This window comes from Streptomyces sp. NPDC091376 (assembly GCF_044757085.1).
Taxonomy (GTDB): Bacteria; Actinomycetota; Actinomycetes; order Streptomycetales; family Streptomycetaceae; genus Streptomyces; species Streptomyces pratisoli.
This window is the reverse complement of the sequence record NZ_JBIVUF010000003.1, coordinates 115343-346028: the sequence shown is the minus strand read 5'-3', so window position 1 is coordinate 346028 and position 230686 is coordinate 115343. Positions and strand designations below refer to the sequence as shown.

Annotated in this window: 212 protein-coding genes and 7 tRNA genes (1 of these 219 only partly in view); 152 read left to right on the top strand and 67 right to left on the bottom strand. The window is 71.5% G+C overall.

Going from position 1 to position 230686, the window contains the following annotated elements:
* A protein-coding gene (locus ACIQMR_RS09325) for a helix-hairpin-helix domain-containing protein (RefSeq protein WP_401384748.1) crosses the window boundary here: on the bottom strand, nt 1–417 show its start. It extends 1836 nt beyond the left edge of the window; only the first 417 of its 2253 coding nucleotides appear in the window; the start codon lies at nt 415–417; its stop codon lies off the left edge, out of view.
* On the bottom strand, nt 414–1397 hold the full coding sequence (locus tag ACIQMR_RS09320; RefSeq protein WP_401384745.1) for an aldo/keto reductase: 984 nt from the start codon (nt 1395–1397) through the stop codon (nt 414–416). The genes ACIQMR_RS09325 and ACIQMR_RS09320 overlap by 4 nt, the downstream gene beginning before the upstream one ends.
* Nucleotides 1398–1524: 127 nt before the next feature.
* Between ACIQMR_RS09320 and ACIQMR_RS09315 the strand changes: the two genes are divergently transcribed.
* Entirely contained in the window at nt 1525–2574 is a 1050-nt protein-coding gene (locus tag ACIQMR_RS09315) for an LLM class F420-dependent oxidoreductase (protein WP_401384742.1), read from the top strand.
* A 257-nt stretch (nt 2575–2831) separates the two neighbouring features.
* Entirely contained in the window at nt 2832–3617 is a 786-nt protein-coding gene (locus ACIQMR_RS09310; protein WP_401384740.1) for a ferritin-like domain-containing protein, read from the top strand.
* A gap of 55 nt (nt 3618–3672) precedes the next feature.
* Here ACIQMR_RS09310 and corA read toward each other — a convergent pair whose 3' ends face one another.
* Nucleotides 3673–4665, bottom strand: coding sequence for a magnesium/cobalt transporter CorA (gene corA / locus ACIQMR_RS09305; RefSeq protein WP_401384737.1), 993 nt, complete (start codon nt 4663–4665; stop codon nt 3673–3675).
* A gap of 101 nt (nt 4666–4766) precedes the next feature.
* On the opposite strand from corA, the gene ACIQMR_RS09300 reads away from it, so the two are divergent.
* The 5 genes from ACIQMR_RS09300 to ACIQMR_RS09280 all read left to right on the top strand — a co-directional run bounded on the left by ACIQMR_RS09300 (nt 4767) and on the right by ACIQMR_RS09280 (nt 11578).
* Nucleotides 4767–5474 (top strand): histidine phosphatase family protein, encoded by a 708-nt coding sequence (locus ACIQMR_RS09300; protein WP_401384735.1) that lies wholly within the window; start codon nt 4767–4769, stop codon nt 5472–5474.
* Nucleotides 5475–5560: 86 nt separating this feature from the next.
* On the top strand, nt 5561–6151 hold the full coding sequence (locus tag ACIQMR_RS09295; RefSeq protein ID WP_266375504.1) for a DUF3090 domain-containing protein: 591 nt from the start codon (nt 5561–5563) through the stop codon (nt 6149–6151).
* Nucleotides 6115–6945: an SCO1664 family protein gene (locus ACIQMR_RS09290; protein ID WP_401384731.1), complete on the top strand. Its 831-nt coding sequence runs from the start codon at nt 6115–6117 to the stop codon at nt 6943–6945. The genes ACIQMR_RS09295 and ACIQMR_RS09290 overlap by 37 nt, the downstream gene beginning before the upstream one ends.
* Nucleotides 6946–7178: 233 nt before the next feature.
* Nucleotides 7179–8408, top strand: a complete 1230-nt coding sequence (gene mshC / locus ACIQMR_RS09285) for a cysteine--1-D-myo-inosityl 2-amino-2-deoxy-alpha-D-glucopyranoside ligase (protein ID WP_401384727.1) — start codon at nt 7179–7181, stop codon at nt 8406–8408.
* A gap of 125 nt (nt 8409–8533) precedes the next feature.
* Complete coding sequence (locus ACIQMR_RS09280) at nt 8534–11578, top strand: NPCBM/NEW2 domain-containing protein (RefSeq protein WP_401384724.1); 3045 nt, start codon at nt 8534–8536, stop codon at nt 11576–11578.
* A gap of 151 nt (nt 11579–11729) precedes the next feature.
* Here the strand turns inward: ACIQMR_RS09280 and ACIQMR_RS09275 are convergent, their stop codons facing one another.
* The gene (locus ACIQMR_RS09275) at nt 11730–12809 is read right to left on the bottom strand and encodes a PAC2 family protein (protein ID WP_401384723.1); all 1080 of its coding nucleotides are present in this window, start codon (nt 12807–12809) and stop codon (nt 11730–11732) included.
* A gap of 274 nt (nt 12810–13083) precedes the next feature.
* Between ACIQMR_RS09275 and ACIQMR_RS09270 the strand changes: the two genes are divergently transcribed.
* From ACIQMR_RS09270 to ACIQMR_RS09250, 5 genes are all read left to right on the top strand, one after another.
* Nucleotides 13084–14406 (top strand): enolase C-terminal domain-like protein, encoded by a 1323-nt coding sequence (locus ACIQMR_RS09270; RefSeq protein WP_401384720.1) that lies wholly within the window; start codon nt 13084–13086, stop codon nt 14404–14406.
* Nucleotides 14403–15179 carry an SDR family NAD(P)-dependent oxidoreductase gene (locus ACIQMR_RS09265; protein ID WP_401384718.1) on the top strand — a complete coding sequence of 259 codons (777 nt, stop codon included), beginning with the start codon at nt 14403–14405 and terminating at the stop codon, nt 15177–15179. Before ACIQMR_RS09270 ends, ACIQMR_RS09265 begins: the two co-directional genes overlap by 4 nt.
* Nucleotides 15180–15253: 74 nt before the next feature.
* Nucleotides 15254–16291 (top strand): sugar ABC transporter substrate-binding protein, encoded by a 1038-nt coding sequence (locus ACIQMR_RS09260; RefSeq protein WP_401384715.1) that lies wholly within the window; start codon nt 15254–15256, stop codon nt 16289–16291.
* Between the two features lie 2 nt (nt 16292–16293).
* Nucleotides 16294–17817 carry a sugar ABC transporter ATP-binding protein gene (locus ACIQMR_RS09255; protein WP_401384714.1) on the top strand — a complete coding sequence of 508 codons (1524 nt, stop codon included), beginning with the start codon at nt 16294–16296 and terminating at the stop codon, nt 17815–17817.
* Nucleotides 17814–18842, top strand: coding sequence for an ABC transporter permease (locus tag ACIQMR_RS09250; protein WP_401384711.1), 1029 nt, complete (start codon nt 17814–17816; stop codon nt 18840–18842). The genes ACIQMR_RS09255 and ACIQMR_RS09250 overlap by 4 nt, the downstream gene beginning before the upstream one ends.
* Before the next feature lie 76 nt (nt 18843–18918).
* Here ACIQMR_RS09250 and ACIQMR_RS09245 read toward each other — a convergent pair whose 3' ends face one another.
* The 12 genes from ACIQMR_RS09245 to ACIQMR_RS09190 all read right to left on the bottom strand — a co-directional run bounded on the left by ACIQMR_RS09245 (nt 18919) and on the right by ACIQMR_RS09190 (nt 29806).
* Entirely contained in the window at nt 18919–19590 is a 672-nt protein-coding gene (locus tag ACIQMR_RS09245) for a FadR/GntR family transcriptional regulator (RefSeq protein ID WP_401384709.1), read from the bottom strand.
* 137 nt (nt 19591–19727) lie between these two features.
* A complete protein-coding gene (locus tag ACIQMR_RS09240; RefSeq protein WP_401384706.1) occupies nt 19728–20765 on the bottom strand; it encodes a Rieske 2Fe-2S domain-containing protein in 1038 nt (345 codons plus the stop codon).
* Nucleotides 20766–20767: 2 nt separating this feature from the next.
* Nucleotides 20768–20995: a recombinase-like helix-turn-helix domain-containing protein gene (locus ACIQMR_RS09235; RefSeq protein WP_266375528.1), complete on the bottom strand. Its 228-nt coding sequence runs from the start codon at nt 20993–20995 to the stop codon at nt 20768–20770.
* A 19-nt stretch (nt 20996–21014) separates the two neighbouring features.
* Complete coding sequence (locus ACIQMR_RS09230; RefSeq protein WP_401384702.1) at nt 21015–21965, bottom strand: PDR/VanB family oxidoreductase; 951 nt, start codon at nt 21963–21965, stop codon at nt 21015–21017.
* A 22-nt stretch (nt 21966–21987) separates the two neighbouring features.
* Nucleotides 21988–23613 (bottom strand): thiamine pyrophosphate-binding protein, encoded by a 1626-nt coding sequence (locus tag ACIQMR_RS09225; protein WP_401384700.1) that lies wholly within the window; start codon nt 23611–23613, stop codon nt 21988–21990.
* A gap of 12 nt (nt 23614–23625) precedes the next feature.
* Entirely contained in the window at nt 23626–24411 is a 786-nt protein-coding gene (locus ACIQMR_RS09220) for an SDR family oxidoreductase (protein WP_401384697.1), read from the bottom strand.
* Between the two features lie 19 nt (nt 24412–24430).
* Nucleotides 24431–25183 (bottom strand): SDR family oxidoreductase, encoded by a 753-nt coding sequence (locus tag ACIQMR_RS09215; protein ID WP_401384695.1) that lies wholly within the window; start codon nt 25181–25183, stop codon nt 24431–24433.
* Nucleotides 25176–25697: a cupin domain-containing protein gene (locus tag ACIQMR_RS09210; RefSeq protein ID WP_401384692.1), complete on the bottom strand. Its 522-nt coding sequence runs from the start codon at nt 25695–25697 to the stop codon at nt 25176–25178. The genes ACIQMR_RS09215 and ACIQMR_RS09210 overlap by 8 nt, the downstream gene beginning before the upstream one ends.
* Before the next feature lie 53 nt (nt 25698–25750).
* The gene (locus ACIQMR_RS09205) at nt 25751–26533 is read right to left on the bottom strand and encodes an alpha/beta fold hydrolase (protein WP_401384690.1); all 783 of its coding nucleotides are present in this window, start codon (nt 26531–26533) and stop codon (nt 25751–25753) included.
* The gene (locus ACIQMR_RS09200; RefSeq protein ID WP_401384687.1) at nt 26530–27327 is read right to left on the bottom strand and encodes an aspartate dehydrogenase domain-containing protein; all 798 of its coding nucleotides are present in this window, start codon (nt 27325–27327) and stop codon (nt 26530–26532) included. The genes ACIQMR_RS09205 and ACIQMR_RS09200 overlap by 4 nt, the downstream gene beginning before the upstream one ends.
* Nucleotides 27324–28268 (bottom strand): VOC family protein, encoded by a 945-nt coding sequence (locus tag ACIQMR_RS09195; protein ID WP_401384684.1) that lies wholly within the window; start codon nt 28266–28268, stop codon nt 27324–27326. Before ACIQMR_RS09195 ends, ACIQMR_RS09200 begins: the two co-directional genes overlap by 4 nt.
* Nucleotides 28269–28321: 53 nt before the next feature.
* Nucleotides 28322–29806 carry an aldehyde dehydrogenase family protein gene (locus tag ACIQMR_RS09190; protein WP_401384682.1) on the bottom strand — a complete coding sequence of 495 codons (1485 nt, stop codon included), beginning with the start codon at nt 29804–29806 and terminating at the stop codon, nt 28322–28324.
* Nucleotides 29807–30034: 228 nt separating this feature from the next.
* On the opposite strand from ACIQMR_RS09190, the gene ACIQMR_RS09185 reads away from it, so the two are divergent.
* Both ACIQMR_RS09185 and ACIQMR_RS09180 read left to right on the top strand, forming a co-directional pair.
* Complete coding sequence (locus ACIQMR_RS09185) at nt 30035–31399, top strand: MFS transporter (RefSeq protein ID WP_401384680.1); 1365 nt, start codon at nt 30035–30037, stop codon at nt 31397–31399.
* A gap of 148 nt (nt 31400–31547) precedes the next feature.
* Nucleotides 31548–32081 (top strand): MarR family winged helix-turn-helix transcriptional regulator, encoded by a 534-nt coding sequence (locus ACIQMR_RS09180; RefSeq protein WP_401384677.1) that lies wholly within the window; start codon nt 31548–31550, stop codon nt 32079–32081.
* Between the two features lie 167 nt (nt 32082–32248).
* Here the strand turns inward: ACIQMR_RS09180 and ACIQMR_RS09175 are convergent, their stop codons facing one another.
* The 4 genes from ACIQMR_RS09175 to ACIQMR_RS09160 all read right to left on the bottom strand — a co-directional run bounded on the left by ACIQMR_RS09175 (nt 32249) and on the right by ACIQMR_RS09160 (nt 37308).
* Nucleotides 32249–33859 (bottom strand): FAD-dependent oxidoreductase, encoded by a 1611-nt coding sequence (locus tag ACIQMR_RS09175; protein WP_401384675.1) that lies wholly within the window; start codon nt 33857–33859, stop codon nt 32249–32251.
* 15 nt (nt 33860–33874) lie between these two features.
* A complete protein-coding gene (glpK, locus tag ACIQMR_RS09170; RefSeq protein ID WP_401384673.1) occupies nt 33875–35404 on the bottom strand; it encodes a glycerol kinase GlpK in 1530 nt (509 codons plus the stop codon).
* Between the two features lie 37 nt (nt 35405–35441).
* Complete coding sequence (locus ACIQMR_RS09165) at nt 35442–36227, bottom strand: MIP/aquaporin family protein (RefSeq protein WP_401384670.1); 786 nt, start codon at nt 36225–36227, stop codon at nt 35442–35444.
* Between the two features lie 316 nt (nt 36228–36543).
* Complete coding sequence (locus ACIQMR_RS09160; protein WP_401384668.1) at nt 36544–37308, bottom strand: IclR family transcriptional regulator; 765 nt, start codon at nt 37306–37308, stop codon at nt 36544–36546.
* A gap of 241 nt (nt 37309–37549) precedes the next feature.
* Here ACIQMR_RS09160 and metH point away from each other — a divergent pair, with 241 nt between their 5' ends.
* From metH to ACIQMR_RS09140, 4 genes are all read left to right on the top strand, one after another.
* Nucleotides 37550–41107 (top strand): methionine synthase, encoded by a 3558-nt coding sequence (gene metH, locus ACIQMR_RS09155; protein WP_401384665.1) that lies wholly within the window; start codon nt 37550–37552, stop codon nt 41105–41107.
* Between the two features lie 125 nt (nt 41108–41232).
* A complete protein-coding gene (locus ACIQMR_RS09150; RefSeq protein WP_401384662.1) occupies nt 41233–41934 on the top strand; it encodes an HAD family hydrolase in 702 nt (233 codons plus the stop codon).
* Between the two features lie 473 nt (nt 41935–42407).
* Nucleotides 42408–44015 (top strand): ABC transporter substrate-binding protein, encoded by a 1608-nt coding sequence (locus tag ACIQMR_RS09145; RefSeq protein ID WP_401384660.1) that lies wholly within the window; start codon nt 42408–42410, stop codon nt 44013–44015.
* A gap of 59 nt (nt 44016–44074) precedes the next feature.
* On the top strand, nt 44075–45661 hold the full coding sequence (locus ACIQMR_RS09140; RefSeq protein ID WP_401384657.1) for an ABC transporter substrate-binding protein: 1587 nt from the start codon (nt 44075–44077) through the stop codon (nt 45659–45661).
* A gap of 91 nt (nt 45662–45752) precedes the next feature.
* Here ACIQMR_RS09140 and ACIQMR_RS09135 read toward each other — a convergent pair whose 3' ends face one another.
* On the bottom strand, nt 45753–46424 hold the full coding sequence (locus tag ACIQMR_RS09135) for a response regulator (protein ID WP_401384656.1): 672 nt from the start codon (nt 46422–46424) through the stop codon (nt 45753–45755).
* 114 nt (nt 46425–46538) lie between these two features.
* The gene (locus ACIQMR_RS09130) at nt 46539–47480 is read right to left on the bottom strand and encodes a RecB family exonuclease (protein ID WP_401384653.1); all 942 of its coding nucleotides are present in this window, start codon (nt 47478–47480) and stop codon (nt 46539–46541) included.
* A 107-nt stretch (nt 47481–47587) separates the two neighbouring features.
* Between ACIQMR_RS09130 and ACIQMR_RS09125 the strand changes: the two genes are divergently transcribed.
* The 3 genes from ACIQMR_RS09125 to ACIQMR_RS09115 all read left to right on the top strand — a co-directional run bounded on the left by ACIQMR_RS09125 (nt 47588) and on the right by ACIQMR_RS09115 (nt 50557).
* Nucleotides 47588–48835 carry a site-2 protease family protein gene (locus ACIQMR_RS09125; protein WP_401384650.1) on the top strand — a complete coding sequence of 416 codons (1248 nt, stop codon included), beginning with the start codon at nt 47588–47590 and terminating at the stop codon, nt 48833–48835.
* 55 nt (nt 48836–48890) lie between these two features.
* Nucleotides 48891–49778, top strand: coding sequence for a tRNA (adenine-N1)-methyltransferase (locus ACIQMR_RS09120; protein WP_401384647.1), 888 nt, complete (start codon nt 48891–48893; stop codon nt 49776–49778).
* A 200-nt stretch (nt 49779–49978) separates the two neighbouring features.
* Complete coding sequence (locus tag ACIQMR_RS09115) at nt 49979–50557, top strand: hypothetical protein (protein WP_401384644.1); 579 nt, start codon at nt 49979–49981, stop codon at nt 50555–50557.
* Between the two features lie 30 nt (nt 50558–50587).
* On the opposite strand, the gene ACIQMR_RS09110 is transcribed toward ACIQMR_RS09115, so the two are convergent.
* Entirely contained in the window at nt 50588–50866 is a 279-nt protein-coding gene (locus tag ACIQMR_RS09110) for a ferredoxin (protein WP_266375562.1), read from the bottom strand.
* Between the two features lie 257 nt (nt 50867–51123).
* Here ACIQMR_RS09110 and arc point away from each other — a divergent pair, with 257 nt between their 5' ends.
* The 5 genes from arc (at nt 51124) to prcA (ending at nt 56873) form a co-directional block, all read left to right on the top strand.
* On the top strand, nt 51124–52890 hold the full coding sequence (gene arc / locus ACIQMR_RS09105; protein WP_266375563.1) for a proteasome ATPase: 1767 nt from the start codon (nt 51124–51126) through the stop codon (nt 52888–52890).
* Between the two features lie 271 nt (nt 52891–53161).
* The gene (gene dop, locus ACIQMR_RS09100; RefSeq protein ID WP_340369105.1) at nt 53162–54673 is read left to right on the top strand and encodes a depupylase/deamidase Dop; all 1512 of its coding nucleotides are present in this window, start codon (nt 53162–53164) and stop codon (nt 54671–54673) included.
* A 135-nt stretch (nt 54674–54808) separates the two neighbouring features.
* Nucleotides 54809–55027 (top strand): ubiquitin-like protein Pup, encoded by a 219-nt coding sequence (locus ACIQMR_RS09095; RefSeq protein WP_266375567.1) that lies wholly within the window; start codon nt 54809–54811, stop codon nt 55025–55027.
* Nucleotides 55028–55203: 176 nt separating this feature from the next.
* On the top strand, nt 55204–56049 hold the full coding sequence (gene prcB / locus ACIQMR_RS09090; RefSeq protein ID WP_401384638.1) for a proteasome subunit beta: 846 nt from the start codon (nt 55204–55206) through the stop codon (nt 56047–56049).
* A 62-nt stretch (nt 56050–56111) separates the two neighbouring features.
* Nucleotides 56112–56873, top strand: coding sequence for a proteasome subunit alpha (prcA, locus tag ACIQMR_RS09085; protein WP_401384635.1), 762 nt, complete (start codon nt 56112–56114; stop codon nt 56871–56873).
* Between the two features lie 117 nt (nt 56874–56990).
* On the opposite strand, the gene ACIQMR_RS09080 is transcribed toward prcA, so the two are convergent.
* A complete protein-coding gene (locus ACIQMR_RS09080) occupies nt 56991–58016 on the bottom strand; it encodes a LacI family DNA-binding transcriptional regulator (protein ID WP_401384632.1) in 1026 nt (341 codons plus the stop codon).
* Nucleotides 58017–58142: 126 nt separating this feature from the next.
* Here ACIQMR_RS09080 and ACIQMR_RS09075 point away from each other — a divergent pair, with 126 nt between their 5' ends.
* The 11 genes from ACIQMR_RS09075 (at nt 58143) to ACIQMR_RS09025 (ending at nt 69263) form a co-directional block, all read left to right on the top strand.
* Nucleotides 58143–59414 (top strand): MFS transporter, encoded by a 1272-nt coding sequence (locus ACIQMR_RS09075; protein ID WP_401384629.1) that lies wholly within the window; start codon nt 58143–58145, stop codon nt 59412–59414.
* Nucleotides 59415–59423: 9 nt separating this feature from the next.
* Nucleotides 59424–60785 carry a Pup--protein ligase gene (gene pafA, locus ACIQMR_RS09070; protein ID WP_401384627.1) on the top strand — a complete coding sequence of 454 codons (1362 nt, stop codon included), beginning with the start codon at nt 59424–59426 and terminating at the stop codon, nt 60783–60785.
* A 125-nt stretch (nt 60786–60910) separates the two neighbouring features.
* Nucleotides 60911–61843 carry an FKBP-type peptidyl-prolyl cis-trans isomerase gene (locus tag ACIQMR_RS09065; protein ID WP_401384625.1) on the top strand — a complete coding sequence of 311 codons (933 nt, stop codon included), beginning with the start codon at nt 60911–60913 and terminating at the stop codon, nt 61841–61843.
* 43 nt (nt 61844–61886) lie between these two features.
* Nucleotides 61887–62261 carry an FKBP-type peptidyl-prolyl cis-trans isomerase gene (locus tag ACIQMR_RS09060; RefSeq protein ID WP_266375578.1) on the top strand — a complete coding sequence of 125 codons (375 nt, stop codon included), beginning with the start codon at nt 61887–61889 and terminating at the stop codon, nt 62259–62261.
* A 133-nt stretch (nt 62262–62394) separates the two neighbouring features.
* Complete coding sequence (locus tag ACIQMR_RS09055; RefSeq protein ID WP_401384623.1) at nt 62395–63351, top strand: helix-turn-helix transcriptional regulator; 957 nt, start codon at nt 62395–62397, stop codon at nt 63349–63351.
* Nucleotides 63352–63368: 17 nt separating this feature from the next.
* Nucleotides 63369–64325, top strand: a complete 957-nt coding sequence (locus ACIQMR_RS09050; protein ID WP_401384621.1) for a helix-turn-helix transcriptional regulator — start codon at nt 63369–63371, stop codon at nt 64323–64325.
* A 22-nt stretch (nt 64326–64347) separates the two neighbouring features.
* A complete protein-coding gene (locus ACIQMR_RS09045; protein ID WP_401384620.1) occupies nt 64348–64611 on the top strand; it encodes a hypothetical protein in 264 nt (87 codons plus the stop codon).
* A gap of 41 nt (nt 64612–64652) precedes the next feature.
* Nucleotides 64653–64850, top strand: coding sequence for a hypothetical protein (locus tag ACIQMR_RS09040; RefSeq protein WP_401384617.1), 198 nt, complete (start codon nt 64653–64655; stop codon nt 64848–64850).
* 209 nt (nt 64851–65059) lie between these two features.
* Complete coding sequence (gene tatA / locus ACIQMR_RS09035; RefSeq protein ID WP_266375588.1) at nt 65060–65353, top strand: Sec-independent protein translocase subunit TatA; 294 nt, start codon at nt 65060–65062, stop codon at nt 65351–65353.
* A gap of 104 nt (nt 65354–65457) precedes the next feature.
* Nucleotides 65458–66327, top strand: a complete 870-nt coding sequence (tatC, locus tag ACIQMR_RS09030; protein ID WP_401384922.1) for a twin-arginine translocase subunit TatC — start codon at nt 65458–65460, stop codon at nt 66325–66327.
* 107 nt (nt 66328–66434) lie between these two features.
* Nucleotides 66435–69263 (top strand): DEAD/DEAH box helicase, encoded by a 2829-nt coding sequence (locus ACIQMR_RS09025; protein WP_401384615.1) that lies wholly within the window; start codon nt 66435–66437, stop codon nt 69261–69263.
* A gap of 355 nt (nt 69264–69618) precedes the next feature.
* Here ACIQMR_RS09025 and ACIQMR_RS09020 read toward each other — a convergent pair whose 3' ends face one another.
* The 5 genes from ACIQMR_RS09020 to ACIQMR_RS09000 form a co-directional block, all read right to left on the bottom strand.
* Nucleotides 69619–70542, bottom strand: a complete 924-nt coding sequence (locus tag ACIQMR_RS09020) for an ADP-ribosylglycohydrolase family protein (RefSeq protein WP_401384613.1) — start codon at nt 70540–70542, stop codon at nt 69619–69621.
* Nucleotides 70543–70623: 81 nt separating this feature from the next.
* On the bottom strand, nt 70624–71448 hold the full coding sequence (locus tag ACIQMR_RS09015; protein WP_401384611.1) for an anti-sigma factor domain-containing protein: 825 nt from the start codon (nt 71446–71448) through the stop codon (nt 70624–70626).
* A complete protein-coding gene (locus tag ACIQMR_RS09010) occupies nt 71445–72029 on the bottom strand; it encodes a sigma-70 family RNA polymerase sigma factor (RefSeq protein WP_266375605.1) in 585 nt (194 codons plus the stop codon). The genes ACIQMR_RS09015 and ACIQMR_RS09010 overlap by 4 nt, the downstream gene beginning before the upstream one ends.
* 381 nt (nt 72030–72410) lie before the next feature.
* Nucleotides 72411–73247 carry a siderophore-interacting protein gene (locus ACIQMR_RS09005; protein ID WP_401384608.1) on the bottom strand — a complete coding sequence of 279 codons (837 nt, stop codon included), beginning with the start codon at nt 73245–73247 and terminating at the stop codon, nt 72411–72413.
* A 51-nt stretch (nt 73248–73298) separates the two neighbouring features.
* Nucleotides 73299–74219, bottom strand: a complete 921-nt coding sequence (locus ACIQMR_RS09000; protein ID WP_401384921.1) for a 5'-3' exonuclease H3TH domain-containing protein — start codon at nt 74217–74219, stop codon at nt 73299–73301.
* A 372-nt stretch (nt 74220–74591) separates the two neighbouring features.
* Here ACIQMR_RS09000 and ACIQMR_RS08995 point away from each other — a divergent pair, with 372 nt between their 5' ends.
* The 4 genes from ACIQMR_RS08995 to ACIQMR_RS08980 all read left to right on the top strand — a co-directional run bounded on the left by ACIQMR_RS08995 (nt 74592) and on the right by ACIQMR_RS08980 (nt 79683).
* On the top strand, nt 74592–75677 hold the full coding sequence (locus tag ACIQMR_RS08995; RefSeq protein WP_401384606.1) for a glycine betaine/L-proline ABC transporter ATP-binding protein: 1086 nt from the start codon (nt 74592–74594) through the stop codon (nt 75675–75677).
* Complete coding sequence (locus ACIQMR_RS08990; RefSeq protein ID WP_401384603.1) at nt 75670–78294, top strand: ABC transporter permease/substrate binding protein; 2625 nt, start codon at nt 75670–75672, stop codon at nt 78292–78294. The genes ACIQMR_RS08995 and ACIQMR_RS08990 overlap by 8 nt, the downstream gene beginning before the upstream one ends.
* Before the next feature lie 136 nt (nt 78295–78430).
* Nucleotides 78431–78982: a helix-turn-helix domain-containing protein gene (locus tag ACIQMR_RS08985; RefSeq protein ID WP_401384601.1), complete on the top strand. Its 552-nt coding sequence runs from the start codon at nt 78431–78433 to the stop codon at nt 78980–78982.
* Nucleotides 78979–79683 (top strand): helical backbone metal receptor, encoded by a 705-nt coding sequence (locus ACIQMR_RS08980; protein WP_401384598.1) that lies wholly within the window; start codon nt 78979–78981, stop codon nt 79681–79683. The genes ACIQMR_RS08985 and ACIQMR_RS08980 overlap by 4 nt, the downstream gene beginning before the upstream one ends.
* Here ACIQMR_RS08980 and ACIQMR_RS08975 read toward each other — a convergent pair.
* A complete protein-coding gene (locus ACIQMR_RS08975) occupies nt 79622–80758 on the bottom strand; it encodes a TDT family transporter (RefSeq protein WP_401384595.1) in 1137 nt (378 codons plus the stop codon). The two genes, ACIQMR_RS08980 and ACIQMR_RS08975, sit on opposite strands and share 62 nt — an antisense overlap.
* Nucleotides 80759–80828: 70 nt before the next feature.
* Between ACIQMR_RS08975 and ACIQMR_RS08970 the strand changes: the two genes are divergently transcribed.
* The gene (locus ACIQMR_RS08970; protein ID WP_401384594.1) at nt 80829–81752 is read left to right on the top strand and encodes a LysR family transcriptional regulator; all 924 of its coding nucleotides are present in this window, start codon (nt 80829–80831) and stop codon (nt 81750–81752) included.
* Between the two features lie 230 nt (nt 81753–81982).
* Here the strand turns inward: ACIQMR_RS08970 and ACIQMR_RS08965 are convergent, their stop codons facing one another.
* The 3 genes from ACIQMR_RS08965 to ACIQMR_RS08955 form a co-directional block, all read right to left on the bottom strand.
* Complete coding sequence (locus tag ACIQMR_RS08965) at nt 81983–82660, bottom strand: gamma-glutamyl-gamma-aminobutyrate hydrolase family protein (RefSeq protein ID WP_401384592.1); 678 nt, start codon at nt 82658–82660, stop codon at nt 81983–81985.
* Nucleotides 82661–82679: 19 nt separating this feature from the next.
* The gene (gene eat / locus ACIQMR_RS08960) at nt 82680–84122 is read right to left on the bottom strand and encodes an ethanolamine permease (protein ID WP_266375621.1); all 1443 of its coding nucleotides are present in this window, start codon (nt 84120–84122) and stop codon (nt 82680–82682) included.
* A 146-nt stretch (nt 84123–84268) separates the two neighbouring features.
* Entirely contained in the window at nt 84269–84988 is a 720-nt protein-coding gene (locus ACIQMR_RS08955; RefSeq protein ID WP_401384590.1) for a FadR/GntR family transcriptional regulator, read from the bottom strand.
* 87 nt (nt 84989–85075) lie between these two features.
* On the opposite strand from ACIQMR_RS08955, the gene ACIQMR_RS08950 reads away from it, so the two are divergent.
* From ACIQMR_RS08950 to ACIQMR_RS08935, 4 genes are read left to right on the top strand one after another with little or no spacing between them, the layout of a single operon-like run.
* Nucleotides 85076–86446, top strand: coding sequence for a glutamine synthetase family protein (locus tag ACIQMR_RS08950; RefSeq protein ID WP_401384588.1), 1371 nt, complete (start codon nt 85076–85078; stop codon nt 86444–86446).
* 8 nt (nt 86447–86454) lie between these two features.
* Nucleotides 86455–87825 carry an aldehyde dehydrogenase family protein gene (locus ACIQMR_RS08945; RefSeq protein ID WP_401384587.1) on the top strand — a complete coding sequence of 457 codons (1371 nt, stop codon included), beginning with the start codon at nt 86455–86457 and terminating at the stop codon, nt 87823–87825.
* A 5-nt stretch (nt 87826–87830) separates the two neighbouring features.
* A complete protein-coding gene (locus ACIQMR_RS08940; protein ID WP_401384584.1) occupies nt 87831–88616 on the top strand; it encodes a 3-oxoacyl-ACP reductase in 786 nt (261 codons plus the stop codon).
* Nucleotides 88617–88625: 9 nt separating this feature from the next.
* Nucleotides 88626–89555, top strand: a complete 930-nt coding sequence (locus ACIQMR_RS08935; RefSeq protein WP_401384583.1) for a DUF2510 domain-containing protein — start codon at nt 88626–88628, stop codon at nt 89553–89555.
* Between the two features lie 50 nt (nt 89556–89605).
* On the opposite strand, the gene ACIQMR_RS08930 is transcribed toward ACIQMR_RS08935, so the two are convergent.
* Nucleotides 89606–90808 carry an amino acid deaminase/aldolase gene (locus ACIQMR_RS08930; RefSeq protein WP_401384580.1) on the bottom strand — a complete coding sequence of 401 codons (1203 nt, stop codon included), beginning with the start codon at nt 90806–90808 and terminating at the stop codon, nt 89606–89608.
* Between the two features lie 1173 nt (nt 90809–91981).
* Here ACIQMR_RS08930 and ACIQMR_RS08925 point away from each other — a divergent pair.
* The 13 genes from ACIQMR_RS08925 (at nt 91982) to ACIQMR_RS08865 (ending at nt 106093) form a co-directional block, all read left to right on the top strand.
* Nucleotides 91982–92827 (top strand): hypothetical protein, encoded by an 846-nt coding sequence (locus ACIQMR_RS08925; protein WP_401384577.1) that lies wholly within the window; start codon nt 91982–91984, stop codon nt 92825–92827.
* Nucleotides 92824–94020 (top strand): type VII secretion-associated serine protease mycosin, encoded by a 1197-nt coding sequence (gene mycP / locus ACIQMR_RS08920; protein WP_401384575.1) that lies wholly within the window; start codon nt 92824–92826, stop codon nt 94018–94020. Before ACIQMR_RS08925 ends, mycP begins: the two co-directional genes overlap by 4 nt.
* A gap of 93 nt (nt 94021–94113) precedes the next feature.
* Nucleotides 94114–94851: an SseB family protein gene (locus ACIQMR_RS08915; RefSeq protein WP_401384573.1), complete on the top strand. Its 738-nt coding sequence runs from the start codon at nt 94114–94116 to the stop codon at nt 94849–94851.
* Between the two features lie 24 nt (nt 94852–94875).
* Nucleotides 94876–95256: a DUF1844 domain-containing protein gene (locus ACIQMR_RS08910; RefSeq protein ID WP_401384571.1), complete on the top strand. Its 381-nt coding sequence runs from the start codon at nt 94876–94878 to the stop codon at nt 95254–95256.
* Nucleotides 95257–95521: 265 nt separating this feature from the next.
* Nucleotides 95522–96226, top strand: coding sequence for a translation initiation factor IF-3 (infC, locus tag ACIQMR_RS08905; protein ID WP_385473179.1), 705 nt, complete (start codon nt 95522–95524; stop codon nt 96224–96226).
* 103 nt (nt 96227–96329) lie between these two features.
* Entirely contained in the window at nt 96330–96524 is a 195-nt protein-coding gene (gene rpmI, locus ACIQMR_RS08900) for a 50S ribosomal protein L35 (RefSeq protein WP_019884943.1), read from the top strand.
* Between the two features lie 104 nt (nt 96525–96628).
* Nucleotides 96629–97015, top strand: coding sequence for a 50S ribosomal protein L20 (gene rplT, locus ACIQMR_RS08895; protein WP_066950970.1), 387 nt, complete (start codon nt 96629–96631; stop codon nt 97013–97015).
* Between the two features lie 656 nt (nt 97016–97671).
* Entirely contained in the window at nt 97672–98529 is an 858-nt protein-coding gene (locus tag ACIQMR_RS08890; protein ID WP_401384567.1) for a TrmH family RNA methyltransferase, read from the top strand.
* Nucleotides 98530–98623: 94 nt separating this feature from the next.
* A complete protein-coding gene (locus ACIQMR_RS08885) occupies nt 98624–99745 on the top strand; it encodes an ATP-binding protein (protein WP_401384565.1) in 1122 nt (373 codons plus the stop codon).
* 126 nt (nt 99746–99871) lie between these two features.
* Nucleotides 99872–101002 (top strand): phenylalanine--tRNA ligase subunit alpha, encoded by a 1131-nt coding sequence (gene pheS / locus ACIQMR_RS08880; RefSeq protein ID WP_401384562.1) that lies wholly within the window; start codon nt 99872–99874, stop codon nt 101000–101002.
* Nucleotides 101002–103530, top strand: a complete 2529-nt coding sequence (pheT, locus tag ACIQMR_RS08875) for a phenylalanine--tRNA ligase subunit beta (RefSeq protein WP_401384559.1) — start codon at nt 101002–101004, stop codon at nt 103528–103530. Before pheS ends, pheT begins: the two co-directional genes overlap by 1 nt.
* A gap of 640 nt (nt 103531–104170) precedes the next feature.
* Complete coding sequence (locus ACIQMR_RS08870; RefSeq protein WP_401384557.1) at nt 104171–105511, top strand: transcriptional regulator; 1341 nt, start codon at nt 104171–104173, stop codon at nt 105509–105511.
* A gap of 51 nt (nt 105512–105562) precedes the next feature.
* The gene (locus ACIQMR_RS08865; protein WP_266375653.1) at nt 105563–106093 is read left to right on the top strand and encodes an NUDIX hydrolase; all 531 of its coding nucleotides are present in this window, start codon (nt 105563–105565) and stop codon (nt 106091–106093) included.
* 46 nt (nt 106094–106139) lie between these two features.
* Here ACIQMR_RS08865 and ACIQMR_RS08860 read toward each other — a convergent pair whose 3' ends face one another.
* The gene (locus tag ACIQMR_RS08860; RefSeq protein WP_266375655.1) at nt 106140–106397 is read right to left on the bottom strand and encodes a hypothetical protein; all 258 of its coding nucleotides are present in this window, start codon (nt 106395–106397) and stop codon (nt 106140–106142) included.
* 154 nt (nt 106398–106551) lie between these two features.
* On the bottom strand, nt 106552–107412 hold the full coding sequence (locus tag ACIQMR_RS08855) for a 3-hydroxybutyryl-CoA dehydrogenase (RefSeq protein ID WP_401384920.1): 861 nt from the start codon (nt 107410–107412) through the stop codon (nt 106552–106554).
* Between the two features lie 182 nt (nt 107413–107594).
* Here ACIQMR_RS08855 and ACIQMR_RS08850 point away from each other — a divergent pair, with 182 nt between their 5' ends.
* The gene (locus ACIQMR_RS08850) at nt 107595–108839 is read left to right on the top strand and encodes a glycoside hydrolase family 10 protein (protein ID WP_401384554.1); all 1245 of its coding nucleotides are present in this window, start codon (nt 107595–107597) and stop codon (nt 108837–108839) included.
* A gap of 9 nt (nt 108840–108848) precedes the next feature.
* Here the strand turns inward: ACIQMR_RS08850 and ACIQMR_RS08845 are convergent, their stop codons facing one another.
* Entirely contained in the window at nt 108849–109043 is a 195-nt protein-coding gene (locus ACIQMR_RS08845) for a DUF1918 domain-containing protein (protein WP_401384552.1), read from the bottom strand.
* A gap of 73 nt (nt 109044–109116) precedes the next feature.
* The gene (locus ACIQMR_RS08840) at nt 109117–110073 is read right to left on the bottom strand and encodes a DMT family transporter (protein WP_401384551.1); all 957 of its coding nucleotides are present in this window, start codon (nt 110071–110073) and stop codon (nt 109117–109119) included.
* Here ACIQMR_RS08840 and ACIQMR_RS08835 point away from each other — a divergent pair.
* From ACIQMR_RS08835 to ACIQMR_RS08825, 3 genes are read left to right on the top strand one after another with little or no spacing between them, the layout of a single operon-like run.
* Complete coding sequence (locus tag ACIQMR_RS08835; protein WP_401384548.1) at nt 110072–111511, top strand: PLP-dependent aminotransferase family protein; 1440 nt, start codon at nt 110072–110074, stop codon at nt 111509–111511. The two genes, ACIQMR_RS08840 and ACIQMR_RS08835, sit on opposite strands and share 2 nt — an antisense overlap.
* A gap of 32 nt (nt 111512–111543) precedes the next feature.
* Nucleotides 111544–112044 carry a GNAT family N-acetyltransferase gene (locus ACIQMR_RS08830; protein WP_401384546.1) on the top strand — a complete coding sequence of 167 codons (501 nt, stop codon included), beginning with the start codon at nt 111544–111546 and terminating at the stop codon, nt 112042–112044.
* Nucleotides 112045–112095: 51 nt separating this feature from the next.
* The gene (locus ACIQMR_RS08825; protein ID WP_266375666.1) at nt 112096–112668 is read left to right on the top strand and encodes a histidine phosphatase family protein; all 573 of its coding nucleotides are present in this window, start codon (nt 112096–112098) and stop codon (nt 112666–112668) included.
* 27 nt (nt 112669–112695) lie between these two features.
* Here ACIQMR_RS08825 and ACIQMR_RS08820 read toward each other — a convergent pair whose 3' ends face one another.
* Complete coding sequence (locus ACIQMR_RS08820; RefSeq protein ID WP_401384543.1) at nt 112696–113526, bottom strand: ArsR/SmtB family transcription factor; 831 nt, start codon at nt 113524–113526, stop codon at nt 112696–112698.
* Nucleotides 113527–113741: 215 nt separating this feature from the next.
* On the opposite strand from ACIQMR_RS08820, the gene ACIQMR_RS08815 reads away from it, so the two are divergent.
* The 7 genes from ACIQMR_RS08815 to ACIQMR_RS08785 all read left to right on the top strand — a co-directional run bounded on the left by ACIQMR_RS08815 (nt 113742) and on the right by ACIQMR_RS08785 (nt 120598).
* The gene (locus ACIQMR_RS08815; RefSeq protein WP_401384541.1) at nt 113742–114098 is read left to right on the top strand and encodes a YciI family protein; all 357 of its coding nucleotides are present in this window, start codon (nt 113742–113744) and stop codon (nt 114096–114098) included.
* A complete protein-coding gene (locus ACIQMR_RS08810; RefSeq protein WP_401384539.1) occupies nt 114095–115351 on the top strand; it encodes an RNA polymerase sigma factor in 1257 nt (418 codons plus the stop codon). Before ACIQMR_RS08815 ends, ACIQMR_RS08810 begins: the two co-directional genes overlap by 4 nt.
* Before the next feature lie 407 nt (nt 115352–115758).
* The gene (gene argC, locus ACIQMR_RS08805) at nt 115759–116787 is read left to right on the top strand and encodes an N-acetyl-gamma-glutamyl-phosphate reductase (RefSeq protein WP_401384537.1); all 1029 of its coding nucleotides are present in this window, start codon (nt 115759–115761) and stop codon (nt 116785–116787) included.
* Entirely contained in the window at nt 116784–117938 is a 1155-nt protein-coding gene (argJ, locus tag ACIQMR_RS08800; protein ID WP_401384535.1) for a bifunctional glutamate N-acetyltransferase/amino-acid acetyltransferase ArgJ, read from the top strand. Before argC ends, argJ begins: the two co-directional genes overlap by 4 nt.
* A gap of 23 nt (nt 117939–117961) precedes the next feature.
* Nucleotides 117962–118867, top strand: a complete 906-nt coding sequence (argB, locus tag ACIQMR_RS08795; protein ID WP_358662584.1) for an acetylglutamate kinase — start codon at nt 117962–117964, stop codon at nt 118865–118867.
* A complete protein-coding gene (locus ACIQMR_RS08790; protein ID WP_401384532.1) occupies nt 118864–120054 on the top strand; it encodes an acetylornithine transaminase in 1191 nt (396 codons plus the stop codon). The genes argB and ACIQMR_RS08790 overlap by 4 nt, the downstream gene beginning before the upstream one ends.
* A gap of 7 nt (nt 120055–120061) precedes the next feature.
* Nucleotides 120062–120598 carry an arginine repressor gene (locus ACIQMR_RS08785; protein ID WP_401384529.1) on the top strand — a complete coding sequence of 179 codons (537 nt, stop codon included), beginning with the start codon at nt 120062–120064 and terminating at the stop codon, nt 120596–120598.
* Nucleotides 120599–120801: 203 nt separating this feature from the next.
* Here ACIQMR_RS08785 and ACIQMR_RS08780 read toward each other — a convergent pair whose 3' ends face one another.
* The 5 genes from ACIQMR_RS08780 to ACIQMR_RS08760 all read right to left on the bottom strand — a co-directional run bounded on the left by ACIQMR_RS08780 (nt 120802) and on the right by ACIQMR_RS08760 (nt 125643).
* Nucleotides 120802–121554, bottom strand: a complete 753-nt coding sequence (locus ACIQMR_RS08780) for an FAD:protein FMN transferase (protein ID WP_401384919.1) — start codon at nt 121552–121554, stop codon at nt 120802–120804.
* A 38-nt stretch (nt 121555–121592) separates the two neighbouring features.
* The gene (locus ACIQMR_RS08775; protein ID WP_401384526.1) at nt 121593–122156 is read right to left on the bottom strand and encodes an FMN-binding protein; all 564 of its coding nucleotides are present in this window, start codon (nt 122154–122156) and stop codon (nt 121593–121595) included.
* Between the two features lie 8 nt (nt 122157–122164).
* On the bottom strand, nt 122165–123496 hold the full coding sequence (locus ACIQMR_RS08770) for a ferric reductase-like transmembrane domain-containing protein (RefSeq protein ID WP_401384918.1): 1332 nt from the start codon (nt 123494–123496) through the stop codon (nt 122165–122167).
* A 133-nt stretch (nt 123497–123629) separates the two neighbouring features.
* Nucleotides 123630–124220 carry a pyridoxamine 5'-phosphate oxidase family protein gene (locus ACIQMR_RS08765; protein WP_401384524.1) on the bottom strand — a complete coding sequence of 197 codons (591 nt, stop codon included), beginning with the start codon at nt 124218–124220 and terminating at the stop codon, nt 123630–123632.
* Nucleotides 124126–125643 (bottom strand): hypothetical protein, encoded by a 1518-nt coding sequence (locus ACIQMR_RS08760; RefSeq protein ID WP_401384521.1) that lies wholly within the window; start codon nt 125641–125643, stop codon nt 124126–124128. Before ACIQMR_RS08760 ends, ACIQMR_RS08765 begins: the two co-directional genes overlap by 95 nt.
* A gap of 118 nt (nt 125644–125761) precedes the next feature.
* Between ACIQMR_RS08760 and ACIQMR_RS08755 the strand changes: the two genes are divergently transcribed.
* Together ACIQMR_RS08755 and argH are read left to right on the top strand one after the other, a co-directional pair.
* A complete protein-coding gene (locus ACIQMR_RS08755) occupies nt 125762–126955 on the top strand; it encodes an argininosuccinate synthase (protein WP_401384518.1) in 1194 nt (397 codons plus the stop codon).
* Between the two features lie 137 nt (nt 126956–127092).
* Nucleotides 127093–128520: an argininosuccinate lyase gene (argH, locus tag ACIQMR_RS08750; protein WP_401384515.1), complete on the top strand. Its 1428-nt coding sequence runs from the start codon at nt 127093–127095 to the stop codon at nt 128518–128520.
* Between the two features lie 78 nt (nt 128521–128598).
* Here argH and ACIQMR_RS08745 read toward each other — a convergent pair whose 3' ends face one another.
* On the bottom strand, nt 128599–129105 hold the full coding sequence (locus ACIQMR_RS08745; RefSeq protein WP_401384513.1) for an HAD domain-containing protein: 507 nt from the start codon (nt 129103–129105) through the stop codon (nt 128599–128601).
* 84 nt (nt 129106–129189) lie between these two features.
* On the opposite strand from ACIQMR_RS08745, the gene ACIQMR_RS08740 reads away from it, so the two are divergent.
* Nucleotides 129190–129741, top strand: a complete 552-nt coding sequence (locus ACIQMR_RS08740) for a TetR/AcrR family transcriptional regulator (RefSeq protein WP_401384510.1) — start codon at nt 129190–129192, stop codon at nt 129739–129741.
* Complete coding sequence (locus ACIQMR_RS08735; RefSeq protein WP_401384507.1) at nt 129738–131288, top strand: MFS transporter; 1551 nt, start codon at nt 129738–129740, stop codon at nt 131286–131288. The genes ACIQMR_RS08740 and ACIQMR_RS08735 overlap by 4 nt, the downstream gene beginning before the upstream one ends.
* Before the next feature lie 254 nt (nt 131289–131542).
* Here ACIQMR_RS08735 and ACIQMR_RS08730 read toward each other — a convergent pair whose 3' ends face one another.
* Nucleotides 131543–132304 (bottom strand): 1-acyl-sn-glycerol-3-phosphate acyltransferase, encoded by a 762-nt coding sequence (locus tag ACIQMR_RS08730; protein ID WP_266378230.1) that lies wholly within the window; start codon nt 132302–132304, stop codon nt 131543–131545.
* A 154-nt stretch (nt 132305–132458) separates the two neighbouring features.
* On the opposite strand from ACIQMR_RS08730, the gene ACIQMR_RS08725 reads away from it, so the two are divergent.
* The 3 genes from ACIQMR_RS08725 (at nt 132459) to ACIQMR_RS08715 (ending at nt 134882) form a co-directional block, all read left to right on the top strand.
* Complete coding sequence (locus ACIQMR_RS08725; RefSeq protein ID WP_401384505.1) at nt 132459–133640, top strand: glycerophosphodiester phosphodiesterase; 1182 nt, start codon at nt 132459–132461, stop codon at nt 133638–133640.
* Nucleotides 133641–133766: 126 nt separating this feature from the next.
* The gene (locus tag ACIQMR_RS08720; RefSeq protein ID WP_401384503.1) at nt 133767–134315 is read left to right on the top strand and encodes a sigma-70 family RNA polymerase sigma factor; all 549 of its coding nucleotides are present in this window, start codon (nt 133767–133769) and stop codon (nt 134313–134315) included.
* Nucleotides 134316–134351: 36 nt separating this feature from the next.
* Nucleotides 134352–134882: a GNAT family N-acetyltransferase gene (locus tag ACIQMR_RS08715; RefSeq protein ID WP_328724698.1), complete on the top strand. Its 531-nt coding sequence runs from the start codon at nt 134352–134354 to the stop codon at nt 134880–134882.
* A gap of 35 nt (nt 134883–134917) precedes the next feature.
* Here ACIQMR_RS08715 and ACIQMR_RS08710 read toward each other — a convergent pair whose 3' ends face one another.
* Nucleotides 134918–135343 carry a hypothetical protein gene (locus ACIQMR_RS08710; protein ID WP_401384501.1) on the bottom strand — a complete coding sequence of 142 codons (426 nt, stop codon included), beginning with the start codon at nt 135341–135343 and terminating at the stop codon, nt 134918–134920.
* A 1-nt stretch (nt 135344) separates the two neighbouring features.
* The gene (locus tag ACIQMR_RS08705) at nt 135345–135704 is read right to left on the bottom strand and encodes a hypothetical protein (RefSeq protein ID WP_358662563.1); all 360 of its coding nucleotides are present in this window, start codon (nt 135702–135704) and stop codon (nt 135345–135347) included.
* A gap of 71 nt (nt 135705–135775) precedes the next feature.
* Between ACIQMR_RS08705 and ACIQMR_RS08700 the strand changes: the two genes are divergently transcribed.
* The 9 genes from ACIQMR_RS08700 (at nt 135776) to ACIQMR_RS08660 (ending at nt 147855) form a co-directional block, all read left to right on the top strand.
* On the top strand, nt 135776–136438 hold the full coding sequence (locus tag ACIQMR_RS08700; protein WP_401384498.1) for an HAD-IA family hydrolase: 663 nt from the start codon (nt 135776–135778) through the stop codon (nt 136436–136438).
* A 369-nt stretch (nt 136439–136807) separates the two neighbouring features.
* Nucleotides 136808–137884 (top strand): methionine ABC transporter ATP-binding protein, encoded by a 1077-nt coding sequence (locus tag ACIQMR_RS08695; RefSeq protein ID WP_401384495.1) that lies wholly within the window; start codon nt 136808–136810, stop codon nt 137882–137884.
* The gene (locus ACIQMR_RS08690; RefSeq protein WP_266375712.1) at nt 137881–138549 is read left to right on the top strand and encodes a methionine ABC transporter permease; all 669 of its coding nucleotides are present in this window, start codon (nt 137881–137883) and stop codon (nt 138547–138549) included. The genes ACIQMR_RS08695 and ACIQMR_RS08690 overlap by 4 nt, the downstream gene beginning before the upstream one ends.
* Before the next feature lie 72 nt (nt 138550–138621).
* Entirely contained in the window at nt 138622–139494 is an 873-nt protein-coding gene (locus tag ACIQMR_RS08685; protein ID WP_401384491.1) for a MetQ/NlpA family ABC transporter substrate-binding protein, read from the top strand.
* A gap of 165 nt (nt 139495–139659) precedes the next feature.
* On the top strand, nt 139660–140298 hold the full coding sequence (locus ACIQMR_RS08680; protein ID WP_401384488.1) for a GNAT family N-acetyltransferase: 639 nt from the start codon (nt 139660–139662) through the stop codon (nt 140296–140298).
* Nucleotides 140299–140403: 105 nt separating this feature from the next.
* Complete coding sequence (gene cbiE, locus ACIQMR_RS08675; protein WP_401384485.1) at nt 140404–141618, top strand: precorrin-6y C5,15-methyltransferase (decarboxylating) subunit CbiE; 1215 nt, start codon at nt 140404–140406, stop codon at nt 141616–141618.
* 337 nt (nt 141619–141955) lie between these two features.
* Nucleotides 141956–145501, top strand: a complete 3546-nt coding sequence (gene cobT, locus ACIQMR_RS08670; RefSeq protein ID WP_401384482.1) for a nicotinate-nucleotide--dimethylbenzimidazole phosphoribosyltransferase — start codon at nt 141956–141958, stop codon at nt 145499–145501.
* A 189-nt stretch (nt 145502–145690) separates the two neighbouring features.
* Nucleotides 145691–146974, top strand: a complete 1284-nt coding sequence (cobA, locus tag ACIQMR_RS08665; RefSeq protein WP_401384479.1) for a uroporphyrinogen-III C-methyltransferase — start codon at nt 145691–145693, stop codon at nt 146972–146974.
* A gap of 56 nt (nt 146975–147030) precedes the next feature.
* A complete protein-coding gene (locus ACIQMR_RS08660; RefSeq protein ID WP_401384477.1) occupies nt 147031–147855 on the top strand; it encodes a TrmH family RNA methyltransferase in 825 nt (274 codons plus the stop codon).
* Nucleotides 147856–147875: 20 nt separating this feature from the next.
* On the opposite strand, the gene ACIQMR_RS08655 is transcribed toward ACIQMR_RS08660, so the two are convergent.
* Nucleotides 147876–149075 carry a serine/threonine-protein kinase gene (locus tag ACIQMR_RS08655; RefSeq protein ID WP_401384475.1) on the bottom strand — a complete coding sequence of 400 codons (1200 nt, stop codon included), beginning with the start codon at nt 149073–149075 and terminating at the stop codon, nt 147876–147878.
* Between the two features lie 206 nt (nt 149076–149281).
* On the opposite strand from ACIQMR_RS08655, the gene ACIQMR_RS08650 reads away from it, so the two are divergent.
* The 4 genes from ACIQMR_RS08650 (at nt 149282) to ACIQMR_RS08635 (ending at nt 151431) form a co-directional block, all read left to right on the top strand.
* Entirely contained in the window at nt 149282–149542 is a 261-nt protein-coding gene (locus tag ACIQMR_RS08650) for a hypothetical protein (RefSeq protein ID WP_266375728.1), read from the top strand.
* A 188-nt stretch (nt 149543–149730) separates the two neighbouring features.
* Nucleotides 149731–149937, top strand: coding sequence for a hypothetical protein (locus tag ACIQMR_RS08645; RefSeq protein WP_266375730.1), 207 nt, complete (start codon nt 149731–149733; stop codon nt 149935–149937).
* Nucleotides 149938–150125: 188 nt separating this feature from the next.
* Nucleotides 150126–151100: a phosphotransferase family protein gene (locus ACIQMR_RS08640; protein ID WP_401384472.1), complete on the top strand. Its 975-nt coding sequence runs from the start codon at nt 150126–150128 to the stop codon at nt 151098–151100.
* Nucleotides 151101–151152: 52 nt separating this feature from the next.
* Nucleotides 151153–151431: a zf-TFIIB domain-containing protein gene (locus ACIQMR_RS08635; protein WP_358662545.1), complete on the top strand. Its 279-nt coding sequence runs from the start codon at nt 151153–151155 to the stop codon at nt 151429–151431.
* Nucleotides 151432–151486: 55 nt separating this feature from the next.
* Here the strand turns inward: ACIQMR_RS08635 and ACIQMR_RS08630 are convergent.
* The 5 genes from ACIQMR_RS08630 to ACIQMR_RS08610 form a co-directional block, all read right to left on the bottom strand.
* Nucleotides 151487–151558, bottom strand: a tRNA-Val gene (locus ACIQMR_RS08630).
* Between the two features lie 34 nt (nt 151559–151592).
* Nucleotides 151593–151664 (bottom strand) — tRNA-Val (locus ACIQMR_RS08625).
* Nucleotides 151665–151685: 21 nt separating this feature from the next.
* A tRNA-Val gene (locus ACIQMR_RS08620) sits at nt 151686–151757 on the bottom strand.
* A 1-nt stretch (nt 151758) separates the two neighbouring features.
* Nucleotides 151759–151832 (bottom strand) — tRNA-Cys (locus ACIQMR_RS08615).
* 37 nt (nt 151833–151869) lie between these two features.
* Nucleotides 151870–151942, bottom strand: a tRNA-Gly gene (locus ACIQMR_RS08610).
* Between the two features lie 169 nt (nt 151943–152111).
* On the opposite strand from ACIQMR_RS08610, the gene ACIQMR_RS08605 reads away from it, so the two are divergent.
* The 3 genes from ACIQMR_RS08605 (at nt 152112) to ACIQMR_RS08595 (ending at nt 154893) form a co-directional block, all read left to right on the top strand.
* Nucleotides 152112–153161, top strand: coding sequence for a chorismate-binding protein (locus ACIQMR_RS08605; RefSeq protein ID WP_401384469.1), 1050 nt, complete (start codon nt 152112–152114; stop codon nt 153159–153161).
* Nucleotides 153158–153988, top strand: coding sequence for an aminotransferase class IV (locus ACIQMR_RS08600; RefSeq protein ID WP_340369083.1), 831 nt, complete (start codon nt 153158–153160; stop codon nt 153986–153988). The genes ACIQMR_RS08605 and ACIQMR_RS08600 overlap by 4 nt, the downstream gene beginning before the upstream one ends.
* Nucleotides 153989–154053: 65 nt before the next feature.
* Nucleotides 154054–154893, top strand: coding sequence for a GNAT family N-acetyltransferase (locus ACIQMR_RS08595; RefSeq protein ID WP_401384467.1), 840 nt, complete (start codon nt 154054–154056; stop codon nt 154891–154893).
* On the opposite strand, the gene ACIQMR_RS08590 is transcribed toward ACIQMR_RS08595, so the two are convergent.
* Nucleotides 154890–155441 (bottom strand): DsbA family protein, encoded by a 552-nt coding sequence (locus ACIQMR_RS08590; RefSeq protein WP_401384465.1) that lies wholly within the window; start codon nt 155439–155441, stop codon nt 154890–154892. The genes ACIQMR_RS08595 and ACIQMR_RS08590 overlap by 4 nt on opposite strands.
* Nucleotides 155442–155607: 166 nt before the next feature.
* On the opposite strand from ACIQMR_RS08590, the gene ACIQMR_RS08585 reads away from it, so the two are divergent.
* Together ACIQMR_RS08585 and ACIQMR_RS08580 are read left to right on the top strand one after the other, a co-directional pair.
* Nucleotides 155608–156060, top strand: coding sequence for a hypothetical protein (locus ACIQMR_RS08585; protein WP_401384463.1), 453 nt, complete (start codon nt 155608–155610; stop codon nt 156058–156060).
* A gap of 119 nt (nt 156061–156179) precedes the next feature.
* Nucleotides 156180–156332, top strand: coding sequence for a hypothetical protein (locus ACIQMR_RS08580; protein WP_266375746.1), 153 nt, complete (start codon nt 156180–156182; stop codon nt 156330–156332).
* A 23-nt stretch (nt 156333–156355) separates the two neighbouring features.
* Here the strand turns inward: ACIQMR_RS08580 and ACIQMR_RS08575 are convergent, their stop codons facing one another.
* Nucleotides 156356–156913, bottom strand: coding sequence for a CGNR zinc finger domain-containing protein (locus ACIQMR_RS08575; protein ID WP_401384460.1), 558 nt, complete (start codon nt 156911–156913; stop codon nt 156356–156358).
* 202 nt (nt 156914–157115) lie between these two features.
* Nucleotides 157116–157529 (bottom strand): SsgA family sporulation/cell division regulator, encoded by a 414-nt coding sequence (locus ACIQMR_RS08570; protein WP_003959770.1) that lies wholly within the window; start codon nt 157527–157529, stop codon nt 157116–157118.
* Between the two features lie 188 nt (nt 157530–157717).
* On the opposite strand from ACIQMR_RS08570, the gene ACIQMR_RS08565 reads away from it, so the two are divergent.
* Complete coding sequence (locus ACIQMR_RS08565) at nt 157718–158173, top strand: TIGR02611 family protein (RefSeq protein WP_401384458.1); 456 nt, start codon at nt 157718–157720, stop codon at nt 158171–158173.
* A gap of 75 nt (nt 158174–158248) precedes the next feature.
* Nucleotides 158249–158323 (top strand) — tRNA-Val (locus ACIQMR_RS08560).
* Nucleotides 158324–158392: 69 nt separating this feature from the next.
* On the opposite strand, the gene ACIQMR_RS08555 is transcribed toward ACIQMR_RS08560, so the two are convergent.
* A complete protein-coding gene (locus ACIQMR_RS08555) occupies nt 158393–160846 on the bottom strand; it encodes an SCO7613 C-terminal domain-containing membrane protein (protein ID WP_401384457.1) in 2454 nt (817 codons plus the stop codon).
* Between the two features lie 162 nt (nt 160847–161008).
* On the opposite strand from ACIQMR_RS08555, the gene ACIQMR_RS08550 reads away from it, so the two are divergent.
* Nucleotides 161009–161080 (top strand) — tRNA-Val (locus ACIQMR_RS08550).
* Nucleotides 161081–161202: 122 nt separating this feature from the next.
* Here ACIQMR_RS08550 and ACIQMR_RS08545 read toward each other — a convergent pair.
* Nucleotides 161203–161931, bottom strand: coding sequence for a 3'-5' exonuclease (locus tag ACIQMR_RS08545; RefSeq protein WP_401384455.1), 729 nt, complete (start codon nt 161929–161931; stop codon nt 161203–161205).
* Between the two features lie 172 nt (nt 161932–162103).
* On the opposite strand from ACIQMR_RS08545, the gene ACIQMR_RS08540 reads away from it, so the two are divergent.
* The 3 genes from ACIQMR_RS08540 (at nt 162104) to thrS (ending at nt 166120) form a co-directional block, all read left to right on the top strand.
* Nucleotides 162104–162667 carry a DUF4365 domain-containing protein gene (locus ACIQMR_RS08540; protein ID WP_266375751.1) on the top strand — a complete coding sequence of 188 codons (564 nt, stop codon included), beginning with the start codon at nt 162104–162106 and terminating at the stop codon, nt 162665–162667.
* The gene (locus ACIQMR_RS08535) at nt 162664–163935 is read left to right on the top strand and encodes a hypothetical protein (RefSeq protein ID WP_401384452.1); all 1272 of its coding nucleotides are present in this window, start codon (nt 162664–162666) and stop codon (nt 163933–163935) included. The genes ACIQMR_RS08540 and ACIQMR_RS08535 overlap by 4 nt, the downstream gene beginning before the upstream one ends.
* A 208-nt stretch (nt 163936–164143) precedes the next feature.
* Complete coding sequence (gene thrS, locus ACIQMR_RS08530) at nt 164144–166120, top strand: threonine--tRNA ligase (RefSeq protein ID WP_401384450.1); 1977 nt, start codon at nt 164144–164146, stop codon at nt 166118–166120.
* A gap of 32 nt (nt 166121–166152) precedes the next feature.
* Here the strand turns inward: thrS and ACIQMR_RS08525 are convergent, their stop codons facing one another.
* Nucleotides 166153–166848 (bottom strand): potassium channel family protein, encoded by a 696-nt coding sequence (locus ACIQMR_RS08525; RefSeq protein WP_401384447.1) that lies wholly within the window; start codon nt 166846–166848, stop codon nt 166153–166155.
* A gap of 67 nt (nt 166849–166915) precedes the next feature.
* On the opposite strand from ACIQMR_RS08525, the gene ACIQMR_RS08520 reads away from it, so the two are divergent.
* The gene (locus ACIQMR_RS08520) at nt 166916–167476 is read left to right on the top strand and encodes an HIT domain-containing protein (protein WP_266375755.1); all 561 of its coding nucleotides are present in this window, start codon (nt 166916–166918) and stop codon (nt 167474–167476) included.
* A 36-nt stretch (nt 167477–167512) separates the two neighbouring features.
* On the opposite strand, the gene ACIQMR_RS08515 is transcribed toward ACIQMR_RS08520, so the two are convergent.
* A complete protein-coding gene (locus ACIQMR_RS08515; protein ID WP_401384917.1) occupies nt 167513–169168 on the bottom strand; it encodes a hypothetical protein in 1656 nt (551 codons plus the stop codon).
* 212 nt (nt 169169–169380) lie between these two features.
* Nucleotides 169381–171588, bottom strand: a complete 2208-nt coding sequence (locus tag ACIQMR_RS08510; protein ID WP_401384444.1) for an elongation factor G-like protein EF-G2 — start codon at nt 171586–171588, stop codon at nt 169381–169383.
* A gap of 257 nt (nt 171589–171845) precedes the next feature.
* Here ACIQMR_RS08510 and pgsA point away from each other — a divergent pair, with 257 nt between their 5' ends.
* The 15 genes from pgsA (at nt 171846) to ACIQMR_RS08435 (ending at nt 187098) form a co-directional block, all read left to right on the top strand.
* Nucleotides 171846–172508, top strand: coding sequence for a phosphatidylinositol phosphate synthase (gene pgsA / locus ACIQMR_RS08505; protein WP_358662525.1), 663 nt, complete (start codon nt 171846–171848; stop codon nt 172506–172508).
* Nucleotides 172508–173422 carry a phosphatidylinositol mannoside acyltransferase gene (locus tag ACIQMR_RS08500; RefSeq protein WP_401384442.1) on the top strand — a complete coding sequence of 305 codons (915 nt, stop codon included), beginning with the start codon at nt 172508–172510 and terminating at the stop codon, nt 173420–173422. The genes pgsA and ACIQMR_RS08500 overlap by 1 nt, the downstream gene beginning before the upstream one ends.
* The gene (locus tag ACIQMR_RS08495; RefSeq protein ID WP_401384439.1) at nt 173419–174579 is read left to right on the top strand and encodes a glycosyltransferase family 4 protein; all 1161 of its coding nucleotides are present in this window, start codon (nt 173419–173421) and stop codon (nt 174577–174579) included. The genes ACIQMR_RS08500 and ACIQMR_RS08495 overlap by 4 nt, the downstream gene beginning before the upstream one ends.
* A gap of 91 nt (nt 174580–174670) precedes the next feature.
* Nucleotides 174671–175210, top strand: a complete 540-nt coding sequence (locus ACIQMR_RS08490) for a hypothetical protein (RefSeq protein WP_401384437.1) — start codon at nt 174671–174673, stop codon at nt 175208–175210.
* Between the two features lie 108 nt (nt 175211–175318).
* Nucleotides 175319–176245 (top strand): pyridoxal 5'-phosphate synthase lyase subunit PdxS, encoded by a 927-nt coding sequence (gene pdxS / locus ACIQMR_RS08485; RefSeq protein WP_266375765.1) that lies wholly within the window; start codon nt 175319–175321, stop codon nt 176243–176245.
* 12 nt (nt 176246–176257) lie between these two features.
* Nucleotides 176258–176875 carry a pyridoxal 5'-phosphate synthase glutaminase subunit PdxT gene (gene pdxT / locus ACIQMR_RS08480; protein WP_401384433.1) on the top strand — a complete coding sequence of 206 codons (618 nt, stop codon included), beginning with the start codon at nt 176258–176260 and terminating at the stop codon, nt 176873–176875.
* A 63-nt stretch (nt 176876–176938) separates the two neighbouring features.
* Complete coding sequence (locus ACIQMR_RS08475; RefSeq protein ID WP_266375769.1) at nt 176939–177691, top strand: YebC/PmpR family DNA-binding transcriptional regulator; 753 nt, start codon at nt 176939–176941, stop codon at nt 177689–177691.
* Between the two features lie 143 nt (nt 177692–177834).
* Complete coding sequence (gene ruvC / locus ACIQMR_RS08470) at nt 177835–178368, top strand: crossover junction endodeoxyribonuclease RuvC (RefSeq protein WP_401384431.1); 534 nt, start codon at nt 177835–177837, stop codon at nt 178366–178368.
* Nucleotides 178365–178976 carry a Holliday junction branch migration protein RuvA gene (gene ruvA / locus ACIQMR_RS08465; RefSeq protein ID WP_358662519.1) on the top strand — a complete coding sequence of 204 codons (612 nt, stop codon included), beginning with the start codon at nt 178365–178367 and terminating at the stop codon, nt 178974–178976. The genes ruvC and ruvA overlap by 4 nt, the downstream gene beginning before the upstream one ends.
* 120 nt (nt 178977–179096) lie before the next feature.
* Entirely contained in the window at nt 179097–180179 is a 1083-nt protein-coding gene (gene ruvB, locus ACIQMR_RS08460; protein ID WP_401384427.1) for a Holliday junction branch migration DNA helicase RuvB, read from the top strand.
* A 164-nt stretch (nt 180180–180343) separates the two neighbouring features.
* The gene (gene yajC, locus ACIQMR_RS08455) at nt 180344–180826 is read left to right on the top strand and encodes a preprotein translocase subunit YajC (protein ID WP_401384425.1); all 483 of its coding nucleotides are present in this window, start codon (nt 180344–180346) and stop codon (nt 180824–180826) included.
* A 147-nt stretch (nt 180827–180973) separates the two neighbouring features.
* Nucleotides 180974–182716, top strand: coding sequence for a protein translocase subunit SecD (gene secD, locus ACIQMR_RS08450; RefSeq protein WP_401384423.1), 1743 nt, complete (start codon nt 180974–180976; stop codon nt 182714–182716).
* Nucleotide 182717: 1 nt separating this feature from the next.
* Nucleotides 182718–183830, top strand: coding sequence for a protein translocase subunit SecF (gene secF, locus ACIQMR_RS08445; RefSeq protein WP_401384421.1), 1113 nt, complete (start codon nt 182718–182720; stop codon nt 183828–183830).
* A complete protein-coding gene (locus ACIQMR_RS08440) occupies nt 183827–184369 on the top strand; it encodes an adenine phosphoribosyltransferase (RefSeq protein WP_401384420.1) in 543 nt (180 codons plus the stop codon). Before secF ends, ACIQMR_RS08440 begins: the two co-directional genes overlap by 4 nt.
* Nucleotides 184370–184536: 167 nt before the next feature.
* The gene (locus tag ACIQMR_RS08435; protein ID WP_401384417.1) at nt 184537–187098 is read left to right on the top strand and encodes a RelA/SpoT family protein; all 2562 of its coding nucleotides are present in this window, start codon (nt 184537–184539) and stop codon (nt 187096–187098) included.
* Between the two features lie 105 nt (nt 187099–187203).
* Here the strand turns inward: ACIQMR_RS08435 and ACIQMR_RS08430 are convergent, their stop codons facing one another.
* Both ACIQMR_RS08430 and ACIQMR_RS08425 read right to left on the bottom strand, forming a co-directional pair.
* Complete coding sequence (locus ACIQMR_RS08430; protein WP_401384414.1) at nt 187204–188433, bottom strand: DUF349 domain-containing protein; 1230 nt, start codon at nt 188431–188433, stop codon at nt 187204–187206.
* Nucleotides 188434–188604: 171 nt separating this feature from the next.
* Nucleotides 188605–189396: a peptidylprolyl isomerase gene (locus ACIQMR_RS08425; RefSeq protein ID WP_401384412.1), complete on the bottom strand. Its 792-nt coding sequence runs from the start codon at nt 189394–189396 to the stop codon at nt 188605–188607.
* A 149-nt stretch (nt 189397–189545) separates the two neighbouring features.
* On the opposite strand from ACIQMR_RS08425, the gene ACIQMR_RS08420 reads away from it, so the two are divergent.
* From ACIQMR_RS08420 to ACIQMR_RS08405, 4 genes are all read left to right on the top strand, one after another.
* Nucleotides 189546–190259, top strand: a complete 714-nt coding sequence (locus tag ACIQMR_RS08420) for an MBL fold metallo-hydrolase (RefSeq protein ID WP_401384410.1) — start codon at nt 189546–189548, stop codon at nt 190257–190259.
* 10 nt (nt 190260–190269) lie between these two features.
* Nucleotides 190270–191532: a histidine--tRNA ligase gene (gene hisS / locus ACIQMR_RS08415; RefSeq protein ID WP_401384408.1), complete on the top strand. Its 1263-nt coding sequence runs from the start codon at nt 190270–190272 to the stop codon at nt 191530–191532.
* A gap of 121 nt (nt 191533–191653) precedes the next feature.
* Nucleotides 191654–192301, top strand: coding sequence for a vitamin K epoxide reductase family protein (locus tag ACIQMR_RS08410; protein WP_401384405.1), 648 nt, complete (start codon nt 191654–191656; stop codon nt 192299–192301).
* Between the two features lie 57 nt (nt 192302–192358).
* Nucleotides 192359–193726: a replication-associated recombination protein A gene (locus ACIQMR_RS08405; RefSeq protein WP_401384403.1), complete on the top strand. Its 1368-nt coding sequence runs from the start codon at nt 192359–192361 to the stop codon at nt 193724–193726.
* 9 nt (nt 193727–193735) lie between these two features.
* On the opposite strand, the gene ACIQMR_RS08400 is transcribed toward ACIQMR_RS08405, so the two are convergent.
* A complete protein-coding gene (locus tag ACIQMR_RS08400; protein WP_401384401.1) occupies nt 193736–194356 on the bottom strand; it encodes a DUF2470 domain-containing protein in 621 nt (206 codons plus the stop codon).
* A 317-nt stretch (nt 194357–194673) separates the two neighbouring features.
* Between ACIQMR_RS08400 and rpsD the strand changes: the two genes are divergently transcribed.
* The 15 genes from rpsD (at nt 194674) to nusB (ending at nt 209203) form a co-directional block, all read left to right on the top strand.
* Nucleotides 194674–195285, top strand: coding sequence for a 30S ribosomal protein S4 (gene rpsD / locus ACIQMR_RS08395; protein WP_401384399.1), 612 nt, complete (start codon nt 194674–194676; stop codon nt 195283–195285).
* 201 nt (nt 195286–195486) lie between these two features.
* A complete protein-coding gene (locus ACIQMR_RS08390; protein WP_401384396.1) occupies nt 195487–195918 on the top strand; it encodes a DUF948 domain-containing protein in 432 nt (143 codons plus the stop codon).
* A gap of 5 nt (nt 195919–195923) precedes the next feature.
* Complete coding sequence (locus tag ACIQMR_RS08385; protein WP_401384394.1) at nt 195924–196271, top strand: DUF6167 family protein; 348 nt, start codon at nt 195924–195926, stop codon at nt 196269–196271.
* Nucleotides 196271–198940 carry an alanine--tRNA ligase gene (gene alaS / locus ACIQMR_RS08380; RefSeq protein ID WP_401384392.1) on the top strand — a complete coding sequence of 890 codons (2670 nt, stop codon included), beginning with the start codon at nt 196271–196273 and terminating at the stop codon, nt 198938–198940. Before ACIQMR_RS08385 ends, alaS begins: the two co-directional genes overlap by 1 nt.
* A 94-nt stretch (nt 198941–199034) precedes the next feature.
* Nucleotides 199035–199499, top strand: coding sequence for a Holliday junction resolvase RuvX (gene ruvX, locus ACIQMR_RS08375; protein WP_266375797.1), 465 nt, complete (start codon nt 199035–199037; stop codon nt 199497–199499).
* 101 nt (nt 199500–199600) lie between these two features.
* Nucleotides 199601–201370, top strand: a complete 1770-nt coding sequence (gene mltG, locus ACIQMR_RS08370) for an endolytic transglycosylase MltG (protein ID WP_401384388.1) — start codon at nt 199601–199603, stop codon at nt 201368–201370.
* Nucleotides 201348–202190: a shikimate dehydrogenase gene (locus tag ACIQMR_RS08365; RefSeq protein WP_401384386.1), complete on the top strand. Its 843-nt coding sequence runs from the start codon at nt 201348–201350 to the stop codon at nt 202188–202190. Before mltG ends, ACIQMR_RS08365 begins: the two co-directional genes overlap by 23 nt.
* A 176-nt stretch (nt 202191–202366) precedes the next feature.
* Nucleotides 202367–203551: a chorismate synthase gene (gene aroC / locus ACIQMR_RS08360; protein ID WP_401384384.1), complete on the top strand. Its 1185-nt coding sequence runs from the start codon at nt 202367–202369 to the stop codon at nt 203549–203551.
* The gene (locus ACIQMR_RS08355; protein WP_401384381.1) at nt 203548–204102 is read left to right on the top strand and encodes a shikimate kinase; all 555 of its coding nucleotides are present in this window, start codon (nt 203548–203550) and stop codon (nt 204100–204102) included. Before aroC ends, ACIQMR_RS08355 begins: the two co-directional genes overlap by 4 nt.
* On the top strand, nt 204099–205193 hold the full coding sequence (gene aroB, locus ACIQMR_RS08350; protein ID WP_401384378.1) for a 3-dehydroquinate synthase: 1095 nt from the start codon (nt 204099–204101) through the stop codon (nt 205191–205193). The genes ACIQMR_RS08355 and aroB overlap by 4 nt, the downstream gene beginning before the upstream one ends.
* The gene (gene aroQ, locus ACIQMR_RS08345) at nt 205190–205630 is read left to right on the top strand and encodes a type II 3-dehydroquinate dehydratase (protein WP_401384375.1); all 441 of its coding nucleotides are present in this window, start codon (nt 205190–205192) and stop codon (nt 205628–205630) included. The genes aroB and aroQ overlap by 4 nt, the downstream gene beginning before the upstream one ends.
* Before the next feature lie 133 nt (nt 205631–205763).
* Nucleotides 205764–206606, top strand: a complete 843-nt coding sequence (locus tag ACIQMR_RS08340; protein ID WP_401384372.1) for a Pro-rich N-terminal domain-containing protein — start codon at nt 205764–205766, stop codon at nt 206604–206606.
* 409 nt (nt 206607–207015) lie between these two features.
* Complete coding sequence (locus ACIQMR_RS08335; RefSeq protein WP_401384370.1) at nt 207016–208131, top strand: aminopeptidase P family protein; 1116 nt, start codon at nt 207016–207018, stop codon at nt 208129–208131.
* Between the two features lie 71 nt (nt 208132–208202).
* The gene (gene efp / locus ACIQMR_RS08330; protein ID WP_266375811.1) at nt 208203–208769 is read left to right on the top strand and encodes an elongation factor P; all 567 of its coding nucleotides are present in this window, start codon (nt 208203–208205) and stop codon (nt 208767–208769) included.
* A 2-nt stretch (nt 208770–208771) separates the two neighbouring features.
* Complete coding sequence (nusB, locus tag ACIQMR_RS08325) at nt 208772–209203, top strand: transcription antitermination factor NusB (protein WP_266375812.1); 432 nt, start codon at nt 208772–208774, stop codon at nt 209201–209203.
* A 309-nt stretch (nt 209204–209512) separates the two neighbouring features.
* On the opposite strand, the gene bldD is transcribed toward nusB, so the two are convergent.
* Nucleotides 209513–210013, bottom strand: coding sequence for a transcriptional regulator BldD (bldD, locus tag ACIQMR_RS08320; protein WP_017945577.1), 501 nt, complete (start codon nt 210011–210013; stop codon nt 209513–209515).
* Between the two features lie 228 nt (nt 210014–210241).
* On the opposite strand from bldD, the gene pyrR reads away from it, so the two are divergent.
* The 14 genes from pyrR (at nt 210242) to ACIQMR_RS08250 (ending at nt 227180) form a co-directional block, all read left to right on the top strand.
* Nucleotides 210242–210817, top strand: a complete 576-nt coding sequence (pyrR, locus tag ACIQMR_RS08315) for a bifunctional pyr operon transcriptional regulator/uracil phosphoribosyltransferase PyrR (RefSeq protein WP_401384366.1) — start codon at nt 210242–210244, stop codon at nt 210815–210817.
* Between the two features lie 85 nt (nt 210818–210902).
* Nucleotides 210903–211889, top strand: coding sequence for an aspartate carbamoyltransferase catalytic subunit (locus ACIQMR_RS08310; protein ID WP_401384364.1), 987 nt, complete (start codon nt 210903–210905; stop codon nt 211887–211889).
* A 2-nt stretch (nt 211890–211891) separates the two neighbouring features.
* Entirely contained in the window at nt 211892–213178 is a 1287-nt protein-coding gene (locus ACIQMR_RS08305; RefSeq protein WP_401384362.1) for a dihydroorotase, read from the top strand.
* The gene (locus ACIQMR_RS08300) at nt 213175–213753 is read left to right on the top strand and encodes a hypothetical protein (protein WP_401384360.1); all 579 of its coding nucleotides are present in this window, start codon (nt 213175–213177) and stop codon (nt 213751–213753) included. Before ACIQMR_RS08305 ends, ACIQMR_RS08300 begins: the two co-directional genes overlap by 4 nt.
* A complete protein-coding gene (gene carA, locus ACIQMR_RS08295; RefSeq protein ID WP_401384358.1) occupies nt 213750–214904 on the top strand; it encodes a glutamine-hydrolyzing carbamoyl-phosphate synthase small subunit in 1155 nt (384 codons plus the stop codon). Before ACIQMR_RS08300 ends, carA begins: the two co-directional genes overlap by 4 nt.
* Nucleotides 214897–218205, top strand: a complete 3309-nt coding sequence (gene carB, locus ACIQMR_RS08290) for a carbamoyl-phosphate synthase large subunit (RefSeq protein WP_401384356.1) — start codon at nt 214897–214899, stop codon at nt 218203–218205. The genes carA and carB overlap by 8 nt, the downstream gene beginning before the upstream one ends.
* Before the next feature lie 55 nt (nt 218206–218260).
* Entirely contained in the window at nt 218261–219373 is a 1113-nt protein-coding gene (locus ACIQMR_RS08285) for a quinone-dependent dihydroorotate dehydrogenase (RefSeq protein WP_401384355.1), read from the top strand.
* The gene (pyrF, locus tag ACIQMR_RS08280) at nt 219370–220221 is read left to right on the top strand and encodes an orotidine-5'-phosphate decarboxylase (RefSeq protein WP_401384353.1); all 852 of its coding nucleotides are present in this window, start codon (nt 219370–219372) and stop codon (nt 220219–220221) included. Before ACIQMR_RS08285 ends, pyrF begins: the two co-directional genes overlap by 4 nt.
* Nucleotides 220222–220536: 315 nt before the next feature.
* Nucleotides 220537–220860, top strand: a complete 324-nt coding sequence (locus tag ACIQMR_RS08275; protein WP_093658266.1) for an integration host factor — start codon at nt 220537–220539, stop codon at nt 220858–220860.
* Nucleotides 220861–220898: 38 nt separating this feature from the next.
* Nucleotides 220899–221462 carry a guanylate kinase gene (gene gmk / locus ACIQMR_RS08270; RefSeq protein WP_266375823.1) on the top strand — a complete coding sequence of 188 codons (564 nt, stop codon included), beginning with the start codon at nt 220899–220901 and terminating at the stop codon, nt 221460–221462.
* Nucleotides 221463–221503: 41 nt separating this feature from the next.
* Nucleotides 221504–221776 (top strand): DNA-directed RNA polymerase subunit omega, encoded by a 273-nt coding sequence (gene rpoZ, locus ACIQMR_RS08265; RefSeq protein WP_005319902.1) that lies wholly within the window; start codon nt 221504–221506, stop codon nt 221774–221776.
* Nucleotides 221777–221910: 134 nt separating this feature from the next.
* Entirely contained in the window at nt 221911–223113 is a 1203-nt protein-coding gene (gene coaBC / locus ACIQMR_RS08260; RefSeq protein ID WP_401384350.1) for a bifunctional phosphopantothenoylcysteine decarboxylase/phosphopantothenate--cysteine ligase CoaBC, read from the top strand.
* A 400-nt stretch (nt 223114–223513) separates the two neighbouring features.
* Nucleotides 223514–224722, top strand: a complete 1209-nt coding sequence (gene metK, locus ACIQMR_RS08255; protein WP_266375826.1) for a methionine adenosyltransferase — start codon at nt 223514–223516, stop codon at nt 224720–224722.
* 289 nt (nt 224723–225011) lie between these two features.
* Complete coding sequence (locus tag ACIQMR_RS08250) at nt 225012–227180, top strand: primosomal protein N' (protein WP_401384348.1); 2169 nt, start codon at nt 225012–225014, stop codon at nt 227178–227180.
* A 264-nt stretch (nt 227181–227444) separates the two neighbouring features.
* Here the strand turns inward: ACIQMR_RS08250 and ACIQMR_RS08245 are convergent, their stop codons facing one another.
* Nucleotides 227445–227963, bottom strand: coding sequence for a hypothetical protein (locus ACIQMR_RS08245; RefSeq protein WP_401384345.1), 519 nt, complete (start codon nt 227961–227963; stop codon nt 227445–227447).
* 224 nt (nt 227964–228187) lie between these two features.
* Between ACIQMR_RS08245 and fmt the strand changes: the two genes are divergently transcribed.
* Nucleotides 228188–229132 (top strand): methionyl-tRNA formyltransferase, encoded by a 945-nt coding sequence (fmt, locus tag ACIQMR_RS08240; RefSeq protein ID WP_328724675.1) that lies wholly within the window; start codon nt 228188–228190, stop codon nt 229130–229132.
* A 35-nt stretch (nt 229133–229167) separates the two neighbouring features.
* The gene (locus ACIQMR_RS08235) at nt 229168–230601 is read left to right on the top strand and encodes an RsmB/NOP family class I SAM-dependent RNA methyltransferase (protein WP_401384342.1); all 1434 of its coding nucleotides are present in this window, start codon (nt 229168–229170) and stop codon (nt 230599–230601) included.
* Nucleotides 230602–230686 lie beyond the last annotated feature (85 nt).

Here is a 230686-nt window from a genome sequence, read left to right as displayed (position 1 = left end):
GGCGGTCGGCGCCTCGAAGAACGCGGTCCCCGGCTTCTCCCCGCTCTCCACGGCCCGCACCGCCGCCAGCAGATCGGCCGCCGTACCGCTCAGCTTCGCCCCGGCCTCGACCGGTCCGCCCTTCTCGGCCTTCCGCTTCTCGATCCGCTCCCTGAGATCGCGCTGCGCGGCCAACTCCGCCTGCGCCTCGGACACCGCGGCCGCGTCGGACTGCGCCGTGCCCGCCTCGGCCGAGTCCGTCGTGTCGGCCCCGGCCTCGCCCCCTGCTTCGGCCTCCCCGGCCGCCTCGGGCGCGTCCGCTCCCGGCTCACCCTGCTGACCGGCCTGGCCGGGCCCGCGGCCCGGCGTCTCGGGTGCGTCGAGGGCGGAGCCCTCCGTCTCCGGGGTGCCGGGGGTCGCCCCGGGAAGCGCAGTCACAGCGTGCTCCAGTCCTGATCGGGATAGCGGTGCACGGGCGCCGACACATCGTCGAGCGCCTGGCAGATCTCGTCAGGAAGACTAAGACCCTCCACTGACAACGCCGCCGTGAGCTGCTGTGCGTTGCGCGCGCCGACGATCGGGGCCACCACCCCCGGGCGGTCGCGGACCCAGGCGAGCGCGACCTCCAGCGGAGTCGTCGCCAGTCCGTCCGCGGCCGTGACGACCGCGTCCACGATCCGGCTCGCCGCCTCGTCCAGATACGGCTCGACGAAGGCGGCCAGCTGCTCCGAGCCCCCGCGCGAGTCGGCCGGCGTCGCGTGCCGGTACTTGCCGGTGAGCACCCCGCGCCCCAACGGAGATGACGGAAGCAGGCCGATCCCCAGGTCCAGCGCCGCGGGCAGCACTTCCCGCTCGACGCCGCGCTGCAGCAGCGAGTACTCCATCTGTGTGCCGGCCAGGCGGGTCCGTATGTCCGGGGCACCGAGCTGCCAGGTCGCCGCCTTCGCGAGCTGCCAGCCGCAGAAGCCCGACACCCCCGCGTATCGCGCACGGCCGCTGCTCACCGCCGCGTCGAGAGCCTTCAGGGTCTCCTCCAGCGGGGTGTGCGGATCGAAGCCGTGGATCTGCCACAGATCCACATGGTCCGTGCCGAGCCGCTCCAGCGACGCGTCGAGGGCAGCCAGCAGATGACCGCGCGAGCCGTCGAACCGCCGGGACGGATCGAGCACGCTGCCCGCCTTCGTGGCGATGACCAGATCGCGTCTCGGCACGAGCCGCTCCACGAGCTGCCCGAGCAGATACTCCGCCTCCCCGCCGCCGTACACGTCCGCCGTGTCGACCAGCGTGCCGCCCGCGTCCCAGAAGGCCTTCAACTGGTCGGCGGCGTCGTGCTCGCCGGTGTCCCGCCCCCACGTCAGGGTGCCGAGCCCGATCCGGGACACACGAAGGCCGGTACGGCCGAGATGCCTCTGCTCCATGGGCGCGAGATTACTGGCCACGGCCCCACCCGGAGCGACCCTGTGGACAACTCGCCCCTGACGGATCGGGCACAGCCGCGCTAAAGTCCCGCGACAAGGACGTTACTCATCGGTAAGAGGAGCGGTTATGCGGCTCGGCATCAATCTCGGCTACTGGGGCGCGGGGATGGACAGCGACAATCTCGCCGTCGCCCAGGAGGCGGACCGCCTCGGCTACGACGTCTGCTGGGCCGCCGAGGCCTACGGCTCCGACGCCCCGACCGTCCTCGCCTGGGTCGCCGCCCAGACCGAGAGCATCGACGTCGGCTCGGCGATCCTCCAGATCCCCGCCCGCCAGCCCGCGATGACGGCGATGACCGCCGCCACCCTCGACTCGCTCTCCGGCGGGCGCTTCCGCCTCGGCCTCGGCGTCTCGGGGCCGCAGGTCTCCGAGGGCTGGTACGGCGTCACGTTCGACAAGCCCCTCTCCCGCACCCGTGAGTACGTCGAGATCGTCCGCAGGGCGATGACCCGCGAGCGGCTGTCCTACGAGGGCGAGCACTGGACCCTTCCGCTGCCCGGCGGCCCCGGCAAGCCCATCAAGCTGACCGTCCACCCGCAGCGCGAGCACATCCCGCTGTACATCGCCGCCATCGGCCCCAAGAACCTGGAGCAGACCGGCGAGATCGCCGACGGCGCCCTGCTGATCTTCCCCTCCGCCGACCATCTGGAGGAGACCGCGATCCGCCACCTCCGCGCGGGCCGTGAGAAGGCCGGGAAGACCATGGACGGCTTCGACGTGTGCCCGACCGTGCCGCTCGCCGTGGGCGACGACGTCAAGGGCCTCGCCGACATGTTCCGCCCGTACACCGCGCTGTACGTCGGCGGCATGGGCAGCCGCAAGCAGAACTTCTACAACCAGCTCGCCCGGCGCATGGGCTACGAGCAGGAAGCCGTGGAGATCCAGGACAAGTACCTGTCCGGCGACAAGGAGGGCGCCGCCGCGGCCGTACCGCACGAGCTGATCGACTCCACGACGCTGCTCGGTTCCGTCGACCGGATCGCGGACCGGATGCAGGCGTACGCGGCGGCGGGGGTCACGACCCTCACACTCGCCCCGGCCGGCTTCACGCTCGACGAGCGCCTCGCGGCCCTGCGGGCCGGCACCGAGGCCCTGGAGCGCTCCGGGCTGGCGTGACCGGGGCCGCGGGCCCCGGGCATACCTGCGGCCGTGGTGGGGGCTCGGGGTCATCCCCGCCACGGCCGTCACGACACCTAACGCGCCACCCCTGCCCTCGGTAACGCCCGCGGGCGAGGGTGTCCCGACCGGACTCCCCGGGGGGCGCGAAAAGCCCTCGCGCTCCTCCTTTTGGCGGAGTTGTCCCGCCCACCTGTTGCCGGTCGGCCCCGTCCGCATTTGACTTTTTCTTTGCGGACGTTCGACGGAGGTGGCAGATGCTCTCGGCCCGGAGTCTTTTCCAGGAGATCCTCGACAACGACGATTCCTACCAGCTCTTCTGCTCGATCGCGGCCAGTGGCGAGGCCCAGGGCGGCTGGGAGAACGGCCGTATCGCCGCCCTCGTCCCCGACAGCATGCGCGACCTCGCCCCGAAGATCACCCGGCACGGCGCCGACGAGGACAAGCACGGCCGGATCTTCAACGGCCTGCTGAAGAAGCGCGGACTCGACCCGGTCGACGTACCGCCCGGGACCGACTACACGATGCTGCTGGAACAGCGGGGCATCGGACTCGCCCACGAGAAGCTCCGCCGTGACGAGCGGCTCACCGAGAAGGACATCGTCGTCTACCTCTCGCACAGTCGCGTCACCGAGCAGCGCGCCGCCGACCAGATGGACATGCTGGTGAGGTTCTTCGGGGACCACCCCGAGGTCGGCAAGGCCATCAAGCAAATCTGTGCCGACGAGGACAACCACCTGGCCTACTGCCACGAGGAGTTGCTCCGCCTCGCCTACGCCGGCCACGGCCGCGCCATCCACACCACCCTGCGCGAGTGCGCCCTCACCGAGATCGCGATCTACCGCGACGTCAGCCTCGCCGTCATGTCCCACATGGGCAGGATCCTCAAGTGGCCGAGGCCCAAGTCCGCCGCGCTCGCCGCCGGCATCCACGCCATGTACGCCCTGGAGCGCGCGGGCGGCTGGCGGCGCATGGTCTCCCTCAAGATGCCGGAGCGGCGCGACGCTCTGGGAGGCCCCGCGACCACGGCACCCGCCTTCTAGCCTCCGGTCACCCCGGCTCCAGCCTCCGGTCACCGGCGCCGCGGCCCCACCTCCGCTACAGCCAGCCGCGGCGCTTGAACAGCCGGAACAGCCCGAACACCACCGAGGCCATCAGCAGGATCACCGCCGGGTACCCCCACCCGAACCGCAACTCGGGCATGTGGTCGAAGTTCATGCCGTAGATCCCCGCCACCAGCGTCGGCACGGCGGCCATCGCCGCCCACGCCGAGATCTTGCGCATGTCGTCGTTCTGACGCACGCCCACCTGCGCCAGATGCGCGGACAGAACGTCCGAAAGCAGCCGGTCCAGCCCGTCCACCTGTTCGTTGGCGCGGGTCAGATGGTCGTTGACGTCCCGGAAGAACAGCTGCGAGTGCTCGTCCACGAACGGCACCGACGCACTCGCGAGCCGGGTCATCGGCGCCACCAGCGGCCCGGTCGCCCGACGGAACTCCAGGACCTGCCGCTTGAAGTTGTAGATCTTGGAAGCCGTGTTCCGGGGATCGCCGCCCATCGGCTCGAAGACGGCCTCCTCCGTCTCCTCCAGATCCTCCTGGAGCTCGCCCGCGACCTCGATGTAGTGGTCGACGACGGTGTCGCACACGGCGTACAGGACGGCCGTCGGGCCGTGCCGGAGCACGTGCGGTTCGGCCTCCAGCCGCTGCCGCACCGCGCGCAGCGGCTGACCCTCCCCGTGCCGGACCGTCACCACGAAGCAGTTGCCGACGAACAGCATCAGCTCGTCGGCGCTGACGGTGTCGGTCTCCGCCTCGTACGAGACGGGCTTGAGGACCATGAACAGCGAGTCGTCGTACACCTCCAGCTTGGGCCGCTGATGGGCCTTGAGCGCGTCCTCCACCGCCAGCGGGTGCAGACCGAACTCGCTGCTGACGCGGTCGAACTCCTGCTCGCTCGGCTCGTACAGACCGATCCACAGAAACGCGTTCTTGGCCGCGCGGGCCTCCGCGAGCGCGTCGGAGAGATCGTCGGGGCCCTCGGTCCGACGGCCCTCCCGGTAGATGGCGCAGTCCACGATCACGGCGCGCATTCTTCCCTGCTCCCGTCCCGCCCGCACCTCGGCCCGCGAACGGTCCCCGGCGTGCCCGGCCCGCACGGTCGTTCCGCCGGACACCCCCTAGGCTGGCCGGCATGGCCACGTTGATCCTCGTACGCCACGGTCGCTCCACCGCCAACACCGCGGGGCTGCTCGCGGGCTGGACACCCGGGGTCGCCCTCGACGACCGCGGCACCGCGCAGGCCGCCGCGCTGCCCGGAAGGCTGGCCGGGCTGGAACTCGCCGCCGCCGTCACCAGCCCGCTGCAGCGCTGCCTGGAGACCCTGCAGCCGCTCCTCGACGCACGGCCCGGACTGCCGCTGCACACCGACGAGCGGATCGGCGAGTGCCACTACGGCGAATGGTCCGGCCGCAAACTCGCCGAACTCGCCGACGAACCGCTGATGGAGGTCGTCCAGCGCCACCCCTCCGCGGCGGCCTTCCCCGGCGGCGAGTCGATGCGGGCCATGCAGGCACGCGCCGTCGACGCCGTACGCGACTGGAACGCCCGCGTCGAGCGGGAGCACGGCGAGGACGCCGCCTATCTGATGTGCTCGCACGGAGACATCATCAAGTCCCTCGTGGCCGACGCCCTCGGGATGCACCTCGACCTCTTCCAGCGCATCCACGTCGAACCGTGCTCGGTGACCGCGATCCGCTACACCCGGCTGCGGCCCTTCCTTCTCCGGCTCGGCGACACCGGCGACCTGGGGGCGCTCAGGCCCCGCGCGAGTGCCACCGAGCCGCCCGAGGGCGGCCCCGACGGGGCGGCGGTGGTCGGTGGCGGCGCGGGAGCACCGTGATCGCTCCGCGCAGTAGGGTGGACGGGCCGAACCCGGAAACCGGCGCTCAACTCTGAAGATCCTCTGATTTCCAAGGGAGACAGGACGTGTCCCGTCAGGTATTCCTGTACGACCCGCCGGAGCGCTTCGTGGCCGGTACGGTCGGGCTGCCTGGACGTCGTACGTTCTTCCTGCAGGCCGCCGCAGGGGGGCGGGTGACGAGCGTCGCCCTGGAGAAGACGCAGGTGGCCGCGCTCGCCGAGCGGATCGACGAACTGCTGGACGAGGTCGTGCGGCGCACCGGCGGCAACGCCCCCGTCCCTGCCGTCGCCCCCACCGACATCGCCGACACCGCTCCGCTCGACGCCCCGGTCGAGGAGGAGTTCCGGGTCGGCACGATGGCGCTGGCCTGGGACGGCGAGGAACAGCGCATGATCGTCGAGGCGCAGGCACTGGTCGAGCTGGACGCGGACTCCGAGGAGGACCTGGCCGAGGCCGAGGAACGGCTGTTGCAGGACGAGGAGAACGGTCCGCCGATGCTGCGCGTCCGGCTGACCGGCGCGCAGGCGAGGGCCTTCGCCAAGCGCGCGCTCGATGTCGTGAACGCGGGACGGCCGCCGTGCCCGCTGTGCAGCCTGCCGCTCGACCCGGAGGGACACGTATGCCCGCGCCAGAACGGATACCGCCGCGGAGCGTGACCGCGCTCGACCCGGTGCTCGACCTGCTCTCCAACGGCGAGCTCACGGTGCGCGGCCGTATCGGCGAGGCGTCGAACGCGGTGCTGTACTGCTCCGTCTCGCTCGACGGCCAGGAAGCGCACTGCGTCTACAAGCCCGTCGCCGGTGAGCGTCCGCTGTGGGACTTCCCCGACGGCACACTGGCTCAGCGGGAAGTCGCCGCGTACGAACTGTCCGAGGCGACCGGATGGGGACTCGTCCCGCCGACCGTGCTCCGCGACGGCCCCTACGGCGAGGGCATGTGCCAGCTGTGGATCGAGGCCGACCCCGCGCAGGGACTGCTCGCGCTCGTCGACGGCGAGGAACCGGAGGACGGCTGGAAGGCGGTCGGCTTCGCGGAGGTCGGGGAGGGCCGTACGGCGCTCCTGGTGCACGCCGACGATCCGCGGCTGCGCAGGCTCGCCGTGCTCGACGCGGTGATCAACAATGGTGACCGCAAGGGCGGTCACCTGCTCCCCGCGCCGGACGGGCGGCTGTACGCGATCGACCACGGTGTGACCTTCAACGCGGACGACAAGCTGCGGACGCTGCTGTGGGGATGGGCCGGGGAGTCCCTGACCGAGGAGGCCGTCACGGTCCTCGCGGCCCTCGACACGGCACTGGACGACGGTGCCCCGCTCGCCGTCCGGCTCGGGGAACTGATCACCGCCGAGGAAGTGGCCGCCGTACGGGCCCGGGTCCGTACCCTCCGCGAGACGGCCCGCCATCCCGTACCCTCCGGCGGCTGGCCCGCGATTCCCTGGCCGCCCGTATAGCCCGGCCGCTCGTACAGCCCGATTGCTCGTACAGTCCGGCCGCTCGTACAGCCCGTCCGTCCGTACGGCCCGTCCGTCCGTACGGCCCGCCCGCCGCCCGTACGGCCCTGCCGCCCGTACCCGTTCCGGCGGTGCCCATAGCTCCACGTCAGGCGCACGCGCAAGAGTGCGTGACAGGCCAAGAGAGGGCATCCGGTTCGTTTCCGGAAGGTGCGTCCGGTTACGCTCATGACATGCATGCCTGGCCCGCTTCTGAGGTCCCCGCCCTGCCCGGCACGGGCCGCGACCTCCGGATCCACGACACCGCGACCGGCGGCCTCGTCACCCTCGACCCCGGTCCCGTCGCCCGTATCTACGTCTGCGGAATCACCCCGTACGACGCGACCCACCTGGGTCACGCGGCGACCTACAACGCGTTCGACCTCGTTCAGCGCGTGTGGCTCGACACCAAGCGGCAGGTTCACTACGTCCAGAACGTCACCGACGTGGACGATCCGCTCCTCGAGCGGGCCGTCCGCGACGGACAGGACTGGACCGAACTCGCGGAACGCGAGACCGCCCTGTTCCGCGAGGACATGACCGCCCTGCGGATGCTGCCCCCGCAGCACTACATCGGCGCCGTCGAGGCCATACCGGGAATCGTTCCGCTCGTCGAGCGGCTGCGCGACGCCGGCGCCGCGTACGAACTCGACGGCGACGTCTACTTCTCCGTGGAGTCCGACCCGCACTTCGGCGAGGTGTCGAACTACGGCCCCGACCTGATGCGCGAGCTCTCCGCCGAGCGCGGCGGAGACCCCGACCGCCCCGGCAAGAAGAACCCGCTCGACCCGATGCTGTGGATGGCGGCCCGCGAGGGCGAACCGAGCTGGGACGGCGGCTCCCTGGGACGCGGCCGGCCAGGCTGGCACATCGAGTGCGTGGCCATCGCCCTCGACCACCTCGGCATGGGCTTCGACGTCCAGGGCGGCGGCTCCGATCTCGCCTTCCCGCACCACGAGATGGGCGCCTCGCACGCCCAGGCCCTCACCGGCGAGCACCCGTTCGCCAAGGCCTACGTGCACGCCGGCATGGTCGCCCTGAACGGCGAGAAGATGTCCAAGTCCAAGGGCAACCTCGTCTTCGTCTCCGCGCTGCGCCGCGACGGCGTCGACCCGGCCGCCATCCGGCTGGCGCTGCTCTCCCACCACTACCGTGCCGACTGGGAGTGGACCGACGAGGTCCTCCAGGAGGCCGTGGCACGCCTCGGACGCTGGCGCGCCGCCGTCTCCCGGCCTGACGGGCCGTCCGCGGACGCCCTCGTCGAGGAGATCCGCGAGGCACTCGCCGACGACCTCGACGCTCCCGCCGCGCTGGCCGCCGTCGACCGCTGGACCGAGCGCCAGCGGACCGAGGGCGGCACGGACGAGGGCGCGCCCGGTCTCGTGTCGCGGGCCGTGGACTCCCTGCTCGGCGTCGCCCTGTAGGCCCCGTTTCCGTCCCCGGGCTCCGCGCCCGGTACACCGAACCGCCCCTGGACTCACTCGGCGAGTCCAGGGGCGGTTCCGTTTTGTCCTTGGCTAGATGCTTGTTTCTGCGCTAAACACGCGCCATGCAATCACCAATACGCATGAGAGCGGTGGTCGCCGGGCTGCTGCTCGGTCTCCTCACGGTGTTCGCAGGACCGGGCGGCGCCCATGCCGAGCCGGTCCCCACCACTGTCGGGGACGTCACCGGCTTCACCGCCCAAGGACCCGTCTACCGGCTGACGGCAGGCCAGGCCGAGGCCCGCGTCAGCTTCGTCTCCCCGGAGACCTTCCGGATCGAACTCGCCCCGGACGGCGGTTTCACCGACCCGACCGGGAGCGACATCGTGCTTCCGCAGGGCAAGCCGCCCGCCACCCGCTGGAAGGACCGCGGCGACCGCTACGAACTCAGCACGTCGAAGGTGACGTTGCGCGCCTACAAGTCACCGCTGCGATTCGCCCTCCACCGCGCCGACGGCACCCTGCTCTGGGCCGAGACCAAGGGCCTGACCTGGACCGGGGACAGGACGACCCAGACCCTCGCACGAGGCGCCGAAGAACAGTTCTACGGCGCCGGCATGCAGAACGGCCGGGGCAACACCTCGCACCGCGGCAAGACCGTCGAGGTCGGCGTCGACTACAACTGGAACGACGGCGGCCAGCCCAACTCCGTGCCGTTCTACCTCTCCTCGGCCGGTTACGGCGTCTACCGCAACACCTACGCCCCCAACACCTACGTCTTCGGCGAGCCGGTGACCACCACCGCCCAGGAACAGCGTTTCGACGCCTACTATTTCGCGGGCCCCGGTGCCAAGGACGTGATCGGGCAGTACACGTACCTCACGGGCAAGCCCTTCATGCCACCCGTCTACGGCCTGGAGATCGGCGACGCCGACTGCTACCTCCACAACGCCAACCGCGGCGAACGCCACACCCTCGACGCGCTGAAGGTCGCCGACGGCTACGTCGAGCACGACATGCCCAACGGCTGGATGCTCGTCAACGACGGCTACGGCTGCGGCTACGAGAACCTCGCCGAGACCGCCCAGGGCCTCCAGCAGCGCAAGATGCAGCTCGGCCTTTGGACCGAGGACGGCCTCGACAAGCTCGCCGACCAGGTCAAGGCCGGCCAGCGGGTCGCCAAGCTCGACGTCGCCTGGGTCGGCGCGGGCTACAAGTTCGCCCTGGACGGCTGCAAGGACGCCTACGCAGGCATCGAGGCCAACAGCACGGCCCGCGGCTTCACCTGGGCCCCCGAGAGCTGGTCGGGCGCCCAGCGCTGCGGCGTCCAGTGGTCCGGCGACCAGGCCGGCAGCTGGGAGTACATCCGCTGGCAGATCCCGACGTACGCGGGCGCGTCGATGTCCGGACTCGCCTACACCACCGGGGACGTCGACGGAATCTTCGGCGGCAGCCCCCAGACCTACACCCGCGACCTGCAGTGGAAGATGTTCCTCCCGGTCACCATGACCATGGACGGCTGGGCCGCCAGCGACAAGCAGCCCTTCCGCTACGGCGAGCCGTACACCTCGATCAACCGCGACTACCTCAAGCTCCACGAGTCGCTGCTGCCGTACATCTACTCGCACGCACACGAGGCGACGAAGACCGGCGTCGGCCTCGCCCGCCCGCTCGTCCTGGAGTACCCGGACGATCCGAAGGCCGCGACGGACGCCGCCAAGTACGAGTTCCTGAGCGGTGAGGACTTCCTCGTCGCACCCGTCTACCAGAACGCCGCCGAGCGCGACGGCATCTACCTGCCGAAGGGCACGTGGATCGACTACTGGAGCGGACGCACGTACGAGGGCCCGGCCACGGTCGACGACTACAGCGCACCGCTGGACACCCTCCCGCTGTTCGTCCGGGCCGGCGCCACCGTCCCGATGTGGCCCGGCGGGATCCGCTCGTACGCCGACCGCGGCGCCGGCTCCCCGCTCGCCTGGGACATCTACCCGCAGGGGTCGTCGTCGTTCACGCTCTACGAGGACGACGGCGTGACGCGCGAGCACCGCTCGGGGAAGTACGCCACCCAGCGAGCCGACGTCGACGCGCCGAAGCGTGGCGCGGGGGACGTGACCGTACGGATCGGCGCGAGCCGTGGCACGTTCAACGGCAAGAGTCACGCGCGACCGTACAACTTCACCGTTCACACGGCGGATTCACCGAGCTCGGTCGAGCTGAACGGCCGTGATCTGCCGAGGCTGAGCGGCAGGGCGGCCTTCGAGGCGGCCGGACAGGGCTGGTGGTACGACCGCGACGACCGCGGAGGCGTCGTGAAGGTGAAGACCGCGGCGCTGCCCACCGACCGTGGCTTCGAGCTCGAACTGGAGGACACCGCGGCGGTCGGCGGAGCCGTCCCCGGCTCCGCGGCCGTCGTCGCCGCCCCGGCCGGCCAGGAACTGGCCGCCGGCGCGCCGGGCAAGGTCGCCGTCGATGTCACCGCGGGCGCCCGTGACGCCACGGGTGTCTCGGTCTCGCTGGACGCCCCGGCGGGCTGGCAGGTGACGCCGGCGGCGACGGTGGACCGCATCCCCGCGGGGACGACCAGGCGGGTCGAGGTCGCCGTCACCCCCGCCCGGGACGCCGAGCCCGGCGAGACGACGCTCACCGCAACCGCCCGCTACCGGGCGGCCGGTGAGCCACGCACCGCCGTGCAGCGGTTCGCGGCCGGGGTGATGCCCCCGCCGCCGTCCGGCGACGTCTGGGCGAGCGATCTGGTGTGGCTGACGTCCACCAACGGCTGGGGCCCACCCGAACGCGACCGCAGCAACGGGGAATCGGGCGCGAGCGACGGACGCACGCTCACCCTCGCCGGCCAGACCTACGAGAAGGGCATCGGGGCGCACGCCGACTCCGACATCGAGGTCTATCTCGGTGGCCGCTGCACCACGTTCACCGCGGACATCGGTATCGACGACGAGATCAACGGATACGGCGAAGTCGCGTTCTCCGTCGAGGCGGACGGCAAGGTGCTGTGGACCTCGCCGAAGGTCACCGGCGCCTCGGCTACCGTACCGGCCGAGGTCGACGTCACCGGGGCGCGGCACGTCCGTCTGAAGGTGACCGACACCAACGGCTCCAAGTCCGGCGACCACGCGGACTGGGCGGGCGCACGGTTCCGCTGCGGCTGACGCCCGCTCAGGGCCGGGCCGGACGGCGCAGGAGCGGGCCGGGCACCGCGCCCCGGCCCGGCTCCTGTGCCCGCGGGCTTCGGCCGCCCGGCACGGCGACGGGGCGGTGCCCGCCGGCACCGCCCCGCTCGACCAGGACACCCCGCAGCGGTCAGTCGTCCTCGGAGGCGTCAGGACCGTCCCCGGGCTCCGGCTCGGCGTCAGAGCTCTGGCCCGGCTCCGGACGCGGCGGCTTCGGCGGCCGCGTCCGCCCCCCGCGCCCTCCGGGCGCGGGGGGAGTGTCGCGCAGATAGGAGCCGCTGTCGCCGCTCTCCGTCGCGTGCCCGCCGGGAGCCTGTCCGGGACCCGCGCCGGGAGCGGTCCCACCGGGACCCGGGCCGGGCCCCGGTCCTCCGTCGCGCCGCCGCAGATAGCGCTCGAACTCGCGGGCGATGGCCTCGCCGGACGCCTCGGGGAGCTCCGCGGTGTCCCGCGCCTCCTCCAGCGTCTGCACGTACTCCGCGACCTCGCTGTCCTCGGAGGCCAGTTGGTCCACCCCGAGCTGCCAGGCCCGTGCGTCCTCCGCCAGTTCGCCCAGCGGGATGCGGAGGTCTATCAGGTCCTCCAGGCGGTTCAGCAGGGCCAGCGTCGCCTTGGGGTTCGGCGGTTGCGAGACGTAGTGCGGCACGGCGGCCCACAGCGACACGGCCGGCACCCCGGCGTGCGTACACGCCTCCTGGAGGATGCCGACGATGCCGGTCGGGCCCTCGTAGCGGGTCTCCTCCAGGTCCATCGTCCTGGCCAGATCCGGATCCGACGTGACACCGCTGACCGGCACCGGGCGGGTGTGCGGGGTGTCGCCGAGCAGGGCGCCCAGGATCACCACCATCTCGACGCCCAGCTCATGGGCGAAGCCCAGCAGCTCGTTGCAGAACGAGCGCCAGCGCATCGACGGCTCGATCCCGCGGACCAGCACCAGATCACGGGGCTTCTCGCCACCGACCCGGACCACGGACAGCCGTGTGGTGGGCCACGTGATCTTCCGTACCCCGCCGTCCAGCCACACCGTGGGCCGGTTGACCTGGAAGTCGTAGTAGTCCTCGGCGTCGAGCGCCGCGAACACCTCGCCCTTCCATTCCCGGTCCAGATGCGCGACCGCGGTGGAGGCGGCGTCGCCTGCGTCGTTCCAGCCCTCGAACGCGGCCACCATGACCGGGTCGATCAGCTCGGGAACCCCCTCGAGCTCGATCACCCAGGCCTCCTTCCGACGTTCTCTTTCGTACGCCCCAACCTTACGGCTTCCCAGGGGCCCGCCCGCAGTCCCTGTGCACGCCTGGGTGAACTTCCATACGGCAGGGGCATAGGTCAGAGGAATACCGGTTCCAGCCGCACATACATCCGAGCTGTAGCCGAGAAGTTTTGCCCCGGGCCTGGACCTGGCCACCCGGACGACGCTATACATCGGATGACCAAGAGGTCCGATGTTCGCCGGGTCCTTGTCGTACCGAATCGTCCGGGGGGCGTGCATGAGTCAGACCGTCACAGGGTTCGAGGTCCACGACATCCGCTTTCCCACCTCGGAAGAGCTCGACGGCTCCGACGCCATGAACACCGACCCCGACTACTCCGCCGCCTACGTCGTCATGCGCACCGACGCCGGCGAGGAGGGGCACGGCTTCTGCTTCACGATCGGCAGAGGCAACGATGTCACGGCAGCGGCCATCGAAGCGCTGCGTCCCTACGTCAGCGGCCGGCCCGCGCCCCGCTCCGCCGCCGACCTCGCGGCCCTGCACCTCGAACTCACCCATGATTCCCAGCTGCGCTGGCTCGGCCCCGAGAAGGGCGTGATGCACATGGCCGTCGGCGCGGTCGTGAACGCCGCCTGGGATCTTGCCGCGAAGCTGGCCGGGCTGCCGGTGTGGGAGTTCCTCGCCACCATGTCGCCCGAGGAACTCGTCTCCCTCGTCGACTTCCGCTACCTCACCGACGTACTGACCCGCGACGAGGCGCTCGCCATCCTGCGCGCCGCCGAGCCGGGCCGGGCCGAACGGACCGAACTGCTGCGCGCGGACGGCTATCCCGCCTACACCACCTCACCGGGCTGGCTCGGCTACGACGACGCCAAACTCGTCCGTCTCGCCAAGCAGGCCGTCGCCGACGGGTTCGGGCAGATCAAGCTGAAGGTGGGCGCCGACCTCGACGACGATGTACGACGGCTGAAAGTCGCCCGTGCGGCGGTCGGCCCCGACGTACGCATCGCCGTGGACGCCAACCAGCGCTGGGACGTCGCCGAGGCGTTGCGCTGGCTGGAGGCCATCGCCCCCTACGAGCCGTACTGGATCGAGGAGCCCACCAGCCCCGACGACATCCTCGGCCACGCCGCCGTACGGGCCGGACAGCCCGTCAAGGTCGCCACCGGCGAGCACGTCGCCAACCGCGTCGTCTTCAAGCAGCTGCTCCAGGCCGAGGCCGTCGACTTCGTCCAGATCGACGCGGCCCGCGTCGCAGGCGTCAACGAGAACCTCGCGATCCTGCTGCTCGCCGCCAAGTACGGCGTTCCCGTCTGCCCCCACGCGGGCGGGGTAGGACTGTGCGAACTCGTCCAGCACCTCGCCATGTTCGACTACGTCGCCGTCTCCGGCAGCATGGAGGACCGCGTCATCGAGTACGTCGACCACCTCCACGAGCACTTCACCGCCCCGGCCGTGATCGACAACGGGCACTACGTCGCCCCGCGCACGCCGGGCTTCTCCTCTCGTATGCGGCCCGAGTCGATCGCCGCGCACCGCTACCCGGAGGGGCCTGTGTGGCAGGCCCGCGCATCCGCCCAGGAGGTCGGCAACTCATGACAACAGCGCATGACTTCGAGGGGATGGCGGCCGTGGTCACCGGCGGCGCCTCGGGGATCGGAGCCGCCGTCGCCCGGCAACTCCTCGCCAGGGGCGCCCGGGTCGCCGTCCTCGACCTGGACACCGCGGGCGCGCCGCAGGGCACGCTCGCCGTGAAGGCGGACGTCGCCGATGACATGGCACTGCGTACGGCCATCGATGACATCGCACAGGAGTACGGCTCCCTCCACACCGTCGTGTCCAATGCCGGCATCGGCGCGATCGGCACCGTCGCCGACAACCCCGACGACGAGTGGCACCGGGTCCTCGACATCAACGTCCTCGGCATGGTCCGCACCGCCCGGCACGCCCTGCCCCATCTGCGCCGGGCCGCCGCCGAACGCCCCGGCCGCGTCTCCATCACCCAGACCTGCTCCATCGCCGCGACCGCCGGCCTGCCCCAGCGGGCGCTCTACAGCGCCTCGAAGGGCGCCGTGCTCTCCCTCACCCTCGCCATGGCCGCCGACCACGTCCGCGAGGGCATCCGCGTCAACTGCGTCAACCCCGGCACCGCCAACACCCCCTGGATCGGCCGGCTGCTCGACCGGGCCGACGACCCCGCGGCCGAACGGGCCGCGCTCGAAGCCCGCCAGCCCACCGGACGACTGGTCACCGCCGAAGAGGTCGCGTCCGCCGTCGTCTATCTCGCCGGCCCCGCCGCGTCCGCCGTCACGGGTACGGCACTCGCGGTCGACGGCGGAATGCAGGGTCTGCGCCTGCGTTCCGCCACCTGAGCCTGAGCACCTGAGCCCGAGCACCTGAGCCTGAGCACCTGAGCCTGAGCCGCCACCCACCGAAGGACAGGACCATGAGAGTGCGTTCGACAAGTGCCGCAGCCTGCGCCGTACTTCTGGCCGTGACCGCCCTCGCCGGCTGCAACCGGGACCAGGGCGGCGGGTCGGCCGCCGGCAAGGTGGGCATCGACCTGCCGCGCAGCGACACCGACTTCTGGAACTCGTACCAGCAGTACATCGAGAAGGGCGTCAAGGACGGCGAGGTCGAAGCGCTCCCGCTGGCCAACTCCCAGAACGACATCGGAAAGCTGGTCTCCAACGTCCAGGTCTTCACCGACCAGGGCGCCAAGGCCGTCGTCATGGCGCCGCAGGACACCGGAGCGATAGCCGAGACGCTGCAGACCCTGGACGAGAAGAAGATCCCGGTCGTCTCCGTCGACACCCGCCCGGACAAGGGCAGCGTCTACATGGTCGTGCGCGCGGACAACCGCGCGTACGGCGAGAAGGCCTGCCAGTACCTCGGCGAGCAGTTGAAGGGCAAGGGCAAGGTCGCCGAGTTCCAGGGCGATCTGTCCTCGATCAACGGCCGCGACCGCTCCGAGGCCTTCAAGGCGTGCATGGACAAGAACTTCCCCGGCATCCAGGTCTTCGAGCTGGCCACCGAGTGGAAGGGCGACGTCGCCTCCGCCAAGCTCCAGTCGACGCTCGCCGCCCACCCCGACCTGGCCGGCATCTACATGCAGGCCGGCGGTGCCTTCCTGCAGCCCACCCTCGCCCTGCTGGAGCAGAAGAAGCTGCTCAAGGCACCCGGCACCCCCGGCCACATCACGATCATCTCCAACGACGGCATCCCGGAGGAACTGGACGCCATCCGCGCCGGGAAGATCGACGCCACCGTCTCCCAGCCCGCCGACCTGTACGCCGAGTACGCGCTCTTCTACGCCAGGGCCGCCCTGGAGGGCAAGACCTTCAAGGAGGGACCGACCGACCACGACTCGACCATCATCAAGATCCCGAACGGTTACGAGGACCAGCTCCCGGCACCGCTCGTGACCAAGGCGAACGTGGACGACCCGAAGCTGTGGGCCAACCAGCTGGAGAAGAAGAGCTAGCCATGGCCCACCAGGCACCGCCCGCCGTCGAGGCGGAAGGCATCGTCAAGCGCTTCGGCCCGAACCTCGCACTCGACGGAGTACGCCTCACCGTCGCACCCGGCGAGGCACACGCACTCGTCGGGCGCAACGGGGCCGGCAAGTCCACCCTCGTCGGCGTGCTCACCGGACTGCACAGGCCCGACGCGGGCACGGTCACCTTCGGCGACGAGCCCGCACCCGCCTACGGCTCCACGGCGGCCTGGCAGTCCAAGGTCGCCTGCGTCTACCAGAAGTCGATGGTCGTCCCCGATCTGACCGTCGCCGAGAACCTCTTCCTCAACCGCTTCGAGACCGGCCGCCCCGGCGGCCGCCTCATCAGCTGGCCCAGGCTCCGGCGGCGGGCCGCGGAACTGCTCGCCGAGTACGGGGTGAGCGTCGACCCCACCGCCCGGGCCAAGGATCTCCCCGTCGAACAGCGGCAGTTCGTCGAGATCGCGAAGGCGCTGTCCTTCGGCGCCCGGCTGATCATCCTCGACGAGCCGACCGCCCAGCTCGACGCCCGCGGCATCCAGCGGCTGTTCGGGAAACTGCGGGAACTGCAGAGCCAGGGAGTGGCGTTCCTCTTCATCTCCCACCATCTGCAGGAGGTGTACGAACTGTGCACCACCGTCACCGTCTACCGTGACGCGCGCCATGTGATCAGCGCCCCCGTCGCCGCGCTCGCCAAGGACGACCTGGTCGCCGCGATGACCGGAGAGGCCACCAGCGGCACCGCCGCCTGGCACGCCCCCGCGAGCACGCTCCGGGAGGACGCCGAACCCGTCCTGCGCACCGAGGGGCTCGCGCTGGACGGCGAGTTCGACCCGCTCGACCTCGAGGTGCGGCCCGGCGAGGTGGTCGGACTCGCCGGCGCCACGGCCAGTGGCAACACCGCGCTCGGCGAGACGCTGGCCGGACTGCGCAAGGCCACCGCCGGCCGGATCACCGTACGAGGCAGGGTCGTCCGTCCGGGCAGCGTGCCGCACGCCCTGGACGCCGGGATCGGCTACATCCCCGAGGACCGGCATCTCCAGGGCCTCGTCCTCGACCGCAGCGTCGCCGAGAACGCCACGCTGACGGTCGCCGACCAGCTCGGACCGTGGGGAACGGTACTACCGTCGCGTACACGGGAGTTCGCCCGGTCGATGATCGCCTCGCTCGACATCAAGACCCAGGGGCCGCAGCAGAAGGTCTCCGGCCTCTCCGGGGGCAACCAGCAGAAGGTCGTCGTCGCCCGCGCGCTGGCCCGGGGACCGAGCGCGCTGGTCGCCGTCCGGCCGACCGCGGGCGTCGACGTCAAGTCCAAGGACGCCCTGCTCGGCGTGGTCCGAAGGGTGGCCGACGAGGGCAGTGCGGCCGTGATCATCTCCGACGAACTGGACGACCTGCGGGTGTGCGACAGGGTCCTCGCCCTGTTCCACGGGCGGGTGGTCGCCACGTTCGGCAGCGGATGGAGCGACCGGGAACTGGTCGCCGCCATGGAAGGAGTGGGGGAGCGGGAATGACCGAGACCATACGGCCGCCGGCGGCCGAGAGGACCGCCGCCGGGGTGCCGCTGAACCGGCTGCGACTGATCAGGTGGAGCGACTTCTCGCTCGTGCCGGTGATCCTGGTGCTGATGGTGATCGGCTTCATCGTCTCGCCGGTCTTCCTCACCTCCACCAACCTCATCAGCGTGGTCCAGCAGTCCTCGGAGCTGAGCCTGCTCGTGCTCGGCCAGGCACTCATCCTCATCTGCGGCCGGATGGACCTTTCGCTGGAGTCGACGATCGGCATCGCGCCGGTCGTCGCCATGTGGCTGATCCTTCCGGCGGAGGGCGGCCGCTTCGCCGGACTGGAACTCCTCCCGGTCGGGATGGCCATCCCGGTCTGCCTGCTGGTCGGTGTCGCGATCGGCGCGGTCAACGGCTTCCTGATGCTCAAGCTGCGCGTCAACGGGTTCATCGCCACCCTCGGCATGCTGACGATGCTGCGCGGTCTCCACATCGGCATCACCGAGGGCAAGTCGATCACCGACGTGCCGGAGTCCTTCCGCTACCTCGGCAAGACGGACTGGATCGGCGTACCGGCCGCCGTGTGGATCTGCCTCGCGCTCTTCGCCCTCGGCGGCGGGGCGCTGGCGTATCTGCGCCACGGCCGCGCACTGTACGCGATCGGCGGCAACCCGGAGGCGGCACGCGCCGCCGGCATCCGGGTCGACCGGATCACCTGGGCGGTGCTGGCGATCGGCGGTCTGCTGGCCGCGTTCGCGGGCATCCTCTACACCGGCCACTACGGCTCGGTCGCGGCGACGCAGGGCAACGGCTGGATCTTCCAGGTGTTCGCGGCCGCGGTCATCGGCGGCATCAGCCTGAAGGGCGGCCGCGGCACGCTGTTCGGCGCCCTGACCGGTGTGCTCACACTCCAGCTGGTCGTGAACGTGATGACGCTGGGCGGCGTACCGGCGCTCTGGAACCAGTTCCTGAACGGCGCGATCATCATCGTGGCCCTGGTCATCTCCCGCTTCGCGAGCGGGGAGAAGCAGGACTAGGCCGTGACCGTCCGATGGGTGCGGGGCCCGGGAGGACGTTCCCCGGCCCCGCACCCGCCAGTGTCCGGCGTCACACCTACAGCGTCGACCGAAGCCACTGCTCCACGCTCGCGATGTGGACCGTCGCCCACGAGCGTGCCGCCTCCGCGTCGCGGTCGCGGAGCGCCGCCAGGATGGCGCGGTGCTCATGGAGGGTGCGGCTGACCGCGTCCTCCTGGGTCAGTCCCCGCCAGACGCGGGCCCGGGTGGTGGGCCCGGAGAGGCCGTCGAGGAGTGAGCAGAGGACGGAGTTGCCGGCGGTCTGCACGATGCCCCGGTGGAACTCCAGGTCCGCGGCGACGAGTTCCTCCACCGAGGGCTGCTCTCCGAGCGCGTCGAGCTGTGCGCTCAGCACGTCCAGCTCGTCCTCGCTGATCCGGGACGTCGCCATCGCCGTCGCGGCCGGTTCCAGGATGCGGCGCACGGCGAGGAACTCCAGCACGGTGTCGTCCCGGTGGAAGTCCACGACGAAGCTCAGCGCCTCCAGCAGCAGCTGGGGGTCCAGGCTCGTGACGTACGTACCGTCGCCCTGCCGGACGTCGAGGATGCGGATCAACGACAGCGCGCGGACCGCCTCGCGCAGCGAGTTCCTGGACAGGCCCAGCTCGGAGGCGAGTTCGCTCTCCTTGGGGAGGCGGTCGCCCGGCCGCAGCGCGCCGGAGACGATCATCCCCTTGATCTTCTCGATGGCCTCGTCGGTGACAGCCATGGCGACCTCGTCTCAGGAAGACATCCGATGTATCGGATGATTATGGCCCCTGTGACGGACTTTTGGGTATGCGGTTCAGGCCCCGACCGTTCACCGACCGGGGCCGACCGCGGACGGCAGGGGCCACTCGGCCGTCGTCAGCCGGCCGCCGCCTGCTGCTCCGCCTGCGCCCGGTACAGCCGCCGCAACCGTACGACACCCAGATCGTGCTGGTAGAGGTTCTCCCGCTGGTCGGCGTCGGCCGGCATGGCCTCCAGCATCACCCGGTCCTGCTCCAGGACCTCCCAGTGCCGCTCCTCGATCACCGTCCGGTACAGGAAGCGCCAGGTGTCGCGCTGCCAGTCCTGGACGCGGCGGTAGCGCCAGAAGAAGACCCCGGTGCGTTCGCGGTCCACCGGGCACACCATGCCGACGATTCCGAACGGGCCGCCGGGGCCCGCCGACGGCGGGTACGGGATGGACAGGTCCACCCAGTCGGCGCCGGTGCGGCACAGTTCGACCCAGTCGAAGTTGACGCCCCGCTGGTCGGTCTTCTCGAAGAAGTAGCCGCGGCCGGTCTCGCGGATACGGAACTTCGCCGTCGTGTCCCCGTCGTACATGGTGTGCGACTCGTGGTGCAGGAACGCCCCGTGCATCGGGTCGAGGAGGTTCTCCACGGCGTACCGCCACGGCACGTTCCACTCGGCGTAGCAGAGGAACGCGTCGGCGTCCGGGTCGGTGAGCGGATCAGGCAGCGCCAGGTCCACCGGATCCGGGTGCCGTTCGTCACCGAAGTAGGCGAGGACGGCCCCGCCGACCTCGCGCACCGGCAGCGAGGCGACCAGCTTCCTGCCCTCCAGGTTGCAGCCGGGCAGCCCGGGCACCGAGGACACGGTGCCGTCGGTGGCGACCTCGACGCCGTGGTACCAGCAGGCCACCCGGTCACCCAGGTGCCTGCCCAGCGACAGCGGGGCGCCGCGGTGGGGGCAGCGGTCGGCGAGCATCGCCAGGCCGCCGTCGGAGCGCCGGAACAGCAGCCACTGCTCGCCGAGCACGGTGACCCTGCGCATCGCCCCGGGGGCGACGAAGCGGGACGGGACGACGGGATGCCACTGGTTGCGCAGCCCGGTCGCGTAGATGTCGTCGGCGGAAAGGGCCGTGCGCGCGGTCGTGGAAGGGGACGTCGAAGGGGTCATGGTCAGGCTCCCAGGCGCTTCATCTCGGTACGGAAGGACTCCTCGGTCCACGGGGCGCCGTCGGGGGCGTGGACCTGGCGGGCGTTGAGCCCGCGGACGACATCGGCCAGTTCGTGGCCGTCCTTGGTGAAGACCTCTTCGAGCGTGGCGGCCAGCTTCAGCTCGTACGGGGTGGGCTCGTGCGTACGGGACTGGTGAACGTCCAGGTACGGCCAGGGGGCGGTGGTCATCGAAGCCTCCAAGGGGTGGTCACAGATCGAGGACGAGACGGCCGGAGGCACAGCGCGACACGCAGATCATCATGGTCGCGTTCGCCGTGTGCTCGGCCTCGCTGAGCAGGAAGTCACGGTGGTCGGGGACGCCGTCCAGGACCCGGGTCTCGCAGGAGCCGCAGATGCCGTCGCGACAGGAGCTGCTGACGGTCAGACCGGCATCCTCTGCGGCCTGCAGGATGGAGGAGCCGGCGCCGACGGACAGGGTCACCCCGGAGCCGCGGCACTCGACCTCGAACGCGCCGTCGTCGTCCGCGCGTTCCACGACGGGCGCCGCGAAACGCTCAAGGCGCAGCCGATCGGCCGGGCAGCGCTCCTCGACGGCGGCCAGCAGCGGCTCGGGACCGCAGGTGTACACCAGCGTCCCTTCCGGCAGCCCGGCGAGCACGCTGTCCAGGTCGATGTGCCCGTGCTCGTCCTGCGGTACGAGGGCCACCTCACCGTCCAGCGCGGACAGTTCACCGGTGAACGCCATCGACGAACGGGTGCGCCCGCCGTAGACCATGCGCCATGGGGTGCCCCTGCGCGCGGCCTCCCGTGCCATCGCCAGGAGAGGCGTGATCCCGATGCCGCCCGCGACGAACACGTACCCGGCGGCGTCCTCCAGCGCGAAGTGGTTGCGCGGCTCGGACACGGTGACGTCCTGGCCGGGACGCAGCCCGGTGTGCACGTACCGCGAACCGCCGCGCGACGACGGGGCGTCGAGGACACCGATCCGGTAGACCCAGGTGGACCGAGGGTCGCCGCACAGGCTGTACTGGCGGATCTGCCCGCCCACATGGACGTCGATGTGCGCTCCCGGCGTCCACGCGGGCAGCGGCTTGCCCTCGGGGTGCACCAGCTCGACGGAGAGGACGCCGTCCGCCTCCCATGTCATGCGGTGCACGGTCAGCAGGAGCTCGCTCTGCCGCAGCGCGTTGTCGCTCATGGCCTGCTGCCTCCTCTCCGGCTCATGCGCCGGGGATCTTCACGGGCGGGGTGAACGGGTTCTTCATCGGGCCCAGTGCCGTCAGATCGACCTCGACGAGCGTCGGTCCGTCGGACGCGACGGCCGCCGTCAGCACCGGCAGGGCGTGCTCCTCCGCGGCGATCCGCAGGTACGGCAGCCCGCAGGCCCGCGCCAGCTGCTCGAAGTCGGGGGTGACGAGGTCGACGCCGGAGCGGCGGTCGCCGTAGCGGTCCTGCATGTTGCGCAGGACGCCGTAGCCGCCGTCGTTGAAGACGATCAGGGTGAGCCGGGGCCGTTCCTGGGCCAGGGTGAGCAGCTCGCCCAGATGCACCGCGAGACCGCCGTCGCCGGCCAGGACCACCGTCGGCGAGCCGGGCCGGGCGAGCGCGGCCCCGATGCCCATGCCGAGGCCCTGCCCGATGCCGCCGCCGCGCGGGAAGACGTTGTCGCGCGGGTCGTACATCTCCAGCAGCCGGTTGCCCCAGCTGCTCGACGGGATGGTGACGTCGCGGGCGACGACCGCCTCACGGGGGAGCGCGGCACGGATCGCGTCGCAGATCGCCGCCTGCGGACCGATCGAGTCGTGCAGCGCGGCGCGCACCTCGGCCCGCACCTCCGCGACCCGGTCCGTCCAGCCCGCCTCGGCGGCCCGCGCGTACGGCAGCAGACCGGCCAGGACCGTCGCCGCGTCGCCGTGCAGCGCGTGCTCCACCTGATAGACCCGGCCGAGGGAGGCGGCGTCCACGTCGATCTGGATGTGCGCCCCGGGGAGCGCCAGCCCGTAGTCGGCCGTCTCGTTGGACCGGAAGTGGCTGCCGACGCTGAGCAGCACATCGGCGTCGGCGAGCAGCGCGCGACCGGCGGGGGTCGTGGCGAAGTTGCCGATGACCTGCGGATGGTCCTCGGGCACCGAAGCACGCCCCGAGTTGGACGTGATCAGGCCCGCGCCGCTCGCGGCCAGCAGCCCGGTGAGTTCCGCGCGGGCTCGGACGGCGCCGCCGCCGGCCCACACGAGCGGCCTGCGCGCCGAGGCCAGCAGCGCGCCGGCGGCCGCCAGTTCACCGTCGGTGGGGGCGGGCACGGCAGGCGCGGCGCTCTCGGCCGGGGTGTCGCTCTGCTCGGCGTACTGCAGGTCGATCGGCCATTCCACGCTCGCCGGGCCGCCCGGTGCGGTCAGCGCGGCACGGGCGGCCTCGCGCAGTACCCGGCCCGCCGTATCGGCGCCGGTCACGGTCGCGGCGTACGCCGAAACGGCCGTCAGCATGCCCAGCTGGTCCTTGGTCTCGTGGATGAAGCCGCGTCCGCTGCCCAGGAACCCGCTCTCCACCTGACCCGTGACGTGCAGCACGGACGTACCCGCGCTGAGGGCCTCGATCAGTGACCCGGCGGCGTTGCCCGCGCCGGTGCCGGTGGAGGTCAGGGCGCAGCCGATGGTGCCGCGGGCCCGGCCGTAGGCGTCGGCGGCGTTCACGGCGGATGCCTCGTGACGTACGGGGACGAACCGCAGCTCGCGGTCGACGGCCTCGACCAGCGGCAGATTGTGCACGCTGACGATGCCGAAGACGGTGTCGATGCCGAGTTCCCGCAGGACGGCGACGAGGAGTTCGCCTCCGTTGTCGTAACGCATGGTGAGGTCTCCTCAGAGGATGGAGCGGCCGACTCCGCCGCAGACGTCGATGCTGGTGCCGGTGATGTACGAGGCGCGGGGCGACAGCAGCGCGACGATCGCGTACGCCACCTCCTCGGCGCGGCCGAGCCGGCCCAGCGCGATGCCGCGGTCGGCGGCGAGTCCCGCCTGCCACTCCGCGTAGGCGAGGCCGGTGGCGGACGCGGCGTGGCGGCGGGTCCACTGCCCGGTGTCGATGAGGCCCAGGCAGACCGAGTTGACCCGGATACCGTCGCCCGCCAGCTCGAGCGCGAGGGACTTGGAGAGGTTGAGGATGCCGGCGCGGGCGGCGCTCGTCGTGATCAGCCGGGTCTCGGGCTGCTTGGCGAGGACCGCGTTGACATTGACGACGCTCGCCGCGTCCGAGACCGACAGATGCGGTCGGGCGGCGTGCACGGGGTGGAGGACCCCGGCGAACTTCAGCTCCAGTTCGTCGCGCCAGTCCTCGGCGGTGGACTCGTCGAGCCCTTTCATCCGGGACTGCCCGGCGTTGTTGACGAGGCCGTCGATGCCGCCGAACGCATCGGCCGTGCGGCGGGTGAAGTCGCGTACCGCGGCGGCGTCCCGGACGTCGCAGACGCCCGTCAGCAGCCGGTCGCCGCCGTCGAGCCCGGCGGCCACCCTGGCGAGCCGGTCGGCGTCGCGCCCGCAGGTGGCGACGTTCGCGCCCTCGGCGAGCAGGGCGCGGACGGTGGCGAGGCCGACGCCCGAGCTGCCGCCGGTGACGAGTACGGTGCGGTCGGCGAGGGCCAGATCCATGATGGGGTGCTCCGTCGGTTCAGTTCATGGTGAAGCCGCCGTTGACGGCGACCACCTGTCCGGTGAGATAGCGGGATTCCTCGCTCAGCAGGAAGGAGACGAGGCCCGTGAGGTCGTCGGGCCGCTGCGCGCGGGAGATCGCACGGCCCGCGCGGTAGAGGCCGTGGCGTTCGGCCGGGACGTTCTCGGTGGCCTCGCACTCGGTGAGGCCGGGCGCCACCGCGTTGACGGTGATGCCCCTGTCGCCCAGCTCGCGCGCCATGGCCCGGGTCAGCGCGATCACGGCGCCCTTGGAGGCGATGTAGTGCGCGAGCCGAGGGGAGCCGTACAGGGCCGCGTCCGAGGCGATGTTGACGATCCGGCCGGGCGGGTGGAAGAGCGGATGGAGGGCCTTCGCGACCAGCCAGGGGCCGCGGGCGTTGACCGCCATCAGCCGGTCCCACACCGCCACGTCGATGTCCTGGAACTCGACTCCGCCGACGCCGTTGGCCAGCGCCGCGTTGTTCACCAGGCCGTACAGCGGGCCCAGTTCCCGTACGGCCGCGGCGAGTCCCTCCACCGACGCGGGATCGGCGACGTCGCAGCGGACGAAGTGGGCGTCGAGGCCCTCCTCGCGCAGCCGCCCGGCGGCGGCTTCGCCCCGTGCCGGGTCCAGCTCGGCGAGGACGACGCGGAAGCCGTCCGCGCCGGCCCGGCGGGCCATGGCCAGTCCCAGGCCACGGCCCGCCCCGGTGACGACGACCGTACGGACGCCGGCGCGCCGGTCAGTCACGGGTGACACCGTGCATCGGCGAGTGCTCGGGGTACGTGGGCACCTGCGGCTTCCGGGTGCCGATGACGACGCAGAACAGCGCGTCCTTGTCGCCCTCGTTCTTCAGCGAGCGGGCCACACCCGCCGGGACGACGATCATGTCCCGGTAGCCGAGCGTGCGGTACTCCGCCTCGTCCTCGCCGCGGTGGATGCCGACCCGGACCTCGCCCTCCAGGACGAAGAAGGCCTCCTCGACGTCGTGGTGGGTGTGCTCGGGGCCCTCGGCACCGGGCGGCAGCAGCATGTTGGAGAAGGTGAACCCGCCGGACGGGATGATCCGGTTGTCGCCGTCGTGGTTGCCGGTCGCACCGGAGCCGACGTAGCGGATCTGGGCCCGGCGGTACTGGTCGCCGGCCTTCGCCTGGAAGGCGAGCGTGTTCCAGTCGGGCTCGCGGGAGTCCTTCGTCGCGATGAGCGAGTCGGTGTACGCGGCGAGGTCGCCGCCGTTGTCGTAGGCGGTGGTGGTGAGTGGCATGCCGTGCTCCTTCGTGGACGTGCGTGTACGGGAGGTGTGCGTACGGGAGGTGTTCATTCGGGGATGCGGGCGGTGATGCGGAGGTGGGAGAGGACCCAGGCGTTGAAGTGCTCCGGCTGCTCCTGGTTGGCCAGGTGACCGGCGTCCTTGACGATCACGTAGGCGGTTCTGCGGACGGCGCCGGCGATGGCCTGGGACGCCTCGACGCCGGTGACCTCGTCCTGGTCGCCGCAGAGGACGAGCGTGGGCGCGGTGACCGAGGACAGCTCGTCGCGCAGATCGGTGGCGGCCATCGACTCCGCGGCGTAGCCGTAGCCAGGGAGCCGGACCGCGCCCGCCATGGTGTCGGTGACCCGCCGCACCAGTTCGGCGGGGGCCCCGGCGGACACCAGCCGGGGCGCGCGCAGCTCCGCGAAGGCGCGCGGCCCCAGCGAGGCCAGCTCGTCGGCCCGGGCCCGCATGGCGGCGGCCTTCGCCGGATCCGTCCCGGATCCGGGGCTGGAGTCGGCGACGATCAGCGACTCGACGAGTTCCGGGTGGCGGACCGCCAGACGGAGGGCGATCACACCGCCCCAGGAGACGCCCAGGACATGGGCGCTCCCGCCGCGTTCGCGGATCACCCCGGCCGCCGCGTCGGCGAAGCCGTCGAGCGTCAGCGGGGCTTCGGGGTCCGCGGACCCGGCGTATCCGGGGGCGTCCCAGGCGACAACCCGTGCGTACCGGCCGAGTTCGGCGAGCTGCGGCGCGAACGCGGCCGACGAGGAGCCGATTCCGTGCAGGCACAGCAGCAGCGGTCCCCGTTCGCCCGCCTCCTCCAGATGCGGTGCGGGCGTCACAGGATCTGCCCGCCGCGCCCGGCGAGCGCGGCGAGGCTGCGCAGCACCGCGTAGGGCACGACCCGGCTGGTCGCCGGATTGTCCGGGTCCGGGAGGTGCGCCACCTCGAACCGGTAGGCACCGAGCGGGCCTGACGCCTCGACGACGTGCCGTGTGCGGTGGGCGCCGGGGTCGGCCACGACACGGACCCGTACGGCGTCCAGGTCGCCGACGGCCAGGGCCACCGACGCGGCCACGTTCGTCGACCGGGGGAACTTCACGGGTATCTCGCGTGCCGTGCCCGCCATGACCTCGACCGGTCCGGTCGCCGTCCGCAGCCGGGACAGCAGTTCCTCGTCCATCCAGGGCTGTTCGAGCGTGGACGGCAGCTTGGTGGTGGTGAGCCGCACCTCGTCCAGCGGCCCCACGGCACGTACGGCCTGCAGGAGGTCGAGGCCGCCGACCGCGCCGCCGGTGAAGTACACCCGCCCGGGGCCGGTGTTCAGCAGCCGCTTGGCCAGTTCCTCGTCGGTCAGTGCCCCGGTCGACGCGACCAGCAGGTCCGTCCCGGAGGCGAGGACGCGCTCGCCCCACTCCCGTACGACTCCCTGGCCGGCCGCCTCCACGATCAGGTCGCAGCGCTCCAGGGCCTCCTCGAAGGCGACCTGCGGGGCGGGCGCGGCGTCGCCGAGCGGACGGTTGTCGACGATGCACACCAGCTCGGCGCCGGGCACCTCCCGCCGGGCGAGGGCCGTGCCGACGACGCGGCCGATGGCGCCCCAGCCGACGAGTCCGGCCTTGCGTACGGCGCTCATGCCTGAACCTCCACGGGAGCTGGGGAAGAGAGAGGACCGGGATCGGGAGAGCCGGCCATGTGACAGCGGATCTCCTGGGACGGCGGGCCCGCCGTCCCCCACAGGTCGGACAGTTCGGGCACGCGTCGCCACACCCGGGCGATCCACCGGTCCTCGACGACCTGCGCGACCTCGGAGGTGTACTCGCACACGAGCCCGGACGGGTCGGTGAAGTAGGAGAAGGTGTTGTTGCCCGGGCCGTGCCGGCCGGGCCCCCACTGCGGGGTGATGCCGTGGTGGCGCAGCCGGCCAAGGCCTCGCATGAAGTGGTCGACGGAGGTCATCTCGTACGCCACGTGGTTGAGCGAGGCCCACTCCGCCTGGTTGAAGGCGATGCAGTGGTGGTCGGCGTTGCAGCGCAGGAACGCCATGCGGTGCTCGGACCAGTCGGAGACGCGCAGCCCGAGGACGTCGCAGTAGAAGGCGACGGACGCGTCGATGTCGGTGGTGTTGAGCACCGCGTGGGTGACGCCGACGGGCACCGCGGCCTCACGGCCGCGCGGCGGCACGGCCTCGACCTGGGCGCTGATCTCGATCAGCCGGTGCTCGGGGTCGGTGAACCGCAGGCCGTACCCGCCGCCCGCCTGCTCCAGCGGCGCCGGCCCGAAGACCGGGACGATGCCGCGGGCGGTCAGCCTGCGCGCCGCCTCGTCGACCTCGGCGGGTGTGGCCACGGCGAACGCGATCCGGCCGAGACCCACGCGGTCGGCCCCGGTCAGGTGCAGTACGTGGTGCTCGTCGCCGGTGCCGCGCAGCCAGTGGGCGCCGTGGCCGGACTCGACGGTCTCCAGGCCCCAGACCTCCTGGTAGAAGTCGGCGGCCCGGGTGAGGGCGGGCGTGTGCAGCTCGACGTAGCGCAGGGAACGCAGCCGGGCGACGGGACCGGGTGGCGGTTGGTGCATGAGTGTCTCCAGACAGGGGTGCGCGGGAGTGTCTCCGGACAGGAGTGCGCGGGTCAGTCGGCCCAGGGGAGCGGGGCCGCGGAGGTGCCCCAGTACAGGGACTTCTGGCGCTGGTAGGCGCGGATGGCGTCGCGGCCCTTCTCCGTGCCCAGTCCGCTGTCCTTGCGGCCGCTGAACGGGGTGGAGGCGCTGAACTGCTTGTACGTGTTGATCCAGACGGTGCCGGCGTCGATACGGCGGGCCAGGCGCCATGCGGCGCGGTGGTCGCGCGTCCAGATCCCGCAGGCCAGCCCGTAGACCGTGCCGTTGGCCCGGCGTACGAGGTCGTCCTCGTCGTCGTAGGGCAGGGCGGCGAGCACCGGGCCGAAGATCTCCTCCTGGCAGGTCCGCGCGGAGTTCGGGAGGCCGTCCAGGACGGTGGGCAGGTAGTACGCGCCGGCCCGGTACTCCTCGCCGTCCGGCGCGGCTCCGCCGCACAGCACCCGCGCGCCCTCGGAGCGCGCCAGGTCGACATGGGCGGCGACGGCGTCCCGGTGGTCGCGGTGCACGAGCGGCCCGACCTGGGTCCCGGGGTCGGTACCCGGGCCGACGCGCAGCTTGCGGACCCGCTCGATCAGTTCGCCGGTGAAGTCGTCGTAGATCTCGCGGGCCACGAACAGCCGGGAACCGGCGATGCAGGACTGGCCGCTGGAGGAGAAGATCCCGAACATCACCCCGGCCAGCGCCTGTTCGACGTCGGCGTCGGCCCGGACGATCGTCGGTGACTTGCCGCCCAGCTCCAGCGAGGCGGGAATCAGCTTGCGTGCGGCGGCGGTGGCGATGGACCGGCCCGTCGCCGTGCCGCCGGTGAACCCGACACGGCCGACGAGCGGATGCCGGACGACGGCGTCACCGACGGTCCGGCCGCTGCCGGGAAGCACGGACAACAGCGCGGTGGGCAGGGCGAGTTCCTCCAGCGCCCGGGTGACGATGCGTCCGAGGGCGAGGGAGACGAGGGGTGTCCAGAGGGCGGGCTTGAGCAGGACGGCGTTGCCGGCCGCGAGGGCGGGGGCGATCTTCTGCGCGTCGCTGGCGATCGGGGAGTTCCAGGGGTTGATCGCGCCGACGACGCCGATCGGCTCGTACACGCTCATCGTGACGTACTCGCCGCGGGAGGGGGTGATCGTCTCCTCCGCAGTCTCCAGCGCGGCCCCGGTGTAGCGGAAGGTCCCGGCCGCGCTCAGCGCGAGTGCGCGGGTCTCGCCGAGGGTCTTGCCGGTGTCGGCGGTCTGGATCGCCGAGAGTTCGCCGGCGGCGTCCTCGACCAGCTCCGCGATGCGGTACAGCAGCCGCGCACGCTGGTGGGGGAGCAGATCCCGCCACGCCGGGTCGACGGCGGCGCGGGCTCCGGCCTCGGCGGCCTCGCCGACCTCGTCGGCCGTCACGGCGTGGACGGTGGCGAGCACCCGGCCGGTCGCCGGATCGACGCTCTCGAACGGTGCGCCCGCGCCGCGTCGCCACTGGCCGGCGATCAGGGCGTCGGTGGGGAAGTGCGGCACGGCTGAACCTCCAGGCAGGGGACGGGCGATGGGAACTGCGACGGCTTTGTCGAAGTGCTAGAAATCTAAGCGTTTAAATTTATTCGCGCAAGGGGGCCGCGGGATCGGATCTGGCTCGATCGTCACGCTGAGGCGACGATCTCAATATCTAGCCACTTAACTATTGACCGCTTAGGTGGCTGAATCTACTGTCTCCGGAACTTCTCTGTTCGCGGAAGGAACCCCTTCATGACGACTGTGGCCGGCACGCCTGCCATCGGCTCGATAGCCGCCCGGCTCGAGCGGCTCCCGCACTCACGCTGGCACGTCAAGGTGCGCGTGCTGATCGGCGCCGTGACGTTCTTCGAGGCGTTCGACCAGCTGCTGGCCGCCTCCGCGCTCCCCGTACTGATGAAGGAGTGGCGGCTGACGACGGGGCAGGCCACCTTCGCCGTCACGGCCGCCTCCGTCGGCATGCTCCTGGGCGCCCTGGGCGCCGGCTGGCTGGGCGACCGGATCGGCCGGGTGCGGACCGTCGCCCTCGGGGTCGCCGTGACCGCCCTCGCCAGCCTGGCCGTCGCCCTGTCCGGCGGCATCGAGACCTTCGCGCTGTTCCGCTTCGTCCAGGGACTGGGTATCGGCGGGGTCGTCCCCGTCGCCGCCACGTACATCAACGAGATCGCACGCTCCGACCGCCGCGGCCGCTTCGTGCTGCTCTACGAGATGATCTTCCCGGCGGGTCTGGCCACGGCCACGCTGGTCGCCGTCTGGGTGGTGCCCAACCTGGGCTGGCGCGCGATGTTCGTCATCGGTGCGCTCCCGGTCGTGCTCGCGGCGATGCTGCCCCGGCACGTCGCCGAGTCCCCCCGCTGGCTGCTGGCCCGGGGACGGACGGCGGAGGCCGAGCAGGTCATCGCGCGGATCGAGGCACAGGTGGCCGCCGCCACGCACGAACCGCTGCCGGCCCCGGTGCCCGCCCCCGCCCAGGAGCGCTCGCAGGGGCGCCTGCGGGACCTGTTCACCGGCCGCTATCTGCGTCGTACCGCCGTGCTCTCGGCGCTGTGGTTCGTCGCGTACTACGTGAACCACGGCATCTCCACCTGGCTGCCGTCGCTCTACACCAAACACTTCGGCCTGGACCTGACGACCGCTCTCGTCTACACCCTGCTCAGCAATGTCACCGGGCTGCTCGGCACGCTGATCGTCGCCCTGCTGATCGACCGCGTGGGCCGGCGCCCCGCCCTGGTGGCCGCCCTCGGCGGCACCATGGTCTCGCTCACCGTGCTCGCCCTGGCCGGGGCGACCTCGGGCGTGCAGGTCGCCGTGTTCGCGTCCTGTACGACGTTCTTCCTCTACGCGATCAACGCCGGGCTCTACCTGTACTCGCCCGAGCTGTACCCGACGTACAACCGCGCCAAGGGCGCCGCCTTCGGCGGGGTCTGGAACCGGATCGGTGTGATCCTCGGTCCGGTCGCGCTCGGCGCGATCATCGGCTCGGGCGGCAGCCTGGCGGTGGTCTTCGCCCAGTTCGCCGCCGTGGCCGCGGTGGGCGCCGTCGTGGCGCTGTGCGCCGTCGAGACGAAGGGCAGGACGCTGGAGGAGCTCAACTCCTGAGGAGCCCGCACCGTCCGCCCCCGCTCGTCCTCGCGGACCTCCCCGCGCCCGGCTCGCTTTCCGCCCCGAATCACTTCAGGGATAGGATTTTCAGGGGCGTGAGACATTCGCGCCCCTGCAGTGACCGCGCTGAGGGACGGGGACGGGCATGGCTGAGCGGAGGGCGACGGTGCGGCCGGACGCCGTGGCGATGGCCATCGAGGCCTGGGGACGGGAGCGGCCCGAACTGGACACCAGCCCGCTGGAGGTCCTCGGCAGGCTGCACCGCTCGTTCCTGCGCTACAGCACCAGGCTCACCGCCTCCATCGAACGCCACGGCCTCTCGGTCGCCGGTTTCGACGTGCTGACCGCGCTGCGCCGGTCCGGGGAGCCCTACCGGCTGACCGCGGGGCAGCTCGCGGACTCGGGGCTGGTGTCGTCGGCGGGGGTGACCCTGCGGATCGACCGGCTGGAGAAGGACGGGCTGATCGTCCGCGAGCGCGACGCCGACGACCGGCGCGTCGTCTACTCGCGGCTCACCCCCGAAGGGCTCGCCAAGGTCGACACGGTGTTCGCCGAGCACCTGGACAACGAGCGGCGGATGCTCGGCGAACTCTCGCCGTCCGAGTGCCGCCAACTGGCCCGGCTGCTGCGCAAGCTGGAGACGTCGATCCTCGCCTCGGACGAGGAAGCCCCGCGATAGAGCCGCCGCGGCCGTAGCAGGACCCCGCCCCGCAGGCCGTGCAAGTGCCCCTGGGCCAGGCGCACATGAGGGGCGGCCGCCGTCGCGACCGCCCCTCACGTGCTCCACACCCGGTGAGGCCTCCCCCCGGAAGGCCTCACCGGGGAAGGGCTCACCAGGCCTTGCCGTCAGGCCTTCTTGCGTAGCAGATCCTCGACCTTGCCGCAGATCTCGTCCGTCGCGAGGCCCCGTATCGTCAGCGTCGTACGGCGGCGCAGCACGTCGTCCGCCGTCTCGGCCCACTCGTGGTCGCGTGCGTACACGACCTGGGCCCAGATCTCCGGAGCGTCCGGGTGGATCCGCTGGGCCAGCGCGGCATCGTCGTTCGCCAGCCGCGCGATGTCGAAGGCCAGCGAGCCGTAGTGCGTGGCCAGGTGCCGGGCGGTGTCCGCGGCCATGCGGGGCCCGGGCGCCGGTGCGTCCACCAGCAACCGGTGGGCGACGGCACGGGGGTTGGCGATGCCCGGCAGCGGGACCCTCTTCGGCAGCTGCGAGATCGGCTCCATGTCGTCGGCGAGCGGCCGGCCCGGCAGCTCGGCCAGCTTGTTGATCACCGTTCGGCCGATGTGGCGGAACGTCGTCCACTTCCCGCCGGCCACCGACAGCATGCCGCCGCGGCCCTCGGTGACCACGGTCTCCCGCTTGGCCTGCGAGGTGTCTCCGGGACCGCCCGGCAGCACCCGCAGCCCGGCGAAGGAGTAGGTGATGAGATCGCGCGACAGCTGCTGGTCGCGGATGGAGAAGGCGGCCTCGTCGAGGATCTGGGCGATGTCCTTCTCGTTGACCGCGACATCCGCCGGGTCACCCTCGAACACCTCGTCGGTCGTGCCGAGCAGCAGCATGTCCTCCCACGGGAGGGCGAAGGTGATGCGGTACTTGTCGATCGGGGTGGCCAGGGCGGCCTTCCACGGGGAGGTGCGCTTGAGCACCAGGTGCGCGCCCTTGGACAGCCGGATGGAGGGCGCCGCGTTCGGGTCCTCCATCTTCCGCAGGTGGTCCACCCACGGTCCGGTCGCGTTCAGCACCAGCCGGGCGTCGACACCGAACTCGGTGCCGTCGGTACGGTCCTTCAGGTCCGCGCCCGTGACCCGGCCCCTGGTGAGACGAAGTCCGGTGACCTCGGCGTGGTTGAGGACGACCGCCCCCGCCTCGAGGGACGCGCGGACCGCCATCAGCGCCATCCGGGCGTCGTTCATCTGGTCGTCGCCGTACACGGCCACGGCCTTCAGGTTCTCCGTACGCAGCTCGGGGACGTCGCGCTGCGCCTTCGACGGGGAGATGACGTGGCCGACGCCGTCGCCGAACGCGGAGAGCGCCGAGTAGGCGAAGACGCCCGCGCCGAGCTTGGCCGCGCCGTGCGGTCCGCCCTTGTAGACCGGCAGATAGAAGGTCAGCGGGTTGGACAGGTGGGGAGCCACCTCACGGGAGAGCGCACGGCGCTCGAAGTGGTTCTCCGCCACCAGCTTCACCGCGCCGGTCTGCAGGTAGCGCAGACCGCCGTGGAGGAGCTTCGAGGAGGCGGAGGAGGTGGCGCCGGCGAAGTCGCCGGCGTCCACCAGGGCCACCCGCAGCCCGGCCTGCGCGGCGTGCCAGGCGGTGGAGATGCCCAGGATGCCGCCGCCGATCACCAGGAGGTCATACGTCGCCTTGGCAAGCTGCTCCCGCGTTTCGGCGCGGCTCGGCAGGGAACCCGAGGCCGGGTGCGTCCCCAGGGCGGGGACGCTCTGCAGGGTGGTCATTCGAATAGCTCCTCGTCAGCTGTCGTCGTGCTCGATCCAGCCCATGGTCCGCTCGACGGCCTTGAGCCAGCTCTTGTACTCGGTGTCGCGCTGGGCAGCGTCCATGTGGGGTGTCCACTCCGCGGCCCGGCGCCAGTTGGCGCGCAGCGCGTCGGTGTCGGGCCAGAAGCCGACGGCCAGGCCGGCGGCGTAGGCGGCCCCGAGGCAGGTCGTCTCGGCGACCATGGGACGCACCACGGGTACGTCCAGGAAGTCCGAGAGGGTCTGCATCAGCAGGTTGTTGGAGGTCATTCCGCCGTCGACCTTCAGAGCGGTCACCTCGACGCCGGAGTCCTTCGTCATGGCGTCGGTGATCTCGCGGGTCTGCCAGGCGGTGGCCTCCAGTACGGCGCGCGCGATGTGCGCCTTGGTGACGTACCGGGTGAGACCGGCGATCACACCACGGGCGTCGGAGCGCCAGTACGGTGCGAACAGCCCGGAGAAGGCGGGCACGATGTAGGCGCCGCCGTTGTCCTCGACGGACGCGGCGAGCGTCTCGATCTCGGGCGCGGAGTTGATGAGCCCCATCTGGTCGCGCATCCACTGGACGAGCGCGCCGGTGACGGCGATGGAGCCCTCCAGCGAGTACACCGGAGCCTGGTCGCCGATCTTGTAGCCGACGGTGGTGATCAGCCCCGAGTACGAGTTGATGATCTTGTCGCCGGTGTTCATCAGCAGGAAGGTGCCGGTGCCGTACGTGGACTTCGCCTCACCCTCGGCGAAACACGTCTGGCCGAACAGCGCGGCCTGCTGGTCACCGAGCGCGGAGGCGACCGGCACACCCGCCAGCAGGCCCTCCTTGACCTCTCCGTACACCTCGGCGGAGGAGCGGATCTCGGGGAGGACCTCCATCGGCACCTCCATGGACTGGGCGATCTTCTCGTCCCACTTCATGGTGTGCAGGTTCATCAGCATGGTGCGCGACGCGTTGGTGACGTCGGTGACGTGGCGTCCGCCGTCGACACCGCCGGTCAGGTTCCAGATGACCCAGGAGTCCATGGTCCCGAAGAGGATGTCGCCGCGCTCGGCGCGCTCGCGCAGGCCCTCGATGTTGTCGAGCATCCAGCGGACCTTCGGGCCGGAGAAGTAGCTCGCCAGCGGCAGGCCGGTCTCACGGCGGAAGCGGTCCTGGCCGACGTTGCGCCCCAGCTCCCGGCAGAGCGCGTCGGTGCGGGTGTCCTGCCAGACGATGGCGTTGTGGACGGGCTCACCGGTGTTCTTGTCCCAGAGCAGAGTGGTCTCGCGCTGGTTGGTGATGCCGATGGCCTTGACGTCGGCGGCGGTGATGCCGCCCTTCTCGAGGGCGCCGGCGACGACCTCCTGGACATTGGTCCAGATCTCGGCGGCGTTGTGCTCGACCCAGCCCGGCTTCGGGAAGATCTGCTCGTGCTCCTTCTGGTCGACCGAGACGATCCGGCCGTCCTTGTCGAAGACGATGCAGCGGGAGGAAGTGGTGCCCTGGTCGATGGCCGCGATGAACGGGCCGGCGGTGTGTGCGTCGGTCACGGTGTGCTCCTGGAGATCTGAGGGAAGGACGTACGGCTCAGGCGAACGCGATCTGGTAGATACCCGCGGCGATGGCCGAGCCGATCAGCGGTCCCACGACGGGGATCCACGCGTACCCCCAGTCGGAGCCACCCTTGTTGCGCATCGGGAGCAGCGCGTGCACGATGCGCGGGCCCAGGTCGCGGGCCGGGTTGATGGCGTAGCCGGTCGGGCCGCCGAGCGAGAAGCCGATGGCGACCACCACGAAGGCGACGATCAGTCCGCCGAGCGTGCCGAGGCCCTTGCCGCTGTCGTTGAGGCCCATCGTGAGGACCGCGAGGACGAGCACGATGGTGCCGATGATCTCGGTGACGAGGTTCTGCCAGACGACCCGGACCTCCGGACCGGTGGAGAAGATGCCGAGCACCGGGCCGGCCTTCGGGGCGGACCTCTCGTCGACCAGACCCTCCTCGAGCGGCGGCGGAACGACTTCCGGGTCGGCGAGATGTGCCTTGAACTGGCCGTAGTAGGTGAGCCAGGCCAGGAAGGCACCGAGCATGGCACCGATGATCTGGCCCGCGAAGTAGACGGGGACGTTGCTCCAGTCCCCGCTGGTGATCGCGATGCCGAGCGTGACCGCCGGGTTGAGATGCGCGCCGGACAGGGGGCCGGAGATGTAGACCGCGGTCATGACCGCGAAGCCCCATCCGAACGCGATGGCGACCCAGCCGGCGCCCTGCGCCTTGGAGCGCTTCAGTACGACGGCGGCGACGACGCCGGCGCCGAGCAGGATGAGAACGGCGGTACCAATGATCTCGCCGATGAAGATGTCGGAGCTGGACACCCGCGACTCCTTTGTCCTTCGTCCAGGGGAAGGCGAACCAACGGGTCCCTCCGTGGTCCGCGCCCTCGGGGGTGAGAGCGATACCGGCCCTTGGCGTTGCCACACTCTAGCGCTTATTGCCGGTAGGTGTTCGACAATGCCGACCGATGAACGGCAGTTTTGCCCTCGGGTTAACACGGCGTCAAGGGTTGTGTGGCGGAAAACCGTTTCGTTATCGATGGTGCGCCCGAACGCGCGGAACCGCCCGCCGTGCGGCACGGCGGCCACCGCCCGGTACGGCCGTCACGGGCCGGACCGGGTCTGCCGGGAGGCGGCGTCAGAAGCGCCCGGCGCCCAGGTCCCGGGAGACCGCGCGGGCGCAGTCCCGTACCGCCGCGATCAGCTCGGACCGCAGCTCCTCGCCGTCGCAGACCCGCTCCACGGCGCCCGTGATGGCGATCGCGCCGAGCGGCATGCGGCGCCGGTCGTGGATGGGCGCGGCCACCGCCGCGACGCCCTCCCAGGTCTCCTCCACGTCGGCGGCCCATCCCCGCGCACGGGTCAGGTCCAGCACGCGTTCGAAGTCCTTGAGCCCGGTCACCGTGCGCGGGGTGAACGCCTCGCGGTCGGCCTCCAGGGCCTCGCTGTGGGCCACCGGGTCGTACGCCGACAGCACCTTGCCCAGCGCCGTGGAGTGCAGCGGCTGCATCGCGCCCACCTCCAGCACCTGCCGGCTGTCGTCTGGCCGGAAGACGTGGTGGACGATCAGGACGCCCTGCTGGTGCAGCACGCCCAGGTGGACGCTCTCGCCGCTGGAGCGGGCCAGGTCGTCCGTCCAGACCAGCGCACGGGCCCGCAGCTCGTGGACGTCCAGATAGCTGTTCCCCAGCCGCAGCAGCTCCGCGCCCAGCTGGTAGCGCCCCGACGCGGGGTCCTGCTCGACGAAGCCCTCGGCCTGGAGGGTCCGCAGGATGCCGTGGGCCGTCCCCTTGGCCAGCTCCAGGGAGGAGGCGATGTCGGACAGGCCGAGACGGCGCTCGCCACCCGCGAGCAGGCGCAGCATCGCAGCCGCCCGTTCCAGTGACTGGATGTTCTTCGCCATCGTTCCGGCCCTTCTCCCCAACATGGTTCGACAATGCTGAACAGTATCGGCCCATGCCGAATTCGTGTTACTGCCGGAACAGTGTGTCAAGACCATCCGCACTTGGTCATCACCAGGGACACACGGCGTCCACCCCCTGGACCGGCACACCGCGCTGGGACGTGCCCGGCTACGCTGGCGGCGTGCGCCTTCCACGGGAAGCCGCAAAGCCGACAGCCGTCGCACTCCAGGGAGCACATCCATGGCCTCGTTGCCGACCCCTTCCGCCGACAGCCCGACGTCCACCGGCGGCGGTACGTCCGCCGAGAGCCGGAGCCGGATCCGCGCCGACGCCCTGCGTCAGGCGCTCGCCACCCGTGTGGTGGTGGCCGACGGTGCCATGGGCACCATGCTCCAGGCACAGGACCCCACCCTCGACGACTTCGAGAACCTCGAGGGCTGCAACGAGATCCTCAACGTCACCCGGCCGGACATCGTCCGGTCCGTCCATTCCGCGTACTTCGAGGTCGGTGTCGACTGCGTCGAGACCAACACCTTCGGAGCGAACCTCGCCGCGCTCGGTGAGTACGACATCCCCGAGCGGGTCCACGAACTGTCCGAGGCCGGCGCCCGTATCGCCCGCGAGGTCGCCGACGAGTTCACCGCGGCCACCGGACAGCAGCGCTGGGTGCTCGGCTCCATGGGTCCCGGCACCAAGCTGCCCACCCTCGGGCACGCCCCGTACACCGCGCTCCGCGACGCCTACCAGCAGAACGCCGAGGGGATGATCGCGGGCGGCGCCGACGCGCTGCTCGTCGAGACCACCCAGGACCTCCTGCAGACCAAGGCCGCCGTCCTCGGCGCCCGCCGCGCCCTGGACGCCACCGGGATCTCCCTGCCGCTGATCGTCTCCGTGACCGTGGAGACCACGGGCACCATGCTGCTCGGCTCCGAGATCGGCGCGGCCCTCACGGCGCTCGAGCCGCTGGGCATCGACATGATCGGCCTGAACTGCGCCACCGGCCCGGCCGAGATGAGCGAGCACCTGAGGTACCTCGCCCGCCACTCGCGGATCCCGCTGTCCTGCATGCCCAACGCCGGTCTGCCCGTCCTCGGCAAGGACGGCGCCCACTACCCGCTGACCGCGCCCGAGCTCGCCGACGCGCAGGAGACGTTCGTGCGTGAGTACGGGCTCTCCCTGATCGGCGGCTGCTGCGGTACGACCCCCGAGCATCTGCGCCAGGTCGTCGAGCGCGTCCGTGACCTCGTCCCGACCCCGCGCGAGCCCCGCCCGGAGCCCGGCGCCGCCTCGCTCTACCAGACGGTCCCGTTCCGTCAGGACACCTCGTACCTGGCCATCGGCGAGCGGACGAACGCCAACGGGTCCAAGAAGTTCCGCGAGGCCATGCTGGACGCCCGCTGGGACGACTGTGTGGAGATGGCCCGCGACCAGATCCGCGAGGGCGCCCACATGCTCGACCTCTGCGTCGACTACGTGGGCCGGGACGGCGTCGCCGACATGGAGGAGCTGGCCGGGCGCTTCGCCACCGCCTCCACCCTCCCCATCGTGCTCGACTCCACCGAGGTCGAGGTCATCCGCGCCGGCCTGGAGAAGCTCGGCGGACGCGCCGTCATCAACTCGGTCAACTACGAGGACGGCGACGGGCCCGAGTCGCGTTTCGCGAAGGTCACCCGGCTGGCCCAGGAGCACGGCGCGGCCCTCATCGCGCTCACCATCGACGAGGAGGGCCAGGCCCGGACCGTCGAGAACAAGGTGGAGATCGCCCAGCGGCTCATCGCGGACCTCACCGGCAACTGGGGCATCCACGAGTCCGACATCCTCATCGACACCCTGACCTTCACCATCTGCACCGGCCAGGAGGAGTCCCGCAAGGACGGCATCGCCACCATCGAGGCCATCCGCGAGCTCAAGCGCCGGCACCCGGACGTCCAGACCACGCTGGGCCTGTCCAACATCTCCTTCGGTCTCAACCCCGCCGCGCGCATCCTGCTGAACTCCGTCTTCCTCGACGAGTGCGTCAAGGCCGGTCTCGACTCGGCGATCGTGCACGCCTCGAAGATCCTGCCGATCGCGCGCTTCGACGAGGAGCAGGTCACCACGGCGCTCGACCTGATCTACGACCGCCGCCGCGAGGGCTACGACCCGCTGCAGAAGCTGATGGCGCTGTTCGAGGGCGCCACCGCCAAGTCCCTGAAGGCGGGCAAGGCCGAGGAACTGGCCGCCCTGCCGCTGGACGAGCGCCTCAAGCGCCGCATCATCGACGGCGAGAAGAACGGACTGGAGAAGGACCTCGACGAGGCCCTCCAGGAGCGCCCGGCCCTCGACATCGTCAACGAGACCCTGCTGGACGGCATGAAGGTCGTCGGTGAACTGTTCGGCTCCGGTCAGATGCAGCTGCCGTTCGTCCTCCAGTCCGCCGAGGTCATGAAGTCCGCGGTGGCCTTCCTCGAGCCCCACATGGAGAAGTCCGACGCGGAGGGCAAGGGCACCATCGTGCTCGCCACGGTCCGCGGCGACGTCCACGACATCGGCAAGAACCTCGTCGACATCATCCTGTCCAACAACGGCTACAACGTGGTCAACCTGGGCATCAAGCAGCCCGTCTCCGCGATCCTCGAGGCCGCCGAGGAGCACCGGGCCGATGTCATCGGCATGTCCGGCCTCCTCGTGAAGTCCACCGTGATCATGAAGGAGAACCTGGAGGAGCTGAACCAGCGCAGGCTGGCGGCCGACTACCCGGTGATCCTCGGTGGCGCCGCGCTCACCCGCGCCTACGTCGAGCAGGACCTCCACGAGATCTACGAGGGCGAGGTCCGCTACGCCCGCGACGCGTTCGAGGGCCTGCGTCTGATGGACGCCCTGATCGCCGTCAAGCGCGGCGTCCCCGGTGCCGCGCTGCCCGAGCTCAAGCAGCGCCGGGTCAGGGCCACCGCGACCGCGGTCGTCGAGGAGCGCCCCGAGGAGCAGGGCGCCGTCCGTTCCGACGTGGCCACCGACAACCCGGTGCCCGAGCCGCCGTTCTGGGGCACGCGCGTCGTCAAGGGCATCCAGCTCAAGGAGTACGCCTCCTGGCTCGACGAGGGCGCGCTGTTCAAGGGCCAGTGGGGCCTCAAGCAGGCCCGTACCGGCGACGGACCCACGTACGAGGAGCTGGTGGAGACCGAGGGGCGTCCCCGGCTGCGCGGCTGGCTCGACCAGCTGCACACGCAGAACATGCTGGAGGCGGCCGTCGTCTACGGCTACTTCCCCTGCGTGTCCAAGGGCGACGACCTGATCCTCCTGGGCGAGGACGGCTCCGAGCGCACCCGCTTCACCTTCCCCCGCCAGCGCCGCGGCCGCAGGCTGTGCCTCGCCGACTTCTTCCGCCCCGAGGAGTCCGGCGAGCGCGATGTGGTCGGCCTCCAGGTCGTCACCGTGGGCTCGAAGATCGGCGACGCCACGGCGAAGCTCTTCGCCTCGGACTCCTACCGCGACTACCTCGAACTGCACGGTCTGTCCGTCCAGTTGGCCGAGGCGCTCGCGGAGTACTGGCACGCCCGGGTGCGCGCCGAGCTGGGCTTCGGCGGCGAGGACCCGGTGGACGTCGAGGACATGTTCGCGCTGAAGTACCGCGGCGCCCGCTTCTCCCTCGGCTACGGGGCGTGCCCCGACCTGGAGGACCGGGCCAAGATCGCGCAGCTGCTGGAGCCCGAGCGGATCGGCGTCAAGCTCTCGGAGGAGTTCCAGCTGCACCCCGAGCAGTCCACGGACGCGATCGTGATCCACCACCCGGAGGCGAAGTACTTCAACGCGCGGTGACCACGCGAAACGCGCGGTGAGCGTTCGCGCGCTTTCGCCGCGCGAGTCGTACACTGGTCGGTCCCATACAGGCCGGTCGCCCTCTTTGGCGGCCGGCCTGCGCGTCCCTCATGGAGGTGTGCCGGATGACCAGCACGGTTCCCGCGTCCCTTGCCCGTACCGCGGACGGCTCTGCCCTGCAGGCCGTCTTCCTGGACATGGACGGCACCCTCGTGGACACCGAGGGCTTCTGGTGGGACGCAGAGGTGGCGGTCTTCGCGGACCTCGGCCATGACCTGGACGAGGCATGGCGTGACGTGGTGGTCGGCGGCCCGATGACCCGCAGCGCGGGCTATCTGATCGAGGCCACCGGCGCCGACATCACCCTGGCCGAGCTGACCGTGCTGCTCAACGATCGCTTCGAGGCCCGGATCGCCGGCGGAGTGCCGCTGATGCCCGGCGCGGAGCGGCTGCTCACCGAGCTGGCCGCGCACAACGTGCCCACCGCACTGGTGTCCGCGTCCCACCGGCGCATCATCGACCGCGTCCTCGCCTCCCTGGGCCGTGACCGCTTCGCGCTGAGCGTCGCCGGAGACGAGGTCTCCCGTACGAAGCCTCATCCCGACCCGTATCTCTTCGCGGCCCGTGGGCTGGGCGCCGAGCCCGCCCGCTGTGCCGTCATCGAGGACACCGCGACGGGTGTGGCGTCGGCCGAGGCGGCGGGCTGCCGGGTCGTGGCGGTCCCCTCCGTCGCGCCGATCGCGCCCGCGGACGGCCGGATCGTCGTCGGCTCGCTGGAGGAAGTGAATCTGTCCTTTCTGCGCACTTTGATCACGCGATTGAACTGAGCCATTCACCGAGCGTGCAGAGGAATAACGGCAGAAACCGAGGGCAGCGGGCCGTGTATTTTCCGTAACCATCGATCGGCGTGACGTTCGTCACTGTCAATGCTGCATAAATAGCCCGTGCATGACAGTTCGAGTCCGGTATGCGGCGATTTGGGTATGCCTTTGTGTCCGGATTGGTGGAGTGGTGCACGAATCATTCCGGCGCGTGAATATCGACGTCGTGCCATGCCTCATCACCAGGCGATACACCTCAACTGCGGCCCGGTCCAGCATTACTGGCACGGCCCACTAATCTCATCGCGAGAGCTTCGCCGCACCACCGACGTGCCACGGGGACCACCCGAGTCCACCGTGTCCGCCGGCCCGATCGCCCAGTGTCCCGGTCCGATCGCACCGCCCCGAACGGGCGGCCGCGGCGGAGCGTCCCGTAACACCGCTGTATCCCGGTGAGGGATCGAGGAAGAAAGTCCAGGATGAACCGCAAGACACTGGTGCTGCCGGCCGTGATGGGCCTGCTCGCCCCCGTACTCGCCGCCTGTGGTACCACGCCGGGCGGCGGCGCCGACGGAGGCAACGCCATTGTCGTGGGCACGACGGACCAGTTCGTCGCCGACAGCGAGACACCCGCCCCCTTCGACCCCGCCTTCGCCTACGACACCGGTGCCTGGAACGTCCTCCGCCAGACCGTGCAGACACTCATGCACGTACCGCGCGGTGGCGGCTCGCCGGTCCCCGAGGCCGCTTCCCGCTGCGGATTCACCGACACCCGGAGCGAGAGCTACCGCTGCACCCTCCGCGACGGACTGACGTTCGCCGGCGGCAAGCCCGTCACCGCCGAGGACGTCAGGTTCTCCATCGAGCGCGTGCTGGACATCAAGTCCGACAACGGTACGGCCGCCCTGCTCTCCAACATCGACACCATCGAGGTCAGGGGCGCCAAGGAGATCGTCTTCCAGCTGGCCACGCCGGACGCCACCTTCCCGTACAAGCTCTCCACCCCCGTCGCCGGCATCCTCAGCCGCGACGCCTACGAGGGCGGGCAGCTCCGCGGCGGCTTCCAGGTCGACGGCTCGGGCCCGTACACGATGAGCGCCGAGACCGACGGCGACCGGCTCGTCAAGGCGGTCTTCACCAAGAACCCCGACTACAAGGGCGATCTGAAGCTCCGTAACGACAAGGTGGAGCTGCGCTCCTACCCCGACGCCGAGGCGATGGGCAAGGCGCTGGAGTCCGGCGAGATCGACATGATGGCGCGCGCCATGTCCCCGGAGCAGATCAAGGACCTTCAGGACCATCCCAAGGACGACATCGAGCTCAGCGAGATGCCCGGCCTGGAGATCCGCTACCTCGGCTTCAACACCGAGGACCCGTCCGTGAAGGACAAGGCCGTCCGCCAGGCCATGGCCGCCGTCGTCGACCGCGGCCAGATCGCGGGCAACGTCTACGGCGCCACCGCCGAGCCGCTCTACTCGCTCATCCCGACGAGCATCACCGGCCACACCAACTCGTTCTTCAACAAGTACGGCGAGCCCGACCGCAAGAAGGCCGCGGCCATCCTCGACGAGGCCCGGACCGCCACGCCGGTGAAGCTCACCCTGCACTACACCACCGACCACTACGGCTCGGGAACGGCCAAGGAGTTCGCGGCGCTGCGCGACCAGCTCAACGCCACCCGGCTCTTCGACGTGACCGTCAAGGGCACCGAGTGGTCGAAGTACCGCCCGGCGCAGAAGCGCGGCGACTACGCCGTCTACGGCCTGGGCTGGTTCCCCGACTTCCCGGATCCGGACAACTACATCGCCCCGTTCCTGGACGAGGACAACTTCCTCAACACCCCGTACGTGAGCACTGCCGCGCGCAATCAGCTCATCCCGCAGTCCCGCCGCACGGCCGACCGTGGTGCCGCTTCCGCCTCCTTCACCAAGCTCCAGGACATCGTCGCCACCGATGTCCCGGTGCTGCCGCTGTGGCAGGGCAAGCAGTACGTCGCCGCCCGGTCGGACATCAACGGAGTCGAGTGGACGCTGAACGCCTCCTCCGACCTGCAGTTGTGGGAACTCGAGCGCGGTAGCACCGCCTGACCCTTCATCACCCGGTCGCGAAGGGCGCGGCCGGCTACGAGAGCAAGAGGCAAGGTTCTGTGAAGGCACGATTCAAGCGAACGACAGCGCCGCTCGCGGCGGGGCTGTCCGCCGTCCTGCTGGTGTCGGGCTGCGGCTCGGAGCAGGGCGACGGCTCCGACGGCGAAGGCGTCCGGGTTGCCGTCGGCATCTCCGACGACGTCCTTGCCACGGACCCGGCGGACGGTTACGACCCCGGTTCCTGGCTGCTGTTCAACAACGTCTTCCAGTCCCTGATGAGCTTCCCCAAGGGCGGCTCCACCCCGCAGCCGGAAGCCGCGGAGAAGTGCGGCTTCGAAGGCGGCAGCACGGTCTACCAGTGCACGCTGCGCGAGGGCCTCAAGTTCAGCAACGGCAACGACCTCACCTCGGAGGACGTCAAGTTCTCCTTCGAGCGAGCCCTGAAGATCGCCAGCGACTCCGGCCCGGGGCCGCTGCTCTCCACGATCGACAGCATCGAGACCCCCGACGACCGGACCGTCGTCTTCAAGCTGAAGGTCCCGGACGCCACCTTCCCCAGCAAGATCGCCTCGGGCGCCGGTTCCATCGTGGACCACCGCGAGTACGAGGCCGGCTCCCTGCGCACCGACGGCAAGGCGGTCGGCTCCGGCCCCTACCAGCTCGACTCCTTCGACGACAAGGAAGCGGTCTTCTCGGTCAACCCCCACTACAAGGGCACCGCGGAGGTCCGGAACACCGGCGTCACCCTGACCTTCTTCCGGGGCGACCAGAGGGGGCTCGGCACCGCCCTCAAGAGCGGCGATGTCGACGTCGCCTACCGAGGACTCACCGCCCAGGACATCGACGGGCTCCAGGCCTCCCTCGACGCCGGCAAGAAGGGCATCGAGGTCGTCGAGGGCAGCAGCGCCGAGGTCCAGCACCTGGTCTTCAACATGAAGGACCCGGTCACGAGCCAGCTCGCCGTGCGCCAGGCCTTCGCCTACCTCGTCGACCGGGACGCCCTGGTCAGGGACGTGTACAAGGGCACCGCCGAGCCCCTGCACTCGATCATCCCGGCCGGGATCGCCGGTCACAACACCGCCTACTTCGACCGCTACGGCGGCTCGCCGCAGCCCGACAAGGCCCGCAAGGCGCTGCGCGACGCCGGCATCGACGACAAGGTGAAGATCACCCTGTGGTCCACGCCGAGCCGCTACGGACCCGCCACCGACCTGGAGATGACGGCCATCGCCCAGCAGCTCAACAAGAGCGGGCTGTTCCAGGCCGACGTCAAGTCCGTCGAGTTCGAGCAGTACGAGAAGGACATCCAGGCCGGGAAGTACGGCGTCTACGTGAAGGGCTGGGTCCCCGACTACCCGGACGCCGACAACTTCACGCAGCCGTTCTTCGGCGAGGGCAATGTCCTCGGCAACGGCTATGACAACAAGAAGATCGGCAAGCTGATCCCGCAGACCGCGGCCGTGGCGGACCGCTCGGCGACCGGCGACATCTTCGGCGAGCTCCAGAACCTCGTGGCCGATGAACTGCCGATCCTCCCGCTCTGGCAGGGCAAGCAGTACGCCGTCTACAACGGCAACATCACCGGCCTGGAGTGGACGCTCGACGCGTCGACCGTCTTCCGCTTCTGGGAGATCAAGAAGGGCTGACGCCTCTCCGGCGCGACAGAGGAGCCCCGGGCCTTCGGGCCCGGGGCTCCTCCGCGCGTGCGCCCGCGCCTGTGTGCGTGCGGGAACGTTCCTACTGGGCGCCGGGGCGGACCAGGCCGCTCTCGTACGCGTACACCGCCGCCTGGACGCGGTCGCGCAGCCGGAGCTTCGTCAGCACATGGCCCACATGGGTCTTGACCGTCGTCTCGCTGACGAACAGGTCCGCGGCGATCTCCGCGTTCGACAGGCCGCGGGCCACCAGCTTGAGCACCTCGACCTCGCGCTCGGTCAGCGTGTTCAGCGTGTCCGGCAGCGGCTCCTCGCCGGACGGCAGATGGCCGGCGTACTTGTCGAGCAGCCGGCGCGTGATGCTCGGCGCCAGCATCGCCTCGCCCGCCGCGACCACCCGGATCGCCTGCACCAGTTCGTTCGCCGGGGCGTCCTTCAGCAGGAAGCCGCTGGCCCCCGCCCGCAGCGCCTCCACCACGTACTCGTCGAGATCGAACGTGGTCAGCACCAGCACCTTCGCCGGGCCGTCCCGCTCCGGGCCGGTGATCTGGCGGGTCGCCTCGACCCCGTCCATCCGCGGCATCCGGATGTCCATCAGCACTACGTCCGGCTGCAGCGCCCGCACCTGCTCCAGGGCCTGCAGACCGTCCCCGGCCTCACCCACCACGGCGATCTCCGGCTCGGCCTCCAGGATCATCCGGAAGCCCGTGCGCAGCAGCGGTTGGTCGTCGACGAGTAGGACGCGGATAGCCACGGAATCTCCTCAAGAGTGCTGGACCGGCCCCATTCTGCCCTGCCGGGCCGAAACGGACTCTGTCGGGCGGCCGCGGCCCGTTGCGGACGGACCCCGGAGCGCGGACCGCGCCGCTCAGCGAGGCGGCACCACCGGCAGCGGGTACACCGGGGGTGTGCCCCCGAACTCGGGGCACACCGACTGGTGGTCGCACCAGCCGCAGAGCTTCGTCGGACGCGGCCGCCACTCGCCCGTCTCCGTCGCCCGCACGATCGCCTCCCACAGCGCCAGCAGCTTGCGCTCGACCCGCTCCAGATCCGCCGCGACCGGGTCGTAGGTGAGCACCTCCCCGCTGCCCAGATACACCAGTTGCAGCCGCCGCGGCACGACGCCTTTCAGCCGCCAGATCACGAGGGCGTAGAACTTCATCTGGAACAGCGCGCCCTCGCTGTACTCGGGGCGGGGAGCCTTGCCCGTCTTGTAGTCGACGATTCGCACATCACCGGTCGGCGCCACGTCGACCCGGTCGATCACTCCGCGCAGCCGCAGCCCCGACTCCAGCTCCGTCTCCACGAACAACTCGCGCTCCGCGGGCTCCAGCCGCGTCGGATCCTCCAGCGAGAACCACCGCTCGACCAGCTGCTCCGCCTCCGTCAGCCAGCGCGCCAGCCGCTCGGCGCCGTCGTCCTGCGCGAACAGCTCGCTCAGCTCCGGCTTCGACTCCAGCAGCCGGTCCCACTGCCCGGGAATCAGCGCCTTAGCCCGCGGCGGCGTGCGCTCCACCGCCGGCGCGTCGAAGAGCCGCTCCAGCACGGCGTGCACGAGCGTGCCCCGCGTGGCCGCCTCGCTCGGCTTCTCCGGGAGTCTGTCGATCACGCGGAACCGGTAGAGCAGCGGGCACTGCATGAAGTCGCTCGCACGTGAAGGGGACAGCGACACGGGCGGCCGGCCCTCCCGGGCGGACGGGGAACTCTCCGGGCTCTCCGGCGGCGCCGGATGCCCGTCCGTCGTGGCGGGCACATCCTCCAGGACGGGCTGCGGCACGCCTTCCGGAGCGGACGGCTGACTCGTACTCATGACTCAGACCCTACGGCCCGCCACTGACAGCGAGCGGAATACCATCGACGTCAGACCCTCTCGCACTGCATGATCGAACGAGCGACGGCTCGCAACGAAGGGAACCCGTGAACAAGGACGAGGAGAGCGGCGAGCGCACGCGGCCGCGGTCCGGCACGGAGGGAGCCGACCCCGGCAACGGCAAGAAGGGCCGTTCCGAGGAGCCGGGCGGCGGCATTCTCATGGGCCGCCCCTTCGGTGTGCCCGTGTACGTCGCGCCCAGCTGGTTCCTGGTGGCGGCCCTGATCACCTGGGTCTTCGGCGGACAGCTCGACAGAGTCCTGCCCGAACTCGGCGGGGCCCGCTACCTGGTCTCGCTGTTCTTCGCCGTCGCCTTCTACGCCTCCGTGCTCGTCCACGAACTGGCCCACACGGTCGTGGCGCTCCGCTACAAGCTGCCCGTGCGCCGGATCCAGCTCCAGTTCTTCGGCGGCGTATCGGAGATCGAGAAGGAATCCGAGACCCCCGGCCGCGAGTTCGTCCTCGCCTTCGTGGGACCGCTCCTGTCGCTCGTGCTCGCCGGTGTCTTCTACGCGGGCATGTACGCCGTCGAGCCCGGCACCGTCCCCGGCGTCCTGCTGGCCGGGCTGATGATCTCCAACCTCATCGTCGCCGCCTTCAACCTCCTGCCGGGACTCCCGCTGGACGGCGGCCGGATGCTGCGCGCGGTCGTCTGGAAGATCACCGGAAGGCCGATGAGCGGCACGATCGCCGCCGCCTGGGTCGGCCGGGCCCTCGCCGTCGCCGTGCTGATCGGCCTTCCGCTGCTCACCCACACCGGCGCGCTCGGCAACGCCACCGAGGACATCGGCGGCATGGAGACCGTCACCGACGCGCTGCTCGCCGCGATCCTCGCCGCGATCATCTGGACCGGCGCGGGCAACAGCCTGCGCATGGCCCGCCTCCGCGAGCACCTGCCCGAGCTGCAGGCCCGCGCGCTCACCCGGCGTGCCGTCCCCGTCGAGTCCGACACCCCGCTCTCCGAGGCGCTGCGCCGTGCCAACGAGGCCGGCGCCCGCGCCCTCGTCGTCGTCGACGGACGCGGTGACCCGACGGGCCTCGTCCGGGAGGCCGCGATCGTCGGCGTTCCCGAGCACCGCCGCCCGTGGGTCGCCGTCGGCGGGCTCTCCCAGGACCTCACCGACGGCATGAGGATCCCCGCCGAACTCGCCGGCGAGGTGCTCCTCGACCGTCTCCGCGCCAGCCCCGCCACCGAGTACCTGGTGGTGGAGGAGACCGGTGAGATCTACGGAGTGCTCTCCACGGCGGACGTCGAGCGGGCCTTCGTGGCCGCCATGGCCCGCCCGGGCACCTGAGCGCTCCCGAACCCGTGTGGCACGGGCGGGTTCGCGGAGCCCATACACTGGTCACATGTCCGAACCGACCGGTGCCGCCCGCCGTCGCGGGCCCTTCAAGGTCGGGGACCAGGTCCAGCTCACCGACCCCAAGGGACGCCACTACACGTTCACGCTCGAGGCAGGGAAGAACTTCCACACCCACAAGGGTTCCTTCCCGCACGACGAGCTGATCGGCGCTCCCGAGGGCAGTGTTGTCCGTACCACGGGGAACGTGGCCTATCTCGCGCTGCGCCCCCTGCTCCCCGACTACGTCCTGTCCATGCCCCGCGGCGCCGCCGTGGTCTACCCCAAGGACGCGGGGCAGATCCTGGCCTTCGCCGACATCTTCCCCGGCGCACGCGTCGTCGAGGCCGGGGTGGGATCGGGCTCGCTCAGCAGCTTCCTGCTGCGTGCGATCGGCGACGAGGGCATGCTGCACTCCTACGAGCGCCGTGAGGACTTCGCGGAGATCGCCCAGGGCAACGTGGAGCGCTACTTCGGCGGACCGCACCCCGCCTGGACGCTCACCGTCGGCGACCTTCAGGACAATCTCTCGGACGCCGACGTCGACCGCGTCATTCTGGACATGCTGGCCCCCTGGGAGTGCCTGGACGCCGTCTCCAAGGCGCTGGTCCCCGGCGGCATCCTGTGCTGCTACGTGGCGACCACGACGCAGCTCGCGCGGACCGTCGAGTCCATCCGCGAGATCGGCTGCTACGCCGAACCGCAGCCCTGGGAGTCGATGATCCGGAACTGGCACGTCGAGGGTCTGGCCGTGCGCCCGGACCATCGGATGATCGGCCACACCGGCTTCCTCGTGACCGCCCGCCGTCTCGCTGACGGTGTGGAGCCCCCGATGCGCCGCCGCCGGCCCGCCAAGGGTGCGTACGGCGACGACTACGAAGGCCCCAACAAGGGCTGAGCGCCCATCGGGCCGACGCCCCTGCACAACGCGATGGCGCCGCCGTCGAGTTCCCCGGCAGTTCACGGGAACTCGACGGCGGCGCTCTTACGTTGACTCCTCACCGAGGAGGTTCCGTACCCCCTGTTCCCGCCACCTGTGACGTGTGGCACTATGCGGGGCACCCCCACCGGTACCGTTGTTCAACAGGAGACGCCTCGGTGCAGACCTCCGCCGTCCCGGATCTCGCGCACACCCACGCCCGCCCGGTGCACTGGCTGGCCACCGCGACGGCCATGGCCGCGGTCGTCGCCGGGGCGGGAGTGCTCCAGCCCGATCACGCGAACGCGGGCCAGTCCGGTCCGAAGACGGTCACCGCCGCGGCTCCGGCACCGGCGCCGGACGCCACCGACGTCGAGCTGCCGCTGGAATGCGGCTCGGCGGCCACCCAGCTGGTCAAGAGCGTCTCGGGGGACCTCGACGGCGACGGCGGTGCGGAGACGGTCGTGGTGGCGCGCTGCGCCGCGGGCTCCGGCACTCCGCCGAGCGGCATCTACGTGCTGGCCCGGTCGGCGCCCGGCACCCCGCGCGTCGTCGCGACCCTCCTCGAGCCCACGAGACGGCTGAGCGTGGCCGATTTCGCCGTCCGTGACGGTGCGGTCACGGCGACCCTCCTCGGCTACTCCTCGCAGGACGTGCCGCGCTGCTGTCCGGACCGGCAGGAGAAGGTCAAGTGGCAGTGGCGCGGCGGGAAGTTCGTCGAGTCCGCCGAGGACGCCGCCGCCACCGGGAGTGCCTGAATCCTCACCCTGCGTGCGCCGGTGAGGGGTCTAGTCCGCCTCGGGCCCGTACACCTCGACCTTGTCCGAAACGCGGCGTACATGAATGCAGTCGCCCGGGCACTCCTTGGCCGAGTCGATGACGTCCGTCAGCAGCGGCAGCGGTACGGGCGTTGTGGCGCCCGGCTGCTGCAACAGCTCGTCCTCACCGCTCTTCACGTACGCCAGACCGTCGATGTCCAGCTCGAAGACCTCGGGCGCGTACTGGGCGCAGATGCCGTCGCCGGTGCAGAGATCCTGGTCGATCCAGACCTCGAGAGCCTCGTTCATGTCGCCTGCCGTTCCTGCGCGGTGTGCATCAAGCCGTGTTGTATCAATATGGGCCAGCCCTGACGGGTGTTGACCGCTCCGACGATACAACCGCCCGCTTTCCGATGTTGATGGGTGGGTATTCCCCTGGCGTGAGGGGCAGCGCAAGGGTGAAGATCGGACACACCCCTTCCGTCTTTGTGATCTAGGGGTTTCAATCACCACCCACCCAGGTAGGGTCAGGAAGCGTCCAGCTCCCCTTGGAGGAGGTGAGGACCGTGGCAGCCCACGACGACGACAACAACCGCGGCTTCCGGCCGGGACGAGGGTCTGAAGACCCCGCCGGCCAGGTTGCCTATCTCGAGCAGGAAATCGCCGTCCTGCGCCGCAAGCTCGCCGACTCTCCGCGTCATACGAGGATTCTCGAAGAGCGGATCGTCGAGCTGCAGACGAACCTGGCCGGCGTGTCCGCACAGAACGAGCGTCTGGCGAACACGCTCCGTGAGGCCCGCGACCAGATCGTGGCCCTCAAGGAGGAGGTCGACCGGCTCGCACAGCCGCCGGCCGGCTTCGGTGTCTTCCTGCAGGCGAACGAGGACGGCACGGCCGACATCTTCACCGGGGGCCGCAAGCTCCGGGTGAACGTCAGCCCCAGCGTCGAGCTCGAGGAGCTCCGGCGCGGCCAGGAAGTCATGCTCAACGAGGCGCTCAACGTGGTCGAGGCCATGGAGTTCGAGCGTGCCGGGGACATCGTCACCCTCAAGGAGATCCTCGAGGACGGCGAGCGTGCCCTGGTGATCGGGCACACCGACGAGGAACGGGTGGTGCGGCTCGCGGACACGCTGCTGGACACCACCGTCCGTCCCGGCGACGCCCTGCTGCTCGAGCCCCGCTCCGGCTACGTCTACGAAGTGATCCCCAAGAGCGAGGTCGAGGAGCTGGTCCTCGAAGAGGTCCCGGACGTCGACTACGACAAGATCGGCGGCCTCGGCGGCCAGATCGAGATGATCCGCGACGCGGTCGAGCTCCCGTACCTCCACCCCGATCTCTTCAAGGAGCACGAACTGCGGCCGCCGAAGGGCATCCTGCTCTACGGCCCGCCCGGCTGCGGCAAGACGCTGATCGCCAAGGCCGTCGCCAACTCCCTTGCCAAGAAGGTCGCCGAGGTGACCGGCCAGCCCGCGGGGAAGAGCTACTTCCTCAACATCAAGGGCCCCGAGCTCCTGAACAAGTACGTCGGCGAGACCGAGCGGCACATCCGCCTGGTCTTCCAGCGTGCCCGGGAGAAGGCGAGCGAGGGCACCCCCGTCATCGTCTTCTTCGACGAGATGGAGTCCCTCTTCCGCACCCGTGGCTCCGGTGTCAGCTCGGACGTCGAGAACACGATCGTTCCGCAGCTGCTCGCCGAGATCGACGGTGTCGAGGGCCTCGAGAACGTGATCGTGATCGGTGCCTCGAACCGCGAGGACATGATCGACCCCGCGATCCTGCGCCCCGGCCGGCTCGACGTCAAGATCAAGATCGAGCGTCCGGACGCGGAGGCCGCGAAGGACATCTTCGGCAAGTACCTCACGCCGACGCTGCCGCTGCACGCCGACGACCTCGCGGAGCACACCGGCTCCAAGGAGGCGGCGGTCGGGGGCATGATCCAGTCGGTCGTCGAGCAGATGTACGCCGAATCCGAGGAGAACCGCTTCCTCGAGGTGACGTACGCCAACGGCGACAAGGAAGTCCTGTACTTCAAGGACTTCAATTCCGGCGCCATGATCCAGAACATTGTGGACCGGGCGAAGAAGATGGCCATCAAGGCCTTCCTCGACCACGACCAGAAGGGTCTCCGCGTCGCGCACCTGCTCCAGGCCTGCGTGGACGAATTCAAGGAGAACGAGGACCTGCCGAACACCACGAACCCGGACGACTGGGCCCGGATCTCCGGAAAGAAGGGCGAGCGGATCGTCTTCATCCGCACCCTCGTCACCGGAAAGCAGGGCGCGGACACCGGACGCTCCATCGACACGGTGGCGAACACCGGTCAGTACCTGTAGATCGCAGCCCGGCTGCGGATGTCCTGGGGCTCCCCCGTCGAAGGCGGGGGAGGGCATCCGCAGCCGCCTGCTTTCCCAGGGCGTCCGGACGGGTAATCGCACCACACAGAGCAATGACCGAATTGATCTCCCCACCAGCGCAGAGGCGTTCTAGGCTCGTCCGTACCGCCGGGTCGCGCAGTGCGGGGACGGGCACCGCACACGCACCGGAGCACGAGCGGTACTTGAGCGCCGCCCCCAGACGGGAGCGCCGCCGGGCAAGGAGGGCCGCATGACCGTACGGCGAGTAATGGGTATCGAGACGGAGTACGGCATCTCCGTCCCCGGCCACCCGAACGCCAATGCCATGCTCACCTCGTCCCAGATCGTCAACGCCTACGCGGCGGCGATGCACCGGGCGCGACGCGCCCGCTGGGACTTCGAGGAGGAGAATCCGCTGCGGGACGCCCGCGGCTTCGACCTCGCCCGCGAGGCCGCCGACTCCAGCCAGCTCACCGACGAGGACATCGGCCTGGCCAATGTGATCCTCACCAACGGTGCCCGGCTCTACGTGGACCACGCCCACCCCGAGTACAGCGCACCCGAGGTCACCAATCCGCGCGACGCCGTGCTCTGGGACAAGGCCGGCGAGCGGATCATGGCGGAGGCCGCCGAGCGGGCCGCTCAGCTCCCCGGCGCCCAGCCCATCCACCTGTACAAGAACAACACCGACAACAAGGGCGCGTCCTACGGCACGCACGAGAACTACCTGATGAAGCGGGAGACGCCCTTCTCGGACATCGTGCGGCACCTCACGCCGTTCTTCGTGTCCCGCCAGGTGGTCACCGGTGCCGGCCGGGTCGGGATCGGCCAGGACGGCCACGAGCACGGCTTCCAGATCAGCCAGCGGGCGGACTACTTCGAGGTCGAGGTCGGGCTGGAGACCACGCTGAAGCGGCCCATCATCAACACCAGGGACGAGCCGCACGCCGACGCGGAGAAGTACCGCAGGCTCCACGTGATCATCGGCGACGCGAATCTGTCGGAGATCTCGACGTACCTCAAGCTCGGCACGACCTCGCTGGTCCTGTCCATGATCGAGGACGGCTTCATCAACGTCGATCTCGCGGTCGACCAGCCCGTCCGCACGCTCCACCAGGTGTCCCACGACCCGGGCCTGCAGCGTCTGGTCACGCTGCGCAGCGGCCGGACACTCACGGCGGTCCAGTTGCAGATGGAGTACTTCGAGCTGGCCCGGAAGTACGTCGAGGAGCGCTTCGGCGTGGACGCGGACGAGCAGACCAGCGACATCCTGGTGCGCTGGGAGGACACCCTCAACCGGCTCGAGAACGATCCGATGAGCCTGTCCGGCGAGCTCGACTGGATCGCGAAGAAGGAGATCCTGGAGGGCTACCGGCGGCGCGACAGCCTGGACTGGGACGCGGCCCGGCTGCACCTCGTGGACCTGCAGTACGCCGACGTACGCCCCGAGAAGGGCCTGTACAACCGTCTGGCGGCCCGCGGGAAGATGAAGCGCCTCCTGGACGAGGCGGACGTCGAGCGCGCCGAGAGCAAGCCTCCTGAGGACACCAGGGCGTATTTCCGCGGTCGCTGTCTGGAGCAGTACGCGGACGACGTGGCCGCGGCCTCCTGGGACTCGGTGATCTTCGATCTCCCCGGCCGTGACTCTCTGCAGCGGGTGCCCACGCTGGAACCGTTGCGAGGTACACGTAACCATGTGAAGGAGCTCCTGGACCGGTGCCGGACCGCGGAGGAGCTGGTCCGCGTCCTCTCCGGCGGCTGAAATGGCCCGCGTCCGGGAATCATGAAGGTGGCCCCCGGACGTTGAGCAAAGCGAGGGGCCGATGTCAGACCCTGCTTGTAGGGTCTGATCTTGAGTGTGCCGAACCAGACGGGCAAACCGAGCGGGGTGAGGGATATGGCGACCAAGGACACCGGCGGCGGACAGCAGCGGGCCACGCGTTCCACCGAGGAGGTCGAGGAGCAGGCGCAGGAAGCGCAGGCTTCGGAGGACCTCAAGGAGCGCCAGGAGAAGCTGTCCGACGACGTCGACTCCGTACTCGACGAGATCGACGACGTCCTCGAGGAGAACGCAGAGGACTTCGTGCGGTCCTTCGTCCAGAAGGGCGGCGAGTAGCCTCCCCCAACTTCGCCGGGGGTAACTCCAGTTGTCCGTCCCGGTACCGGTCCGCACAAGGTCGGCGGAACCGGGACGGATGACCGGCGGTGGCACGGGTAAGGTCCGTGCAATGCATGCAAGATCGGCCCGCGGCTCGTCAGCAGGCGGGCCGCCGCCTATCCGGAAGGAAACGCGTGGAAGCCAACCCTCGTAGCACCGGGCGTCTGCCGGCAGCCTTCCTGACGCCCGGCTCGTCGTCGTTCATGGACTTCCTGGGCGAGCACTCCCCGGAGCTGCTCCCGGGGAAGCGCGTCCTGCCCCCCGTGCAGGGCGTCATCGAAGCACCCCACGGCACGACGATCGTCGCCTCGTCCTTCCCCGGCGGCGTGGTGCTCGCCGGTGACCGGCGGGCGACCATGGGCAACATGATCGCCCAGCGCGACATCGAGAAGGTCTTCCCGGCCGACGAGTACTCCGCCGTGGGCATCGCCGGCACCGCCGGCCTCGCGGTGGAGATGGTGAAGCTCTTCCAGCTGGAGCTGGAGCACTTCGAGAAGGTCGAAGGCGCCCAGCTCTCCCTCGAGGGCAAGGCCAACCGTCTCTCCACGATGATCCGGAGCAACCTCGGCATGGCCATGCAGGGCCTCGCCGTCGTCCCGCTCTTCGCCGGCTGGGACGTCGACCGCGAGAAGGGCCGGATCTTCTCGTACGACGTCACGGGCGGCCGCTCCGAGGAGCACGGCTTCGCGGCCACCGGCTCCGGCTCGATCTTCGCCCGCGGGGCGATGAAGAAGCTCTACCGCGAGGACCTCACCGAGGAGCAGACCATCACCCTGGTCGTCCAGGCGCTGTACGACGCGGCGGACGACGACTCCGCGACGGGCGGCCCGGACGTGGCCCGCCGCATCTATCCGATCGTCACGGTCATCACCGACGAGGGCTTCCGCAAGCTGACCGAGGCCGAGACCGCCGAGATCGCCCGCTCGGTGCTGGAGCGCCGGATGGAGCAGCCCGACGGCCCGCGTGCCGCGCTGCTCTGATGTTCCCCAGGACACCGCCGGGCGGTGACCCCTCGCCACTGACAGAAAGGGACGGATAGCCGGTGTCGACGCCGTTCTATGTCTCACCCCAGCAGGCCATGGCCGACCGGGCGGAGTACGCCCGCAAGGGCATCGCCCGTGGCCGCAGCCTGGTAGTGCTGCAGTACGCCGACGGCATCGTCTTCGTCGGTGAGAACCCGTCCCGTGCGCTGCACAAGTTCAGCGAGATCTACGACCGGATCGGCTTCGCCGCGGCCGGCAAGTACAACGAGTACGAGAACCTGCGGATCGGCGGCGTCCGCTACGCCGACCTGCGTGGTTACACCTACGACCGGGACGATGTGACGGCCCGCGGCCTCGCGAACGTCTATGCGCAGACCCTGGGCACGATCTTCTCCAGCGCCGGTGAGAAGCCGTACGAGGTGGAGCTGGTCGTCGCCGAGGTCGGCACGTCCCCCGAGGGCGACCAGATCTACCGGCTGCCGCACGACGGCTCGATCGTGGACGAGCACGGCTCGGTCGCGGTCGGTGGCAACGCCGAGCAGATCAGCACCTTCCTCGACCAGCGGCACCGCGACGGGATGTCGCTCGCCGAGGCGCTGAAGCTCGCGGTACAGGCGCTGTCCCGCGACACCAACGGCAGCGAGCGGGAGATCCCCGCGGAGCGGCTGGAGGTCGCGATCCTGGACCGTACGCGACCGCAGCAGCGGAAGTTCAAGCGGATCGTGGGACGCCAGCTCTCCCGCCTCCTCCAGGCCGACGACGCGGCCTCGACCCCGACGGAGGTCCCTTCCGACGCGGAGGATCCCGAGGACGAGTCCTAGCCTCCTCCCGGCCCCTGCCCGAACCATCCGTGCCCCGGACGCACTCGCGTCCGGGGCACGGCCGCGTCCGGACGCGATTCCCGGCCCGCGGGCCCCTGGGGGCCGGGCTCGCGGTGTTCAGCGGCCAGGTGGGGCCGTGGAGGCGCGGGGGATCAGCGTCACCGGGAGTGCCGCGGGTGCCGGGGACTCGCCGCGCAGTACGCAGAGCAGCGCGGACATGCCCTCCTCGCCCACCCGCTCGGCCGGCAGCCGCACCGTCGTGAGCTCGGGCTCCAGCGCCGTCGCCAGCGCCAGATCGTCGAAGCCCGTCACCGAGACATCCTCCGGAACCCGCAGCCCGAGACGGCGGACGGCCTTGCACGCCCCCGCCGCGAGGATGTCGTCGTCGCAGATCAGCGCGGTGGGCCGGGGCGCCGCCCCGGTGAGTGCCCGTTCGGTGGCCGCCCGGGCACCGCTGACGTCGAGCGGCGCCGGCACCGTGCGCAGCTCCGCGCCCGGGGCCGGGCCCAGCGCCGCCGCCAGTGCCCGGGCCCGTACCTCGAAGGTCCACGAGGGCACTGCCGAGGCGAGATGCACGAAGCGCCGGTGGCCGAGGCCGAGCAGATGGTCCGTCACCTGCCGCATACCGTCGGCGATGTCGAGGTTGACCTGCGCCGCCGAGGCGGGATCCGCCGGGTCGCTGTCGAGCATCACCAGCGGCAGGTCGGCCCCGCGGATCGCGTCCAGAGCCCCGGCCGCCATGGAGGAGGCGATCACCCCGTCCAGCGCTGCCCGTGCGGACGCGAAGGGGTCCCGCGCGGGACCGACGCCTTCGGGGGAGGGGTACACGACGACCCCGAAGCCGTGCTCGGCGGCGACCGCGGCCGCGCCCGCGTACACGCGGGCGAAGAACTCGTTGGTCAGCGCCGGCACCACGAGGAGCGCGGTCCGGGTCCGGCCGAGCCGGAGATTGCGGGCGGCGAGATTCGGCCGGTAGCCGAGTTCGCGGGCAGCCTCGCGCACCAGCCCGGCGGTGCGCTCGGAGACCCGGCCCCGCCACTTGCCGCCCAGCACCAGCGAGACCGTGGCCTGTGACACCCCGGCCGCCCGCGCCACGTCCCTGCTGGTCGGCCGCGCGCCGCCGACGGGCTCCCGGGTCTGCACACTCGCCTCCGCGCTCTGTTTCCCGTGCGCCGCGGAATGGACTCCCGGCCTGCGGACATGGTACGTATGACCCATCAAGTTATACGTAAAACGTCCTCGCGGCGCCGAGAGGAAGAGGCAGAAGCGATGGGAGCCGGACTCTCCGGGTACGCGGACATCCTCAAGGCCCCCCATGCGGCGCGCCTGCTCACGGGCACGCTCGTGGGCCGCCTGCCGAACGGCATCGCCCATATCGCGATCGTCTTCTTCGTCCGCGCCGAGGGCGGCAGCTACACGCTGGCCGGCGCCCTCGCGGCCGTCTACGGACTCGCCACCGCCGCCGGACAGCCGCTCCTCGGCCGTCTGGTCGACCTGCGCGGGCAGCCCCGCGTCCAGCTCCCCGCCGCCGTCGTCTCCGCGCTCGGCATGACGGTCTTCGCCCTCACCGGCATCGCCTCGCTCCCCGCGGCGTACGCGGCCGTCGCCGTCGCCGGATTCTTCACCCCGCCCCTCGAAGGGGGACTGCGCGCCCTGTGGCCCGGTGTTCTCGGACACCGCGAGGACCGGGTCCACCGCGCCTACGCCATGGACGCGATCGCCCAGGAAGTCATGTTCACCGTCGGTCCGTTGCTGGTGACGCTCCTCGTATGGCTGCTGTCACCCGCCGCGGCACTCCTCGTCATCAACGTCCTCGGTGTCCTCGGCGCGCTCTCCGTGGTGGTCTCCGAACCCTCCCGGACCTGGCAATCCGCGCCCCGCGAGGCCCACTGGCTGGGCGCCCTGCGCTCACCCGGTCTGCTCGCCCTGCTCGGCTCGTTCTTCTTCGTCGGTCTCGCCCTCGGCTCCATCACCGTCGCCGCCTTCGGGTACGCCGACGACCACGGCCGCGCATCCGTGTACGGATGGTTCATGGCCGCCCTCGGCCTCGGCGCGCTCGTCGGCGGCGTCGTCTACGGCGCCCGCACCTGGGCGGGCGCCCCCGAGCGGCGACTGCGCGTCATCACCGGCCTGCTGGCGCTCGGCTATCTGCCGCTCGTGCTCACCCCCGGTGTCCCCGCGATGACCGTGCTCGGTGTCGTCTCCGGTGTGTTCCTGGCACCCGCGATCGCCTGCGCGTTCATCGTCGTCGACCGGCACGCCCCCAGGGGCACCGTCACCGAGGCGTTCTCCTGGCTCGTGACCACCTTCGGGGTGGGCGCGGCGGTCGGCACGGCCGCCGCCGGCCCGGCGGTGGAACTGGGCGGGACCAGCGCGGGCTTCGCCGTCGCCGGCTTCGGCGGCATCGCCGCACTGTTCGTCCTGCTGGCCACCGGCAGGGTCCTCGCAGCTCCCGGCCGCACCGAACACATCGCGTCGATGGATGAAAATGATCGAAGCGGTGCTGTCGAACCCGGTTTCAGCTCAGGCCATCGGGCGTAATGTTCAGTCATGGACCGCCGCATTTTCGGGCTGGAGAACGAGTACGGCGTCACGTGCACGTTCAGGGGACAGCGCCGACTGTCACCTGACGAAGTGGCGCGCTACCTCTTCCGCCGAGTTGTGTCATGGGGCCGCAGCAGCAACGTCTTCCTGCGCAACGGTGCCCGCCTCTACCTCGACGTGGGCTCACATCCGGAATATGCAACTCCCGAATGTGACAACGTGACCGAACTGGTCACCCACGACAAGGCCGGCGAGCGCATCCTCGAAGGCCTGCTCGTCGACGCCGAACGCCGCCTGCACGAGGAGGGAATCGCGGGCGACGTCTATCTCTTCAAGAACAACACCGATTCGGCGGGAAACTCCTACGGCTGCCACGAGAACTACCTCGTCGCCCGCCACGGAGAGTTCTCCCGGCTCGCGGACATCCTCATCCCGTTTCTCGTCACCCGTCAGCTCCTCTGCGGTGCGGGAAAGGTGCTCCAGACCCCACGGGGCGCCGTCTACTGCGTCAGCCAGCGTGCCGAGCACATCTGGGAGGGCGTCAGTTCCGCCACCACCCGTTCCCGGCCCATCATCAACACCCGGGACGAACCCCACGCGGATGCCGAGCGCTACCGCCGCCTCCATGTCATCGTCGGCGATTCGAACATGTCGGAGACGACGATGCTGCTCAAGGTCGGCGCCACCGACCTCGTGCTGCGCATGATCGAGGCGGGCACGGTGATGCGTGACCTGACGCTGGAGAACCCGATCCGGGCGATCCGCGAAGTCAGCCACGACATCACCGGTCAGCGCAAGGTCCGTCTGGCCAGCGGCCGTGAGGCCTCCGCCCTGGAGGTCCAGCGCGAGTACTACGAGAAGGCCGTCGACTTCGTGGACCGCCGGGGCATCCGCACCGGCACGGTCGCCCAGGTCCTGGAGCTGTGGGGCCGCACCCTCGAGGCCATCGAGGAGGAGGACCTCGACCGGATCGGCACCGAGATCGACTGGGTGATGAAGTACAAGCTCATCGAGCGGTACCGGGCCAAGCACAACATGACGATGTCGCACCCGCGGGTCGCCCAGATAGACCTCGCCTACCACGACATCCACCGCCGCCGCGGGCTCTACTACCTCCTGGAGAAGAGGGGCCAGGCCACCCGGATCTGCAACGACCTCAAAATCTTCGAGGGCAAGTCCGTGCCCCCGCAGACCACCAGGGCACGACTGCGCGGGGACTTCATCCGCCGCGCGCAGGAGCAGCGCCGGGACTTCACCGTCGACTGGGTCCACCTCAAGCTCAACGACCAGGCACAGCGCACCGTGTTGTGCAAGGACCCCTTCCGGTCGGTCGACGACCGGGTGGAGAAGCTGATCGCCGGAATGTAGGTCCCCCCGACCGGGGAACAGCAGCGCCGGAGAGTCACCCGGGCCCCGTACGTTTCTCGTGCGGGGCCCTTGGCACGGCCTAGAGTGTCGAGCGACCGAAGTGCCGTCTGAGATCTGAGGAACACGTGCGCCGACTTGCCGGCCTACTCGTCGTGCCCCTGCTGCTGCTCTCCACAGCGGCATGCGGTGACGACAAGGGCTCCGACTCCGCCTCGACGTCGAACGGACTGCCCGCCATCACAGCGGGTCAGAAGTTCGGCGAGAAGCCCACTCTCGCCAAGGGCGAGGGCAAACCGCCCAAGGACCTGAAGGTCGAGGTCATCAGCGAGGGCAAGGGGCAGACCCTGAAGAAGGGCGACCAGGCCCAGGTCAACTACCTCGGCCAGCTGTGGGACGGCGACAAGCCGTTCGACAACAGCTTCGACCGTGGTGAGCCGTTCCCGGTGACGATCGGCGGCGGCGGAGTCATCGAGGGCTGGCAGAAGGCCCTCGACGGCCAGAAGGTCGGCAGCCGGCTGGAGGTGTCCATCCCGCCCGCGCTCGGTTACGGCGCCTCGGGCCAGGGAGACATCCCGCCCAACGCCACGCTGGTGTTCGTCATGGACATCGTGAAGGGGACGACCCTCCCCACCACCGCCAAGGGCACCGACGTCGCCCAGGACAACCTCGACCTGCCCAAGGTCGGTACGAACACCGACGGCAAGGCCCCGTCGATCACCGTCCCCCAGAAGCCCGCGCCCACCAAGCTCGTCTCGAACTACGTGATCGAGGGCAGCGGCCCGGCGGTGAAGGCGGGCGACACCGTCGCCGTGCAGTACAAGGGCGTCCTGTGGAAGGACGGCAAGGAGTTCGACAGCAGCTACTCCAAGGGCGCTCCGGTCACCTTCCCGCTCGCCAACGTCATCCCGGGCTGGTCGAAGGGCCTGGAGGGCAAGAAGGTCGGCAGCCGCGTCCTCCTCGTCGTGCCGCCGGACATGGCTTACGGCGACCAGGCCCAGGGCCCGATCCCGGCCAAGTCCACGCTGGTCTTCTCCGTCGACATCCTGGCGGTTCTGTAAGACTGTCCGCGTTGACTCGCACAAAGAACGCAAGGAGCAACACGTGAGCATCGAGAAGCCCGAGATCGACTTCCCGGGCGGCGAGCCGCCGGCCGACCTGGAGATCAAGGACATCTGGGAGGGCGACGGCCCTCAGGCCAAGGCGGGCGACACGGTCTCCGTCCACTACGTGGGCGTGGCCTTCTCCACCGGCGAGGAGTTCGACGCGTCCTGGAACCGCGGCACCCCGCTGCAGTTCCAGCTCGGCATCGGCCAGGTCATCAAGGGCTGGGACCAGGGAGTGCAGGGCATGAAGGTCGGCGGCCGCCGCCAGCTGATCATTCCCGCGCACCTCGCGTACGGCGACCGCGGCGCCGGTGGCGGCCTCATCGCCCCGGGCGAGGCGCTGATCTTCGTCTGCGACCTGGTCGCGATCTGATCGCAACCGGTTCCCGACCGGTCACCGTGGGGCCCATGCCTTCCAGGCGTGGGCCCCACGCTTTTGCCACGACGCTCCGTAGCGGTAGGTTCGACGATCAGAGGACGTGCGAGGAAGGGCGGGTTGGGCGTCGATGGCCATTGCCAAGGCCGAGCGGCTGATGAATCTGGCGCTGTGTCTGCTCGGGACGCGTCGGCCGCTCAGCAAGCGGGAACTGCGCGGGTCCATAGAGGCCTATCTCGAAGCCGGTTCCGACGACGCCTTCAACCGCATGTTCGAACGCGACAAGGACGACCTCCGCGAGCTCGGACTGGTCATCGCCACCGTGGACAACCTCGACGGCGAGACCGGCTATCTCGCCCGCAGGGACTCCAACCGGCTCCCGCCCATCACCCTCGACGCCGAGGAGGCCGCGGCGCTCGGCCTGGCCGCCAGGGTCTGGCAGCAGGCCCGGCTCGCCGGAGCGGCCAGCGGAGCCCTCCAGAAGCTGCGCGCGGCCGGCATGCCCGAGGCCGAGGACGCGTACGAGGCGCAGCACAGCGCCCTCGAAACGCGCATCCCCGTCCACGAGGCCGCCTTCGAGCCGCTGATGCTGGCCTGCCGCGACCGCCGGCCCGTCACCTTCGACTACCGCAAGTCCAACGCCGTACGGCCCGAGACCCGCCAGGTCGAGCCCTGGACGCTGGAGTGCTGGCGCGGCCACTGGTACCTCGCGGGCTGGGACCGCGACCGGGGCGCCGAGCGCGTCTTCCGGCTCTCCCGGATCACCGGCAAGGTCCGCTCGCGCGCCGCCTCCTTCACGGCCACCGTGCCCGACGTGGTCACCGTGCGGGAGACCGTCGAGAGCTGGGCCGGGGAGACCGCCACCCGCACCGCGCGGATCAGGCTGCGCGCCGGGGCCGGCTACCCGCTGCGCGCGCGTGCCACCTCCGTACGGGAACTTTTCGACGGCTGGGACGAGTTGGAGATTCCGTACGGACACGGACTCGACGCCTGGCTCGTGGAGTTCGGGCCGGACGTCGTCGTACTGGAGCCCGCCGATCTGCGGGCCGATGTCGTGGACCGGCTGCGTGCCGTGGCCAAGGGCTGAGGGGGACTCGTACAAGCATGGCCGCGAACGCCATCGACCAGACCCGGCGGATGCTCTCGCTGGTGACCTATCTGCGCGAGCGCCCCGGAGCACGCGTCGGGGACGTCGCACGGGCCTTCGGGATCACCGAGGACGAACTGATCTCCGACCTCGACGTGCTGCCCATGTGCGGGACCAGCTTCCGGGGCGGCGATCTGCTCGACATCGACACGGACGGCGACCGGATCTGGTGGCACAACCCGGACGATGTCGCGGAGCCGCTCCGGCTGGCCGCCGACGAGGCGACCGCGCTGCTGGTCGCGGCGCGCGCCGTCGCCACGCTTCCAGGGCTGCGCGAGGGCGACCGCGAGGCACTGCTGCGGGCCACCGCCAAGCTGGAGGCCGCGGCCGGCGAGGCGGCGGGCGCCAGCTCCCGGCTGTCGGTGACCTTCGAGTCCGAGGGCGGCGTCTTCGCCGACGTCGACCGCGCGATCTCCGAGCGTCGCAGGCTGTGGCTGCGCTACTACTCCCCGGCGCGCGACGAACTCACCGAGCGTGAGGTCGACCCGATCCGGCTGTTCGCCGTCGGCCACACGTACATGGAGGCCTGGTGCTACCTCTCCGAGGCGCGCCGGACCTTCCGGCTCGACCGGGTGGCCGAGATCCGGCTGCTCGACGAGCCGTCCGCGCCGCCCGAGATGGAGCTGCGCGACCTGTCCGAAGGCCTGGTGCAGCCGTCGGCCGAGGACCCGGAGGTCGTGGTCGAGGTCGGGCCCGGCGGCCGCTGGGTGGCCGAGTACTACCCGCACGACAGCGCGGAGGAGCAGCCCGACGGCGGTCTGCGGATCACCCTGCGCACCCCCGACCCCGCGTCGCTGCGGCGGCTCGCGCTGCGCCTGGGACGCGACGGCCGGATCGTCGCCCCGCAGGACCTGGCGGACAGCGCCCGGCGGGCGGCGCGTGAGGCGCTCGCCGCGTACGACGGCCAGGACTGACGACCGCGACCGAATGGAAACGATGAGGGACATGTCCGTGCTGCCCGGCGTTCCGGTGCCCAAGGTCCCGGTTCTGTTCAAGGCCGCCTGCCCCGACTGCCGGGCCCGCCTCGAGCTCGCGGCGGGCGCTCTGCGGCTCGCGATCGGCGCGAGCCGGCGGACCACGTTCTACTCGTTCACCTGTCCCGAGTGCGGGACGGCGGTGCGCAAGCCCGCGGGGGAGCGGATCATCGAGCTCCTCACGGGCGGCGGAGTGCGGACGCTGCGCCTCCACTCCACGGTCTGATCTCCCCCTCCGATCTCTCCCCGACCCCTAGGCTCTGCACCATGTTCTGGCCCATGCTCGCCATCGCCCTGGGATTCCTCGGCATCGCCGTCCTCGGCGTCCTCGGCATCCGCGTCTTCCTGGAGGCCCAGCGCCTCGGCCGCCAGGTGGCGGCGACGACGGAACGGATCAATCACGCGGCCGAGGACCTGGAGAAGGCGGCGATGAACCTGGCGCGGACGGGCGAGACGCTGAGGTAGCAGCGCGGTCTCCACCGGCGGCGCAAGGGGCGGTACGCTGCACGAATCGTTCCGGCAGCCGGGCCGCGGGCTGCAATGCCGAATCTGCACGGGCATTGCCCTGCGTTCACCGCTGCGGGTTACGATCGCTTGCAGCGCGGTGGTCGGACGTATGCCCGACGACCGGGCTGATGCACTTACTGTCGCCTCGGTGAAGAAGGTAAACAGCTATGGGTAGGCTCGGCCCCACCGAGATCATTCTCATCCTCGTCGTCATCATCCTGCTCTTCGGCGCCAAGAAGCTCCCCGACATGGCTCGTTCCCTGGGCAAGTCGGCGCGGATCCTCAAGAGCGAGGCCAAGGCGATGAAGTCGGACGACCAGAAGAGCGCCCCGGCCGACCCGCCGGTGCCCGGCTCCGCCCAGGACCAGACCACGTCCGCGCCCCGCACGATCCAGGCCGCGCCCGGTGATGTGACCAGCTCGCGTCCCGTGACCGAGCCGACGGACACCACCAAGCGCTGACCCAGGTCCGCCGCGGCCGCCGCTGGTCGGCGGCCTGCCGCACGAGATGAGGACGTGGGTTGCTCAAGTCTGCCCGCAAAGAGGAGAAGGACCCCGAGGGGCGGATGCCGCTCGGGGAACATCTGCGTGAGCTGAGGAACCGGCTCGCGAAGGGTCTGCTCGCCATCGTGGCGGTCACGATCGTGGCCCTCGTGTACAGCCAGGACCTGATGCAGTTCCTGACGAAGTCCGTGCCCACGTGCGGGCCGGGCGTCACCAGCGACGGCGGCAACTGCGCGATCGTCTCCTTCAACACGCTGATGGCGCCGTTCAGCACGACGATCCAGCTGAGCCTCACCACGGGTCTGGTCGTCGCGAGCCCGGTCTGGCTGTACCAGCTCTGGGCCTTCGTGGCGCCGGGCCTGCACAGGAACGAGAAGAAGTACACCTACGCCTTCGTCGGCGCGGCGGTACCCCTCTTCACCGCGGGTGCGTACCTCGCCTACCTCATCCTTCCCATCAGCGTGAAGGTGCTCATCAGCCTCACGCCGGAAGGGTCGGCGAACATCCTCTCGCTCGGCGACGTCCTCGACTTCACCCTGCGGATGGTGCTCGTCTTCGGGCTCGCCTTCGAGCTGCCCCTGGTGCTGGTGATGCTCAATCTCACCGGCCTGCTGACCGGCCGGCGCATGCTCGGGTGGTGGCGTGCCGTCATCATGGGCGTCTTCGTCTTCGGCGCCGTGATCACACCGACGACGGACCCCGTCGGCATGATCGCGCTCGCCGGGCCGATCACCGTCCTCTACTTCATGGCCGTGGGCTTCTCGCTCGTCAACGACATGCGGCGACGGCGCAGCAACCCGGACCGGGGCCTGGCCGACGACGAGGCGTCCGAGGTCGACCTGAGGCCCGAGCCGGTCTCGGCGGCCCTCGCGCTGCCCGAGCAGTCGAGCCCCGGGCGTGACCGTGTGAACGGATACGACGACGTCACGTGATCTCCCGGGCGGAGAACGCGCGGAGGGTGCCCGGCGGGAGCCGGGCACCCTCGCTGCTTTAAAGATCGAGCCCACTGTCGGAGGCGACGGGTAGGCTCGACAGCAAGATGACAGAGGACCTCTCACCAGCTGAGCGATACGCCGCTGCGCGGATCCGTGCCGCCGAGCAGGCCACCGCGCTCGCTCCCTTCCGCGACCTGTACGAGTTCGGTCTGGATCCCTTCCAGATCGAGGCCTGCGAGGCCCTGGAGGCCGGAAAGGGCGTGCTCGTCGCGGCCCCCACGGGCTCCGGCAAGACCATCGTGGGCGAGTTCGCCGTGCATCTCGCACTGGCCCAGGGACGCAAGTGTTTCTACACGACGCCCATCAAGGCGCTGTCCAACCAGAAGTACTCGGATCTGGTGAAGCGGTACGGCCCGGAGAAGGTCGGCCTCCTCACCGGGGACAACAGCGTCAACTCCGAAGCCCCCGTGGTCGTCATGACCACCGAGGTCCTGCGCAACATGCTGTACGCGGGCTCCCAGTCGCTGCGCGGCCTCGGCTATGTGGTCATGGACGAGGTGCACTACCTCTCGGACCGCTTCCGGGGCGCCGTCTGGGAGGAAGTGATCATCCACCTCCCCGACTCCGTGACGCTGGTGTCCCTCTCGGCCACCGTGTCCAATGCCGAGGAGTTCGGTGACTGGCTGGACACCGTCCGTGGCGACACCGAGGTGATCGTCTCCGAGTCCCGGCCCGTGCCCCTGTGGCAGCACGTCCTCGCCGGACGCCGGATGTACGACCTGTTCGAGGAGGAGACCGACCACGGTGGCCGGGGCGCCGCCCGCCGCGAGGTCAACCCCGACCTCGTCCGCATGGCCCGGATGGAGAACTCGCGGACCTACAACCCGCGCGAACGCCGCCGCGGCAAGATGGTCCGCGAGGCCGACCGGGAGCGTGAGCGCAGACAGCGCGGGCGCATCTGGACCCCCGGCAGGCCCGAGGTCATCGAGCGGCTGGACGCGGAAGGGCTGCTGCCCGCCATCACGTTCATCTTCAGCCGCGCCGGCTGCCAGGCCGCCGTCCAGCAGTGCATGTACGCGGGCCTCCGGCTCAACGACGAGGAGTCGCGCCAGAGGGTGCGGGAGATCGTCGAGCAGCGCACCGCCTCCATCCCCGGTGAGGATCTCCATGTCCTCGGCTACTACGAGTGGTTGGAGGGCCTGGAGCGGGGCATAGCCGCGCACCACGCCGGAATGCTCCCGACGTTCAAGGAAGTTGTCGAGGAACTCTTCGTCCGTGGCCTCGTCAAGGCCGTCTTCGCCACCGAGACCCTGGCGCTCGGCATCAACATGCCCGCAAGATCGGTCGTGCTGGAGAAGCTCGTCAAGTGGAACGGCGAGCAGCACGCCGACATCACCCCTGGCGAGTACACCCAGTTGACCGGCCGCGCCGGCCGGCGCGGCATCGACGTCGAGGGCCATGCCGTCGTGCTGTGGCAGCGCGGGATGGACCCGGGCGCACTCGCCGGACTCGCCGGCACGCGCACGTATCCGCTCCGCTCCAGCTTCAAGCCGTCGTACAACATGGCGGTGAACCTCGTGCACCAGTTCGGCCGGCACCGCTCGCGCGAGCTGCTCGAGACGTCGTTCGCGCAGTTCCAGGCGGACAGGTCGGTCGTGGGCATCTCACGCCAGGTGCAGCGCAACGAGGAAGGGCTCTCCGGCTACCGGGAGGGCATGACCTGCCACCTCGGCGACTTCGAGGAGTACGCACGGCTGCGGCGGGACCTGAAGGACCGTGAGACCGAACTGGCCAAGCAGGGCGCGGCGCAGCGCCGGGTGGCCGCCGCGGACTCGCTGGAGAAGCTCAAGCCGGGCGATGTCATCCACGTCCCCACCGGCAAGTTCGCCGGGCTGGCCCTGGTCCTCGACCCCGGCCTGCCGGCCGGCCGGTCCAACAGCCACCGCGGATACGAGTACCACGACGGTCCCCGCCCGCTCGTGCTGACCGCCGAGCGGCAGGTCAAGCGGCTCGCCTCGATGGACTTCCCGGTCCCTGTCGAGCCGCTGGAGCGGATGCGGATCCCCAAGTCCTTCAATCCGCGCTCGCCGCAGTCCCGCCGGGACCTCGCGTCCGCCCTGCGGACCAAGGCCGGGCACATCGTGCCCGACCGGCACCGCAGGCCGCGTGCCGAGGCCGCGGACGACCGGGAGATCGCCCGGCTGCGCAAGGAGATCCGCGCCCATCCCTGCCACGGCTGCGACGAGCGTGAGGACCACGCCCGCTGGGCCGAGCGCTACCACCGGCTCCAGCGCGACACCCGCCAGCTGGAGCGCCGCATCGAGGGCCGGACGAACACGATCGCCCGGACCTTCGACCGCATCGTCGCGCTGCTGACGGAGATGGACTACCTCCGCGAGGACGAGGTCACCCAGCACGGCAGGAGGCTGGCCAGGCTCTACGGCGAGCTGGACCTGCTGGCGAGCGAATGCCTGCGCGAACGGGTGTGGGAGGGGCTCAGCCCCGCCGAACTGGCCGCGTGTGTCTCGGCGTTGGTGTACGAGGCGCGCCAGGCCGATGACGCGGTGGCGCCCAAGGTGCCGCCGGGCAAGGCGAAGGCCGCGCTCGGCGAGATGGTGCGCATCTGGGGCCGGCTGGACGCGCTGGAGGAGGAGTTCCGCATCAACCAGGCCGAGGGAGTGGGACAGCGCGAGCCCGACCTCGGCTTCGCCTGGGCCGCGTACGAATGGGCCTCGGGCAAGGGTCTGGACGAGGTCCTGCGCGAGGCGGAGATGCCGGCCGGCGACTTCGTGCGCTGGTGCAAGCAGGTCATCGACGTACTGGGCCAGATCGCGGCCGCGGCACCCGTGGAGCAGTCGACCGTGACCCGCAACGCACGCAAGGCGGTCGAGGCACTGCTGCGCGGCGTGGTGGCGTACAGCTCGGTCGGCTGATCCCGGGATTCTCCGGAACGTGCGGTGGGGGGCCCCCCCCCCCCGGGGGGGGCCCCCCCCGGGGCCCGGGAGAGACGCCCCGCGGCGCCCCCCCCCCCCCCCCCCCGGCCCCCCCCCCCCCCCGGGCCCCCCCCCCCCCCCCCGGGGGTCGCGGCCGGGCGGCGGGGGGTGGGGGCGCCCCGCGGGGGGGGCTGCGCCGGGGTTTCCCCGGACCGGGGGGGGCGCCCCCCCGGGGGGGGGGCGGCGCACCGCGTAGGCGCAGTTCAGCGAGGCCCGGGCGGCCCACGCCTCCGCGACGGCGGACGCAGCACCGCGGATCGCCGGACCGCCGGTACGGGGTGAGCCGCCGGCTCGCCTAGCCGACCAGGGCCGTCGCCAGAGCCGCCAGGTCCTGGGTGCGCAGGACACGCGAGCCGTGCCCGGGCAGGGGGACGTGGAGGGCGCAGGTCCAGCGCTCCGGGATCGCGGCGGCGCCGTACACCGCGCCCGCCAGCGCTCCCGTGACCGCCGCGACCGTGTCCGTGTCGCCGCCCAGATCGATCGCGGCGCCGAGCGACTCCTCGAACGACGTCGTCGTCCGTAGCGTCCACAGCGCCGAGCCGAGGCACGGCCACACCGCGCCGTTGAACTCGGTCGCGTCGTCCGGGTGCCAACCGGGCGCCAGCGCGGTGGCCCAGCGCTCCCGATGGTCCTCGTGCACCTCGGCCAGAGCGTCCGGCACCGCATCGACCGGATCGCCCCCGTCAAGGGCGACCCGGATCAGTTCGTGGAGGACCGCCGTGCCCTCCCATGCGGCAGGGTCGCCGTGCGTCAGGGCGGCGATCCGCCGGGCCGCGGCCATCGTGACGTCGCGCCCGTCGCCCGCGAAGTACACCGCGGACGTCGCCGCACGCATCAGCGAACCGTTGCCCGCCGCACGGCCGTTGACCTGGAAGTGCAACGTGGCCGCCAGATCCCACGGCTCGCCGCCGCCGAGGACCTGCTCGGTCTGGAGACCGATGTCCTTCGGCCCTGCCGCGGCCCAGCGGCGGAAGCGCCCGAACATGTCCGCGGGTTCGAGTCCGCCCCGCTCCAGCAGGGATTCGCCGACGAGGACGGCCATCTGTGTGTCGTCGGTGGCCTCCCCGGGGTCCCAGCCGCCACCCCCGCACATCTCGCCCACGCCGTCCGGGAACTTGGCCGTGTACACGCCCGCGAGCCCGAACTCGAAGGGCGCGCCCAGCGCGTCGCCCACCGCGGAGCCGACCACCGCCCCGATCGCCCTGTCTGTCATGCGCATGGGCCCATCGTAGGTCCGCCTCGACTCACGGTACGTGCCGCCCACCGCTGGCTCCGGGAGGCGGCGCTGTGATCAATGCACCTACACCGCCGGGAAGTTCAGCAGCCCCAGGGGTGTGGTGGTCGGTTTCGTCGAGCCGCCCGCCGGCTCGACGGTGATGCCCATGCCCGTCGCCCCGTCCACCGGGCCGTCCATGAGCAGTGCCTCCGGCGCGCCGGACGACTCCAGCAGTCCGGCCGGGCGCATGGTGCCGTCGTCGGCGAACCACAGTTGGTAGACCTTGCCGCTGCCCGGTTCCGGCAGTCCGGAGGCCAGGAAGACGGCCTGGTCGCGGTCGCGGGAGACGGCCACCGTGCCGGTCGCTCCGTCGCCGAGCGATGTGCTCGTGGTGCGTACGTCGGTAGCGGTGAGCACGTCGGCGAGCGCCTCGGTCCGCTGCTGAGCCAGGGTGGTCGCCTTCCGTGCCTCGGCGGCGGCATCCTCGGCGGCGCGCTGCTGCCAGAACGCGACGCCCCCGAGCCCGGCGACCGCCGCGAGACAGGCGGCGAGGACGAAGCGGGGGAACCTGCGGCGCCCCGCCGGGCGGGCCCTGCGGACGGGGGTGCGGACATGCCCGTATCCCGCGGTCGTGTCCGGACCGGCGACCGTCGGAGGCTCCTGGCGCACCGTCGCGATCCGCGCCAGCACCTGGGACTTCATCGCGGGCATCGGGGGATCGGCGACGGCGAGGCCCAGTCGTGCCGCGGTGGCGCCGAGTTCCCGTACCTCCTGCTCGCAGGCCGGGCACGCGTCGAGGTGCCGCTCGAAGCGTGCGCGTTCCCGGTCGCCGAGCGCGTTCAGGGCGTACGCGCCGGTGAGCGTGTGCAGCTCGGCATCCCGCCCTGCGCCCTTCGCCGCCGCGCTCATGCGTTCACTCCCAGACAGTCGCGCAGACGGATCAGTCCGTCGCGCATACGGGTCTTCACGGTGCCCAGCGGCACCGACAGCAGTTCCGCCACCTCGCGGTAGGCGAGCCCGCGGTAGTAGGCGAGGGTCACCGACTGGCGCTGGAGCTCGGTCAGCGTGCGCAGACAGCGCCGTACCTGCTCCCGTTCGAGCCGGGCCTCGACCTGCTCGACGACATCGTCGAACGCCGGCGTCCCACCGAGCCGCGCGGCCTTCTGCTCCCGCTCCACCGCGGCCTGGGCGGAGCGTACCCGGTCCACGGCGCGACGGTGGGCGAGGGTGAGGGTCCAGGTCAGCGCGGAGCCACGGGAGGGCTGGTAGCGCGCGGCGGTGCGCCACAGCTCGACGAGCACCTCCTGGGTGACCTCCTCGGACTGCGCCGGATCGCGCAACACGCCGCGTACTACGCCGAGTACGGGACCCGAGACCGCGTCGTACACCCGGGAGAACGCCGCCTGGTCGCCGCGCGCCACCCGGACGAGCAACTCGTCGAGTCCCGGCCCCGCAGGTGGTGCCCCTGTGATGCGTATCGCTTCCTTCACCGCTCTCCCCTCGCCCGCGCTCACCTTCCATATACGGAACGGAAGCGCGTCCTGACTGCTGTCCGGCGGAAGTTTTTACCTGCGTGTTTCTCGCGTGGGCGGCTCGGGACGCGCGGCGACGGCATACGGGGCGGGACGGGGGTCGTCGGGGGAGGGCTCGCCGGAGGGAAACAGGGCCGCAGGCACGCAGGAGAGCCCGAGGACGGGCACCCTCCACACGGCCGGGCACGGGCGGCCCCACGTACAGCCGAGGACGCGCAGCCCTCACGTGCAGAGCCCTCAGGTGCGGCGGATCGCGGGCCGTTCGCCGGGCCGCGGACGAGAGCGGGCCGGTCGTCCCCTACGGGACAACCGGCGGGAGGTCACCCCCTTCCGGGGCGGTCACCCCTCCTGCTCCCGCTCCACCTCCGCGTTCCACTCGCGCTTGATCGCGCGCCAGGCCTCATCCGACTTGCCCAGCCGCCAGTAGCCCGAAATGGACAGCCGCGTCAGCGGAATGCCCCGCTCCAGGCGGAGGTACCGGCGCAGTTCCTTCACCGCTCCCGCCTCGCCGTGGACGAACGCGTGCACGTCGCCCGCGGGGAACTCCAGCTCGCGCACCGCCGCGATCAGCGGTTCGCCGAAGGGGCGGGCACCACGGTGGAGCCAGGTGACCGTGACTCCGTCCGGGGTGGTGATCTTCTGCTCCTCCTCGGGCCCGGAGATCTCGACGAAGGCGTGGACCACCGCGCCCACCGGCATCTGCTCCAGTGCCGCCGCGATCGCCGGGAGGGCGCTCTCGTCGCCCGCCAGCAGATGCCAGTCCGCCGCCGGGTCCGGCGCGTAACCGCCGCCGGGACCGAGCAGTCGTACGGTCTCGCCGGGCTGGACGCGGGCCGCCCACGGACCCGCGAGTCCCTCGTCGCCGTGGACGACGAAGTCGATCACCAGCTCGCGGTGCACCGGGTCCCACGAACGCACCGTGTAGGTGCGGTTGCTGGGCCACTGGTCGCGAGGGAGCTCCTCACGGATCCGGGTCATGTCGAACGGCTCGGGGTACGTCACTCCCGGCACCGGAAAGACGACCTTCACGTAGTGGTCGGTGAACCCCTCCGTGCCGAAGGACGCCAGCCCTTCGCCGCCCAGCACGAGGCGCACCATGTGCGGCGTGATCCGTTCCGTACGCAGCACCCGTGCCTCGTGGATCTGCGGTGCCTTTCGGGCGGGTGTCTCTGCCACGGCGGTCTCCCCTGCTGACTGTAGATGCTTAGGCTTGCCTAAGTTAACACCTCAGTCGCTGGAACTCGCGGCCGCCAGCTCCGTCCGCAACCGGGACACGGCACGGCCGAGGCCCCAGCGCAGAGCCAGCTCCTCCAGCCGGGCCGGGTCCCGCGGCTCCTTCGGCAGCGCCGGGTCGAAGTCCGGCACCGCCACGTCGCCGGCGACCCGCACCACCTTCGGCGCGACCGCCACATAGGCGCGCGACTCGTCCAGCCGCTTGCGCTGCGACGGAGTGAGCTTGGAGCCCGGGTCGTCCACGGCCGCCATGATCCCGGCCAGGTCCCCGTACGTGGCCAGCAGCTTCGCCGCCGTCTTCTCGCCGATGCCCGGGACCCCCGGGAGCCCGTCGCTCGGGTCTCCGCGCAGCAGGGCCAGATCCGCGTACCCCGGCCCGTCCACGCCGTACTTCTCGCGCAGCACCGCCTCGTCCGTGGTCTGCATCAGGCCGACGCCCTTCAGCGGATAGAGCACCCGGATCCCCCGGGCGTCGTCCACCAGCTGGTAGAGGTCGCGGTCGCCGGTGACGATGTCGACCGGGCCCGGTGCGCGGCCGGTGAGGGTGCCGATGATGTCGTCCGCCTCGTACCCCGCGACACCGACGCGGGCGATGCCGAACGCGTCCAGCACGTCCTCGATGACCGGGACCTGCGGTGACAGCGTGTCCGGGATCTCCTCCTCGTCCGGGCCCGTCTCGGTCTCCTCCGCCACCCGGTGCGCCTTGTACGAAGGGATCAGCTCCACCCGCCAGTGCGGCCGCCAGTCCGCGTCCATGCAGGCCACCAGGTCGTCCGGGCGATGGTCCTGGACCAGCCGGGTGATGAATTCGAGCAGCCCGCGCACCGCGTTGACCGGAGTGCCGTCGGGCGCGCGCACGGAGTCCGGGACCCCGTAGTACGCACGGAAGTAGAGGGAAGCGGTGTCGAGGAGCATCAGGCGTCGCGTCACAGTCCGAATGATGCCGCACCGCACCGACACCGGGCCCGACCCGACCGACACTCCTCGGCCTCACCGGCACCGGGCCCAGCCCACTGACACTCCTCGGCCCCACCGACACCGGGCCGACCTCACCGACACAGGGCCCGGCCGCGCGGAACGGTGCCTTCGTGGCCGCCCGGTGGCCCCCGCGTGAACTGGATCACTCTCGCGTTTGGCCCCGGAGCGCCGGGGCAGGCGCGTCGCCGGAGCGGAACCCGTTGCGCCTTCAACCGGATGCGACCCCGGGGAAGCGGGCCGAACCCGCCCGCTCCACGGCCCGCCGGCGGGGGATGCGGGCCGTTTTTCGGTTCAACGCGTGAGGTGTATGTGTCCAGGCTGCAAGCCGAGCACTTGTACAAGGTGTTCGGCCGACGACCCGATGAGGCGGTAGGCAGGCTCGAAAGCGGCGCCGACCGCGACGAGCTCCGCGCCGACGGAACGACTGCAGCGGTGATCGACGCCTCGTTCGCCGTCGAACCGGGTCAGATCTTCGTCGTCATGGGTCTTTCGGGATCCGGGAAGTCCACGCTGCTGCGCATGCTCAACGGGCTGCTGGAGCCGACCGCCGGACGCGTCCTCTTCGACGGCCAGGACCTGACCGCCCTCAGCGCGCGCGAGCTTCGCACCGTACGCTCCACCAAGATCAGCATGGTGTTCCAGCACTTCGCGCTCTTCCCCCACCGCAGCGTCCTGGAGAACGCCGGCTACGGCCTGGAGGTCCAGGGTGTCGCGCGCGCCGAGCGTGAGCGCCGCGCCGCCGAGGCCCTGGAGCTGGCCGGCCTGGGCGGCTGGGAGAAGTCCTGGCCGGACGAGCTCTCGGGCGGTATGCAGCAGCGTGTCGGCCTCGCCCGTGCGCTCGCCACCGACGCCGACCTGCTGCTGATGGACGAGTCCTTCAGCGCCCTCGACCCGCTGATCCGCCGCGACATGCAGGACCAGCTGCTCGAACTGCAGAAGCGGCTGAAGAAGACGATCGTCTTCATCACGCACGACCTCAACGAGGCCATGCGCCTCGGGGACCGCATCGCGGTGATGCGTGACGGCCGGATCGTGCAGCTCGGCACCGCCGAGGACATCCTGGTCCGTCCCGCCAACGACTACGTGACCTCGTTCATCCAGGACGTGGACCGCTCCCGGGTGCTGACGGCCTCCGCCGTGATGACCGATCCGCAGCGCCCCGAGGCGGCCGACTGCGGCTGTGAGACCGTCACCACCGACACCCTGGTCGCGGACCTGTGCGCCGTCAGCGCGCGCGTCCCGCACCCCGTGGCGGTGCGGAACGCCGAGGGCGAGGTCGTCGGTGTCGTACCGCAGTCCCGGCTGATCGGCTTCGTCGGTGACGAGGCGGGCGAACCCGTGCCCTGCGACAACCCGGTCCGCCGGCTGCCGAAGCAGGTGAGCGCCAGTGCCTAGGCTGCACCTGGGCGACTGGGTCGACAGCGGTGTCGACTGGCTCCAGTCCCATCTGTCCTGGCTGTTCGACGCCATCAGCTCCCTCGTCACCGGGATGTACGACGGTATCGACGCGGTGCTGTCCGCGCCGGAACCGCTGCTCTTCGCGGGCATCCTCGCGGTCGTCGCCTGGTGGCTGCGCGGACTCCTCGCCGGCGGACTCGCGTTCGCCGGCTTCGCCCTGGTCGACTCCATCGAGCTGTGGGACGACGCCATGTCGACCCTCTCGCTGGTGCTCGTCGCCACGATCGTCACGCTGGTGATCGCGATCCCGCTCGGCATCTGGGCGTCCCGTTCCAGGACCGTCAGCGCCGTGACCCGCCCGGTCCTGGACTTCATGCAGACCATGCCGGCCATGGTCTATCTGATCCCCGGCATCATCTTCTTCGGCGTCGGCGTGGTGCCCGGCATCATCGCCACCATCGTCTTCGCCCTGCCGCCCGGCGTGCGGATGACCGAACTCGGTATCCGCCAGGTCGACAAGGAGCTGGTGGAGGCCGCCGAGGCGTTCGGTACGACGCCGCGCAACACGCTGGTCCGGGTGCAGCTGCCGCTCGCCCTGCCCACGATCATGGCCGGTATCAACCAGGTGATCATGCTGGGTCTGTCCATGGTGGTCATCGCCGGCATGGTCGGCGGCGGCGGTCTCGGCGGCGCCGTCTACCGCGCCATCGGCAATGTCGACATCGGTCTCGGCTTCGAGGCCGGTATCTCCATCGTCATCCTCGCCATGTACCTGGACCGGATGACCGGTGCGCTGGGCCGCCAGGTCTCGCCGCTCGGCCGTCGGGCCCTCGCCAGGGCGAAGGCCGTGACCGGTGGCCTGAAGATCTGGAACCACCGCCCCCAGCCCGTCGTCGCCGTCGTCGGCGTTGTCGTCCTCGCGCTCGTCGCGGGCGGTATGGGCCTCTTCGGCGGCCCCAAGTCCGCCGACGCCTCGGACGCCACGAACGTGGGCCAGGGCAAGAAGGTCTCCCTCGGCTACATCCCGTGGGACGAGGGCATCGCCTCGACCTTCCTCTGGAAGGAGATGCTGGAGCAGCGCGGCTTCGAGGTCGACGCCAAGCAGCTGGAGGCCGGATCGCTCTACACCGGTCTCGCCGGCGGTCAGATCGACTTCCAGACCGACTCCTGGCTGCCCGTCACCCACGCCCAGTACTGGGACAAGTACCAGGACAAGCTCGAGGACATGGGTTCCTGGTACGGTCCCACCTCCCTGGAGCTGTCCGTGCCCTCGTACGTGAAGGGCGTCGACTCCCTCGACGACCTCAAGGGCAAGGCGGACCGGTTCAAGGGCCGGATCGTCGGCATCGAGCCGAGCGCGGGAATGATGGGCATCCTCAAGGACAAGGTCCTCAAGGAGTACGGCCTGGAGGGCGAGTTCGAGGTCGTCGACGGCTCCACGCCCGGCATGCTCGCCGAGCTGAAGCGGGCGTACGACAAGAAGGAGCCCATCGTCACCACCCTGTGGTCGCCGCACTGGGCGTACAGCGCGTACGACCTGAAGAAGCTCAAGGACCCGAAGGGCACCTGGGGCAAGGGCGACGGCATCCACACCCTGGCCCGCAAGGGGTTCTCCGAGGAGAACCCGCAGGTCGGCAAGTGGCTGAAGACCTTCAAGATGACGGAGGAGCAGCTCACCGGTCTGGAGGCGAAGATCCAGGAGACCGGCAAGGGCAAGGAGCAGGACGCCGTCCGCGCGTGGCTCGAGGAGAACCCGGGCCTCGCCGACAAGTGGACCCCGGTCGCCAAGGCCGGCAAGCCGGCCAAAGGAGGCGAGGACGAGCGCGAGCGCGCCCTGAACGTCGCCTGGTTCCCGTGGGAGGAGGACATCGCCGCCACCTATCTGTGGAAGGCGGTCCTCGAGGAGCGCGGGTACACGATGAACCTCAAGCAGTTCGAGGTCGGCCCGATGTACACGGCGCTGTCCCGCGGGCAGATCGACGTCCAGTTCGACGGCTGGCTGCCGAGCACCCAGAAGAAGTACTGGGACAAGTACGGTGACAAGCTCACCGACATCGGCTCCTGGTACGGGCCGACGTCCCTGGAGATCGCGGTCCCCTCCTACGTCGAGGGCGTGGATTCGCTGGAGGACCTCAAGGGCCGCGGCGGCGAGTTCAAGGGCCGCGTCGTCGGCATCGAACCCGGCACCGAGACCATGAACATCCTGAAGAACGACGTCCTGCCCGGCTACGGGCTGGACAAGGAGTTCGAGGTCGTCGACAGCTCCACGCCCGGCATGCTCGCCGAGCTGAAGCGGGCGTACGCGAAGAAGGAGCCGATCGCGGTCATGCTGTGGACCCCGCACTGGGCCTACAGCGAGTACGGGCTGACCAAGCTGAAGGACCCGAAGAAGCTCTTCGGCGAGGGCGACCGCATCCACACCGTCGCGAGCAAGGCGTTCCCGGAGCAGTACCCGCAGCTCACGAAGTGGCTCAAGGACTTCCGGCTGAGCGAGCAGCAGCTCGCCGGTCTGGAGAACGAGATCCAGAAGCGCGGCACCGGCCACGAGGAAGAGGCCGTCAAGGCCTGGATGGCGAAGAACCCCGGCATCGTGGACCGGCTGGCACCGCAGTAGACCATATGAATCCCCCCACCGGTGAGGGCCCTGTCACACTCCGTGGCAGGGCCCTTGTCGTTACTCCAGTGACAACAGTGGGTTGCCGTGCCGGGAACGTGCGTAAGGTACAGAGTGGAGGGAGGGACATCAGGTCATGGGAGACAAGGAAACACTCCGCGTCGGCTCCGCCGTCCGCCGACGGCGCAGGGCCCTGGATCTGACGCTCGCCGCCGTCGCAGAGCGCAGCGGCCTTTCCGTGCCCTTCCTCAGCCAGATCGAGAACGAGCGGGCGCGCCCCAGCATGCGCTCGCTCCAGCGTGTCGCCGAGGCCCTGGAGACCACCGGTGCCGAGCTGCTGGCCGCCGCGGACTCCGCCCGGGTCGTCGACGTCGTCCGCGCGGAGGAGGACACCCTCGCCGCCGGACCGGGCGTGCGCCACCTGGTGCGCGGCCACCACCAGCTCCACGGCGTGGAGCTGACCGGCGAGCAGGACGCCGGAGGAGAGTGCCAGCACCGCAACGACGAGCTGATGTACGTCGTGGACGGCGCCGTGGAGGTCGAGGCCGAGGGCCGGGCGTACCGGCTGGAGAAGGGCGACAGTCTGTTCCTCTCCGGCGGGGTGCTCCACCGCTGGCGTGCCACCCGGCCCGGCACGCGTCTCGTCGTCGTCGCCGTCGCCGACCACATCGAGGCCACCGGGCTGTGACTCGCGTCGTCTCACTGGTGCCCTCGCTCACCGAGGCCGTCGCCGTCAGCGCCCCCGGGCTGCTTGCCGGGGTCACCGACTGGTGCAGCCGGCCCGCCGACACCGGTGCGACCAGGATCGGCGGCACCAAGAACCCCGACGTGGAGGCGATCGTCGCACTCCGGCCGGACCTCGTCGTCGCCAACGAGGAGGAGAACCGGGCCCCCGACCTCGACGCGCTGCGCGCCGCCGGCCTCGAAGTCCTCGTCACCGAGGTACGGACCCTGCCGCAGGCCTTCACCGAGCTGGAACGGGTCCTGCGGGCCTGCGGTGTGCCCCGGCCGCGCTGGCTCGACGACGCAGAGGCCGCCTGGGCCGCGGTCGAGCGGGCCGAGCCACGGCGCGCCGTGGTGCCCGTCTGGCGGCGGCCCTGGATGGTCCTCGGCCGTGACACGTTCGCCGGCGACCTGCTGGCCCGCCTCGGAGTCGACAACGTCTACGCGGGCCACCCCGACCGCTATCCGCGGATCCCGCTCGACGAGCTGAACGCGGCCGGCGCCGATCTCGTCGTCCTGCCCGACGAGCCCTACCGCTTCACCACGGACGACGGCCCCGAGGCGTTCCCCACGCTGCCCGCCGCGCTCGTCGACGGGCGCATGCTCACCTGGTACGGGCCGTCGCTGGCAGCGGCGCCGACGGCGCTGCGAGCAGCGCTCCGCTGACCAGCCCCCGCAGCGTCCGGGCCCCCGTCACCGCCCACGCCGCCAGCAGGAACACATACAGCGCGACCGCCGTCCACTCCAGGGCGGCCAGACCGGTGTGGGCGGCGAGGCTCGCGGCACCGGTGACACAGGTGCCGACGGGGAAGGTGAACGCCCACCACGTCATCGCGAACGGCATGCCCCGCCGGACCGCTCGCAGCACCATGGCCCCGGCCAGCGCCAGCCACAGCAGCGCGAAGCCCATCACCGGCACCCCGTAGACCACCGCGAAGGCCCCGAGCCCGGCCGCGTACGGCGACCCGATCGCGGACGGCGCCACGTCCGCCAGGCTGTTCACCGCGGTCGTCGACTGGCCGAGCGGGCCGAGGACCAGGAACAGCGAAGGCGTCAGGGCGAGCGGCAGCGGCCCGTGGTGCACGAGCCGTGCGAACACCAGCGGCAGCATCAGCAGCACCGCCAGCAGGCTCAGCCCGAACAGGGCGTAGCAGCCCAGCAGCAGCGCCTCGCGCCACTGCCCGGCGGGCAGGTGCGGTACCAGTCGCGGACCCAGCGTCGCCGCCACCATCGGGGCCACCACCGGCAGCAGCCACACCGGGGAGGCGCCGCCCGGGGCGACCCTGTGACGCGTGATCATCAGATACGGGATCGCCACCGCGACGACCAGCCCGACGAGCGTGCCGGCGCCGAACAGCGCCGCGCCGGCCACCACCGCGTCCCGCTCGCCGATCACACCGGGACCGACGGAGAACGTGCCGATGCCGACCGCGAGCAGCGCCATCGACAGACAGCCGTAGAAGGGGGCGACCGCCGGGTCCAGGAGATCGGCGCGGGCGCGGTCGCGATGGTGGAGCCAGTGCCCGGCGCGGGCCACCAGCAGCGCCGCCAGCATCAGCGCGGACAGCACCCACACGGCCTCGTACGCGTCCCGGAGTCCCGGCAGCCGCACGGGCAGCGCGGCGCCCGCGTTCGCGACGATGGCCGTGCCCATCACGGCCGCGTACCAGTTCGGTCCGAGATTGCGGAGTGAGCGCAGCGGCACGGCTGCGGTGGCACGGGGCTGGGCGACGGTGACCATGGGGCCACTGTCCGCCCCGGAAAGTGCTCCCACCAGCCATCTCGATCCTATGAGCCCATAAGCTTGATTTATGAGCGAAGTGGAACGCGGGCCGATCGCCCACCGAGTGCCCGATCTCGCCGCGCTGGAGCTGCTGCTCGCCGTGGCCCGGCACGGCAGCCTGGGCCGGGCCGCCCGGGAGCTCGGCATCACCCAGCCCGCGGCGAGCAGCCGCATCCGGTCCATGGAGCGGCAGCTCGGCGTGGCGCTCGTGGACCGTTCGCCCCGGGGCTCCCGGCTCACCGACGCGGGCGCGCTGGTCACCGACTGGGCGGGGCGGATCGTGGAGGCGGCCGAGGCGTTCGACGCGGGCGCACAGGCCCTGCGTGACCGGCGCGACTCACGGCTGCGGGTGGCGGCCAGCATGACCATCGCGGAGTATCTGCTGCCCGGCTGGCTCATCGCACTGCGCCAGGGGCGCCCCGGCACCGCGGTCTCGCTGCTCGCGGGCAATTCGGCCGCGGTCGCCGAGCGGCTTCTGCGCGACGACGCCGATCTCGGCTTCGTCGAGGGCCTCGCCGTCCCCGAAGGGCTCGACGGCACGGTCATCGGCCATGACCGGCTGATCGTCGTCGCCTCGCCGGGTCATGACTGGGCGCGGCGACGCTCCCCGGTGTCGCCGGAGAAGCTGGCGGCGACCTCCCTGGTGCTGCGCGAGCGCGGCTCGGGCACCCGGCAGGTCCTCGACTCGGCGCTCGCTGAGTACGGGGGCCTCGCCGAGCCGCTGCTCGAACTCGCCTCCACCACCGCGGTGAAGGCGGCGGCGGTGAGCGGTGCCGGTCCCGCGGTCCTCAGCGAACTCGCGGTCACCGAGGAGCTGGCCTCGCGCCGGCTGGTCCGCATCCCGGTCGAGGGGGTGCGGCTGCGACGCGATCTCCGCGCGGTCTGGCGCCAGGGGCACCGGCCCACGGGCCCGGCCCGGGATCTGCTGTCGCTGACGCGCTCCTCGGCGTGAGCCGGCGGCGCAGTGGCACCGTGACGTCCCCAACGCGCCACGTCCGCGTCTTGGCACCGACGGCCCGACAGCCCGACAGCCCGACGGCACAGCGGCCCGACGGCCCGAAGCAGGGAGGCCAGGGTGCCCGGCTGCCCGCGACGCGCCCGGCACGGTGCCCGCTGAGGCGTCCGGGAAACCCGGCCCTCCCCGTAGTGGTCATCGGCGGCGGGAAGGACCGGGAGCGCGGCTCATGACGCGGCGCGTACCAGCCCGGCCATGACGCGGGTGTCCTCGCCCATCTCCGGGTGCCACTGGACGCCCAGGACCCAGGCCGGGTCCGGCAGTTCGACGGCCTCCACCGTGCCGTCCTGCGCGAGCGCCGAGACGACGAGCCCGTCCCCGAGGCGGTCCACCGACTGGTGGTGGTACGTCGGTACGGCGGACTCCTCGGGCACCAGCGAGGCGTACCGAGTGCCCTCGACCGGCGCCACGGGATGCCGCCCGAAGACGCCGGTGGCCTCCACGTGCCCGTCGAGGTGCTGCACGAGCGTGCCGCCGAGGGCCACGTTCAGCAACTGCATGCCGCGGCAGATCCCGAGCAGCGGGGTGCCGTCCGCCAGCGCCGCGTCGATGAGGGCCAGCTCCCAGGCGTCCCGCTCCCGCGCCGGCGGACCGGTCCGCGGGTCGGGCTCGGCCCCGTACCGTACGGGTTCGACATCGGGGCCGCCGGCGACGACGAGCCCGTCGAGCCGGGCCACCACGGACGCGGCCCGCCCGGGGTCGTCGGGCGGGAGCATCGCGGCCATCCCTCCTGCCGACTGGACCAGGCGCGGATACCCGGCGGGCAGCAGGGCGGCCGGCAGCCGCCACACGCCCCACGCGGCCTCGTCCAGATAGGTGCTGACGCCGATGAGCGGCTGGCTCACCTGATACCTCCGGTCACGGTCACTTGAGTTCGGCCTCGGCCGCGGCGAGCGCCGCGAACTCCTCCTCCGGCGCACGGGCCACGAGATGGTGCCGACTGTAGAAGGCGAAGTACGCCAGGGCGACGCCGTACACGACCAGCGCGATCACGGCCGCGTCCTTGTCCACCAGGAACGTCGCCACCAGCGCGGACAGTGCGAGGACGAAGGCGACGGACGAGGTCAGCACACCCCCGGGGGTGCGGTACGGGCGGGGCAGCTCCGGCTCGCGGCGCCGCAGCACGATGTGGGACAGCGCCATCAGCGCGTAGCTGATGGTCGCGCCGAACACGGCGATGTTCAGCATCCGCGCCCCGTCCCCGGTGCCGGCCGCCAGGGCGAAGCCGATCGCGCCGGGGATCAGCAGCCCCAGGTAAGGCGACTTGCGGCGGCTCGTCAGCGACAGGAAGCGGGGCAGGTACCCGGCCCGGGACAGGGCGAACAGCTGCCGCGACCCGGCGTAGATGAGCGAGAAGAACGAGGCGACCAGGCCCGCGAGTCCGGCGTAGTTGACGAAGCGGCTCAGCGCGGTCGGGTCGCCGTCCCCCTGCAGCGCCACCACCAGCGGGTTTCCGGCGTCCTGGATGGCGGCGGAGCCGCGCGCGCCGGTGGCGGCGAAGAACGTCAGCGCGGCGAGCAGCACCAGGATGCCCATCGAGATGGCGAGCGCCCGGGGCATGGACCGGACCGGGTCCTTGGCCTCCTCCGCGGCGAGCGGCACGCCCTCCACGCCGAGGAAGAACCACATGCCGAACGGGAACGCCGCCCAGATGCCCAGCAGACCGAACGGCAGCCAGGAGCTGGAGCCCACGGCGTCCTTGTCGACCGGGATGTCGTCGAGCCCGCTCACCTGGAAGTCGGTGAACGCGCCCAGCGCGAAGATCAGCAGCGCGGCGACCGCGATCGCGGTGACGACGAGGCTGAAGCGCAGCGCCTCGCCCACGCCCCACAGATGGATGCCTATGAAGATCGCGAAGCAGGCGAGGTAGACCGGCCAGCCCGATTCCAGTCCGAACAGTCCGAGCGACTCGACGTAGTCGCCGATGAAGATGGAGATCGCGGCGGGAGCGAGGATGTACTCGATGAGGATCGCCGTGCCGGTGAGGAAGCCGCCCCAGGGGCCGAGGGCGCGGCGCGCGAAGCCGTAGCCGCCGCCCGCCGTCGGCAGGATCGCGGAGAGCTCGGCGAGCGCGAAGACGAGACAGGCGTACATCAGGCCCATGAGGACGGTGGCCGCGGCGAGCCCGCCGAAACCGCCCTTGGACAGGCCGATGTTCCAGCCGGAGAAGTCGCCGGAGACGACGTAGGCGACGCCGAGACCGGTGAGCAGCAGCCAGCCCGCGCTGCCGCGCCGCAGGGTCCGGCGCTCCAGATAGTCGTCCGATGGTGGTGGTGTGGTGCTCCCGGTGGTGTCTTCCAGCGTCATGGCAGAGCTCCCGCGTCGGGCCCAATGGAATGGAGCCATACCTTTGCGCTGGGGCGGGGGGTAACGCAAGACCTGTGCGTTACTTTCGGGTTACGCCCACGGGCCGCGCCGGTGGCGTACCCGCGGTGGCGGGAGCGGGGTGCGGGTCACGTGAGGAAGCCGCGCAGCAGCGCCGCGGTGCCCGCGCAGTGCTCGCGCATCATCTCCCGCGCCCCGTCCGCGTCACCCTCCAGCACCGCCTCCACCAGCGCGACGTGCTGCTGCTGGGAGTGCTCCAGATTGCGTACGAGCAGCGGGATGCAGTCCAGCAGATCGTTCACCGTCGCCCGTACGGCCGCGTACTGCGTGGTCAGTGTGGGGGAGCCGGACAGTTCGGCGAGCGTGAGGTGCAGCAGGGTGTCGCAGCGCCGGTAGTCGTCGAGGGGTGCGTCATGGGTCGCGGCCAGTGCGGTGCGGAGCCGCGCGGCCCCGCCCTCGCCGAGGCCGTGCGCCGCGCACAGCCCGGCCGCCCCGACCTCCAGCACCTCACGGAAGCGCAGGGTGTCCTCGACGTCGACCGTCGCGATCCGCCGGCGCAGCTCGTCCTCGCCCTCGGTCCGCGCGCGGGGCAGGACGAACGTCCCGCCGTAGCGCCCGCGCCGGCTCTCCACGAGGCCCTCCTCCTGCAGGACCTTCAGCACCTCGCGCAGCGTCACCCGGCTGATGCCCATCCGGTCGGCCAGCTCGCGCTCGGCGGGCAGTCGCTCACCGCCGGGCACCAGGCCGAGCCGTACGACCTGGAGGATCTGCTCCAGCGCCTCCTCGAAACCGTTGCCCCCGCGCACCGGCCGCAGCACGGACGTGAGCCGGTCATCGGGCTCCCTCATCGTCGCCACGTTGCGGTTCCCCCTTCCCAAGCAATGGTCTTCCGCAATACCTTATGGCTTCCCGGCTGACCTTAGGAGGCACATCCCGTGGCAGACCGTAAACCCCCGCTGACCGTCGAGGACCTCAGAGCCCTCGTCGCGAGCGGTGAGATCGACACCGTAGTCCTGGCCTTCCCCGACATGCAGGGGCGGCTCCAGGGGAAGCGGTTCGCCGCGCCGTTCTTCCTCGACGAGGTCCTGGAGCACGGCACCGAGGGCTGCAACTACCTCCTCGCCGTCGACACCGAGATGAACACGGTGGACGGCTATGAGATGTCCTCCTGGGACCGCGGCTACGGCGACTTCGCCATGCACCCCGACCTGGACACCCTGCGCCGCGTCCCCTGGAACGAGGGCACGGCGATGCTCATCGCCGACCTCGCCTGGAACGACGGCGGCCCCGTCGTCGCCGCGCCCCGCCAGATCCTCCGCCGCCAGCTGGAGCGGCTCGCGGAGCACGGGTACTCGGCACGGGTCGGCACCGAGCTCGAGTTCATCGTCTTCAAGGACACCTACGAGCAGGCCTGGGACCGCGACTACCGGGGCCTGACACCTGCCAACCAGTACAACATCGACTACTCGGTGCTCGGCACCGGCCGGATCGAGCCGCTGCTGCGCCGTATCCGCAACGAGATGGCAGCGGCCGGACTGATCGTCGAGTCGGCCAAGGGCGAGTGCAACCCCGGCCAGCACGAGATCGCGTTCCGCTACGACGAGGCCCTCGTCACGTGCGACCAGCACGCCGTCTACAAGACCGGCGCCAAGGAGATCGCCGCCCAGGAGGGCGTCTCGCTCACCTTCATGGCCAAGTACAACGAGCGCGAGGGCAACTCCTGCCACATCCATCTCTCGCTCGCCGACGCCGACGGCCGCAACGTCATGGCGGGGGACGGGGACGACGAGCACGGAATGTCACCGGTCATGCGGCACTTCCTCGCCGGGCAGCTCGCCGCACTGCGTGACTTCTCCCTGCTCTACGCGCCGAACATCAACTCGTACAAGCGCTTCCAGCCCGGCTCGTTCGCCCCCACCGCCGTAGCCTGGGGCCACGACAACCGCACCTGTGCGCTGCGCGTCGTCGGCCACGGCCGCTCGATGCGCTTCGAGAACCGGCTGCCCGGCGGCGACGTCAACCCGCACCTCGCCGTCGCCGGACTGGTCGCGGCCGGGCTGTACGGCATCGAACAGAAGCTGGAGCTGCCCGAGGTCTGCACCGGCAACGCCTACACCGCCGGCTACGCGCACGTCCCGACCACCCTCCGCGAGGCCGCCGAGCTGTGGGAGAACAGCCCGATCGCCAAGGCCGCCTTCGGGGACGAAGTCGTCGCCCACTACCGCAACATGGCGCGGGTCGAGCTCGAAGCCTTCGACGCCGCGGTGACCGACTGGGAGCTCCGCCGCTCCTTCGAACGCATGTGAGGCACCACTTGTCGCAACCGTACGAACTCGATGTGCTGAACCCGGCCACCGAGGAAGTCATCGCCAGCGTCCCCGGCGCCCTCGCCCACGACGTCGACGCGGCCGTGGCGCGAGCCGCCCGGGCCCAGCGCGGCTGGGCGGCCGCCGCCCCCGCCGACCGGGCCCGGCTGCTGCGCCGCTTCGCCGCCGTCGTGGACGACCACATCGAGGAACTGGCGCGGCTGGAGGTCCGCGAGGCCGGCCACACCATCGGCAACGCCCGCTGGGAGGCCGGGAACGTCCGCGATCTGCTGGACTACGCGGCCGGGGGAGTGGAACGCCTCACCGGCCGGCAGATCCCCGTCCCCGGCGGCATCGACCTCACGATCCTCGAACCCCTCGGTGTCGTCGGCGTCATCGCGCCGTGGAACTTCCCCATGCCGATCGCCGCCTGGGGCGCCGCCCCCGCGCTCGCCGCCGGCAACGCGGTCCTCCTCAAGCCCGCCGAGACCACGCCGCTGACCGCCTTGCGCCTCGCCGAACTCGCCCTGGAGGCGGGCCTTCCCGAGCATCTCTTCCAGGTGCTCCCCGGCCGCGGTGACCTCGCGGGAGACGCACTCGTCCGCCACCCCGGCGTCGCGAAGATCGTCTTCACCGGCTCCACCAGGATCGGCAAGCGGATCATGTCGCTCTGCGCCGACCAGGTGAAGCGCGTGACCCTCGAACTCGGCGGCAAGAGCCCCAACATCGTCTTCGCCGACGCCGACATCGAGGCCGCCGCGGCCGCCGCACCCATGTCCTTCCTGGACAACAGCGGCCAGGACTGCTGCGCCCGCACCCGCATCCTCGTCCAGCGTTCGGTGTACGACGACTTCCTGGACCGGCTCGCCCCCGCCCTGAAGTCGGTCGTCGTCGGCGACCCCGCGGACGAGAACACGCAGATGGGGCCGCTCATCTCACGTGTGCAACTGGACCGCGTACGGTCATATGTCACCGATGACCTCGCGACGGTCACCGGCAGCGCCCCGGAAGGCCCGGGCTTCTGGTTCCCGCCGACCCTCGTCACCGGCGCCGCCCCCGACGCCCCCGTCGCCACCGAAGAGGTCTTCGGCCCCGTCGCCGCCGTCCTGCCCTTCGACGACGAGGACGAGGCCGTACGCCTGGCCAACGCCACCGACTACGGGCTCTCCGGCTCCATCTGGACCCGTGACGTCGGCCGGGCGCTGCGCGTCTGCGGCGCGGTCGCCGCGGGCAACCTGTCCGTCAACTCCCACTCCAGCGTCCGCTACTGGACCCCGTTCGGCGGCTATGGGCAGTCCGGCCTCGGCCGCGAACTGGGCCCCGACGCCCTCACCGCTTTCACCGAGACCAAGAACGTCTTCATCAGCACGGAGGCCTGAACAGCATGACCACCGACAACACCGTGTGCCGCCGTCTCGTCGGCCGTACCGCCGTCATCACCGGTGCCGGCAGCGGCATCGGCCTGGCCACCGCACGCCGCCTCGCCTCCGAAGGGGCCAACGTCGTCTGCGGCGACATCGACGAGATCGCCGGCAAGGCGGCCGCCGAAGAGGTCGGCGGCACGTTCGTGAAGGTCGACGTCACCGACGCCGAGCAGGTCGAGGCGCTGTTCAGGACGGCCTTCGACACCTACGGCAGCGTCGACATCGCCTTCAACAACGCCGGCATCTCGCCGCCCGACGACGACTCCATCCTGGAGACCGGCCTGGACGCCTGGAAGCGGGTCCAGGAGGTCAACCTGACCTCCGTGTTCCTGTGCTGCAAGGCCGCCATCCCCTACATGCGGCGCCAGGGCAGGGGCTCCATCATCAACACCGCCTCGTTCGTGGCCCGGATGGGCGCGGCGACCTCCCAGATCTCGTACACCGCGAGCAAGGGCGGCGTCCTCGCCATGTCCCGCGAGCTGGGTGTGCAGTTCGCCCGCGAGGGCATCAGGGTCAACGCCCTGTGCCCGGGGCCGGTCAACACCCCGCTGCTCCAGGAACTGTTCGCCAAGGACCCCGAGCGGGCGGCCAGGCGGCTCGTGCACATCCCCGTGGGCCGCTTCGCGGACGCGGACGAGATCGCCGCGGCCGTGGCGTTCCTCGCCAGCGACGACTCGTCGTTCGTCAACGCCACGGACTTCCTGGTCGACGGTGGCATCTCGGGGGCGTACGTCACGCCTCTGTAGGGTGACCGCATGAGCATGACGACCCCTCCCGGCTGGTACTTGGACCCGGGCACGCCGTCCCTCGAACGCTGGTGGGACGGCGCCGCCTGGACCGGGCACACCCGGGCCCTCGGCGCCCCGCAGGCGCCGCCGGTCACGGCACCGATACCCCTCGCCGCACAGCACGGACGCGGTGGCGAGGGCGGCGGCGTCGGCAAGGGAGGGATCGTCGCGCTCGTCACCGCCGGCGCGGTCCTGCTGGGCGCGATCGTCACCGGCGTCGTCGTCCTCGGCAAGGACGGCGAACAGACCGTGCCGCAGTCCTCGGAGAGCGTCTCGGCGCCGCTGCCCTCCGCGACGGAGAACGGCCCGAAGCCCGCTCCGACGGCGGCCGGAGCCCAGGACGTCCTCGTCGACCAGCTCAACGGCATCACCCTGCCCCTGCTGGACGGCTGGGAGAAGTCCGACTCCTCGGTCGACCCCGTGCCGACCATGGTGACGGCGAACTCCTACAAGTGCCCCGGTGACTCCGCCCAGTTCTGCCACCACGGCACGGTGTCCTCCCGTACGGCCACGGTCACCAACGTGAAGTCGCCCGAGAAGCTCGCCACACAGGACGTCGGCATCGCCGCCGACTGGGCCTACGACAACGACCGCGTCGGCAACCGCATCCACGGCGGCATCAAGGACCACCAGCTGGTCAGGTCCGCGCCCGTGGTCGTGGCCGGACGCACCGGACACCTCGTGCTGTGGCGGGTGACGACCGGCGCGGGCCCCGGCGGCTACGTGCAGTCGCTGGTCTTCCCCTCGGCCGTCGGCTCCGAGTCGCTGATCGTCGTGCGGTTCGCCTTCGACGCCGGCCCGGACGGCCCGCCGCTCGGCGACATGGACCGGGTCATCAAGGGCATCCGGCCGGTCGGCGACGTCAGCGGGGGAGTGGGCTCCACGGTCAGCCCGTAGGGCGCGGGACGAGCCGGGCGCCCAGGGGTCAACGGCCGGTCACCGGCGGGTCACAGGAACGTACGGCCCTCGCCCCGGTAAGTCGGCACGGTCGCCGTCACCCGGTCGTCCTCGACCAGATGCAGCGAGTCGAACCGCTCGCACAGTTCCCCGGCCTTCGCGTGCCGGAACCACACCTTGTCCCCGATGAGCAGATCGTCCGCGGCCGGCCCGAGCAGCGGGGTCTGGACCTCGCCCGGTCCCTCCTGCGGGTCGTACCGCAGCCCCTCCGGCAGATACGGCACCGGCAGCCGGTCCCGTCCCGCGGCGCCCGAGGCGGGGTAGCCGCCGCCGAGAACGGTCACCACGCCGACACCCGGGCGGCGCACGACGGGCTGGGCGAAGAGCGCCGCGGGCCGCCCGGCGAACGACGTGTAGTTGTCGAACAGCCGCGGAACGTACAGCCCCGAGCCCGCGGCGATCTCCGTGACCGCCTCCTCCGCCGCGGTGTGCTGCACGCTGCCCGTGCCGCCACCGTTCACGAACTCCAGGTCCGGCGCCACCGCCCGGACCGCGCGGACGACGGCCGCCCGCCGCTGCGCCAGCTCCCGGCGGGCCGTGGACTGCATCAGCCGGACCGCCCGCGAACGCAACGGGCTTCCCGCCACCGCGTCACCGACACCGGCGACATGCCCCTCGTACGCCATCAGCCCCACCAGCCGGAAACCGGGACGGCCCACGACCGCCCGGGCCAGCGCCTCCAGCTGCGCAGGCTCCCGCAACGGCGAACGCCGCGCCCCGACCCGAATCCGGCCGCCCAGCAGATGCAGCGCGGTGTCCAGTTCCAGACAGACCCGGATCTCCTCCGTGCCGCCGTCCCGCGCCCGGTCGATCAGCTCCAGCTGCGCGGGGTCGTCGACCATGACCGTCACGGCGGCGGCGAGCTTGGCGTCCCCGGCCAGCTCGGCGAAGCCGGCCCGGTCGGCGGACGGATAGGCGAGGAGCACGTCGCCGAACCCGGCGCGCGCGAGCCAGATCGACTCGTCCAGGGTGAACGACATGATCCCGGCGAAGCCGTCCATCGCCATTACCCGTTCCAGCAGCGCCCGGCAGCGTACGGACTTGCTGGCCACCCGGATCGGCTTGCCGCCCGCCCGCCTGACCAGATCCGCCACATTGGCGTCGAACGCCTCCAAGTCCACAATGGCCAGGGGTGCGTCGAGGTGGGCGGTGGCCCGGTCGTACCGGGTTCGGCGAGCGGCACGGGGAGTCATGCGCAGAGCTTGCCAGACCGGTCTACCGGAGGGTAGGGGGACGTTCTGCGCAGATCCCCCCGGGCCTGCGGTCCTGTTCCCGTCCGGCGCACTTCAGCCCGTAGAGTGACCGGTACGCGGCGACGAACGGGCCTGCCCCGAAAGGCGATCCGGCGGCTGTAGGAGCACCAGGAAACGGGGGGGCGGATGAGCACGGAAGCGCAGCGCCCGCGTGTGCCGTCACGCCACTCCCGGATATCGGAAGCCTTCGTTCCACCGGACGCCTCCGAGCCACCGACGACCCCCGCCGAGACGACTGCCCGTCTGCGCCCGATCACGGACACGACGCCTCCGCCGGCCGCGCCCGCGAGTGCGGGGTCCGGGAAGCGTCCGGGCCCGGGTGCCTCGGGGCCGCCTTCGACCCTCGCCGAGACGACTGCCCGTCTGCGCCCGATCACGGACACGACGCCTCCGCCGGCCGCGCCCGCGAGTGCGGGGTCCGGGAAGCGTCCCGGCCCGGCCGGCCCGAACACCGGCCCGGCGCCGCGGCTCGCGGCCGCCGGCGCTCCGTCGGACCCGGCCCCCGCGCCGCGCCCACCCGACGAGTCCCCGGCATCCGCCGCACCCCCGCCTGCACAGCCCACCACCTCCGCTCCCGCCCACCAGGCCGCTCCGCCGGCCGCGCGCCCGGGGACCACGTCCCCCGGCCCCGGTGCGGGTCCCGGTGCCGGATTCCGCCCGGGCGCCGGCGCGGGTGTTCCGCGCCCCGCCGGCCCGCCGGTGCCGCGACCGGGGACCGCTGTCCCCGGGTCCGGTCCGGGTGCCGGGGCGGGTGTTCAGCGACCCGCCGGTGCCGACCGCCCCGCCGGTCCGCCGGTGGCGCGCGCCGGAGCCGGGACGAGCGGACCGCGCCCGGTCGGCACGACCCCCCGTACGGACGCGGCACCCGCGGTCGACGGAGGGACCGGGCCGCGGAGCACGGCCGGTGAGGTCCGGCGGGCTCCGACGGCGCCCGCGCCACGAACCGGCGGTGTCCCGCTGCCCGCGGAGGTGCCACCCGCGGGAGAACGCCCGCACGCCCAGCCCTACGGTCGCGCTCGCGCCGCCGAGGAGATACCACCGCGCCCTTCGGCTCCCCCGCGCGCCGCCGCGGCGCCGCCGGCCCGGCCCGTGGGCCCCGCGCCCTCGCCCTGGATGCCGCCCGGCGCGCCCTCGCGGCCGTACCCGGGCGCGTACCCCGAGACGCCCGCCGAGACCACCACCCGGCTGCGCCCCGTCCGCACCCGTCACCCGGCGCGGACCGCCGGCGCCGTGGCCTGTGTCGTGCTGGGCCTCGGGCTGATCGGCGGCGCGATCACCGGCAGCTGGCTCGTGGACGACTCGGCCGCCACACCCGCCGCCAGGCCCGGCTACGCCGACACGCGCGCCCTCTGGCACAGCGCACCCGTCGACAGCCTCTTCCCGCGCACGATCAAGGGCGAGGGCGCCGGGCCCGGCGGCGCCGACCGCGTCTGGACCCGGATCGCCGTCGCCCCCGACGGCCCGTGCACGGGCGCGTTCGACCCGCTGCTCCTGAAGGCCCTTCAGCCGGTCGGGTGTCTGCGCGTACTCCGCGCGACCTACGCCGACGCCACCACCTCCAGCGTCACCACCGTCGGCATGGTCTTCACCGAGGGGGACCGGACCTCGATGACCGCCCTGCGCAGCCGGTTCTCCGAGGAGGGCCTGGACGAACGGGCCGACCTGCTGCCGCGGACGTACGCCGCCCCCGGCACCGTCGCCGCGGGATTCGGCGACGAACAGCGCGCCAGCTGGACCGTCAACGTCCTCACGGACGCGCCGGTCGTGGTGTACGCCGTGTCCGGGTTCGCCGACGGCCGCCCCGTCGCCGACCCTCAGCCCGCCGCCGAGGCCATGGTCGCCCGTGCCTCCTCCGCCCCGGCCCAGGCCGGCCTCGGCCATGAGGCCAAGGGCATCGCGGACCGCGTCGAGCGTGCCCTGCGCAAGACCGCCACGCAGTCCTCGGAGCGCCCCGAATGACGGCAGCCCCCCTTCGCACCCGGTCCACGCCCCGCCGGCTCGCCGGAGCCGTGGCCATGGCCCTCGCCTTCTCGCTGGTCTCCGTCGCGCCCGCGCAGGCCGACGGAATCAGGGCCCGCCAGTGGGCGCTCGAAGCGATGCACACCGACGAGGCGTGGCGGACCACCAAGGGCGAGGGCATCACCGTCGCGGTGCTCGACACCGGCGTCGACGTCGGCCACCCGGACCTGACGGGCAACGTCCTCGCGACCAAGGACCTCGTCGGCTTCGGCGCCAAGGCCGGCGACCGGGCCTGGGCCCGGCACGGCACCGCGATGGCCGGGATCATCGCCGGTCACGGCCATGGCACAGGGCAGGAGGACGGCGTACTCGGGATCGCGCCCGAGGCGAAGATCCTTCCCGTCCGGGTGATCCTGGAGGGCATCGACCCCGCGCGCGCCAAGGCCCGCAGCACCCGGGGCACCGCCCTCGCCCAGGGCATCCGCTGGGCCGCCGACCACGGTGCCGACGTCATCAACCTGTCGCTCGGCGACGACAGCGAGTCCGCGCACCCGGACGCGGGCGAGGACGCCGCCGTCCAGTACGCCCTCGCCAAGGGCGCCGTCGTCGTCGCCTCGGCCGGCAACGGCGGCGAGAAGGGCGACCACATCTCGTACCCGGCCGCCTATCCGGGGGTCATCGCGGTCGCGGCGGTGGACCGCTACGGCACCCACGCCTCGTTCTCCACCCGGCGCTGGTACGCCACGGTCAGCGCTCCCGGCGTGGACGTCGTCATCGCCGACCCGGACCGGAAGTATTACGAGGGCTGGGGCACCAGCGCCGCCGCGGCGTTCGTCTCCGGTGCCGTCGCGCTCGTACGCTCCGCGCACCCACGGCTCACCCCCGCCCAGATCAAGCGGCTCCTCGCGGACACCACCCGTGGCGGCCCCAAGAGCGGACGTGACGACGCCAAGGGGTACGGCATCGTCGACCCGGCAGCCGCGATCGCCCAGGGCGGCAGGCCGATCCCTGGCGACGTCGACCCGAAGGCCGCCTCGGCCCACGGCCACCGCAGCCGGTACTTCGGCAGCGGCCCGGACGGTTCCTCCGCCGGGGGCGGGGACGGCGGGGTGCTCGCCCCCGTCTCCGGAGGCATCGGCGCACTCCTGCTCGCCGGAGCGATCGTCCTGTGGAGAGGCGGCCGCCGCACCTGAGGGCCGCCCCACCCGAGAGCCTCGGCGCGCCCGCGGCCGGACGGCGTCCACCCGGCGTCGGGAAGGCCCCGGCGGAGGAACTAGGCTCGACGCGTGGCGCTCAAGAACATTCCCGACCCGGGCTTCTCCGACGACGACGGCACCGCCGACCCCGCCCTGGAGGCGGCCCTCGCCGCCTGGGCCGAGGACAGGTCCGCGGAGCAGCCGGTCCTCGAGGCGCTCAAGGGCGCCCGGCTCCTCGTCCCCGTCGTCGCCGTGCTCGGTGAGCTCGAGGAGGCAGACGAGGTGGGCGGACTGCGCCGCGAGAAGTCCAGCGACATGGCCGTCCCCACGCTGACCGCGGGGAACCGCCGGGCGCTGCCCGCGTTCACCTCGACGGCGTCCCTGGCCCTGTGGGACCCGCAGGCCCGCCCCGTCGCCGTACCCCTGCACCAGGCACTCCGGGCCGCCGCCCACGAGAAGGCGGACACCCTGGTCCTGGACCTCGCGGGCCCCGTGACGTACCAGCTGACCGGCCGTGCCCTGCTCGCCCTCGCCGAAGGGCGCACCAGCACCGATCCGCTCGCCGACCCGGCCGTCACGGAGGCGGTACGCGCCGCGGTCGCCGCCGAGCCGTCGGTGCTCCGTGCCCATCTCGGCCCGGGCAGCGCCGACGGCACCCTCGCCCTGGTCCTCGCCCCGGACGCGGTCCCGGCCGAAGCGGCGCAGCGCGTGGCCCGCGCGCTCGCGGCGGACGGGACGCTGAGGGCCCGGCTGGTGCGCGGACTGGACCTGGCCCTGCTGCCGCCAGAGGCCGCGCCCCCGGGTGAGGCCCTGTACGTACGGCCCTGAGGGTCACCGCATATCGTGTGCCCCATGAGTGACGCGACCCCCACCCCCGAGCAGCCTGCCGGCGAGCAGGCTCCCGACTTCGACGCCATGACCCGCGACATCGCGGAGGTCCCCGCGGTCGAGGTGATCGTCACGGTCGCGGTGAACCTGATGAGCGCCGCCGCGGTGAAGCTCGGACTCACCGACGACGGCGAGAAGCACAAGGACCTCGATGAGGCCCGCAAGCTGGTGCACGCGCTGGCCGGGCTGCTCGACGCCGGTGCCACGGAGATCAGCTCCTTCCACGCGGCGCCGCTGCGCGACGGCCTGAAGTCGCTGCAGCTCGCCTTCCGCGAGGCCTCGCTCGTCCCCGACGAGCCCGGCCAGGGCCCGGGCGAGAAGTACACCGGCCCGGTCTACGGCTGATCCGCCCCCAGGTTGCCCGGTTCGCTCCTTGCGGCCGGAGCTGCTAACCTTGTGTAACGACCGGCTGGACACGTGTGTGTCCGGCCCACAAGTGGAGGCTCCGTCTCCCACCTGATCGCCCTCACGGGCGGCGGGTCACCGGTCAGACGGCCACCATCGTTCCGTACGGACGATGGAGCCGTCGGAGTAGCGCCCCGCGGTAGGCCCGCGGCGGTGCTCCGGTATTCAAGGAGCCCCGCCTGTGTCCTGTCCCGGGGCATTTTTCATGCACCGGCACGGTTGGTCCCAAGGAAATAGACGTTGCGTGGCTGTCCGCCAGACGGCCGCGTGGTGCTACCGAGGAGGATCCATCAGCACCGAGCCCCGCATCAACGACCGGATTCGCGTTCCCGAGGTGCGACTTGTCGGTCCCAGCGGCGAGCAGGTCGGGATTGTTCCGCTTGCCAAGGCGCTGGAGCTTGCCCAGGAGTACGACCTCGACCTGGTCGAGGTCGCGGCGTCCGCACGGCCGCCGGTCTGCAAGCTCATGGACTACGGCAAGTTCAAGTACGAGTCGGCCATGAAGGCCCGTGAGGCGCGCAAGAACCAGGCGCACACGGTCATCAAGGAAATGAAGCTCCGGCCGAAGATCGACCCGCACGACTACGACACCAAGAAGGGTCACGTCGTCCGGTTCCTCAAGCAGGGCGACAAGGTCAAGATCACGATCATGTTCCGTGGTCGCGAGCAGTCCCGGCCGGAGCTCGGCTACCGGCTGCTGCAGCGGCTCGCGGAGGACGTCCAGGACCTCGGTTTCGTCGAGTCGAACCCGAAGCAGGACGGCCGAAACATGATCATGGTTCTCGGTCCGCACAAGAAGAAGACCGAGGCGATGGCCGAGGCCCGTGAGGCGCAGGCCGCCCGCAAGGCGGAGCGTCAGGGTCAGCCCGCCCCTGAGGCGGACCCCGCCGAGGAGCCCGCCGAGGCCTGATTCCGGGACGACCGTCCTGGGCATCAACCGATACATCTGACGCTTTCGCCTGCCGGTTTACGACCGGTGACGGAAGCGCCACTGACGAGGAGAGAACGGCGCGATGCCGAAGAACAAGACGCACAGCGGTGCCAAGAAGCGCTTCAAGATCACCGGCTCCGGCAAGGTGCTGCGCGAGCGCGCCGGCAAGCGCCACCTGCTCGAGCACAAGTCGTCCAAGCTGACGCGTCGCCTCACCGGCAACGCCGAGATGGCCCCGGGTGACGCCGCCAAGATCAAGAAGATGCTGGGCATCTGATTGATTTCCCGCCCTCGGTGACGGGGGCTTCCGGGCAAAGACCGGGACCAATTCGTTTCCGGGTCGTGTGAGTCAACCACGGCCCCGCTACAAGGAGTTAACAAGTGGCACGCGTCAAGCGGGCAGTCAACGCCCACAAGAAGCGCCGGGCGATCCTCGAGCAGGCCAGCGGTTACCGGGGTCAGCGCTCCCGCCTGTACCGCAAGGCGAAGGAGCAGGTCACCCACTCCCTCGTCTACAACTACAACGACCGCAAGAAGCGCAAGGGCGACTTCCGTCAGCTGTGGATCCAGCGCATCAACGCCGCTGCCCGCGCCAACGGCATCACCTACAACCGCTTCATCCAGGGTCTGAAGGCCGCCAACGTCGAGGTGGACCGCAAGATCCTCGCCGAGCTCGCGGTCAACGACGCCGGCGCCTTCGCCGCGCTCGTCGAGGTCGCCCAGAAGGCGCTCCCGAGCGACGTCAACGCGCCGAAGGCCGCGGCCTGACGGTCGCGTCCCACCCGGACACAGCCCGGACCCGCAGGCCGCGAGCCTGCGGGTCCGCGCACGTCGGGGCCACGGCGCGGCGCCGGCCGCGGGCTCTCCCGGGGCGCTGAGCCCTCGGGACCGCCGTCCAGGGCCGCCGCCCGCCCCGGACCCCGTCCGCGAGGCTCGCGCCTGACCGTGACCGGGGCTCGCGTCCTCCCGAGGACCGGGCGCCCACCCGTGACCGGGTTCGCGCCTGACCGTGACCGGGGCTCGCGTCCTCCCGAGGACCGGGCGCCCACCCGTGACCAGGTTCGCGCCTGACCGTGACCCGGGCTCGCGTCCCACCCGGGACCTGGCGCGCTCCCTCGACCAGGGGGTCGCTCAAGAACGGGAGCCGGCTCCCCGGAACCGGGGCCGGTTCCCCCCGGAACCGGGACCGGCGTCTCCCCGGGACCGGGCTCGGGGCCCTGCCGTCACCCGTCCCGCGCCCCGGCCCCGTTCGAGGGGCTCCGCCCCAGACCCCGTAGCAGCCGGTACCCGGCCGCACATCCGGTCCGGCCCGTCCGGCCCGTCCGGCGCGAAGACGGATGCGGTGCCGGGCACTGTGGAGCCCGCCCCGCAGGGCGTGCCGTGCCCGGGCCCGGGCACGGCCATGAAGGAAGTGAGTGCACCTCATGCACACCCCCGAGCTGATCTCCGCGCGGTCGCCGCGCGTCGTCGCCGCGCGGCGGCTCGCCAAGCGGAACTTCCGGTCCAAGGACCGGCGGTTCATCGCCGAGGGACCGCAGGCCGTACGGGAGGCCGTGGAGCACCGGGGCGACGACGGCCGCCCGACGCTCATCGAGCTCTTCGCCACCGTCGAGGCCGCCGAGCGCTACACGGACATCGTCGGGGCGGCGCGTGCCGCCGGGGTCCGGATCCACTACGCCGACGACACCGTCCTGGCGGAGGTCTCGCAGACCGTCACACCGCAGGGACTGGTCGGCGTGTGCGGGTTCCTCGACTCGCCGTTCGAGGACATCCTCGCCGCCCGGCCCCGGCTCGTGGCCGTCCTGGCGCACGTACGCGACCCCGGTAACGCCGGCACGGTCCTGCGCTGCGCCGACGCCGCGGGCGCCGACGCGGTCGTCCTCACCGACGCCTCCGTGGACCTGTACAACCCGAAGTCGGTGCGGGCGTCGGTCGGTTCGCTCTTCCACCTGCCCGTCGCCGTCGGCGTACCCGTCGAGCAGGCCGTCAGCGGCCTGAAGGGCGCCGGTGTGCGGATCCTCGCCGCGGACGGGGCCGGCGAGGACGACCTGGACGACGAGCTGGACGCGGGCACCATGTCCGGGCCCACCGCGTGGATCTTCGGCAACGAGGCCTGGGGCCTGCCCGAGGAGACCCGTGCGCTCGCCGACGCCGTCGTACGCGTGCCGATCCACGGCAAGGCGGAGAGCCTCAACCTCGCGACCGCCGCCGCCGTCTGCCTCTACGCCTCCGCACGCGCCCAGCGCACACCCGGCGGCTGTCGCGCCACCACCGCCCGGTAGGTCGCCCCCCGCAGGGTGTCGCTCCGTCACCGCCGACTAGTAGGGTGACCAATTCGGGGACCCACTGCACTGGTTCGAGAGGTGGGGTACGGGGATGGCTGTCGGCACAAGAAGGCCCTCGGAGGCACAACCGGCCTTCGCAGGCGCCGCCATGGATGACGCGTGCCCCGGCATCGACCCCGACGACCTGCCCGACGGGCTCGTCGTCGCCGACGAGACGGGCCGGGTGATCTGCTTCAACGCCGCGGCCGCACGGATCACCGCCATCCCCGGTGCCGAGGCACTCGGCCGGCCGCTGGAGCAGGCGCTGCCGCTGGAGGACCTCAAGGGGCGCCGCTGGTGGCCGCTGACCGATCCCTACGGCGGCCTCGCCACCCGTGTCGGCCAGCCCGAGCGGAATCTGCTGCTCCCCGGCAACCGCGAGGTCCTCGTCTCCGCCCGGTACGTACGGGAGGCCCCCACCGGGCCCGTGCGCCGTCTCGTGATCTGTCTGCGCGGCACCGAGGCGCGCCGCCGCACCGAGCGCAGCCACGCGGAGCTGATCGCCACCGTCGCCCACGAGCTGCGCTCGCCGCTGACCTCCGTCAAGGGCTTCACGGCCACCCTGCTCGCCAAGTGGGAGCGCTTCACCGACGACCAGAAGCGGCTCATGCTGGAGACCGTCGACGCCGACGCCAACCGCGTCACCCGGCTCATCGCCGAGCTCCTCGACATCTCCCGAATCGACTCCGGCCGGCTCGAAGTGCGCCGCCAGCCCGTGGACATCGCCGCCGCCGTCGGCCGCCACGTCCAGGCGCACACCACGGGCGGCCAGTCCCCGGACCGGTTCTTCGTCCGTATCCACCACCGGCTCCCCACCCTGTGGGCCGACCCCGACAAGATCGACCAGGTGCTCGGCAATCTGCTCGAAAATGCGGTGCGCCACGGCGAGGGAACGGTCACCATCGAGGTGGCACCCGCGATCAGCGAGAGCGACGAGAAGGGAACGACCGTCACCGTGAGCGACGAGGGCCCCGGCATCCCGGAGGAGTCGATGGGCCGTGTCTTCACCCGCTTCTGGCGGGGGAGCAAGCGTGGCGGCACCGGCCTCGGGCTGTACATCGTCAAGGGCATCGTCGAGGCACACGGCGGGACGATCACCGTCGGCCGCGGTCCGGGCGGCGGCGCGGAATTTCGATTTACGTTGCCCGTGGGCGCCCCCGCCTTTCTCACCTGACAGGCACCCCGGCAGCCCGCGGGCTCATCCGCGCACCCTCACCCCGCTAGACTCGACCTTTGGCACCTTTGCGTCCTCGGTCGTCGAGCGGGGGCCCCAGCCACCCCATCGGAAGTACGGGAAGAGATGTCGGCACCGAACAAGTCGTACGACCCTGTCGAGGTCGAGGCACTGAAACCGGAAGAGATCGAGCGCATGCGGGACGAGGCGCTCGCCGCCTTCGCCGCCGCGGGCGACCTCGACGCGCTCCACGAGGCGAAGATCGCGCAGACCGGCCCCACCTCGCCGCTCGCGCTCGCCAACCGGGAGATCGGCGCCCTGCCGCCGCACGCCAAGGCCGATGCCGGCAAGCGTGTGGGCCAGGCCCGCGGTGCCGTGAACAAGGCCCTGGCCGCCCGTCAGGCCGAGCTCGAGGCGGAGCGGGACACCCGCGTGCTGGTCGAGGAGGCGGTGGACGTCACCCTTCCGTACGACCGTGTACCGGCCGGCGCCCGCCACCCGCTGACCACGCTGTCCGAGCGCATCGAGGACGTCTTCGTGGCCATGGGCTACGAGGTCGCCGAAGGCCCCGAGGTCGAGACCGAGTGGCTGAACTTCGACGCGCTGAACATCGCGGCCGACCACCCCGCCCGCGGTGAGCACGACACCTTCTTCGTGAAGGCCGCCGACGGGGACGCGGACACCGGCTCCGGCGTCGTGCTGCGCACGCACACCTCGCCCGTGCAGGTCCGCTCCATGCTGGACCGCGAGCCGCCGCTGTACGTGATCTGCCCCGGCCGCGTCTATCGCACCGACGACCTGGACGCCACCCACACCCCGGTGTTCCACCAGGTCGAGCTGCTCGCCGTCGACGAGGGCCTCACCATGGCCGACCTCAAGGGCACCCTGGACCACATGGTCCGCGCGCTCTTCGGCGGCGAGGGCATGAAGACCCGGCTGCGGCCGAACTTCTTCCCCTTCACCGAGCCGTCCGCCGAGATGGACATGGTCTGTTACGTCTGCCGCGGCGAGTCCGTCGGCAACCCGGACCGGCCCTGCCGCACCTGCTCCAGCGAGGGCTGGATCGAGCTCGGCGGCTGCGGGATGGTCAACCCGAAGGTGCTCGTCGCCTGCGGTGTGGACCCCGAGAAGTACAGCGGATTCGCCTTCGGGTTCGGCATCGAGCGGATGCTGATGTTCCGCCACAACGTCGAAGACATGCGAGACATGGTCGAGGGTGACGTCCGGTTCACCCGGCCCTTCGGGATGGAGATCTGATGCGGGTCCCGCTTTCATGGCTGCGGGAGTACGTCGACCTGCCGGCGACGGAGACCGGCCGTGACGTACAGACCAAGCTCATCGCGGCCGGCCTGGAGGTCGAGACCGTCGAGCAGCTCGGCGCCGGGCTCACCGGCCCGCTCGTCGTGGGCCAGGTGCTCACCATCGAGGAGCTGACCGAGTTCAAGAAGCCGATCCGCTTCTGCACCGTCGACGTCGGCCTGGCCAACCAGACCGGCGAACCGCAGGAGATCATCTGCGGCGCCCGGAACTTCACGCAGGGCGACAAGGTCGTCGTCGCGCTTCCCGGCGCCGTGCTGCCCGGGGACTTCCGGATCGCCGAGCGCAAGACGTACGGCCGGGTGTCCCGCGGCATGATCTGCTCCGGCGACGAGCTCGGCATGGGCGACGACGGCTCGCACGGCATCATCGTGCTGCCGCCCGAGATCGAGATCGGCACCGACGCCACCGAGCTGCTGGAGCTGTTCGACGAGGTCCTCGACATCGCCGTCACGCCCGACCGCGGCTACTGCCTGTCGCTGCGGGGTGTCGCCCGCGAGACCGCGATCGCCTACGGCCGGCCGCTGCGCGACCCGGCGCTGCTCGACGTGCCCGCGCCCAACTCGTACGGCTACGCGGTGAAGATCGCGGACCCGATCGGCTGCGACCGCTTCACCGCGCGCACCGTCGTCGGCCTCGACCCCGAGGCCCGCTCCCCGATCTGGATGCAGCGCAGGCTGCAGAAGGCCGGGATGCGGCCGATCTCGCTCGCCGTCGACATCACCAACTACGTGATGCTGGAGCTCGGCCAGCCGCTGCACGCGTACGACCGGACCCGGCTCGACGGGCCGATCGGGGTGCGCCGCGCCGAGGCCGGAGAGAAGTTCACCACCCTCGACGGCGTCAAGCGCGTCCTGGACGCCGAGGACCTGGTCATCACCGACAACCGCGGGCCCATCGGCCTCGCGGGCGTGATGGGCGGCGCGAACACGGAGATCGCCGACGCCGCGACCGACCCGGAGACCGGTCAGGTCCACGGCACCACCGAGGTCGTCATCGAGGCGGCGCACTTCGCCCCGGTCTCCATCGCCCGCACCGCACGCCGCCACAAGCTGTCCTCCGAGGCGTCCAAGCGCTTCGAGCGCGGCGTCGACCCGCAGGCCGCCGCCGCGGCCGCGCAGCGCACGGTCGACCTGCTGGTGCTGCTCGCGGGCGGCACCGCCGAGGCCGGCGTCACCGAGATCATCGCGCCGTCCGCGCCGCGTACGGTCTCGATGCGCGCCGACCACCCCGACCGGGTCGCCGGTGTCACCTACGGCCGCGAGACCGTGGTCCGCCGCCTCCAGCAGGTCGGCTGCGACGTCTACGGGCAGGACGAGCTCGTCGTCTCCGTCCCGTCGTGGCGCCCCGACCTGCACGAGCCGAACGACCTCGCGGAAGAGGTCATCCGGCTGGAGGGCTACGAGAACCTGCCCTCCACGCTGCCCACGCCGCCGTCGGGCCGCGGGCTCACCTCCCGCCAGCGGCTGCACCGGCGCGTCGGCCGTGCGCTGGCCGGCAGCGGCTACGTCGAGGCGCTGAACTACCCGTTCGTCGGGGAGGCGGTCCTCGACCAGCTCGGCCTGGAGGCTGACGACCCGCGACGCACCGTCGTCACGCTGGTCAACCCGATCTCCGACGAGGAGCCGGCGCTGCGCACCACGCTGCTGCCCGGTCTGCTCGCCGCGATGCGCCGCAACGTCGGCCGCGGGACCGGTGACCTGGCGCTGTTCGAGACCGGTCTGGTCTTCCGGCCCACCGGCGAGGAGACGGTCCCGGGCGTGCTGCCCGTCGACCGCCGCCCCACCGACGAGGAGATCGCCGTACTGAACGCGGCCCTGCCGCGTCAGCCGCGCCGCGTCGCCACGGTGCTCGCCGGCGCCCGCGAGCAGGCCGGCTGGTGGGGCGCGGGACGTCCGGCCGACTGGGCCGACGCGGTCGAGTCCGCCCGTACCGTCGCCCGTGAGGCCGGCGCCGGGCTCGTCGTCCGGGCCGACCAGCACGCGCCGTGGCACCCGGGCCGCTGCGCCGCGCTGTACGCCACGGTGAACGGTGAGGAGACCCTCGTCGGACACGCGGGCGAGCTGCACCCGCGGGTCATCAAGGCGCTGGGTCTGCCGGAGCGCACCTGCGCGATGGAGCTGGAGCTGGATCTGCTGGAGCAGGCCGGCGAAGGCGCGCTGCGGGCTCCGCGGATCTCCACGTTCCCGGTGGCGACGCAGGACGTCGCGCTCGTCGTCCCCGACGAGGTTCCGGCGGCGGACGTCGAGAAGGTGCTGCGCGAGGGCGCCGGTGAACTGCTGGAGTCCATCCGGCTGTTCGACGTCTTCACGGGTGAGCAGATCGGCGAGGGCCGGAAGTCGCTCGCCTACGCGCTGCGGTTCCGTGCCGCCGACCGCACGCTGACCGTCGAGGAGGCCTCGGCCGCCCGCGACGCCGCCGTCGCGCTCGCCGCCGAGCGCACCGGAGCGGTGCTGCGCGGCGCCTGAGCATCCCGCTGAGCGCCGAGGGGCGCGCCCGGATCAGTTCCGGGTGCGCCCCTCTCGTATGCGTGCCGCCGGCCCACCCCTTCAGGTGGGAAGCCCGGCCGATGTTCGCGTGTCCCCGCCGGTGACCGACCGGATCGACCCGGCCGGCGTGGGCCTACTCGTCCCCGGCCTCGATCCGGACGAGGTACCGCCCCGGCGCCGCAACCCGCGGCCGTGGTCCAGCGGGTCCACACGGCGCGGCCGTCCGCGACACGGGCGGACGGCCGGCCGACGCTGTGGCCATCAAGGTGCTGCCCGACGACCGGACACGGGTCGCGGCGCAGTCCGCGGAGCCGGGGCTGCGCCGTTCCCGCCGGGAACCCTCCAATCGCTGACGGACAACCGGTCGTTCGCGGCCGCGCGCCGCCCGCCCTGCCGCGGAGTGTCGGGCAGACCGGCGGGACGGACGGCGCGGATACGGGCCGCCGCACTGTACGAGGGGGAGCCGGCGGCCCGGCCGCCTCCTTGAGAGGCAGTTCAGTCAACCGGTGCGCCCGGTACGGCGGCAGCGCGCGCACGGCACGGATATATGCACTTGTTTCACACCCCGTGCGAAGCCCGCTCCACTACGCTGGGGCGCACCGAGCCAACGGAGGGCCCGATGCAGCCCAACACCCTGCTCGACGCACTGCTCGACGAGGCGGGCATCTCCCACGCGGGCCTCGCCGCCCATGTCAACCAGATGGGCCGGGCGCGAGGCCTGACCCTCCGGTACGAACACACGGCGGTGGCACGCTGGTTGAAGGGCCAGCGGCCGCGCGGCCGGGTGCCCGATCTGATCTGCGAGGTACTCGCGGGCCGGCTCCACCGTGCGGTCACCCTCGACGACATCGGGCTCGGCGTACCGGGGGAGTCCGGCGAGCGGCACGGCTCGCCGCTCTCCGGTTTCGTGGAGCGCGCCACCGCGTTGTGGCGCTCGGACGAACAGCAGCGTCCGCACATACTCGGCGCCCCGGCGGTCACCGGCACGCCCGCGGTGATGCCGGTCTGGGAGTGGGAGAACCCGCCGGAGGACGCCGACGTCTCGCGCAGCGGCCCGAGGCGGGTGAGCATGGCCGACATCAAGATGCTGCGGGCGGCCCGCGCGCACTACGAGCTGATGTACCGCAAGGCAGGCGGGATCGCCACCCGCTCCCGGATCGTCGGTTTCCTCAACGCCGAGACGGCGCCGCTGCTGCGGGGTGCCTACAGCGACGCGCTCGGCCGTCAGCTGCACCGCGCGACCGGCGGCCTGGTCGCCGTCGCGGGCATCTGCGCGTACGACTCGGACGCGCACGGGCTGGCGCAGCGCTACTTCCACCAGGCGCTGCGGCTGGCGAAGGCGAGCGGCGACCGGGGGCTCGGGGCGTACGTCATCGCGCTGCTGGTGAACCAGTCGCTGTTCATGGGGGAGCACCGGCAGGCGGTGGCGTTCGCGGAGGCGGCGCTGCGGGCCGCCGGGCGGCAGATCACCCCGGCGCTGGCCGCCGATCTGTACGCGATGCAGGCGAAGGCGTACGCGCAACTGGGGGACGGTGGCGCCGCGTTGGGCTGTATCCGGCGTGCGGAGGCCGAGGCGGAGCGGATCCGCCCCGGGCACGAACCGGACGAGACGGGCTATGTCCAGCCGGGGCTCGTGAACGTGCAGGTCGCGGAGGCGCTGCTGTGCCTCGGGGACGTGACGGCGGCCGGTGAGCACGCGCGGGCCGCCGCCGCGGTTCCCTCGCACGACCGGGGCCGGGTGCACCGGCTGGCCATGCTGAGCCAGATCGAGCTGCGCCAGGGCGAGGCGGACCGGGCCGCGCGGACGGCGGTCGAAATGACGGAACGGGCCAGGGGAACGGAGTCGCAGCGGCTCAGGGACCGGCTGCGGTCGGTACGGGAGCATCTCGCGGCGAGCGGCTGCCCGCCCGCGGTGGAGGCGGCCGAACTCATCGACGGAGCCCTGCGCGTTCCCCTGTGAGCACGACCCTGCTGCGATATTGCCACCTACTTGTCGGAAGGTGGCAGAACCGTGCAGTGGACGAAGCTGAGCGAGCAAACCGTCTATGAGAACCGCTGGTTCAGGGTCAATCTCGCGGACGTTGAGCTGCCGGACGGCCGGCATCTCGACCACTTCCTGATCAGGCTCCGCCCGGTCGCCGTCGCGACCGCCGTCAACGAGGCCAACGAGGTGCTGATGCTCTGGCGGCACCGCTTCATCACCGACAGCTGGGGCTGGGAGCTCGCGGCAGGCGTCGTCGAGGACGGCGAGGACATCGCCTCCGCCGCGGCCCGTGAGATGGAGGAGGAGACCGGCTGGCGCCCCGGGCCGCTCCAGCACCTGCTGACCGTGGAGCCGTCCAACGGGCTCACCGACGCGCGGCACCACCTCTACTGGTCGGAGAAGGCCACGTACATCGGCCATCCCGAGGACGACTTCGAGTCCTCGCGCCGAGAGTGGATACCGCTGAAGCTGGTCCCCGACATGATCGCCCGCGGCGAGGTCCCGGCCGCCAACATGGCGGCCGGGCTGCTGATGCTGCACCATCTGCGGCTGGGCTGAGCGACGCGGGAACGGCCCCCGGTGCCCTGCCCGTCCCGGACATGGCCTAGTGGCCGGCCGCCTGCCAGACCGCCACCGCCAGCGCGCCCAGCGCGGTGAGCGCGGCGACGGCGGGCAGGGGCCACCTGCTGTGCTCGAGCGTCACCACGCGTGCGGCCAGTTCGTCCAGATCCCGGTCGATCCGGTCATGCCGCTGGGCCAGCAGGGCGAGATGCCCGTCGATACGGGCGAGGCCGACGTCGAGTGTGCGGCGCAGCTCGGCGAACTCCTCGACGGCGGCTAAGTGATCGGGGTCGGTGGTCACCTGTCTGCTCCTCTTCGGAAAAGTTGTCCGGTGGTCCCTCGGCCGAGCGATCCCGAGTCAACTCCCCCTGGTGGGAGCCGGGGAGCGTGTGCGCACGGCATATGCGGACACGCTCCTCACACCCCGTGTGAAACACCTGTGCGAATCAGGGGAATCAGGAGTACGAGTAGAAGCCCGAACCCGTCTTGCGCCCCAGCCGTCCCGCGTCCACCATGCGCTGCAGCAGCGGCGGAGCGGCGTACAGCGGCTCCTTGAACTCGGCGTACATCGAGTCGGCCACCGAGGCGACCGTGTCCAGACCGATCAGGTCCGAGAGCTTCAGCGGGCCCATCGGGTGGGCGCAGCCCAGCTCCATGCCGTTGTCGATGTCCTCACGGCTGGCGATGCCCGACTCGAACATCCGGATCGCCGAGAGCAGATACGGGATGAGCAGCGCGTTCACCACGAAGCCCGAGCGGTCCTGGGCGCGGATGGCGTGCTTGTCCAGTATCTGCTGGACCACGGCCTCCGACCGCTTGATCGTCTCCTCGGACGTCGTCAGGGCCGGGATCAGCTCGACGAGCTTCTGCACCGGGGCCGGGTTGAAGAAGTGGATGCCGATGACCTGATCGGGACGGGAGGTCGCGACGGCCAGCTTCACCAGCGGGATGGAGGAGGTGTTGGAGGCGAGGATCGCGTCCGGCCGGGTCACGACCTGGTCGAGGACCTGGAAGATCTCGGTCTTGACCTGCTCGTTCTCCACGACGGCCTCGATGACGAGATCGCGGTCGGCGAACTCACCGAGGTCGGTGGTGAAACTGAGCCGCGCCAGCGTCGCGTCCCGCTCCTCCTCGCTGATCTTGCCGCGTTCGGCGGCCTTCGAGAGCGAGTTGTACAGACGCGTACGGCCGATCTCCAGGGCCTCGCCGGTGGTCTCGGCGACCCTGACCTCGAGTCCGCTGCGGGCGCACACCTCCGCGATACCGGCGCCCATCTGGCCACAGCCCACCACTCCGACGCGGGATACGCCGGCCACAGTGTCGGTCACATCGTGCCTTTCGCTGATCTTCGGTGCGGCGGGTCCCCCGTATGGCTCCGGTGACCGCCTCGACCCCACGACGTTACTCCGCCGGTGCGTGTGGACGGGCGCCCGGGGCGGGCATGCTGTGCGGGAACAGCGGCGAGGACGCGGCGCACAACGGTCCGGAGGGTCGGTACATGACTCGGCGTATGAGGCAGATCACCCGGCGGGGGTTCGTCACGGCGGCCGGCACGCTCGCCGCACTGGCCATGACCGGGGAGGCGGCAGCGGCGTCCGCGCGGCGCCGCAGCTGCCCCCAGGAGTTCCGGGGGATGTGGCTGGCCACGGTGGCCAACCGGGACTGGCCCTCGCGGACCGGACTGAGCGCCGCCCAGCAGCGCGCGGAGCTGCTCGCGTATCTCGACCGGGCCGTGGCCCGCCGGCTCAACACCGTGGTCTTCCAGGTCCGGCCGACCGCCGATGCGATGTGGCCCTCGCCGTACGAGCCGTGGTCGGCGTATCTGACCGGCGTCCAGGGGAGGAACCCCGGCTGGGACCCGCTCGGCACCGCGGTGGCCGAGGCCCACGCCCGCGGGCTGGAACTGCACGCCTGGTTCAACCCGTACCGGGTCGCCACCCACACCGATGTGAGCCGGCTCGCCCCGAACCATCCGGCACGGCGCAACCCCGAATGGGTGCTTCCATACGGTGGAAAGCTCTACTACAACCCGGGGCTGCCCGAAGTGCGGGCATTCGTCCAGGACGCGATGCTCGACGCCGTCGAGCGGTACGACATCGACGCCGTGCACTGGGACGACTACTTCTACCCGTATCCGGTGGCAGGCGAGGTCTTCGACGACGACGCGGCCTACGAGGAGTACGGCGCGGACTTCCCCGACCGGGCCGCCTGGCGACGCAACAACATCGATCTGCTCGTGCGCGAGACGGCCGCACGGATCAGGCGCATCGACAGCCGGGTCCGCTTCGGCATCAGCCCGTTCGGGGTCTGGCGTAACGCGGCGACCGACCCGCTCGGCTCCGACACGAGGGCCGGCGTGCAGACCTACGACGATCTGTACGCCGACACCCGCACATGGGTGCGCCGGGGATGGATCGACTACATCGTCCCGCAGCTGTACTGGCACATCGGACTGGCCGTGGCCGACTACGCGAAACTGGTGCCCTGGTGGGCGAAGACGGTGCGGGGCACCGGCGTCGACCTCTACATCGGCGAGGCGCTGTACAAGGCCGGTGACCCGGCTCAGCCCGCCCCGTGGCAGGACCCTGCCGAACTCTCACGCCACCTCACCCTGGCGTGCGGCCACCCGGAGGTGCGCGGCCACTGCTTCTTCGCGGCCAAAGAGATCGTCACGGACCGGATCGGGGCGATGGCCAGGGTGGTGGCCGATCACTACCCGACCCGGATCCGGGCACCGCGCTGAACCTCGGACTCAGGTGTGCTCGCGGTGGCGTACGACGCTGTCGGGACCTGGGGACATCAGGCACTCGTGCCCGTCGTCCTCGAAGCGGACACGGTAGGGGGGTGTGCCCTTGTCGCCAAGTACCTCTACGACTTCGGCGAGCCGGTCGTGCTGACCGACAACCCGGCCGTGCACGAGCAGCTTGTCGCCCACACTCGCTTCCATCGGGCGTGACCTCCTTGAAGGGGGTGGTCGGGTATTCCTGAGTCTACGTCCCGGGGTGTGACCCGTGTCACTCTCAGGCGTTCGTGCGCTGGGTGACGGTGATGCAGACCAGCACGGCGACGGCGGCCAGTGGGGCGGCGGGGGAGAGCTGCTCCGAGAGCAGCAGGACCGACCAGACGAGGGTCAGCAGCGGCTGGGCGAGCTGGAGCTGACTGGCCCTGGCGATGCCGATCGACGCCATGCCGCGGTACCAGACGTAGAGCCCGAAGAAGGTCGATCCGGCGGCCACCCACACCAGTCCGACGAGGCCGTGCGCGCTCAGACGGACCGGTTCGGCCATCAGGGCGACCACCGCGCCGGGCAGGGCGAGCGGGAGGCACAGGACGAGCGCCCAGCCGGCGACCTGCCAGCCCGGCATCAGCCGGGCCAGCCGGCCGCCCTCCGTGTAGCCGGCCGCGCACACCAGCAGCGCGCCGAACAGATACGGATCGCCCGCCGACAGCGAGCCGCCGCTCTCGCCCAGCGTGAACGCGACCACGACCGCGGCGCCGGCGAGCGCCGCCCCCCAGAAGGTGCGCGAGGGCCGCCGACCGGTCCGCACGGCCGCGAAGGCCGCGGTCGTCAGTGGCAGCAGCCCGACCACCACCGCGGCGTGCGACGTCGTCGACGTCCGCAGTGCGAGCGTCGTGAGCAGCGGAAAGCCCACGACCACGCCGCCTGCGACGACCAGCAGGGAGCCCCAGTGCCGCCGCTCGGGTACGGGCACGCGCAGCGCGAGCAGAAAGACGCCGGCGATGGCGGCCGCGAGGATGCTCCGCAGGGCCACGAGCGACCACGGGCCGAAGGACTCCAGCCCCCAGGCGGTCGAGGGGAACGTGAGGGAGAAGGCGGCGACGCCGAGCGAGGCGAGCAGCGTGCCTCGCCGTGTCGCCGCCGGGCCGCCTTCGGCGCGGGCCGCCGTGTGTGCCGGCGACGGCGTGGCGGGGACCGCTATCGACGCGCTGGCAGTAGCGCTATCCTGTGCTTTCATGCAAGAGCGTAGCAGTGTGGCCGAACTGGCAGGCATCCTGAAGCGGGAGCTGGACCGCTACTCACCCGGAGAGAAGCTGCCGTCGAGCCGAGCCCTGGTCGAGCGCCACCGGGTCTCGCCGGTCACGGTCTCCCGCGCCCTCGCCCAGCTCACCGCCGAAGGGCTCGTCGTCACCCGGCCGGGCGCGGGCGCCTTCCGCGCGCAGCTCCGGGCGGTCACCCCGGATCCCGGCGACACCTCCTGGCAGGAGGTCGCGCTCAGCGCGGACGGCGCGACGGAGGTGGTGCCGCGGGCCGTCGACGCCTCCGGGGTGCTCGTGACGCTCGCCGCGCCCGCCTCCGGTGTCGTCGAGTTCAACGGGGGCTATCTGCATCCGTCCCTCCAGCCCGAGCAGGCGATGGCCGCGGCGCTCGCGCGGGGCGGCCGGCGCCCGGGGGCGTGGGGCCGCCCGCCGACCGACGGGCTGCCCGAGCTGCGCGCATGGTTCGCGCGCGGCATCGGCCCGGGTGTCACGGCGGCCGAGGTGCTGGTGACCGCGGGCGGACAGTCCGCGCTCACCACCGCGCTGCGCGCCCTCGCCCCGCCCGGCGCCCCCGTGCTCGTCGAATCCCCCACGTACCCGGGCATGCTGGCCATCGCCCGTGCCTCGGGGCTGCGGCCGGTGCCGGTACCCGTCGACCCGGCTCAGGGCGTCCGCCCCGAACTCCTCGCCGCGGCCTTCCGGGCCACCGCCGCCCGGGTGTTCGTCACCCAGCCGCTGTTCCAGAACCCCACCGCAGCCGTGCTCGCCCCCGAAGGCCGCGCCGAGGTGCTGCGGATCGCACGCGCCGCGGGCGCGTTCGTCGTCGAGGACGACTTCGCCCGCCGTCTCGTCCACGCCGACGCGGGCCCGCTCCCCGCGCCGCTCGCCGCCGACGACCCCGACGGCGTCGTCGTGCACGTCCACTCGCTCACGAAGGTCACCTCGCCGAGCCTGCGGGTGGCCGCGCTGGCCGCCCGGGGACCCGTCCTCGAACGTCTTCGCGCCATCCACGTCGTCGACAACTTCTTCGTCCCCGGACCGCTCCAGGAAGCCGCCCTGGAACTCGTCGGCGCCCCGGCCTGGAAGCGGCACCTGCGCGCCGTCGGGGCCGAGCTGAAGACCCGCCGCGACGCCATGACCGCGGCCCTGCGGCTGCACCTTCCCGAACTCTCGCTCCCGCACATCCCCTCCGGCGGCTACCACCTCTGGGCCCGTCTTCCCGACGGCACCGACGAGGCGGCCCTCGTCTCCGCGGCCCTCCGGGCGGGCGTGGCCGTCGCTCCCGGCCGCCCCTACTTCAGCGCCGAACCTCCGGCGGGACATCTCCGGCTGAGCTTCGCCGGCGTCGCGGGCCCCGCCGAGATCGCGGAGGGGGTGCGGAGGCTGCGTACCGCCTGCGACGAGATTCTCGGGTGACGCTCCGGCGGGTCGTCTGCGAAGGTACGCCGATGAGTGACACGACAGCCGTTCCCGCCGCGTACGAGACCTCCGCCGCGTACGAGACCTCCGCCGCGTACGAGACCTCCGCCGCGTACGAGATCTCCTCCGAGCCCGCCAGGCTCGACCCCGAGCGCATTCACCAGTGGCTCTCCACCGACGCCTACTGGGCGCTCGGCCGCAGCCGGGAGAAGCAGGACCAGGCCATCGCGGCGTCGCTCAACTTCGGGGCGTACGAGCGGACTTCCGGCGAGCTCGTCGCGTACGCGCGCGTCGTCACCGACCGGGCCACGTTCGCCTATCTGTGCGACGTCTACGTCGACAGGAGCGCGCGCGGAAAGGGGATCGGTACGGCGCTCGTCGAGGCGGTGCGCGACCATCTCGGACCGCTCGGGCTGCGACGGATCCTGCTCGCCACCGACGACGCCCATGGCGTTTACGCGAAGGCCGGATTCGTACCCCTCGGTGACCCGCAGAAGTGGATGGCCCTCGGTCCCGGTGAACTTCGTTAACGGTCAGTAACCCCTCTTGACCTGGGGCGTGCTCGGCATCACGATCCCGCCATGAGTGTTCGGGTCACCCTTGTCACCGCCGCGCGCTGTGCCTCCCGGCTGGCCGAGCGCTTCGACGACGACCGGCCGCTGGACGAGGCCGGCTGGCACGATGTGCAGCTCGCCGCGCCCGCGCTCGTTCCCCTGGGTGCGGCGGAGCTGCGCTACTGCTCGCCGACCGCCCGCAGCCGGGCCACCGCCGACGCGCTCGGCTACGCCCCGCTGGCGCAGCCCGCGCTGAGCGACTGCGACATGGGCCGGTGGCGGGGCTTCACGTTCGCCGAGGTGGCGGCCGTGGAGCCGGACGCGGTCGACGAATGGCTCGCCGATCCGCGCTCGGCACCGCACGGCGGCGAGCCGCTGCTGCGCTTCATCACGCGGATAGGGGGCTGGCTCGACACCCGCCCCGCCGACGACGGCAGTTCCGTCCTGGCCGTCGCGGAACCCGCCGTCGTACGGGCCGCGCTCGTGTACGCGCTGAAGGCCCCGCCCGGCACGTACTGGAACGTGGACGTACGGCCGCTGTCCACGGTCGTCCTGACCGGCAGGGCGGGCCGCTGGAACCTGCGCCTGGAGAACGGCTGACGCACGAGGCGCGCCCTGCCGCGGTCGCTACGGCGACTGCTCCTGCGGTTCGGGCAGGGTCTCGCCCGTCTCCAGCAGGGTCTTGAGGCTCGACAGGATCGCCGGCCAGCCACCGCTGACGCCCTCCAGGACCGTGCTCCCCGGTTCGAAGCCGTCGTGCACGACGGTCAGCCTGACCATGTCCCCGACCGGCTCGATCTCGAACGTCACCTTCGACCGGGGCTCCCCGGCCACCTTGGCGGCGATCTCACCGCCGAGCCCGCAGGCCTCGGCGAACTCGGGCGTGAAGGTGTGCCAGGTGTAGGACAGCCGCCGTCCGGGCTCGGATTCGAGGACGACCTGGGCCGGGTCGGCCAGCGTGACGCCGAACTGCTCCCACGCCATCTCCGAGCCGGCCTTCCAGTCGGAGGTGAAGGTCACCCCCCAGTAGCGCCGGGTGAAGGCGGGATCGGTCAGCGCCTGCCAGAGCCGCTCGGGGGTGGTCCTGATGTACGTGGTGTAGACGAATGCGGGGTTGTCGTTCGGGGTGTCGCTCGGGTTGTCGCTCATGGGTTCTCGCTCCAATGCGGCCTTCAGGTCGGCGAGGGCGCGCACGCGCTCGCGGTCGTACCGGCTGATCCAGCGCTCGGCGATGGCGTTGATCGGTACGGCGTTGAGGTAGTGCAGCTTCTCCCGGCCACGACGGACCGTGGTCACCAGCCCGGCCGCTTCCAGTACGGCCAGGTGCTTGCTGACGGACTGCCTGGCCATGCCCAGCCCGGCGCACAGCTCCCGCAGGCTCTGCCCGTTGCGGGCGTTGAGACTGTCGAGCAGCCTGCGGCGGCTGGGATCGGCCAGCGCCTTGAACACCTCGTCCACCGATTCGTCTCCACCGTCCTCCGATATGCAGCCATTCGGCTGCATGAAATATAGGCAGCCGGATGGCTGCACGTCAATCAGCGCCGACTTCTCCGGGTGGGGGTGTCGATCCGCGCCGGGCCCGTTCGTATAGAGGGTGAGAAGCCGGACCGCCAGAGGGTGAGAAGCCGGACCGCGCCGGAGGGAAGCCGCCGGTCGACGCAAGGAGATGTGCGATGAGGCAGTACCTGCTCAGCATCTACCAGCCCGACGGGGACCCGCCGCCGCCGGAGTTCCTGGAGCCGGTCATGCGGAATCTGGAGGCGTTGAACGCGGAGATCAGGGAGGCGGGGGCCTGGGTGTTCGCCGGGGGCCTGTTCCCGCCGAGCACGGCCACGGTGCTGAAGCTCAAGGACGAGGAGGTGCTCATGACCGACGGGCCCTTCGTCGAGGGCAAGGAGCACCTCGGTGGATTCACGATCATCCAGGCGCCCGATCTGGACGCCGCGCTGGACTGGGGCCGCAAGTACGCCCGCGTCCTCGCCCCTCTGTCCATCGAGGTCAGGCCGATGGAGCACGGAAGCTGCCGGTGAGGTCCGGATCCGGGGTGCCGGAGGTGTCGGCGGCGGCCGTGGAGCGCGTCTTCCGTCAGGAGTACGGGCGCGCGGTCGCCGTCCTGGTCCGCGTCTTCGGCGACATCGACGTCGCCGAGGAGGCGGTCCAGGACGCGTTCGCCACGGCGGTCGAGCGCTGGCCGGCCGACGGGCTGCCGCCGAGCCCGGCGGGCTGGATCGTCACCACCGCCCGCAACCGCGCCGTCGACCGGCTGCGCCGGGAGGCGTCCCGCGAGGACCGGCACGCCCAGGCCGCCCTGCTGTACGCCGCAGACGAACCGGCCGAGGAGGGTCCGGTGCGTGACGACCGGCTGCGACTGATCTTCAGCTGCTGCCATCCCGCCCTCGCGCCGGCCGCGCGGGTCGTGCTCACCCTGCGGCTCGTCGGCGGGCTCAGCACCGCCGAGATCGCCGGCGCCTTCCTGGTGTCCGAGCCGACGATGGCCCAGCGTCTCGTCCGCGCCAAGGGCAAGATCCGGGACGCGGGCATCCCGTACCGGGTGCCCGCCGACGCCGATCTCCCCGACCGTCTCCGTGCCGTGCTGGCGGTCGTCTACCTCGTCTTCAACGAGGGGTACGCGGCCTCCTCGGGCGAGGCGCTCGTCCGCGAGGACCTCTGCACGGAGGCTGTTCGCCTCGGCCGGCTCCTGCGCGAACTCATGCCCGACGAGCCGGAGGTCATGGGCCTGCTGGCGCTCATGCTGCTCGTGGAGTCCCGCCGGGAGACCCGCACCGGCCCGGACGGCAGGCTGGTGCTGCTGGCCGACCAGGACCGCACCCGCTGGGACCGGGACCTCGTCGCCGAGGGCCAGGATCTGGTCCGCCGCTGTCTGCGCCTGGGCCGGCCGGGCCCGTACCAGATCCAGGCGGCGATCAACGCCGTCCACAGCGACGCCCCGACCGCGTCCGCCACCGACTGGCGGCAGATCCTCCGGCTCTACGACCAGCTCTACGCGCTCGCCCCGACCCCGGTCGTGGCTCTCAACCGCGCGGTCGCGGTGGCCGAGACCGAGGGCCCCGGGCCCGCACTCGCCGTCGTGGACGGCCTCGGTCTCGACACCTACCACGTCTTCCACGCCGTCCGCGCCGACCTGCTGCGCCGGCTGGGCCGCGACGAGGAGGCGGCGCGCGCGTACGAGGCGGCCGCCGCCCTGGCCGGCAACGCGGCCGAACGGGACTTCCTGCGTCGAAGCGGCGAGGCGCTGGGCCGGACGAGGCGCCCGCCGCACTGACGACGGCATGCGTTCTCCCGCGCCGCCTTCCGGTACGTCGGCCCGGCCCCTCGGACCTCGGCGCGACGACCCGCGGCAGCCGAGGAGGCGCCGCGGTCGCGAAGGCCCGTACCGCCCGCTTCCGATGACTTCCGCTGACTCCCGCACCGGCGCGAGCCGTACCGCGCCACATCGGCACGGCCCGGCCTTCTGCTCTTCCTCGTGTGTTTCCGTGAAAACCTCGCAGGTCAGAAGACCGATCGCTACGCTCCCGCCAGCCGGAGCGCTCAGCCCCGCCACCCGGGCGCCCGTCCGCCGAGCCGAGGGCCCGGTCGTCGGAGGTCGTCGGGGGTTCCGTCCCGGCCTGCCCTGCGTTGCATAAAGCTGCGATGGTGCGTATAGTCATGCCATCGATCATGGAGGGTCCGATGCCAGTACGTGCAGCAGTCGCGGGAGCGAGCGGATACGCGGGCGGGGAACTGCTCCGACTGCTCCTCGCGCACCCCGGGGTCGAGATCGGCGCCCTGACCGCGAACTCCAACGCCGGGCAGCGGCTCGGCGCGCTGCAGCCCCATCTGGCGCCGCTCGCCGACCGGGTCCTCGCGGCGACCACTCCGGAGATCCTCGCCGGGCACGACGTCGTGTTCCTCGCGCTGCCGCACGGCCAGTCCGCCGCGGTCGCCGAGCGGCTCGGGGACGAGGTCCTCGTCGTCGACATGGGCGCCGACTTCCGCCTCGAGGACCCCGCGGACTGGGAGCGGTTCTACGGCTCGGCGCACGCGGGCACGTGGCCCTACGGCCTTCCCGAACTGCCGGGCGCCCGCGCCGCGCTGGAGGGGTCCAAGCGCATCGCGGTGCCCGGTTGCTACCCGACGGCCGTCTCGCTCGCCCTCTTCCCGGCGTACGCGGGCGGTCTCGCCGAGCCCGAGGCAGTGATCACCGCGGCCAGCGGTACCTCCGGTGCGGGCAAGGCCCTCAAGCCGCACCTGCTCGGCTCCGAGGTCATGGGCTCCATGAGTCCCTACGGCGTCGGCGGCGGCCACCGGCACACCCCCGAGATGATCCAGAACCTCAGCGCGGTCGCGGGCGAACCCGTCACCGTCTCGTTCACCCCCACCCTCGCGCCCATGCCCCGCGGCATCCTCGCCACCTGCAGCGCCAAGGCGAAGCCGGGCACGACCGCCGACGCCGTACGGGCCGCGTACGAGAAGGCGTACGCGGACGAGCCCTTCGTCCGGCTGCTCCCCGAGGGGCAGTGGCCCGCCACCGCGTCCGTCTACGGTTCCAACGCCGTTCAGGTGCAGGTCGCCCACGACGAGTCCGCCGGCCGCATCATCGCGATCAGCGCCATCGACAACCTCACCAAGGGCACGGCGGGCGGCGCGGTCCAGAGCATGAACATCGCCCTGGGTCTCGACCAGACCACGGGCCTTTCCACGATCGGAGTGGCACCTTGAGCGTCACCGCTGCACAGGGATTCACGGCCGCGGGCATCGCCGCCGGAATCAAGGCGAACGGCAACCCCGACCTGGCCCTCGTGGTCAACGACGGGCCGCGCCACGCCGCCGCGGGTGTCTTCACCTCCAACCGTGTCAAGGCCGCCCCGGTCCTCTGGTCCGAGCAGGTCCTCAAGGGCGGCGCCGTCTCCGCGGTCGTCCTCAACTCCGGCGGCGCAAACGCCTGCACCGGCCCCCAGGGCTTCCAGGACACCCACGCCACCGCCGAGAAGGCCGCCCAGGTCCTTCAGGGCCACAGCGCGGGCGAGATCGCCGTCGCCTCCACCGGACTCATCGGTGAGCTGCTGCCCATGGACAAGCTGCTGCCCGGCATCGAGAAGGCCGCCACCGAACTCAGCGCGCACGGCGGTGAGAAGGCCGCCATCGCCATCAAGACCACCGACACCGTCCACAAGACGGCCGTCGTCACCAAGGACGGCTGGACCGTCGGCGGCATGGCCAAGGGCGCGGGCATGCTCGCCCCCGGCCTCGCCACCATGCTCGTCGTCCTCACCACCGACGCCGACCTGGACAGCGCCACCCTCGACAAGGCGCTGCGCGACGCCACCCGGCTCACCTTCGACCGGGTCGACTCCGACGGCTGCATGTCCACCAACGACACCGTGCTGCTGCTGGCCTCCGGCGCCTCCGGCACCACCCCGGAGTACGGGGAGTTCGCCGACGCCGTCCGGGACGTCTGCGACGACCTCGCCCGGCAGCTCATCGGCGACGCCGAGGGCGCCAGCAAGGACATCCGGATCGAGGTGGTCAACGCCGCGAGCGAGGACGACGCCGTCGAGGTGGGCCGCTCCATCGCCCGGAACAACCTCCTCAAGTGCGCCATCCACGGCGAGGACCCCAACTGGGGCCGGGTGCTGTCCGCCATCGGCACGACGAAGGCCGTCTTCGAACCCGACCGGCTGAACGTCGCGATCAACGACGTCTGGGTGTGCCGCAACGGGTCCGTCGGCGAGGACCGCGCCCTCGTCGACATGCGCTACCGCGAGGTGAGGATCACCGCCGACCTCGCCGCCGGGTCCGCGTCCGCCGTCATCTGGGCCAACGACCTGACCGCCGACTACGTCCACGAGAACAGCGCCTACTCCTCCTGAGGACCACGGAGATCACGGAGCCGATGAGCACCCGCAAGCACACCGCACTCCCCAAGGCGCAGACCTTGATCGAGGCACTGCCGTGGCTCACCCGCCACCATGGCAAGACGGTCGTCATCAAATTCGGCGGCAACGCCATGGTCGACGAGGAACTCAAGGCCGCGTTCGCCCAGGATGTCGTCTTCCTGCGGCACGCCGGCATCAAACCCGTCGTCGTGCACGGCGGCGGGCCGCAGATCAGCGCCCAGCTGGACAAGCACGGGCTCGTCAGCGAGTTCAAGGCCGGGCTGCGTGTGACGACGCCCGAGGCCATGGACGTCGTACGCATGGTCCTCGCCGGACAGGTACAGCGCGAGCTGGTCGGGCTGCTCAACCAGCACGGCCCGCTCGCCATCGGCCTCACCGGCGAGGACGCCCACACCATCACCGCCACCAAGCACCGCCCGACCATCGACGGCGAACTCGTCGACATCGGCCGGGTCGGCGAGATCACCGCGATCGACACGGGTGCGATCAAGGCGCTCCTGGACGACGGCCGGATCCCCGTCGTCTCCTCCATCGCCCGCTCCGCCGACGACGGCCATGTGTACAACGTCAACGCCGACACCGCCGCGGCCGCGCTCGCCGCCGCGCTCGGCGCCGAGACCTTGATGGTCCTGACCGATGTCCAGGGCCTCTACGAGGACTGGCCGAACAGCGACGAGGTGATCAGCCGGCTCACCGCCACCGAACTGGAGAAGCTGCTGCCCGAGCTCTCCAGCGGAATGGTCCCCAAGATGCAGGGCTGTCTGCACGCCGTACGCAACGGCGTCAACACCGCGCGCGTCATCGACGGCCGGGTGCAGCACTCCATCCTGCTGGAGATCTTCACCGACGAGGGCATCGGCACGATGGTCGTGCCCGACGGCACAGAAGGGGGAAAGGCATGAGCGGCCAGGAGTTCACGCGGCGCTGGCAGGGCTCCATGATGGACAACTACGGCACGCCGCAGCTGTCCCTGGTGCGCGGCGAGGGCGCGAAGGTCTGGGACGCCGACGGGACCGAGTACCTGGACTTCGTCGGCGGCATCGCCGTCAACGCCCTCGGGCACGCCCACCCCGCCGTCGTCGAGGCCGTGTCGCAGCAGATCGCCACGCTCGGGCACGTGTCGAACCTGTTCATCGCCGAGCCGCCGGTCGCTCTCGCCGAACGGCTGCTCCAGCTCTCCGGCCGCCCGGGCCGCGTCTTCTTCTGCAACTCCGGCGCCGAGGCCAACGAAGCCGCCTTCAAGATCGGCCGTCTGACGGGACGCCGGCACATGGTCGCCACCGAGGGCGGCTTCCACGGCCGGACCATGGGCGCCCTCGCGCTCACCGGCCAGCCGGCCAAGCAGCAGCCCTTCCTGCCGCTTCCCGGCGACGTCACGCACGTACCGTACGGGGACGTCGAGGCGCTGCGGGCCGCCGTCACCGAGGACACCGCCCTGGTGATCGTCGAGCCGGTCCAGGGCGAGAACGGTGTCGTCGTGCCGCCGCCCGGCTATCTCCAGGCCGCCCGCGAGATCACCCGCGCCACCGGCACCCTCCTCGTCCTCGACGAGGTGCAGACCGGCATCGGCCGCAGCGGTCACTGGTTCGAGTACCAGGCCCACGAGGGCGTCGACCCGGATGTCGTCACCCTGGCCAAGGGCCTCGGCGGCGGACTGCCGCTCGGCGCGGCCATCGCTTTCGGCCCGGCCGCCGAACTGCTGCGGCCCGGTCAGCACGGCACCACCTTCGGCGGCAATCCGGTCGCCTGCGCAGCCGGGCTCGCCGTGCTCAGGACCCTCGACGGAACGCTCGACGAGGTGAAGCGGACCGGCGAGCTGCTGCGGGACGGAATCGAGTCCCTCGGGCATCCGCTGGTCTCCCGTGTCCGTGGCACGGGCCTGCTGCTGGGTATCGTGCTCACCGAGCCCTTCGCAGCCCAGGTGCAGCAGGCGGCTCAGGGTGCCGGACTCCTGGTCAACGCGCCCGCCCCCGATGTCGTAAGGATCATGCCGCCGCTGATCATCGGCGACGCGGAGGTGGACGCCTTCCTCCGGGCGCTTCCCGGCATCCTCGACGAGATTCATGGGGACGGACGATCCGGAGAATGAGACGACGATGACCGATGCGCAGGACACCGAGCACGGAGGCCCCTCCGTGCCGCAGACCCGCACGGCCCGCCACCGCCGGATCGTGGACATCCTCAACCGGCAGCCGGTGCGCTCGCAGAGCCAGCTCGCCAAGCTGCTCGCCGACGACGGACTGAGCGTCACCCAGGCGACGCTCTCCCGCGACCTCGACGAGCTCGGCGCGGTGAAGATCCGCAACACCGGGGGCGAACTCATCTACGCGGTCCCGAGCGAGGGCGGATTCCGCACCCCGCAGGCTCCGCTCGGCGAGTCCGCGAAGGAGGAGCGGATGCGCCGGCTCTCCGGTGAACTGCTCATCTCCGCGGAGGCCTCGGCGAACCTGGTGGTGCTGCGTACGCCGCCCGGTGCGGCCCAGTTCCTCGCATCGGCCATCGACCAGGCCGAACTGCACGCGATTCTCGGCACGATCGCGGGCGACGACACCCTCCTGCTCATCTCGCGCGACCCGGCCGGCGGAAAGGCACTCGCCGACCACCTGCTGCGCCTGGCCCAGAACGACCGCTGACGCCCCGGGCCGTCGCTGCGGCAGGTCCGCGTCCTGCGCCCCGGCGCCAGGTCGATCCGGGCGGCATCGGCGCCCACGGCCGTCGCGGTGGCCCCGGCCGTCACCGCGGCCACGCGGCGGCGTGCCCCGTACCCGCGGAGGCGGCGCCTGCCTTCGGGCGGCGCCGCGGCATCGGCCGGCCCGGCCGTCAGGCGGCGCGGTCGTCAGGCGGCGCGGTCGCCGGGGCGGTCCGGGTTCGCCCTGTGGTGGGCGAAGCCGCGGGTCTGCCAGGTGCCGCCGTCCATGGTGACGGCGAAGCCCTCCGTGTGCGGCAGCTCCTCCAGCCAGTCGCGGGCCCGGTCGCCCATGGCGTACGCCGCCGTCGCCCGGGCGTCGGCCTGGGTCAGGCCCGGGGTGATCACCGTCAGGGAGGCGACACCGCCGGCCGGGGGGCCGCCGGTGTGCGGATCGACGATGTGACAGCCGCGCTCGGCCGGGCCCGACGTGGCGACGGCGAGGCCGTCGTGCGCCTCGACGACCGCGACGAGCCCGCCGGGGCAGAGCGGGTCGGAGATGCCGACCCGCCACGGGCCGCCGTAGAGCTGGATGTCGCCGCCGCCGTTCAGACATACCGCGGCGGCACCGGACGAGGCGAGCATGCGCACCGCGCGCTCCACCGCCCAGCCCTTGACCAGCCCGGTGGGGTCGAGCCCGCCGGCGTAGCGGGTGGTGAACCAGCCGTCGCTCAGGCGCTCCTCCGTCTCGCAGTGCCGGAACACCTCGGCCACCTCGGCCTCGCAGTCCGCCGGCGAGAGTTCACCTCTGGCGATTCGGCTGACCCGGCTGTCCTCGCGGAAGGTCGAGAAGACCTCGTCCACGCGGTGCAGGGAGGCCACGGCGGCGACGAGTCCGGCGCGCATCCGTGCGCCGTCACAGTCCGCGGCCATCCGTACGTCGAACGAGAACACCGTGCCCATCGCGTGCTCGACATGACGCAGTCGTGTCCGGTCCGACGTCACAGGCCGGCCTTGTCCAGAGCGCTCTGGAGGGACGTGATGTACCCCTGGCTGGTGTACGAGGCTCCTGAGACGGCGTCGATCTGCGCGCTCTGGGCTGCGACGGCCGCCTTGTTGAGCTGTGGCACCGCGTCGGCGGCGATCCGGCGGCTGTTGGCGTCGGAGGCGGGCGCCTTGACCGCGTCGGCCGCGGTGATCCGGCCGCCGGCCACCGTGAGCCGTACCTGCACCGGCCCGTACTGGGTCGTGGCCTCGTTCCCGAGGACCGTCTGCCCGCCCGCGGGCTCGGCCCCGCCACCCGCGGGTTCGCCTCCGCCCGCGGCCGGTTCGCCTCCGCCGCCTGCGGGTTCGCCTCCGCCCCCGGCGGGCTCACCTCCACCGCCTGCCGGTTCGCCTCCACCGCCGGCGGGTGCCGGGGCGGCGGGCTGTGCGACGCCACCGGCCTGTGGCGGGGGCCCCGCCACCTGCGTACCCGGCTGTTTCACGGCGAGCAGCAGGACGACGGCCGAGGCGGTTCCGGCGACGCTCAGAAGGATCCGGCGCAGTGGGTGTTTCCTCTTCACGGACGGCCTCACATCTCGAAGGACTCGTGATGGATACGGCGCGACGGCACTCCCGCCGCCCGCAGTGCGTTGTACGACTCCTCGGCGAGACCGGGCGGCCCGCAGAGGTAGACGTCGTGCTGATCGATGTCCGGCAGCACTTCCTTGAGCCGCTCGGTGGTGATCTCGGGTCGTGCCCCGTCCGGCCCGTTCACGGCGTACATGAGCCGTGCCTCCCGCGTCTGCGCGATCTGCTGCAGCTCGCTCCACAGGGCCAGGTCCTCCGTCGAACCGGCCCGGTAGAGCAGGGAGAGGTCCCCGGGCCCGCCGGGCAGCGTCTCGAACAGGGCCCGCAGCGGTGTGATGCCGGCTCCGCCGGCGATCAGCAGCACCTTGTTGCGGCTCCGCCGCCCCGCGGTCATCGCTCCGTACGGCCCCTCCGCCCAGACCCGGGTGCCGGGCTCCAGTTCGGCGAGCGCCGTGCTGTGCTCGCCGACGGCCTTGACGGTGATGCGCAGCAGATCCGGCCGGGGCGGGGCGGACAGGGAGTAGGGATTGGAGCTCCAGCGCAGGCCCTCGGTGAGGAAGCGCCAGCGGAAGAACTGGCCGGCCTCGGCGCCGAGCCGGTGCAGCCGCCGCCCGGTGATCAGCACGGAGACCACGCCGGGGGCCTCGTCCACGACGGATTCCACCCGCATCCGGTGCCTGAGGTTGAGCCGTACGGGCGCCAGCAGCCGGTACCAGACCAGCAGCGCGCCGACCGTGGCGTACCCCACGTACCAGACCGTGCGGGCGGTCGGACTGGCCACGAACTCCGCGCCGGCGGCCAGCTGGTGCCAGAAGGTCAGATACACGGCGACGTACGTCAGCAGATGCAGGTAGTACCAGGTCTCGTAGCGCATACGGCGGCGCACGGCGCCGGCCGAGACGAAGCCGACCACCAGCAGCAGCCCGGTGCCGATCGCCGCCTCGATCATCTCGGGGAAGTCGACGACGACGGTGACGGTCTGCTCGACGAGACCCGTGCGTGCCTGAACGGCGTATCCCCAGACCGTCAGCACGACATGGGCGATGACGAGACCGATCGCGTACCGGCCGCTCATCGCGTGCCAGCGGGTCGCCCGGTCGGAGCCCACCCGCCGTTCCAGCGCCGGGACACGCGCCATCTGCAGCACCACGAGCGCGATCATGTAGCCGCCGAGCAGGCCCGTGATCCGGCCCGCCCCGATCAGCCACTCGGCGGTGTCCATGTGGACCACCGCCGTGTTGTCCCACCACAGCCACAGGACTGCCGACGCGCCCGCCCAGGCCACCACCAGCAGCATCGCCGCGGGATTGCGGCGCGGCCGGATCGCACGCATGGTCTGGCGTCGCGCGGCCCGACCGCTCTGAATGACTGCCACGGCTGCTCCTTGCCTGCTCCGTATCGCTCACGTGAATACGCAGACGAGCGCCGGGGAGTTCAACGCGTGGTGCGGTTCCCTTCCCCGTTCGTCAGACGGGCCGGTCCGTGCGCGCGGGCAGTGGGAGCGGCAGCGCCGGCAGTCCGTCCAGGCTCACGCCCACATACGGCTTGCTCTCGCAGTACGCGCCGAACTCGTCGTCCGTCTTCCGCCCCAGGTGCTCCGCGTGCTGCGTACGCTCCTCGCGGTAGTCCATGAACGGCACGGCGAACCCGCACGCGTCACTGATCCGCCGGGCACGTACCACGATGACCGCACGCGCCCCGGCCCCGTCCGCGCCCTCGAAGCAGGGGAGGAACTCCGCCCATCGCGGATCGTCGCGGAAGACCGCCTCGCCCTCGCCGTGCACCCGCAGCACCTTCGGCGGACCGCTGAACGCGCACCACATCAGGGTGATGCGCCCGTTCTCCCGCACATGCGCGATGGTTTCCGCGCCGCTCCCGCCGAAGTCCAGGTACGCCAGCGTCAGCTCGTCGACGACCACGAGCGTGCCCTTGCGGCCCTTGGGGGAGAGGTTGACGTGTCCGTCAGCCGCGAGTGGGGCGGTGGCGGCGAAGAAGACGGGCTGCTCTTCGATGAAGCTCCGAATACGGCCTTCGATGCGTTCGTACGTCTGTCCCATGGGAGGGATTATCGAACGGCGGTGCCTCCGCCCGCTGTTCGTTCCGGTCCTCGATACCGCACCGCCACCGCAGCCGCCGCATGACGTGGTCGCTGAACAGGTGGGTGCAACGGTCCAGCAGTGCGGCCACGTCGGCCGGGTCGTGGTCCGCGCCCACCTGCGGGTCCCACCGCTGGATCGCGGACCCGGCCAAGGCGCGGATCGAAGGGTCCTCGTCGTCCAGCAGAGTTACCGCGGTGCGCAGTTGTACCACTCCGTCCCGGGCCCGCAGCAGCAGCCGGAAGGCCGCCCGCCGCGTGTGCACCGGCCGTGAGGCGTCGAGTCGCCGTGCGAGCCATTCCTCCGGCAGCCGGCGGGCCGACGGGAGCAGCGCGGAGACCGTCTCCCGCGCGACGGCGGGCGCCGGGTCGTCGAGCAACGGCCGCAGCCGCTCCGTGTCGGCTTTGTCGAGTACGCGCAGTCCGGCGACCGCCCGGGCCCGCACCGCCGGGGCCGGGTGGGCGATCAGCGGCCACAGCAGCTCGGCGTCGGCACTCCCGCCGCATTCGGCGAGACCGAGAGGCGCCCAGCCCGGTATGCCGGTCTCGCCCGGGTCGGCGCACAGCGCGCGGTAGAGCGGCAGCGGGTCGACGCCGCCCTGCCGCAGCACATAGCGGGCGCATGCCCGCACGAGCCCTGAGCGGTCGGTCAGGTACGGCTGCGCCTCGGCGTGGCGGCCGGTCCGGCGCAGCGCGGTGACTCCCACGGCCCGTACGCCGGACTGCCGCGAACCCAGCAGCGGCTCGATCACGGCGTCGCCGACGGCGTCCGCATGGACGAGGGCGGCTTCGGCGCACAGGTGCTGGACGACGGTGTCGGCGTCGGCCGCGGCGGTGCGGGCGAGGCGCACCGGCGAGAGCAGCCCGCGCTCGACGGCGATCCCGTGGGCGAAGCGGCGCGTGCCCCGGTCCTCGGCGGCCAGCAGAGGTTCGAGGTCCGTGAGCGTGGTGGACCGCACGAGCGCCGCGAGGGTGTCCCGGGCGAAGGCACCTCGCTCACGGCGTGCCACGTGCAGAACCAGCGCGGTGAGGGGCACCAGGGCCTCGGGGGCCGTGGCGGCGAGCAGCGCCGGGAGGAGTGCCCGGGCCCGATCCCGTACCGGAGCGGCCCAGTCCGCGGTGCGGATCACGATGAGCGGCACCAGCGCGGGCAGGGCGGCCGCCCGCTCCAGGGCCTTCTCCCGGACGCGGCCGTCGCGGTGGCACAGGGCGAAGGCGGGTTCGCTCGTGCCTCGTCCGGCGAGGACGTCGTGGCCGGCCCATCGCGCGGCGCGGACGTCGATGTCGAAGCCCAGCCAGTCTCCGGGGTTCTTCACATCGAGTGCCTCATGGACGGGAACGCCCTGCGCGACGCGTTCCAGGGCCGCGTATTGCCTGCTCAGCATGGCCCGAGCGTATCGAGGGCGGTCGTCGGCGAGCATCCGGCTATTGCGCCGCGTTGACAAAACATACGGTGGGCCGCATAGTTATACCCATCACCGAATGCACCGTAAGGAGAATCCCGTGACCGAGCGCGTCGTACTCGCCTACTCGGGCGGTCTGGACACCTCCGTCGCCATCGGCTGGATCGCCGAGGAGACGGGCGCCGAGGTCATCGCCGTTGCCGTGGACGTCGGCCAGGGCGGCGAGGACCTGGACGTCATCCGCAAGCGCGCGCTCGCCTGCGGTGCCGTCGAAGCCGAGGTCGCGGACGCCAAGGACGAGTTCGCCGAGGAGTACTGCCTCCCGGCGATCAAGGCCAACGCCCTGTACATGGACCGCTACCCGCTGGTCTCCGCCCTGTCCCGGCCCACGATCGTCAAGCACCTCGTCGCCGCCGCCAAGAAGCACGGCGCCGGCATCGTCGCCCACGGCTGCACCGGCAAGGGCAACGACCAGGTGCGCTTCGAGGCCGGAATCCAGGCCCTCGGCCCCGACCTGAAGTGCATCGCCCCGGTCCGTGACTACGCGATGACCCGGGACAAGGCGATCGCCTTCTGCGAGGAGAAGCAGCTCCCGATCGCGACCACCAAGAAGTCGCCGTACTCCATCGACCAGAACGTCTTCGGACGGGCCGTCGAGACCGGCTTCCTGGAGGACATCTGGAACGCGCCGATCGAGGACATCTACGAGTACACCTCCAACCCGGCCACGGCCCGCGAGGCCGACGAGGTGGTCATCTCCTTCAAGGAGGGCGTCCCGGTCGCCATCGACGGCAAGCCCGTCACCGTCCTGCAGGCCATCCAGCAGCTCAACGAGCGGGCCGGCGGCCAGGGCATCGGCCGGATCGACATGGTCGAGGACCGGCTCGTGGGCATCAAGTCCCGTGAGGTGTACGAGGCTCCGGGCGCGATCGCGCTGATCACCGCCCACCAGGAGCTGGAGAACGTCACGGTCGAGCGCGAGCTGGCCCGCTACAAGCGGCAGGTCGAGCAGCGCTGGGGCGAGCTGGTCTACGACGGCCTGTGGTTCTCCCCGCTCAAGCGCGCCTTGGACGGCTTCATCAACGAGGCGAACCAGCACGTCACCGGCGACATCCGGATGACCCTGCACGGCGGCCGCGCCGTCGTCACCGGCCGGAGGTCGGAAGAGTCGCTGTACGACTTCAACCTCGCCACCTACGACTCGGGCGACACGTTCGACCAGTCGAAGGCGCAGGGCTTCATCGACATCTTCGGTCTGTCGTCGAAGATCGCCGCGAAGCGCGACCTGGCGTAACCCCCGTACGTTACCCACGTACGGAGAACCGGCCGCCTCCCCGCTCTCCTTGGCGCCAGGTGGGGATCCCCCGGGCCGCGAGCGCCCAGGGGGAGGCGGCACATCCCCAGCCCGGCACGACGCGAGGAGCAGAGCACGTGAGCAGCAACAACGGTGATGTCCGGCTGTGGGGCGGCCGCTTCGCCGACGGGCCGGCCGAGGCCCTGGCCAAGCTTTCCGCCTCGGTCCACTTCGACTGGCGGCTCGCGCCGTACGACATCGCCGGCTCCCGTGCCCACGCGCGCGTGCTCCACAAGGCCGGCCTGCTGACCGCCGACGAGCTGGAGCGGATGCTCGCCGGACTCGACCGGCTCGAAGCGGACGTCACCGACGGTTCCTTCGTCGGCACCATCGCCGACGAGGACGTCCACACCGCGCTGGAGCGTGGCCTGCTGGAGCGGCTCGGCGCCGACCTCGGCGGTAAGCTGCGCGCCGGCCGGTCCCGCAACGACCAGGTCGCCACGCTGTTCCGGATGTACCTGCGCGATCACGCCCGGATCATCGGCGGACTCATCGCCGAGCTCCAGGACGCGCTGGTGGGGCTGGCGCAGACGCACCCGGACGTCGCCATGCCCGGCCGTACGCACCTCCAGCACGCCCAGCCCGTGCTCTTCGCCCACCACGTCCTGGCGCACGTCCAGTCGTTGTCGCGGGACGCCGAGCGCCTGCGCCAGTGGGACGAGCGGACCGCCGTCTCCCCGTACGGCTCCGGGGCGCTCGCCGGATCGTCGCTCGGCCTCGACCCGGAGGCGGTGGCGAAGGACCTCGGCTTCGAGCACGGAAGCGCCGGCAACTCCATCGACGGCACGGCGTCGCGCGACTTCGTCGCCGAGTTCGCCTTCATCACCGCGATGATCGGGGTGAACCTCTCGCGGATCGCCGAGGAGGTCATCATCTGGAACACGAAGGAGTTCTCCTTCGTGACCCTCCACGACGCGTTCTCCACCGGCTCGTCGATCATGCCGCAGAAGAAGAACCCGGACATCGCCGAGCTGGCGCGGGGCAAGTCCGGCCGGCTCATCGGCAACCTCACCGGCCTGCTCGCCACGCTGAAGGCGCTGCCTCTCGCGTACAACCGCGATCTGCAGGAGGACAAGGAGCCGGTCTTCGACTCCTGCGACCAGCTCGAGGTGCTGCTGCCCGCGTTCACCGGGATGATGGCCACGCTGACCGTCCACCGCGAGCGGATGGAGGAGCTGGCCCCGGCCGGTTTCTCGCTCGCCACCGACATCGCCGAGTGGCTGGTCAAGCAGGGCGTGCCGTTCCGCGTGGCGCACGAGGTCGCGGGGGAGTGCGTCAAGGAGTGCGAGGTGCACGGGATCGAGCTGGACCAGCTCACCGACGAGCAGTTCGCGAAGATCTCCCCGCATCTGACGCCCGAGGTGCGGACCGTCCTGGACGTCCCGGGCGCGCTGGCCTCCCGCAGCGGACGGGGCGGTACCGCCCCGTCGGCGGTCGCCGTACAGCTCGCCGAGGTCAAGGCCGACCTGGCCGCCCAGCACGCATGGGCGACCGCCAGGCTCTGACCCCCGGCCCGCCGGCCACGGCAACAGCCAGAAGGTCAACACCAACAGCAAGAGCTACAGGAACAGCAAGAGCTACAGCTACAGCGCCGCCGCCCAGTCCGCGAGCGCGTCGAAGTCCGGCCGGACCAGCCCGATCCGGTGGTCGACGTGCAGCAACAGGGCGGCGGCGAGGTGCTTCTGCGCCACGAACTCGCGGTCGAGCTGTGTGATCTCGTCGTCGATCCAGGCGAACGGCCGCCCGGCCGCGTACGTCAGCACGTACTGCGTCTTCCAGTACGTCCCGCGCGGCGAGGCCCCGTGCATCACGGGCCAGTCGATGAAGGGCAGTTCCGGCAGCCCCAGATGCGGGCCGACCCACTCATTGGCCTCGCCCTTCCAGGTCGTGGCCCACACCAGCTCGTATCTGTCGGCGAGCGCCAGGAGTTCCTCGCCGTGCCCCGGGTTGAGCCAGACCCGCAGCGGCTTCTCGTGCGTCCAGCCGTTCGGGCGCATCCGGTGCGTCGTGTAGCCCTCCGGGCGGCGCTGCGGCTTCCCGCCGTACGGATTGAGCGGGCCGTCGATGTCGATCAGTAGGAGCGGCTTCATCTGCACAGCATTCCTTCCGTGCCTCGGAGAGGCATCTGATTATCGAATGAGACATCGACGTCTCATTCGGTGTATGCTTGTCTCATGGCCATGGATCGTGAACAGGTGCTCCGCACCGCCGCTGCCCTGCTCGCACGGAAATCGACCTCGACGATGGACGAGGTCGCGCGCGCTGCGGGGATCGGGCGCGCCACGCTGCACCGGCACTTCGCCGGGCGCGAGGCGCTGGTCAAGGCACTCGAAGCGCTCGGGATCCAGGAGTTCGAGGCGGCCGTCGACCGCGCCCGGCTCGACGAGGGCGGCGCGGGCGACGCGCTGCGCCGGCTGATCGCCGAGATGGAGCCGGGCGCCGAGCTCCTCGCCTTCCTCGTCACCGAGAACCAGCTGTTCGAGGGTGATCAGATCAACGAGGGCTGGTCCCGGCTGGACGCCCGTGTGTCCGCCCTCTTCCGGCGCGGCCAGGAGCAGGGCGAGTTCCGGATCGACCTCTCGCCCGCATGGCTCACCGAGGCCCTGTACGGCCTCATCGGCACCTGCGCCTGGTCCGTCATGGACGGCCGGGTCGCCAAGAACGACTTCCAGTACATGATCGCCGAGCTGTTGCTCGGCGGGGCACGACGGAGTGTGGAGAGATGAGCAGCAGTACCGTCCAGCGCACGAGCGGGACGGACGAGACGTTGTACCGCCCCGGGCGCTGGCTCGCGCTGGCGGTGCTGGTGCTGGCCGTTCTGCTGGTGGCCGTGGACGCCACCGTGCTCGGCCTCGCGACGCCGTTCCTCAGCGAGGACCTCAAGCCCACGGGCACCCAGTTGCTGTGGATCGGTGACGTCTACTCGTTCGTCATCGCCGGTCTGCTCGTCTCCATGGGCAGCCTCGGTGACCGGATCGGCCGCAAGAAGCTGCTGCTGACCGGTGCCGTGGCCTTCGGTGCCGTGTCCGTGCTCAACGCGTACGCCACCACGCCCGAGATGATGATCCTCGCCCGGGCCCTGCTCGGCGTCGCCGGTGCCACCCTGATGCCGTCCACCCTGGCGCTGATCCGCAACATCTTCCACGACCCCAGGGAGCGCAGCCTCGCGATCGGCATCTGGGGCGCGATGGCCTCGGCGGGCGCCGCGGTCGGCCCGGTCGTCGGCGGTTTCCTGCTGGAGCACTTCTGGTGGGGCTCCGTCTTCCTCATCAACCTCCCCGTGATGGCGGTCCTCGTCCTCGTCGGCATCAAGCTGCTCCCCGAGTCGAAGAACCCGGTCGCCGGGCCGTGGGACCTGATCAGCGTCGCCCTGTCGCTCATCGGCATGGTCGGCGTCGTGTATGCCATCAAGGAGGCCGCGACCCACGGTGTGGGCTGGGAGGCGGTCGCCGCCGCGCTCATCGGCGCGGCCGGACTGTACGGCTTCGTCCGCCGGCAGCTGGTCCTGCCGTCACCGCTGCTGGACATGAGGCTGTTCCGGCACCGGGGCTTCTCCGGCGCGGTGCTCGCGGACCTGCTGACCATTCTGGGGCTGTCGGGGCTCGTCTTCTTCCTCTCCCAGTTCCTGCAACTGGTCCAGGAGAGGCCGCCGCTCGAAGCCGGACTCGCGGAACTGCCCGCAGCGATCGGCGCGGTGGCGACCGGGCTGATAGCGGGCCGCTTCGCCCGTCGGTACTCCGTACGGTCCGTGGTGGCCGGGGGCCTCGGCGCCGTCGGCCTCGCGCTCGCCGTACTGACCGTCATCGGCCGCTCCACCGGCTACCCGCTGCTCGGTGCGGCCCTGCTCGTCGTCGGCATCGGCGCGGGATTCTCCTTCACCGTGACGGCGGACGTCATCCTGTCCAGCGTCCCGAAGGAGCAGGCGGGCGCGGCCTCGGCCGTGTCCGAGACGGCGTACGAACTGGGCGCGGCGCTCGGCATCGCCGTGCTCGGCTCGATCGTGACGGGTGTCTACCGGGACTTCGCGGCACCGGCCGGGGCGCCGGCGGACGTGGTGTCCGCGGCCCGTGAATCACTCGGCGGGGCGGTCGAGGCGGCCGCCGAGCTGCCGGCGCGGCAGGGCGCGGCCCTGATCGGCGCGGCGCAGGACGCGTTCGTCGACGGGCTCCGCCTCGCGTCGGGCATCGGCGCGGCGGTGCTGCTCGCCACCGCGGTCGCCGCGTGGTTCCTCCTGCGCGGCCAGAAGCTGGCGGACGGCATCGAGCACCCGTAGGCGCCCCGGGCGGGACGCGGCGGGGGAGCAGCCGCCCCGTGGGCGAGAGTGCCCCGGGGGCCCTCGCGGGCGCAGGCGACGGGCGAGCCGCGCAGCCGTACGCGTGCGTGGGCCCGGCCGGAGACACCCGGCCGGCGCCCAATCGCTCGAACCGCGTGGGGCGCTCACGTCGCCCTTCGTGGCGGGGTTTGCGTCCGCCGCCCTCGCGGGCTCGGCGCCCCGGCGCCTCGCAGCGCCGGCCGACGGCCGGTCGTTCAGGCCGCCTTCGCCTTCGTGGCATACATGTCGACGTACTCCTGGCCCGAGAGCAGCATCACCTCGGTCATCACCGAGTCCGTCACCGCCCGCAGCACATAGCGGTCGCGGTCCATGCCCTCGTAGCGCGAGAACTCCATCGGCTTGCCGAAGCGGACCGTCACCCGGCCGGGGCGCGGCAGGCCGGCGCCGCCCGGCTGGAGCTTGTCCGTACCGATCATCGCGAACGGCACGACCGGGGCGCCGGTCATCAGAGTGAGCCGGGCGATGCCCGTGCGGCCCCGGTAGAGGCGGCCGTCGGGGGAGCGGGTGCCCTCCGGGTAGATGCCGAACATCCTGCCCTCCTCCAGCACCCGGTGGCCGGTCATCAGCGCCGCGACGCCGCCGTTCGCGCCGTCCCGGTCGACCGGGATCATGCCGACGCCGGTGAAGAACCACGCCATGAGCCGGCCCTTGACGCCCTTGCCGGTGACGTACTCGTCCTTGCCGATGAAGTACACCGTCCGGTCGCACACGATCGGCAGCACCATCGAGTCGATGAAGGTGAGGTGGTTGCCGGCGAGGATGACCGGGCCGTCCCCGGGGATGTTCTCGGCGCCTTCCACGCGCGGGCGGAACATCAGGCGCAGGATCGGTCCGAGCACTGCCTTGATGAGCGACAAGCGGGACAACGGGTCCTCCGGTGTCAGGGGCGGGCGGGTACGGCCGGCGAAGTCTCTGCAGGTGAGGACGATACTCGCGGGTGCCGCCCATGCGCACATTGGGTTCACGCAGCGGATACACAGTGTTGACCTGAGTTTGGGACGCGTTTGCCCTGGGTCTCCCGCACGTAACACGTCGGCGCCTAGCGTGGTCCGCCGCGAAATCATCGGCGATCAGGTGCCGGACATCACAATCTCCAACGGAGGAACGTTGATGACACAGGGTGCGGAAAGAACCCCCGGGCGGCGGACGCTCCTGGGCGCGGCGGTGCTCGGGTCGGCTGCCCTCGGGGTCGGTGGTGCCACCGCCGCGCACGGACAGGAACGGCACGGAGACCAGGCCCGGGGACACGGGCACGGCTCCGGCTTCCGCTCGCTGCCCGTGCCCACCGTCATCGCGCACCGCGGCGCGAGCGGCTACCGCCCGGAGCACACCCTCGGCTCGTACCAGCTGGCCCTGGACATGGGCGCGCACGTCGTGGAACAGGACCTCGTGCCCACCAAGGACGGACATCTGGTCTGCCGGCACGAGAACGACATCACGGGCACCACGGACGTCGCCTCCCGCCCCGAGTTCGCCTCCCGCAGGACGACCAGGTCCATCGACGGCATCAGTCTCACCGGCTGGTTCACGGAGGACTTCACGCTCGCCGAGCTGAAGACCCTGCGCGCCACGGAGCGCATTCCGGCGAGCCGCCAGGAGAACACCCTCTACGACGGTCGCTGGGAGATCCCCTCCTTCGAGGAGGTGCTGCACTGGGCCGAGCGGGAGGGCCGTCGCCGCGGCCGGCCGGTGTGGCTGCACGTCGAGACCAAGCACCCCACCTACTTCCGCGGTATCGGCCTCGGCCTGGAGGAGCGGCTCGCGAAGCTGCTGCGCCGCCACGGCCGGCACCGCGCGAACTCGGCGGTCTTCCTCCAGTCGTTCGAACCCAGCAGCATCCAGCGGCTCGCGGAACTCGTGGACTCACCCCGCGTCGTCCTGCTCTCCGCAGCGAGCTCCCGACCCTGGGACTTCGTCCAGGCCGGCGACCCGCGCACGGTCGCGGACCTGGTCAAGCCCGAGGGCCTTGCGTGGATCGCCTCGTACGCCCAGGGCATCGGCCCCACCCTCGACCTCGTCATCCCGAGGGACGCGAGCGGCAGGCTCGGCACCCCCACCACCCTCGTCCGTGACGCACACGCCAAGGGGCTGATCCTGCACCCCTACACGCTGCGGAACGAGAACTCCTTCCTGCCCGCCGACTTCCGGCGCGGCACCGACCCGAACGCGTACGGGGACGCCTTCGGCGCGTTCAAGGTCTACTTCGACCAGGGCATCGACGGCATCTTCACCGACAACCCGGACACGGGCCTGCTGGCCCGCGGCGACTTCGTCGACGACCGGCGTCCGTAGTCCGGGAACGACGGCGGGGCGGGGCGGGGCGGCACCGGGCCCACCCCGCCCCGCCGTCGTCAGCTCCCCGTGGCCCGTCATGCGGTCGGGTGACAGCCGGCCACGTCCGAAACCACGGCTCACGACATGCGCGTCCCGCCGGACATGACACCCCGTGAAGAGATCCCCGCGCTCGTACGGACACTCCGCCCGCTCGTCGCGGCGGAGGCGAGCGCCGAGGCACACGGCGAGGCCCTGGACTCCGGGGACCTCGAACAGTCCGTCTGGGTACGGCTCCTGGAGCGGCTCGACGCCGAAGGCCCGCCCGCCGACGCCGCGAGCTGGGTCACGGGAGCCGTACGCGACGAGGCGCGCCGCGCCCGGCGCCGGGCGATGCTCGAGCGCCCCTTCGGCGACGAGCCCGCCACCGGACCCACGGCCTGCCCGGAGCGGGCCGCGCTCGTCGCCGAACGGCGACGGGTGCTGCGGGCCGCGGTGGCCAGGACTCCGGGGCGCTGCCCCCGGCTGTTGACTGCGATGTTGTCGCCAGGCGACCCCACCTACCGCGAAATCGCAGGAGAGTTGGGAATCTCACAAGGCAGTCTGGGGCCGATGCGTTCCCGTTGCCTGGGATGTTTGCGCAGAATGCTCGCGACAGAGGTTGCAGCTCCTGAACTCCGGGGAAAGGAGCGGTAGACAACCGGGTGGCAGGTGAGCGGGAGGCATGCACACATGGGCATGAGCGTGACCATCTCAGCGGCAGCGGCGCAGGACGCCGAGCAGATCCTCAAACTGCAGTTCCTGTGCTACCAGAGCGAGGCGGAGCTCTACGGCGACTACAGCATGGAACCACTCACCCAGACCCTGGACGACCTGAGGGCCGAACTCGGGCGTGGCCACGCCCTGGTGGCCCGGCTCGGCGACGAGGTGATCGCGTCCGTACGCGGCGAGGTCGACGCCGACGGCACGGCCACGATCGCCAAGCTCATCGTCCACCCCCGGATGCGGCGCCACGGTCTCGGCGGACGGCTGCTCGACGCCATCGAGGCGCACTTCGCGGGCGAGCCCGCCGCCCGGCGCTTCCAGCTCCTCACCGGACACCGCAGCGAGCGCAATCTGCGGCTCTACCGCAGCCACGGCTACGCGCCCGTGGCCAGCCGCGAGCTGGGCCCGAAGCTCACCGTCATCACGATGGAGAAGGACGCGGACGCGGCCGGCGTGCCCGCCGCCCGGAGCGCGGGGACCTACGTCACCAGCGCGTAGCCGGCCTCACGGCCGGCGCCTGGACCTGCGCGGCCTCAGCGCCGGGACTTGCGCAGCCACAGCATGCCGGTCACGGGCAGCAGCACCGGGATGAAGAGGTAGCCCATGCCGTAGTCGGACCACACCGTGGCGTCCGGGAAGGCGGTCGGGTCCGCCAGCGTCCAGGTGCCGACGGTCAGCACGCCCACCAGCTCGGCGGCGCAGCACACCAGCGCCGCCCTGCGGGCCGTCTCCCCGCCGCGGAAGAGGGTGTACGTGATGAACGCGTACACCACCGCGGCCGTGGCGGACAGGGAGTAGGCGAGCGGCGCACGGTCGTACTCGGTGGCGATCTGGTACACCGAGCGCGACACGGCGCCCACCGACATCACGCCGTACAGCCACACCAGCAGCAGCCCCGGCCCCTTGACCAGCCTGGTCCGTGTGGTCTGCGTCGTCTCTTCGGCGGTGGTCCCGGTCACCTCAGCCTCCCCAGATGTCGTAGAGCCGGACCTCCAGCACCGCGAGCACCACAGCGCCCGCCGCGACCGTCGCCGAACCCCAGCGGGTCCGCTCGGCCAGCGACAGGAAGCCCGCCGCGGGCACCGCGGCGAACGCGCCGATCAGATACGAGACGAAGATCACCGAACCTTCGTCGGGCTTCTCGCCCCTGGCCAGCTGCACGATCCCGGTCACCAGCTGCGCCAGCGCCAGCACCGTCACCACCGCCATGCCGATGAAGTGCCAGTCCTTGGTCGGCTGGTCCCGGTACGCGGCGAAGCCGCACCAGGCGGCGAGGGCGAGCGCGGCCGCGGACAGCGCGACCGTCAGGGCGTCAAGCATGGAGCAGAGCGTATTACGGGCCAAAAGGCCCCATGCGCTCGCCCCCGGGGCACCGCTTAGGGTCGGTGACCATGCGATCCGGAACCTTCACGATCCACGCCGACGCCCTGCTCTTCGACAACGACGGAACCCTCGTGTCGTCCCTCGTGTCGGTGCGCCGATGCTGGACCCGCTGGGCCCACGAGTACGGGATCACGGCCGAGGACTTCGCGCGGGTCGAGCTGCACGGCCGGCCCGCCGCGGAGATCGTCGCCGATCTGCTGCCCGCCGACGTCGTACCCGGGGCCGTGGCCCGTATCGAGCAGCTGGAGGTCGAGGACGTCGCCGGAGGCGTCGAGCTGCTTCCCGGCACCGCCGCGCTGCTCGGGTCCCTGCCCGCCGAGCGGTGGGCCGTCGTCACCTCCGCGACCCGGCGGCTCGGCGAGGCGCGGCTGTCGGAGGCCGGTATCCGGCCCAAGACGCTGATAGCGGCCGACGACGTCACGCGCGGCAAGCCCGACCCCGAGCCGTTCCTGCTCGCCGCGCGCATCCTCGGGGTCGATCCGGCCCGCTGCGTCGTCTTCGAGGACGCGCCCGCCGGTCTGGCGGCGGGCCACGCCGCGGGGATGACGACCGTGGCCTTGGCCACAACGCACGCCGCCTCCGAGCTGGTCGCGGACATCGTCGTCACCGACCTCTCCGCCGTGTCCGCGCAGGCCACGGCCCACGGTGTGGAGATCACCGCGACCGCCTGACCGTCCGGATCGTGGATCACGGGAGTCCGCTATCCGGACACCCGTGATCCGTCCGCAGGCCTCTCTGCTTTACTTGCCCGCATGACCACGACGAGCAGCCGCACCCTTGCGACCGAGGCGATCACGACGCCCGGTGCTCGTTGTATGTGTCGAATGTGCGCCTTCTGAGGGCCCCTGCCTGAGCCTCGCGCCCCGAAGCGAGACCCCGACAGCCAGGCCGCGTCCGCCGGATGTCCGACGGGCCGGGCTGCCCCGCGCACGCGCTGCCACCCAGTCATCCGCGCTGCGCCGACTGTCCCCCAAGACGACACGCCCCGTGCCGGCGACGGAACCCCGCGCCGTGCACTCGACAGTGACGGAAACACCCCTGTGATCACCACCACTGGCCTCACGAAGGTCTATCAGTCGCGAGGCCGCGACGTCACCGCTCTGGACGGCGTCGACCTGCACGTCCGCGAGGGCGAGGTCTTCGGCGTCATCGGCCGCAGCGGCGCCGGCAAGTCCTCGCTCATCCGCTGCGTCAATCTGCTGGAGCGCCCCACCTCCGGCACCGTGAGCGTCGACGGCGTGGACCTCACCGCCCTCGCCGGCCGCGGCAGCCGCGCCGGAAAGGAGCTGCGCCAGGCGCGCAGCCGCATCGGCATGGTCTTCCAGCACTTCAACCTGCTGTCCTCGCGCAGCGTCAAGGACAACATCGAGCTGCCGCTGGAGATCCTCGGCGTCACCGGGGCCGAGCGCTCCCGCCGGGCGCTCGAACTCCTCGACCTCGTAGGCCTCGCCGACAAGGCCAAGGCCTACCCCGGACAGCTCTCCGGAGGCCAGAAGCAGCGCGTCGGCATCGCCCGCGCGCTCGCCGGGAACCCGAAGGTGCTGCTCTCGGACGAGGCCACCAGCGCGCTCGACCCCGAGACCACCCGCTCGATCCTCCAGCTGCTGCGCGACCTCAACCAGCAGCTCGGACTGACCGTCCTGCTCATCACGCACGAGATGGACGTGGTCAAGACCGTGTGCGACTCCGCCGCCCTGATGCGAGAGGGCCGCATCGTCGAGTCCGGCACGGTCAGCGAGCTGCTCGCCACGCCCGGCTCCGAACTCGCCCAGGAACTGTTCCCGGTGACCGGGGACGCCACGGGCCCGGACCGTACCGTCGTCGACGTCACCTTCCACGGTGAGTCCGCCACCCAGCCGGTGATCTCGCAGCTGTCGCGTACGTACAACGTCGACATCTCGATCCTCGGCGCCGCGATGGACACCGTCGGCGGCAAGCAGATCGGCCGGATGCGCATCGAACTGCCCGGCCGGTACGAGGACAACGTCGTACCCGTCGGCTTCCTGCGCGAGCAGGGCCTCCAGGTCGAGATCGTCGAAGCCGACGCGCCGGCCGCCGTGCCCGTGCAGAGCACCGAGGCGCAGGGCGCCGTACTGGTGAAGGAGACCGTCAAGTGACGTGGTCGGAGATGCAGCCACTGCTCACCCAGGGCACGCTCGACACCCTCTACATGGTGTTGTGGTCCACGGTGGCCACCGTCGTCGGCGGACTCCCGCTCGGCATTCTGCTCGTCCTCACCGACAAGGGCGGACTGCTGCAGAACACCCCGGTGAACAAGTTCGTCGGCGTGATCGTGAACATCGGCCGCTCGCTGCCGTTCATCATCCTGCTGATCGCGCTGATCCCCTTCACCACAGTCGTCGTCGGCACCTTCATCGGTCCCACGGCCATGATCGTGCCGCTCGCCGTCGGTGCCGTCCCGTTCTTCGCGCGACTCGTCGAGACGGCGATCCGCGAGGTCGACCACGGGCTGGTCGAGGCCGTCCAGTCCATGGGCGGTTCCATCCCGACGATCATCCGCAAGGTCCTGCTCCCGCAGGCCCTGCCGTCGATCGTCGCCGCCGTCACCACCACCGTGATCGTCCTCGTCGGCTATTCGGCGATGGCGGGCGCGGTCGGCGGCGAGGGCCTCGGGTCCAAGGCCGTCACCTACGGCTTCCAGCGGTTCGAGACCCAGTTCATGCTCATCACCGTCGTCATCCTGATCGGCATCGTCACCGCCGTACAGCTGCTCGGCGACGGGATCGTACGGCTGCTCTCGCGCCGCGGCCGTACCGCCTGACCCCCTGCTCCACCCTGGCCCGCACTCCTTGTCCGGGCGCCACCACCGCACCACCAGAAAGAGGCACTTTTCGTGCGTAACTCCCGCAAGACCATCAAGCTCACCGCGGCCCTCGCCGCCACCTCCGCGCTCGCCCTCGGCCTCAGCGCCTGCGGCACCGCCTCCGACCCCGGCGCCAAGGCCGGTACCGGTGACAAGGCCGCCGAGTCGGCGCCGCTGGTCGTCGCCGCGTCCCCGACGCCGCACGCCGACATCCTCAACTTCGTCAGGACGAACCTCGCCGACAAGGCCGGCCTCAAGCTGGAGGTGAAGGAGTTCACGGACTACGTCCTGCCCAACACCGCCACCCAGCAGGGCCAGGTCGACGCCAACTTCTTCCAGCACAAGCCGTACCTGGACGACTTCAACAAGAAGAACAAGACGACCATCGTGCCCGTCGTCAACGTCCACCTCGAGCCGCTCGGCCTGTACTCGAAGAAGGTCAAGTCCCTCAAGGACATCAAGCCCGGCCAGACCATCGCCGTCCCCAACGACACCACCAACGAGGGCCGCTCGCTCCAGCTGCTCGCCGCCAACGGCCTCATCACGGTCAAGCCGGGTGTCGGCACCAACGCCAAGCTGTCCGACATCACCGACAAGAAGGGCCTGGAGTTCAAGGAGCTGGAGGCCGCCACCGTGCCCCGCGCCCTGAACGACGTCGACGCCGCGGTCATCAACGGCAACTACGCGATCGAGGCCGACCTCAAGCCCGCCGAGGACGCCCTTGCGCTGGAGAAGGCGGAGGGCAACCCCTACGCCAACTTCCTCGCCGTCAAGGCCGGCAACGAGAAGGACCCGCGCGTCGAGAAGCTCGTGACGCTGCTCAACTCCCCCGAGGTGAAGAAGTACATCGAGGACACCTACGCCGGTTCGGTCGTCCCGGCGTTCGGCGCCCCGGCCAAGTGACCGTACCCGTAAGGTCCTTGTGAACGAGGGCCCCGCGCACCCCCGGTGGTGTGCGGGGCCCTCGGCGTATCGTGAGCGGTACCGACCCGGCCATGCACATCCTCCACCCGATGCTGCATGCTGTGCCTTTACGGCCTTTACGACGGTCTTCGGCTGGAGCTGCGCATGACTACCACCTTCCCGGACATCTCCATCAGCACGGAGAGGTTGGTGCTGCGCGCGCTCGAACCCGCCGACGCCCCGGCCCTCGCCGACATGATGAACGACGAACTCGTCGGCGCCTGGACGGCGGTGCCCCAGCCCTTCACCGAGGCGGCCGCCCACCACTGGATCGGCGAGTACGCGCCCACCGAACGCGCCGCGGGCCGCGGGATCGACCTCGCCATCACCGAGTTCCTCACCCAGCGCCTGGTCGGTGTGATCCAGCTGGGCAGCGCCGACTGGCGGGTGCGCTCCGCCGAGATGTCGTACATCATCGCCCCCTGGGCCCGTGGTGAGGGCTACGCCTCCGAAGCCGCGCTGGCGACCGCCCACTGGCTCTTCCGCGACCAGCGGTTCGAGCGCCTGGAGCTGCGCACCGCCGCCGACAACACCGCCTCCCAGCAGGTCGCCCAGAAGATCGGCTGCATCAGCGAGGGCGTCCTGCGCGGCGCCTGTATAGCCCGCACCCGCACCGAGGACGGTGGCTGGGCCGACCTGCGCACCGACTTCATCATCTGGAGCCTGCTCCCCGAGGACCTCGAAGGGGTCGCCGACCAGATGGCCGACGCCGGCGGTTACGGCGCCTACACCGACTGGAACTGACCCCTCCAGCGCCTGGAACCGACACCAGGTACCCTCAGCCCTGCCTGCCCGCGCATCCCTGTGGGCAGGGCCTCGACCTGCGACGACACCAGGAGACAGACGACGATGGCCGACCGGGTCACGGTGATCGGCTGGGACGGCTCGCCCCTGACCGCAGCCGCCAGGTCCGCGCTGTCCGCCGCCACCCTCGTCGCCGGCGCCGCTCATCACCTGGCGCTCCCCGAGGTGCCCGCGAACGCCGAGCGCATCCGGCTCGGCAGCGTCGACCTCGCCGCCCGCAGGATCGCCGGACACCGCGGCAGCCCGGTCGTCCTCGCCGACGGCGACCCCGGCTTCTTCGGCGTCGTACGCACCCTGCGCGCGCCCCAGCACGGCCTGGAGGTCGAGGTCGTGCCCGCGGTCTCGTCCGTCGCCGCCGCCTTCGCCCGGGCCGGGATGCCCTGGGACGACGCCCAGATCGTCGTCGCCCACAGCCGTACGCTGCGCCGCGCCGTCAACGTCTGCCGGGCCCATCCCAAGGTCGCCGTCCTCACCTCCCCGGGTGCCGGGCCCGCCGAGCTGGCACTGCTCCTCGACGGCGTCCACCGCACCTTCGTGATCTGCGAGGAGCTCGGCACCGAGCGCGAGCAGGTCACCGTTCTCACCTCCGACAAGGTCGCCGACCACAGCTGGCGGGACCCCAATGTCGTGATCGTCATCGGTGGCGCCCCGTCCGCACAGGGCGGAGGCTGGGTGGCCGGCCGCGAGCCCGGTTACCCCCCGCAGTCACGCGGCTGGGCGATGCCGCCCGAGGGACCGCGGTACCAGCCGGCCGAGGGCGAATCGGTTCAGCTGCGCGCCGCCCAGCTCGCCCGGCTCGGCCCGCGCCTCGGCGACCTCGTCTGGGACATCGGCTGCGGCGCGGGGGAGCTCGCCGCCGACGCGGCCCGCTTCGGCGCCGCGGTGATCGCCGTCGACGAGGACCCCGCCGCCTGTATCCGCACCGACGCCGCCGCCCGCCGCCACGGAGTCCAGCTGCAGACCGTCCAGGGACGCGCGCCGCACGTGCTGGAACGGCTGCCCGAACCCGATGTCGTACGGATCGGTGGCGGAGGCGTCCCGGTCGTCACCGCCTGCGCCGACCGCCGGCCCGAGCGCATCGTCACCCACGCCTCCACCCGGGACGAGGCCGAGGCGATCGGCGCTGCCCTCGCGGACGGCGGTTACGCCGTCGAGTGCGCCCTGCTCCAGTCCGTGGAGATGAACCCCGGCGACTGGTCAGAACGCGAGCGCTCGGTCGTCTTCCTGCTCTCCGGCCGCCGTCTGGATCGCGCCCCCTGACCCTGCCGCCATGCGGTGGCGCGGTAGGCTGGCCGATCGTTGTACCGCAGTCAGGTGTTGGCCGATTCGATCGCCAATATCCGGAAAAGGGGACCGTTTTGGGTCCCAGGTGTGGTACGGCGCGACCGGGGGACGCGCGACGTGGCGCAGTCCACAGCGAACCGTGGCGAATCCTGCTGCCGTGGACGCGAACGCGCACGACAATGCTTGTGTCTGCGGGCTTTCGTGCCGCGCGGCGCACACGCTCGTTCTTGTAGTGACGGGCACGGGTGTGTGCCGCGATCGGGCGCCCCGGGCGAAGGTCTGAAGGAGCACAACCGATGGGCGAGGGGTACGCATGACTGACACCGGCCAGGTCCCGGGCGAGGGGCTGCCGGAGAACGCAGGCATGGTGGAGCAGCCGGGCATCCCCGCCCCGGGCGCGTACACCTTCCTCGATCCCTCCGGCAGTGGCGCCGAAACCGTCGGCGAAGACGACGACCTGTTGTTGATGCCGAGTGCGCAGGGCGCGTGGAGCGACCCGCAGCAGGTGGCCGCGCCGGTCGCGACGGCCGACCAGGCTCCGGGTCCCGCGCATGCGCATGCTCATGCTCAGGCGATGCAGATGGCGCCGGAGGGCGTGGCGGTACAGACGGCGGTGCCCGCCGCGGGCGTGCCGGTGTACACGCCGACCGCCGAGCCCGCGGCCCCCGTGCATCCTTCCGAGCAGCTGCACGGCGCGTACGCCATGACGCCCGAGCAGGCGGGACACGACCAGGCACTGTACGAGCAGGCCGCCGCGGCGCATCAGGTCGCGCCGGTCGCGCCGCAGCAGCAGGCCCAGCCGGAGCAGCAGACAGCCCCCGAGCAGTGGACGCACGAGGCCGGAGCACACGAGGCCGGAGCACACGAGGCAGGGGCGCACGAGGCAGGCGGGCGGGACTCCGGTTCCCTCGACCTCGGCGGCGTTCGGATGCCGCCTCCCGTACCCGCGACGACGTCCCTGCCGACACCGCCGCCCGCGCGCCGCCCCCTCCACATGGGGCCGCCGGTGCCCGACGCGACAGGCGGCGTCGTCCGCTCGCTGTCCGACCGCGGCCCGGCCGAGCTCCGGAGCAACGGCACCGCCCACATGCCGACGCCGATGCCGCAGAGCCCGATGCCCGCGCCCGTCGCGGGCCCGCCGACCACCGGCCCCGAGTACCTCGACGTACCGCACGAGGAGCAGGCCGTCCTGCCCGGCCCGCAGCTCGGTGAGATTCCGCCGCAGGGCGCCACTCCGTGGGCGGCCCCGCAGCAGGTTCAGCACCAGGCGGCCGTGGCGGTGGCGGTGGCCGAGGCCGAGGAGGCCCTGGAGACGGCCGGCGCGGTCGTCCCGGAGAGCGCGCGGGTGGCCGCCGAAACCGGCGCCGCGGCGTCTTCGGTGGCTCCGGACCCTGCCCCCGTCGGCCAGTTCGTGCCGGTGGAGGGTTCTCTTCCGACCACCCCGCATCTTGCTCCGTGGCCGGTTGCCGAGATGGCCCCGGCCGAGGAAGAGCTTTCCGAGCCCGTGCCCGAGTCTGTTGCCGAGCCCCAGGCCGCTCCCGTTGCCGTGGCCGCCGCCACGGAGCCCGTCGGGACTCGTGAGCCCGCCGCCGAGCCGACGGTGGAACCGGTGGCCGAACCGTTCGCTGAAGCCGTGGTGGAACCGCGGGCCGTGGCGCCCGAGCCGGAGCCCGTACCCGTGGCCGAGACGGAGCCCGCCCCGCAGCCCGAAGCCGTCGCCCCCGTGCCCGCGCCCCGGAACGGCGATGGCGACGACCAGCCGCAGCCCGAGGCCGTGGCGCCCGCGGACGCCACCGAGGTTCCGCAGCAGGTGGCCGAGGAGTACGTGGTCGAGGAGCAGGCGGCCGGGGAGTACGTGGTCGAGGAGCTGGCGGCCGGGGAGTACGTGGTCGAGGAGCAGGCGGTCGTGGAGCCCACGGCGAAGCCCGAACCGGCCGACGCGGGGCAGCCGACCGCGCAGGACGCCGCTCCGGAGCCCGCTCCCGCTCCCGCGCCGGCGACCGACGCCGCACCGGAGCAGGAGCAGGAATCGGAGCCCGTGGCCGTTGCCGAGGACGCCGCTGCCGCTGCCGCTGCCGCTGCCGCCGCCGCCGCCGACGACGACGCCGACGCCGACGAGACGAGCGGCGCGCCGGCCCCCGGCTTCGCCGACGCCGAACGCGAAGCCGTCCTCCGTGTGATCCGTGAACGCCGCGACATCCGCAACGGCTTCCGCAGCGACCCCATCCCGCACGAGGTCCTCCTCCGCGTCCTCGAAGCCGCGCACACCGCGCCGTCCGTCGGCCACTCGCAGCCCTGGGACTTCGTCGTCATCAAGTCCGCCGAGACCCGGCGCTCGATGCACGAACTCGCCCAGCGCCAGCGCGAGGCGTACGCCAAGTCGCTGCCCAAGGGCCGGGCGAAGCAGTTCAAGGAACTGAAGATCGAGGCGATCCTCGACACCCCGGTGAACATCGTGGTCACCGCCGACCCGACGCGCGGCGGCCGCCACACCCTCGGCCGGCACACCCAGCCGCAGATGGCCCCGTACTCCTCGGCCCTGGCTGTGGAGAACCTCTGGCTCGCCGCCCGCGCCGAAGGCCTCGGCGTCGGCTGGGTCAGCTTCTTCGACGAGCGTGAGATGGTCCGCGCGCTCGGCCTGCCGGAGCACCTGGAGGTCGTGGCGTACCTCTGCGTCGGTTACGTCGACGAGTTCCCGGAGGAGCCCGAGCTGATGCAGGCGGGCTGGTCCAAGCGCCGCCCGCTCTCCTGGGTCGTCCACGAGGAGACGTACGGCCGCCGTGCCCTGCCCGGCGAGGAGCCGCACGATCTGCTCCAGGAGACCGTCTCCAACATCCGCCCGTTGGACGCCAAGGCGCTCGGTGAGGCGTGGGAGCGGCAGAAGCGGATGACCAAGCCCGCCGGCGCACTCGGCATGCTGGAGATCATCTCCGCGCAGCTGGCCGGGCTGTCCCGGATGTGCCCGCCGCCGATCCCGGAGCCCGCGGCGGTCGCCATCTTCGCCGGTGACCACGGGGTGCACGCCCAGGGCGTCACGGCCTGGCCCCAGGAGGTGACCGGCCAGATGGTCGCGAACTTCCTCGGTGGGGGAGCGGTGTGCAACGCCTTCGCCAACCAGGTCGGTGCGGAGGTCTGCGTCATCGACGTCGGCGTCGCGTCCGAGCTGCCGGCGACGCCAGGACTGCTGCCGCGCAAGGTCCGCCCGGGCACGGCCGACTTCACGACGGGCCCCGCGCTCTCACGCGAGGACGTCCTCTCCGCGATCGAGGTCGGCATCGAGACCGCGCGCGATCTCGTCTCCGCGGGCAACAAGGCGCTGCTCACCGGTGAGATGGGCATCGCCAACACGACGGCGTCGGCCGCGCTGGTCTCCGTGTACACGGGCGTGGACCCGGCGGAGGTCACCGGGCGCGGCACCGGCATCAACGACGAGATGCACGCGCGGAAGGTGGACGTCGTCCGGCGTGCGCTGGATCTCCACCAGCCGGATCCGGCCGACCCCGTCGGCGTCCTCGCGGCGGTCGGCGGGCTGGAGCACGCCGCGCTGGTCGGCTTCATCCTGGGCGGTGCGTCGCTGCGTACGCCGGTGGTCCTGGACGGTGTCTCCGCGGGAGCCGCCGCCCTGGTCGCGCGGGCCGTCGCGCCGGAGGCCCTCGCGGCGTGCATCGCGGGCCACCGCAGTGCCGAGCCCGGCCATGTCGCGGCCCTCAACAAGCTGGGTCTGCGCCCTCTGGTCGACCTCGACCTCCGCCTCGGCGAGGGCACCGGGGCCCTCCTCGCCCTCCCGCTGGTGCAGAGCGCGGCCCGGGCCATGCACGAGGTGGCGACGTTCGACTCGGCGGGCGTCACGGAGAAGTAGCCGGTACCAGGGTTCGCCGGGTGGTTCGTGCCCATCCCTCCCGCAGGACGGGGAGGTGAGCGCGTACCACCCGGCACAACGGTGCGGCCGCGACGCCGTATCGTGGTCGCCAGGACCCTCATACCCGTCCCCACCAGCCGCTTCACCGTCGCAGCGGCCCGCACCGCCGCCCCGAGGAGCCGCACCGCCATGGCCGAGCACGTCGAGCACGCGCACCAGCACGCGCAGGCGCACGAGCACCCCGCCTATCCCGTAGGCCTCCGTCTCGCCGGCCGCCGCGTCGTCGTCATCGGCGGCGGGCAGGTGGCCCAGCGTCGTCTCCCCGCGCTCATCGCGGCCGGTGCCGACGTCACCCTGATCTCGCCCTCCGCGACCCCGTCCGTCGAAGCGATGGCCGAGTCGGGCGAGATCACCTGGACCCGGCGCCGGTACGAGGACGGGGACATCGCCGACGCCTGGTACGCCCTGGTCGCCACCGGCGACCCCGTCGCCAACGCGGCCGCCTCCGACGAGGCCGAGCGCACCAAGACGTGGTGCGTACGCTCCGACGACGCGGAGGCGGCGACGGCCTGGACCCCGGCGACCGGACGCAGCGAGGGTGTCACCGTCGCCGTGCTCACCGGCCGGGACCCCCGCCGCTCGGCAGCCGTACGGGACGCCATCGTCGAGGGCCTGCGCGACGGCTCCCTCGCCGCGCCCCACCACCGCTCCCGCGCTCCCTTCGTCGCCCTCGTCGGCGGCGGCCCCGGCGACCCGGACCTCATCACGGTCCGCGGCCGCCGTCTCCTCGCCGAGGCCGACGTCGTCATCGCCGACCGCCTCGGCCCGCGTGACCTGCTCGACGAACTCCCGCCGCACGTCGAGGTGATCGACGCCGCGAAGATCCCGTACGGGCGCTTCATGGCCCAGGAGGCCATCAACAACGCCCTGATCGAGCACGCCAAGGCGGGCAGGTCGGTCGTCCGGCTCAAGGGCGGCGACCCGTTCGTGTTCGGCCGCGGCATGGAGGAGGTCCAGGCGCTCGCCGAGGCGGGGATCAGCTGCACCGTCGTCCCCGGCATCTCCAGCTCGATCTCGGTGCCCGGCGCCGCCGGCATCCCGGTCACCCACCGCGGCGTGGCCCATGAGTTCACCGTCGTCAGCGGCCATGTCGCGCCCGACGACCCCCGTTCGCTCGTCGACTGGCAGTCGCTCGCCAAGCTGACCGGCACGCTCGTGATCCTCATGGGCGTCGACAAGATCGGCGCGATCGCCGAGGCCCTGATCACCCACGGCAAGGCTCCCGACACCCCGCTCGCCCTGGTCCAGGAGGGGACGACGGCCGCCCAGCGCCGGGTGGACGCGACGCTCGCGACGGTCGCGGAGACCGTCAGGACCCAGGACGTACGGCCCCCCGCCGTCATCGTCATCGGCGATGTCGTCGCCGAGGGGCCCTCGGCCGGCACCGAGACCCACACGAGTAACCAGCGGTAACCGAACCCTCCGTCCCGACCGTTGGCACCATCCCCCGGACAAGGCAGTATCACCCTGTGGCTGACATCATCACCGTCGATGACCCCGAGGACCCGCGGCTGCGCGACTACACGGGCCTGACCGACGTCGAACTGCGGCGCAAGCGCGAGCCCGCGGAGGGACTCTTCATCGCCGAGGGCGAGAAGGTCATCCGCCGGGCCAGGCACGCCGGTTACGAGATGCGGTCGATGCTGCTGTCCGCCAAGTGGGTCGACGTCATGCGCGACGTGATCGACGAGGTCCCGGCTCCGGTCTACGCCGTCAGCCCGGACCTCGCCGAACGCGTCACCGGCTACCACGTGCACCGCGGCGCGCTCGCCTCCATGCAGCGCAAGCCGCTGCCCACGGCCGACGAGCTCCTGGGCAGCACCCGCCGTGTCGTGATCATGGAGTCGGTCAACGACCACACCAACATCGGCGCGATCTTCCGGAGCGCGGCCGCCCTCGGCATGGACGCCGTACTGCTCTCGCCCGACTGCGCCGACCCGCTCTACCGGCGTTCGGTGAAGGTGTCGATGGGGGCCGTGTTCTCCGTTCCCTACGCCCGCCTCGACACCTGGCCCAAGGGCCTCGAAGCCGTACGGCAGGCGGGCTTCAAGCTGCTCGCGCTCACTCCGGACGAGAAGGCGTCGGCGATCGACGAGGCGGCCCCGCACCGGCTCGACCGGGTGGCGCTGATGCTCGGCGCGGAGGGCGACGGGCTCTCCACCAAGGCCCTGATGGCAGCCGACGAATGGGTGCGCATCCCCATGGCCCACGGCGTGGACTCGCTGAACGTCGGCGCGGCCGCCGCGGTGGCGTTCTACGCGGTGGCCACCGGCCGCCCGGAGAACCAGGCCTGACCCGACGGGCCGCAGCCGGTCTAGCCCCGCAGCCCCTGCGCCATGGTGATGCCCACCGCCACGACCAGGGTCACGACGACGAACACGAAGATCCGCTGACGCAGCAGCCGGGGATTGGCCGGCCTGCGTCCGGTGGACGTCGTGCGCACCCCGGGCCGGGACGCGGGACGGCCCGCCGTGCTCGCCCCGCCCCGCGACGGCGCCGGCCGGGAGCCGCCCGTACGCGGCGCCGACGGCCGTGACACCCGGTCCCGCGAGGCGGACGGTCCCGCGGTCCCGCCGGTGGCCGACGGCCTGCCGTGCGTGGTGCGTTCCGTGTACCGCGCGGTGGGACGGCCCGAGGGCGACTCCTGCTCGGTCCGCTCGCGCTGGACCGGCGGCCGCACCTCCGGCAGCCCCTGCGCCTCGCGGGCCGCGATCTCCTTCAGCCGCATCGACAGCTGGAGCGTGCTCGGACGCTCGTCCGGGTCCTTCGCCAGACACGCCTGCAGCAGCGGAGCCAGCGCGTCCGGCACGCCGTACAGCTGCGGCTCCTCGTGCACCACCCGGTAGAGCATCACCTCGGAACTGCCGTGCCCGAAGGGGGAGTCGCCCGTCGCCGCGTACGCGAGCGTCGCGCCCAGCGAGAAGACGTCCGTCGCGGGCGTGACGACGGCGCCACGCACCTGCTCGGGGGCGAGGAAGCCGGGGGAGCCGACCGCCGTTCCGACGTGGGTGAGCGTGCTCGCGCCGGTCGCCCAGGCGATGCCGAAGTCGATGATCCTGGGGCCCTTGGGGGAGAGCAGGATGTTCGACGGCTTGAGGTCCCGGTGCACCACGCCGGCCTCGTGCACGGCGACGAGCCCTTCCGAGAGGGCGGCGCCGATCGCGGCGGTCTCGGCAGCGGTGAGCGAACCGTCCGCGGCCACCTTGTCGTGCAGCGACGGCCCGGGCACGTACTGCGTCGCGAACCAGGGCCGCTCCGCCTCCAGATCGGCGGCGACGAGCCGGGCCGTACAGCCACCCCTGATGCGCCGTGCGGCGGACACCTCCCGGGCGAACCGGGAGCGGAACTCCTGGTCCTCGGCGAGGTCCGGGCGGATCACCTTGAGGGCCACCCGCTGGCCGCGCCGGTCCGAGCCGAGATACACGACGCCCATGCCGCCCGCACCGAGCCGCCGGTGCAGCCTGAACGAGCCGACGACACGCGGATCCTCGCGCCGGAGCCGCATCATCGACATGTTCATTCCCCGCTGGCCGGTGGTCGGTTTGACGTGGCACAGCTTACGTACCCGTAGGCCGGTGTGCTCATAGGCCGCGCCCTCGCGGGCCGATCGATTGTCAGTGCCGGATGGGAAACTTGAAGAGTGGTCAGGAGCGCCCGGGATCCAGGGCATCCGGCCCGTGCGCGATCCCAATGATCCGTGGCAGAAGGGGGATTGGATCCATGAAGGGCGACCGTGTGGAGATAGTCGTGGACGCGGGTGACACCACGAGGACGTACGAAGTGGTGGCAAGCCGGGCGGGCCGCCGGGTGGAGACGGCGGTGCGGCGAGGGGTGGTGGAAGTGAGCGAAGTCACGCGCTCCGGTTCGGTCGTGCGAACCGCCCGGTTCATGGCCAACCGCGTGCTCGCGCTCGTGGAGCAGCCCGTGCCGGGCGAGGCTCCCGGAGACCGCCTCCCTCTCAGGGAAGACCCCCAGGACTAGGTCCACTTCTCCACCCAGGGGAGTACGCGCGAGGCGGGACGCTCATCCTCCGGGAGGCCCGGCAATCGGTACGCGGGCATGACGCCCGGGGACGCCCGCGTCCCTAATCTTGAAGTCAAGCGGCGGGAGCGGCACTCGTCCCCCGAGGCCACGCACCCGCCGCTGCCAACAACGACAGGAGAGGAACCATGGCGGACACGGCATCGCGGACCATGATCCGCACGCAGGGACGCAAGGCCTTCGCCACGTTCGGCGGCCGTTCCTCCGGCCGGCGTCACCCGTTGGTCGCAACGGCCATGGTTCTTCCTCTCGCGACCCTGCTCGTCGTCGCCTTCGGCGGCTGGGAGGCAGTGGTCACACAGGCGTCGTCCGTGGGCGTGATGCTGGGGCGCTGAGCGGCGCCCCGGATCCGGGTGAGCGGCCCGGGTCGGGGACATCCCACCCAAAAAGCCCCGTGGGGACGGGGGTGCGGCGGACGACAGCGCTCGGCCGGTCAGCTGGGGAGCTGACCGGCCGGCGCCATTTCCGGCCCCGGGGCGCCCCGCCCCCGCCGGGACCCCGGCCCGGCCCGTACGCTCACCGGGTGGAGCAGAGCAACCGCGCAGTGGTGGGCGCGCTTTCGGACGTGGCGCGGGAAGCCGCGCATGCGGCCGGGGCGCGGGCGGTGTGCCGGGCCTGCGGGCGGGACGGGGAGGTGCTGGCCGAGCGGCCGGACGGAATCGTCGTACGACACGGCCGCGTCGTCGCCAAGGCCCATGCTCCCGGGACCGATCCGGACGACCACCGCGCCCGGATCGCCGTCGCCTCGCATCCCCGGCTGGCCGGGATCCTGCTGCCGCCCGTCCCGTACACCGCCGCTCTCGGCGAGCGCCCCGTCTCCGCCTGGCCCTACGGCAGTCCGGTGGACCCCGAGGACCCGGACGGCGCGCCCTGGGAGGAGGCCGCGGTCCTGCTCGCCCGCCTCCACACCGTGCCGCTCGACGCGCTTCCCGGACCGCTGCCGGTCATGCGCGGTCCGGCCAAGGCGGCCTCGGCGGTGGCCAGGATGCGTGCGGCGGCCCCCGCCCACCCCGCCGCCCGGTCGGTGCTCGAGGCATGGGACCGGCTGCCCGCCTGGGCGCGCGGCGAGGCACCCGCGCCCCGTGGCGCCCGGCTCTGCCACGGCGATCTCCATCTGGGCCAGCTCGTCCGCCATCCCGCCCACGACGGCCCCTGGCAGCTCATCGACGTCGACGACCTCGGCCTCGGCGATCCCGCCTGGGACCTCGCCCGCCCCGCGGCCTGGTACGCGGCGGGAATGCTGTCCCCGGACATCTGGTCGCGATTCCTCACCGCGTACCGGCGCTCGGGCGGCCCCGCCACCGGGTCCGGCGGCGGTGATCCCTGGCCCCAACTCGACGTACCCGCCCGCGCGCTGACCGTCCAGACCGCGGCCCTCGCGGTCGCCAGGAGCACCGCGGAGGGACGCGATCTCGACGAGGTGGAGCGGATGATGACCGACACCTGTGCCCGAATTGCCTCCCTCCCGCCCGAGTTGGAGGACATGATCCCGTCGTAGTGTGGGAGCGGGGTAACCCCACCGACCGAGCGGCGAGGAGCTGAGCCGAACCATGCAGTGTCCCAAGTGCCATGCGCCCATGCACACGTACAACCGCAATGGCGTCCAGATCGAGCAGTGCAGCGGCTGCCGGGGGATATTCCTCGACTACGGCGAGCTGGAGTCGCTGACCCGCCTGGAGTCCCAGTGGGTGCAGCAGGCGCCGCCCGCGCCGCCCGCCCCGCAGGCCTACCCCGCCCCGGCGCAGCCGGCCTGGGGCGCCCCGCACCACGGCCACCACGGCGGCCACCACCGGCAGAAGAGCTTCGGCCGGATGCTGTTCTCCTCCTGAGCGGCGGATACGACGGAGCCCCCGGCCGCGCGACGCGGCCGGGGGCTCCGGGCTGTGGACGATACTGGGATTGAACCAGTGACCTCTTCCGTGTCAGGGAAGCGCTCTCCCGCTGAGCTAATCGTCCTCGGGACCACGACCGGGGGGCCGTGGGTGATGCGTGCGCGATACTGGGATTGAACCAGTGACCTCTTCCGTGTCAGGGAAGCGCTCTCCCGCTGAGCTAATCGCGCGGGGGACCTTCACAGGTCCGGTGGACGATACTGGGATTGAACCAGTGACCTCTTCCGTGTCAGGGAAGCGCTCTCCCGCTGAGCTAATCGTCCTTGGAGGTGGAGACGGGATTTGAACCCGTGTAGACGGCTTTGCAGGCCGTTGCCTCGCCTCTCGGCCACTCCACCAGGAGCTGCGGGGTCTCTCGGGAAGATCCCCCACTCGAGCGGACGACGAGATTCGAACTCGCGACCCTCACCTTGGCAAGGTGATGCTCTACCAACTGAGCCACGTCCGCCTGTCGTTTCCCGGACCGCTCTCGCGTCCCGGCGACGTGTTGAACTCTAGCGGATTCCCGGGCCAGCACAAAAACGCGTTTCCGCAGCGTGCTGAGCTGTGTTCACGCCGGGTTCACTGCCGGGTGCGCGCCGCAGCGGCCGGACCGGGCCCGCCATAGACTCACAGCCGTGCACGACCTCGCTCCCATGGCCCGCTTCGGCGGCCTCGTCGCCACCGACCTCAGGGATGTCACCAGTGATCCCGAGGCCCTCGAATCGTCCGGCTTCTGGGCCGTGGCGGCGGACTTCGAAGGGCGCCTGACCTGCGCCCGCTTCGGCGATGTGCGCCCCGAGCCGGTGCCCGCCCCGGAACCGGGGCGCTGGCGCGGCCCCGCCGCCGACGACTGGACGTCCTCGCTGGACCGGGCCGCGTACACGGCGGGCGTACGCCGTATCCGTGAGTACATCGCCGCCGGCGAGGTCTACCAGGCCAATCTCTGCCGCGTCCTGTCGGCGCCGCTGCCGGACCCCGACGCCGCCGACACCGACGCCCTGACCGCGCTGCTCGCGCGCGGCAACCCCGCCCCGTACGCGGGAACGATCAGGCTGCCCGCGCACGGAGTGGAGATCGCCACCGCCTCGCCCGAGCTCTATCTGCGCCGCGACGGACGCACGGTCGTGTCCGGGCCGATCAAGGGCACCGGACGGACGGCCGCCGATCTGCTGGAGAAGGACCACGCCGAGAACGTGATGATCGTGGACCTGGTCCGCAACGACCTGGGGCGGGTCTGCGCCACCGGGACCGTGACCGTCCCGGCGCTGTGTGCCGTCGAGTCCCACCCAGGCCTGTTCCACCTCGTGTCCACGGTCCGGGGCGAGCTCGGGCCAGGTGCGGGCTGGCGAGAGCTCCTGGACGCCACCTTCCCGCCCGGCTCGGTCACCGGCGCTCCCAAGTCGAGCGCCCTGCGGATCATCGCGGAGCTGGAGACGGCGCCCCGCGGCCCCTACTGCGGCGGCATCGGCTGGGTGGACGCCGACCGCGGCACCGGCGAGCTGGCCGTCGGCATACGCACCTTCTGGATGGACCGAGCCGACGGACTGCTGCGCTTCGGCACCGGCGCCGGGATCACCTGGGGCTCCGACCCCGAGAGGGAGTGGGACGAGACCGAACTGAAGGCGTCCCGGCTGCTCGCGGTAGCGTCGGGAACGTACGCGCAAAGTGGAAGGACCGTGTCATGAGGATCTGGGTCAACGGCGGACTGCGGGACGCCGACACCGCCCTGGTTTCCGTGTTCGACCACGGCCTGACCGTGGGCGACGGCATCTTCGAGACCGTCAAGGCGACCGAGGGCCGCCCCTTCGCCCTCACCCTGCATCTCGACCGGCTCACCCGCTCGGCCCGCGGCCTCGGCCTGCCCGACCCGGACCACGACGAGGTGCGCCGCGCGTGTGAGGCCGTCCTGGAAGCGAATCCGATGCCGTTCGGCCGGCTGCGGATCACCTACACAGGAGGGCTGTCGCCGCTCGGCTCCGACCGCGGCGACAAGGGCCCGACGCTCGTGGTCGCGCTCGCCGAGGCCAGGCGGCGACCCGACACCACCGCCGTGATCACCGTGCCGTGGACCCGCAACGAACGCGGTGCGCTGACCGGGCTGAAGACCACCTCGTACGCCGAGAACGTGGTGGCCCTCGCCCGCGCCCATGAGCAGGGCGCCTCCGAGGCCATCTTCGCCAACACCGTGGGACAGCTCTGCGAGGGCACCGGCTCCAACATCTTCGTCGTCCTCGACGGCCAGCTGTACACCCCGCCGGTCTCCTCGGGCTGCCTCGCCGGGATCACCCGTGCGCTGACCGCGGCCTGGACGGGGGCGCTGGAGGCGGACCTGCCGATGGACGCGCTGGACCGTGCCGAGGAGATCTTCCTGACCTCCTCCACCCGCGACGTCCAGGCCGTGCACCGCGTCGACGGCCGTGAGCTGACCTCCGCGCCCGGTCCGCTGACCGCCAAGGCCATGCGGATCTTCGACGAGCACTCCGCGGCGGACCCGGATCCGCGGTCCGTGTGACCCGTGACCCGTGATCCTTGCGAAACGTCGTGACGGGCGGCCGCAGGGCAGGTAGAACACCCCTGATGACCACCACCCTGCGGCCGTCCGGGCCGCTCCGGCACGAAGCCGACGACGTCATGTCACGCAGCTACGACGTCTGCGTCAACGGCAGGCCCGTGGGCGCCGTGGCGCTGGCCAGGGACCCGGCGGCGGGCCCTTCGACCGGCGTCGTGCGCTCGCTGCTGATCGACGACGGCGACCGGCGGCGCGGCCGGGGTACGGTCGCGGCGCTTGCGGCCGAGGAGGTGCTGCGCGGCTGGGGCTGTACGCGGATCGTGACCGTGGTCCCCGCGGAGGCCGCCGCCGCACTGCGGCTGGCCGGGGCGCTCTGCTACACCGAGAGCGGCCGCACCCTGCTGAAGGAGGTGCCGGCCGATCCCCCCGTGCTCCCCGAGGGCGTCGCGAGCCGGCCCCTGACGGAGGCCGAGTTCCCCGGCTGGCGGACCGGCGCGGTCGAGCGGTACGCCCGGAGCTGGATCACCCGGGGCCTGCCCGAGGACCGGGCACGCGCCAGATCCGAGTCCGACCACGACGAGAAGCTGCCCGACGGCCCCGCGACCCCCGGTGTGTGGCTGCGCGCCCTGGTCGCCGGGGGAACGGTCGTGGGCCACATCTGGATCGCCGAGCGCGAGATGCGCCCGGGGGAGCGGGGTGCGTACGTGTACGACGTCCAGGTCGCCGAGGAGCACCGGGGCCGGGGCCACGGGCGGGCGCTGCTGCTGACCGCCGAGCAGGTGGCGGGGGCCGCCGGGGCGTCGGTGCTCGCCCTGCACGTCCTCACCGGGAACACGCCGGCGGTCGCCCTCTACGCCTCACTCGGCTACCGGACCACCCACCACCACTTCGCCAAGCCGCTGCTCTAGATCCCGGTCGGATTCCCGGTCCCGGTCCCGGCGTCACCGCGCTCCGCGAGGAGCCGGTCGGCGATCTCCTCGACGCGCTCGCGCAGGCCCTCCTGGCTCTTGCCGCCGTCGAGCCGCTCACCACCGATGACATACGTCGGGGTGCCGGTGACACCGATCGCCTTGCCCTCGGCCTGGTCGGCGTCGATGATCAGGATGTGCCGCCCGTCGATCAGGGCCGTGTCGAACTCCTCGGCGTCCAGGCCGAGTTCACGCGCGGTCTCGACGAGGAACGGCTCGCCCTTGCGGTCCAGTTCCTCGACCCGGCCGAGCACCGCCTCCACGAACGCCCAGTCCTTGCCCTGGACCGCGGCCTCCTCCGCCGCCTGTGCGGCCGCGAAGGAGTGCTTGTGCTTCTCCAGCGGGAAGTGGCGCAGCCGCGTCTGAAGCCGGTCGCCGTAGCGGGCGCGCAGGGCGTGCAGGTCGGAGAGGGCGGCGCGGCAGTCGGGGCACTGCAGCTCGCACCAGACGTCCAGGACGACGGGGCCCGCGGGGGAGGAGTCACTCATGGGACCAGTCTTCCAGCCGTGCCGCCCGCGCCCCAATCCGGACCTGCTCGGACCTGGGGAGGAGGGCGCCCCGGAGATCTCCCTGAGGTGCGCAGCGAGCGTGGCCCCCGGGCCGTCGGCCGGTGCAGGATGGAAGGTAACTGTTGTCACGGGCCTGGAGGACCGGATGCTTGCCGAGACCATTTGTTCCGCGGTGTCCGCGGCCGGGCTGGGCATCGCCGCCATCGCGGCGTACCGGAAGCGCTTCCTGACGGCGGCCCGGATCGCCGCGTACGCGCTGGTTCCGCTCGGGCTCGTCCTGACCGGCGTCGTCGAATGGGCGGCCGGTACGGTCTTCAGCCCCATGGCCTGGGTGGGCGTGGGCGTGCTCGGGGCCGCGTGGGGGCTGTTCATGACCACACGGGCCGTGGAGCGGCGCAGGCTGGGCAAGGCGGCGGCCATCACGGACGGCTCACGCCCCGGCGCGGTCGCCCCGTCCACCGCGGCCCCCGCCCTCGGCAAGGCCGGCCGTCCTGCCGCGGCACAGCCCCGGCCGAAGGCGAAGGGCAAGCAGCAGGCCGCCGAACCGGGCGAGGACTTCAGCGACATCGAGGCGATCCTGAAGAAGCACGGCATCTGAGGCGGCGAGCCGCCGCGGGGGCTTCCACGGAACGGGTCCACGGGATGGGATGAACTCCCGCGGTCTTCACGCGTGTTGGTCGATCACGGGGGCCGGTGCTGCGTCATCATCACCCCGAGATGCTGGATACCTCCCGGGGCCAGGCCCCCGCCCCCGCCGACGAGCCGCGTGGCTGCCTCTTCGCGCTCTCCCAGCCGCCCCTGATGATCTTCCTCGGGGTGATCGGCTTCCTTCTGCTCATGGCAGCGGTCCACGACCTCTTTCTGCTGTGAGCCCCCGGTGAACGACGTGAACCTCAGCCGGCCGCTTCCTTGCGGCGTGCCCGGTAGGCGGCGACGTGCAGCCGGTTTCCGCAGGTGCGGCTGTCGCAGTAGCGGCGCGAGCGATTGCGGGACAGATCGACGAAGGCGCGCCCGCAGCCCGGCGCCTCGCAGCGTCGCAGCCGCTCGTGCTCGCCCGCCACGATCATGAACGCCAGCGCCATGCCGCAGTCGGCCGCGAGATGCTCGGCGACCGAGGCGCCCGGGGCGAAGTAGTGGACGTGCCAGTCGTAGCCGTCGTGATCCGTCAGCTGCGGAGTGGTTCCGGCCGAGGCCACGAGCTGGTTGATCATCTCGGCCGCGGTGCGGGCGTCCGTGGCCGCGAACACGTCCGTGAACCGGTCCCGCACCTCGCGTACGGCGTTCAGGTCGTGCTCGCCCAGCTCGCCCACGTCGCTGATGTTGTAGTTCTGCACGAACGCGTACAGCGCCGGGAGGTCCTCGAGTCCGTCGCCGTGGTCGCCCTCGGGCGTGGTGTTCATCAGATCGACGACGATGTCGAGGGCGATGCGGGTGTCGTGGGGGATCAGCACGATTCGCTCCCTGGCCTGCTGCGGGCGGGCGCCCGCCGAATTGCGCTGACTCTAGCCGGTCACCGTGAAACGCGACGGCGCCGTCTTCGCGGTGGATTCCGCGACGACGGCGCCGGAGCGTGCCGTATGTGGTTGTCCGTGTCCGCGCGGTGCCGTCTCCCCGAGTCGGACGGCGCCGAGCTGCCCTCGGCCTGGTGTCAGTTCAGCTTTCGGCCAGGATGTGCGAGAGCTCCGTATCGAGATCGAAATGACGATGCTCGGTGCCGGGTGGCACCGCGGCGTCCGTCCGCTTCAGGAACGACTCCAGGGCCCGCGCCGGGGCCTCGAGCAGGGCTTCGCCCTCCGGAGAGCTCAGAGCGATGCAGACGACGCCTTGGCCATGACTGCGCGACGGCCAGACTCTGACGTCGCCGGTTCCCGTGGGTCGATGAAGACCCTCGGCGAGAAGATCGCGGGCGAACACCCATTCGACCGTCTCTTCGGCTCCGGTGTGGAAGGTGGCGTGCACGGCATAAGGATCGGCCGTGTCATACCGCAGGCCCGCGGGTACAGGCAGTGATGACTCGCTCGATACAACGAGGCGCAGGTGCAGCTCGCAGCTGACCGTGGTGTTCATAAGCGCCAGGGCCTTTCGCTCAGTGTGCGCTCGGGGATTCGCACGTCGGCGAAATCGACATGCCACCTACGGTGCCGTTGTAAACCCCTCTGTCTGTTTTGTGATCCTTGAGGTACCCCGTACGGAGGAGTCTCACGTACGACTGTGCGGTCATTCCGGACAGCCATTTCGTCGGGTACTTTGGGCTTATGAATGCGGAGAGTGACGAGCGGAAGGTGGCCGCCACGGTGGTCCCGGATTCCGCCACGGGGGATGTGACCGCACCCGCCGAGCAGCCACTGGGCTCACGGGCGCCCGAGTTCGTGAAGGCGCGCCGGACGCTGCATCTCAGCTGGCAGGTCGGTGTATTCATCATCGGCCTCGCCGTGGTCGTGGCCGGCGTGATCATGCTGCCGCTGCCCGGGCCGGGCTGGCTGGTGATCTTCGGCGGTATGGCGATCTGGGCCACGGAGTTCGTCTGGGCGCAGCTCGTGCTGCGCTGGACGAAACGCAAAGTGACCGAGGCGGCGCAGCGCGCGCTCGACCCCAAGGTGCGCCGGCGCAACATCATCCTGACGTCCATCGGTCTGGTGATCGTCGCGGTGCTGCTCGCGATCTACGTCTGGAAGTTCGGGATCGTCATGCCCTGGAAGATCGACGAGTGACCTCGGGCCGCCTCGGGGCGGCGTCCGGGTGGTCATGGACCACCGCTGACATCGGGTAATGTGTGCGTTGCGCCCGGGCGATTAGCTCAGTGGGAGAGCGCTTCGTTCACACCGAAGAGGTCACTGGTTCGAACCCAGTATCGCCCACCACCCGGACCGAAGGCCCCGGAGACCGAGAGTCTCCGGGGCCTTCGGCATTCACCCGTTCGGCGGTACGGGTCAGCGCATCCGGCCCAGGCCGTCCCGCAGCCTGCGGGCGTCGCGCAGCCGCTGCTCGTACGTCGCTCCGACGGCCAGCAGCAGGAGCCCCGCGAGTGCGGGCGGCAGCCACCGGGGCAGTGCGTCGACGACCTGGACGACGTACGGTGCGAGTTCGTGCAGTGTGTCCAGGGCGAGCGTCAGCCCGCCGAGGACCAGCGGGGCCTGCAGCCGCAGCCGGGCACCGGCCAGGGTCACCGCGAGCGCGGCCAGTCCCAGGAGCAGCGGACGCAGCCAGTGCGTGTCGCCCCAGGCCGCGAAGAGGCTGGGCACCAGGGTCGCGGTCAGCCCCGGACCGTACGCGCTCCAGGAGGACGCCTGCGGGTCCCGCCGGCGCCGCAGCGCGCCGACGGCGAGTGCGGGGACGGTCACCGGCAGGGTGTACGCCTCGGGCCACTCCACTCCCGAGGCGGCGAGCCGCACCCAGGTCGCCGCCACGAACAGCACCGCGGCGAGATACCCGGCGGCGGGCCTGCGCTCGGCCCGGACCGACGTACCCGCGGCGATGACGCCCGCGAGGGCGAGCACCAGGGCCAGCGTGGGCGTGTGCGGCACCGCCAGGGCGATGGCGAGCAGCCCCGCGACGGCGGCCGTTGCCTCGACCGGCAGCGCGACCGGATGCCGGCCGAGCCGAGCCCCGAGCAGCGCGGCGGCCGCGGGTACGGCGAGCAGCGCGATCGCGACCTGGTGCGCCGGGAGTCCCGCGGCGGCCGCGGCGGCCGCCACGAGCCCCGCCGTGCCCACCACCGCACCACAGGCGACCACGGCCCGCGGCAGGCCGCGCCCGAGCAGCGCTGCCGCCACGTTCACGGCCACCAGCACCCCGAGCACGGCGAACGTCGCGGGCCGCGTGGCCAGACCGAGCACCGCGGCGCTCGTCCCGGACGCCAGGCCGCACGCGAGCGCGATCCCGGCGAACGCGCCGGGCGGGGTTCCCAGGGCTCCCGCAGGCGCTGCTGCTTCTGCGGTTCCCGCGGTTCCCGCTGCTCCGGCGTCCGCCGAGGTTCCGGTGGCCTCAGCGGTGCGCGGCGGGCGGACCGCCAGGGCCAGCGCCGCCGTGGCCGTCAGGAGCTGGAGCACCAGCGTCGGGGCGTAGGACAGCGAAAGGGCCGTCGGGACGGCGACCGCGGCCGACCAGGCCAGAGCGAGGGCCGCGCAGTCGGCGGTGGTACGCGGGAGGGCGAGGGCCGGGAGGAGGCGCGGCGCCGCCCAGAGCACCACGGCCACCGTGGCCGCCACCACGGGCACGGCGACCGTGCCCCACAGGGCCACGTCCTGGGCAGGGGCGCCGGACCAGACGTCTTCGAGGACGGCGGCGGGGCGCAGCAGCGTGAGGACCACGGCCGGAGCGGCCCAGATCGCCGAGGCGGCGTGAACGGCGCCCGAGGCGTACGCGAGCCCGGTGCGCACACCGTGCGGTGCGCGGGTCCGTACGGCGGCGAGCAGGGCGACGGCGCACAGCAGATACGCGGGCACGGCCCACTCCGCGGGCAGCGCGGCGCGGAGCACGCCGCCGACGCCCGCGACCGAGGCCAGGCCGGCCACCATGGCGGTCGCCGGCGCGGACGCCGGCGCGCGCCATGCCGCGCACAGGGCCAGGCCCGCGGCGGCGAGCAGCAGCAGTGCCGGTTCCACCGCGAGGGACGGGCTGTGCGCCGACACCGACAGCCAGCCGCCGGTCAGCAGCGACCAGCCGCCCGTCGTCACGGCACCCAGGATCCCGAGCACCCGGACGTCCGTCCGCTTCGCGACGAGCGCGATCGCGACGTCGAGGGCGGCGGTGGCCAGCGTCGCCCACGCGGTGACCCAGAGGCTCGAACCGGTCGCCACGGCCCACAACGGCAGCGGGAACTGCGCGGCGACGACGGCGGCCGGCACCGGCAGGCGCAGCGTGCCGAGGGCGGGTCCGTACCCGGCCCACAGCGCGGCGAGCACGCCTGACGCGACGGCCGCATACGCCCCGGGATGCGTGCCGGGGAACGCCACGCGGTGCAGCGCGTACGCGTCGAGCACGGTCAGGAGCAGTCCGAGCGCCGCCACCGACTCCGCGGTGGAGACGAGCCCCCGGCGCAGCAACACGGCCGGCGTCGCCAGGGCGGTGACGGTGACGGCGCCCAGCACGAGCGCGCGTCCACCGATGCCCAGGTGGCCCCAGCTGACCAGGGTGAAGGCGATCGCGGCGACCGCCAGCAGGATGCCCCCGAGCGTGAGCAGGACGTTCTGCGCGCTCGGCGGTGAGGTCTCGGCGCCCGGCCGCGCCGTCCGTGCGGGATCCGCCGGGGCCGCGCCGACGGGTCGAACCGTCTGCAGCAGCCAGCCCCTGCGGGCAAGCAACTGGGCACGCCTGGCATCGAGTTGAGCCAGCTCGCGGTCGATGAGCCGTAGCTCCTCGGCGGGTGGCGGTACGTTCTCCATGGCGTGGAGTGTGGCGCGGGCCACAGGCCCCCGGAATGGGCGCGGATACTCAGATCGGATACTCGGATCGGAGTGAGTACGGCCGGTCCGCGCCCACCTCGTGGGGAGCCGCGGAGAGTTTGAAGGAAACCCGCCGGTACCTGTATGGTTCAGTGCGTTCCCGGGCGATTAGCTCAGTGGGAGAGCGCTTCGTTCACACCGAAGAGGTCACTGGTTCGAACCCAGTATCGCCCACCGGGAGAGGCCGGTCCGTCTGTTGACGGACCGGCCTCACGCGTTTCGGCTGACGGCCCGTTGTGCGCCGGCCGTTCTAGAGCCCGGGTCCGGGTGCCCGCCGGGCGCCCGGACCCGAGGACTCACGCCGCCCGCGCCGGAATTTCCGGCCGCAGCGGCCACGCCGGATCCACCGACTCCTCCGAACCGTTGCGCGCGAACCAGGCCTGGAGCCCCCGCGCCTGCGCCGCGTGCCACACGGCCTGCAGAGTGTGCAGCTCCGCCGGGGACAGCCGCTCCAGGCGTGCGGCGAACCGCTGCCCCACCGCCCGTACGACCTCCATGGCGGCGACCGCGTCGGCGGCCGCGTCATGCGCGCCCTGCAACTCGACCCCGTACTGCTCACACAGGTCCGTGAGGGTGCGACGGCCCTTGCGGTAACGGTCCAGATGCTTGTCCAGGACCCGCGGGTCCAGAACGCACATCGGCACGTTCTCCAGATAGCGCGCCAGCGACGAGGCGCGATGGCGGCGCAGTTCGCGGTCCAGCAGGGTCAGATCGAACGGCGCGTTCATCACCACGATCGGCCGGCCCGCCGCGGACTGCTCGGCCAGTGCCCGGCCTATCTCCTCCATCACCGGCGCCGGCCAACGGCCGTTGCGCTGGAGATGCTCCTCCGTCAGACCGTGCACCGCCGTTGCCTCGGCGGGTACCGGAATGCCCGGATTGACCAGCCAGCCGGTGACGCGCACGCGTCCACCCGGCGAATCCTGGACGACGAGCGCGGCGGAGACCATCCGGTCCTGCTCGACGTCCACTCCAGTTGTCTCGGTGTCAAATGCGGCCAGGGGCCCTTCATACCAGCGCGTCATCCCCGAACTCCTCGCCCGTGCCGGGCAGATGGTCAGATCCCCCTGCCCGAATCGGTGATACCCGCGCCGTTTGCGCAGTACGCAGAGGGGTGACAACACAGGTGACGGGGCGCGAGGTTGACGCCCCGTTGTGGGGACAATCATCGGCACAGCCCGGAAGGCAGACGGAGCCATGGCGCTCGCGCAGCCCGAACCGGGTGCGCTGCCCGAGCGGACCGTACCGCTGCGCGGAGCACTCGCCACCACCGCCTGCATGGAGACCCTCCAGGTGGGGTATCTCCATGCCGTCGCGGCCGCCGCCGGCTGCTCACTGTCCCAGCCGTTCCCGGACAACGGGATCGACTGGCACGTCAGCCACAGCGCGCCCGGACACACCGTCGACGACGAAGTCACCATCAAGGTGCAGCTGAAGGCCACCTACCAGCTCGCGCCGCATCCGCCGGGACCGGCGTTCTCCTTCACCCTCGACAACGAGCACCTGGTGAAGCTGGCCCGCACACCCGTGTCGGTGCACAAGATCCTGGTCGTCATGATCGTCCCGAGGACCCAGGACGAGTGGCTGCGGGCCAGCCACGACCGGCTGGACCTGCGGCACTGCTGCTACTGGACCAACCTGGCCGGCCACCCGGTGACGGGCCGGCGCAGGACCACCGTGCGCGTCCCGACCTCTCGCATCTTCGACGACCGGGCGCTGTGCGAGATCATGACCCGCGTCGGGACGGGAGGGAAACCGTGACGCACCGCCCGATCGACGAGCCCGTGCCGCCGTCCGCCGGCTCGCGCCCGCTCGCCCACCCGCACCCCCTTCCGCTCCCGCTCCCCGACGACGTGCCGCCGCCCTGGTACGGCAGCGAGGGGCCCGACCCCGCCCATGTCGATCCCCTCGTACTGGGGGCGCTGCTCGACCGGCACGGCTGGCGGCGGCGCGGCGGAGCGGCCGGGCGCTACGCCCGCTGGACGCCGCCCGGTCCCGCCGCCGGCCGCACCAGCCTGCTCGTCCCGGAGAGCCGGGCCTTCCCCGACTGCGAGGACCTGCTGGGCGAGGCGCTCACCGCTCTCGCCCGCTCCGCCGCGCCCTCCGCCCGTGAGGTGCTCGTCGGGCTCGCCGTCCCCAGCGACGAGATCCGCTGGTGGCGGGACGTCCCGCAGGGCCCCTCGGGTGCGGCGGCCTGGGCCGTCCAGGAACAACTGCGGTCAGCGGCGCGGCAACTGCTGCTCGCGGGTGCGCTCGCCGCACGAGGGCGGGCCGGGTACTACGGGGCGCGGCACCGCCGCCAGGCGCAGGCGACGCTGGAGGGCGTGCTGGTGGGGCCGGCTCCGGGGGGCCGTGGGCTCACCGCCTTCGTGCCTGCCGACTCCGGCCGCTCCGTCGTCGTAAGGCTTCACCACGCCCTGCACGCCACCCGCGAGGCCGTCGACTACCAGCGGGCCACCGGCGGGATGGAGGCCTTCGACACCGCCGTCGAGGCCGGTGTCAGCCGCGAGCTGACCGAGGCCCTCGTCGCCCTGGTGCGCGGCTCCGAAGGCGCCCGGATCGCGCTGGCCTGGTCGCCGGCGCTCGGGGTGCCGGACGGGTGCGCAGCGCGCCCCGAGGCCGTGGAGTTCTCCCCGGGCGATCTGCCGGCGCTGCGCGAGGCCGGTGCCCGGCTGCTGCGGGACGAGCCGTCGGTACCCGTCCGCATCACCGGCACGGTGGTCCGGATGCGCCGCTCCGGCCCGCGCGGCGAGGGCACGGTCCGGCTGCGGGTGCTCGCGGGCGCGGAGGTGCCGCACGTCCGGGCGGTCCTCGACGAGGAGTCGTACCGCACGGCCGGCCACGCGCACCTGGTGGGCCTGCCCATCCGGGTCATCGGCCGGCTGGAGAGCCGTGGCGGGTTCCGGAGGCTCTCCGACGCGACGGGTGTCGTTCCGGTCCAGGTGGACGAGGCGGAGCGGGACCGTCTGATGAAGGCGCTCCACGAGAACCTCGACTTCTTCGAGGACGCCTGCGGAGGCGAGGACTGACCGGGACGGGCGGTGCCCCGTAGCGCCGTGACCCGGCCGGAGGCCGTGGCGGGATGGGGAGGGCAGTGGGTGAAGCCCGCCGCAGGCGCCCGCCCGGCCCGGTCCGCGCCGCGAGAACCGTTTCGCGAGGCAGGCGTGCGGCTCGGTAGCATGACGTATTGCGTGCGCAAGATGTCAGCGCGTGCTTCCCACCAGACAGGAGAGACCGGTGTCAGACGTCCGTGTGATCATCCAACGCGATTCCGAGCGGGAAGAGCGCGTGGTGACCACGGGCACCACGGCAGCCGAGCTCTTCCCCGGCGAGCGCACCGTCATCGCCGCGCGCGTCGCCGGTGAGCTGAAGGACCTCGCGTACGAGGTGCGGGACGGCGACGCCGTCGAGCCCGTCGAGATCTCCTCCGAGGACGGCCTCAGCATCCTGCGCCACTCCACCGCGCACGTGATGGCGCAGGCCGTGCAGGAGCTGTTCCCCGAGGCCAAGCTCGGCATCGGCCCGCCGGTCCGGGACGGCTTCTACTACGACTTCGACGTCGAGAAGCCGTTCACGCCCGAGGACCTCAAGGCCGTCGAGAAGAAGATGCAGGAGATCCAGAAGCGCGGCCAGCGCTTCTCGCGGCGCGTCGTCACCGACGAGGCCGCCCGCGAGGAGCTCGCGGACGAGCCGTACAAGCTGGAGCTCATCGGCATCAAGGGTTCCGCCTCGCACGACGACGGCGCGGACGTCGAGGTGGGCGCCGGCGAGCTGACGATCTACGACAACCTGGACGCCAAGACCGGTGAGCTGTGCTGGAAGGACCTCTGCCGTGGTCCCCACCTGCCCACCACCCGCAACATCCCGGCGTTCAAGCTCATGCGCAACGCGGCCGCCTACTGGCGTGGCAGCGAGAAGAACCCGATGCTGCAGCGCATCTACGGCACCGCCTGGCCGTCCAAGGAGGAGCTGAAGGCCCACCTGGACTTCCTCGCCGAGGCCGAGAAGCGCGACCACCGCAAGCTGGGCAACGAGCTGGACCTCTTCTCGTTCCCCGACGAGGTCGGCTCCGGGCTCGCCGTCTTCCACCCCAAGGGCGGTGTCATCCGCCGGGTCATGGAGGACTACTCGCGCAAGCGCCACGAGGAGCACGGCTACGAGTTCGTGTACTCGCCGCACGCGACCAAGGGCAAGCTGTTCGAGAAGTCGGGCCACCTGGACTGGTACGCCGAGGGCATGTACCCCCCCATGCAGCTCGACGAGGGCGTGGACTACTACCTCAAGCCCATGAACTGCCCGATGCACAACCTGATCTTCGACGCGCGCGGCCGCTCCTACCGTGAACTGCCGCTGCGCCTCTTCGAGTTCGGCACCGTGTACCGGTACGAGAAGTCGGGCGTCGTGCACGGTCTGACCCGGGCCCGCGGCTTCACCCAGGACGACGCGCACATCTACTGCACCAAGGAGCAGATGGCGGAGGAGCTGGACTCCACCCTCACCTTCGTCCTGGACCTGCTGCGTGACTACGGTCTGACCGACTTCTACCTGGAACTGTCCACCAAGGACCCGAACAAGTTCGTCGGCTCCGACGAGGTCTGGGAGGAGGCCACCGAGGTGCTGCGGCAGGTGGCCGAGAAGCAGGGCCTCCCGCTCACCCCCGACCCGGGCGGCGCGGCCTTCTACGGTCCGAAGATCTCCGTCCAGGCGAAGGACGCGATCGGCCGTACCTGGCAGATGTCGACGGTCCAGCTCGACTTCAACCTGCCGGAGCGCTTCGACCTGGAGTACACCGGCCCCGACGGCACCAAGCAGCGTCCCGTCATGATCCACCGGGCGCTGTTCGGCTCCATCGAGCGCTTCTTCGCGGTGCTGCTCGAGCACTACGCGGGTGCGTTCCCGGCCTGGCTGGCGCCGGTCCAGGCGCTCGGCATCCCGATCGGCGACGCCCACGTCCCGTATCTGCAGGAGTTCGCCGCCACGGCGAGGAAGCAGGGCCTGCGCGTCGAGGTCGACGCCTCCTCCGACCGGATGCAGAAGAAGATCCGCAACGCCCAGAAGCAGAAGGTGCCCTTCATGGTCATCGCGGGCGACGAGGACATGGAGAACGGAGCGGTGTCGTTCCGCTACCGCGACGGTTCGCAGGAGAACGGCATCCCGGTCGCCGAGGCCATCGCCAAGATCGCGAAGGTCGTCGAGGAGCGCACCCACATGTGAGGCGGTTCCTGAGCCCCGGCGGCTGCCGCGGCTCAGGGAGAAGAGGCCCCCGGAGGACGCCCGTCCTCCGGGGGCCTCCTCTCGTCCTCCCGTGTGAAGACCTGGATCAGCCAGGACGAGAACGAGCCGGTCACCGCTCCGAGCAGGGCCAGCCCGCAGATCATCAGCCCGACCGCGATGGTCCGCCCCCACGGGGTCACGGGCGTGACATCGCCGTACCCGACGGTGGTCAGCGTCTCGCACACCCACCAGATCGCGTCCCCGAACGTGAGGATCGTCGCCCCGGGCGCGGTCCTCTCCTGGTGGTAGACCGCGAGCGCCCCGGCCCAGCCGAGCAGCACGGCGCCCATCCCGGCATAGACGATCACCCGTGCGTACAGACTGAGCACCGGCTCGTCCCGCCGGCGCTGGAGCGTCGTGTACAGCTTCACGAGCCGCAGCGGACGCAGCAGCGGCAGCAGCAGCACTACCGCGTCCAGCCAGTGCGTCCGCAGGAACCGGTGCAGTCGCTTACCGCTCAGCCGCAGCCGCACCACGAAGTCGGCCGCGAAGACCAGCCACATCAGCAGCATCGTCGCGAAGGCGAGCTCCCGCCAGACCGCGTCCACCTCATGGGCCAGGATCCGCACCGAGTACGCGGCCAGGAAGACCAGCGAGGCCCAGAAGAGGGGGAGCTCGGCCCGCTGCTCCCAGCGGTCCAGCGGTGTGTCTGCCCGGTCGACGTCCATCCGGCCAGCATCGCCGGGAGCCGGCCGGGTCCGCCCCCGGCGACACGCTCCGTACGGGCGAAGTCATATGCTGCACCACATGACGAGTGAGCCGGAGCAGCAGATCGGAGTCGGCATCCAGGACGCCTTCCAGCGTCTGTGGACGCCCCACCGGATGGCGTACATCCAGGGCGAGAACAAGCCGACCGGGCCCGGGGCCGACGACGGCTGCCCCTTCTGCTCCATCCCCGCCAAGTCCGACGAGGACGGACTCGTCATCGCGCGCGGCGACACCGTGTACGCCGTGCTCAACCTGTACCCGTACAACGGCGGGCACCTCATGGTGGTGCCCTACCGGCACGTCGCCGACTACACGGACCTCGACGAGGCGGAGACCGCCGAGCTCGCCGCCTTCACGAAGCGGGCGATGACGGCGCTGCGGACGGCCTCCGGAGCACACGGCTTCAACATCGGCATGAACCAGGGCTCGGTGGCGGGGGCCGGTATCGCCGCCCATCTGCACCAGCACGTCGTGCCGCGCTGGGGCGGTGACACCAACTTCATGCCGGTCGTCGGACACACGAAGGTGCTGCCCCAACTCCTCGCCGACACCCGGAAGATGCTCGCGGACGCCTGGCCGCCCGCGTAGTACTCCCGGCGGCGCCGCGCGGGCGGGCCGAGGGCGTCAGGCGTCGTACGCGTCGGCCTTGCGCGGCATGGGGTCCTGCACGCCGGTGCTGAGGAAGGACGAGCGGTTGGTGAAGCGCTCGGTGTCCACCCCGTTCTCCTCCAGCACCCGCATCGCCGCGGCGTGCGCCACCCGCAGCACCGGTGTCGCCGCGCGCATCGCGTCGTCCGCCATGAACCGGTGCCGCCAGGGCTGCTCCGCCCAGGCGTGCCGGAGCCCGAACGGCTCGGGCAGCACGAGCTTCCCGCCGAGGAAGTCCAGCAGCGGCGGATACCAGGTGAACGGCGCCCGGACCATGAGCCTGACCACCTCGGTCGTCTCGACGAGCGGCAGCTGCCGCTCGACGGTCTCCCAGAACCGGACGGTCTTGGCGACCTCGACGGTCTTCGGCTTCGGCTTGGTGGTGAAGAGGGAGTGCACGGGGCCGAGCGCGTGCCCGGTCACCTCGATGCGCAGCGTCTCGTAGAGCACCGTCACCGTGATCATCATGGTGATGACCAGCTGGCCGTCCCACAGGGTGAACTGGACGCCCAGGTAGTGCCGGTTCCCGCTGCCGAACTGCTGGTGGTCGCAGATCCGCTGTATCTCGTGGCGCTTGACCTGGAACGTGTCCACGTTCTGCCCCTCGGGCCTGGCCACCTCCGTCGCGCCCTCCCCGACCGGCACCACGATCCAGTGCTTCACCGAAGGGGCAGGGAAACCACCGGTGTTCAGCGGGCCGCGCCGCAGCAGGGTCAGCTGGTCGTGAATGACCTTGATGACGTCCCAGCTGCGGAACTGGTGGAACTCCTTGGCCGGCTCCTTGGCCACCAGCTCCTCGGCGAGCTGCCAGCTGCCCCAGCGGGTGCCCATGCCGAGTATCCCCTTGGGGCCGGCGTAGAAGACCGAGTTCGACTGCTGCTCGGCCGTGAGCTTCTCCAGACCCTGGCGCAGCTGCTCGGCCGCGGTCTCGTTCGGGTTGCCGGGGACGGCCTCCGGCACCTTCGCGCCGATACCGCCGCCGGACAGCAGGCTGTCCCAGCGCTCGCGCATGTCCTTCGCCGTGGACTCGCAGACGCGCTTCGCGATCAGCCAGCCGACGACCGGGGCGACGACCATGGCCCGCAGGTAGAGCGCCCAGAATCCGGTGAACGGCAGCTTGACCAGGAAGACGACCGCGAGCAGTCCCACCGCGAGCAGCAGCGCCGTGCCCAGGGCCCCGGCCTTCTTGTCCTTCGCCCCCGCGAGAGTGCGGCGCAGCTGGAACACACCGACCCACAGCAGCGCCCCGGGCAGGAACAGCAGCCCGAACACCGCCATCACGCCGGTCAGCCGGGCGTCGCGCTGCTTGCGGATCCGGCTCGCCGCGAGCGCGTGCTCGACCACGGCCTGCGGCTCCGTGCCGAACGACTGGATCAGCGGCTTACGGGCCCCACCGAGCATCCGCACCTGCACGGCACGCGAGAAGGCCTCACCCAGATTCGGCTCGAAGAGCGAGATCTTGCCCTTCTTCACCTTGGACTGGTGCCGCTCGTTGTTGGCCTTGAGGATCTCCTCCAGCGGGCTGTCACGGTAGGCGGCCGAGGCGAGGGCGTGCGTCGCCGCCGTCTGGCCGGCCGAGCCCTGCAGCGGGATCTGCGCCCCGGGAGAGAAATCGAAAGCCTGGTCCGCCACTACCGCCCCCATCGCCGCATCCGTCCGCACTGCGGCCTGTTCCCAACTACCGCGCCCCGCACACCTGCTGAGCTGGGCACCACAGCGTATCGGGGCCGCGGCCCGCCCGTCAGCACCGCCTGCGGGGCGCACCCGGGCGCACCCGGTCGCCTGCCGTGCGCCCCTCCCGAGTGCCGCCCGCCGCTGGGGGATCCGGCGGGCGGCAGCCTCAACTAGGAACCGGCTTCGGCCTGTTCGCGGATCTTGCCCGCGAGTTGCGGGGGCATCGCCTCGTGCCGGGCGTACGTGCGGTCGAAGCGGCCGGTGCCGTGCGAGATCGACCGCAGGTCCACCGCGTACCGGCCGATCTCGATCTCCGGCACCTCGGCCCGGACGAGCGTGCGGCCCTGGCCCGCCTGTTCGGTGCCGACCACCCGGCCGCGCCGCCCCGACAGATCGCTCATCACGGAGCCGACGTACTCGTCGGGCACCATCACCTGGATCTGGGCCACCGGCTCCAGCAGATCGATGCGCGCCTCGCCGGCCGCCTCGCGCAGCGCCAGCGCGCCCGCCGTCTGGAACGCGGCGTCGGAGGAGTCCACCGAGTGCGCCTTGCCGTCCAGCAGCGTCACCTTGATGTCGACGAGCGGATACCCGGCCGCGACACCCTTCGCCGCCTGCGCCCGGACGCCCTTCTCGACGGACGGGATGAACTGCCGCGGCACCGCGCCGCCCACGACCTTGTCGACGAACTCGATCCCGGAGCCGGGCGGCAGCGGTTCGACCTCGATCTCACAGATCGCGTACTGGCCATGACCGCCCGACTGCTTCACGTGCCGGCCGCGCCCCGCCGACGGCCCGCCGAACGTCTCCCGCAGCGACACCTTGTGCGGCACCACGTCGACCTGGACCCCGTAACGGCTGCGCAGCCGTTCCAGCGCCACGTCCATATGGGCCTCGCCCAGGCACCACAGCACCACCTGGTGCGTGTCCTGGTTCTGTTCGAGACGCATCGTCGGATCCTCGGCCACCAGGCGCGCCAGCCCCTGCGAGAGCCGGTCCTCGTCGGCCTTGCTGTGTGCCTGGATGGCCAGCGGCAGCAGCGGGTCCGGCATCGCCCACGGCTCCATCAGCAGCGGATCGTCCTTCGCCGAGATCGTGTCCCCGGTCTCCGCGCGCGCCAGCTTCGCCACGCACGCGAGATCGCCCGCGATGCACGCGCCGACCGTGCGCTGCTGCTTGCCGAAGGGCGAGGAGAGGGCGCCGATCCGCTCGTCGACGTCGTGGTCCTCATGGCCCCGGTCCGCCAGTCCGTGCCCCGAGACGTGCACCGTCTCGTCGGGGCGCAGCGTGCCGGAGAAGACCCGCACCAGCGACAGCCGCCCGACGTACGGGTCGGACGCGGTCCTGACCACCTCGGCGACCAGCGGCCCGTCCGGGTCGCAGCTGATCGCGGGCCGCTCCCGGCCCTCCGGGGTCGTGACCGCCGGGGCCTCGCGCTCCAGCGGGGTCGGGAAGCCGCCGGTGATCAGCTCCAGCAGCTCGACCGTGCCGAGCCCCTGCTTGGCCCCGTTCGTCGCGGGCGCCGCGGCCAGCACCGGATGGAACACGCCCCGGGCGACGGCCTTCTCCAGGTCGTCGATCAGTGTCTTGAGGTCGATCTCCTCGCCGCCGAGGTAGCGGTCCATGAGGGTCTCGTCCTCGCTCTCCGCGATGATCCCCTCGATCAGCCGGTTCCTGGCCTCCTCGATCAGCGGGAGCTGGTCCGGATCCGGGGCCCGCTCGGTGCGCCCGCCGTCGGAGTAGTCGAACAGCTTCTGCGACAGCAGCCCGATCAGCCCGGTGACCGGTGCGTGCCCGTCCGCCGCCTCCGGGCCGTTCAGCGGCAGATAGAGCGGCAGTACGGCGTCGGGGTCGTCTCCGCCGAAGATCTGCCCGCAGACCCCGGTCAGCTCCTCGTACCCGGTGCGTGCCGTCTCCAGATGCGTGACCACGATCGCCCGGGGCATGCCGACCGCCGCGCACTCCTCCCACACCATGCGGGTCGAACCGGCGACGGCATCGGCCTCCTGGGCGGCCGACACGACGAAAAGGGCCGCGTCCGCGGCTCGCAGACCGGCCCTGAGTTCCCCGACGAAGTCGGCGTATCCGGGGGTGTCCAACAGATTGATCTTGTACCCGCCCCATTCGACCGGGACGAGGCTGAGCTGTACGGAACGCTGCTGACGGTGCTCGATCTCGTCGTAGTCCGAGACCGTGCCCCCGTCCTCGACCCGGCCCGCCCGGTTGACCGCTCCCGCCGTCAGGGCCAGCGCTTCGACCAGGGTCGTCTTGCCCGATCCACTGTGGCCGACCAGCACCACATTCCGTACGGATGACGGCCGGTCGGCCGTTGTAGCCCTGCCGGCGGCTCCGGGCTGTGCATTCGCCTTGTCGCCCATGATTCGTTCCTCCCGACTGATTGCACGGTGAGGTGAGGGCGCGGGACCCGGGGGCCGCGTGGGGAGACCCCCGGCCGGAGCCCGGGGGGCGCTCCGGCGATGCCCGCGGTGTGTCTTTCGAGCTTTCCACTCCCGTCATGGTGCGTCCATACGTCGTACGCGACCGGGCCAGGCCGCTGGTGCGGGACACGCGTGGCTACGATGGGCCCGCCGGTGGCCATCGGGGCCGCTCGGCCCACCGACCCCTCGGGAAGGCCATGCTGAACAAGTACGCGCGTGCGTTTTTCACGCGTGTCCTCACACCGTTCGCCGCGTTTCTGCTACGCCGCGGAGTGAGCCCCGACGCGGTGACCGTCATCGGCACGGCCGGAGTGGTGGCGGGCGCGCTGGTCTTCTTTCCCCGCGGAGAGTTCTTCTGGGGGACGATCGTCATCACGCTGTTCGTCTTCTCCGACCTGGTCGACGGCAACATGGCCCGCCAGGCCGGCGTCTCCAGCCGCTGGGGCGCCTTCCTGGACTCCACGCTGGACCGGGTCGCGGACGGCGCCATCTTCGGCGGCTTCGCCCTCTGGTACGCGGGCAAGGGCGACGACAACGTGCTGTGCGCGGTCGCGATCTTCTGCCTCGCCAGCGGTCAGGTCGTCTCGTACACCAAGGCGCGCGGCGAGGCGATCGGACTGCCGGTGGCCGTGAACGGGCTGGTGGAGCGGGCCGAACGGCTCGTGATCTCGCTGGTGGCGGCGGGCCTCGCCGGGCTGCAGGGATTCGGCGTTCCCGGCATCGGCATCCTGCTGCCGATCGCGCTGTGGGCCGTGGCCGTCGGCTCGCTGGTGACGCTGGGGCAGCGGGTCGTGACGGTACGCCGCGAGGCGGCGGAGGCGGACGCCGCGGCGTCCGCCGAGGGGAGTGGGGCCGCGTGATGAAGGACCGGCTGACGGACACGCTGTACGGGCTGGGCTGGGGAACGGTCAAGAAGCTCCCCGAGCCGGTGGCCGCCGCGCTGGGACGCTCCATCGCCGACACGGTGTGGAAGCGGCGCGGCAAGGGCGTGCTGCGGCTGGAGTCGAATCTGGCCCGCGTGGTCCCCGACGCGAGCCCCGACCGGCTGGCCGAGCTGTCGAAGGCCGGCATGCGCTCGTACATGCGCTACTGGATGGAGTCCTTCCGGCTGCCCACCTGGGACGAGGAGCGCGCCAGGCGCAGCTTCCACCTGGAGGGCATGCACCGCATCACCGACTGCATCGCCGAGGGCAGGGGAGCCGTCCTCGCGCTGCCGCACCTCGCCAACTGGGACCTCGCCGGAGTCTGGCTCACCCGCGCCCAGGGAATACCGTTCACGACAGTCGCCGAGCGGCTGAAGCCGGAGACCCTCTTCGACCGGTTCGTCGCCTACCGGGAGTCGCTGGGCATGGAGGTCCTGCCGCACACCGGCGGCTCCGCCTTCGGCACCCTCGCGCGGCGGCTGCGCGACGGCGGCGTGGTGTGCCTCGTCGCCGACCGCGATCTGTCCGCCTCGGGCGTCGAGGTGAAGTTCTTCGGCGAGACCGCCCGGATGCCCGCGGGGCCCGCGCTGCTCGCCCAGCAGACCGGGGCGCTGCTGATGCCCGCCACCCTCTGGTACGACGGCACATCGGTGATGAAGGGCCGCATCCACCCGCCGATCGACGTGCCCGAGACAGGTACGCGGGAGGAGAAGACGTCTGTGATGACACAGGCGCTGGCAGACGCCTTCGCCACGGGAATCGCCGACCACCCGGAGGACTGGCACATGCTGCAGCGGTTGTGGCTCGCGGATCTGGAGGTCCGCGAGGACACGGGGGAGCGTCCGGCGTGAGGATCGGCATCGTCTGCCCCTACTCGTGGGACGTTCCCGGGGGCGTCCAGTTCCACATCAGGGACCTCGCGGAACACCTGATCCGCCTCGGGCACGAGGTGTCCGTCCTCGCCCCCGCGGACGACGACACACCGCTGCCGCCGTACGTCGTCTCCGCGGGCCGTGCCGTGCCCGTGCCGTACAACGGCTCGGTCGCCCGGCTCAACTTCGGCTTCCTCTCGGCGGCGCGGGTACGGCGCTGGCTGCACGACGGCACGTTCGACGTGATCCACATCCACGAGCCCGCCTCGCCGTCGCTGGGACTGCTGTCCTGCTGGGCCGCGCAGGGGCCGATCGTGGCCACCTTCCACACGTCGAACCCGCGCTCGCGGGCGATGATCGCGGCGTACCCGATCCTGCAGCCCGCGCTGGAGAAGATCAACGCGCGGATCGCGGTCAGCGAGTACGCCCGGCGCACGCTCGTGGAACACCTCGGCGGTGACGCGGTGGTCATCCCCAACGGCGTCGACGTCGACTTCTTCGCGCGGGCCGAGCCGAAGGCGCAGTGGCAGGGGGAGACGCTCGGGTTCATCGGCCGTATCGACGAGCCCCGCAAGGGACTCCCGGTCCTGATGAGGGCCCTGCCGAAGATCCTGGCCGAGCGGCCGGGGACGCGGCTGCTGGTCGCGGGACGGGGTGACGAGGAGGAGGCCGTCGCGTCCCTCCCGGCGGAGATGCGCTCGCGCGTCGAGTTCCTCGGGATGGTCAGCGACGAGGACAAGGCGCGGCTGCTGCGCAGCGTCGACGTGTACGTCGCGCCCAACACCGGTGGTGAGAGCTTCGGCATCATCCTGGTCGAGGCGCTGTCGGCGGGCGCGGCGGTGCTGGCCTCGGACCTCGACGCGTTCGCCCAGGTCCTGGACCAGGGCGCGGCGGGCGAACTCTTCACCAACGAGGACGCGGACGCGCTGGCTTCGGCCGCGATCCGGCTGCTGGGCTCACCGGACCGGCGTGCGGAGCTGAGCGCGCGGGGGAGCGCGCACGTGCGGCGCTTCGACTGGTCGACGGTCGGCGCGGACATCCTCGCGGTCTACGAGACGGTGACGGACGGTGCGGCCTCGGTGGCGGCGGACGAACGCCCGGGCCTGATGGCCCGCTTCGGCCTGGCCCGCGACTGAGCTGCCGCGCGGGCGAAGCCGAAGCGGCGGGCGGGGCGGGGGAACGAGCCTGTCGCAGGCGCGCTCGCCGCCACGGGTAGATTGACCCGGCGTGACCGCAACCCTGATCTGGATCCTCGTCGCGCTCGTCGCCATCGGCCTCTACCTCAGCTGGACCGCCGGCCGCCTCGACCGCCTCCACGCCCGGATCGACGCGGCCCGCGCCGCACTCGACGCCCAGCTCCTGCGCCGTGCCTCGGTCACCCAGGAACTCGCCACCTCGGGCGTGCTCGATCCGGCCGCCTCGATCGTGCTCTACGAGGCCGCCCACGCCGCCCGCCAGGCCGACGAGGAACACCGCGAGGTCGCCGAGAGCGAGCTGAGCCAGGCGTTGCGCGCCGTGTTCGGCGAGGCCGGGCAGGTCGAGATCGTACGAGAGGCTCCCGGCGGTGACGAGGCCGCCAACGAACTCGCCGCCGCGGTACGGCGCGTACCGATGGCGCGCCGCTTCCACAACGACGCCGTACGCGCGGCACGGGCGCTGCGGCGCCACCGCACGGTCCGCTGGTTCCGCCTCGCCGGGCACGCCCCGTTCCCGCTGGCGTTCGAGATGGACGACGAGCCGCCGACGGCCCTCGCCGACCGCCCCTGAGGACCGGACGCGAACCGTCCGGAAAACGAGCCACCGGCTCATCATTGGCCCTTGCAGTGGCCTGCTGCCGGAATGTTTGCTCGTCGGAGCACCAACCGTCGTCACCGAATGAGGTCGATCGTGTCCAGCACGTTCCCCAACTCCCCGCAGGCCCCCGAGACCGGCACCGCGCGCGTCAAGCGCGGCATGGCCGAGCAGCTCAAGGGCGGCGTGATCATGGACGTGGTCAACGCCGAGCAGGCGAAGATCGCCGAGGACGCGGGCGCTGTCGCCGTCATGGCCCTGGAACGGGTCCCTGCGGACATCCGCAAGGACGGCGGCGTGGCCCGGATGTCCGACCCCAACATGATCGAGGAGATCATCGAGGCGGTTTCCATCCCGGTCATGGCCAAGTCCCGGATCGGCCACTTCGTCGAGGCCCAGGTCCTGCAGTCCCTCGGCGTCGACTACATCGACGAGTCCGAGGTGCTCACCCCGGCCGACGAGGTCAACCACTCCGACAAGTGGGCCTTCACGACCCCCTTCGTCTGCGGTGCCACCAACCTGGGCGAGGCCCTGCGCCGGATCGCCGAGGGCGCGGCCATGATCCGCTCGAAGGGCGAGGCCGGCACCGGCAACGTCGTCGAGGCCGTCCGCCACCTGCGCCAGATCAAGAACGAGATCGGCCACCTGCGCGCCCTCGACCACAACGAGCTGTTCGCCGCCGCCAAGGAGCTGCGCGCCCCGTACGAGCTGGTCGCCGAGGTCGCCCAGCTCGGCAAGCTCCCGGTCGTGCTGTTCTCCGCCGGTGGTGTCGCCACCCCCGCCGACGCCGCGCTGATGCGCCAGCTCGGCGCCGAGGGCGTCTTCGTCGGCTCCGGCATCTTCAAGTCGGGCGACCCGGCCAAGCGCGCCGCCGCCATCGTGAAGGCCACCACCTTCTACGACGACCCGAAGATCATCGCCGACGCCTCCCGCAACCTGGGCGAGGCCATGGTCGGCATCAACTGCGACACCCTGCCCGAGACCGAGCGCTACGCGAACCGCGGCTGGTAGGACTCAGCACCCATGAGCACCCTCCCCCCGCCTTCGGCGGAGGCGCCCCCGATTGTCGGTGTCCTCGCGCTCCAGGGCGACGTACGGGAGCACCTGATCGCCCTGGCCGCGGCCGATGCCGTGGCCAGGCCGGTCCGGCGCCCCGAGGAACTCGCCGAGGTCGACGGCCTCGTCATCCCCGGCGGTGAGTCCACCACCATCTCCAAGCTGGCCGGCCTCTTCGGCCTCATGGAGCCGCTGCGTGAGCGCGTACGCGCCGGAATGCCGGTCTACGGCACCTGCGCGGGCCTGATCATGCTCGCCGAGAAGATCCTCGACCCGCGCTCGGGCCAGGAGACCATCGGCGGCATCGACATGATCGTGCGCCGCAACGCCTTCGGCCGCCAGAACGAGTCCTTCGAGAGCGCGGTCGCGGTCGAGGGCGTCGAGGGCGCCCCCGTCGAGGGCGTCTTCATCCGCGCCCCGTGGGTCGAGTCCGTCGGCGCGGCGGCCGAGGTGCTCGCCGAGCACGACGGCCACATCGTCGCCGTACGGCAGGGCAACGCGCTGGCCACGTCGTTCCACCCGGAACTGACCGGCGACCACCGTGTGCACGCCCTGTTCGTCGACATGGTGCGCGCCCCGCGGTGACCCGGTCCCGGTAGGATCACAGGCGAACGCAGCAGAGATTGGTTACGCGAAGGAGACAGGCAGATGTCCGGCCACTCTAAATGGGCCACGACGAAGCACAAGAAGGCCGTGATCGACGCCAAGCGCGGCAAGCTCTTCGCGAAGCTGATCAAGAACATCGAGGTCGCGGCGCGCACCGGCGGTGGCGACATCGACGGCAACCCGACCCTCTTCGACGCCATCCAGAAGGCCAAGAAGAGCTCGGTGCCGAACAAGAACATCGACTCCGCGGTGAAGCGCGGCGCGGGCCTCGAGGCCGGCGGCGCCGACTACGAGACGATCATGTACGAGGGCTACGGTCCGAACGGTGTCGCGGTGCTCATCGAGTGCCTCACCGACAACCGCAACCGCGCGGCCTCCGACGTCCGTGTCGCCATGACCCGCAACGGCGGATCCATGGCCGACCCCGGCTCGGTGTCGTACCTCTTCAACCGCAAGGGCGTCGTCGTCCTCCCCAAGAGCGGGCTGAGCGAGGACGACGTGCTCGGCGCGGTGCTGGACGCCGGTGCCGAGGAGGTCAACGACCTCGGCGAGAACTTCGAGGTCATCAGCGAGGCCACCGACCTGGTCGCCGTCCGCACCTCCCTCCAGGACGCCGGCATCGACTACGAGTCGGCCGAGGCCAGCTTCGTCCCGACCATGCAGGTCGAGCTGGACGAGGACGGCGCGCGCAAGATCTTCAAGCTGATCGACGCGCTGGAGGACAGCGACGACGTGCAGAACGTCTTCGCCAACTTCGACGTCTCGGACGACGTCATGGAGAAGGTCGACGCCTGATCCCGCTTCGCACGCCGGGCCGGCGGGGAGACATCCCCGCCGGCCCGTCGCGTTGTCGGCCGTTGTCGGTGCGGGCCGATAGCCTGCACGAATCGGGGTACCTCCCAGCGGTGGCCGGGGGAAAGCGAAGAAGGGGTGGGCGCGTGCGTGTGCTGGGTGTGGACCCGGGACTGACCCGTTGCGGCATCGGCGTCGTCGAGGGTGTCGCCGGCCGCCCGCTGACGATGCTCGGGGTCGGCGTCGTCCGCACCCCCGCCGACGCCGACATCGGCCACCGTCTCGTCGCCATCGAGCGCGGCATCGAGGAGTGGCTGGACGCACACCGTCCCGAACTGGTCGCGGTGGAGCGGGTGTTCAGCCAGCACAACGTGCGTACGGTCATGGGCACGGCCCAGGCCAGCGCCGTCGCCATGCTCTGCGCCGCCCGCCGTGGACTGCCCGTCGCCCTGCACACCCCCAGCGAGGTCAAGGCCGCCGTCACCGGCAGCGGCCGCGCCGACAAGGCGCAGGTCGGCGCGATGGTGACCAGGCTGCTGCGGCTCGGTGCCCCGCCGAAACCGGCCGACGCGGCGGACGCGCTGGCCCTCGCCATCTGTCACATCTGGCGCGCTCCCGCGCAGAACCGCCTTCAGCAGGCGGTCGCCGCCCACCACGCGACGAAAGGCCGTACCGCATGATCGCCTTTGTGAGCGGCCCGGTCGCCGCCCTCGCCCCGACCACCGCCGTGATCGAGGTCGGCGGCGTCGGCATGGCCGTCCAGTGCACGCCCGACACCCTTTCCGGGCTGAGGATCGGTCAGGAGGCCCGGCTCGCCACCTCGTTGGTGGTCCGCGAGGACTCCCTGACGCTGTACGGCTTCGCGGACGACGACGAGCGGCAGGTCTTCGAGCTGCTCCAGACCGCGAGCGGCGTCGGCCCACGGCTGGCCCAGGCGATGCTCGCCGTGCACAGCCCGGACGCGCTGCGGCGCGCGGTGGCCACCGATGACGAGAAGGCGCTCATCGCCGTGCCCGGCATCGGCAGGAAGGGCGCCCAGAAACTGCTGCTCGAACTGAAGGACCGCCTCGGCGAACCCGTCGGATCCCCGGCAGGTGCCGTCGGCGCCCCCGTCACCCAGTCCTGGCGCGACCAGCTGCACGCCGCCCTGATCGGCCTCGGCTACGCCACGCGCGAGGCAGACGAGGCGGTCGGCGCCGTAGCCCCCCGCGCCGAGGAGGCCGGAGCCGCACCCAACGTGGGCCAGCTGCTGAAGGCCGCCCTCCAGACCCTCAACCGCACCCGCTGACCGGCGGCGCCCCCACAGGGCGCGACCGGGCGGCACCGACCGACCACCAGCGGCTCCGCCGCGCGCCGTACCGCCGGCCGCGGGACCCGAGCCGGCCCGAGAGGACCGCGAGGCACATCCATGGACGGGTACGACAACGGCAGCGACACGGCGTCCGCCGGGGCGGACGGGCGACTCGTCGGCGCGTCCGCCGACGGGGAGGACCAGGCCGTCGAGGCGGCGCTGCGGCCCAAGTCGCTGGACGAGTTCGTCGGCCAGGAGCGCGTGCGCGAACAGCTCGACCTCGTCCTGAAGGCGGCGCTCGCACGCGGTGCCACCGCCGACCACGTGCTGCTCTCCGGCGCCCCCGGGCTCGGCAAGACCACCCTTTCCATGATCATCGCGGCGGAGATGGGCGCCCCGATCAGGATCACCAGCGGCCCCGCCATCCAGCACGCCGGCGACCTCGCGGCGATCCTGTCCTCCCTCCAGGAGGGCGAGGTGCTGTTCCTCGACGAGATCCACCGGATGTCCCGGCCCGCCGAGGAAATGCTCTACATGGCGATGGAGGACTTCCGTGTCGACGTCATCGTCGGCAAGGGCCCCGGTGCGACCGCCATCCCGCTGGAGCTGCCACCGTTCACCCTGGTCGGCGCCACCACCCGGGCCGGACTGCTGCCGCCGCCGCTCCGTGACCGCTTCGGCTTCACCGCGCACATGGAGTTCTACGGCCCGCCGGAGCTGGAGCGGGTCATCCACCGCTCGGCGGGCCTGCTCGATCTGGTGATAGACGCCGAAGGCGCCGCCGAGATCGCGGGCCGCTCCCGCGGCACGCCCCGTATCGCCAACCGGTTGCTCCGCCGCGTCCGCGACTACGCCCAGGTCAAGGCGGACGGCCGCATCACCCGTGACATCGCCGCGGCCGCCCTCAGGGTGTACGAGGTGGACGGCCGCGGCCTCGACCGGCTCGACCGGGCGGTGCTCCAGGCGCTGCTCAAGCTGTTCGGGGGCGGGCCGGTCGGTCTGTCGACACTGGCCGTGGCGGTGGGGGAGGAGCGCGAGACCGTCGAGGAGGTCGCCGAGCCCTTCCTCGTCCGGGAGGGCCTCCTGGCGCGCACCCCGCGTGGCCGGGTGGCCACGCCCGCGGCCTGGGCACACCTCGGGCTCGCACCGCCCCAGCAGGGCCTCGGGCCGAGCGGACAACAGGGGCTGTTCGGTACGTGACGGCGCGGGGGGTCGCACGGCCGGGAACCCGGGTGCGATGCTGGGCGTTGTTCCATCGATGCGGACTCGCTTAGACTCCGCCGATGCCGCCCTTCCGGGTCGGCGTGCCCACCCCCGTAGATCAGGCCGCATCTCACCGCGGTCGTGCGAAGGAATTCCGTCCCGTGGATATCGTGACCCTCCTCCCGTTCATCGTGCTCATCGGGGCCATGTTCCTGATGACCCGCTCCGCCAAGAAGAAGCAGCAGGCGGCGGCGAACATGCGGAACCAGATGCAGCCCGGCACCGGCATCCGGACCATCGGCGGTCTGTACGCCACGGTCAAGGAGGTCAACGAGGACACGGTCCTCGTGGAGGCCGCTCCCGGCGTCCACCTCGTGTTCGCGAAGAACGCCATCGGGGCCGTCCTCGAGGACGCCGAGTACAACCGGATCGTGCACGGCGACGGTGACAGCGACCTCAAGAGCGACACCCCGATCGTGCCGGACGACGCCTCCTCGCTGACCGACGACGCCCGGGATGCCAAGATCGACCTCGGCAAGAAGGACGAGGCGGACGACGCCTCCCCGACGCCCGAGGCCGAGGCCAAGGACGTCAAGGACGCCAAGGGCGACGACAAGAGCGACGGCGACACCGACGCGAAGTAGCCGCGACCGGGGACCGCGGCGCGCCCACCGGCGCACGCGGTCCCCGGTGCGTGCCGACTTCTTCCGCGGGGGCAGGTCCCCACAACACATCGTGGCCGCCCCGTCGCACACCCGGCGCGGGACGGTTGGACAGGGAGAAACGAGAAGGTGGCAGCACCGAAGAAGGGCCGAAGGGCGCCGGGGGGTCAGGGGAAGCCGGGGCGTACCCTCGCGCTGATCCTGATCGTGATGGCCGCTCTCGTCGGCGGGATGTTCTGGTCCGGGGACACCACGCCGCGACTGGGTATCGACCTCGCGGGCGGTACGACGATCACGCTCAAGGCCGAGGCTGAGCCCGGCAAGGAGAGCGCGGTCAACGAGACCAACATGAAGACGGCCGTCGGCATCATCGAGCGCCGTGTGAACGGTCTGGGTGTCTCCGAGGCCGAGGTCCAGACCCAGGGCCGAGAGAACATCATCGTCAACATCCCCAAGGGGACGAACTCGGAGCAGGCCCAGAAGCAGGTGGGCACCACCGCCCAGCTGTTCTTCCGCCCGGTTCTGAACGTGGCGGCCGCCGGTCCCGAGACGCCGCAGCCCTCCGGCAGCCCGAGCGCCACGCCGTCGGGCAAGCCCGGCGACAAGGCCACGGACGGCAAGGACAAGGCCACCGCCCCGAGCGGCAGCCCCACCACCCAGGGGCGTGCCCTCACGGACGCGCTGAAGGCTCCCACGCCGACGCCGTCCGGTGCCGCCACGGACAAGCCGGCGGCGCCCGAGACCCCCGCGCCGACGCCCGACCCCGCCACCGCCGAGGTGGCGAAGCAGTTCGCCGCCCTGAACTGCCTCGACAAGACCGCACGCGCCAACGCGGGCAAGGCCGCCAAGCCCGAGCAGCCGACCGTCGCCTGTGGCCAGAACGGTGCCGGCATGTGGGAGAAGTACCTCCTCGGCCCGGCCGAGGTCGACGGCAAGGACGTCGACGACGCCCAGGGCGTGCTCGACCCGCAGCGCGGCATCTGGATCGTGCAGATGGACTTCACGAGCGCGGGCTCGAAGAAGTTCCAGAAGATCACCAGCAAGCTGTCGCAGCAGCCGTCGCCGATGAATCAGTTCGCGATCGTGCTCGACGGCGAGGTCGTCTCGGCCCCGCAGGTCAACCAGACCCTGAGCGCGAGCGCCGAGATCTCCGGCAACTTCAACCAGGAATCGGCCCAGGACCTCGGCAACATCCTGTCCTTCGGTGCGCTCCCACTGAGCTTCGAGCAGCAGAGCGTCACCACCGTCACCGCCGCGCTCGGTGGTGAGCAGCTCAAGGCCGGCCTCATCGCGGGCGCCATCGGTCTCGCGCTGGTCATCCTCTACCTGGTGGTCTACTACCGCGGTCTGTCGATCGTCGCCCTGCTCAGCCTGCTGGCCTCGGCGATCCTGACGTACGCGCTGATGTCGCTGCTCGGTCCCGCCATCGGCTTCGCGCTGAACCTGCCGGCGGTCTGTGGTGCCATCGTCGCCATCGGTATCACCGCGGACTCGTTCATCGTGTACTTCGAGCGCATCCGTGACGAGATCCGCGAGGGCCGTACGCTCCGCCCGGCCGTCGAGCGGGCCTGGCCGCGCGCGCGGCGCACGATCCTGGTGTCCGACTTCGTGTCGTTCCTCGCCGCGGCGGTGCTCTTCATCGTCACCGTCGGCAAGGTCCAGGGCTTCGCGTTCACGCTGGGCCTGACCACCCTGCTCGACGTCGTCGTGGTGTTCCTCTTCACCAAGCCGCTGATGACGCTCCTGGCCCGCACGAAGTTCTTCTCCAGCGGCCACCCCTGGTCCGGACTGGACCCGAAGCGCCTCGGGGCCAAGCCGCCGCTGCGCCGCTCCCGCCGTGTCTCCGCCCCCACCGACCCGAAGGAGGCGTGAGATGTCGCGTCTCGGCACCATCGGCGCCAGGCTCTACCGCGGTGAGGTCGGCTACGACTTCGTCGGCAAGCGGAAGATCTGGTACGCCGTCTCGATCCTGATCACCATCACGGCCATCGTCGGCCTGGCGGTGAGCGGTCTCAACATGGGCATCGAGTTCAAGGGCGGTGCCGTCTTCACCACCCCGAAGACGAGCGTGTCCGTCGCCCAGGCCCAGGAGTTCGCCGAGGAGGCCTCGGGCCACCCCGCGATCGTCCAGAAGCTCGGCAACGACACCCTGCGCATCCAGGTCAGCGAGCTGGACACCGCCCAGGCCAACACGGTGGGCAAGCAGCTCGCCGAGGACCTGAACATCACGGGCGAGATCAACGCGGAGCTGGTCGGCCCCAGCTGGGGTGAGCAGATCGCCAACAAGGCATGGACCGGCCTCGGCGTGTTCATGATCCTCGTGGTGGTCTACCTGGCGATCGCCTTCGAGTGGCGCATGGCGCTCGCCGCCCTGGTGGCACTCATCCACGACATCACGATCACGGTGGGCATCTACGCGCTCGTCGGGTTCGAGGTCACCCCGGGCACGGTGATCGGTCTGCTGACCATCCTCGGCTACTCGCTGTACGACACGGTGGTCGTCTTCGACAGCCTCAAGGAAGGCACGAAGGACATCACCAAGCAGACCCGCTGGACGTACAGCGAGATCGCCAACCGCTCGATCAACGGCACCCTGGTCCGCTCCATCAACACCACCGTGGTGGCGCTGCTGCCGGTGGCCGGCCTGCTGTTCATCGGCGGCGGGTTCCTCGGCGCGGGCATGCTCAACGACATCTCGCTGTCGCTGTTCGTCGGTCTCGCCGCCGGTGCCTACTCGTCGATCTTCATCGCCACTCCGCTGGTCGCCGACCTGAAGGAGCGCGAGCCGGCGATGAAGGCGCTGAAGAAGCGGGTCCTCGCCAAGCGCGCCGCCGCGGCCGCCAGGGGCGAGTCCGCCGAGGACGCATCGGAGGACGTTCCGGGCGAGCCCCAGGACGCCCTGCCCGGTGCCGCCGCGACCGCCGGAGCCGTCGTCGGCCAGCGCGGCCGTGGCCGCGGCCGCCCCTCGCCGGGGAAGCGCCGATGACCGTGGAGATGCGGGAGCTGCTCCTCAGCCGCATCCGGGACGTGGCCGACTACCCGAAGCCGGGCGTGCTGTTCAAGGACATCACCCCGCTGCTCGCGGACCCGGCGGCCTTCACGGCCCTCACCGACGCCCTCGCCGAGCTGTGCGTGACGCACGGCGCGACGAAGGTCGTCGGCCTGGAGGCGCGCGGTTTCATCCTGGCCGCACCGGTCGCGGTCCGGGCCGGCGTCGGCTTCATCCCCGTACGCAAGGCGGGCAAGCTCCCCGGAGCGACCCTGTCGCAGGCGTACGAGCTGGAGTACGGCACCGCCGAGATCGAGATCCACGCCGAGGACATCGGCGCCGATGACCGCGTCATGGTCATCGATGACGTCCTCGCCACCGGCGGCACGGCCGAGGCCTCGCTGGAGCTGATCCGCCGGGCGGGCGCCGAGGTCGCGGGTGTCGCGATCCTCATGGAGCTGGGCTTCCTCGGCGGGCGCACCCGCCTCGAGCCGTCGCTCCGCGGCGCCCCGCTGGAGGCGCTGATCACGCTCTGACCAGCGTGTTACCGCCGTCGAGGCACCAGGAACGGGCATCCGGGAACACCGGGTGCCCGTTCCGCGTTGTCCACACTCCCCGTCCCGGGGCGAGGTGAACGCCCGGGATCGATACCATGGCCTTTCCGGGCCTGACCGGGGGACCCGGATCCGCACGAGGAGCGCTCTTGCCAGACGAGGCCCGTCCCGCCACCGCGCAGCCCGACCAGAACGCCGAGAAGGCTGTGGCGGCCCCAGCCGCGCCCGAGAAGAAGCCCGGGGAGCCGGCCGGGTCCGCGGCGCCCGAGCGGAGCGGAACGGGTGCGTCCGTGGACGGAGGACGGGGGAGTGCGAGCGGCTCGGCCCCCGCTCCCGTGGCCGCCCCCGCGCCCGTGTCGGCCCCCAAGCCCACGCCCGCGGCCCCGGCGCCCGCCCCCGTGACGCGCTCCGGCGGCTCGTCCAACCGCGTCCGCGCCCGGCTGGCCCGGCTCGGCGTCCAGCGGTCCAGTCCGTACAACCCGGTCCTGGAGCCGCTGCTGCGGATCGTGCGCAGCAACGACCCGAAGATCGAGAGCGCGACGCTCCGCCAGGTCGAGCGCGCCTACCAGGTCGCCGAGCGCTGGCACCGCGGCCAGAAGCGCAAGAGCGGCGACCCGTACATCACGCATCCCCTCGCCGTCACCACCATCCTCGCCGAGCTCGGCATGGACCCGGCGACGCTGATGGCCGGACTGCTGCACGACACCGTCGAGGACACCGAGTACGGCCTGGACACCCTGCGCCGTGACTTCGGCGACCAGGTCGCCCTGCTCGTCGACGGCGTCACCAAGCTCGACAAGGTCAAGTTCGGCGAGGCCGCGCAGGCGGAGACCGTGCGCAAGATGGTCGTCGCCATGGCCAAGGACCCGCGCGTCCTGGTCATCAAGCTCGCCGACCGACTGCACAACATGCGCACGATGCGCTACCTCAAGCGGGAGAAGCAGGAGAAGAAGGCCCGCGAGACCCTGGAGATCTACGCCCCGCTGGCCCACCGGCTGGGCATGAACACCATCAAGTGGGAGCTGGAGGACCTCGCCTTCGCGATCCTCTACCCCAAGATGTACGACGAGATCGTGCGGCTCGTCGCCGAGCGCGCGCCCAAGCGCGACGAGTACCTCGCCATAGTGACCGACGAGGTCCAGTCCGATCTGCGCGCCGCCCGGATCAAGGCCACCGTCACCGGCCGGCCGAAGCACTACTACAGCGTCTACCAGAAGATGATCGTCCGCGGCCGTGACTTCGCGGAGATCTACGACCTGGTCGGCATCCGCGTCCTCGTCGACACCGTCCGCGACTGCTACGCGGCGCTCGGCACCGTCCACGCCCGCTGGAACCCGGTTCCGGGGCGGTTCAAGGACTACATCGCGATGCCGAAGTTCAACATGTACCAGTCGCTGCACACGACGGTCATCGGACCCAACGGCAAGCCCGTCGAACTCCAGATCCGTACGTTCGACATGCACCGCCGCGCCGAGTACGGCATCGCCGCGCACTGGAAGTACAAGCAGGAAGCCGTCGCCGGCGCCTCCAAGGTCCGTACCGACGTCCCCAAGGGCGTCGGCAAGGACAAGGACGCCATCAACGACATGGCGTGGCTGCGGCAGTTGCTCGACTGGCAGAAGGAGACCGAGGACCCGGGCGAGTTCCTGGAGTCGCTGCGCTTCGACCTGTCCCGCAACGAGGTCTTCGTCTTCACGCCGAAGGGCGACGTCATAGCGCTGCCCGCCGGCGCCACTCCCGTCGACTTCGCGTACGCCGTGCACACCGAGGTCGGGCACCGCACCATAGGCGCCCGCGTCAACGGGCGTCTCGTACCGCTCGAATCGACCCTGGACAACGGCGATCTGGTCGAGGTCTTCACCTCCAAGGCGACCGGCGCGGGCCCCTCCCGCGACTGGCTGGGCTTCGTCAAGTCGCCCCGGGCGAGGAACAAGATCCGTGCCTGGTTTTCCAAGGAGCGCCGGGACGAGGCGATCGAGCAGGGCAAGGACTCCATCGCCCGTGCCATGCGCAAGCAGAACCTGCCCATCCAGCGCATCCTCACCGGCGACTCGCTGGTCACGCTCGCGCACGAGATGCGCTACCCCGACATCTCCTCGCTGTACGCGGCGATCGGCGAGGGCCATGTCGCCGCCCAGGGCGTCGTGCAGAAGCTCGTCCAGGCGCTCGGCGGAGAGGAAGCGGCGACCGAGGACATCGCCGAGTCCGTACCGCCGTCGCGCGGGCGTGGCCGCAAGCGCCGCGCCAACGCGGATCCCGGTGTCGTCGTCAAGGGCGTCGATGACGTCTGGGTGAAGCTGGCCCGCTGTTGTACCCCCGTCCCCGGCGACCCGATCATCGGCTTCGTCACCCGCGGCAGCGGTGTCTCCGTGCACCGCGCCGACTGCGTCAACGTGGACTCGTTGTCGCAGCAGCCGGAGCGCATCCTCGACGTCGAATGGGCGCCCACCCAGTCCTCGGTCTTCCTCGTGGCCATCCAGGTCGAGGCCCTGGACCGCTCCCGGCTCCTCTCGGACGTCACCCGCGTCCTGTCCGACCAGCACGTCAACATCCTCTCGGCGGCCGTCCAGACCTCGCGCGACCGGGTCGCCACCTCCCGCTTCACCTTCGAGATGGGCGACCCGAAGCACCTGGGTCATGTCCTGAAGGCGGTGCGGGGTGTGGAGGGCGTGTACGACGTGTACCGCGTGACGTCCGCGCGGCGGCCGTAGCCGTAGCCGGAGCTGCGCTTCCGGCCGGATGCACGAAGGCCCCGGGTCCGGATGCACGAAGGCCCCGGGTACGGATTCCGTACCCGGGGCCTTCGTGACGGCTCGTCAGCCGCCGAACTCCTCCAGGCCCTTGAGGGCCTGGTCCAGCAGCGCCTGACGTCCCTCGAGCTCCCGCGCGAGCTTGTCCGCCTTGGCGTTGTTGCCCGCCGCGCGGGCGGCGTCGATCTGCGTCCGCAGCTTGTCGACGGCGGCCTGCAGCTGACCCGTCAGACCCTCGGCGCGCGCCCGCGCCTCCGGGTTGGTGCGGCGCCACTCGGCCTCCTCGGCCTCCTGGATCGCCCGCTCCACCGCGTGCATCCGGCCCTCGACCTTCGGGCGGGCGTCACGCGGGACATGGCCGATGGCCTCCCAGCGCTCGTTGATGGACCGGAAGGCGGCGCGAGCGGCCTTCAGGTCCGTCACGGGCAGGATCTTCTCGGCCTCGACCGCCAGCTCTTCCTTCAGCTTCAGGTTCTCCGTCTGCTCGGCGTCGCGCTCGGCGAACACCCCGCTGCGGGCCGCGAAGAAGACGTCCTGAGCGCCGCGGAAACGGTTCCACAGGTCGTCCTCGTGCTCGCGCTGGGCGCGGCCCGCGGCCTTCCACTCCGCCATCAGGTCGCGGTAGCGGGCGGCCGTGGGGCCCCAGTCCGTCGAACCGGAGAGCGACTCGGCCTCCGCGACCAGCCGCTCCTTCGTCTGGCGGGCCACCTCGCGCTGTGCGTCCAGAGCGGCGAAGTGGGCCTTGCGGCGCTTGGAGAACGCCGAGCGGGCGTGCGAGAAGCGGTGCCACAGCTCGTCGTCGGACTTGCGGTCGAGCCTCGGCAGACCCTTCCAGGTGTCCACCAGCGCGCGCAGCCGCTCCCCGGCCGCCCGCCACTGCTCGCTCTGCGCCAGCTCCTCGGCCTCGACGACCAGTGCTTCCTTGGCGTGCCGGGCCTCGTCGGTCTGCTTCGCCTTCTGGGCCTTGCGCTCCTCGCGGCGCGCGTCGACCGCCGCGACGAGCGCGTCCAGCCGCACGCGCAGCGCCGCGAGGTCGCCGACGGCGTGGTGCTCGTCCACCTGCTGGCGAATGTGCTCGATCGCGGTCGTCGCGTCCTTCGCCGACAGGTCGGTGGTCTTCACCCGCTTCTCGAGGAGGCCGATTTCGACGACCAGGCCTTCGTACTTGCGCTCGAAGTAGGCCAGTGCCTCCTCGGGAGTGCCGGCCTGCCACGATCCGACGACCTGCTCACCGTCGGAAGTCCGCACGTACACGGTGCCCGTCTCGTCGACGCGGCCCCACGGGTCGCTGCTCACAGCGCCTCCTCCACATGATGCCCCGAGGGGCTCGGGCCCCTGGGCATCGTCCACAGTTTCCTGGACGGGATCCCCGCCCTCCACAGCACGGACCGCGCCCGTGCTGCACAACGCCAATCTAGGCGACCGGCCGCCCGGCTGTCCGCACTCGGCGCCGCCGAATTCGCCGGGTCACCCCTTGCTGACCGCTGCCTTCTTGACGGTGACGGCCTTCGTGGGGGCGCCGTCCTTGGCCCCGCCCTCGACGCCGCCCGCCGCCACGGCCTTGACCGCCGTGAGCCCGGCCGCGTCCATCGTGCCGAACGGCGTGTACGACGGCGGGAGTTTGCTGTCCTTGTAGACGAGGAAGAACTGGCTGCCGCCGCTGTTGGGCGTGCTCGTGTTCGCCATTGCCACCGTGCCCGCCGGGTAGGTGACGGTGCCGTCGGCGCCGGCCTTGCCGAGGCCCGCCAGATTCTCGTCCGGGATCGTGTAGCCCGGACCGCCCGTGCCGTCGCCCTTCGGGTCGCCGCACTGCAGGACGAAGATGCCCTCCGTGGTGAGACGGTGACACTTCGTGTTGTCGAAGTAGCCCTTGTCCGCGAGGTGCTTGAACGAGTTCACCGTGTGCGGGGTCTTCGCGGCGTCCATCGTGAACGCGATGTCGCCCTGGGTGGTCTTCATCGACATCGTGTACGTGCCCTTCGCCGCGATGGCCATCGCGGGCTCCGGCACACTGCTCTCGCTCTGCGTGGGCGTCGGGGACTGGCCGGCGTCCTTCACCGCGGAGTCGTCCTTGCCGCCGCCGTCCGTCAGGCCCACCGAGAGGTACGCCGCGCCACCGGCGGCCACGACCACGGCGAGCACGGCCGCGATGACCGCGTTGCGGCGCCTGGACTTCTTGCGGACCTCCTCGCGGCGTCGCTGCTGCCGCTCGAACTTCTCCCTGGCGAGCTGCCGCCGCCGCTGATCGCTGCTGACCACCGGGTCTTCTCCTCGTGGATGATGTGATCTATCGGGCCGGGTGTGCCCGTACCGTATACGGGTTCGCTGTGAAATGAACTGCGCCGGTAGGCTCTGACCTGTTGCCATTCGTCAGCGAATCCCCGTCGGACGACAGACTGAGGACGATCGTGCTTATTGCCGGGTTCCCCGCCGGAGCCTGGGGGACCAACTGTTATCTGGTCGCCCCGGCAGCAGGCGAGGAGTGCGTGATCATCGACCCGGGCCACCAGGCCGCCGAGGGAGTCGAGGAGACACTCAGGAAGCATCGGCTCAAGCCCGTGGCCGTAATGCTCACCCATGGCCACATCGACCATGTCGCCTCGGTCGTCCCGGTGTGCGGAGCCCATGACGTGCCGGCGTGGATCCACCCCGCCGACCGCTACATGATGAGCGACCCGGAGAAGGCGCTCGGCCGCTCCATCGGGATGCCGCTCATGGGCGAGCTGACCGTGGGGGAGCCGGACGACGTCCACGAGCTGACGGACGGCGCGGCCCTGAAACTGGCCGGTCTCGAGCTGACCGTGTCGCACGCGCCCGGCCACACCAAGGGCTCGGTGACCTTCGGTCTGCCCGACGCCGCAGACATCCCGCCGGTCTTCTTCTCGGGCGATCTGCTCTTCGCCGGTTCCATCGGACGCACCGACCTGCCCGGCGGTGACATGGCCGAGATGCTCGACTCGCTGGGCCGTGTGTGCCTGCCGCTCGACGACTCGACCGTGGTCCTGTCCGGCCACGGCCCCCAGACCACCATCGGCCGTGAGCGCGCCACCAACCCGTATCTGCGGGAGGTCGCCGCCGGCCAGGGAGACGGCACCACCGCCGCTCCCCGACGAGGAATGTAGCGAGAGGTCCGTGAGCACCTTCCAGGCCCCCAAGGGCACGTACGACCTGATCCCGCCGGACTCCGCCAAGTACCTGGCGGTGCGCGAGGCGATCGCCGCGCCGCTGAGGAACTCCGGCTACGGCTACATCGAGACGCCCGGCTTCGAGAACGTCGAGCTGTTCGCGCGCGGCGTCGGTGAGTCCACCGACATCGTCACCAAGGAGATGTACGCCTTCGAGACCAAGGGCGGCGACAGGCTCGCCCTGCGGCCCGAGGGCACCGCGTCCGTGCTGCGCGCCGCTCTGGAGGCCAATCTCCACAAGGCCGGAAACCTGCCGGTCAAGCTCTGGTACTCGGGCTCGTACTACCGCTACGAGCGCCCGCAAAAGGGCCGCTACCGGCACTTCTCGCAGGTCGGCGCCGAGGCGCTGGGCGCCGAGGACCCGGCGCTGGACGCCGAGCTGATCATCCTGGCCGACCAGGCCTACCGCTCGCTGGGCCTCAGCAACTTCCGCATCCTGCTGAACTCGCTCGGCGACAAGGAGTGCCGCCCCGTCTACCGCGACGCCCTCCAGGGCTTCCTGCGCGGGCTCGACCTGGACGAGGACACCCGTCGCCGGGTCGACATCAACCCCCTGCGGGTCCTCGACGACAAGCGCGACAGCGTCCAGCGGCAGCTCGTGGGCGCGCCGCTGCTCCGCGACCACCTGTGCGACGCGTGCAAGGCGTACCACGAGGAGGTGCGCGACCTGCTGACGGCGGCCGGCGTCGCCTACGAGGACGACGAGAAGCTGGTGCGCGGACTGGACTACTACACGCGCACGACCTTCGAGTTCGTCCACGACGGTCTCGGCTCGCAGTCCGCGGTGGGTGGCGGCGGCCGCTACGACGGCCTGTCCGAGATGATCGGCGGCCCCGCGCTGCCGTCCGTCGGGTGGGCCCTCGGCGTCGACCGTACGGTCCTGGCGCTGGAGGCCGAGGGCATCGAGCTCGAACTGCCCTCCGCCACTGGCGTGTTCGCCGTCCCGCTCGGCGAGGAGGCGCGCCGCGTCCTCTTCGGTGTCGTCACCGAGCTTCGCAGGTCGGGCGTCGCCGCCGACTTCAGCTACGGCGGCAAGGGCCTCAAGGGCGCGATGAAGAACGCGAACCGCAGTGGTGCGCGGTACGCGATCGTCGCCGGCGAGCGGGACCTCGCGGAGGGCGTGGTCCAGCTCAAGGACATGGAGTCCGGCGAGCAGACGGCGGTCCCGCTGGACGGCCTGGTCGCGGCGGTCAGGTCGCGCCTGTCCTGAGGCGGGCGTGAGCCCTCGGGGCCCCTGCGCGCGTACGTCCTTATGTCCATCGAACGGTGGACGCGTGCAGGGGTGCGGCAGAATGACGGTGCCAGCGGTGCCCGAGTGATGGAACGGCGATATGACGACTGCAGCGGTTGACGGTGTGTCCTCCGGCAAGGAAGCGGAGGCCGCGCGCGGCGCCGTCGGCGGCAGCCGCGCGTTCGCCTGGCTACTGGTGATCACCGGCGCGGCCGGGCTGCTGGCCTCCTGGGTCATCACGATCGACAAGTTCAAGATCCTCGAGGCCGAGATCGCGGGGACGACCTTCACCCCCGGCTGCAGCCTCAACCCGATCGTCTCCTGCGGCAGCGTCATGGAGAGCGACCAGGCCTCCGCCTTCGGGTTCCCCAACCCGATGCTCGGCCTCGCCGCGTACGCCGTCGTGATCTGCGTCGGCATGAGCCTGCTGGCCGGGGCCCGCTTCCGCCGCTGGTACTGGCTGACGTTCAACGCGGGCACCCTCTTCGGCGTCGGATTCTGCACCTGGCTGCAGTACCAGTCGCTGTACAACATCAACGCGCTGTGTCTGTGGTGCTCGCTGGCGTGGGTCGCCACGATCTTCATGTTCTGGTACGTGACCTCGCACAACATCCGCAACGGACTGCTCCCGGCCCCGGCGTGGGCGAAGAACTTCCTGGCCGAGTTCGCCTGGGTCCCGCCCGTGCTGCACACCGGCGTCATCGGGATGCTGATCCTGACCCGCTGGTGGGACTTCTGGACCGGCTGACGGATCCGGCCGAGGGCGTGGACAGGGTTGTCAGTGCCCTGACTTAGGCTTCTTCACGTGGAGCCCGATCTCTTTACCGCCGCGGCAGAGGAACGCCAGGAGAAGGACCCGTCCGCGAGTCCCCTGGCGGTCCGGATGCGCCCGCGCACCCTCGACGAGGTCGTGGGCCAGCAGCATCTGCTGAAGCCGGGATCGCCGCTGCGCAGACTCGTCGGCGAAGGCTCCGGCGGGCCCGCCGGAGCCTCGTCGGTGATCCTCTGGGGCCCGCCGGGCACCGGCAAGACGACGCTCGCGTATGTCGTCTCCAAAGCGACGAACAAGCGCTTCGTCGAGCTCTCCGCGATCACGGCCGGTGTCAAGGAGGTCCGCGCGGTCATCGAGGGCGCCCGTCGCGCCGCCGGCGGCTTCGGCAAGGAGACCGTCCTCTTCCTCGACGAGATCCACCGCTTCAGCAAGGCACAGCAGGACTCCCTGCTCCCCGCCGTGGAGAACCGCTGGGTGACCCTGATCGCGGCGACGACCGAGAATCCGTACTTCTCGGTGATCTCACCGCTGCTGTCCCGCTCCCTGCTGCTCACCCTGGAGCCCCTCACCGACGACGACCTGCGCGCGCTCATGCGGCGGGCACTGGCCGAGGAGCGCGGTCTCGGCGACGCGGTGACGCTGCCCGACGACGCCGAGGCGCATCTGCTGCGGATCGCCGGCGGAGACGCCCGGCGGGCGCTGACCGCGCTGGAGGCCGCCGCCGGCGCGGCCCTCGCCAAGAGCGAGAAGGACATCTCCCTCACGACCGTGGAGGAGACCGTCGACCGTGCGGCCGTGAAGTACGACCGGGACGGCGACCAGCACTACGACGTGGCGAGCGCGCTCATCAAGTCCATCCGCGGCTCCGACGTGGACGCCGCGCTGCACTATCTGGCCCGCATGATCGAGGCGGGGGAGGATCCCAGGTTCATCGCCCGGCGGCTGATGATCTCGGCGAGTGAGGACATCGGCCTCGCCGACCCGACGGCGCTGCCGACGGCCGTCGCCGCCGCCCAGGCCGTGGCCATGATCGGTTTCCCCGAGGCGGCGCTCACCCTCAGCCATGCCACCATCGCGCTGGCCCTGGCCCCGAAGTCCAATGCCGCGACGATGGCGATAGGCGCCGCTCTCGCGGATGTGCGGGGCGGTCTCGCCGGCCCGGTCCCGCCGCATCTGCGCGACGGCCACTACAAGGGCGCGGCCAAGCTGGGTCACGCCCAGGGGTATGTGTATCCGCACGACGTCCCGGGCGGCATCGCCCCGCAGCAGTACGCGCCGGACGCGGTCCACGGCAAGCGCTACTACGAACCGACGCGGTACGGCGCGGAGGCACGTTACGCGGACGTGGTCGAGAAGGTCCGCGAGCGCCTCCGGGGCGGTGAAGCGGGGAACGACCGCTGAGGCGCGTCGTCAGCCCATCGCCGCGGAGAAGAGCGTGTGCATGGCCTGCCGCAGCTCCCCGGTGTCCCGCACCGGCTCGGGGAAGTCGAAGCGCGCGTCGAAGGCGCGGCCCCCCTTCTTCTCCGTGATGCGCACCCGCAGCCCGAACCGGTCGAGTGCCAGCGGCACCACGTCATGCTCCGCGGAGGGCTTGTCCTTGCGGTCGCCGAGCAGGGTGGCCAGCCCGCGCACCTGGTCGGCGTGGGTGGAGTGCAGATGCTGCAGCAGTTCCGCCTCGTGCCGCGCGACCGGATCGGGCTCGGTCCCGCCGAGGTCGTCGGGCTCCACACTGCCCGTGCCCCACAGATCGTCCACGGAGATCTCGCCGGTCTCCAGCCGTACCAGCATCCAGGAGGGGTGCTCCGTGTCGCTCTCCAGCACCGCGCGCACGGGGTGCCGCTCGGCGAGCAGTTCCCGGTAGCGGTCGCGGTCCTCGTTGCGCACGGCGGTCAGCCAGCCGGCGAGCCAGGCGCGGCCGCGGATCCGCTGCCGTACGGCGACGGGGGCGACATCCGTGATCTCCATCACGCAGGTCAGGTCGTCGTCCTGGGCGTACGCCGCGGCCCTGGCGGTGGGAGAATCCCATGGCACAAGGAGAACGATGTCCCCCTCAGGGGTGACGGTGCGCGCGGCGGGTTCCCAGAACCCTGGACCCTGGTCGCGAGCACCGGGCAGCGTGAGGGATACTGAGGCGTTGTACTCAACGAGGGTTCGTACGCGCTCGGCTTTGGTGGGCTGCCGAGCGTCTTCCCTGGGACGCGGCTGACCTTGTTCATCGTCGTCGTAAGCAGGCGCTGGGGCGTCTGAACTGCGATGCGCACTGGGCAGGGGGATCCCATGTGGTCGAGACATTACGTCCTCCTCGATTAAGGTAAGGCTCACCTAACTTACATGGAGGTAGGTTCCCCGTGAACCAGTCGCGACCCAAGGTCAAGAAGTCGCGTGCACTCGGCATCGCCCTGACGCCGAAGGCCGTCAAGTACTTCGAGGCTCGCCCCTACCCGCCGGGTGAGCACGGCCGTGGCCGCAAGCAGAACTCGGACTACAAGGTCCGTCTGCTCGAGAAGCAGCGTCTTCGCGCTCAGTACGACGTCTCCGAGCGGCAGCTGGTCCGTGCCTACGAGCGCGCCAGCAAGGTCCAGGGCAAGACGGGCGAGGCCCTGATCATCGAGCTCGAGCGCCGTCTCGACGCCCTGGTGCTCCGGTCCGGCATCGCCCGCACGATCTACCAGGCCCGTCAGATGGTCGTTCACGGCCACGTCGAGGTCAACGGTGGCAAGGTCGACAAGCCCTCGTTCCGTATCCGCCCGGACGACGTCGTCACGATCCGCGAGCGCTCCCGCGAGAAGCACCCCTTCCAGGTCGCCCGTGAGGGTGGCTACGCGCCCGACGGCGAGACCCCGCGCTACCTGCAGGTCAACCTCAAGGCGCTGGCCTTCCGCCTGGACCGGGAGCCGAACCGCAAGGAGATCCCGGTGATCTGCGACGAGCAGCTGGTCGTCGAGTACTACGCCCGCTGATCCAGCGGTCGTAGAACACCACGGCTTCGCGCCTCAGCCCGCCGCTCCCCCCGCCGATTCCGGCGGGGGAGCGGCGGGCTCTCGCGTTCCCGAACGGGGTCCCGTTCCCGTGCTGATACGGGTACGGGGCGCGACCTCCGGCGCGATAGGGTCGGACAAAGACTTTCGAAGTGACCCTCGACGAGCAGAGAGCGGTGCAGCGTGACCGGTGGAGAGGTTGCCGGGATCCTGGTGGCTGTCTTCTGGGCGATCCTGGTCTCCTTCCTCGCCGTGGTGCTGGTGAGGCTGGCGCAGACGCTCAGGGCGACCACCAAGCTGGTGGCGGAGGTGACCGAGCAGGCCGTGCCACTGCTGGCCGACGCCTCCGCGACCGTCCGGTCCGCGCAGACCCAGCTCGACCGGGTCGACGCCATCGCCTCCGACGTCCAGGAGGTCACCTCCAACGCCTCGGCACTCTCCACCACCGTCGCCTCGACGTTCGGCGGCCCGCTGGTGAAGGTCGCGGCGTTCGGCTACGGCGTACGCCGGGCGATGAGCCGCAACAAGACCGATGCGCCGCCCGCGCAGACCCGTCGCACGGTCGTCGTCGGCCGCACCGTACCGGCCGCGAGGCGCCGCAAGCAGAAGGGCTGAGCGCGATGTTCCGTCGTGCGTTCTGGTTCACCGCGGGCGCCGCCGCCGGCGTGTGGGCCACCACCAAGGTCAACCGGAAGCTCAAGCAGCTGACCCCGGAAAGCCTGGCCGCACAGGCCGCGAACAAGGCGGTCGAGACCGGGCACCGTCTCAAGGACTTCGCCCTCGACGTCCGGGCCGGGATGGCCCAGCGCGAGGCCGAGCTCGGCGAGGCCCTGGGGATCGAGGAGCCCGTCGACCGGGGACTGCCCGCGCAGCGCGGTCGCACCGCCCTCGAAAACCAGAAGCAGTACAGGAAGCACTACGAGATGCTTGACAAGAAGCATCCGTACAACCGGAATGAGGACCACTGATGGAGTCGGCTGAAATCCGCCGCCGCTGGCTGAGCTTCTTCGAGGAGCGCGGGCACACCGTCGTGCCTTCGGCGTCGCTCATCGCGGACGACCCGACTCTGCTCCTGGTCAACGCGGGCATGGTGCCCTTCAAGCCGTACTTCCTGGGCGAGACCAAGCCGCCCGCCCCGCGCGCCACCAGCGTGCAGAAGTGCGTGCGTACGCCCGACATCGAAGAGGTCGGCAAGACCACCCGCCACGGCACGTTCTTCCAGATGTGCGGCAACTTCTCCTTCGGCGACTACTTCAAGGAAGGCGCCATCAAGTACGCCTGGGAGCTGCTCACCGGCTCCGTGGCGGACGGCGGCTACGGACTGGAGCCGGAGAAGCTCTGGATCACGGTGTACCTCGACGACGACGAGGCCGAGCGCATCTGGCGCGAGGTCGTCGGCGTCCCCGCCGAGCGCATCCAGCGCCTCGGCAAGAAGGACAACTTCTGGTCCATGGGCGTGCCCGGCCCCTGTGGCCCCTGCTCGGAGATCAACTACGACCGCGGTCCCGCGTTCGGCGTCGAGGGCGGCCCGGCCGTCAACGACGAGCGCTACGTGGAGATCTGGAACCTGGTCTTCATGCAGTACGAGCGTGGCGAGGGAACCTCCAAGGAGGACTTCGAGATCGTCGGTGACCTGCCGAGCAGGAACATCGACACCGGTCTCGGCCTCGAGCGTCTCGCCATGATCCTGCAGGGCGTGCAGAACATGTACGAGACCGACACCCTGCGCGTGGTCATCGACAAGGCCACCGAGCTCACCGGCGTCCGCTACGGCGAGAACCACGACTCGGACGTGTCCCTCCGCGTGGTCGCCGACCACCTGCGTACGTCCGTGATGCTCATCGGCGACGGCGTCACCCCCGGCAACGAGGGCCGCGGCTACGTGCTGCGCCGCATCATGCGCCGCGCCATCCGCAACATGCGCCTCCTCGGCGCCACCGACCCGGTGGTCGCCGCTCTCGTCGACGTGGTCGTCAAGACCATGGGGCAGCAGTACCCGGAGCTGGAGACCGACCGCAAGCGCATCGAGTCCGTCGCGCTCGCCGAGGAGGTCCGCTTCCTCAAGACGCTGAACGCCGGTACGAACGTGCTGGACGGCGCCGTCACCGAGGCCCGCAGCGCCGGCTCGAAGGTCCTCTCCGGCGACAAGGCCTTCCTGCTCCACGACACCTGGGGCTTCCCGATCGACCTCACGCTGGAGATGGCCGCCGAGCAGGGCCTGACCGTGGACGAGGACGGCTTCCGTCGGCTGATGAAGGAGCAGCGGGAGCGCGCCAAGGCCGACGCCAGGGCGAAGAAGACCGGCCACGCCGATCTGTCCGCCTACCGCGAGGTCGCCGACACCTCCGGCACGACCGAGTTCACCGGCTACGGCCACACCGAGGGCGAGTCGACCATCGTCGGTCTGCTCGTCGACGGTGTCCCCTCTCCGGCCGCCTCCGAGGGCGACGAGGTCGAGGTCGTCCTCGACCGCACCCCCTTCTACGCCGAGGGCGGCGGCCAGCTCGCCGACCAGGGCCGGATCAAGCTCGACACGGGCGCCGTCATCGAGATCCGCGACGTCCAGCAGCCGGTCCCCGGTGTCTCCGTGCACAAGGGCTCGGTGCAGGTCGGCGAGGTGACCGTGGGCGCCTCCGCCTACACCGCCATCGACGTCAAGCGCCGCCGGGCCATCGCCCGCGCCCACAGCGCCACCCACCTCACCCACCAGGCGCTGCGCGACGCCCTCGGCCCCACGGCCGCCCAGGCGGGCTCCGAGAACTCCCCGGGCCGCTTCCGCTTCGACTTCGGCTCGCCCGCCGCCGTCCCCGGCACGGTCCTCACCGACGTCGAGCAGAAGATCAACGAGGTCCTGGCCCGGGAGCTCGACGTCCAGGCCGAGGTCATGAGCATCGACGAGGCCAAGAAGCAGGGCGCCATCGCCGAGTTCGGCGAGAAGTACGGCGAGCGGGTGCGGGTCGTCACCATCGGCGACTTCTCCAAGGAGCTGTGCGGCGGTACGCACGTCCACAACACCGCCCAGCTGGGTCTGGTGAAGCTGCTCGGCGAGTCGTCGATCGGCTCCGGCGTGCGCCGGATCGAAGCCCTCGTCGGCGTCGACGCGTACAACTTCCTGGCCAAGGAGCACACGGTCGTCGCCCAGCTCCAGGAGCTGGTCAAGGGCCGCTCCGAGGAGCTGCCGGAGAAGATCGCGGCCATGCTCGGCAAGCTGAAGGACGCCGAGAAGGAGATCGAGAAGTTCCGCGCGGAGAAGGTGCTCCAGGCCGCCGCCGGTCTCGTCGAGAGCGCCAAGGACGTGCGTGGCATCGCCCTGGTCACCGGCCAGGTCCCGGACGGCACCTCCGCCGACGACCTGCGCAAGCTGGTCCTCGACGTCCGGGGCCGCATCCCGGGTGACCGTCCGGCCGTCGTGGCCCTGTTCACCACGGCCAACGGCCGTCCGCTGACCGTCATCGCCACCAACGAGGCCGCCCGCGGGCGCGGCCTCAAGGCCGGCGAGCTGGTCCGTACGGCCGCCAAGACCCTCGGCGGTGGCGGTGGCGGCAAGCCCGACGTGGCTCAGGGCGGCGGCCAGAACCCGGCCGCGATCGGCGACGCCATCGACGCCGTCGAGCGTCTGGTCGGCGAGACGGCCTGATCGTGAGCGACGCGCGTGCGGCCGCCGGGCCGCGGCCGACGACGACACCCGCACTGCGCCGCGCGGGCGCGGAAGCGAGCGGGGTGTGAGTGCGATGCGCAGAGGACGTCGTCTTTCGATCGACGTCGGGGACGCCCGCATCGGGGTCGCCTCGTGCGACCCCGACGGGGTCCTCGCCACCCCGGTGGAGACCGTGCCCGGACGTGATGTCCCGGCCGCCCACCGGCGGCTGAGGCAGCTCGTCGACGAGTACGAGCCGATCGAGGTCGTCGTCGGCCTGCCCCGCTCGCTGAGCGGTGGCGAGGGCCCCGCGGCGGCCAAGGTCCGCGGCTTCGCCCAGGAACTGGCCCGGGGCATCGCCCCCGTGCCGGTACGACTGGTCGACGAGAGGATGACCACAGTGACGGCCGGGCAGGGCTTGCGTGCCTCGGGCGTGAAGTCCAGAAAGGGCCGGTCTGTCATCGACCAAGTGGCCGCAGTTGTCATCCTTCAGAACGCTTTGGAGACCGAACGGACCTCCGGGGGTCCCCCGGGCGAGGGCGTCGAAGTGGTCATCTGATCGCGATACGGTAACGTTCCGCGCGATGCGGCGGTGTTCGAACACCGCCGCACAACGTAGAGGCGGACCGTCCGTGCCCGCCTCTCGGCTCTAGGGGATCGATGACTGAGTATGGCCGGGCCCCCGGCTCCGAACCGTGGCACCCCGAGGACCCGCTGTACGGGGACCAGGGGTGGAGAGGACAGCAGGGCGACGGCTCTGTGTCCTACGGCGGCCAGCAGCAGTACCCGCAGCAGCCGCAGGCGCCCGAGCCCCACTACGGCAACGATCCGCAGTACCAGCAGGGATACCAGCAGCAGTATCCCCAGCAGCAGTACGACGGCGGGCAGTACGCGCCCCAGCAGCAGGGACACCGGCCTGGGCAGCAGCAGTACCCCCAGCAGCACGGACACCAGCAGTACGCACAGCAACAGCACGCCCAGCAGCACGGGCAGCAGCAGTACGACCAGCAGCAGTACGGCGGCCAGTGGGACACCGGTCAGCAGCCCGTGATGCCGTACGACCCGAACACGGGAGCCGTCCCGTACGGCGCGGGAGCCGACTACTACGGCACGTCCGACGCCTACCCGCCGCCGCAGCCTCCCGGCCACCGCGGTGCCCCGCCGCAGCAGGCACAGCAGACTCGGCAGGCGCCCGCGCCGGAGGACGACTGGGCGGCGGAACCGCAGGAGGAGGACCACCCGTTCTTCACCGGCGAGGACCGCCGTGAGGACGACGACCACGACGAGGACCCCGGCGACGGGCGACGGCGTGGCGGTGACGGCGGACGCGGCCCTGGCAAGAAAAAGAAGAAGGGCCGCAACGGCTTCGCGTGCCTGTTCGTCGCGGTCGTCCTGGTCGGCGGGGCCGGCGGCGTCGGCTACGTGGGATACCAGTTCTGGCAGGGCCAGTTCGGCGCGGCACCCGACTTCGAGGGCGCCGGCAGCGGACAGGTCCAGGTCACGGTCCCGCCGGGGGCGAGCGGCACCGAGATCGGGACGCTCCTCAAGGAAGCCGGCGTCGTGAAGAGCGTCGACGCCTTCATCTCGGCACAGAACGAGAACCCCCGGGGCCGCAGCATCCAGGACGCCGTGTACACCCTGAAGAAGGGCATGTCCGCGGACGAAGCCGTCAAGCTGATGCTCAACCCCGCCAGCCGCAACGGCCTCACCTTCGCCGAGGGCGCGCGCAACGCCCAGATCTACGAGCAGATCGACAAGCGTCTCGAACTCGATCCCGGCACCACCAAGTCCGTCGCCGAGAAGCAGGCGAAGACGCTCGGGCTCCCCGCCTGGGCGCAGGGCCACGAGAACGTCAAGGACCCGCTGGAAGGTTTCCTCTACCCCGCCACCTATCCGGTCGCCAAGGGTGCCAAGCCCGAGGAGATCCTCAAGGCGATGGTCAAGCGGGCCAACCAGGAGTACGGCCAGGTCGACCTCGAGGCCAAGGCGAAGCAGTTCAAGCTGAAGAACGCCTGGGAACTGGTCACCGTGGCCAGCCTCGTGCAGGCCGAGGGCAAGAACGAGTCGGACTACAAGAAGATGGCCGAGGTCGTCTACAACCGGCTCAAGCCCACCAACACGGAGACCAACCAGAAGCTGCAGTTCGACTCGACCTACAACTACCTCAAGGGTCAGAGCAAGATCGACATCACTGAGGACGAGATCAACAGCAACCAGGACGCGTACAACACGTACACCCAGAAGGGGCTGCCGCCCGGGCCCATCGGCAACCCCGACGTGACGGCTCTGAACGCTGCGATCACCCCGACCTCGGACGGCTGGATGTACTTCGTGGCGACCGACGGCAAGCACAAGACCGAGTTCGCCAAGACCCATGCGGAGTTCGAGAAGCTCAGGGACAAGTTCAATGAACAGCGCGACACCGACTGACATCCGCCGGGCCGCGGTCCTCGGGTCGCCCATCGCCCACTCGCTCTCCCCGGTGCTGCACCGGGCCGCCTACGCGGCGATGGGCCTCACCGGCTGGTCGTACGACCGCTTCGAGGTGAGCGAGGCGGACCTGGCGGGCTTCCTCGGCGGGCTGGACGCCTCCTGGGCGGGACTGTCGCTGACCATGCCGCTGAAGCGGGCGGTCATCCCGCTGCTCGACGCGATCAGCGACACCGCGGCGGCCGTCGAGGCCGTCAACACCGTCGTCCTCGACGAGGACGGCCGGCGCACGGGGGACAACACCGACATCCCCGGCATGATCGCCGCGCTGCGCGAGCGCGGCGTCGAGAAGGTCGACCACGCGGCCGTCCTCGGCGCCGGCGCCACCGCGTCCTCCGCGCTCGCCGCGCTCGCCCGGATCTGCACGGGACCGGTCACCGCGTACGTACGCAGCCATGTCCGTGCCGAGGAGATGCGCGGCTGGGGCGAGCGGCTCGGGGTCGAGGTGCACACCGCCGACTGGGCGGAGGCGGGTCATGCCTTCGACTCCCCGCTCGTCGTCGCCACCACGCCCGCGGGCGCGACGGACGCCCTCGTTCCGTATGTGCCGGAGCGCCCCGGCACGCTCTTCGACGTCCTCTACGACCCGTGGCCGACGCCGCTCGCGGCGGCGTGGGCCGAGCAGGACGGCTCCGTCGTCGGCGGACTCGACCTGCTCGTGCACCAGGCCGTTCTCCAGGTCGAGCAGATGACCGGCCGCTCCCCGGCGCCGCTCGCCGCGATGCGCGCGGCCGGCGAGGAAGCCCTCGCCGCACGCTGACCCCGGCCCGCCGCCGGGCGCAATCCCGTCCGTCTGCTGGACCACTGGCCGGGTCGGGTGCCCGGACGTGGGAGGATCAGAGGAGGCGGGCCAGGGTCGCGCGCCCCCTGGCTGTGGCTGGGAGGTACCCCCGGGTCGCGCCGTCGCAGTTCGAGGCGCGAGCAGGAGGAGCACCGTTGAGCAGGTTGCGCTGGTTGACCGCGGGGGAGTCGCACGGACCCGCACTGGTGGCGACGCTGGAGGGTCTTCCCGCCGGTGTCCCGATCACCACGGAGATGGTGGCGGACCACCTGGCCCGGCGGCGCCTCGGCTATGGACGCGGTGCGCGGATGAAGTTCGAGCGTGACGAGATCACCTTCCTGGGCGGCGTGCGGCACGGCCTCACGATGGGCTCACCGGTCGCGATCATGGTGGGCAACACCGAGTGGCCGAAGTGGGAGCAGGTCATGGCGGCCGATCCCGTCGACCCGGCGGAGCTGGCCGAGCTGGCCCGCAACGCCCCGCTGACCCGGCCCCGGCCCGGTCACGCCGATCTCGCCGGCATGCAGAAGTACGGCTTCGACGAGGCCCGTCCGATCCTGGAGCGGGCCAGCGCCCGCGAGACCGCGGCCCGGGTCGCCCTCGGTGCCGTGGCCCGGTCCTACCTCAAGGAGACCGCGGGCATCGAGATCGTCTCCCACGTGGTCGAGCTGGCCGCCGCCAAGGCCCCCTACGGGGTCTACCCGACCCCGGCCGACGTCGAGAGGCTCGACGCCGACCCGGTGCGCTGCCTCGACGCCGACGCCTCGAAGGCGATGGTCGCCGAGATCGACCAGGCCCACAAGGACGGCGACACCCTCGGCGGCGTCGTCGAGGTCCTCTCCTACGGCGTGCCGGTGGGCCTCGGTTCGCACGTGCACTGGGACCGTCGGCTGGACGCCCGGCTCGCCGCCGCGCTCATGGGCATCCAGGCCATCAAGGGTGTCGAGGTCGGCGACGGCTTCGAGCTCGCCCGCGTCCCCGGCTCCAAGGCGCACGACGAGATCATCGCCACCGAGGACGGCATCAAGCGCACCTCCGGCCGCTCCGGGGGCACCGAGGGCGGCCTGACCACCGGTGAGCTGCTGCGCGTACGGGCGGCCATGAAGCCGATCGCGACCGTCCCGCGGGCGCTGAGGACCGTCGACGTGAGCACGGGCGAGGCCGCCGCCGCGCACCACCAGCGCTCCGACGTGTGCGCCGTGCCGGCCGCCGGCATCGTCGCCGAGGCCATGGTGGCGCTGGTCCTGGCCGATGCCGTCGCCGAGAAGTTCGGTGGCGACAGCGTCCCCGAGACCCGCCGCAACGTGCGGTCGTACCTCGAGAACCTGGCTGTCCGGTGAGCCCACGGGTCGTACTGGTCGGGCCGATGGGCGTCGGCAAGTCCACCGTCGGGGCCCTCCTCGCCGAGCGCATCGGCACCGGCTACCGGGACACCGACGCCGACATCGTCGCCGCCCAGGGCCGGGAGATCTCCGACATCTTCATCGAGGACGGCGAGCCCCGCTTCCGCGAGCTGGAGCGCGCGGCCGTCCGTGCCGCCGTCGCCGAGCACACGGGCGTCCTCTCCCTCGGGGGCGGCGCCGTCCTCGACGAGGGCACCCGCGATCTGCTGTCCGGGCTGCCCGTCGTGTACCTCTCGATGGACGTCGAGGAGGCCGTACGCCGGGTCGGGCTGAACACCGCCCGCCCGCTGCTGGCCGTCAACCCGCGCCGCCAGTGGCGCGAGCTGATGGAGGCCCGTCGGCATCTGTACACCGACGTCGCCCGTGCCGTCGTCGCCACCGACGACCGCACGCCCGAAGAGGTCGCCCAGGCGGTCCTCGACGCACTCGACATGCAGGACCTCCCCGGGGGCGAGCCCCGGACCCCCGGCCAGGAGAAGACCCGATGACCGAGCAGGCAGTGACGCGTATCCAGGTCGGCGGCACGGCAGGTACCGACCCGTACGAGGTGCTCGTCGGCCGCCGGCTGCTCGGGGAACTCCCCGGGCTGATCGGCCCCAGGACCAAGCGCGTCGCCGTCATCCACCCCGAGGCGCTCGCCGAGACCGGTGAGGCGATCCGCGAGGACCTCGCGGGACAGGGCTTCGAGGCCGTCGCCATCCAGGTGCCCAACGCGGAGGAGGCCAAGACCGTCGAGGTCGCGGCCTACTGCTGGAAGGCCCTCGGCCAGACCGGCTTCACCCGCACCGACGTCATCGTCGGCGTCGGCGGCGGCGCCACCACCGACCTGGCCGGGTTCGTCGCCGCGAGCTGGCTGCGCGGGGTGCGCTGGATCGCCGTACCGACGACGGTCCTCGCCATGGTGGACGCCGCGGTCGGCGGAAAGACCGGCATCAACACCGCCGAGGGCAAGAACCTCGTCGGTGCCTTCCACCCGCCGGCCGGGGTGCTGTGCGACCTCGGCGCGCTGGACTCTCTCCCCGTCCACGACTACGTCAGCGGCATGGCCGAGATCATCAAGGCCGGCTTCATCGCCGACCCGGCCATCCTCGACCTCGTCGAGGCCGACCCGGAGGGCGCCCGCAGCCCGGCGGGGCCGCACACGTCGGAGCTGATCGAGCGCTCGATCCGGGTGAAGGCCGAGGTCGTCTCCAGCGACCTCAAGGAGTCGGGCCTGCGCGAGATCCTCAACTACGGCCACACCCTGGCGCACGCCATCGAGAAGAACGAGCGCTACAAGTGGCGGCACGGCGCCGCCGTGTCGGTCGGCATGGTCTTCGCGGCCGAACTGGGCCGTCTCGCCGGGCGGTTGGACGACGCGACCGCCGACCGGCACCGCACCGTCCTGGAGTCCGTCGGGCTGCCGCTGACCTACCGCGGCGACCAGTGGCCCAAGCTGCTGGAGACCATGAAGGTCGACAAGAAGTCCCGCGGCGATCTGCTGCGCTTCATCGTGCTCGACGGTCTCGCCAAGCCGACCGTGCTGGAGGGACCGGACCCGGCGGTGCTGCTCGCGGCGTTCGGCGAGGTGTCCGCGTGAGCCGCCGCGTCCTCGTCCTGAACGGGCCGAACCTCGGCCGGCTCGGCTCGCGGGAGCCGGACGTGTACGGCGCCACGTCCTACGAGGGGCTGGTGGACGCCTGCCGCTCGCTCGGCAAGGAGCTCGGCTTCGACGTCGACGTCCGCGAGACGAACGACGAGGGCGAGATGATCCGCTGGCTGCACGAGGCGGCCGACGGGTCGACCCCCGTCGTGATCAACCCCGGTGCGTTCACGCACTACTCGTACGGGATGCGGGACGCGGCGGCCCAGCGCACGGCCCCGCTCATCGAGGTGCACATCTCGAACCCCTACGCACGCGAGGAATTCCGCCACACTTCGGTGATCGCGGCGGTCGCCTCCGGAACGGTCGCGGGCTTCGGCATCGGCTCGTACCGGCTGGCCCTGCGCGCACTGGCCGAGGAACTCGGCGGCTGAACCTGCCCGGCCCGGGCACTTCGTACCGGCCCCGGCCGTTCCCACTGGGGCGGCCGGGGAGGGTACCGTTCGGTACGGGCCGGTCAACTGCCGCCCGACCAGCGTGAAGTCGTACGAGACGGAGTGGCACCGGATGCAGCACGCAGTGGGAGCTCCGCTGCCGCCCGACGGGCCGGGACACCTCCCGGGTCCCGTTCCCGGATCCATACCCGGGCCCGGCACCGCGCCCGGATGGGAGCACCAGGCGCAGCACCCCGGCCCCGCGCCGCAGGGGCCGCCCACCGCCGGCTGGAGCGGCCCGGCCCCGCAGCAGGCGCCGATGCCGCCCTCGCCCGACACCACGGGCCACGTCCAACTGCCACCGGGCGGACCGGTTCCCCTGCCCGCGCCCCCGCCTCCTGCCGACTCCGGCACCGGCGCCGCCCCGCTCGCGGTGCTGCTGATCGGCCCCGCGGGCGCGGGCAAGACGACCGTCGCCCGCCACTGGGCGCGGAACCGGCGTGTCTCCACCGCCCACATCAGCCTCGACGACGTCCGCGAATGGGTCTGCTCCGGCTTCGCCGACCCCCAGTCCGGCTGGAACGACCAGTCCGAGGCCCAGTACCGGCTCGCCCGCCGCACCTGTGGCTTCGCCGCGCGCAACTTCCTTGCCAACGGCATCTCCTGCATCCTCGACGACGCCGTCTTCCCCGACCGCCCCGTCGTCGGCCTCGGCGGCTGGAAGCGTCATGTGGGCCCCGGGCTGCTGCCCGTCGTGCTGCTGCCGGGCCTGGAGATCGTCCTGGAGCGCAACGCCGCGCGCAGCGGCAACCGCCGGCTCTCCGACGAGGAGGTCGCCAGCATCCACGGCCGCATGGCCGGCTGGTACGGCTCGGGACTGCCGATCATCGACAACTCCCAGTGCGACGTCGAGACCACGGCCCGCATCCTCGACGACGTCCTGGCGCGCGCCATCGCGAGCCCCCCGGCCTGGTAGGACGGACACGCTCAGCCCCCGGCCGTTCCGCCGGCCGGAGCGAGGACCGGGTTCGCCCGGGGCCACCGGGCGTCCCGCCGACCGGACCCGGCCGGCACGCCCACCCGGCCGTTCCGCCGACCGGGACGGACACCGTTCCCCTCGCGGCCGCCGGCCGCGGCGGCCACCGCCCGCCCGGCCGGGCAACCGAGGACCGGCGCTCCGGGCCACCCGATGGTCCGCGACCCCAGCCGCGGGCTTGTCCCCCGGGCGGATCGTGGACCGGGGCCGCCGGGCCCGCGTCACCCCGTGCGCCTCACACCCGGCGCGCCCGCCCGATGGTGGCGGCGACGCCTCGGGCAGAGGAGCGCGCACCCCGCTCGGACGCGCTCGGACGGCCGGATCGGCTCCGCGCTCTTAGGCTCGTGACATGTCCGAGGTGTTCGCTGCCCGCCGCGCCCGGCTGCGCGACCGCTGCGTCGCGGCCGGCAGCGCAGCGGCGCTGATCTCCCGGCCCGCCAACGTCCGCTATCTCGCAGGCGGCGCCCCACCCGGCGCCGTGCTGCTGCTGGGCCCCGCAGGCGACACCGACGACGTACTGCTGTGTCCCAGCGCGCCCACCGGCGACCCCGTCGAGGGACGCATGGACGAGCAGCTGCGGCAGATCGTCCTGCCCACCGACGGAGGAGACCCGGCCGTCGCCGCCGCGCGCACCGCCGACACCGACGGCGCGGACTCCCTGGCCGTGGAGGAGAACCACCTCACCGTCGCCCGCCACCGCGCCCTCGCCACCGTCACCCCGCATCTGCGCCTGGCCGACCTCGGCGGCGCCGTCGAGCAGCAGCGGATGGTGAAGGACGAGGACGAGATCGCCTGCCTGCGCATCGCGGCCGAGATCACCGACCAGGCCCTCGGCGAGCTGCTGGAGTCCATCCTCGTCGGCCGCACCGAGCGGCACCTCGCCCTCGAGCTGGAGCGCCGCCTCGTCGACCACGGCGCCGACGGCGCCGCGTTCCCCACCTCCGTCGCCACCGGCCCCCACGCCGGCCGCGGCGGCCACCGCCCGTCCGACCGGCGCGTCGAGGAGGGCGATTTCCTGTCCGTCTGCCTGGGCGCCAACTACCGCGGCTACCGCTGCGAGATCGGCCGTACCTTCGTCATCGGCACCACTCCCGCGGACTGGCAGATCGAGCTGTACGAACTCGTCTTCGCCGCTCAGCGGGCCGGCCGCGAGGCCCTCGTGCCCGGTGCCGGGTACCGGGACGTCGACCGCGCGGCACGCCACGTACTGGACGCGGCGGGCTACGGCGAAGGGCTCGCGCCCTCGACCGGCCACGGTGTAGGACTGGAAATCGACGAGGACCCGCAGCTGGCACCTGCGGCCATGGGTAAACTGGACGCTTGTGTGCCGGTCACCGTCGAACCGGGGGTTCACCTCCCGGGCCGGGGCGGAGTCCGGATCGATGACACGCTCGTCGTGCGCCAGGAGGCGGACGGCGGACCCGAGCTACTCACCATCACGACCAAGGAGCTGCTCGCGCTCTAGCCGAGCTCGCAGCGCGTACCTTCGCTTCTCCTCGGTCGTCCACCAGCGTCAGTCCAGGAGATTCCGCAACCGTGGCTTCCACGAACGACCTCAAGAACGGCATGGTGCTCAAGCTCGACAACGACCAGCTGTGGTCCGTCGTCGAGTTCCAGCACGTCAAGCCCGGCAAGGGCCCGGCCTTCGTGCGCACCAAGCTCAAGAACGTGCTGTCCGGCAAGATCGTCGACAAGACGTTCAACGCCGGTGTGAAGGTCGAGACGGCCACCGTCGACCGCCGCGACATGCAGTTCTCGTACATGGACGGCGAGTACTTCGTCTTCATGGACATGCAGACGTACGACCAGCTGCACGTGTCGCGCGCCGCTGTCGGCGACGCCGCGAACTTCCTCATCGAGGGCTTCACCGCCACCGTCGCCACCCACGAGGGCGAGGTGCTCTACGTCGAGCTCCCGGCCGCCGTCGAGCTGGTCATCCAGGAGACCGAGCCGGGTGTCCAGGGCGACCGCTCCACCGGTGGCACCAAGCCCGCGACCCTGGAGACCGGTTACACCATCCAGGTCCCGCTCTTCATCACCACCGGTGAGAAGATCAAGGTCGACACCCGTTCCGGCGACTACCTCGGCCGGGTGAACAGCTAACCGTGGCTGCCCGCAACAAGGCCCGCAAGCGTGCCTTCCAGATCCTCTTCGAGGCCGACCAGCGCGGGGCTTCCGTGCAGGAAGTCCTCGCGGACTGGATCCGGCACTCGCGGTCCGACGACCGTCAGCCGCCGGTCAACGAGTACACGATGGAGCTGGTCGAGGGGTACGCGGAGCACGCGCGCCGCATCGACGAGCTCATCGCCACCTACGCGGTCGGCTGGACGCTCGACCGGATGCCCGTCGTCGACCGCAACATCCTGCGGCTCGGCGCGTACGAGCTGGTGTGGGTGGACGAGACCCCCGACGCGGTGGTGATCGACGAGGCGGTGCAGCTCGCCAAGGAGTTCTCCACGGACGACTCGCCGTCCTTCGTGAACGGCCTGCTGGGCCGCTTCAAGGACCTGAAGCCGAGCCTCCGCCGCGACGCGTAGGCCTCGGGCCGAGCCGAGCCACGAAGGCCCGCAGCACTCCGTGCTGCGGGCCTTCGGCCGTTTCCCGGCCCTGGCCGGGGCAGAGCGCACCCTCGCGCGGCACCAGACCCCGGCAGGAATCACCGCGTGGGGCACGGCGCGGCCACGGCGTGGGGCGTCGCCCCGGCACGAATCACCGCGCGGGGCGTTGCCCCGGGCGACGCCACGAGGACGGCAGCGTCCGCGCCGCGGCGTTGCCCGAACGCACGACGGGCCGGCAGGAAGCACTGCTCCCCCCCGGCCCGGCGGCACGTTTCTGCAGGTGTGGCGTCAGCCTTCTTCATGTGCGACGGCGCGCCGCGCATCCGCATCCAGCACACCCCAGCTGATCAGCTGCTCGGTCAGCACCGAGGGCGACTGGTCGTAGATGACGGCGAGCGTGCGCAGGTCGTCCTGGCGGATCGAGAGCACCTTGCCGTTGTAGTCACCGCGCTGGCTCTGGATCGTCGCCGCGTAACGCTGCAGCGGGCCGGCCTTCTCGGCGGGGACATGGGCGAGACGCTCCAGGTCCAGAACGAGCTTCGGCGGCGGCTCGGCCGCGCCGCCGGGCGTGGTGCCCGGAAGAAGCTCCTGCACCGGCACTCCGTAGAAGTCCGCAAGCTCGGCGAGACGCTGCACGGTCACCGCGCGGTCACCGCGCTCGTACGACCCGACGACGACGGCCTTCCAGCGGCCCTGGGACTTCTCCTCCACCCCGTGGAGCGAGAGCCCCTGCTGGGTACGGATGGCGCGGAGCTTGGCCCCGAGCTGTTTTGCGTATTCGCTGGACATATAGCTCCCCGGACGCTGTATCGCTGTATCAACGTGCGGCTCCGCCGCGCGGCTGGTCACTCACTGTGAGGTTACGCAGCGTTACTTGGCTGCGTCAAGCCGAATGGTCCGTACGACCCTCCCGAGGGGGATGACCAGCGGCGCCTCCCGGCCCTGGTACTGTTGACGGCGCAAATCCGACGTCCTTTAAGGTCCGTCCCGTGAGGCGGAGAAGGAGGTCCGTTTCTTATGGACACCATCAATTCCGATGTCGCTCGCCCCGTTCTCGAAGGCCCGGACATCGCGCGGGTGCTGACCCGCATCGCCCACGAGATCGTGGAGCGTGCCAAGGGCGCCGAGGACGTGGTGCTCCTCGGTATCCCGACACGCGGGGTCTATCTTGCCCGCCGTCTCGCCGACAAGCTCGCCGAGATCACCGGCCGCACCATCCCCGTCGGGTCCCTCGACATCACCATGTACCGCGATGACCTGCGGCTTCGTCCTGCCCGTGCCCTCGCACGCACGGACATCCCGGCCGAGGGCATCGACGGCCGTCTGGTCGTCCTCGTCGACGACGTGCTCTTCTCCGGCCGCACGATCCGCGCCGCCCTCGACGCGCTGAACGACATCGGCCGTCCGCGAGCCGTCCAGCTGGCGGTCCTCGTCGACCGCGGCCACCGCGAACTGCCCATCCGAGCCGACTACGTCGGCAAGAACCTCCCGACGTCGCTGCGGGAGACGGTCAAGGTCCTGCTCGCCGAGGAGGACGGTCGCGACACCGTGCTGCTCGGGATGCAGGAGACCGCCCCGGCCGGCGAGCAGTAGCACTCCCGTACGGCCCCCTCCCGCCCTACGGGCCCGCCTGTGCGCCCGCATGCCCGCACACCTCCACACCCCGGAGCACACCCAGATGAAGCGTCACCTCATCTCGGCCGCCGACCTCACCCGCGACGACGCCGTTCTCATCCTCGACACCGCCGAGGAGATGGCCCGGGTCGCCGACCGGCCGATCAAGAAGCTGCCGACCCTGCGCGGCCGTACCGTCGTCAACCTCTTCTTCGAGGACTCGACCCGGACCCGGATCTCCTTCGAGGCGGCCGCCAAGCGGCTCTCCGCCGACGTGATCAACTTCTCCGCCAAGGGCTCCTCGGTCTCCAAGGGCGAGTCCCTGAAGGACACCGCGCTGACCCTGGAAGCGATGGGCGCGGACGCCGTCGTCATCCGCCACCACGCCTCCGGCGCCCCCTACCGCCTCGCCAACTCCGGCTGGATCGACGGAGCCGTCGTCAACGCCGGCGACGGCACCCACGAGCACCCCACCCAGGCGCTGCTGGACGCCTTCACCCTGCGGCGCCGCCTCGTCGGCAGGGACGAGGGCCTGGGGCGTGACCTGGACGGCCGCCGCATCACGATCGTCGGCGACATCCTGCACAGCCGCGTCGCCCGCTCCAACGTCCATCTGCTGACCACGCTCGGTGCCCATGTCACGCTCGTCGCCCCGCCCACCCTGGTGCCGGTCGGCGTCGGGGCCTGGCCGTGCGAGGTCAGCTACGACCTCGACGACGTGCTGCCGAAGTCCGACGCCGTGATGATGCTGCGTGTGCAGCGCGAGCGGATGAACGCCGCCTTCTTCCCGACCGAGCGCGAGTACTCACGCCGCTACGGCCTGGACGGCGACCGGATGGCCCGGATGCCCGAGCACGCGGTCGTGATGCACCCCGGCCCGATGAACCGCGGCATGGAGATCACCGCCGAGGTCGCCGACTCCGACCGCTGCACCGCGATCGAGCAGGTCGCCAACGGTGTGTCGATCCGCATGGCCGTCCTGTACCTGCTGCTGGGCGGAGCCGAACCCGCCCCTGCCGCCACCAACGCCCGTACCGAGGAGAGCAAGTAACGATGAGCAAGATCCTGATTCGTGGCGCGAAGGTGCTCGGTGGCGAGGCGCAGGACGTCCTGATCGAGGGCGAGACCATCGCCCGGGTCGGCACGGGCCTGGAGGCCGACGGTGCCCAGGTGGTCGAGGCCGAGGGCCGGATCCTGCTGCCCGGCCTGGTCGATCTGCACACCCACCTCCGCGAGCCGGGCCGTGAGGACTCCGAGACCGTCCTCACCGGCACCCGCGCCGCCGCGAGCGGCGGCTACACGGCCGTGTTCGCCATGGCCAACACCTTCCCCGTCGCGGACACCGCCGGCGTCGTCGAGCAGGTGTGGCGGCTCGGCAAGGAGCACGGCTACTGCGACGTCCAGCCCATCGGCGCCGTCACCGTCGGCCTGGAAGGCAAGAAGCTCGCCGAGCTGGGCGCCATGCACGACTCCGCCGCCGGCGTCACCGTCTTCTCCGACGACGGCAAGTGCGTCGACGACGCCGTGATCATGCGCCGCGCGCTGGAGTACGTGAAGGCCTTCGGCGGCGTCGTCGCCCAGCACGCGCAGGAGCCCCGCCTCACCGAGGGCGCCCAGATGAACGAGGGCGTCGTCTCCGCCGAGCTGGGCCTCGGCGGCTGGCCGGCCGTCGCCGAGGAGTCGGTGATCGCCCGCGACGTCCTCCTGGCCGAGCACGTCGGCTCCCGCGTCCACATCTGCCACCTCTCCACCGCCGGTTCCGTCGAGATCGTCCGCTGGGCCAAGTCCCGCGGCATCGACGTCACCGCCGAGGTCACCCCGCACCACCTCCTCCTCACCGACGAGCTGGTCCGTACGTACAACCCGGTCTACAAGGTCAACCCGCCGCTGCGCACCGAGCGCGACGTCATGGCGCTGCGCGAGGCCCTCGCCGACGGCACGATCGACATCGTCGCCACCGACCACGCTCCTCACCCGCACGAGGACAAGGACTGCGAGTGGGCCGCCGCGGCCATGGGCATGGTCGGCCTGGAGACCGCGCTGTCCGTCGTCCAGCACACGATGGTCGAGACCGGCCTGCTGACCTGGGAAGGCGTGGCCGACCGGATGTCGTTCACGCCGGCCCGCATCGGCGCCGCGGACGGCCATGGACGGCCCGTCTCGGCTGGTGAGCCCGCCAACCTCACGCTGGTCGATCCGGCATACCGTGGAAACGTGGACCCCGCGGGCTTCGCCTCCCGCAGCCGCAACACGCCCTACGAGGGCCGCGAGCTGCCGGGTCGCGTCACCCACACCTTCCTGCGGGGCCGGGCGACGCTCATGGACGGGAAGCTGGCGTGACACCACTCATCATTCAGGCGGCCGAAGCGGCCGAGCGGAAGTCCGCGGAGGTCACCGACTGGGCCGCGCGCCTCGGCTGGGTCGCCGGGCTGCTGCTCTTCATCGCCCTCGTCTACTGGCTGATGCGCCAGGGCTGGAAGTGGCGCGGTGAGCTCCAGTCGGGTCTCCCCGAACTGCCCGTGGCGCCCGAGAACGCGGGTCAGGCGAAGCTGCGGCTCAGCGGCCGCTACCACGGCTCGACGACCGCCGGGCAGTGGCTCGACCGGATCGTCGCCCGGGGCCTGGGCAACCGCAGCCGCGCCGAGCTGACACTCACCGACGCCGGGATCGACGTCGTACGCCCCGGTGCCGCGGACTTCTTCATCCCGGCCGCGGCCCTGCGCGAGGCCCGCCTCGACAAGGGCATCGCCGGCAAGGTCCTCGCCGAGGGCGGACTGCTGATCGTCACCTGGGCGCACGGCGACACGCAGCTCGACTCCGGCTTCCGCTCCGACCACGCGGCCGAGCACGCCGCCTGGGTCGAAGCCGTCAACTCCATGATCACGACCGACACCACGGAAGGCGCCGCACGATGACGACCTCCACCAGGGGAACCCGCGTTCCCGCCGTACTCGTCCTGGAGGACGGCCGTGTCTTCCGCGGCCGCGCCTACGGGGCCGTGGGGGTGACCTTCGGCGAGGCCGTGTTCTCCACCGGCATGACCGGCTACCAGGAGACCCTCACCGACCCGTCGTACCACCGCCAGGTCGTCGTGATGACCGCCCCGCACGTCGGCAACACCGGCGTCAACGACGAGGACCCCGAGTCGCAGCGCATCTGGGTGTCCGGCTACGTCGTCCGCGACCCCGCCCGCGTCCCCTCCAACTGGCGCGCGCAGCGCTCCCTGGACGAGGAGCTCGACCGCCAGGGCGTCGTCGGCATCAGCGGCGTCGACACCCGCGCCCTCACCCGTCATCTGCGGGAGCGCGGCGCCATGCGCGTCGGCATCTTCTCCGGCAACGCGCTGCCCGACGAGGGCACGATGCTCGCCGAGGTGCGCCAGGCCCCCGAGATGAAGGGCGCGGACCTGTCCGCGGAGGTCGCCACCAAGGAGACGTACGTCGTCCCCGCGATCGGCGAGAAGAAGTTCACCGTCGCCGCCGTCGACCTCGGCATCAAGGGCATGACCCCGCACCGGATGGCCGAGCGCGGCATCGAGGTGCACGTCCTGCCCGCCACCGCCACCGCCGAGGACGTCTTCGCCGTCGGCCCCGACGGGGTGTTCTTCTCCAACGGCCCGGGCGACCCGGCCACCGCGGACCACGCCGTCTCCGTCATGCAGGCCGTCCTGGAGCGCAGGACGCCGCTGTTCGGCATCTGCTTCGGCAACCAGATCCTCGGCCGGGCGCTGGGCTTCGGCACGTACAAGCTCAAGTACGGCCACCGCGGCATCAACCAGCCCGTGCAGGACCGTACGACCGGCAAGGTCGAGGTCACCGCGCACAACCACGGCTTCGCCGTCGACGCCCCGCTCGACAAGGTCTCCGAGACCCCCTACGGCCGCGTCGAGGTCTCCCACGTCTGCCTCAACGACAACGTGGTGGAGGGCCTCCAGCTGCTCGACCAGCCGGCCTTCAGCGTCCAGTACCACCCCGAGGCGGCCGCGGGCCCGCACGACGCCGCGTACCTGTTCGACCGCTTCACGTCTTTGATGAGCACAGCACTGATGGAGGGCCAGCGTGCCTAAGCGCACCGATATCCAGTCCGTCCTGGTCATCGGCTCCGGCCCGATCGTCATCGGCCAGGCCGCCGAGTTCGACTACTCCGGCACCCAGGCCTGCCGGGTCCTCAAGTCCGAGGGCCTGCGCGTCATCCTGGTGAACTCCAACCCGGCGACGATCATGACCGACCCGGAGATCGCCGACGCCACGTACGTCGAGCCCATCACCCCCGAGTTCGTCGAGAAGATCATCGCCAAGGAGCGCCCCGACGCCCTCCTGCCCACCCTCGGCGGCCAGACCGCGCTCAACACCGCGATCGCCCTGCACGAGTCCGGCACCCTGGACGAGTACGGGGTCGAGCTCATCGGCGCCAACGTCGAGGCCATCAACAAGGGCGAGGACCGCGAGCTCTTCAAGGACGTCGTCGAGGCCGTCAACCGCAAGATCGGCCACGGCGAGTCCGCGCGCTCGGTCATCTGCCACACCATGGACGACGTCCTCAAGGGCGTCGACACCCTCGGCGGCTACCCCGTCGTCGTCCGGCCCTCCTTCACCATGGGCGGCGCGGGCTCCGGCTTCGCCCACGACGAGGACGAGCTGCGCCGCATCGCCGGCCAGGGCCTGACCCTGTCTCCCACCACCGAGGTGCTCCTGGAGGAGTCCATCCTCGGCTGGAAGGAGTACGAGCTGGAGCTGATGCGCGACAAGCACGACAACGTCGTGGTCGTCTGCTCCATCGAGAACTTCGACCCGATGGGCGTGCACACCGGTGACTCGATCACCGTCGCCCCGGCGATGACGCTGACCGACCGCGAGTACCAGATCCTGCGGGACATCGGCATCGCCGTCATCCGCGAGGTCGGCGTCGACACCGGCGGCTGCAACATCCAGTTCGCCGTCGACCCCGAGGACGGCCGGGTCATCGTCATCGAGATGAACCCGCGCGTGTCCCGGTCCTCCGCACTGGCGTCCAAGGCCACCGGCTTCCCGATCGCGAAGATCGCCGCCCGGCTCGCCGTCGGCTACACGCTGGACGAGATCCCCAACGACATCACGGAGAAGACGCCGGCGTCCTTCGAGCCGACGCTCGACTACGTGGTCGTCAAGGCGCCTCGCTTCGCCTTCGAGAAGTTCCCCTCCGCCGACGCCACCCTCACCACCACCATGAAGTCCGTGGGCGAGGCCATGGCCATCGGCCGCAACTTCACCGAGGCGCTGCAGAAGGCCCTGCGCTCCCTGGAGAAGAAGGGCAGCCAGTTCGAGTTCACCGGCGAGCCCGGCGACAAGGACGAACTGCTGCGTGAGTCGGTCCGCCCGACCGACGGCCGGATCAACACCGTCATGCAGGCCATCCGCGCCGGAGCCACCCAGAGCGAGGTCTTCGACGCCACGAAGATCGACCCCTGGTTCGTCGACCAGCTCTTCCTGATCAAGGAGATCGCCGACGAGCTGGCAGCCGCCGAGAAGCTCGACCCCGAACTCCTCGCCGACGCCAAGCGCCACGGCTTCTCCGACGCCCAGATCGCCGACATCCGGGGCCTGCGCGAAGACGTCGTCCGCGAGGTCCGGCACGCCCTCGGAATCCGCCCGGTCTACAAGACGGTCGACACCTGCGCCGCCGAGTTCGCCGCGAAGACCCCGTACTTCTACTCCTCCTACGACGAGGAGAGCGAGGTCGCGCCCCGCGAGAAGCCCGCGGTGATCATCCTGGGCTCGGGCCCGAACCGGATCGGCCAGGGCATCGAGTTCGACTACTCCTGCGTCCACGCCTCCTTCGCGCTCAGCGACGCGGGCTACGAGACCGTGATGGTCAACTGCAACCCGGAGACCGTCTCCACCGACTACGACACCTCCGACCGGCTGTACTTCGAGCCGCTCACCCTGGAGGACGTGCTGGAGATCGTCCACGCCGAGTCCCTCGCGGGCCCCGTCGCCGGTGTCGTCGTCCAGCTCGGCGGCCAGACCCCGCTCGGCCTGTCGCAGGCCCTCAAGGACAACGGCGTCCCGATCGTCGGCACCTCCCCGGAGGCGATCCACGCCGCCGAGGACCGCGGAGCCTTCGGCCGTGTCCTCGACGACGCCGGCCTCCCCGCGCCCAAGCACGGCACCGCCACCACCTTCACCGAGGCCAAGGCCATCGCCGACGAGATCGGCTACCCCGTCCTCGTACGCCCGTCGTACGTGCTCGGCGGCCGCGGCATGGAGATCGTGTACGACGAGACCCGGCTGCAGTCGTACATCTCGGAGTCCACCGAGATCAGCCCCGACCGGCCGGTCCTCGTCGACCGCTTCCTCGACGACGCCATCGAGATCGACGTCGACGCGCTCTACGACGGCACCGAGCTCTACCTCGGCGGCGTCATGGAGCACATCGAGGAGGCCGGTATCCACTCCGGCGACTCGGCCTGCGCCCTGCCCCCGATCACGCTCGGCGGCTTCGACATCAAGCGCCTGCGCGCCTCGACCGAGGCCATCGCCCGCGGGGTCGGCGTACGCGGACTGATCAACATCCAGTTCGCGATGGCCGGCGACATCCTCTACGTCCTGGAGGCCAACCCGCGCGCCTCCCGCACCGTCCCCTTCACCTCGAAGGCGACCGCCGTGCCGCTGGCCAAGGCCGCCGCCCGGATCTCGCTCGGCGCCACCGTCGCCGAACTGCGCGAGGAGGGACTGCTGCCCGCGAACGGCGACGGCGGCACGCTCCCGATGGACGCGCCGATCTCCGTCAAGGAGGCCGTGATGCCGTGGAGCCGCTTCCGCGACATCCACGGACGCGGCGTCGACACCGTCCTCGGCCCGGAGATGCGCTCCACCGGCGAGGTCATGGGCATCGACACCGTCTTCGGCACGGCGTACGCCAAGTCGCAGGCGGGCGCCTACGGACCGCTGCCCACCAAGGGGCGCGCCTTCTTCTCCGTCGCCAACCGCGACAAGCGCTCGATGATCTTCCCGGCCCGGGAACTCGTCGCGCACGGCTTCGAACTGCTCGCCACCTCCGGCACGGCCGAGGTGCTCAAGCGCAACGGCATCCACGCCACCATCGTGCGCAAGCAGTCCGAGGGCGAGGGCCCGGACGGCGAGAAGACCATCGTCCAGCTGATCCACGACGGCCAGGTCGACCTGATCGTCAACACCCCGTACGGCACCGGTGGCCGCCTCGACGGCTACGACATCCGCACGGCGGCCGTGGCGCGCGGCGTCCCGTGCCTGACGACGGTTCAGGCGCTCGCCGCCGCCGTCCAGGGCATCGACGCGCTCAACCTCGGCGGTGTGGGAGTCCGTTCACTCCAGGAACACGCGGAACATCTGATCGCGGCCCGCGACTGACAGCCCACAAGGGGGACACCGGAAACGGTGTCCCCCTCCTCATGAGGACACCGACATGTACAAGCTGTTCTTCAACCTGGTCTTCAAGCGGATGGACCCGGAGGCGGCCCACCACCTCGCCTTCCGCTGGATCCGCCTCGCGGTCCGCGTCCCCGTGCTGCGCACGTTCGTCGCCGCCGCCCTCGCCCCCCGCCACAAGGAACTGCGCACCGAGGCGCTCGGCCTGCGCATGCACGGCCCGTTCGGACTCGCGGCCGGCTTCGACAAGAACGCCGTCGCCATCGACGGCATGTCGATGCTCGGTTTCGACCACATCGAGATCGGTACCGTCACGGCGCAGCCCCAGCCGGGCAACCCCAGGAAGCGGCTCTTCCGCCTCGTTCCCGACCGGGCGCTGATCAACCGCATGGGCTTCAACAACGAGGGCTCCGCCGCCGTCGCCGCCCGCCTCGCCACCCGCCACGAGATCTTCCGCACGATCGTCGGCGTCAACATCGGCAAGACCAAGGTCGTCCCCGAGGAGGAGGCCGTCGGCGACTACGTGACCTCGACGGAGCGGCTCGCCCCGTACGCCGACTACCTCGTGGTCAACGTCAGCTCGCCGAACACGCCCGGCCTGCGGAACCTCCAGGCCACCGAGGCCCTGCGCCCGCTGCTCAGCGCCGTACGCGAGGCAGCCGACCGCACCGTCACCGAACGCCGCGTCCCGCTGCTCGTCAAGATCGCGCCGGATCTCGCCGACGAGGACGTCGACGCCGTCGCCGACCTGGCCGTCGAACTCGGCCTGGACGGGATCATCGCCACCAACACCACCATCGCCCGCGACGGCCTCGGCCTGACGTCCGGCCAGGAGCTGGTGAAGGAGACCGGCGGGCTGTCCGGCGCCCCCCTCAAGGAGCGCTCCCTGGAGGTGCTGCGCCGCCTGTACGCGCGCGTGGGGACCCGTATCACCCTCGTCGGCGTCGGCGGCATCGAGAACGCCGAGGACGCCTGGCAGCGCATCCTCGCCGGCGCCACGCTCGTCCAGGGCTACAGCGCCTTCGTCTACGAGGGCCCGTTCTACGCCCGTGCCGTCCACAAGGGCCTCGCCGCCCGCCTGGCCGCGAGCCCGTACGCCACCCTCGCCGAGGCCGTCGGCGCCGAGACCCGAAAGGCAGCAACCGCATGAGCCCCCTGGAGACCTCGGCACCCTTCGGTGCCCGACTGCGCCACGCCATGGACACGCGCGGGCCGCTGTGCGTCGGGATCGACCCGCACGCCTCGTTGCTGACCGCGTGGGGGCTGAACGACGACATCACCGGCCTGGAGCGCTTCACCCGTACGGTCGTCGAGGCGCTCGCCGACCGGGTCGCCGTCCTCAAGCCGCAGTCCGCGTTCTTCGAGCGCTTCGGCTCGCGCGGCATCGCGGTCCTGGAGAAGGCCGTCGAGGAGTCCAGGGCCGCCGGCGCCCTGGTCCTGATGGACGCCAAGCGCGGCGACATCGGCTCGACCATGGGCGCTTACGCCGAGGCGTACCTGCGCAAGGACTCGCCGCTGTTCTCGGACGCGGTCACGGTCTCGCCGTACCTCGGCTTCGGATCGCTGCGGCCGGCGCTGGACCAGGCCGTGATCAACGGCTGCGGGATCTTCGTCCTGGCCCTGACCTCCAACCCGGAGGGCGCCGAGGTCCAGCGCTCCACGGCGGCGGGCGGCGTGTCGCTCGCCCAGCTCATGCTGAACCACATGGCGGACGAGAACGCCGGAGCGGATCCGATGGGCTCGGTCGGCGCGGTCGTCGGTGCCACGCTCGGCGAGGCGGGCGTGGACCTGGACATCAACGGTCCGCTCCTCGCGCCCGGCATCGGCGCCCAGGGCGCGACCCCGGCCGATCTGCCGGGCGTCTTCGGCCCGGCCGTGCGCAACGTCGTCCCGAGCGTGAGCCGTGGCGTGCTGCGGCACGGTCCGGACGCCGCCGCGCTGCGGGAGGCGGCGGCACGGTTCAGTGACGAAGTGCGGGCGGCCGTCGACGGAGCGTAACGCCCCGGGCGGGCCTGTCGGGTCCGTACGACGGGTCCCACGGTCCGCCCGCCCGCTCGACCAGGAGGTCATGCGCGTCTCTCATGGGCGATTTCTTGACAGAAACCGGGTCGGTATGTCTGGAATATCCAAGTCGGCCGATGCTGACCAGGACTTTTCCGCTGTTCTCGCTGACTGGAGCGGTCTCGGCCGCTAGTCTCCGTCGAGAGCCAGCGATGCAACGACCAGTGCGTTGCTCGTTGCTCGCCTGGTGTGGGGCGACTAGGTTCCTCACCGGTCCGTATCCGACAGTTCGACATCCGAGGTGACGTAGGCGTGGCTCTTCCGCCCCTTACCCCTGAACAGCGCGCAGCCGCGCTCGAAAAGGCCGCCGCGGCTCGCCGGGAGCGGGCCGAGGTCAAGAATCGACTCAAGCACTCCGGCGCCTCCCTCCACGAGGTCATCAAGCAGGGCCAGGAGAACAACGTCATCGGCAAGATGAAGGTCTCCGCCCTGCTCGAGTCCCTCCCCGGCGTGGGCAAGGTCCGTGCCAAGCAGATCATGGAGCGACTCGGCATCTCCGAGAGCCGCCGTGTGCGGGGTCTCGGGTCCAACCAGATCGCGTCGCTCGAGCGCGAGTTCGGCGGCGGCGCCGCCTGACGTTCCCGGGCACTCCCGAGAACCTGGATAATCGCTGCATGGCAGCAGAGGTACGTCCGCGGCTGACCGTGCTCTCCGGCCCCTCCGGGGTCGGTAAGAGCACGGTCGTCGCCCATATGCGCAAGGTCCACCCCGAGGTATGGCTCTCGGTGTCGGCCACCACCCGTAAGCCGCGCCCAGGCGAGCGTCACGGCGTCCAGTATTTCTTCGTCGGCGACGACGAATTCGACAAGCTGATCGCCAACGGCGAGCTCCTGGAATGGGCAGAATTCGCGGGCAATCGCTACGGCACCCCGCGCCGTGCGGTACTGGAGCGCCTCGAGGCCGGCGAGCCGGTGCTTCTGGAGATCGATCTCCAGGGCGCCCGGCAGGTCAAGGAGTCGATGCCGGACTCCCAGCTGGTCTTCCTGGCCCCGCCGAGCTGGGACGAACTGGTCCGCCGGCTCACCGGCCGGGGAACCGAGTCTCCCGATGTGATCGAGCGCCGCCTCGAAGCGGCGAAGGTCGAACTGGCCGCGGAGGCCGAGTTCGACACCACCCTGGTCAACACCTCCGTCGAGGACGTGGCGCGCGAGCTGCTAGCCTTGATGGCAGTTGTCTGATCTTGTTCGATTTCCCAGAAGTTTCTTCGGAAGGCTAGAGCGTGTCCTCTTCCATCACCGCGCCCGAGGGCATCATCAACCCGCCGATCGACGAGCTCCTCGAGGCCACCGACTCGAAGTACAGCCTGGTCATCTACGCGGCCAAGCGCGCGCGCCAGATCAACGCGTACTACTCGCAGCTCGGTGAAGGCCTTCTCGAGTACGTCGGTCCGCTGGTGGACACCCACGTCCACGAGAAGCCGCTCTCGATCGCCCTGCGCGAGATCAACGCGGGTCTGCTGACCTCCGAGGCCATCGAGGGCCCGGCCCAGTAAGGCGCACGTTCGCTTCATCCCAGGCCCGGCGGTACGTCCGCCGGGCCTGTGGTGTGTCATAGAGGCGTACGAATCGTCATCCGCGGGTTCTCGTCATCGGCGGGTCGTCGTCATCAGTGGGAGCGGGAGACGCAGTGGAGAAGCCGAAGGTCGTTCTGGGTGTCAGCGGCGGCATCGCCGCCTACAAGGCGTGCGAGCTGCTGCGCCGGCTGACCGAGTCCGGGCACGAGGTCCGGGTCGTCCCCACCGCCTCCGCGCTCCATTTCGTCGGCGCCGCGACCTGGTCGGCGCTCTCGGGGCACCCGGTCTCCACGGAGGTCTGGTCCGACGTCCACGAGGTGCCGCACGTGCGCATCGGACAGGGCGCCGACCTCGTCGTGGTCGCGCCGGCCACCGCCGACATGCTGGCGAAGGCCGCCCACGGCATCGCCGACGACCTCCTCACCAACACGCTGCTCACCGCCCGGTGTCCCGTCGTCTTCGCGCCCGCCATGCACACCGAGATGTGGGAGCACCCCGCCACCCAGGAGAACGTGGCGACGCTGCGCCGCCGCGGCGCGGTCGTGATCGAGCCCGCGGTCGGCCGGCTCACCGGCGTCGACACCGGCAAGGGCCGGCTCCCCGAGCCCGGCGAGATCTTCGAGGCCTGCCGCAGGGTGCTGGCCCGTGGCGTCGCCGCTCCCGACCTCGTCGGCCGCCATGTCGTGGTCAGTGCCGGCGGCACCCGTGAGCCGCTCGACCCCGTCCGCTACCTGGGCAACCGCTCCTCCGGCAAGCAGGGCTACGCGCTGGCGCGTACCGCCGCGGCCCGGGGCGCCCGGGTGACGCTGATCGAGGCCAACACGGGCATGGCCGACCCGGCGGGCGTGGACGTCGTCCACGTCGGCACCGCCGTACAACTGCGTGAGGCCGTGCTCAAGGCGGCCGCCGACGCCGACGCGGTGGTGATGGCGGCGGCCGTCGCCGACTTCCGCCCCGCGGTGTACGCCGAAGGAAAGATCAAGAAGAAGGACGGCCAGGAGCCCGCACCGATCACGCTGGTGCGCAACCCCGACATCCTCGCCGAGATCTCCGCCGACCGCGCCCGGCCGGGGCAGATCGTCGTCGGTTTCGCCGCCGAGACCGACGACGTTCTCGTCAACGGCCGCGAGAAACTGCGGCGCAAGGGCTGTGACCTGCTGGTCGTCAACGAGGTGGGGGAGCGCAAGACCTTCGGGTCCGAGACCAACGAAGCCGTGGTCCTGGCGGCGGACGGCGGCGAGACGCCCGTCCCGTACGGGCCGAAGGAAGGCCTTGCGGACACGGTGTGGGACCTGGTGGCGCCGCGCCTGGCGTGACGAACGGCCGGGTCCGGCGTGACCTGCCACCCTGTCCGGAGCGACCTACCACCGCGTGATGTGACGTACCACCGGGTGGTGTGACGTACCACTCAAATCGAGCGGCCCTCGTGCGGCTGATGGGGAGACACGCGCGCAGATGGGTGAATCCGGGATGAATTTCTCAACCCCGCCGTCGGTACCGCCAAATGCGTCGAAACCCGTCCGTCCGGCCGTGTGCGCGGGCCGATCACCGAGCTGATTCGGACGAATCCCGTGCTGTTTGGCTCCCACGTGGCGAGACGCGGGGTCCGGTCGGCGGAAGGTCCCGATAAACTGTCCCTCGGAACGACGCGGGGCGCAGCCCCCCGGCCGGTCCGCCAATGATCAGCCAGCAGCCGCTGCAACCCCAGGGAGCGTTGTGTCCCGTCGCCTGTTCACCTCGGAGTCCGTCACCGAGGGTCACCCCGACAAGATTGCTGACCAGATCAGCGACACCATTCTCGACGCACTGCTGCGCGAGGACCCCTCGTCCCGCGTCGCCGTGGAGACCTTGATCACCACCGGTCTGGTGCACGTGGCCGGCGAGGTGACCACCAAGGCGTGGGCCGACATCCCCACCCTGGTGCGCAACAAGGTCCTCGAGATCGGCTACGACTCCTCGAAGAAGGGCTTCGACGGCGCCTCCTGCGGCGTCTCGGTGTCCATCGGCTCCCAGTCCCCCGACATCGCGCAGGGCGTCGACACGGCGTACGAGAGCCGTGTCGAGGGTGACGACGACGAGCTCGACAAGCAGGGCGCCGGCGACCAGGGCCTGATGTTCGGGTACGCGTGCGACGAGACGCCCGAGCTGATGCCGCTGCCGATCTACCTGGCGCACCGGCTCTCCCGCCGCCTCTCCGAGGTGCGCAAGAACGGGACCATCCCCTACCTGCGCCCTGACGGCAAGACCCAGGTCACCATCGAGTACGACGGCGACAAGGCCGTCCGCCTCGACACGGTCGTGGTCTCCTCGCAGCACGCCTCCGACATCGACCTGGACTCGCTCCTCGCGCCCGACATCCGTGAGTTCGTCGTCGAGCACGTGCTGAAGCAGCTCGTCGAGGACGGCATCAAGCTGGACACCGACGGCTACCGCCTGCTGGTCAACCCGACCGGCCGCTTCGAGATCGGCGGCCCGATGGGCGACGCCGGCCTCACCGGCCGCAAGATCATCATCGACACCTACGGCGGCATGGCCCGCCACGGTGGCGGCGCCTTCTCCGGCAAGGACCCGTCCAAGGTCGACCGCTCCGCCGCCTACGCGATGCGCTGGGTCGCCAAGAACGTCGTGGCCGCCGGCCTCGCCTCCCGCTGTGAGGTCCAGGTCGCGTACGCGATCGGCAAGGCCGAGCCCGTCGGCCTCTTCGTCGAGACCTTCGGCACAGCCGCTGTCGACGTCGACAAGATCGAGAACGCCATCGCGGAGGTCTTCGACCTCCGCCCGGCCGCGATCATCCGCGACCTCGACCTGCTCCGCCCGATCTACGCCCAGACCGCGGCCTACGGCCACTTCGGGCGTGAGCTGCCGGACTTCACCTGGGAGCGCACGGACCGCGTGGACGCGCTGCGCGCGGCGGCGGGTCTGTAAGCCACAGAGAGCTGAGCGAGAGCCCCGGACCGGGTCGGTCCGGGGCTCTCGTGTCTCCCGGGGCTCTCGTGTCTCCGGGGCGGGCGCGTGATCCCTGGCGTCCGCCCGGCGCGGCCCGGCCCGGCGCATGGCGAGGGGCGTGCCCGCCGCCCCCGCCGTAAAAGGCGTGGCAGCGTGCAGAGAGCCGTCGCTGCGCGGCCCTGGCACACCCGCCCCACCGTCACCGCTCGGGTCCCGGGCGCGGCCCGCACGGCGGACGTTGTCGGTGGGGTCTGGTAGGAATTTGGCTGTGAGCAGCGACAACGAACGTTCCTCGCGGCCCGGGGACGGTCCGCCGGAGCAGCTTGCGCTCATTCGGGAGACCGTGCGGAAGGCGAAGGTGCCGCGGGCCAAGCCGCGGACGTGGCGGGGGGCCGCGCTGGCCAAGGAACGGCCCGTGGCGCGGGTCGTCGTGAACAAGGGAGTGCTGCACCTCGACCAGTTCTTCGACTACGCGGTGCCCGAGGAGCTGGACGAGGCCGCACAGCCGGGGGTCCGGGTCCGGGTGCGGTTCGGGGCCGGGGCGCACCAGGTGCGGGACGGGCGGCGTGAGGGCGGCCGGCTGATCGACGGGTTCATCGTCGAGCGGCGGGACGAGTCCGACTACTCCGGACCGCTCGCCGCGCTCGCCGGAGTCGTCTCGCCCGAACCGGTGCTGAGCACCGGGCTGCTCACGCTGGCCAGAGCGGTCGCCGACCGTTATGCGGGCAGCCTCGCCGATGTGCTGCAGCTCGCCGTGCCGCCGAGGAACGCGCGGGCCGAGTCGAAGCCGTCACCCGAGCCACTCCCGCCGCCGGGCGCGCCGGAGGCCGGGACCTGGCGGCGGTACGGGCGGGGGCCCGCGTTCCTGGAGGCGCTGGCGGGCGGGGGCGCACCAAGGGCCGTGTGGAGCGCGTTGCCGGGGCCGCACTGGGCGGAGGAACTGGCGAGGGCCGTCGCCGCCACCCTCGCCTCCGGGCGGGGCGCGCTCGTCGTCGTGCCGGACGGCCGGGCCGCCGCCCGGGTCGATGACGCCCTGACCGGTCTGCTCGGCCAGGGGAGGCACGCGGTGCTGACCGCGGAGGCCGGCCCGGAGAAGCGGTACGGGCAGTGGCTGGCCGTACGGCGCGGGTCCGTGCGGGCGGTGGTGGGGACACGGGCGGCGATGTTCGCGCCCGTCCAGGACCTGGGGCTCGTCGCGATATGGGACGACGGCGACTCCAGCCACAGCGAGCCGCACGCGCCGCTGCCGCACGCACGCGAGGTGCTGCTGCTGCGCGCTGCCCACGAACGGTGCGGGTTCCTGCTCGGCGGCACGAGCTGCACGGTGGAGGCCGCCCAGCTCGTCGAGACCGGCTGGGCGCGCCCGCTGGCCGCGGACCGTGAGGAGGTCCGCCGTGCCGCGCCCCTGATCCGCACGGTCGGCGACGGCGAGCTCGCGCGCGACGAGGCGGCCCGGGCCGCCCGGCTTCCCTCGCTCGCCTGGCAGACCGTGCGGGACGGACTGCGGACGGGCCCGGTGCTGGTGCAGGTGCCCCGGCGCGGCTACGTACCGAGGCTGGCCTGTGAGCGGTGCCGTACGCCCGCGCGTTGCAGGCACTGCTCCGGGCCGCTGGAGGCCCCGGAGGAGCGGGACCTGCGGTGCGGCTGGTGTGCGCGGGACGCGACGGGGTGGCACTGCGCGGAGTGCGGCGCGGTCCGGCTGCGGGCCCAGGTGGTCGGCGCGCGGCGCACGGCGGAGGAGCTGGGGCGCGCGTTCCCGGCGGTGCCGGTGCGCACGTCCGGGCGTGACCATGTGCTGGACTCGGTGCCCGACCGGCCGGCCCTCGTCGTCAGCACACCGGGCGCGGAGCCCGTAGCGGAGGGCGGGTACGCGGCCGCGCTGCTGCTCGACGGCTGGGCGATGCTCGGGCGGCCCGATCTCCGGGCGGGCGAGGAGGCCCTGCGGCGGTGGACGGCCGCGGCGTCGCTGGTCCGTGGCCAGGCCGAGGGCGGCACGGTCGTGGTCGTCGCCGAGCCCACGCTGCGGCCGGTGCAGGCCCTGGTGCGATGGGATCCCGTCGGCCATGCCCAGCGGGAGCTGGCCGAGCGGGCGGAGCTGGGCTTTCCCCCGGTGTCGCGGATGGCGTCGCTCACCGGGCGGGCGGAGGCGGTGGCGGAGTTCCTGGCCACGGCGTCACTGCCGGGCGACGCGGAGGTGCTCGGACCGGTGCCGTTGCCGCCGGTGCCCGCCGGGCGGCCGCGCCGGGCCGGCGATCCTCCCCCGGCCGCGCAGGGGGGACCCCGGCCGGGGGAGCAGTGGGAGCGGGTACTGCTGCGCGTACCGCCGGGGAGCGGGGCGGCGCTGGCCGCCGCGCTGAAGTCGGCGCAGGCCGCCCGGCTCGCCCGGACGGGCGGTGACCCGGTCCGCATCCGGGTGGACCCTCCGGACATCGGCTGAGGTGTGGTTCTCGCGGCGGCGGCGGCGAGGGCGGGGCGGACGCGGCCGGAGGAGGCCTCGCGGGGGTGGGTCGCCGATCGGGTGCGATCCGGTGCTGGTGCTGGTGCTGGTGCTGGTGCCGCTGCCGATGCGGGGACTGCGGACACGCGCACGGGAGCGCCGGACGGAGCGGCGACGCCATACCGTCCACCGGCGAACCACGGTGCCTGCACAGCACCGCCCCGGCGCACCACCGCGGTGCACCGGGGCGGCCGGGATGAGGGGTCAGCCGTTGCGCGGGCCGGGGAAGGCGCTCGGGCGGACCTCCTCGCGAAGAGCGTGGGCGCTCGGCGCGGGCTGCGGCGGCATGGAGCGCGCCGCGGGCACCGCGGGGGCGACCGGCATCGTGCGCGCCGGCTCCGGCTCCGCCGGGACCGTGGCGGCGGGCTGCGGTGCGGTGCGCCGTGACCCGTAACGGCGGTGCACGGCCTGCTTCGTCACACCCAGCGCCGAGCCGACCGCGTCCCACGAGAAGCCGAGCGAACGGTCGAAGTCCACCGCCGCGGTCACCAACGTCTCGACGCTGTCCCGCAGTTCCTGCGCGAGACGGACGGTCGGAGCGGGGGCCCTGCCGTAGACGACGAAGCCCGTGGACGGACCGGAGCGACGTGGACGGTAGACGTTGCCCAACTGGGCCGTGAGCGTGCGCAGAGCGTCCACCTGCCGGCGGACCCGCTCGATGTCCCGCACCAACAGATGCAGACTCGCCCGGGCTTGGGCGTCGTGGGTTGCGTGGTCGGCCATGAACAAGCCTCTCGAACCGGCGTTGAAAAGGGTCGGGCCGCACCGGAGCTGCCCGATTCGGTCAATCTCTCTTGACCAACGCGCCAGCGGGCATTGTGGTCACGGTGCAAGGGTGCAAGGGACTACGCGTGGGGCGCGCGGCCGTCCGTGCGCCCCCTGTCGGTGGGGCCAAATAGACTGGTGCGTCGCGCGAGCAACCCGGCACACAGAGCGAGGTAATACCAGTGAAACTTGTCTTCGCGGGCACCCCCGAGGTCGCCGTACCCGCCCTGGATGCCCTCATCGCCTCGGACCGGCACGAGGTCGCCGCGGTCGTCACCCGGCCGGACGCCCCCGCGGGCCGCGGCCGGCGGCTCGTCGCGAGCCCCGTCGCGCAGCGCGCGCACGACGCGGGGATCGAGGTCCTCAAGCCGGCGAGGCCGCGCGACGAGGACTTCCTCGCCCGGCTGCGCGAGATCGCCCCCGACTGCTGCCCCGTCGTCGCCTACGGGGCGCTGCTGCCGAAGGCCGCGCTGGACGTCCCGGCCCGCGGCTGGGTCAATCTGCACTTCTCGCTGCTGCCCGCCTGGCGCGGCGCGGCGCCCGTGCAGCACGCGATCCTCGCGGGTGACGACATGACCGGCGCCTCGACGTTCCAGATCGAGGAGGGGCTCGACTCGGGGCCCGTCTACGGGGTGATCACCGAGCATGTGCGCCCGACGGACACCAGCGGCGATCTGCTCACCCGGCTCGCCTTCGCGGGTGCCGGACTGCTCGCCGCGACGATGGACGGCATCGAGGACGGCACGCTCAAGGCCGTTCCGCAGCCCGCCGACGGCGTCACCCTCGCCCCGAAGATCAACGTCGAGGACGCGCATGTGGACTGGCACGCGCCCGCGCTCCGGGTCGACCGGCTGGTCCGCGGCTGCACGCCCGCGCCCGGCGCGTGGACGGTCTTCCGGGGCGAGCGGCTGAAGCTGGTCAACGTCCAGCCGCTCCCCGACCGTACGGACCTGGCGCCCGGCGAGCTCTCCGTCGGCAAGAACCATGTGCACGCGGGCACCGGCTCGCACGCCGTCGAACTGCACTGGGTACAGCCGCAGGGCAAGAAGCCCATGCGTGCCGCCGACTGGGCCCGGGGGGTGCGGATCGCCCCCGGCGAACAGCTGGGTGCCGCCGACGTACGCTGAAGGGGTTCGACCCTTTCAGAAACGCGGAGCACCTTTTGAGCGAGCAGAGCCGTCGCCGTCCCCACAAGCCGTACCGCCGCCCCAAGAAGGACCCCGTACGGGTCCTCGCGTTCGACGCGCTGCGGGCCGTGGACGAGCGGGACGCGTACGCCAACCTCGTCCTGCCCCCGCTGCTGCGCAAGGCCCGTGAGCAGGACGATTTCGACAGCCGGGACGCGGCGCTCGCCACCGAGCTGGTGTACGGGACGCTGCGGCGGCAGGGGACGTACGACGCGATCATCGCCGAGTGCGTCGACCGGCCGCTGCGCGAGGTCGACCCGCCCGTGCTGGACGTGCTCTCGCTCGGCGCCCATCAGCTGCTGGGGACGCGCATCCCGACGCACGCCGCGGTGTCGGCGACCGTCGAGCTGGCGCGCGTGGTGCTCGGCGACGGGCGGGCCAAGTTCGTCAACGCCGTACTGCGGAAGATCTCGCAGCACGACCTCGACGGCTGGCTGGAGCGGGTCGCGCCGCCGTACGAGGACGACGCCGAGGACCATCTGGCCGTGGTGCACTCGCATCCCCGGTGGGTCGTCTCGGCCCTGTGGGACGCGCTCGGCGGCGGCCGCGCCGGGATCGAGGACCTGCTGGAGGCCGACAACGAGCGGCCCGAGGTGACCCTGGTGGCCCGGCCGGGCCGGGCCACGACCGACGAGCTGCTGGACCTGCTCGGCGAGGAGGCCGGACTGCCAGGGCGCTGGTCCCCGTACGCGGTACGGCTGACCGAGGGCGGGGAGCCGGGCGCGCTCGCGCCCGTCCAGGAGAGCCGGGCCGGAGTCCAGGACGAGGGCAGCCAGCTCGTTGCGATCGCCCTGGCCAACGCGCCCCTGGACGGCGCCGACGCACGCTGGCTCGACGGCTGCGCGGGGCCCGGTGGCAAGGCGGCGCTGCTCGGCGCGCTGGCCGCGGAGCGCGGTGCCCATCTGCTGGCCTCCGAGAAGCAGCCGCATCGCGCCCGCCTCGTCGAGCGGGCGCTGGCCGGCAACCCGGGCCCGTACCAGGTCATCGCCGCCGACGGCACCCGCCCGCCGTGGCTGCCCGGCACCTTCGACCGTGTCCTCGTCGACGTCCCCTGCTCGGGCCTCGGCGCGCTGCGCCGCCGCCCCGAGGCCCGCTGGCGCCGCCGCCCCGAGGACCTGGACGGCTTCGCCCCGCTCCAGCGGAACCTGCTCCGCGAGGCGCTGCAGGCGGTCCGCGTCGGCGGAGTCGTCGGCTACGCCACCTGCTCCCCGCATCTCGCCGAGACCCGGGTCGTCGTCGAGGACGTCCTCAAGGGCCGCGGCGGCGAGCCCGCGCAGGCGGAGTGGATCGACGCCCGCCCGCTGATGCCGGGCGTACCGGCCCTGGGCGACGGCCCGGACGTCCAGCTGTGGCCGCACCTGCACGGCACGGACGCGATGTACCTGGCTCTGCTGCGGCGTACGGGCTGACTTCACGGCTCCTGGTCGTCCTGAACTGACCCGAGCGGTGGAATGCAAGCTCAGGACGCTGCAGCACCGGCTCCAAGTGATCGAC

Coding starts and splice junctions, on each gene's coding strand:
- ACIQMR_RS09110 (WP_266375562.1), bottom strand. CDS start 50,866: ATGAACGAGGCTCTCGAGGTCTGGATCGACCAGGATCTCTGCACCGGC.
- ACIQMR_RS08365 (WP_401384386.1), top strand. CDS start 201,348: ATGAACAGCGCGACACCGACTGACATCCGCCGGGCCGCGGTCCTCGGG.
- ACIQMR_RS09270 (WP_401384720.1), top strand. CDS start 13,084: ATGAGTCAGACCGTCACAGGGTTCGAGGTCCACGACATCCGCTTTCCC.
- eat (WP_266375621.1), bottom strand. CDS start 84,122: ATGACGCTGGAAGACACCACCGGGAGCACCACACCACCACCATCGGAC.
- ACIQMR_RS08520 (WP_266375755.1), top strand. CDS start 166,916: ATGCTGCACCACATGACGAGTGAGCCGGAGCAGCAGATCGGAGTCGGC.
- ACIQMR_RS08850 (WP_401384554.1), top strand. CDS start 107,595: ATGACTCGGCGTATGAGGCAGATCACCCGGCGGGGGTTCGTCACGGCG.
- ACIQMR_RS08730 (WP_266378230.1), bottom strand. CDS start 132,304: ATGTGCGCATGGGCGGCACCCGCGAGTATCGTCCTCACCTGCAGAGAC.
- ACIQMR_RS08310 (WP_401384364.1), top strand. CDS start 210,903: ATGAAGCGTCACCTCATCTCGGCCGCCGACCTCACCCGCGACGACGCC.
- ACIQMR_RS08510 (WP_401384444.1), bottom strand. CDS start 171,588: ATGGGCGACAAGGCGAATGCACAGCCCGGAGCCGCCGGCAGGGCTACA.
- tatC (WP_401384922.1), top strand. CDS start 65,458: ATGCCGCTCGGGGAACATCTGCGTGAGCTGAGGAACCGGCTCGCGAAG.
- ACIQMR_RS08830 (WP_401384546.1), top strand. CDS start 111,544: ATGAGTGACACGACAGCCGTTCCCGCCGCGTACGAGACCTCCGCCGCG.
- ACIQMR_RS09160 (WP_401384668.1), bottom strand. CDS start 37,308: ATGGCGAAGAACATCCAGTCACTGGAACGGGCGGCTGCGATGCTGCGC.
- gmk (WP_266375823.1), top strand. CDS start 220,899: ATGGCAGCAGAGGTACGTCCGCGGCTGACCGTGCTCTCCGGCCCCTCC.
- ACIQMR_RS08940 (WP_401384584.1), top strand. CDS start 87,831: ATGACCACCGACAACACCGTGTGCCGCCGTCTCGTCGGCCGTACCGCC.
- ACIQMR_RS09200 (WP_401384687.1), bottom strand. CDS start 27,327: ATGAGCGCCGTACGCAAGGCCGGACTCGTCGGCTGGGGCGCCATCGGC.
- ACIQMR_RS08555 (WP_401384457.1), bottom strand. CDS start 160,846: ATGGAGAACGTACCGCCACCCGCCGAGGAGCTACGGCTCATCGACCGC.
- ACIQMR_RS09255 (WP_401384714.1), top strand. CDS start 16,294: ATGGCCCACCAGGCACCGCCCGCCGTCGAGGCGGAAGGCATCGTCAAG.
- pafA (WP_401384627.1), top strand. CDS start 59,424: ATGGACCGCCGCATTTTCGGGCTGGAGAACGAGTACGGCGTCACGTGC.
- ACIQMR_RS08680 (WP_401384488.1), top strand. CDS start 139,660: ATGACTACCACCTTCCCGGACATCTCCATCAGCACGGAGAGGTTGGTG.
- ACIQMR_RS09210 (WP_401384692.1), bottom strand. CDS start 25,697: ATGCCACTCACCACCACCGCCTACGACAACGGCGGCGACCTCGCCGCG.
- infC (WP_385473179.1), top strand. CDS start 95,522: ATGCACCGGCACGGTTGGTCCCAAGGAAATAGACGTTGCGTGGCTGTC.
- pdxS (WP_266375765.1), top strand. CDS start 175,319: ATGAGGTCGATCGTGTCCAGCACGTTCCCCAACTCCCCGCAGGCCCCC.
- argC (WP_401384537.1), top strand. CDS start 115,759: ATGCCAGTACGTGCAGCAGTCGCGGGAGCGAGCGGATACGCGGGCGGG.
- ACIQMR_RS09300 (WP_401384735.1), top strand. CDS start 4,767: ATGGCCACGTTGATCCTCGTACGCCACGGTCGCTCCACCGCCAACACC.
- ACIQMR_RS08655 (WP_401384475.1), bottom strand. CDS start 149,075: ATGTCGATGATGCGGCTCCGGCGCGAGGATCCGCGTGTCGTCGGCTCG.
- ACIQMR_RS08790 (WP_401384532.1), top strand. CDS start 118,864: ATGAGCGGCCAGGAGTTCACGCGGCGCTGGCAGGGCTCCATGATGGAC.
- pheT (WP_401384559.1), top strand. CDS start 101,002: ATGCGGGTCCCGCTTTCATGGCTGCGGGAGTACGTCGACCTGCCGGCG.
- ACIQMR_RS08740 (WP_401384510.1), top strand. CDS start 129,190: ATGGCCATGGATCGTGAACAGGTGCTCCGCACCGCCGCTGCCCTGCTC.
- ACIQMR_RS09130 (WP_401384653.1), bottom strand. CDS start 47,480: ATGAGTACGAGTCAGCCGTCCGCTCCGGAAGGCGTGCCGCAGCCCGTC.
- ACIQMR_RS08595 (WP_401384467.1), top strand. CDS start 154,054: ATGACCACCACCCTGCGGCCGTCCGGGCCGCTCCGGCACGAAGCCGAC.
- ACIQMR_RS09145 (WP_401384660.1), top strand. CDS start 42,408: ATGAACCGCAAGACACTGGTGCTGCCGGCCGTGATGGGCCTGCTCGCC.
- ACIQMR_RS09250 (WP_401384711.1), top strand. CDS start 17,814: ATGACCGAGACCATACGGCCGCCGGCGGCCGAGAGGACCGCCGCCGGG.
- ACIQMR_RS08935 (WP_401384583.1), top strand. CDS start 88,626: ATGAGCATGACGACCCCTCCCGGCTGGTACTTGGACCCGGGCACGCCG.
- ACIQMR_RS09000 (WP_401384921.1), bottom strand. CDS start 74,219: ATGCTCCTCGACACCGCTTCCCTCTACTTCCGTGCGTACTACGGGGTC.
- ACIQMR_RS09045 (WP_401384620.1), top strand. CDS start 64,348: ATGAGGGACATGTCCGTGCTGCCCGGCGTTCCGGTGCCCAAGGTCCCG.
- pgsA (WP_358662525.1), top strand. CDS start 171,846: ATGCTGAACAAGTACGCGCGTGCGTTTTTCACGCGTGTCCTCACACCG.
- ACIQMR_RS09235 (WP_266375528.1), bottom strand. CDS start 20,995: ATGACCACCGCCCCCTGGCCGTACCTGGACGTTCACCAGTCCCGTACG.
- ACIQMR_RS08840 (WP_401384551.1), bottom strand. CDS start 110,073: ATGAAAGCACAGGATAGCGCTACTGCCAGCGCGTCGATAGCGGTCCCC.
- ACIQMR_RS08580 (WP_266375746.1), top strand. CDS start 156,180: ATGCTGGATACCTCCCGGGGCCAGGCCCCCGCCCCCGCCGACGAGCCG.
- ACIQMR_RS08540 (WP_266375751.1), top strand. CDS start 162,104: ATGGCGCTCGCGCAGCCCGAACCGGGTGCGCTGCCCGAGCGGACCGTA.
- ACIQMR_RS08500 (WP_401384442.1), top strand. CDS start 172,508: ATGAAGGACCGGCTGACGGACACGCTGTACGGGCTGGGCTGGGGAACG.
- ACIQMR_RS08780 (WP_401384919.1), bottom strand. CDS start 121,554: ATGGGCACGGTGTTCTCGTTCGACGTACGGATGGCCGCGGACTGTGAC.
- ACIQMR_RS08925 (WP_401384577.1), top strand. CDS start 91,982: ATGCCGCCCGGCGCGCCCTCGCGGCCGTACCCGGGCGCGTACCCCGAG.
- cbiE (WP_401384485.1), top strand. CDS start 140,404: ATGGCCGACCGGGTCACGGTGATCGGCTGGGACGGCTCGCCCCTGACC.
- ACIQMR_RS09280 (WP_401384724.1), top strand. CDS start 8,534: ATGCAATCACCAATACGCATGAGAGCGGTGGTCGCCGGGCTGCTGCTC.
- ACIQMR_RS08440 (WP_401384420.1), top strand. CDS start 183,827: ATGACCGTGGAGATGCGGGAGCTGCTCCTCAGCCGCATCCGGGACGTG.
- ACIQMR_RS08725 (WP_401384505.1), top strand. CDS start 132,459: ATGACACAGGGTGCGGAAAGAACCCCCGGGCGGCGGACGCTCCTGGGC.
- ACIQMR_RS08735 (WP_401384507.1), top strand. CDS start 129,738: ATGAGCAGCAGTACCGTCCAGCGCACGAGCGGGACGGACGAGACGTTG.
- ACIQMR_RS08525 (WP_401384447.1), bottom strand. CDS start 166,848: ATGGACGTCGACCGGGCAGACACACCGCTGGACCGCTGGGAGCAGCGG.
- ruvA (WP_358662519.1), top strand. CDS start 178,365: ATGATCGCCTTTGTGAGCGGCCCGGTCGCCGCCCTCGCCCCGACCACC.
- ACIQMR_RS08545 (WP_401384455.1), bottom strand. CDS start 161,931: ATGACGCGCTGGTATGAAGGGCCCCTGGCCGCATTTGACACCGAGACA.
- ACIQMR_RS08570 (WP_003959770.1), bottom strand. CDS start 157,529: ATGAACACCACGGTCAGCTGCGAGCTGCACCTGCGCCTCGTTGTATCG.
- ACIQMR_RS08285 (WP_401384355.1), top strand. CDS start 218,261: ATGTACAAGCTGTTCTTCAACCTGGTCTTCAAGCGGATGGACCCGGAG.
- ACIQMR_RS08845 (WP_401384552.1), bottom strand. CDS start 109,043: ATGGAAGCGAGTGTGGGCGACAAGCTGCTCGTGCACGGCCGGGTTGTC.
- ACIQMR_RS09015 (WP_401384611.1), bottom strand. CDS start 71,448: ATGAGCGCGGCGGCGAAGGGCGCAGGGCGGGATGCCGAGCTGCACACG.
- alaS (WP_401384392.1), top strand. CDS start 196,271: ATGGAGTCGGCTGAAATCCGCCGCCGCTGGCTGAGCTTCTTCGAGGAG.
- pyrR (WP_401384366.1), top strand. CDS start 210,242: ATGGACACCATCAATTCCGATGTCGCTCGCCCCGTTCTCGAAGGCCCG.
- argB (WP_358662584.1), top strand. CDS start 117,962: ATGAGCACCCGCAAGCACACCGCACTCCCCAAGGCGCAGACCTTGATC.
- ACIQMR_RS08335 (WP_401384370.1), top strand. CDS start 207,016: ATGTCCGAGGTGTTCGCTGCCCGCCGCGCCCGGCTGCGCGACCGCTGC.
- ACIQMR_RS08760 (WP_401384521.1), bottom strand. CDS start 125,643: ATGCTGAGCAGGCAATACGCGGCCCTGGAACGCGTCGCGCAGGGCGTT.
- ACIQMR_RS09040 (WP_401384617.1), top strand. CDS start 64,653: ATGTTCTGGCCCATGCTCGCCATCGCCCTGGGATTCCTCGGCATCGCC.
- ACIQMR_RS09320 (WP_401384745.1), bottom strand. CDS start 1,397: ATGGAGCAGAGGCATCTCGGCCGTACCGGCCTTCGTGTGTCCCGGATC.
- aroB (WP_401384378.1), top strand. CDS start 204,099: ATGACCGAGCAGGCAGTGACGCGTATCCAGGTCGGCGGCACGGCAGGT.
- ACIQMR_RS08385 (WP_401384394.1), top strand. CDS start 195,924: ATGTTCCGTCGTGCGTTCTGGTTCACCGCGGGCGCCGCCGCCGGCGTG.
- ACIQMR_RS09020 (WP_401384613.1), bottom strand. CDS start 70,542: ATGCGCATGACAGACAGGGCGATCGGGGCGGTGGTCGGCTCCGCGGTG.
- ACIQMR_RS08910 (WP_401384571.1), top strand. CDS start 94,876: ATGAGTGACGCGACCCCCACCCCCGAGCAGCCTGCCGGCGAGCAGGCT.
- ACIQMR_RS08700 (WP_401384498.1), top strand. CDS start 135,776: ATGCGATCCGGAACCTTCACGATCCACGCCGACGCCCTGCTCTTCGAC.
- ACIQMR_RS08645 (WP_266375730.1), top strand. CDS start 149,731: ATGGCGGACACGGCATCGCGGACCATGATCCGCACGCAGGGACGCAAG.
- metH (WP_401384665.1), top strand. CDS start 37,550: ATGGCCTCGTTGCCGACCCCTTCCGCCGACAGCCCGACGTCCACCGGC.
- ACIQMR_RS08600 (WP_340369083.1), top strand. CDS start 153,158: ATGAGGATCTGGGTCAACGGCGGACTGCGGGACGCCGACACCGCCCTG.
- ACIQMR_RS09240 (WP_401384706.1), bottom strand. CDS start 20,765: ATGACCCCTTCGACGTCCCCTTCCACGACCGCGCGCACGGCCCTTTCC.
- ACIQMR_RS09230 (WP_401384702.1), bottom strand. CDS start 21,965: ATGAGCGACAACGCGCTGCGGCAGAGCGAGCTCCTGCTGACCGTGCAC.
- ACIQMR_RS08825 (WP_266375666.1), top strand. CDS start 112,096: ATGAGTGTTCGGGTCACCCTTGTCACCGCCGCGCGCTGTGCCTCCCGG.
- ACIQMR_RS09120 (WP_401384647.1), top strand. CDS start 48,891: ATGTCCGAACCGACCGGTGCCGCCCGCCGTCGCGGGCCCTTCAAGGTC.
- ACIQMR_RS08870 (WP_401384557.1), top strand. CDS start 104,171: ATGCAGCCCAACACCCTGCTCGACGCACTGCTCGACGAGGCGGGCATC.
- ACIQMR_RS09095 (WP_266375567.1), top strand. CDS start 54,809: ATGGCGACCAAGGACACCGGCGGCGGACAGCAGCGGGCCACGCGTTCC.
- ACIQMR_RS08590 (WP_401384465.1), bottom strand. CDS start 155,441: ATGAGTGACTCCTCCCCCGCGGGCCCCGTCGTCCTGGACGTCTGGTGC.
- pyrF (WP_401384353.1), top strand. CDS start 219,370: ATGAGCCCCCTGGAGACCTCGGCACCCTTCGGTGCCCGACTGCGCCAC.
- dop (WP_340369105.1), top strand. CDS start 53,162: ATGACCGTACGGCGAGTAATGGGTATCGAGACGGAGTACGGCATCTCC.
- ACIQMR_RS08955 (WP_401384590.1), bottom strand. CDS start 84,988: ATGAGGGAGCCCGATGACCGGCTCACGTCCGTGCTGCGGCCGGTGCGC.
- mycP (WP_401384575.1), top strand. CDS start 92,824: ATGACGGCAGCCCCCCTTCGCACCCGGTCCACGCCCCGCCGGCTCGCC.
- ACIQMR_RS08705 (WP_358662563.1), bottom strand. CDS start 135,704: ATGCTTGACGCCCTGACGGTCGCGCTGTCCGCGGCCGCGCTCGCCCTC.
- ACIQMR_RS08970 (WP_401384594.1), top strand. CDS start 80,829: ATGAGCGAAGTGGAACGCGGGCCGATCGCCCACCGAGTGCCCGATCTC.
- ACIQMR_RS08985 (WP_401384601.1), top strand. CDS start 78,431: ATGGGAGACAAGGAAACACTCCGCGTCGGCTCCGCCGTCCGCCGACGG.
- ACIQMR_RS08475 (WP_266375769.1), top strand. CDS start 176,939: ATGTCCGGCCACTCTAAATGGGCCACGACGAAGCACAAGAAGGCCGTG.
- ACIQMR_RS08785 (WP_401384529.1), top strand. CDS start 120,062: ATGACCGATGCGCAGGACACCGAGCACGGAGGCCCCTCCGTGCCGCAG.
- ACIQMR_RS08770 (WP_401384918.1), bottom strand. CDS start 123,496: ATGCGTGCGATCCGGCCGCGCCGCAATCCCGCGGCGATGCTGCTGGTG.
- ACIQMR_RS08745 (WP_401384513.1), bottom strand. CDS start 129,105: ATGAAGCCGCTCCTACTGATCGACATCGACGGCCCGCTCAATCCGTAC.
- ACIQMR_RS08835 (WP_401384548.1), top strand. CDS start 110,072: ATGCAAGAGCGTAGCAGTGTGGCCGAACTGGCAGGCATCCTGAAGCGG.
- ACIQMR_RS08245 (WP_401384345.1), bottom strand. CDS start 227,963: ATGGCCGACCACGCAACCCACGACGCCCAAGCCCGGGCGAGTCTGCAT.
- ACIQMR_RS09260 (WP_401384715.1), top strand. CDS start 15,254: ATGAGAGTGCGTTCGACAAGTGCCGCAGCCTGCGCCGTACTTCTGGCC.
- pheS (WP_401384562.1), top strand. CDS start 99,872: ATGTCGGCACCGAACAAGTCGTACGACCCTGTCGAGGTCGAGGCACTG.
- ACIQMR_RS08340 (WP_401384372.1), top strand. CDS start 205,764: ATGCAGCACGCAGTGGGAGCTCCGCTGCCGCCCGACGGGCCGGGACAC.
- tatA (WP_266375588.1), top strand. CDS start 65,060: ATGGGTAGGCTCGGCCCCACCGAGATCATTCTCATCCTCGTCGTCATC.
- ACIQMR_RS09310 (WP_401384740.1), top strand. CDS start 2,832: ATGCTCTCGGCCCGGAGTCTTTTCCAGGAGATCCTCGACAACGACGAT.
- ACIQMR_RS08650 (WP_266375728.1), top strand. CDS start 149,282: ATGAAGGGCGACCGTGTGGAGATAGTCGTGGACGCGGGTGACACCACG.
- ACIQMR_RS09225 (WP_401384700.1), bottom strand. CDS start 23,613: ATGCGTTACGACAACGGAGGCGAACTCCTCGTCGCCGTCCTGCGGGAA.
- ACIQMR_RS08720 (WP_401384503.1), top strand. CDS start 133,767: ATGCGCGTCCCGCCGGACATGACACCCCGTGAAGAGATCCCCGCGCTC.
- ruvX (WP_266375797.1), top strand. CDS start 199,035: ATGCGCAGAGGACGTCGTCTTTCGATCGACGTCGGGGACGCCCGCATC.
- ACIQMR_RS08930 (WP_401384580.1), bottom strand. CDS start 90,808: ATGACTCCCCGTGCCGCTCGCCGAACCCGGTACGACCGGGCCACCGCC.
- corA (WP_401384737.1), bottom strand. CDS start 4,665: ATGCGCGCCGTGATCGTGGACTGCGCCATCTACCGGGAGGGCCGTCGG.
- ACIQMR_RS09175 (WP_401384675.1), bottom strand. CDS start 33,859: ATGACCACCCTGCAGAGCGTCCCCGCCCTGGGGACGCACCCGGCCTCG.
- ACIQMR_RS08765 (WP_401384524.1), bottom strand. CDS start 124,220: ATGGGACAGACGTACGAACGCATCGAAGGCCGTATTCGGAGCTTCATC.
- ACIQMR_RS08815 (WP_401384541.1), top strand. CDS start 113,742: ATGAGGCAGTACCTGCTCAGCATCTACCAGCCCGACGGGGACCCGCCG.
- cobT (WP_401384482.1), top strand. CDS start 141,956: ATGACTGACACCGGCCAGGTCCCGGGCGAGGGGCTGCCGGAGAACGCA.
- ACIQMR_RS08890 (WP_401384567.1), top strand. CDS start 97,672: ATGCACACCCCCGAGCTGATCTCCGCGCGGTCGCCGCGCGTCGTCGCC.
- cobA (WP_401384479.1), top strand. CDS start 145,691: ATGGCCGAGCACGTCGAGCACGCGCACCAGCACGCGCAGGCGCACGAG.
- mshC (WP_401384727.1), top strand. CDS start 7,179: ATGCATGCCTGGCCCGCTTCTGAGGTCCCCGCCCTGCCCGGCACGGGC.
- ACIQMR_RS09290 (WP_401384731.1), top strand. CDS start 6,115: ATGCCCGCGCCAGAACGGATACCGCCGCGGAGCGTGACCGCGCTCGAC.
- secF (WP_401384421.1), top strand. CDS start 182,718: ATGTCGCGTCTCGGCACCATCGGCGCCAGGCTCTACCGCGGTGAGGTC.
- ACIQMR_RS09055 (WP_401384623.1), top strand. CDS start 62,395: ATGGCCATTGCCAAGGCCGAGCGGCTGATGAATCTGGCGCTGTGTCTG.
- ACIQMR_RS08635 (WP_358662545.1), top strand. CDS start 151,153: ATGCAGTGTCCCAAGTGCCATGCGCCCATGCACACGTACAACCGCAAT.
- ACIQMR_RS09220 (WP_401384697.1), bottom strand. CDS start 24,411: ATGGATCTGGCCCTCGCCGACCGCACCGTACTCGTCACCGGCGGCAGC.
- ACIQMR_RS09315 (WP_401384742.1), top strand. CDS start 1,525: ATGCGGCTCGGCATCAATCTCGGCTACTGGGGCGCGGGGATGGACAGC.
- ACIQMR_RS08975 (WP_401384595.1), bottom strand. CDS start 80,758: ATGGTCACCGTCGCCCAGCCCCGTGCCACCGCAGCCGTGCCGCTGCGC.
- carA (WP_401384358.1), top strand. CDS start 213,750: ATGACGACCTCCACCAGGGGAACCCGCGTTCCCGCCGTACTCGTCCTG.
- ACIQMR_RS08305 (WP_401384362.1), top strand. CDS start 211,892: ATGAGCAAGATCCTGATTCGTGGCGCGAAGGTGCTCGGTGGCGAGGCG.
- ACIQMR_RS08715 (WP_328724698.1), top strand. CDS start 134,352: ATGGGCATGAGCGTGACCATCTCAGCGGCAGCGGCGCAGGACGCCGAG.
- pdxT (WP_401384433.1), top strand. CDS start 176,258: ATGAGCACCCTCCCCCCGCCTTCGGCGGAGGCGCCCCCGATTGTCGGT.
- ACIQMR_RS09150 (WP_401384662.1), top strand. CDS start 41,233: ATGACCAGCACGGTTCCCGCGTCCCTTGCCCGTACCGCGGACGGCTCT.
- bldD (WP_017945577.1), bottom strand. CDS start 210,013: ATGTCCAGCGAATACGCAAAACAGCTCGGGGCCAAGCTCCGCGCCATC.
- ACIQMR_RS08885 (WP_401384565.1), top strand. CDS start 98,624: ATGGCTGTCGGCACAAGAAGGCCCTCGGAGGCACAACCGGCCTTCGCA.
- ruvB (WP_401384427.1), top strand. CDS start 179,097: ATGGACGGGTACGACAACGGCAGCGACACGGCGTCCGCCGGGGCGGAC.
- ACIQMR_RS09180 (WP_401384677.1), top strand. CDS start 31,548: ATGGCTGAGCGGAGGGCGACGGTGCGGCCGGACGCCGTGGCGATGGCC.
- ACIQMR_RS09185 (WP_401384680.1), top strand. CDS start 30,035: ATGACGACTGTGGCCGGCACGCCTGCCATCGGCTCGATAGCCGCCCGG.
- mltG (WP_401384388.1), top strand. CDS start 199,601: ATGACTGAGTATGGCCGGGCCCCCGGCTCCGAACCGTGGCACCCCGAG.
- ACIQMR_RS08585 (WP_401384463.1), top strand. CDS start 155,608: ATGCTTGCCGAGACCATTTGTTCCGCGGTGTCCGCGGCCGGGCTGGGC.
- ACIQMR_RS09075 (WP_401384629.1), top strand. CDS start 58,143: ATGGGAGCCGGACTCTCCGGGTACGCGGACATCCTCAAGGCCCCCCAT.
- ACIQMR_RS08565 (WP_401384458.1), top strand. CDS start 157,718: ATGAATGCGGAGAGTGACGAGCGGAAGGTGGCCGCCACGGTGGTCCCG.
- ACIQMR_RS08410 (WP_401384405.1), top strand. CDS start 191,654: ATGACGACTGCAGCGGTTGACGGTGTGTCCTCCGGCAAGGAAGCGGAG.
- rpmI (WP_019884943.1), top strand. CDS start 96,330: ATGCCGAAGAACAAGACGCACAGCGGTGCCAAGAAGCGCTTCAAGATC.
- ACIQMR_RS09050 (WP_401384621.1), top strand. CDS start 63,369: ATGGCCGCGAACGCCATCGACCAGACCCGGCGGATGCTCTCGCTGGTG.
- ACIQMR_RS09195 (WP_401384684.1), bottom strand. CDS start 28,268: ATGCACCAACCGCCACCCGGTCCCGTCGCCCGGCTGCGTTCCCTGCGC.
- ACIQMR_RS09265 (WP_401384718.1), top strand. CDS start 14,403: ATGACAACAGCGCATGACTTCGAGGGGATGGCGGCCGTGGTCACCGGC.
- ACIQMR_RS09245 (WP_401384709.1), bottom strand. CDS start 19,590: ATGGCTGTCACCGACGAGGCCATCGAGAAGATCAAGGGGATGATCGTC.
- ACIQMR_RS09025 (WP_401384615.1), top strand. CDS start 66,435: ATGACAGAGGACCTCTCACCAGCTGAGCGATACGCCGCTGCGCGGATC.